220 protein-coding genes, 1 tRNA gene and 1 pseudogene (2 of these 222 only partly in view) are annotated in these 221,783 nt (G+C 69.8%); 85 read left to right on the top strand and 137 right to left on the bottom strand.

From position 1 onward, the window contains the following. From ACTJJ4_RS09370 to ACTJJ4_RS09325, 10 genes are all read right to left on the bottom strand, one after another. Positions 1-510 carry the 5' portion of an SCO7613 C-terminal domain-containing membrane protein gene (locus ACTJJ4_RS09370; RefSeq protein ID WP_440943078.1) on the bottom strand. 3,546 nt of this gene lie to the left of the window's left edge, so the window shows 510 of its 4,056 coding nt (coding positions 1-510); its start codon is at positions 508-510; its stop codon lies off the left edge, out of view. Continuing rightward, positions 507-722 (bottom strand): helix-turn-helix domain-containing protein, encoded by a 216-nt coding sequence (locus ACTJJ4_RS09365; RefSeq protein WP_285637125.1) that lies wholly within the window; start codon positions 720-722, stop codon positions 507-509. Before ACTJJ4_RS09365 ends, ACTJJ4_RS09370 begins: the two co-directional genes overlap by 4 nt. Beyond that, positions 722-1,198: a DUF2975 domain-containing protein gene (locus tag ACTJJ4_RS09360; RefSeq protein WP_440943077.1), complete on the bottom strand. Its 477-nt coding sequence runs from the start codon at positions 1,196-1,198 to the stop codon at positions 722-724. The genes ACTJJ4_RS09365 and ACTJJ4_RS09360 overlap by 1 nt, the downstream gene beginning before the upstream one ends. Positions 1,199-1,330: 132 nt before the next feature. Beyond that, on the bottom strand, positions 1,331-1,978 hold the full coding sequence (locus ACTJJ4_RS09355; RefSeq protein WP_285637131.1) for a spermidine/putrescine ABC transporter substrate-binding protein: 648 nt from the start codon (positions 1,976-1,978) through the stop codon (positions 1,331-1,333). Positions 1,979-2,060: 82 nt separating this feature from the next. After that, the gene (locus tag ACTJJ4_RS09350) at positions 2,061-2,555 is read right to left on the bottom strand and encodes a hypothetical protein (RefSeq protein WP_440943076.1); all 495 of its coding nucleotides are present in this window, start codon (positions 2,553-2,555) and stop codon (positions 2,061-2,063) included. Between the two features lie 39 nt (positions 2,556-2,594). Beyond that, positions 2,595-3,635 carry an ABC transporter gene (locus ACTJJ4_RS09345; protein WP_440943075.1) on the bottom strand — a complete coding sequence of 347 codons (1,041 nt, stop codon included), beginning with the start codon at positions 3,633-3,635 and terminating at the stop codon, positions 2,595-2,597. 103 nt (positions 3,636-3,738) lie between these two features. Next, entirely contained in the window at positions 3,739-3,888 is a 150-nt protein-coding gene (locus ACTJJ4_RS09340) for a hypothetical protein (protein ID WP_285637140.1), read from the bottom strand. A 48-nt stretch (positions 3,889-3,936) separates the two neighbouring features. Next, positions 3,937-4,938, bottom strand: coding sequence for a TolB family protein (locus tag ACTJJ4_RS09335; protein WP_440943074.1), 1,002 nt, complete (start codon positions 4,936-4,938; stop codon positions 3,937-3,939). Next, entirely contained in the window at positions 4,938-6,233 is a 1,296-nt protein-coding gene (locus ACTJJ4_RS09330) for an MFS transporter (protein ID WP_440943073.1), read from the bottom strand. Before ACTJJ4_RS09330 ends, ACTJJ4_RS09335 begins: the two co-directional genes overlap by 1 nt. Before the next feature lie 4 nt (positions 6,234-6,237). After that, positions 6,238-8,400, bottom strand: coding sequence for a chitosanase (locus ACTJJ4_RS09325; RefSeq protein WP_440943072.1), 2,163 nt, complete (start codon positions 8,398-8,400; stop codon positions 6,238-6,240). Positions 8,401-8,574: 174 nt separating this feature from the next. Between ACTJJ4_RS09325 and ACTJJ4_RS09320 the strand changes: the two genes are divergently transcribed. Further along, complete coding sequence (locus tag ACTJJ4_RS09320) at positions 8,575-9,795, top strand: ROK family transcriptional regulator (protein ID WP_440943071.1); 1,221 nt, start codon at positions 8,575-8,577, stop codon at positions 9,793-9,795. A 51-nt stretch (positions 9,796-9,846) separates the two neighbouring features. On the opposite strand, the gene ACTJJ4_RS09315 is transcribed toward ACTJJ4_RS09320, so the two are convergent. The 7 genes from ACTJJ4_RS09315 to ACTJJ4_RS09285 all read right to left on the bottom strand — a co-directional run bounded on the left by ACTJJ4_RS09315 (position 9,847) and on the right by ACTJJ4_RS09285 (position 17,395). Then, positions 9,847-10,497 (bottom strand): HAAS signaling domain-containing protein, encoded by a 651-nt coding sequence (locus tag ACTJJ4_RS09315; RefSeq protein ID WP_440943070.1) that lies wholly within the window; start codon positions 10,495-10,497, stop codon positions 9,847-9,849. A gap of 8 nt (positions 10,498-10,505) precedes the next feature. Next, positions 10,506-11,186, bottom strand: a complete 681-nt coding sequence (locus ACTJJ4_RS09310) for an HAAS signaling domain-containing protein (protein WP_440943069.1) — start codon at positions 11,184-11,186, stop codon at positions 10,506-10,508. Further along, a complete protein-coding gene (locus tag ACTJJ4_RS09305) occupies positions 11,183-11,515 on the bottom strand; it encodes a PadR family transcriptional regulator (protein WP_440943068.1) in 333 nt (110 codons plus the stop codon). Before ACTJJ4_RS09305 ends, ACTJJ4_RS09310 begins: the two co-directional genes overlap by 4 nt. A gap of 123 nt (positions 11,516-11,638) precedes the next feature. Then, a complete protein-coding gene (locus tag ACTJJ4_RS09300; RefSeq protein WP_440943067.1) occupies positions 11,639-13,531 on the bottom strand; it encodes a glycoside hydrolase family 13 protein in 1,893 nt (630 codons plus the stop codon). A 6-nt stretch (positions 13,532-13,537) separates the two neighbouring features. After that, positions 13,538-14,434: a sugar ABC transporter permease gene (locus ACTJJ4_RS09295; protein ID WP_440943066.1), complete on the bottom strand. Its 897-nt coding sequence runs from the start codon at positions 14,432-14,434 to the stop codon at positions 13,538-13,540. Position 14,435: 1 nt separating this feature from the next. Next, complete coding sequence (locus tag ACTJJ4_RS09290) at positions 14,436-16,052, bottom strand: ABC transporter permease subunit (RefSeq protein ID WP_440943065.1); 1,617 nt, start codon at positions 16,050-16,052, stop codon at positions 14,436-14,438. A 104-nt stretch (positions 16,053-16,156) separates the two neighbouring features. Further along, entirely contained in the window at positions 16,157-17,395 is a 1,239-nt protein-coding gene (locus ACTJJ4_RS09285; protein ID WP_440943064.1) for a sugar ABC transporter substrate-binding protein, read from the bottom strand. Positions 17,396-17,585: 190 nt separating this feature from the next. Here ACTJJ4_RS09285 and ACTJJ4_RS09280 point away from each other — a divergent pair, with 190 nt between their 5' ends. Further along, on the top strand, positions 17,586-18,074 hold the full coding sequence (locus ACTJJ4_RS09280; protein WP_440943063.1) for a YajQ family cyclic di-GMP-binding protein: 489 nt from the start codon (positions 17,586-17,588) through the stop codon (positions 18,072-18,074). A 146-nt stretch (positions 18,075-18,220) separates the two neighbouring features. Further along, entirely contained in the window at positions 18,221-18,868 is a 648-nt protein-coding gene (locus tag ACTJJ4_RS09275; protein WP_440943062.1) for a GntR family transcriptional regulator, read from the top strand. A gap of 18 nt (positions 18,869-18,886) precedes the next feature. On the opposite strand, the gene ACTJJ4_RS09270 is transcribed toward ACTJJ4_RS09275, so the two are convergent. From ACTJJ4_RS09270 to ACTJJ4_RS09250, 5 genes are all read right to left on the bottom strand, one after another. Continuing rightward, positions 18,887-19,873 (bottom strand): alpha/beta hydrolase, encoded by a 987-nt coding sequence (locus tag ACTJJ4_RS09270; protein ID WP_440943061.1) that lies wholly within the window; start codon positions 19,871-19,873, stop codon positions 18,887-18,889. Between the two features lie 57 nt (positions 19,874-19,930). After that, positions 19,931-21,310, bottom strand: coding sequence for an FAD-dependent oxidoreductase (locus tag ACTJJ4_RS09265; protein WP_440943060.1), 1,380 nt, complete (start codon positions 21,308-21,310; stop codon positions 19,931-19,933). 14 nt (positions 21,311-21,324) lie between these two features. Next, complete coding sequence (locus ACTJJ4_RS09260; RefSeq protein ID WP_440943059.1) at positions 21,325-22,386, bottom strand: polyprenyl synthetase family protein; 1,062 nt, start codon at positions 22,384-22,386, stop codon at positions 21,325-21,327. A gap of 67 nt (positions 22,387-22,453) precedes the next feature. After that, positions 22,454-23,722, bottom strand: a complete 1,269-nt coding sequence (locus ACTJJ4_RS09255) for an isochorismate synthase (protein ID WP_440943058.1) — start codon at positions 23,720-23,722, stop codon at positions 22,454-22,456. A 9-nt stretch (positions 23,723-23,731) separates the two neighbouring features. Beyond that, the gene (locus tag ACTJJ4_RS09250) at positions 23,732-24,337 is read right to left on the bottom strand and encodes a hypothetical protein (RefSeq protein WP_440943057.1); all 606 of its coding nucleotides are present in this window, start codon (positions 24,335-24,337) and stop codon (positions 23,732-23,734) included. 92 nt (positions 24,338-24,429) lie between these two features. Between ACTJJ4_RS09250 and ACTJJ4_RS09245 the strand changes: the two genes are divergently transcribed. Continuing rightward, complete coding sequence (locus tag ACTJJ4_RS09245; protein WP_292704266.1) at positions 24,430-25,143, top strand: class I SAM-dependent methyltransferase; 714 nt, start codon at positions 24,430-24,432, stop codon at positions 25,141-25,143. Positions 25,144-25,251: 108 nt separating this feature from the next. Here ACTJJ4_RS09245 and ACTJJ4_RS09240 read toward each other — a convergent pair whose 3' ends face one another. Further along, a complete protein-coding gene (locus ACTJJ4_RS09240) occupies positions 25,252-26,094 on the bottom strand; it encodes a PPK2 family polyphosphate kinase (RefSeq protein WP_440943056.1) in 843 nt (280 codons plus the stop codon). 74 nt (positions 26,095-26,168) lie between these two features. Here ACTJJ4_RS09240 and rmuC point away from each other — a divergent pair, with 74 nt between their 5' ends. Beyond that, positions 26,169-27,734, top strand: a complete 1,566-nt coding sequence (gene rmuC, locus ACTJJ4_RS09235; protein ID WP_440943055.1) for a DNA recombination protein RmuC — start codon at positions 26,169-26,171, stop codon at positions 27,732-27,734. A 26-nt stretch (positions 27,735-27,760) separates the two neighbouring features. Here rmuC and menD read toward each other — a convergent pair whose 3' ends face one another. Together menD and ACTJJ4_RS09225 are read right to left on the bottom strand one after the other, a co-directional pair. Next, positions 27,761-29,443 (bottom strand): 2-succinyl-5-enolpyruvyl-6-hydroxy-3-cyclohexene-1-carboxylic-acid synthase, encoded by a 1,683-nt coding sequence (menD, locus tag ACTJJ4_RS09230; protein WP_440943054.1) that lies wholly within the window; start codon positions 29,441-29,443, stop codon positions 27,761-27,763. Then, positions 29,440-29,781, bottom strand: coding sequence for a PLD nuclease N-terminal domain-containing protein (locus tag ACTJJ4_RS09225; protein WP_285637225.1), 342 nt, complete (start codon positions 29,779-29,781; stop codon positions 29,440-29,442). The genes menD and ACTJJ4_RS09225 overlap by 4 nt, the downstream gene beginning before the upstream one ends. 93 nt (positions 29,782-29,874) lie before the next feature. Between ACTJJ4_RS09225 and ACTJJ4_RS09220 the strand changes: the two genes are divergently transcribed. Next, entirely contained in the window at positions 29,875-30,135 is a 261-nt protein-coding gene (locus ACTJJ4_RS09220; protein ID WP_292704275.1) for a DUF4229 domain-containing protein, read from the top strand. A gap of 66 nt (positions 30,136-30,201) precedes the next feature. Here ACTJJ4_RS09220 and ACTJJ4_RS09215 read toward each other — a convergent pair whose 3' ends face one another. From ACTJJ4_RS09215 to ACTJJ4_RS09205, 3 genes are read right to left on the bottom strand one after another with little or no spacing between them, the layout of a single operon-like run. Next, positions 30,202-30,843 carry a dihydrofolate reductase family protein gene (locus ACTJJ4_RS09215; RefSeq protein WP_440943053.1) on the bottom strand — a complete coding sequence of 214 codons (642 nt, stop codon included), beginning with the start codon at positions 30,841-30,843 and terminating at the stop codon, positions 30,202-30,204. Positions 30,844-30,851: 8 nt separating this feature from the next. After that, positions 30,852-31,145, bottom strand: coding sequence for a DUF4287 domain-containing protein (locus tag ACTJJ4_RS09210; protein ID WP_292704279.1), 294 nt, complete (start codon positions 31,143-31,145; stop codon positions 30,852-30,854). 27 nt (positions 31,146-31,172) lie between these two features. Further along, positions 31,173-31,529 (bottom strand): cupin domain-containing protein, encoded by a 357-nt coding sequence (locus ACTJJ4_RS09205; protein ID WP_440943052.1) that lies wholly within the window; start codon positions 31,527-31,529, stop codon positions 31,173-31,175. A gap of 79 nt (positions 31,530-31,608) precedes the next feature. Between ACTJJ4_RS09205 and ACTJJ4_RS09200 the strand changes: the two genes are divergently transcribed. Then, complete coding sequence (locus ACTJJ4_RS09200; RefSeq protein WP_440943051.1) at positions 31,609-32,628, top strand: DUF5937 family protein; 1,020 nt, start codon at positions 31,609-31,611, stop codon at positions 32,626-32,628. 1 nt (position 32,629) lies between these two features. Here the strand turns inward: ACTJJ4_RS09200 and ACTJJ4_RS09195 are convergent, their stop codons facing one another. Further along, the gene (locus ACTJJ4_RS09195) at positions 32,630-33,613 is read right to left on the bottom strand and encodes a 1,4-dihydroxy-2-naphthoate polyprenyltransferase (protein WP_440943050.1); all 984 of its coding nucleotides are present in this window, start codon (positions 33,611-33,613) and stop codon (positions 32,630-32,632) included. 34 nt (positions 33,614-33,647) lie between these two features. Then, positions 33,648-34,103 carry an Lrp/AsnC family transcriptional regulator gene (locus tag ACTJJ4_RS09190; protein WP_285637245.1) on the bottom strand — a complete coding sequence of 152 codons (456 nt, stop codon included), beginning with the start codon at positions 34,101-34,103 and terminating at the stop codon, positions 33,648-33,650. Positions 34,104-34,175: 72 nt separating this feature from the next. Here ACTJJ4_RS09190 and ACTJJ4_RS09185 point away from each other — a divergent pair, with 72 nt between their 5' ends. Together ACTJJ4_RS09185 and ACTJJ4_RS09180 are read left to right on the top strand one after the other, a co-directional pair. Further along, positions 34,176-35,606 carry a DUF6421 family protein gene (locus tag ACTJJ4_RS09185; protein WP_440943049.1) on the top strand — a complete coding sequence of 477 codons (1,431 nt, stop codon included), beginning with the start codon at positions 34,176-34,178 and terminating at the stop codon, positions 35,604-35,606. Positions 35,607-35,714: 108 nt separating this feature from the next. Next, a complete protein-coding gene (locus tag ACTJJ4_RS09180) occupies positions 35,715-36,359 on the top strand; it encodes an SDR family NAD(P)-dependent oxidoreductase (RefSeq protein WP_440943048.1) in 645 nt (214 codons plus the stop codon). Here the strand turns inward: ACTJJ4_RS09180 and ACTJJ4_RS09175 are convergent. Together ACTJJ4_RS09175 and ACTJJ4_RS09170 are read right to left on the bottom strand one after the other, a co-directional pair. Then, the gene (locus ACTJJ4_RS09175; protein ID WP_440943047.1) at positions 36,322-36,969 is read right to left on the bottom strand and encodes a TMEM175 family protein; all 648 of its coding nucleotides are present in this window, start codon (positions 36,967-36,969) and stop codon (positions 36,322-36,324) included. The two genes, ACTJJ4_RS09180 and ACTJJ4_RS09175, sit on opposite strands and share 38 nt — an antisense overlap. A gap of 31 nt (positions 36,970-37,000) precedes the next feature. Continuing rightward, positions 37,001-38,323 (bottom strand): MFS transporter, encoded by a 1,323-nt coding sequence (locus tag ACTJJ4_RS09170; protein ID WP_440943046.1) that lies wholly within the window; start codon positions 38,321-38,323, stop codon positions 37,001-37,003. 81 nt (positions 38,324-38,404) lie between these two features. Between ACTJJ4_RS09170 and ACTJJ4_RS09165 the strand changes: the two genes are divergently transcribed. Next, positions 38,405-39,472: a threonine aldolase family protein gene (locus ACTJJ4_RS09165; protein WP_440943045.1), complete on the top strand. Its 1,068-nt coding sequence runs from the start codon at positions 38,405-38,407 to the stop codon at positions 39,470-39,472. A 111-nt stretch (positions 39,473-39,583) separates the two neighbouring features. Here the strand turns inward: ACTJJ4_RS09165 and ACTJJ4_RS09160 are convergent, their stop codons facing one another. From ACTJJ4_RS09160 to ACTJJ4_RS09145, 4 genes are all read right to left on the bottom strand, one after another. Continuing rightward, positions 39,584-41,497 carry a M3 family metallopeptidase gene (locus ACTJJ4_RS09160; protein ID WP_440943044.1) on the bottom strand — a complete coding sequence of 638 codons (1,914 nt, stop codon included), beginning with the start codon at positions 41,495-41,497 and terminating at the stop codon, positions 39,584-39,586. A gap of 62 nt (positions 41,498-41,559) precedes the next feature. After that, on the bottom strand, positions 41,560-42,147 hold the full coding sequence (locus ACTJJ4_RS09155; protein WP_285637264.1) for an NUDIX hydrolase family protein: 588 nt from the start codon (positions 42,145-42,147) through the stop codon (positions 41,560-41,562). 74 nt (positions 42,148-42,221) lie between these two features. Beyond that, on the bottom strand, positions 42,222-45,461 hold the full coding sequence (locus ACTJJ4_RS09150; protein ID WP_440943043.1) for a hypothetical protein: 3,240 nt from the start codon (positions 45,459-45,461) through the stop codon (positions 42,222-42,224). After that, positions 45,451-46,785, bottom strand: a complete 1,335-nt coding sequence (locus ACTJJ4_RS09145) for an SWIM zinc finger family protein (protein ID WP_440943042.1) — start codon at positions 46,783-46,785, stop codon at positions 45,451-45,453. Before ACTJJ4_RS09145 ends, ACTJJ4_RS09150 begins: the two co-directional genes overlap by 11 nt. 55 nt (positions 46,786-46,840) lie before the next feature. Between ACTJJ4_RS09145 and ACTJJ4_RS09140 the strand changes: the two genes are divergently transcribed. Further along, complete coding sequence (locus tag ACTJJ4_RS09140; RefSeq protein WP_440943041.1) at positions 46,841-47,482, top strand: alpha/beta hydrolase; 642 nt, start codon at positions 46,841-46,843, stop codon at positions 47,480-47,482. Between the two features lie 3 nt (positions 47,483-47,485). Here the strand turns inward: ACTJJ4_RS09140 and ACTJJ4_RS09135 are convergent, their stop codons facing one another. Beyond that, positions 47,486-47,770, bottom strand: a complete 285-nt coding sequence (locus tag ACTJJ4_RS09135) for a hypothetical protein (protein ID WP_440943040.1) — start codon at positions 47,768-47,770, stop codon at positions 47,486-47,488. 265 nt (positions 47,771-48,035) lie between these two features. Between ACTJJ4_RS09135 and ACTJJ4_RS09130 the strand changes: the two genes are divergently transcribed. Then, a complete protein-coding gene (locus tag ACTJJ4_RS09130; RefSeq protein WP_440943039.1) occupies positions 48,036-49,658 on the top strand; it encodes an ABC-F family ATP-binding cassette domain-containing protein in 1,623 nt (540 codons plus the stop codon). Positions 49,659-49,697: 39 nt separating this feature from the next. Continuing rightward, positions 49,698-49,880 carry a PspC domain-containing protein gene (locus ACTJJ4_RS09125; RefSeq protein ID WP_440943038.1) on the top strand — a complete coding sequence of 61 codons (183 nt, stop codon included), beginning with the start codon at positions 49,698-49,700 and terminating at the stop codon, positions 49,878-49,880. A 19-nt stretch (positions 49,881-49,899) separates the two neighbouring features. Here ACTJJ4_RS09125 and ACTJJ4_RS09120 read toward each other — a convergent pair whose 3' ends face one another. Continuing rightward, positions 49,900-50,310, bottom strand: a complete 411-nt coding sequence (locus ACTJJ4_RS09120) for a DUF6157 family protein (protein WP_292704326.1) — start codon at positions 50,308-50,310, stop codon at positions 49,900-49,902. A 38-nt stretch (positions 50,311-50,348) separates the two neighbouring features. Next, positions 50,349-50,963 carry a hypothetical protein gene (locus ACTJJ4_RS09115; RefSeq protein ID WP_440943037.1) on the bottom strand — a complete coding sequence of 205 codons (615 nt, stop codon included), beginning with the start codon at positions 50,961-50,963 and terminating at the stop codon, positions 50,349-50,351. Between the two features lie 56 nt (positions 50,964-51,019). Between ACTJJ4_RS09115 and ACTJJ4_RS09110 the strand changes: the two genes are divergently transcribed. Genes ACTJJ4_RS09110 through ACTJJ4_RS09100 form a run of 3 tightly spaced genes read left to right on the top strand, consistent with a single transcriptional unit; the run spans position 51,020 to position 56,248 of the window. Further along, the gene (locus ACTJJ4_RS09110) at positions 51,020-55,684 is read left to right on the top strand and encodes an ATP-dependent helicase (protein WP_440943036.1); all 4,665 of its coding nucleotides are present in this window, start codon (positions 51,020-51,022) and stop codon (positions 55,682-55,684) included. Between the two features lie 52 nt (positions 55,685-55,736). Then, positions 55,737-55,985, top strand: coding sequence for a type II toxin-antitoxin system Phd/YefM family antitoxin (locus ACTJJ4_RS09105; protein WP_440943035.1), 249 nt, complete (start codon positions 55,737-55,739; stop codon positions 55,983-55,985). Beyond that, positions 55,982-56,248 carry a Txe/YoeB family addiction module toxin gene (locus ACTJJ4_RS09100; RefSeq protein WP_440943034.1) on the top strand — a complete coding sequence of 89 codons (267 nt, stop codon included), beginning with the start codon at positions 55,982-55,984 and terminating at the stop codon, positions 56,246-56,248. The genes ACTJJ4_RS09105 and ACTJJ4_RS09100 overlap by 4 nt, the downstream gene beginning before the upstream one ends. Here ACTJJ4_RS09100 and ACTJJ4_RS09095 read toward each other — a convergent pair. Then, on the bottom strand, positions 56,242-56,709 hold the full coding sequence (locus ACTJJ4_RS09095) for an HIT family protein (RefSeq protein ID WP_440943033.1): 468 nt from the start codon (positions 56,707-56,709) through the stop codon (positions 56,242-56,244). The genes ACTJJ4_RS09100 and ACTJJ4_RS09095 overlap by 7 nt on opposite strands. Positions 56,710-56,917: 208 nt before the next feature. Between ACTJJ4_RS09095 and tyrS the strand changes: the two genes are divergently transcribed. The 4 genes from tyrS to ACTJJ4_RS09075 all read left to right on the top strand — a co-directional run bounded on the left by tyrS (position 56,918) and on the right by ACTJJ4_RS09075 (position 60,272). Continuing rightward, entirely contained in the window at positions 56,918-58,114 is a 1,197-nt protein-coding gene (tyrS, locus tag ACTJJ4_RS09090) for a tyrosine--tRNA ligase (protein ID WP_440943032.1), read from the top strand. Positions 58,115-58,262: 148 nt separating this feature from the next. Next, the gene (locus ACTJJ4_RS09085; RefSeq protein WP_440943031.1) at positions 58,263-59,018 is read left to right on the top strand and encodes an EI24 domain-containing protein; all 756 of its coding nucleotides are present in this window, start codon (positions 58,263-58,265) and stop codon (positions 59,016-59,018) included. Beyond that, entirely contained in the window at positions 59,011-59,784 is a 774-nt protein-coding gene (locus ACTJJ4_RS09080; protein ID WP_440943030.1) for a DNA-formamidopyrimidine glycosylase family protein, read from the top strand. The genes ACTJJ4_RS09085 and ACTJJ4_RS09080 overlap by 8 nt, the downstream gene beginning before the upstream one ends. Before the next feature lie 80 nt (positions 59,785-59,864). Beyond that, complete coding sequence (locus tag ACTJJ4_RS09075; RefSeq protein ID WP_440943029.1) at positions 59,865-60,272, top strand: transferase; 408 nt, start codon at positions 59,865-59,867, stop codon at positions 60,270-60,272. 146 nt (positions 60,273-60,418) lie between these two features. Here the strand turns inward: ACTJJ4_RS09075 and ACTJJ4_RS09070 are convergent, their stop codons facing one another. Both ACTJJ4_RS09070 and ACTJJ4_RS09065 read right to left on the bottom strand, forming a co-directional pair. Further along, positions 60,419-61,099, bottom strand: a complete 681-nt coding sequence (locus ACTJJ4_RS09070) for a LuxR C-terminal-related transcriptional regulator (RefSeq protein ID WP_440943028.1) — start codon at positions 61,097-61,099, stop codon at positions 60,419-60,421. After that, positions 61,096-62,331 carry an ATP-binding protein gene (locus ACTJJ4_RS09065; protein ID WP_440943027.1) on the bottom strand — a complete coding sequence of 412 codons (1,236 nt, stop codon included), beginning with the start codon at positions 62,329-62,331 and terminating at the stop codon, positions 61,096-61,098. The genes ACTJJ4_RS09070 and ACTJJ4_RS09065 overlap by 4 nt, the downstream gene beginning before the upstream one ends. A gap of 114 nt (positions 62,332-62,445) precedes the next feature. On the opposite strand from ACTJJ4_RS09065, the gene ACTJJ4_RS09060 reads away from it, so the two are divergent. Together ACTJJ4_RS09060 and ACTJJ4_RS09055 are read left to right on the top strand one after the other, a co-directional pair. After that, complete coding sequence (locus ACTJJ4_RS09060) at positions 62,446-64,032, top strand: PspC domain-containing protein (protein ID WP_440943026.1); 1,587 nt, start codon at positions 62,446-62,448, stop codon at positions 64,030-64,032. Next, the gene (locus tag ACTJJ4_RS09055; RefSeq protein ID WP_440943025.1) at positions 64,029-64,415 is read left to right on the top strand and encodes a hypothetical protein; all 387 of its coding nucleotides are present in this window, start codon (positions 64,029-64,031) and stop codon (positions 64,413-64,415) included. The genes ACTJJ4_RS09060 and ACTJJ4_RS09055 overlap by 4 nt, the downstream gene beginning before the upstream one ends. Positions 64,416-64,510: 95 nt before the next feature. Here ACTJJ4_RS09055 and ACTJJ4_RS09050 read toward each other — a convergent pair whose 3' ends face one another. Then, positions 64,511-64,939, bottom strand: coding sequence for a hypothetical protein (locus ACTJJ4_RS09050; RefSeq protein WP_440943024.1), 429 nt, complete (start codon positions 64,937-64,939; stop codon positions 64,511-64,513). Positions 64,940-65,027: 88 nt separating this feature from the next. Here ACTJJ4_RS09050 and ACTJJ4_RS09045 point away from each other — a divergent pair, with 88 nt between their 5' ends. Together ACTJJ4_RS09045 and ACTJJ4_RS09040 are read left to right on the top strand one after the other, a co-directional pair. Further along, a complete protein-coding gene (locus ACTJJ4_RS09045) occupies positions 65,028-65,708 on the top strand; it encodes a helix-turn-helix transcriptional regulator (RefSeq protein WP_440943023.1) in 681 nt (226 codons plus the stop codon). 73 nt (positions 65,709-65,781) lie between these two features. Further along, a complete protein-coding gene (locus tag ACTJJ4_RS09040; protein WP_440943022.1) occupies positions 65,782-66,504 on the top strand; it encodes a LysR family substrate-binding domain-containing protein in 723 nt (240 codons plus the stop codon). 80 nt (positions 66,505-66,584) lie between these two features. Here the strand turns inward: ACTJJ4_RS09040 and ACTJJ4_RS09035 are convergent, their stop codons facing one another. After that, on the bottom strand, positions 66,585-69,134 hold the full coding sequence (locus tag ACTJJ4_RS09035) for an ATP-dependent Clp protease ATP-binding subunit (RefSeq protein WP_440943021.1): 2,550 nt from the start codon (positions 69,132-69,134) through the stop codon (positions 66,585-66,587). Positions 69,135-69,234: 100 nt separating this feature from the next. Here ACTJJ4_RS09035 and ACTJJ4_RS09030 point away from each other — a divergent pair, with 100 nt between their 5' ends. Then, on the top strand, positions 69,235-69,951 hold the full coding sequence (locus ACTJJ4_RS09030) for a glutamine amidotransferase-related protein (RefSeq protein ID WP_440943020.1): 717 nt from the start codon (positions 69,235-69,237) through the stop codon (positions 69,949-69,951). A gap of 32 nt (positions 69,952-69,983) precedes the next feature. On the opposite strand, the gene ACTJJ4_RS09025 is transcribed toward ACTJJ4_RS09030, so the two are convergent. Then, the gene (locus tag ACTJJ4_RS09025; protein ID WP_440943019.1) at positions 69,984-70,442 is read right to left on the bottom strand and encodes a glutaminase; all 459 of its coding nucleotides are present in this window, start codon (positions 70,440-70,442) and stop codon (positions 69,984-69,986) included. 16 nt (positions 70,443-70,458) lie between these two features. Beyond that, on the bottom strand, positions 70,459-71,094 hold the full coding sequence (locus tag ACTJJ4_RS09020) for a flavodoxin family protein (RefSeq protein ID WP_440943018.1): 636 nt from the start codon (positions 71,092-71,094) through the stop codon (positions 70,459-70,461). Positions 71,095-71,335: 241 nt separating this feature from the next. Here ACTJJ4_RS09020 and ACTJJ4_RS09015 point away from each other — a divergent pair, with 241 nt between their 5' ends. From ACTJJ4_RS09015 to ACTJJ4_RS09000, 4 genes are all read left to right on the top strand, one after another. Beyond that, positions 71,336-71,605, top strand: a complete 270-nt coding sequence (locus ACTJJ4_RS09015; RefSeq protein WP_440943017.1) for a DUF7218 family protein — start codon at positions 71,336-71,338, stop codon at positions 71,603-71,605. Between the two features lie 35 nt (positions 71,606-71,640). Beyond that, entirely contained in the window at positions 71,641-72,183 is a 543-nt protein-coding gene (locus ACTJJ4_RS09010; protein WP_440943016.1) for a Dps family protein, read from the top strand. Between the two features lie 172 nt (positions 72,184-72,355). Then, positions 72,356-73,219 (top strand): formyltetrahydrofolate deformylase, encoded by an 864-nt coding sequence (purU, locus tag ACTJJ4_RS09005; RefSeq protein ID WP_440943015.1) that lies wholly within the window; start codon positions 72,356-72,358, stop codon positions 73,217-73,219. Positions 73,220-73,275: 56 nt separating this feature from the next. Then, on the top strand, positions 73,276-73,848 hold the full coding sequence (locus ACTJJ4_RS09000; RefSeq protein ID WP_292704381.1) for an NADPH-dependent FMN reductase: 573 nt from the start codon (positions 73,276-73,278) through the stop codon (positions 73,846-73,848). Between the two features lie 178 nt (positions 73,849-74,026). Here the strand turns inward: ACTJJ4_RS09000 and ACTJJ4_RS08995 are convergent, their stop codons facing one another. Continuing rightward, entirely contained in the window at positions 74,027-75,085 is a 1,059-nt protein-coding gene (locus ACTJJ4_RS08995) for an NAD(P)H-dependent flavin oxidoreductase (RefSeq protein WP_440943014.1), read from the bottom strand. Between the two features lie 177 nt (positions 75,086-75,262). On the opposite strand from ACTJJ4_RS08995, the gene ACTJJ4_RS08990 reads away from it, so the two are divergent. Together ACTJJ4_RS08990 and ACTJJ4_RS08985 are read left to right on the top strand one after the other, a co-directional pair. Next, on the top strand, positions 75,263-76,192 hold the full coding sequence (locus ACTJJ4_RS08990) for a helix-turn-helix transcriptional regulator (RefSeq protein WP_440943013.1): 930 nt from the start codon (positions 75,263-75,265) through the stop codon (positions 76,190-76,192). A 229-nt stretch (positions 76,193-76,421) separates the two neighbouring features. Further along, entirely contained in the window at positions 76,422-76,742 is a 321-nt protein-coding gene (locus ACTJJ4_RS08985; RefSeq protein ID WP_440943012.1) for a DUF7882 family protein, read from the top strand. A gap of 21 nt (positions 76,743-76,763) precedes the next feature. Here ACTJJ4_RS08985 and ACTJJ4_RS08980 read toward each other — a convergent pair whose 3' ends face one another. Both ACTJJ4_RS08980 and ACTJJ4_RS08975 read right to left on the bottom strand, forming a co-directional pair. Next, complete coding sequence (locus ACTJJ4_RS08980) at positions 76,764-77,075, bottom strand: hypothetical protein (RefSeq protein ID WP_440943011.1); 312 nt, start codon at positions 77,073-77,075, stop codon at positions 76,764-76,766. After that, on the bottom strand, positions 77,072-77,956 hold the full coding sequence (locus tag ACTJJ4_RS08975; protein ID WP_440943010.1) for an SDR family oxidoreductase: 885 nt from the start codon (positions 77,954-77,956) through the stop codon (positions 77,072-77,074). Before ACTJJ4_RS08975 ends, ACTJJ4_RS08980 begins: the two co-directional genes overlap by 4 nt. Before the next feature lie 177 nt (positions 77,957-78,133). Between ACTJJ4_RS08975 and ACTJJ4_RS08970 the strand changes: the two genes are divergently transcribed. Further along, positions 78,134-78,370, top strand: coding sequence for a hypothetical protein (locus tag ACTJJ4_RS08970; RefSeq protein ID WP_440943009.1), 237 nt, complete (start codon positions 78,134-78,136; stop codon positions 78,368-78,370). Positions 78,371-78,403: 33 nt separating this feature from the next. Here ACTJJ4_RS08970 and ACTJJ4_RS08965 read toward each other — a convergent pair whose 3' ends face one another. After that, complete coding sequence (locus ACTJJ4_RS08965; RefSeq protein WP_292704402.1) at positions 78,404-78,757, bottom strand: DUF7882 family protein; 354 nt, start codon at positions 78,755-78,757, stop codon at positions 78,404-78,406. A 64-nt stretch (positions 78,758-78,821) separates the two neighbouring features. Here ACTJJ4_RS08965 and ACTJJ4_RS08960 point away from each other — a divergent pair, with 64 nt between their 5' ends. From ACTJJ4_RS08960 to ACTJJ4_RS08950, 3 genes are all read left to right on the top strand, one after another. Continuing rightward, positions 78,822-79,133 (top strand): DUF7882 family protein, encoded by a 312-nt coding sequence (locus ACTJJ4_RS08960; RefSeq protein ID WP_440943008.1) that lies wholly within the window; start codon positions 78,822-78,824, stop codon positions 79,131-79,133. Positions 79,134-79,247: 114 nt separating this feature from the next. Further along, entirely contained in the window at positions 79,248-79,412 is a 165-nt protein-coding gene (locus ACTJJ4_RS08955) for a hypothetical protein (protein WP_285637370.1), read from the top strand. A gap of 5 nt (positions 79,413-79,417) precedes the next feature. After that, on the top strand, positions 79,418-80,353 hold the full coding sequence (locus ACTJJ4_RS08950; RefSeq protein WP_440943007.1) for a magnesium transporter CorA family protein: 936 nt from the start codon (positions 79,418-79,420) through the stop codon (positions 80,351-80,353). Between the two features lie 15 nt (positions 80,354-80,368). On the opposite strand, the gene ACTJJ4_RS08945 is transcribed toward ACTJJ4_RS08950, so the two are convergent. Next, the gene (locus tag ACTJJ4_RS08945) at positions 80,369-81,052 is read right to left on the bottom strand and encodes a DUF6766 family protein (protein ID WP_440943006.1); all 684 of its coding nucleotides are present in this window, start codon (positions 81,050-81,052) and stop codon (positions 80,369-80,371) included. Continuing rightward, positions 81,049-81,171: a hypothetical protein gene (locus tag ACTJJ4_RS08940; RefSeq protein ID WP_440943005.1), complete on the bottom strand. Its 123-nt coding sequence runs from the start codon at positions 81,169-81,171 to the stop codon at positions 81,049-81,051. The genes ACTJJ4_RS08945 and ACTJJ4_RS08940 overlap by 4 nt, the downstream gene beginning before the upstream one ends. Before the next feature lie 163 nt (positions 81,172-81,334). Here ACTJJ4_RS08940 and ACTJJ4_RS08935 point away from each other — a divergent pair, with 163 nt between their 5' ends. Beyond that, complete coding sequence (locus ACTJJ4_RS08935; RefSeq protein WP_440943004.1) at positions 81,335-81,763, top strand: CBS domain-containing protein; 429 nt, start codon at positions 81,335-81,337, stop codon at positions 81,761-81,763. A gap of 27 nt (positions 81,764-81,790) precedes the next feature. Further along, positions 81,791-82,345: an FHA domain-containing protein gene (locus ACTJJ4_RS08930; protein ID WP_440943003.1), complete on the top strand. Its 555-nt coding sequence runs from the start codon at positions 81,791-81,793 to the stop codon at positions 82,343-82,345. Between the two features lie 12 nt (positions 82,346-82,357). Here the strand turns inward: ACTJJ4_RS08930 and ACTJJ4_RS08925 are convergent, their stop codons facing one another. Beyond that, positions 82,358-82,561, bottom strand: coding sequence for a hypothetical protein (locus ACTJJ4_RS08925; protein ID WP_440943002.1), 204 nt, complete (start codon positions 82,559-82,561; stop codon positions 82,358-82,360). Between the two features lie 213 nt (positions 82,562-82,774). Here ACTJJ4_RS08925 and ACTJJ4_RS08920 point away from each other — a divergent pair, with 213 nt between their 5' ends. The 3 genes from ACTJJ4_RS08920 (at position 82,775) to ACTJJ4_RS08910 (ending at position 84,395) form a co-directional block, all read left to right on the top strand. Beyond that, entirely contained in the window at positions 82,775-83,248 is a 474-nt protein-coding gene (locus ACTJJ4_RS08920; RefSeq protein WP_440943001.1) for an FHA domain-containing protein, read from the top strand. A gap of 50 nt (positions 83,249-83,298) precedes the next feature. Continuing rightward, entirely contained in the window at positions 83,299-83,580 is a 282-nt protein-coding gene (locus ACTJJ4_RS08915; RefSeq protein WP_440943000.1) for a DUF6412 domain-containing protein, read from the top strand. 77 nt (positions 83,581-83,657) lie between these two features. Further along, the gene (locus tag ACTJJ4_RS08910; RefSeq protein ID WP_440942999.1) at positions 83,658-84,395 is read left to right on the top strand and encodes a YidC/Oxa1 family membrane protein insertase; all 738 of its coding nucleotides are present in this window, start codon (positions 83,658-83,660) and stop codon (positions 84,393-84,395) included. A 16-nt stretch (positions 84,396-84,411) separates the two neighbouring features. Here ACTJJ4_RS08910 and ACTJJ4_RS08905 read toward each other — a convergent pair whose 3' ends face one another. The 6 genes from ACTJJ4_RS08905 to ACTJJ4_RS08880 form a co-directional block, all read right to left on the bottom strand. Continuing rightward, a complete protein-coding gene (locus ACTJJ4_RS08905) occupies positions 84,412-85,545 on the bottom strand; it encodes an alcohol dehydrogenase catalytic domain-containing protein (RefSeq protein WP_440942998.1) in 1,134 nt (377 codons plus the stop codon). Beyond that, the gene (locus ACTJJ4_RS08900) at positions 85,542-86,246 is read right to left on the bottom strand and encodes a phosphonatase-like hydrolase (protein WP_440942997.1); all 705 of its coding nucleotides are present in this window, start codon (positions 86,244-86,246) and stop codon (positions 85,542-85,544) included. The genes ACTJJ4_RS08905 and ACTJJ4_RS08900 overlap by 4 nt, the downstream gene beginning before the upstream one ends. Beyond that, the gene (locus ACTJJ4_RS08895) at positions 86,243-87,382 is read right to left on the bottom strand and encodes a TIGR03364 family FAD-dependent oxidoreductase (protein ID WP_440942996.1); all 1,140 of its coding nucleotides are present in this window, start codon (positions 87,380-87,382) and stop codon (positions 86,243-86,245) included. Before ACTJJ4_RS08895 ends, ACTJJ4_RS08900 begins: the two co-directional genes overlap by 4 nt. Next, a complete protein-coding gene (gene phnE / locus ACTJJ4_RS08890) occupies positions 87,379-89,112 on the bottom strand; it encodes a phosphonate ABC transporter, permease protein PhnE (RefSeq protein WP_440942995.1) in 1,734 nt (577 codons plus the stop codon). Before phnE ends, ACTJJ4_RS08895 begins: the two co-directional genes overlap by 4 nt. Then, positions 89,109-89,921, bottom strand: a complete 813-nt coding sequence (gene phnC, locus ACTJJ4_RS08885; protein WP_440942994.1) for a phosphonate ABC transporter ATP-binding protein — start codon at positions 89,919-89,921, stop codon at positions 89,109-89,111. Before phnC ends, phnE begins: the two co-directional genes overlap by 4 nt. 94 nt (positions 89,922-90,015) lie before the next feature. Further along, positions 90,016-90,942, bottom strand: a complete 927-nt coding sequence (locus tag ACTJJ4_RS08880) for a phosphate/phosphite/phosphonate ABC transporter substrate-binding protein (RefSeq protein ID WP_285637416.1) — start codon at positions 90,940-90,942, stop codon at positions 90,016-90,018. 172 nt (positions 90,943-91,114) lie between these two features. Between ACTJJ4_RS08880 and ACTJJ4_RS08875 the strand changes: the two genes are divergently transcribed. Then, complete coding sequence (locus ACTJJ4_RS08875; protein ID WP_440942993.1) at positions 91,115-91,861, top strand: GntR family transcriptional regulator; 747 nt, start codon at positions 91,115-91,117, stop codon at positions 91,859-91,861. Positions 91,862-92,113: 252 nt separating this feature from the next. On the opposite strand, the gene ACTJJ4_RS08870 is transcribed toward ACTJJ4_RS08875, so the two are convergent. Then, positions 92,114-93,256 (bottom strand): sensor histidine kinase, encoded by a 1,143-nt coding sequence (locus ACTJJ4_RS08870; RefSeq protein ID WP_440942992.1) that lies wholly within the window; start codon positions 93,254-93,256, stop codon positions 92,114-92,116. A 229-nt stretch (positions 93,257-93,485) separates the two neighbouring features. Between ACTJJ4_RS08870 and ACTJJ4_RS08865 the strand changes: the two genes are divergently transcribed. Further along, entirely contained in the window at positions 93,486-94,142 is a 657-nt protein-coding gene (locus ACTJJ4_RS08865) for a response regulator (RefSeq protein WP_285637427.1), read from the top strand. Positions 94,143-94,173: 31 nt separating this feature from the next. Here ACTJJ4_RS08865 and ACTJJ4_RS08860 read toward each other — a convergent pair whose 3' ends face one another. Beyond that, positions 94,174-95,040: an EamA family transporter gene (locus tag ACTJJ4_RS08860; RefSeq protein WP_440942991.1), complete on the bottom strand. Its 867-nt coding sequence runs from the start codon at positions 95,038-95,040 to the stop codon at positions 94,174-94,176. A gap of 267 nt (positions 95,041-95,307) precedes the next feature. Here ACTJJ4_RS08860 and ACTJJ4_RS08855 point away from each other — a divergent pair, with 267 nt between their 5' ends. From ACTJJ4_RS08855 to ACTJJ4_RS08845, 3 genes are read left to right on the top strand one after another with little or no spacing between them, the layout of a single operon-like run. Continuing rightward, the gene (locus tag ACTJJ4_RS08855) at positions 95,308-96,594 is read left to right on the top strand and encodes a M18 family aminopeptidase (protein WP_440942990.1); all 1,287 of its coding nucleotides are present in this window, start codon (positions 95,308-95,310) and stop codon (positions 96,592-96,594) included. A 39-nt stretch (positions 96,595-96,633) separates the two neighbouring features. After that, the gene (locus tag ACTJJ4_RS08850) at positions 96,634-96,861 is read left to right on the top strand and encodes a FitA-like ribbon-helix-helix domain-containing protein (RefSeq protein WP_440942989.1); all 228 of its coding nucleotides are present in this window, start codon (positions 96,634-96,636) and stop codon (positions 96,859-96,861) included. Next, positions 96,861-97,265 carry a type II toxin-antitoxin system VapC family toxin gene (locus ACTJJ4_RS08845; protein ID WP_440942988.1) on the top strand — a complete coding sequence of 135 codons (405 nt, stop codon included), beginning with the start codon at positions 96,861-96,863 and terminating at the stop codon, positions 97,263-97,265. The genes ACTJJ4_RS08850 and ACTJJ4_RS08845 overlap by 1 nt, the downstream gene beginning before the upstream one ends. 12 nt (positions 97,266-97,277) lie before the next feature. Here ACTJJ4_RS08845 and ACTJJ4_RS08840 read toward each other — a convergent pair whose 3' ends face one another. From ACTJJ4_RS08840 to ACTJJ4_RS08825, 4 genes are all read right to left on the bottom strand, one after another. Then, positions 97,278-97,682, bottom strand: a complete 405-nt coding sequence (locus tag ACTJJ4_RS08840) for an arsenate reductase ArsC (RefSeq protein WP_292700299.1) — start codon at positions 97,680-97,682, stop codon at positions 97,278-97,280. A 25-nt stretch (positions 97,683-97,707) separates the two neighbouring features. Beyond that, a complete protein-coding gene (locus tag ACTJJ4_RS08835) occupies positions 97,708-98,700 on the bottom strand; it encodes a metalloregulator ArsR/SmtB family transcription factor (protein ID WP_440942987.1) in 993 nt (330 codons plus the stop codon). After that, entirely contained in the window at positions 98,697-99,806 is a 1,110-nt protein-coding gene (arsB, locus tag ACTJJ4_RS08830; protein ID WP_440942986.1) for an ACR3 family arsenite efflux transporter, read from the bottom strand. The genes ACTJJ4_RS08835 and arsB overlap by 4 nt, the downstream gene beginning before the upstream one ends. Positions 99,807-99,922: 116 nt before the next feature. After that, a complete protein-coding gene (locus tag ACTJJ4_RS08825; RefSeq protein WP_440942985.1) occupies positions 99,923-101,224 on the bottom strand; it encodes an NAD(P)-binding domain-containing protein in 1,302 nt (433 codons plus the stop codon). A gap of 298 nt (positions 101,225-101,522) precedes the next feature. Between ACTJJ4_RS08825 and ACTJJ4_RS08820 the strand changes: the two genes are divergently transcribed. From ACTJJ4_RS08820 to ACTJJ4_RS08810, 3 genes are all read left to right on the top strand, one after another. Continuing rightward, the gene (locus tag ACTJJ4_RS08820; protein WP_440942984.1) at positions 101,523-101,870 is read left to right on the top strand and encodes an ArsR/SmtB family transcription factor; all 348 of its coding nucleotides are present in this window, start codon (positions 101,523-101,525) and stop codon (positions 101,868-101,870) included. A 73-nt stretch (positions 101,871-101,943) separates the two neighbouring features. Next, positions 101,944-103,401: a purine-cytosine permease family protein gene (locus ACTJJ4_RS08815; protein ID WP_440942983.1), complete on the top strand. Its 1,458-nt coding sequence runs from the start codon at positions 101,944-101,946 to the stop codon at positions 103,399-103,401. Then, positions 103,398-103,943 (top strand): cysteine hydrolase family protein, encoded by a 546-nt coding sequence (locus ACTJJ4_RS08810; RefSeq protein WP_440942982.1) that lies wholly within the window; start codon positions 103,398-103,400, stop codon positions 103,941-103,943. Before ACTJJ4_RS08815 ends, ACTJJ4_RS08810 begins: the two co-directional genes overlap by 4 nt. A gap of 103 nt (positions 103,944-104,046) precedes the next feature. Here ACTJJ4_RS08810 and ACTJJ4_RS08805 read toward each other — a convergent pair whose 3' ends face one another. After that, the gene (locus ACTJJ4_RS08805) at positions 104,047-105,543 is read right to left on the bottom strand and encodes a glutamate-cysteine ligase family protein (protein ID WP_440942981.1); all 1,497 of its coding nucleotides are present in this window, start codon (positions 105,541-105,543) and stop codon (positions 104,047-104,049) included. 93 nt (positions 105,544-105,636) lie between these two features. On the opposite strand from ACTJJ4_RS08805, the gene kynA reads away from it, so the two are divergent. The 4 genes from kynA to ACTJJ4_RS08785 are packed head-to-tail and all read left to right on the top strand — an operon-like array spanning position 105,637 to position 109,548. Next, the gene (gene kynA, locus ACTJJ4_RS08800; RefSeq protein WP_440942980.1) at positions 105,637-106,488 is read left to right on the top strand and encodes a tryptophan 2,3-dioxygenase; all 852 of its coding nucleotides are present in this window, start codon (positions 105,637-105,639) and stop codon (positions 106,486-106,488) included. Positions 106,489-106,504: 16 nt separating this feature from the next. After that, on the top strand, positions 106,505-107,461 hold the full coding sequence (locus ACTJJ4_RS08795; protein WP_440942979.1) for a hydrolase: 957 nt from the start codon (positions 106,505-106,507) through the stop codon (positions 107,459-107,461). A gap of 1 nt (position 107,462) precedes the next feature. After that, entirely contained in the window at positions 107,463-108,743 is a 1,281-nt protein-coding gene (locus ACTJJ4_RS08790) for a kynureninase (RefSeq protein WP_440942978.1), read from the top strand. Between the two features lie 4 nt (positions 108,744-108,747). Further along, positions 108,748-109,548, top strand: coding sequence for a PaaX family transcriptional regulator (locus ACTJJ4_RS08785; RefSeq protein WP_440942977.1), 801 nt, complete (start codon positions 108,748-108,750; stop codon positions 109,546-109,548). 122 nt (positions 109,549-109,670) lie between these two features. Here the strand turns inward: ACTJJ4_RS08785 and ACTJJ4_RS08780 are convergent, their stop codons facing one another. Continuing rightward, the gene (locus ACTJJ4_RS08780) at positions 109,671-110,153 is read right to left on the bottom strand and encodes an FBP domain-containing protein (RefSeq protein ID WP_292700263.1); all 483 of its coding nucleotides are present in this window, start codon (positions 110,151-110,153) and stop codon (positions 109,671-109,673) included. A 280-nt stretch (positions 110,154-110,433) separates the two neighbouring features. On the opposite strand from ACTJJ4_RS08780, the gene ACTJJ4_RS08775 reads away from it, so the two are divergent. From ACTJJ4_RS08775 to ACTJJ4_RS08750, 6 genes are all read left to right on the top strand, one after another. After that, on the top strand, positions 110,434-112,071 hold the full coding sequence (locus ACTJJ4_RS08775) for a radical SAM protein (protein WP_440942976.1): 1,638 nt from the start codon (positions 110,434-110,436) through the stop codon (positions 112,069-112,071). A 19-nt stretch (positions 112,072-112,090) separates the two neighbouring features. Continuing rightward, complete coding sequence (locus tag ACTJJ4_RS08770) at positions 112,091-112,402, top strand: hypothetical protein (protein WP_440942975.1); 312 nt, start codon at positions 112,091-112,093, stop codon at positions 112,400-112,402. 1 nt (position 112,403) lies between these two features. Continuing rightward, positions 112,404-113,216 (top strand): prolipoprotein diacylglyceryl transferase, encoded by an 813-nt coding sequence (locus ACTJJ4_RS08765; RefSeq protein WP_440942974.1) that lies wholly within the window; start codon positions 112,404-112,406, stop codon positions 113,214-113,216. Continuing rightward, on the top strand, positions 113,200-113,676 hold the full coding sequence (locus ACTJJ4_RS08760; protein ID WP_440943263.1) for a hypothetical protein: 477 nt from the start codon (positions 113,200-113,202) through the stop codon (positions 113,674-113,676). Before ACTJJ4_RS08765 ends, ACTJJ4_RS08760 begins: the two co-directional genes overlap by 17 nt. Before the next feature lie 12 nt (positions 113,677-113,688). Then, entirely contained in the window at positions 113,689-114,003 is a 315-nt protein-coding gene (locus tag ACTJJ4_RS08755; protein ID WP_440942973.1) for a hypothetical protein, read from the top strand. Positions 114,004-114,101: 98 nt separating this feature from the next. Further along, on the top strand, positions 114,102-114,446 hold the full coding sequence (locus tag ACTJJ4_RS08750) for a hypothetical protein (RefSeq protein ID WP_292700238.1): 345 nt from the start codon (positions 114,102-114,104) through the stop codon (positions 114,444-114,446). Positions 114,447-114,483: 37 nt separating this feature from the next. Here the strand turns inward: ACTJJ4_RS08750 and ACTJJ4_RS08745 are convergent, their stop codons facing one another. Continuing rightward, positions 114,484-114,885 (bottom strand): hypothetical protein, encoded by a 402-nt coding sequence (locus tag ACTJJ4_RS08745; RefSeq protein WP_440942972.1) that lies wholly within the window; start codon positions 114,883-114,885, stop codon positions 114,484-114,486. A 151-nt stretch (positions 114,886-115,036) separates the two neighbouring features. Between ACTJJ4_RS08745 and ACTJJ4_RS08740 the strand changes: the two genes are divergently transcribed. Beyond that, positions 115,037-116,407 carry an MFS transporter gene (locus ACTJJ4_RS08740; protein WP_440942971.1) on the top strand — a complete coding sequence of 457 codons (1,371 nt, stop codon included), beginning with the start codon at positions 115,037-115,039 and terminating at the stop codon, positions 116,405-116,407. Between the two features lie 5 nt (positions 116,408-116,412). Here ACTJJ4_RS08740 and ACTJJ4_RS08735 read toward each other — a convergent pair whose 3' ends face one another. The 6 genes from ACTJJ4_RS08735 to ACTJJ4_RS08710 form a co-directional block, all read right to left on the bottom strand. Beyond that, positions 116,413-116,919: an O-acetyl-ADP-ribose deacetylase gene (locus tag ACTJJ4_RS08735; RefSeq protein WP_440942970.1), complete on the bottom strand. Its 507-nt coding sequence runs from the start codon at positions 116,917-116,919 to the stop codon at positions 116,413-116,415. Between the two features lie 58 nt (positions 116,920-116,977). Then, positions 116,978-117,517 (bottom strand): YaeQ family protein, encoded by a 540-nt coding sequence (locus ACTJJ4_RS08730; protein ID WP_440942969.1) that lies wholly within the window; start codon positions 117,515-117,517, stop codon positions 116,978-116,980. 43 nt (positions 117,518-117,560) lie between these two features. Further along, the gene (locus ACTJJ4_RS08725) at positions 117,561-118,544 is read right to left on the bottom strand and encodes a hypothetical protein (protein ID WP_440942968.1); all 984 of its coding nucleotides are present in this window, start codon (positions 118,542-118,544) and stop codon (positions 117,561-117,563) included. Then, complete coding sequence (locus ACTJJ4_RS08720; RefSeq protein ID WP_440942967.1) at positions 118,541-119,581, bottom strand: FUSC family protein; 1,041 nt, start codon at positions 119,579-119,581, stop codon at positions 118,541-118,543. The genes ACTJJ4_RS08725 and ACTJJ4_RS08720 overlap by 4 nt, the downstream gene beginning before the upstream one ends. A gap of 123 nt (positions 119,582-119,704) precedes the next feature. Continuing rightward, the gene (locus ACTJJ4_RS08715; RefSeq protein WP_440942966.1) at positions 119,705-121,450 is read right to left on the bottom strand and encodes a glycoside hydrolase family 3 protein; all 1,746 of its coding nucleotides are present in this window, start codon (positions 121,448-121,450) and stop codon (positions 119,705-119,707) included. Between the two features lie 39 nt (positions 121,451-121,489). Further along, a complete protein-coding gene (locus ACTJJ4_RS08710) occupies positions 121,490-122,755 on the bottom strand; it encodes an MFS transporter (protein WP_440942965.1) in 1,266 nt (421 codons plus the stop codon). A gap of 118 nt (positions 122,756-122,873) precedes the next feature. Here ACTJJ4_RS08710 and ACTJJ4_RS08705 point away from each other — a divergent pair, with 118 nt between their 5' ends. Further along, positions 122,874-123,905: a LacI family DNA-binding transcriptional regulator gene (locus ACTJJ4_RS08705; protein WP_440942964.1), complete on the top strand. Its 1,032-nt coding sequence runs from the start codon at positions 122,874-122,876 to the stop codon at positions 123,903-123,905. Between the two features lie 3 nt (positions 123,906-123,908). Here the strand turns inward: ACTJJ4_RS08705 and ACTJJ4_RS08700 are convergent, their stop codons facing one another. The 3 genes from ACTJJ4_RS08700 to ACTJJ4_RS08690 all read right to left on the bottom strand — a co-directional run bounded on the left by ACTJJ4_RS08700 (position 123,909) and on the right by ACTJJ4_RS08690 (position 129,048). After that, entirely contained in the window at positions 123,909-124,721 is an 813-nt protein-coding gene (locus ACTJJ4_RS08700; RefSeq protein WP_440942963.1) for an isocitrate lyase/PEP mutase family protein, read from the bottom strand. Between the two features lie 70 nt (positions 124,722-124,791). Further along, complete coding sequence (locus tag ACTJJ4_RS08695; RefSeq protein ID WP_440942962.1) at positions 124,792-125,682, bottom strand: hypothetical protein; 891 nt, start codon at positions 125,680-125,682, stop codon at positions 124,792-124,794. Positions 125,683-125,868: 186 nt separating this feature from the next. Continuing rightward, on the bottom strand, positions 125,869-129,048 hold the full coding sequence (locus ACTJJ4_RS08690) for an MDR family MFS transporter/patatin-like phospholipase family protein (protein WP_440942961.1): 3,180 nt from the start codon (positions 129,046-129,048) through the stop codon (positions 125,869-125,871). Positions 129,049-129,160: 112 nt separating this feature from the next. Between ACTJJ4_RS08690 and ACTJJ4_RS08685 the strand changes: the two genes are divergently transcribed. Beyond that, positions 129,161-130,144 carry a hypothetical protein gene (locus ACTJJ4_RS08685; protein WP_440942960.1) on the top strand — a complete coding sequence of 328 codons (984 nt, stop codon included), beginning with the start codon at positions 129,161-129,163 and terminating at the stop codon, positions 130,142-130,144. A gap of 83 nt (positions 130,145-130,227) precedes the next feature. Here the strand turns inward: ACTJJ4_RS08685 and ACTJJ4_RS08680 are convergent, their stop codons facing one another. Then, complete coding sequence (locus ACTJJ4_RS08680) at positions 130,228-133,998, bottom strand: adenylate/guanylate cyclase domain-containing protein (protein ID WP_440942959.1); 3,771 nt, start codon at positions 133,996-133,998, stop codon at positions 130,228-130,230. A 67-nt stretch (positions 133,999-134,065) separates the two neighbouring features. Here ACTJJ4_RS08680 and ACTJJ4_RS08675 point away from each other — a divergent pair, with 67 nt between their 5' ends. Further along, positions 134,066-136,915, top strand: coding sequence for an ATP-binding protein (locus ACTJJ4_RS08675; RefSeq protein WP_440942958.1), 2,850 nt, complete (start codon positions 134,066-134,068; stop codon positions 136,913-136,915). A gap of 343 nt (positions 136,916-137,258) precedes the next feature. Further along, complete coding sequence (locus ACTJJ4_RS08670) at positions 137,259-138,011, top strand: hypothetical protein (protein ID WP_440942957.1); 753 nt, start codon at positions 137,259-137,261, stop codon at positions 138,009-138,011. A gap of 53 nt (positions 138,012-138,064) precedes the next feature. Here the strand turns inward: ACTJJ4_RS08670 and ACTJJ4_RS08665 are convergent, their stop codons facing one another. The 12 genes from ACTJJ4_RS08665 to ACTJJ4_RS08610 form a co-directional block, all read right to left on the bottom strand. Further along, a complete protein-coding gene (locus tag ACTJJ4_RS08665) occupies positions 138,065-139,006 on the bottom strand; it encodes a nucleoside hydrolase (protein WP_440942956.1) in 942 nt (313 codons plus the stop codon). A gap of 10 nt (positions 139,007-139,016) precedes the next feature. After that, positions 139,017-140,282 (bottom strand): MFS transporter, encoded by a 1,266-nt coding sequence (locus ACTJJ4_RS08660; protein WP_440942955.1) that lies wholly within the window; start codon positions 140,280-140,282, stop codon positions 139,017-139,019. Between the two features lie 32 nt (positions 140,283-140,314). Then, positions 140,315-141,079, bottom strand: a complete 765-nt coding sequence (locus ACTJJ4_RS08655; protein WP_440942954.1) for a nucleoside phosphorylase — start codon at positions 141,077-141,079, stop codon at positions 140,315-140,317. Next, positions 141,076-141,855 carry a nucleoside phosphorylase gene (locus tag ACTJJ4_RS08650; protein ID WP_440942953.1) on the bottom strand — a complete coding sequence of 260 codons (780 nt, stop codon included), beginning with the start codon at positions 141,853-141,855 and terminating at the stop codon, positions 141,076-141,078. Before ACTJJ4_RS08650 ends, ACTJJ4_RS08655 begins: the two co-directional genes overlap by 4 nt. 28 nt (positions 141,856-141,883) lie before the next feature. Further along, positions 141,884-142,777 (bottom strand): energy-coupling factor transporter transmembrane component T family protein, encoded by an 894-nt coding sequence (locus tag ACTJJ4_RS08645; protein ID WP_440942952.1) that lies wholly within the window; start codon positions 142,775-142,777, stop codon positions 141,884-141,886. Positions 142,778-142,787: 10 nt separating this feature from the next. After that, a complete protein-coding gene (locus tag ACTJJ4_RS08640; protein ID WP_440942951.1) occupies positions 142,788-143,684 on the bottom strand; it encodes an energy-coupling factor ABC transporter ATP-binding protein in 897 nt (298 codons plus the stop codon). Continuing rightward, positions 143,677-144,540 carry an energy-coupling factor ABC transporter ATP-binding protein gene (locus ACTJJ4_RS08635; RefSeq protein WP_440942950.1) on the bottom strand — a complete coding sequence of 288 codons (864 nt, stop codon included), beginning with the start codon at positions 144,538-144,540 and terminating at the stop codon, positions 143,677-143,679. Before ACTJJ4_RS08635 ends, ACTJJ4_RS08640 begins: the two co-directional genes overlap by 8 nt. Positions 144,541-144,599: 59 nt before the next feature. After that, a complete protein-coding gene (locus ACTJJ4_RS08630) occupies positions 144,600-145,316 on the bottom strand; it encodes an ECF transporter S component (protein ID WP_440942949.1) in 717 nt (238 codons plus the stop codon). 166 nt (positions 145,317-145,482) lie between these two features. Continuing rightward, positions 145,483-146,433, bottom strand: coding sequence for a nucleoside hydrolase (locus tag ACTJJ4_RS08625; RefSeq protein ID WP_440942948.1), 951 nt, complete (start codon positions 146,431-146,433; stop codon positions 145,483-145,485). After that, entirely contained in the window at positions 146,430-147,203 is a 774-nt protein-coding gene (locus ACTJJ4_RS08620) for a GntR family transcriptional regulator (protein WP_440942947.1), read from the bottom strand. Before ACTJJ4_RS08620 ends, ACTJJ4_RS08625 begins: the two co-directional genes overlap by 4 nt. Then, the gene (gene deoC / locus ACTJJ4_RS08615; protein ID WP_440942946.1) at positions 147,203-147,880 is read right to left on the bottom strand and encodes a deoxyribose-phosphate aldolase; all 678 of its coding nucleotides are present in this window, start codon (positions 147,878-147,880) and stop codon (positions 147,203-147,205) included. The genes ACTJJ4_RS08620 and deoC overlap by 1 nt, the downstream gene beginning before the upstream one ends. Continuing rightward, positions 147,877-148,767: a PfkB family carbohydrate kinase gene (locus ACTJJ4_RS08610; RefSeq protein WP_440942945.1), complete on the bottom strand. Its 891-nt coding sequence runs from the start codon at positions 148,765-148,767 to the stop codon at positions 147,877-147,879. Before ACTJJ4_RS08610 ends, deoC begins: the two co-directional genes overlap by 4 nt. A 305-nt stretch (positions 148,768-149,072) precedes the next feature. On the opposite strand from ACTJJ4_RS08610, the gene ACTJJ4_RS08605 reads away from it, so the two are divergent. Beyond that, entirely contained in the window at positions 149,073-149,783 is a 711-nt protein-coding gene (locus ACTJJ4_RS08605; protein WP_440942944.1) for a lysophospholipid acyltransferase family protein, read from the top strand. A gap of 38 nt (positions 149,784-149,821) precedes the next feature. On the opposite strand, the gene ACTJJ4_RS08600 is transcribed toward ACTJJ4_RS08605, so the two are convergent. Both ACTJJ4_RS08600 and ACTJJ4_RS08595 read right to left on the bottom strand, forming a co-directional pair. Beyond that, positions 149,822-150,403: a carboxymuconolactone decarboxylase family protein gene (locus ACTJJ4_RS08600; protein WP_440942943.1), complete on the bottom strand. Its 582-nt coding sequence runs from the start codon at positions 150,401-150,403 to the stop codon at positions 149,822-149,824. After that, positions 150,390-150,722 carry a hypothetical protein gene (locus tag ACTJJ4_RS08595; RefSeq protein ID WP_440942942.1) on the bottom strand — a complete coding sequence of 111 codons (333 nt, stop codon included), beginning with the start codon at positions 150,720-150,722 and terminating at the stop codon, positions 150,390-150,392. The genes ACTJJ4_RS08600 and ACTJJ4_RS08595 overlap by 14 nt, the downstream gene beginning before the upstream one ends. 145 nt (positions 150,723-150,867) lie before the next feature. Here ACTJJ4_RS08595 and ACTJJ4_RS08590 point away from each other — a divergent pair, with 145 nt between their 5' ends. The 6 genes and pseudogenes from ACTJJ4_RS08590 (at position 150,868) to ACTJJ4_RS08565 (ending at position 156,688) form a co-directional block, all read left to right on the top strand. Beyond that, the gene (locus tag ACTJJ4_RS08590) at positions 150,868-151,170 is read left to right on the top strand and encodes a hypothetical protein (protein ID WP_440942941.1); all 303 of its coding nucleotides are present in this window, start codon (positions 150,868-150,870) and stop codon (positions 151,168-151,170) included. Positions 151,171-151,311: 141 nt separating this feature from the next. Next, complete coding sequence (locus tag ACTJJ4_RS08585) at positions 151,312-151,815, top strand: SRPBCC family protein (protein WP_440942940.1); 504 nt, start codon at positions 151,312-151,314, stop codon at positions 151,813-151,815. Then, a complete protein-coding gene (locus tag ACTJJ4_RS08580) occupies positions 151,812-153,287 on the top strand; it encodes a phytoene desaturase family protein (protein WP_440942939.1) in 1,476 nt (491 codons plus the stop codon). Before ACTJJ4_RS08585 ends, ACTJJ4_RS08580 begins: the two co-directional genes overlap by 4 nt. 285 nt (positions 153,288-153,572) lie before the next feature. After that, positions 153,573-155,990, top strand: a complete 2,418-nt coding sequence (locus ACTJJ4_RS08575; protein WP_440942938.1) for an SIR2 family protein — start codon at positions 153,573-153,575, stop codon at positions 155,988-155,990. Positions 155,991-156,048: 58 nt separating this feature from the next. Then, positions 156,049-156,461, top strand: a pseudogene (locus ACTJJ4_RS08570) (transposase); the annotation flags it as partial. Next, the gene (locus tag ACTJJ4_RS08565) at positions 156,458-156,688 is read left to right on the top strand and encodes a hypothetical protein (protein ID WP_440942937.1); all 231 of its coding nucleotides are present in this window, start codon (positions 156,458-156,460) and stop codon (positions 156,686-156,688) included. The pseudogene ACTJJ4_RS08570 and the gene ACTJJ4_RS08565, both read left to right, overlap by 4 nt. A gap of 116 nt (positions 156,689-156,804) precedes the next feature. Here ACTJJ4_RS08565 and ACTJJ4_RS08560 read toward each other — a convergent pair. After that, positions 156,805-156,895, bottom strand: a tRNA-Ser gene (locus ACTJJ4_RS08560). 96 nt (positions 156,896-156,991) lie between these two features. Between ACTJJ4_RS08560 and ACTJJ4_RS08555 the strand changes: the two genes are divergently transcribed. The 4 genes from ACTJJ4_RS08555 (at position 156,992) to ACTJJ4_RS08540 (ending at position 160,727) form a co-directional block, all read left to right on the top strand. Next, on the top strand, positions 156,992-157,921 hold the full coding sequence (locus ACTJJ4_RS08555; RefSeq protein ID WP_440942936.1) for an ornithine cyclodeaminase family protein: 930 nt from the start codon (positions 156,992-156,994) through the stop codon (positions 157,919-157,921). 31 nt (positions 157,922-157,952) lie between these two features. Continuing rightward, positions 157,953-158,936 carry a proline racemase family protein gene (locus ACTJJ4_RS08550; RefSeq protein WP_440942935.1) on the top strand — a complete coding sequence of 328 codons (984 nt, stop codon included), beginning with the start codon at positions 157,953-157,955 and terminating at the stop codon, positions 158,934-158,936. Positions 158,937-158,955: 19 nt separating this feature from the next. Next, positions 158,956-160,143: an amidohydrolase family protein gene (locus tag ACTJJ4_RS08545; RefSeq protein ID WP_440942934.1), complete on the top strand. Its 1,188-nt coding sequence runs from the start codon at positions 158,956-158,958 to the stop codon at positions 160,141-160,143. A 137-nt stretch (positions 160,144-160,280) separates the two neighbouring features. Next, positions 160,281-160,727, top strand: a complete 447-nt coding sequence (locus ACTJJ4_RS08540; protein ID WP_440942933.1) for an acetyltransferase — start codon at positions 160,281-160,283, stop codon at positions 160,725-160,727. Between the two features lie 130 nt (positions 160,728-160,857). Here the strand turns inward: ACTJJ4_RS08540 and ACTJJ4_RS08535 are convergent, their stop codons facing one another. The 14 genes from ACTJJ4_RS08535 to ACTJJ4_RS08470 form a co-directional block, all read right to left on the bottom strand. After that, positions 160,858-162,333 carry an aldehyde dehydrogenase (NADP(+)) gene (locus tag ACTJJ4_RS08535; protein ID WP_440942932.1) on the bottom strand — a complete coding sequence of 492 codons (1,476 nt, stop codon included), beginning with the start codon at positions 162,331-162,333 and terminating at the stop codon, positions 160,858-160,860. Between the two features lie 179 nt (positions 162,334-162,512). After that, positions 162,513-163,514, bottom strand: a complete 1,002-nt coding sequence (locus ACTJJ4_RS08530; RefSeq protein ID WP_440942931.1) for a proline racemase family protein — start codon at positions 163,512-163,514, stop codon at positions 162,513-162,515. A 76-nt stretch (positions 163,515-163,590) separates the two neighbouring features. Then, positions 163,591-164,523 (bottom strand): dihydrodipicolinate synthase family protein, encoded by a 933-nt coding sequence (locus ACTJJ4_RS08525; protein WP_440942930.1) that lies wholly within the window; start codon positions 164,521-164,523, stop codon positions 163,591-163,593. 71 nt (positions 164,524-164,594) lie between these two features. Further along, the gene (locus tag ACTJJ4_RS08520; protein ID WP_440942929.1) at positions 164,595-165,914 is read right to left on the bottom strand and encodes an MFS transporter; all 1,320 of its coding nucleotides are present in this window, start codon (positions 165,912-165,914) and stop codon (positions 164,595-164,597) included. 80 nt (positions 165,915-165,994) lie between these two features. Continuing rightward, a complete protein-coding gene (locus tag ACTJJ4_RS08515; RefSeq protein ID WP_440942928.1) occupies positions 165,995-167,365 on the bottom strand; it encodes an FAD-dependent oxidoreductase in 1,371 nt (456 codons plus the stop codon). Then, positions 167,362-167,607, bottom strand: a complete 246-nt coding sequence (locus ACTJJ4_RS08510; protein WP_440942927.1) for a (2Fe-2S)-binding protein — start codon at positions 167,605-167,607, stop codon at positions 167,362-167,364. The genes ACTJJ4_RS08515 and ACTJJ4_RS08510 overlap by 4 nt, the downstream gene beginning before the upstream one ends. A gap of 220 nt (positions 167,608-167,827) precedes the next feature. After that, positions 167,828-168,988, bottom strand: a complete 1,161-nt coding sequence (locus ACTJJ4_RS08505) for an NAD(P)/FAD-dependent oxidoreductase (RefSeq protein WP_440942926.1) — start codon at positions 168,986-168,988, stop codon at positions 167,828-167,830. A gap of 134 nt (positions 168,989-169,122) precedes the next feature. Further along, positions 169,123-169,833 carry an ABC transporter ATP-binding protein gene (locus ACTJJ4_RS08500; RefSeq protein WP_440942925.1) on the bottom strand — a complete coding sequence of 237 codons (711 nt, stop codon included), beginning with the start codon at positions 169,831-169,833 and terminating at the stop codon, positions 169,123-169,125. Beyond that, entirely contained in the window at positions 169,830-170,771 is a 942-nt protein-coding gene (locus tag ACTJJ4_RS08495) for an ABC transporter ATP-binding protein (protein WP_440942924.1), read from the bottom strand. The genes ACTJJ4_RS08500 and ACTJJ4_RS08495 overlap by 4 nt, the downstream gene beginning before the upstream one ends. Beyond that, positions 170,768-171,925, bottom strand: coding sequence for a branched-chain amino acid ABC transporter permease (locus ACTJJ4_RS08490; protein WP_440942923.1), 1,158 nt, complete (start codon positions 171,923-171,925; stop codon positions 170,768-170,770). The genes ACTJJ4_RS08495 and ACTJJ4_RS08490 overlap by 4 nt, the downstream gene beginning before the upstream one ends. Before the next feature lies 1 nt (position 171,926). Then, on the bottom strand, positions 171,927-172,814 hold the full coding sequence (locus ACTJJ4_RS08485; protein WP_440943259.1) for a branched-chain amino acid ABC transporter permease: 888 nt from the start codon (positions 172,812-172,814) through the stop codon (positions 171,927-171,929). 70 nt (positions 172,815-172,884) lie between these two features. Further along, positions 172,885-174,069 carry a branched-chain amino acid ABC transporter substrate-binding protein gene (locus ACTJJ4_RS08480; RefSeq protein WP_440942922.1) on the bottom strand — a complete coding sequence of 395 codons (1,185 nt, stop codon included), beginning with the start codon at positions 174,067-174,069 and terminating at the stop codon, positions 172,885-172,887. Between the two features lie 113 nt (positions 174,070-174,182). Further along, complete coding sequence (locus tag ACTJJ4_RS08475; RefSeq protein WP_440942921.1) at positions 174,183-174,848, bottom strand: GntR family transcriptional regulator; 666 nt, start codon at positions 174,846-174,848, stop codon at positions 174,183-174,185. 52 nt (positions 174,849-174,900) lie between these two features. Further along, positions 174,901-175,956 carry a hypothetical protein gene (locus ACTJJ4_RS08470; RefSeq protein ID WP_440942920.1) on the bottom strand — a complete coding sequence of 352 codons (1,056 nt, stop codon included), beginning with the start codon at positions 175,954-175,956 and terminating at the stop codon, positions 174,901-174,903. A gap of 27 nt (positions 175,957-175,983) precedes the next feature. Here ACTJJ4_RS08470 and ACTJJ4_RS08465 point away from each other — a divergent pair, with 27 nt between their 5' ends. Beyond that, positions 175,984-176,460, top strand: a complete 477-nt coding sequence (locus ACTJJ4_RS08465) for an HIT family protein (protein WP_440942919.1) — start codon at positions 175,984-175,986, stop codon at positions 176,458-176,460. A gap of 159 nt (positions 176,461-176,619) precedes the next feature. Here ACTJJ4_RS08465 and ACTJJ4_RS08460 read toward each other — a convergent pair whose 3' ends face one another. Continuing rightward, entirely contained in the window at positions 176,620-177,255 is a 636-nt protein-coding gene (locus ACTJJ4_RS08460; protein WP_440942918.1) for a helix-turn-helix transcriptional regulator, read from the bottom strand. 129 nt (positions 177,256-177,384) lie between these two features. On the opposite strand from ACTJJ4_RS08460, the gene radA reads away from it, so the two are divergent. After that, positions 177,385-178,755, top strand: a complete 1,371-nt coding sequence (gene radA / locus ACTJJ4_RS08455) for a DNA repair protein RadA (RefSeq protein WP_440942917.1) — start codon at positions 177,385-177,387, stop codon at positions 178,753-178,755. Here radA and ACTJJ4_RS08450 read toward each other — a convergent pair whose 3' ends face one another. The 11 genes from ACTJJ4_RS08450 to ACTJJ4_RS08400 form a co-directional block, all read right to left on the bottom strand. Continuing rightward, complete coding sequence (locus ACTJJ4_RS08450) at positions 178,756-179,166, bottom strand: dehydrogenase (RefSeq protein ID WP_440942916.1); 411 nt, start codon at positions 179,164-179,166, stop codon at positions 178,756-178,758. A 263-nt stretch (positions 179,167-179,429) separates the two neighbouring features. Next, a complete protein-coding gene (locus ACTJJ4_RS08445) occupies positions 179,430-180,092 on the bottom strand; it encodes a hypothetical protein (RefSeq protein WP_440942915.1) in 663 nt (220 codons plus the stop codon). Positions 180,093-180,101: 9 nt separating this feature from the next. Further along, positions 180,102-180,605, bottom strand: coding sequence for an amino-acid N-acetyltransferase (locus ACTJJ4_RS08440; protein ID WP_292700183.1), 504 nt, complete (start codon positions 180,603-180,605; stop codon positions 180,102-180,104). Between the two features lie 88 nt (positions 180,606-180,693). Beyond that, positions 180,694-181,083, bottom strand: a complete 390-nt coding sequence (locus ACTJJ4_RS08435; protein ID WP_440942914.1) for a Rieske (2Fe-2S) protein — start codon at positions 181,081-181,083, stop codon at positions 180,694-180,696. Beyond that, positions 181,080-181,391, bottom strand: a complete 312-nt coding sequence (locus ACTJJ4_RS08430) for a hypothetical protein (protein ID WP_440942913.1) — start codon at positions 181,389-181,391, stop codon at positions 181,080-181,082. The genes ACTJJ4_RS08435 and ACTJJ4_RS08430 overlap by 4 nt, the downstream gene beginning before the upstream one ends. Next, positions 181,391-182,656: an amidohydrolase family protein gene (locus tag ACTJJ4_RS08425; RefSeq protein ID WP_440942912.1), complete on the bottom strand. Its 1,266-nt coding sequence runs from the start codon at positions 182,654-182,656 to the stop codon at positions 181,391-181,393. Before ACTJJ4_RS08425 ends, ACTJJ4_RS08430 begins: the two co-directional genes overlap by 1 nt. Positions 182,657-182,680: 24 nt before the next feature. After that, positions 182,681-183,844, bottom strand: coding sequence for an ABC transporter ATP-binding protein (locus ACTJJ4_RS08420; RefSeq protein WP_440942911.1), 1,164 nt, complete (start codon positions 183,842-183,844; stop codon positions 182,681-182,683). A gap of 40 nt (positions 183,845-183,884) precedes the next feature. Then, entirely contained in the window at positions 183,885-185,012 is a 1,128-nt protein-coding gene (locus ACTJJ4_RS08415) for an ABC transporter substrate-binding protein (RefSeq protein ID WP_440942910.1), read from the bottom strand. Next, positions 185,012-186,769 carry an ABC transporter permease gene (locus ACTJJ4_RS08410; RefSeq protein ID WP_440942909.1) on the bottom strand — a complete coding sequence of 586 codons (1,758 nt, stop codon included), beginning with the start codon at positions 186,767-186,769 and terminating at the stop codon, positions 185,012-185,014. The genes ACTJJ4_RS08415 and ACTJJ4_RS08410 overlap by 1 nt, the downstream gene beginning before the upstream one ends. A 216-nt stretch (positions 186,770-186,985) precedes the next feature. Next, on the bottom strand, positions 186,986-188,032 hold the full coding sequence (locus ACTJJ4_RS08405; protein WP_440942908.1) for a pyridoxal phosphate-dependent aminotransferase: 1,047 nt from the start codon (positions 188,030-188,032) through the stop codon (positions 186,986-186,988). Positions 188,033-188,140: 108 nt separating this feature from the next. Beyond that, entirely contained in the window at positions 188,141-188,821 is a 681-nt protein-coding gene (locus ACTJJ4_RS08400) for a FadR/GntR family transcriptional regulator (protein ID WP_440942907.1), read from the bottom strand. Positions 188,822-188,926: 105 nt separating this feature from the next. On the opposite strand from ACTJJ4_RS08400, the gene ACTJJ4_RS08395 reads away from it, so the two are divergent. Beyond that, a complete protein-coding gene (locus ACTJJ4_RS08395) occupies positions 188,927-190,132 on the top strand; it encodes a M20 metallopeptidase family protein (protein WP_440942906.1) in 1,206 nt (401 codons plus the stop codon). Between the two features lie 39 nt (positions 190,133-190,171). Here the strand turns inward: ACTJJ4_RS08395 and ACTJJ4_RS08390 are convergent, their stop codons facing one another. Then, on the bottom strand, positions 190,172-191,791 hold the full coding sequence (locus ACTJJ4_RS08390) for a thiamine pyrophosphate-binding protein (protein WP_440942905.1): 1,620 nt from the start codon (positions 191,789-191,791) through the stop codon (positions 190,172-190,174). 161 nt (positions 191,792-191,952) lie between these two features. Here ACTJJ4_RS08390 and ACTJJ4_RS08385 point away from each other — a divergent pair, with 161 nt between their 5' ends. Both ACTJJ4_RS08385 and ACTJJ4_RS08380 read left to right on the top strand, forming a co-directional pair. Next, on the top strand, positions 191,953-193,119 hold the full coding sequence (locus ACTJJ4_RS08385; protein ID WP_440942904.1) for a PucR family transcriptional regulator: 1,167 nt from the start codon (positions 191,953-191,955) through the stop codon (positions 193,117-193,119). Positions 193,120-193,237: 118 nt separating this feature from the next. Continuing rightward, a complete protein-coding gene (locus ACTJJ4_RS08380; protein WP_440942903.1) occupies positions 193,238-194,614 on the top strand; it encodes an aldehyde dehydrogenase family protein in 1,377 nt (458 codons plus the stop codon). 76 nt (positions 194,615-194,690) lie between these two features. Here ACTJJ4_RS08380 and ACTJJ4_RS08375 read toward each other — a convergent pair whose 3' ends face one another. The 13 genes from ACTJJ4_RS08375 to ACTJJ4_RS08315 all read right to left on the bottom strand — a co-directional run bounded on the left by ACTJJ4_RS08375 (position 194,691) and on the right by ACTJJ4_RS08315 (position 212,055). Further along, the gene (locus ACTJJ4_RS08375; protein WP_440942902.1) at positions 194,691-196,358 is read right to left on the bottom strand and encodes an FAD-dependent monooxygenase; all 1,668 of its coding nucleotides are present in this window, start codon (positions 196,356-196,358) and stop codon (positions 194,691-194,693) included. A 58-nt stretch (positions 196,359-196,416) separates the two neighbouring features. Further along, on the bottom strand, positions 196,417-197,070 hold the full coding sequence (locus ACTJJ4_RS08370) for a 4-carboxy-4-hydroxy-2-oxoadipate aldolase/oxaloacetate decarboxylase (protein WP_440942901.1): 654 nt from the start codon (positions 197,068-197,070) through the stop codon (positions 196,417-196,419). Further along, positions 197,067-197,723, bottom strand: a complete 657-nt coding sequence (locus ACTJJ4_RS08365) for an RraA family protein (RefSeq protein WP_440942900.1) — start codon at positions 197,721-197,723, stop codon at positions 197,067-197,069. Before ACTJJ4_RS08365 ends, ACTJJ4_RS08370 begins: the two co-directional genes overlap by 4 nt. A 4-nt stretch (positions 197,724-197,727) precedes the next feature. Next, a complete protein-coding gene (locus ACTJJ4_RS08360; RefSeq protein WP_440943258.1) occupies positions 197,728-198,390 on the bottom strand; it encodes an RraA family protein in 663 nt (220 codons plus the stop codon). A 1-nt stretch (position 198,391) separates the two neighbouring features. Further along, the gene (locus tag ACTJJ4_RS08355) at positions 198,392-199,408 is read right to left on the bottom strand and encodes a hypothetical protein (protein ID WP_440942899.1); all 1,017 of its coding nucleotides are present in this window, start codon (positions 199,406-199,408) and stop codon (positions 198,392-198,394) included. Positions 199,409-199,439: 31 nt separating this feature from the next. Next, a complete protein-coding gene (locus tag ACTJJ4_RS08350; protein ID WP_440942898.1) occupies positions 199,440-200,441 on the bottom strand; it encodes an amidohydrolase family protein in 1,002 nt (333 codons plus the stop codon). Positions 200,442-200,589: 148 nt separating this feature from the next. Next, a complete protein-coding gene (locus ACTJJ4_RS08345) occupies positions 200,590-202,461 on the bottom strand; it encodes an FAD-dependent oxidoreductase (RefSeq protein WP_440942897.1) in 1,872 nt (623 codons plus the stop codon). A 200-nt stretch (positions 202,462-202,661) separates the two neighbouring features. Beyond that, entirely contained in the window at positions 202,662-204,110 is a 1,449-nt protein-coding gene (locus ACTJJ4_RS08340) for an aldehyde dehydrogenase family protein (RefSeq protein WP_440942896.1), read from the bottom strand. Positions 204,111-204,248: 138 nt separating this feature from the next. Then, positions 204,249-205,037, bottom strand: coding sequence for an aldehyde dehydrogenase family protein (locus ACTJJ4_RS08335; protein WP_440942895.1), 789 nt, complete (start codon positions 205,035-205,037; stop codon positions 204,249-204,251). Then, entirely contained in the window at positions 204,970-205,728 is a 759-nt protein-coding gene (locus tag ACTJJ4_RS08330) for an aldehyde dehydrogenase family protein (RefSeq protein WP_440942894.1), read from the bottom strand. The genes ACTJJ4_RS08335 and ACTJJ4_RS08330 overlap by 68 nt, the downstream gene beginning before the upstream one ends. Continuing rightward, positions 205,725-207,593 carry an FAD-dependent oxidoreductase gene (locus ACTJJ4_RS08325; protein WP_440942893.1) on the bottom strand — a complete coding sequence of 623 codons (1,869 nt, stop codon included), beginning with the start codon at positions 207,591-207,593 and terminating at the stop codon, positions 205,725-205,727. Before ACTJJ4_RS08325 ends, ACTJJ4_RS08330 begins: the two co-directional genes overlap by 4 nt. 40 nt (positions 207,594-207,633) lie before the next feature. Continuing rightward, the gene (locus ACTJJ4_RS08320) at positions 207,634-209,319 is read right to left on the bottom strand and encodes a thiamine pyrophosphate-binding protein (RefSeq protein WP_440942892.1); all 1,686 of its coding nucleotides are present in this window, start codon (positions 209,317-209,319) and stop codon (positions 207,634-207,636) included. A gap of 213 nt (positions 209,320-209,532) precedes the next feature. Further along, on the bottom strand, positions 209,533-212,055 hold the full coding sequence (locus ACTJJ4_RS08315; protein WP_440942891.1) for an ATP-dependent Clp protease ATP-binding subunit: 2,523 nt from the start codon (positions 212,053-212,055) through the stop codon (positions 209,533-209,535). A 329-nt stretch (positions 212,056-212,384) separates the two neighbouring features. Here ACTJJ4_RS08315 and ACTJJ4_RS08310 point away from each other — a divergent pair, with 329 nt between their 5' ends. The 6 genes from ACTJJ4_RS08310 (at position 212,385) to ACTJJ4_RS08285 (ending at position 216,122) form a co-directional block, all read left to right on the top strand. Further along, the gene (locus ACTJJ4_RS08310) at positions 212,385-212,999 is read left to right on the top strand and encodes a hypothetical protein (protein ID WP_440942890.1); all 615 of its coding nucleotides are present in this window, start codon (positions 212,385-212,387) and stop codon (positions 212,997-212,999) included. After that, positions 212,999-213,607 carry a hypothetical protein gene (locus ACTJJ4_RS08305; protein WP_440942889.1) on the top strand — a complete coding sequence of 203 codons (609 nt, stop codon included), beginning with the start codon at positions 212,999-213,001 and terminating at the stop codon, positions 213,605-213,607. Before ACTJJ4_RS08310 ends, ACTJJ4_RS08305 begins: the two co-directional genes overlap by 1 nt. Continuing rightward, complete coding sequence (locus tag ACTJJ4_RS08300; protein ID WP_440942888.1) at positions 213,607-214,374, top strand: hypothetical protein; 768 nt, start codon at positions 213,607-213,609, stop codon at positions 214,372-214,374. Before ACTJJ4_RS08305 ends, ACTJJ4_RS08300 begins: the two co-directional genes overlap by 1 nt. Beyond that, positions 214,371-214,610 carry a helix-turn-helix domain-containing protein gene (locus ACTJJ4_RS08295; protein ID WP_440942887.1) on the top strand — a complete coding sequence of 80 codons (240 nt, stop codon included), beginning with the start codon at positions 214,371-214,373 and terminating at the stop codon, positions 214,608-214,610. Before ACTJJ4_RS08300 ends, ACTJJ4_RS08295 begins: the two co-directional genes overlap by 4 nt. 95 nt (positions 214,611-214,705) lie before the next feature. Next, positions 214,706-214,948 carry a helix-turn-helix domain-containing protein gene (locus tag ACTJJ4_RS08290; RefSeq protein WP_440942886.1) on the top strand — a complete coding sequence of 81 codons (243 nt, stop codon included), beginning with the start codon at positions 214,706-214,708 and terminating at the stop codon, positions 214,946-214,948. Continuing rightward, the gene (locus tag ACTJJ4_RS08285) at positions 214,932-216,122 is read left to right on the top strand and encodes a type II toxin-antitoxin system HipA family toxin (protein ID WP_440942885.1); all 1,191 of its coding nucleotides are present in this window, start codon (positions 214,932-214,934) and stop codon (positions 216,120-216,122) included. Before ACTJJ4_RS08290 ends, ACTJJ4_RS08285 begins: the two co-directional genes overlap by 17 nt. A 12-nt stretch (positions 216,123-216,134) precedes the next feature. Here ACTJJ4_RS08285 and ACTJJ4_RS08280 read toward each other — a convergent pair whose 3' ends face one another. The 4 genes from ACTJJ4_RS08280 to ACTJJ4_RS08265 form a co-directional block, all read right to left on the bottom strand. After that, on the bottom strand, positions 216,135-216,467 hold the full coding sequence (locus tag ACTJJ4_RS08280; protein WP_440942884.1) for a YbjQ family protein: 333 nt from the start codon (positions 216,465-216,467) through the stop codon (positions 216,135-216,137). 23 nt (positions 216,468-216,490) lie between these two features. Next, positions 216,491-217,696, bottom strand: a complete 1,206-nt coding sequence (locus ACTJJ4_RS08275; RefSeq protein WP_440942883.1) for an exonuclease domain-containing protein — start codon at positions 217,694-217,696, stop codon at positions 216,491-216,493. Positions 217,697-217,921: 225 nt separating this feature from the next. Continuing rightward, positions 217,922-218,959: an Eco57I restriction-modification methylase domain-containing protein gene (locus ACTJJ4_RS08270; RefSeq protein ID WP_440942882.1), complete on the bottom strand. Its 1,038-nt coding sequence runs from the start codon at positions 218,957-218,959 to the stop codon at positions 217,922-217,924. Position 218,960: 1 nt separating this feature from the next. Continuing rightward, positions 218,961-221,783, bottom strand: the 3' portion of a protein-coding gene (locus tag ACTJJ4_RS08265; protein ID WP_440942881.1) for a DEAD/DEAH box helicase. Its footprint extends 459 nt past the window's final position; only the last 2,823 of its 3,282 coding nucleotides appear in the window; the start codon falls outside the window, past its right edge; it ends in the stop codon at positions 218,961-218,963.

The following is a 221,783-nucleotide window of genomic DNA, read 5'->3' as shown; positions in this document are numbered from 1 at the left end:
CAGGAACGCCAGCGTCACTCCCGCGATGATCCAGCTGCGCACCGCGCGGTCGGCCAGCTCGGGGTTGAAGAAGGTGAACACGATCGCGGCGACCGCGAACAGCCCCGCCCCGGCGGTGGCGAGCACCGACTGCAGGCTCGCGCCGTCGGTCGCGGGCGGCGACGGACGCAGGGGCTGCACGCCGACGGCGCCCGGAACGGGCCCCGCCTGTGCGACCACGGGCGGTGCCGCCTGCACGACCGCGGGCGGCCCCGCCTGGCCCATCGGGGGCGCGACGGCGCCCACCGCAGTCGGCACGTGCACCAGCCTCGGGACGGTCGCGAGCAGCGCCTCCCGGGCGCGCAGCGACTCCGCCGCCAGCGTCGACGCGTTCCAGAGCGCGACGCCCTGCGGCCCGCTCAGATCGGCCCCGCAGTGCGCGCAGCGCCCCTCCACGAGATGCGACATCTCGCACAGCGGGCAGAGCCGCGCGTCGTTCAACCGCTCTATCGCAGCGTCCGACCACTTCATGAGCGCCCCCTCGGCTCGTATCTCAGGATGTCGCCGGGCTGGCACTCCAGCACCCGGCAGATCGCGTCCAGCGTGGTGAAGCGCACGGCCTTGGCCCGCCCGTTCTTCAGCACCGCCACGTTCGCCGGAGTGATGCCGATGGCATCGGCGAACTCCTGCACGCTCATCTTGCGACGGGCGAGCATCACGTCGATGTCGATCACGATGGGCATCAGACCACCTCGGACAGATCCTGCTCGAGCTGCAGCGCCTTGCGCAGCAGGCCGCGCATCACCCCGACCAGCAGCGCCAGCGAGAGACTCACCACCACGCCGAACACGGCGAGCACCAGGATGCTGGGGTTCACCGCACCGTCCTTCGCCAGCACGATGAACGAGGCGACGAGAAGCGCGGCGGCGGCCAGCATCGTGCCGATGATGATGTCGACCCAGCGGAAGGAGTGCGGGCTGAAGATGCGGTCGGCCCGCACCAGCGACAGCAGTGCGAACACGCAGACCAGCACGATCTGGACCAGGGCGAGGAACAGCACCGCGCCGATGATCCCGGGGACCTCGAGATACGCGAGGTCGGGGTTGCGGCGCGCGGTCTCGTCGGCGACGCCGGGGATCATGACCACCTGGACGAAGATCAGCAGTGCGATCAGCACGGCGATCATCGCCCTGAGCAGGAGTGTGGCGACGGGCTGCATGGCGCTCCTATCGAAAGACAGCAACTATCTATCGAAAAACGATAGCCAGCGGATGCAGAGGAACTCAAGCGGGTGCGGGTGATTCCCAGCATCCGCGCGGCCGCACGTCACCGGGCGGATCGAAGCGCGATGCTACGGGGTGTCGGGATCGAAGGGCGAGTCCAGCGCCTCGCTGAGCTCGGCCAGCATCGCCTCGATCTGCGGCTCGACGTACTGCGAGATCGCCGCCTGCACGCTCAGCCGGTGCCGCAGCAGGATGCCGCAGATCTCCCGGCCGATCATGTTCGCGTACTCGTCGGCGAGCGCGACCTCCTGGCGCAGAGCAGCCTTCGCCTCGTCGCTCAGCGGAGGCAGCGGCGGCAGCTCCGCGGACGCCTCATCCGCGAGACCCGCCACGGTGAACAGGAACGGCGCACCCGGCACCGGGTCGGGGTCCAGCGGCATCCCCTCGTACTCGGGGTCCAGGCCCTCGGCGGGACGGTACGTGCGCGAGCGGTTGCGGTCGGCCTGATGGTCGAGCTCGGCCTGCAGCATCGGCAGGTTGCGCGCCGTGTACTCCGCGACGGCGTGGTCGACGATCGCCTTGATGCGGGTGGACAGACCGTGCTGCACCCCGTGCGGGACGTTCCCTCCGATCCCGGCGGCGGAGAGGATCGGCGACCCCAGGCAGCGGCGGCACGGAGCGACCCGCCCCCGATGCGTGGCGGGCTCCCAGCGCGGCACCCAGCGCAGCCAGGCGTCGACTGCCTGGCCCACCTGGGTTTCCAGTGACCGCTCCACGGTTACAGGGTACGGCCCGGAGCGCTTCGCGGCGCGGCATCCGGGCGTGTCATCCGTCGCCGTCGCCGTCGCCGTCGCGGCATCATTCCTCGTCGGCGCGCTCCCACGGCCAGTGCGGGGCGGCCGCCTTCGTGCGGCGCAGGGCGATCGCGATCCAGGCGGCGATGAGGGCCGCTCCCAGCAGCACGGCGCTCGAGCCGCGCGAGATCAGCTGCACGACGGCCTCGAGTGCGGAGTCGGTGCCCGCCCCGCCCAGCAGTGCGCTGAGACAGACGAGCACGAGATGCGCGACCGCGGTGACCAGCGCCACGGAAGGCACTGCGAGGAACGACGCCCGTCCGCGGGACAGCGTCGGCCACAGCATCCAGGAGAAGGCGCCGATCGCGCCGAACATGCCGACGATCCCGGGCCACCAGTCCAGCCCCGGCACCGCGAGGATGTCGATGTCGGCGAAGAAGCTCAGCATCCCCAGACCCAGGATGCACAGCGCAGCGAACGAGACGAAGCCGATCACCAGCGACAGAGACGCGGAGACCCCCTGCGGCGGTGTGCCGTGGGGGTCTCCGGTGGTGGTCATGGCGCCACCTTACGCGCGTGCGCGAAGGTGGAGGGCGGTTCAGCGCAGCGCGCTGGGGCCCGCCTCGAGGGTGCGCTCGTACTCGGCCTGCGCCTCCGCGTTCAGGGCCTTCTTCTTGGCGCCGCTGCGGGCGACCCACGCGCCGAACCAGATGGTGAGCTCGCGGGCGAACAGGAAGGCGGCGATCGCGAGCGGCGCGAGCAGCTGCTCGTTGACCAGCTCAGCCGACTTGCTGGGCGCGATGCTCCAGAACGGCGCCTGGAACAGCTGGCCGAGGATGTGGCCGCCGTAGGTGGCCGCGGCCACGAGCAGGCCGAGGATGACCCACTTGCCCCAGCGGGCACGATTGACGAAGGCGCCGAGCAGCCAGAACGCCAGCCAGAAGACGACCACCGGAACCCAGAAGGCCCACGTCGTCAGCGGCTTGAGGGCGGCCTCGCCGATGTTCTCGCCCGTCACGTCGCCGGCGAGGGCGCCGAGACCCAGGATCGCGCCGAGGTACAGGATGGCGAAGACCACGGCCGCGATCAGGCCGATGCCGCCTGCGGCGCCGCGGTTGCCCAGCTCCCGAGGCGGCTCGGGCGCCTGGACGAAGATCGGCTGCGGGGCTGCAGGCGGGGCGACCGGCTCGGCGGGCATGACCTGGGTCTCGGCCGCGGATGCCGCTGCTGCGGCCCCTGCTCCGTAGGCGGTGTCCGCGACGGTCGGGGTGTCGCTCACGTGCGAGGTGGCGACCTCGCCGGTGTCCGAACCGGAGGAGTACGAGTAGTCCCGTCCGACGGCGGCGGGCTTCACGTCCTCCTCGGCGGGTGCCGCCTCTTCCGCGGGCGCCTCATCGGCATCCGCGGTCTGCTCCGAAGCGGGCCGCGACTCGGCGGAGTCGGCTGCGCCGAACGTTCCGGGGTAGTCGCGCTCGGCGGCGGCGAATGCCTCCATGTCGGCGTCGGAATGCGGCTCGGCGGAGTCGGCGGGGGCGTCGGCGCGGGCCGCGGCGGCAGCGTCGAGACCCTCGTTGGCGCTTCCGACGACGTCGTCGATGTCGTTCGGCTTGTCGTTCTGGGGAACCTCGGGGTCGCTCATGGCCTCGCCTCTCCTGGATAAGGTGCACAGCGAGGGTAACGCGCGCGCAAACGCGCGCCTCGGAGGCGTGCCGACGTGTCGGTGCTTCGCCGTCCGGCGGACGTCAGCCGCCGCCGACCATCTGCTCGAGGATGAACAGCAGCCCCGGTCCCGCTCCCAGGGCGAGCCACAGCAGGCCCGCCACCGTCGCCGCGCAGAGGAGCCCGACGATCCAGCTGATCGCCAGGCTCCTTCCCCCCACGCGTGCGGTCATGGCGCCACGGTACGCCCGGCGATCGTCAACGGGCGAGCGCAACGCCGATCAGGGTCGCACCATCGCCGGCGACGACGCCCCAGGGGCGAGGAGCCTCGGCGCGCCCGTGCCGTCGGAGGGCACGGACCAGACCCCGTCGTCGACGGCGTACGCGAGTGTGTCGTCGTCGAGCCAGGCCGCCTGATCGTCGACGCTGCGGTCCTCCGCGACGGGCGTCTCCTTCATGGTCGCCAGATCCAGCACGTACAGCCGCCAGGGCGACTCGACACCCGGATCGACCCGCTTCTTGAAGGCGATCCGGCTCCCGTCGGGCGAGAGCGACGGGCACTCGACGTTCTTGCGCAGCGTGCGCGCCGTCCACGACGCCAGGTCGCCCTGGGCGAGGTAGGTCTCCCCGCCGGTGGACACCGTCACGTAGAAGGTGTTCTGGTCGTCGGCGAAGGTCAGGCCCCAGTAGTTGACGTCCTCCGGCGACCGGAACCGGCCGTCGATGTACAGGCCGAGATCCTCGACCGACTTGACCAGGAAGTCCTGCTCGAGGTCGTAGAAGCCGGTCCTGGTCGAGAAGTCGGTCGTGGCGTACTCGTCCCCGGTGACGAACACCGTCCACGACACGAAGCGCCCCTCCCCCGACACGCGCGCTCTGCTGGGCACGCCGCCGAACTCGAAGCGCTGCTGCCGCTCGAGGCGGTCGTCCAGGATGATCGCGCTGGTCATGGGCTTGACGCCGAGACGCGTGGTCAGGCACACCGCGGTGCCGCCCTCCGCGTAGAAGCGGGCGCAGTTCAGCCCCGTCCCGGTGCGGTCCGGCGCCGCACCGCCCTCACCGGCCTTCGCATCGGGTGACTGCACCACGATCGAGCCGCCGGCATCCCGCACGTACAGTCCCGGATGGTCCGCGGGCGTGGCTTCTCCGGCGACGGGCGCGCCGCCGGCGGAGGGCCTGTTCATCGCATAGGCGGTGTAGCCGACGCCGATGGCGGCGAGCACGAGCGCCGCCCCCGCCACCATCAGCATCCTGCTCCGCGCTGCGGGGCGTCCCACGGCCATCACGCCCGGCTCCCGGGATCCGATGACGGGACGATGCCCTCGTCCGCACGGCGGTCGGGACGGATGAGCACCGCGGCGACGATGACGACGGCCAGCAGGGCGGCGGCTGCGGCCGTGAACGCGGCGCCGAGGCCCCACAGCGTCCACGCCGCGCCGAACAGCACGGCCGCGAGCAGACGTCCGACGGCCTGCCCGGTCTGCAGCAGGGCGAGACCTCCGGCTCGGCGGTCCCGCGGGATGCCCGGGCCCGCCAGTGCCATCAGCACGCCGTCCGTCGCGGCGTAGAACAGTCCGAGCATCCCGAGTGTCAGCACCAGGAGCAGAGGACCGTCGATCGGCAGCAGCATGGTCGAGTAGGCGCCCAGCAGCGCCAGGTTCCCGAGCAGGAACGGCAGACGCCGTCCGATGCGGTCGGCCAGCCGGCCGAACGGCACCGCGAGCACCAGGTAGACGGCGGCGCTGCCGAGCGGAAGCAGCGGGAAGAACACCGTGTCCAGCTGCATGCGGTCCTGCAGGCCGAGGTACAGGAATCCGTCGCCGATCGTCACCATGCCGAGCAGGGTGGCCGCGATCAGCAGACGACGGTATCGCGGTTCGGCGAGGATGCCGACGGTCTGCCGCAGCGTGGGTCGCACCCCGCTGGTCGGCATCGAGGAGCGGCCCGGGACGAACGCGATGAGCACCAGCACGCCCAGCGTCGCGACGCAGAAGCTCACCATGAACACCGCGTCGAACGCGTCGGCGACCAGCCAGAGCAGCAGGAAGGCCGCGAGGGGGCCTGCCAGCGCGCCGGCGGTGTCCATGGCCCGATGCACGCCGAACGCCCGGCCCTGGTGCGCGTCGTCGACCGACAGCGAGATCAGCGCATCGCGCGGGGCGGTGCGGATGCCCTTGCCGATCCGGTCCACGGCGAGCGTGGCGGACAGTGCAGTCGTGTTGGCGCCCGCCAGGAGCAGGAAGGGCTTGCACACGGCGGACAGGCCGTAGCCGATGCCCGCGACGAGCTTGTGCCGCGACCACCTGTCGGCGACGTGACCGCCCAGGAGCCGCACGAACGCGGTGACCCCGTTGTAGAGGCCGTCGAGGAAGCCGAACTGGAGCGGGCTCATGCCCAGTCCGACGACGAGATACAGCGGCAGGACCGCCGTCACCATCTCGGAGGAGAGGTCGGTGAGCAGGCTCACCGTTCCGAGGGCGACCGCGGTGCTTCCGACTCCGGCGGCTCGGCGGCCCACCGTGCGGTGGACCGCCGAGTCGCCTTCGTCCTGCCGCGCTTTGCTGCCGGCGAGATACATGTCGTCAGTGGCAGCTGTACGTCGGGCTGGTGTCCTGCACCTGGCCGTCGATCGTGACGAACTGGGTCGTGAACGAGTCGTCGGTCAGGTTCAGCTTCAGCACGCCGTAGTCGGAGTTGTACCGGAAGAGGCTGTTCTTCTGGGGCGTGTCCTCGATGTCTCGGAGGTTGACGCCACCGAGCCCCGCGATGATCTCGACGATGCCCGTGTCGGATGCCGCGCCCGCCGACGTCTGCGGTGCGAAGCGCTCGTAGTGGTGGTCGTGCCCGTTCAGCACGAGCTCGGTGCCGGCCGCCTCGAGCTTGGTCCACACCGGCTTGCTGCTCATCTGGTTGCCGTGCTCCCCCGATGTGAACAGCGGGTCGTGGAAGTAGGCCACCGTGCACGGCTTGGTGTTGGCGGCGAGGTCGGCGTCGAGCCAGTCCATCTGCTCGTCGTCGTAGAAGAGGTTCGAGTTCAGCGCGATGAAGTGCCAGTTGCCCTGGTCGTAGCTGTACCAGCTCTTGCCCTGGGGCGTGGCCTGGGCGCCGAAGTACTGGCGATAGGCCTGCTCGTCTCCGCGGTCGGTGTCCTCGTCGTAGTCGTTGTCGTACTTCTCGTGGTTTCCCGGAACCGGGTGCGTCTTGTCCTTGAAGACGCCCCAGGACTTGGAGTAGTAGTTCTGGAAGTCGGACAAGTGGCCGTCGTCGTACTGGTTGTCGCCGAGCGTGATGTAGAACTCGGGGTCCATGGACTGCGCCAGGTCGGCGGTGAGGAAGTGCGCGCACGTGTCCTCATCGGGCGTGGAGCACTGGCCGGCGATGTCGCCGGCAGCCGCGACCGTGAACGCGCCGGAGCCGGGATTGCCGCCCGGGTCGCCGCCGTCGGTTCCCGCGGTGCCGTACACCTTCAGATCGTAGAGGGAGTAGCCGTAGCTGGTACCGCGGGCGGTGCCGTAGACGCGCAGGTAGCGGCCGGTGCCGGTCAGGGCGGTGAACTCGTCGGTGCCGCCGTTGCCAGCCGATTCCGTGGCGAGGGTCGACCAGGATGTCCCGTCCGGAGAGATCTCGACGCGGTACTTGGTCGCGTAGGCGGCCTCCCACTTCAGCACCACCTTCGACACCGTCGCACCCGCACCCAGATCGACGCGGATCCACTGCGGATCCACACCCTCCTCACTCGCCCAGCGCGACGTCGTCGCATCCGCGTCGACCGCCTTCGCCCCCTCGAAGCCCGCACCCTCCGTCGACGACGTCGCCGTCGGCCGACCCTGCGAGATGAGCGTCACCGTCCCCGGCACTCCGGACGTCGGAGTCGGAGTCGGAGTCGGAGTCGGAGTCGGAGTCGTTCCGGTGCCGTCGCCGATCTCGCTCAACGGCCAGCGCGGCGTCGGATCACTGGGGATGGAGAACGGGTCGCCGTACACCGACCACTTCAAGGGGGTGTCGAGATCCAGGTTCCCCGCCTTGAGCCATACTCGCTGGGCGTTCTCGATCCGCGAGACGTCCTCGTGCGCCTCCTCCTTCTTCATCTCCTTGACGCGCTCGTCCAGGAACGCGTTGAGGTAGGTCGTCTCATTCCCGCCCTTGGCAGGAGTCGTCGCCCTCGCCTTGGCCGCTGCACGGATGTCCTCCATGCCGTCGAACCCGTGCACGACGGCCGCGTCGTAGTACGCGAACTGTCCCAGCGCGTTGAGGTGATCCTCCAGCGCCAGGTCGACCGACGGCTCGAAGTACCACTCCCGCGTCAGATCCCGCTGCGCCCGCTGGAACGCAGGCACGTCGCCCTCCGCCTCCCATGCGGCCACGAACGCACTCCCCAGACCGGCATGCGAATCACTGCCGTCCACGGAACGCAGCGCCGGCAGGTACTTGGCGAGCGGATTGCTCGGATACTTGGCGGTGTACCGCTCGACCAGCTCCAGCATGTCGCTCGTGCCCGAGGTGAAACCGATGATCCCGCCGGTGTACCCACGGCCGTCACCGATGTCCTCGATGTACCCGTACCGGTTGTACCAATCCAGCACCGAGTTCTCCGCGGACGTGATGATCTCCTGCGCGATCTCCCTCTTCACGGGGTCGCGCAGCGAACTCAACTCGTCCGCCTGAGCGGCCCCCACCGCCAGTCCGCTGAGGGGGATGATGACCGCGGCCGCAAGCAGCGCGATCAGTGGTCTCCGTTGACGCATGATTCCTCCGGTATCGCTCGTAGTTCGGAAAACACCTTTACGATGAGTTATACCCGACACGGATCCCGATGGCAACCGTTTTCCAGACGAAGGGTTCCGTTCGCCGACGGATAGCATCCGTGTAACCGCTCCCACGCATCGGCGTGCGAGCACTCCCCCGCCCAGAAGGAAACCGTGTCCACTCGCCCGATCGGAACCAGCGTCGTCCGCGCGATCAACGCTCGTGCGGCGTTCCGGCTCCTGCTGGACCGGGGCCCGCTGAGCAGGCCGGAGATCGCCACCGCACTGGCGGTGTCCAAGCCCACTGCATCGCACCTGCTGGCGCAGCTGCGCGAGAGCGGCCTCATCAAGAGCATCGGAAACCGCGACGGCGGGATCGGACGGGCTGCGGAGCTGTTCAGCGTCGACGGCGGGGTCGCCCACGCGGCAGCCGTGGACGTGACGCCGGAGCGCATCGCGGCCGTCGTCGTGGATCTCACCGGCGCGAGGATCGGCGAGTACGTGCTCCCGACACCCGATCAGAAGGCATCCGATCCCGGCGCCCAGGTGCTCGCCGTGCTGCAGGGTGCGTGCGAAGGCACGCACGTGGAACCGGCCGGGCTGCAGCGCGTCGTCGTCGGGATCCAGGGCGCGATCGACCCCACCTGCGACCGGCTGCGGTTCGCCGCCCATCTGCCCGGCTGGCAGGATGCGGCGCTCACGTCCACGCTCCAGGAGGCCGTCGGCACGACGGTGGACATCGAGAACGACGTCAATCTCGTGACCATCGCCGAGCACGCCCGAGGCGCGGCGGTGGACCGCGACAGCTTCGCCGAGCTGTGGGTCTCGGACGGCATCGGCCTGGGATTGATGTTCGGCGGCAGGATGCTCCGCGGACGCACCGGCGGCGCGGGCGAGATCTCCGACCTGCCCCTGCCCGGCGCTCCGGTGCCACCTGACGAGAACGAGCACGGCGCCAGCGGCATGCAGGCCCTCGCCGGCGCCCCGGCACTGGGGCGCGTGCTCGCGGAGCGCGGATTCGACAGCGCGACGCCCGCCGACGCCATGCGCGCCGCAGCATCCTCGGACTCCCCCGACGCCGAGGCCGCGCTCGACGAGGTCGCGCGACGCCTCGCCCTCGGGCTGTCAGCCGTGGTCGCGATCATCGATCCGGACGTGTTCGTGCTGGCCGGAGACATCTCGGTCGCAGGAGGCGAGCGGCTCCGCAGCCTGGTCGAGCGTCACCTGCACTCCACCGTCGTCGCCCGGCCTCCTGTGCTGCTGTCCGAGCTCGTCGACGAACCGGTGCTCGCCGGTGCCGCGCACATGGCCCTCACCGCCGTGCAGGACGACCTGCTGCGGACCATCACCGGCGGGCAGCGGATCGCCCCCGCAGCCGAGCCCGCCTCCGACTGACGCACGGACGCCCGGCGGAGAGTCCGCCGGGCGTCCGTCTCCGTGGAGGGGTCAGGATGCGGATCGGCCGCGCATCCGCCAGAGCAGCCAGAGGCCGGACAGCGGGATGACCAGCAGTCCGAGCACCCACGCGCTGGACCAGATCACGTCGTACCAGGTGGGCAGCAGAGGGTTGGGAACCTCTGGCGGAAGGCCGTCGCCGCTCATGCTCCCTCCCGTCGCCTCGCCGCTCGTGGTCCACATCGTCAGGCTCGACAGCACGGAGAAGCCTCCCAGCACCAGGGGGACGACGATCGCCACGACCTTCTCCCAGGTGCGCCACAGGGAGCTGAGGGCCACCAGGACCGCGCCGACGACCCACCCCGCGAACGGGATCACGAAGCCTCCGAAGCTCAGCGTGAGCGCCGCGGCGATGGCGAAGCCGCGTGTTCGCGTCGCCGGGACGGACACCTGGTCGGCCGCAGGCGCCTGCGCGGCCGCGACTGCGGGCGCTGGAGGCACGAAGCCGCCGGCATCCATGGCCTCACGAGCGATCACGGCGGGATCGCCCAGCTGGGCGATGCGCGCCTCGGCGGCATCCGGATCCAGAGTCGAGAGCTCCTCAGTGATCCCGGCGCGGATCTCTGCGGCGATGCCGTGCGGCACGTCCCGCAGCGCCGCATCGAGCCGAGCGAGGTAGTCGGAGGTGTCGGTCATCATCATGTTTCCCTTCACAGGGGGCGAGAGACGGTCGGGCCGAAGGGTTCCTGCGGCGTGCGGCCGCGCATCCGCCAGAGCAGCCAGAGGCCGGATGCCGGGACGACCACGGCGACGGCGATGATGATGAGGAAGTGCGGACCCACGAGCAGATTGGGGACGAGCGGGTTCTCCGCTTCCGGCGGAGTGCCCGTTCCGGATGCCTCATGCACCTCGACGGCGCCCGTCGTCGTGAAGGCGGCGAACGAGAACAGCATCAGCCCGCCGAAGAGCACCACGGGGACGAGGATGGCGACCAGCTTCTCCCAGGTGCGCCACATCGAGCTCATCAGCACGAGCGCCACGCCCACGAACCAGCCCGCGACGGGCACGAGATAGCCTCCGAAGCTCAAGGTGAGCGCCGCAGCGATGGCGAAGCCGCGACTGCGGGAGACCGGGACGGATCCCGGCGATGCGACCGCATCCGGACGTGTGGCGACCGGCACTGCCGGCGGCGCGTACCCGCCGGCATCCAGAGCCTCCCGGGCGATCACCGTCGGATCGCCCAGCTGCGCGATGCGCGCCTCGGCAGCATCCGGTTCCAAGCTCGTCAGCTCCTCGGTGATGCCATCGCGGATCTCCGCGGCGAGGCCGTGAGGCACGTCGCGCAGCGCGACTTCGAGTCGGGCGAGGTAGTCGGAGGTGGCGGTCATCATCGTGTTTCCTCTCCCACGAGGCGTGAGACGGTCAGGGCGAACGGCTGCCACTGCGTGCGGAACAGCGCGAGCTGCGCGACCCCCGCGTCTGTGAGCCGGTAGTACCGCCGCACCGGACCGGAGTCCGACGGCTGGTCGAAGGTCGTGACCCAGCCGTTGTCGCGGAGTCGTCCGAGCAGCGGGTACAGGGTGCCGATGCTGGCAATGAGCCCGGACTCCGTGAGCGCATCGGCGAGCTGCCAGCCGTACATCGGCTCGCGGGCGAGCAGGCCGAGCACGCAGTACTCGACCACGCCCTTGCGCATCTGCGCTCCCACGTCCGCTGTCATGCGTCACAAGCTAGCATGCGTCACAAGACAGCACAACACAGACGGACTGGGAGCGGCTCGCTCAGGCGGGAGCGAGCCGCTCAGGAAGAGGCAGCTCTCCGACGACCCGGAGCGGAACGCGCGTCAGGCGCGCGGCATCCGCACGCCGGGCAGGCTCCACGCGGCGAACGCCGGACCCTCGGCCGCGAGCGCGACGGCGCCGTCGGATGCCGTCGCCAGCGTCGCGTCGCCGTACAGCTCTGCGGCATCCGCGGCACCGGGCAGGGCGCCGGGCGCGAGCTCGACGTCCGCTCCCCCGCGGGTCGCGAGCACGAGCACGCACTCCTCGGCGCTCTCGCGCACGAACACGACCGTCTCATCGTCGACGTGCAGCCAGCGCATCCCGCCCGTCCCCAGCACGGGGTGCGCACGGCGCAGCCCGACCAGCGAGCGGTAGGTCTCGAACACCTCGGCGAGCTCCGGCTCGTGCTGCCGCGACCACGGCATCGGCGTGCGGCTGCTCTCGCCGTCGGCGCCGGTGAGCCCGAACTCGTCGCCCGCGAAGATCACCGGCACGCCCGGCATGGTCATCGACAGCCCGACCGCCACCGGCATCGTTCCGGGCGCCGCGTTGGTCGCGAAGCGCGCGGTGTCGTGCGTGTCCAGCGGCTGCATGTTCCCCAGCCGCACCCGCCACGGGATGCCCGCCGTGAAACGGGTCACGGCATCCGCGAAGTCCCGTGCCGTGTAGCGCGGGATGCCACCGATCGGCTGCGTGAAGAACCACGGCTCGGTCACCTGCTGGCCGTCGTAGGTGAGGTACGGCGCACCGGTCGGCTCGCTCAGCCAGCCCCAGAGCGGGCGAGTGAACGCCGGGTAGGTCATGGCGCCGTGCCAGCCGTCGCCCTGCAGGTCGGTGGCCGCGTCGTTGGTCGACTCCCCCAGCACGATCGCATCGGGGTTGATGGCCCGCACGGTCTCCGCGAGCAGCTGCCGCACCTCGGCGTTCAGGTCCACAGCGCCCAGGCGACCGGTCATGTTGGCCACGTCGATGCGCCAGCCGTCGATCGAGTACGGCGGCTTCAGCCACTTGGCGACCACCGAGTCCTCGGCGGTGATGAACCGCTCGCGCAGCGCGTCGCTGGCCCAGTTGAACTTCGGCAGCGTCGGCGTGCCCAGCCACGACTCGTAGGCCGTATTGCCGGCATCCGTGAAGTAGTAGAAGCTCTCGGTCTCGGCGCCGGGGTGCCCGAGCGCCTGCTGGAACCATTCGTGCCGGTCGCCGGAATGGTTGCTGGTCAGGTCGCCGATCACGCGGATGCCGCGGGCGTGCGCCTCTTCGATCAGCCTGACGTACGCGTCCTCACCGCCGAGCAGAGGGTCGATCGTGTCGAAGCTGGACGCGTCGTAGCGGTGGTTCGACGCCGCGGGGAACACCGGAGTCAGGTAGAGCAGGTCCACGCCGAGCGCGACCAGGTGGTCCAGGTGCTCGACGACGCCCGGCAGGTCTCCTCCGTAGAACTGCTTCGACCGGCCCGGCACGACGGGGTCGACCGGGTCACCCCAGGAGGCCGGGATCGCCCAGTCCGGGGTGGGATGCTCATCGGCCTGCACGGACCGCGCGAACCGGTCCGGGAACACCTGGTACATCACCGCGCCGTGCAGCCATGCCGGCGGGGCGGGGGTGGCCGCGAGCGCGAAGTCCTCGGCGTCCAGGGTCTCGCCGGTGTGGATGCCGGTCTGGTTCAGCCATTCGACCCGCCCGTCCTCGTGCAGCAGCACGAAGCGGTAGCCGTGCCGAGGGTTTCGCACGTGGATCGGCGCCTCCCACCAGTCCCAGCCGTCGGCGGCGCCGAGCAGCACGGCATCCGTCCACTCCGGCTCGTGATCCGGGTTGGACCGGGTGCGCACCGCCCTCAGCGGACCGTACCCCGCCGGCACCCGCAGTCGCACGGAGACCGTGTCGCCGAGCGCGGGGGCGTCGTCCGAGACGAAGAGCGGTGAGCCGTCGTGATGCGGGAGGGTCATGACAGGCATCCTGCCCTACTTGACCGCACCCGCGGTGAGTCCGCCGACGATGTACTTCTGCAGCAGCAGGAACAGCACCATCACCGGGATGGCCGCCATAACGGCGCCCGCGGAGAACGCCGACCAGTCCGCATAGCGCGGGTTGGCGACGAGCTTGGTCAGTCCGACCACGAGCGTCTGCTTGTCGGGGTCGATCAGCATGATGCTGGCGATGACGTACTCGTTGACCGTGCCGATGAACGACAGGAGGGCGACCACGGCGAGGATCGGCGCGACCAGCGGCAGGATCATCGTGAAGAAGATGCGGGCGTGCCCGGCTCCGTCGATGCGAGCGGCCTCGTCGAGCTCCATCGGCAGCGTGTTGAAGAAGCCGTACATGAGGTAGGTGTTCACGCCCAGCGCGCCGCCGAGGTAGATCAGGATCAAGCCTGTGTGCGTGTTCAGCCCGATCGCGGGGAACCAGTCCCCCAGCGTCGACATGAGCAGGAAGATCGCGACCACGGCCAGCAGCTGCGGGAACATCTGCACCACCACGATGGTGACGAGGCCCACGCGGCGTCCGGTGAACCGCATCCGCGAGAACGCGTACGCGGCCAGTGCGCCCAGGAAGACCGTCACGAATCCGGTCACCGTCGCGATGACGAGGGTGTTCCAGAACCACATCGGGTACGGGTTCTTCGGGTCGGTGAGGATGCGCACGTAGCTGTCGATGCCGATGGCGGAGAACAACTGGTTCGACCCGGTGAGCGTGCCCTTGGGGTTCAGCGAGGCGGAGACCACGTACAGCAGGGGGAACACCGCGAACGCGCTGACGACGATCGCGACGACGTGGCGCCAGCCGGTGTCGCCGAACCACTTGCCGAACGAGCGGCGGGCGGGGCGCAGGTCGCGGACGGAGGAAGCGGTGCTCATGTCAGTTCAGCTCCTCGAGGGCCTTGGTCTTGCGGAAGCTGATGATCGAGATCGCCGCGACGACGATGAAGATCAGGATCGTGAACGCCGATGCCAGACCGTAGTCGCGGGTCTGACCGGTGAACGCCACCTTGTAGACCATGGAGATCAGGATGTCGGTGTGCCCGACGGGGATCGACACGTCATCGAAGCGGGGGCCGCCGTTGGTGAGCATGTAGATCAGGTTGAAGTTGTTGAAGTTGAAGGCGAACGACGAGATCAGCAGCGGCGCCACGGTGACCAGCAGCAGGGGCAGCTTGATGCTGCGGAAGATCTGCCAGGGGTTCGCGCCGTCCATCTCGGCCGCCTCGTTGACGTCGGACGGGATGCCCTGCAGCGCGCCCATGCACACCAGGAACATGTACGGGAAGCCCAGCCACAGGTTCACGATCAGCACCGACACCTTCGCCAGCGTCGGGTCGGTCAGCCAGGGGATGGATGCTCCGCCGAAGAAGACCTGGTTGAGGAAGCCGAAGCTCTCGTTCATCATGCCCGCCCACACCAGCGCCGACAGGAACGCCGGGAACGCGTAGGGCAGGATCAGCAGGATGCGGTAGCCGTTGCGGAACCGCATCCGGGTGTTGTTGAACACCAGGGCGAGCAGCAGCCCCAGGAAGAACGTGGACGCCACAGAGATCAGCGCGAACACGAACGTCCAGATCGTCACCGAGATCAGCGGCCCGCGGATCGAGGCATCCGTCACCGCCCGCAGGAAGTTGTCGAAGCCCACCGTGATCTGCCAGCCGGGAAGCAGCTGCTCGCCGTTCTCGGCGGTGAACGCGCCGACGCCGGTGTCGCGGTAGACGGTGCCGGTCTTGGTGTCGGTCATGGTCCCGGCCGCGGTGTCGTACTCGAGCGTCGACACGTACCGGTAACCGCTGCGTCCGTCGGGCGTGCGGATCGTGCCGTCGTTGGGGTCGTCGCTGAACGGGATCGACAGCTTCTCCACCTCGTCGGAACGGGAGATCACGTCGGCGAAGGACAGGCTCGTCCATCCGTCGACGGAGACCGCCCTGTCGCCGTCCATGCCTGCGCCCTGCACCTTCTGCAGCGGCTGCTCATCGGTGCCGACCCAGACGTCGCCGTCCTCGGGATCGGTGACCAGCAGGCCCAGTGCGCCGAGCTTCTCCACGACGGTCACGCCGTAGGTGGGCGAGTCCGCCACCCGCTCCTGGGCGGAGCGCATCAGCGATGCGACGGCCTGGTCCTTGCTGCCGTTGTGCCCGGTGCCGTAGTTGGTGAACCCGATGTACCCGGTGTACAGGAGCGTGAACACCTGGAACAGGATCAGGAAGATGACGCCGGGCGTCAGATACTTCGCCGGGACGTGTCGCCGGGAGAAGTAGATCCAGTTGACCAGGATCGCCACGACCACGACGACACCCAGCACGACCCATTCGGATGCCGTGTAGAGCACGAACGCCGCATACAGGGCGATCGCGTCGACGATCGCCAGAAGGCCGATCTTGAGCAGCATCCAGCCGACGTGCCCCGACGCCGCCTCGGCGATCGCGGCAGCCTGGCGCTGCTTCCTCGTGCGGGGCGCCTGCGGCGCCTCCAGCTCAGTGGCCTGGCTCATCCTCACCCCTTTGTGCACGGCTGCCAGGACGGGGCACGTGCCCCGTCCTGGCAGCGGTGGACTGCTTCACTCGACCGCGGCCGGTCGGCCGCGATCGGTCGCGATCACTTCTTGATCGCGCCTGCGACGTCGTCGGCCAGCTTGGCCCACGTGGCCTGCGGGTCCGCGCCCTTGATGATCGCGGCCTCGGCGACGCCCCAGAACTGCCAGACCGAGCCCATGGCGGGGATCGCGGGCATCGGCACCGCATCGGCACCGACGGCCTGGAAGCCGGCGATGATGGGGTCGGATGCCGCCTTGTCGGCTGCTGCGGTGAGTGCGGGCAGCACGTTGCCGGCCTTGAACAGCTCGAGCTGGACATCGGACGTACCGATGTAGTTCACGAGGAAGTCGTTCGCGGCGACCTTGTTCTTGGACTCGGAGCTGACGAAGAAGCCCTTCACGCCCGCGAACGGGGAGGCTGCCTTGTCGGTGGGGCTGGGGATCTTGTCGATGGCGACCTTGATGCCCGCGTCCGTGGCCGCTCCGACGTTCCAGGGGCCGGTCAGCCAGAAGGCGGCCTTGCCGTCGAGGAACTGCTGCTTGGCGATGTCACCGTCGATGTCGGTGTTCAGAGTGCCGGCCTTGCCCTGCGCTGCCAGCCAGTTCGCGAAGGCGATGCCGCCGTCGTTGCCCAGCTGCAGGTTGGTCGGGTCGTAGGAGCCCTGGGCGTCGGTGCCGAAGACCGGGGCGCCGAACGCGGTCTGGAACGGGTACAGGTGGTAGGGGTTGCCCTCGGCGCCCTGCTCGACCACGAACGGCTGGTCGAGGCCGGCCGCCTTGCCCTTCGCGATCATGTCGTCGAAGCTCGTGGCGGCCTCGGGAACGATGGCGGTGTTGCGCAGCACGGCGATGTTCTCGACCGCGTAGGGGAGCATGTAGACCTTGCCCTCGTAGGTCGAGGCCTGCAGTGCCACGGGCAGGTAGTCCTTGGACGCGTCGCCGAGCTCGAGCGGAGCCACGACGCCGTTGGTGGACAGCTCGCCGAGCCAGTCGTGCGCACCCATGGTGATGTCGGGGCCCTTGCCGGTCGGCACCTGCTGGATGAAGTCGTCCTTGATGTTGTCGACGTTCTTGCCGACGATCTGGACCTTCACACCGGTCTTCTTCTCGTACGCCTCCGCGGCGCCCTTGACGGCGTCGACGCGCTCCGAGTCGACCCAGACGACCAGCTTGCCGGCCTTCGCGGAATCGCCGTCCGCTCCCTTGTCGCCCGTGTTCGCGGACGAGCAGCCCGCGAGCGCCAGCGAGGTCAGGACAGTGATCGCGCCGAACGCCGCGATGCTCCTCTTGGTCACCTTCATTGGTGGGTGCCTCTCTCGATGTAGTGGGGCCTGCGTGATTGCAAGCGCTTACAGTATGCATCGCTCGGACACGGTAACGCAATGGAAGGAATCGTCGATATGAACCTGTTACTCGGGAAGTCGGGCACTCCAACAGCTTGAAAGCGCTTCCAACCAGACGATGAAACGGCATCCTCGATAGACTTCGGGCATGGCTGACAGCTCATTCGACATCGTGTCCAAGGTGGATCACCAGGAGGCGGACAACGCCCTCAACCAGGCCCGCAAGGAGATCGAGCAGCGCTACGACTTCAAGGGCACCGGCGCCTCGATCACGTGGAGCGGCGAGCAGATCGTCATCGTCGCGAACTCCGAGGAGCGCGCGAAGGCGGTGCTGGACGTGTTCCAGTCGAAGCTCATCAAGCGCGGCATCTCCCTGAAGAGCCTGGAGTCCGGCGACCCCGTCGCCAGCGGCAGGGAGTACCGCCTGACCTCGACTCTGAAGGACGGCATCTCCAGCGAGAACGCCAAGAAGATCGGCAAGATCATCCGCGACGAGGGTCCGAAGGGCGTGAAGTCGCAGATCCAGGGCGACGAACTGCGCGTGCAGTCCAAGAGCCGCGACGACCTGCAGTCCGTGATCGCGCTCCTGAAGGGCAGCGACCTCGACATCGACCTGCAGTTCATCAACTACCGGTGACCCGCGGCCGCCGTCATACCGGCATCCCGCCTCTCCTCAGACGTCCGCGCACCCGCTAGGCTGGGGCCCAGCGGGGCGTTAGGGGACGCTCCGCCCGGGATTCGTGGGGAATCCCTGGGTCATTGGGGAATCTGGGGGTCATCGGGGTGTCCGTCGACGAAGAACAGCGGCTGGGGTCCGCGAGCACGGCGAAGAAGCAACTGCTGGCCGAGGGGGTGTTCCACCTGATCGGCGAGCGCATCGTCACCGGCGAGCTCGCGCCCGGGGATCGCATCCGCGACGCCGACGTGGCGCGCGAGCTGTCGGTGTCGCGCACGCCCGTCCGGGAGGCGCTGCAGCGGCTGGAGCGCATCGGCCTGGTCACGATGTACCCCAGCAGGTACACCGAGATCAGCCGCCTCACGCCCGAGACGATCCGGATGTCGCACGACTTCGCCGGTCTGCAGGCGGGCGTCATCGTGCGGCTGTCCTGCTCGCGGCTGACGGCGGCCGACCATGAGACGCTTTCGCCGATGATCGCGAGGATCGCGGCGAGCGTCGACGACCCCGCCGCCTGTTCGCAGGCGCGGCGCGAGGTGATCGGCTACCTCGCCGCCCGGAGCGGCAACACCCTACAGCAGTCGCTGGTCGACGAGGCCTCCATGGCCCTCGCCCGAGCGCTGCGCGGCTTCGCGATCACCCCCGAGCACAGGCCTCGTCTGCTCGACGCCTGCGGCGAGCTAGACCGGGCGCTGCGCGATGGGGATGCGGATGCAGCGGAGCAGGCCTGCCGCGTGATCTACGACGTGGCGTGAGCCAGGGCATCCGCTCGGTCAGCGCGACGCCACCCAGCCGGTGACCCAGCGCTCCAGCCGGGCGTAGGCGTCCTCCCGAGCCTCGTGGCGCGACAGGAACACGTCGTGCAGCGCGCCGTCGATGCGCTCGACCGTCACCGACGAGCCCAGCCGCAGGGCGGCGCGGGCGATGTCGTCGACGACCAGCACGCTGTCCGCCCGCGTGAGCTCGTCCGACCAGCGCCGCGGCACGGCCGTGCGCGCCGACAGCAGCACGCAGATCGGGGCGTCGATGTGAAGGCCGGCCGAGACCATCCGATGCCCCTGCAGGATCGCGTGCAGCCACGCGGCGTGCACGGTCATGGTCTGCTCCGGGCGCCAGGCCAGATCGACCTCCATGGGATCCTCGGGATCGGCCACCTCGTTCTGCGCCCGCGTGTAGAACCCCAGGTCCACCTGCGGCGCGGCATCCTTCGGCCACCACCGCGCCTGCAGCTCGACCATCGGCGCGATCGCCGGGCGCGCTGCACCGAGCTGGAACTCCAGCCAGGGCGAGTTGAGGATGACGGCGTCGACCTCGTCCGGATGCCGGGACGCCCACAGGCTGAGCGTCAGCCCGCCTGTGGAGTGCCCGAGCAGCACGAGGCGGCGCCCCGCTGCATCCCCTCGCGCCGCGAGCGCGGCCTCGATGTCGGCGTCATACTCGGCGAGGTCCGTGATGAACCCCGGAGTCTGACCGGGACGCAGGCTGCGGCCGTACTTCCGCAGGTCGAGGGCGAAGAAGCGCGCGCCCCGCGAGGTCCAGAACCGGGCCAGGCGCTTCTGGAAGAAGTAGTCCGACCATCCGTGCACGTAGAGCACGTCGACGTCCGCGAGCGGACGCCGGTCGCGGAGGCTCCACCACGGTCGCGGCTCGGGCAGTGCGCGCACGACCGTCGCGACCACGTCGCCCTCGGCATCCGGCTCCAGCGGCAGCGTCAGCTGCTGGAACTCGTCGCCGAGCACATCAGGAACCCACTCGCCCATGAGGTCAACCTATCGGTCGGCCGGACGGCGCTTCGAACCCACGGATCAGCGGAGCGCTCACTCCCCGCGCGAGACGCGGACCATCTCGTCGCGCGGCACGAGCTTGACGCGCTCGCGAGCACTCTCGTGGGCCTCGCCCAGGGCGATCTCGTGCGCGTCCAGGCGGTGCCACCCGTCCAGGTCGGTCCACTGGACGCCGCGCTCGGCGAGCAGCGCGGGGATCGCCTCGTCGGACGGGTCCTCGGGGTGCCACCACGAGCCCTGGTCGTTGATCAGGTGCTGCACGGTCTCCATGGCATCCGACTTGGTGTGGCCGATCAGGCCGACCGGACCGCGCTTGATCCAGCCGGTCGTGTAGATGCCGGGCACCCGCTGGTTGGACTTGGTCTCCAGCACCTGGCCCTCGCGGTTCGGGATGACGCCGTGCTTCTTGTCGAACGGCACACCGGCCAGCGGAGAGCCGAAGTAGCCGATCGCGCGGTACAGCCCCTGCATGGGGACCTCGCGGAGCTCGCCCGTGCCGACCGCGCCGCCGGCGCCGTCCGACTCGGTGCGCTCGTAGACGAGGGCCGCGACACGGCCGTCCTCGTCCTTCTTGACCTCGACCGGGCGCGCCCAGAAGTGCAGGTGCAGACGACGGGATGCCGTGCCTCCCGCGTTGTTCACGGAGTCGAGCTTGCGCCAGGACTGCATGATCCGGTCCATGACCATGACCTGCTTGTTGCTGGCGACCGCCTGCTGGGAGGCCTCGTCGTACTGGAAGTCCTCGTCGTAGACGACCATGTCGACATCGCGCAGCTCGCCGAGCTCGCGCAGCTCGAGCGGGGTGAACTTCACCTGCGCCGGGCCGCGACGGCCGAAGACGTGCACGTCGGTGATCCGGCTCGCCTTCAGCCCCTGGTAGACGTTGTCGGGGATCTCGGTGACGAGCAGGTCGTCGGCGTGCTTGGCGAGCATGCGCGCCACGTCCAGCGCGACGTTGCCGTTGCCGATGACGCCGACCGACTCGGCATCCAGGGTCCACTCCGGCGAGACGTCCGGATGCCCGTCGAACCAGCTCACGTACTCGGCTGCGCCGAAGGAGTGGGCCGCGTCGATGCCGGGGATGTCCAGGGCGGAGTCGCGCACCGCGCCTGTCGCGAAGATGACCGCGTTGTAGTGGCGCTTGAGGTCCTCGAGCGTGATGTCGGTGCCGAAGTGCACGTTGCCGAACAGGCGCATGTCGCCGTGGTCGATCACGTTGCGCAGCGCGTTGATGATGCCCTTGATGCGCGGGTGATCCGGCGCGACGCCGTAGCGGACCAGGCCGTACGGCGCCGGGAGCTGCTCGAAGAGGTCGATGGAGACATCGAACTTGCGCTCGGCCTTGAGCAGGATGTCAGCGGCGTAGATGCCCGCCGGTCCCGCCCCGACGATGGCCAGCTTGAGCTTCGTCAATGGGGTTCCTTCCGTCAGCTGCTGCGATCGGCCAGAGTCTCCGCGAACCGGGTCAGCGACTCGCGCACGGTGCCCTTGGGCAGCGGTGCGAGCGCGGCGACGGCATCGGCCGTCCAGGTGCGGGCGAGCTCCATGGTGCGCCGGGTGGCGTCATGATCGCGCAGTTCTGCGAGCGGCCCGTCGAGGACGGCGGGATCCGCCCCCTCGGCGATGCGCGCGACGCCCTCGTCGATGCGCGCGGCCAGGTCGATGTCGGCGGGCGCCGTGCCGGTCTTCAGCAGCAGCGAAGGCATGGTGGGCACGCCGGCCCGCAGGTCGGTGCCGGGAACCTTGCCGGTCTCCTCGGCATCCGCGGAGAGGTCGATCACGTCGTCGAGCAGCTGGAAGGCGACGCCGACCTTCTCGCCGTAGACGCGCAGCGGCTCCTCGTACTCGGCGGGGGCGCCGGAGAAGATCACGCCGCCCTGCGTTGCCGCGGCGATCAGCGAGCCGGTCTTGTCGGCGAGCACCTGGATGTAGAACTCGATGGGGTCGTCGCCCGGCTGCGCGCCCACGGTCTCGTGCATCTGACCGAGCACGAGGCGCTCGAAGGTGTCCGCCTGCAGGCGCATCGCCCGCTCGCCGTGCCGCGACATGATCTGGCTGGCGCGCGAGAAGAGGATGTCACCGGTGAGGATCGCGACGTTGTTGCCCCACACGCCGTGCGCGGCCGGGACACCGCGTCGGGTGTCGGCGCCGTCCATGACGTCGTCGTGGTACAGCGAGCCCAGGTGGGTGAGCTCCAGCGCCTTGGCGATGTCGATCACGGCCGCGCTGTTGCCGTCGCCGAGTTGGGCGGTCAGCAGCGTGAGCACGGGGCGGATGCGCTTGCCACCGGCCTCGTAGAGGTAGCGGGCCACGGCGTCCGCGACCGGGTCCGCCATCCTCAGCTCGTCGGCCAGACCCGCCTCGACCAGGTCGAGGCCCTCCTCGATGCGCGTGGCGATGCGTCGCGCGGCGGGACCGAGGAAGACGCGGTCGCTGAAGCCGAGTCGGCTCGCCAGTCGCGTGCCCGGGGAAGCGGGGCTCGAAGTCACGTGTTCCAGCCTACCTGCGCGCACGGGCGCACATGTCCGTCCTGTCGTGGCCGGGTCGCGTGGATGCTCAGGCCAGGGCATCCACGAGGGGCCGGAACTTCACGCGGGTCTCCAGCAGCTCCGCCTCGGGGTCGCTCCCCGCCACGATGCCGGCGCCCGCGTACGCCGTCACGGCGCGAGCGCCGGACTCGTGCTCGGGAGCGTCGGCGAACTGGGCGCAGCGCAGGGCGATCGCCCACTCGCCGTCGCCCGAGGCGTCGATCCAGCCGACCGGTCCCGCGTAGCGCCCGCGATCGAAGGGCTCCAGACGGCGGATCGCCTCGACCGCAGCATCCGTCGGGGTCCCCGCGACGGCCGCGGTGGGATGCATGACGCCGACGAGATCGAGCGCCGAGGCGCCGTCGTCGAGCTCGCCGCTCACGTCTGTCGCGAGGTGGAAGAGATTCGGCAGCTCCAGCACGAACGGGGCATCGCTCGCCGTCAGGGCGCGGGTGTGCGGACGCAGCGTGGCCAGCACGCTCTGCACGGCGAAGCTGTGCTCGGCGAGGTTCTTCGCACTGGCGGCGAGATCTGCGGATGCGACGGAATCGGCGTCCGGGTCGGCGCCGCGACCGATGGTGCCGGCCAGCACGCGCGCGGTGACCGTGCGGGCGTGCGTGGTGACGAGTGTCTCCGGGCTCGCGCCGATCAGGCCGTCCACCGCGAAGGTCCAGGTGTCTGGATACTCCGTCGACAGGGCGCGCACGAGGCGGCGCAGGTCGGCACTGCCGGGGACGGTGCCGGTCAGGTCGCGAGCGAGCACGACCTTGCTGTACGCGCCGTCCGCGATCTCGTCGAGCGCCCTGCGCACCGCATCCTGGTAGCTCTGCGGCGTCTGCGCACCGGGGCCGACGCGACCTGCCCAGTGCGGCGCGAAGCCCTGAGGCTCCGGCACGTCGGCGAAGCCCGGCTCGTCGGCGGTGCGGATGCGGGTGATCCAGCTGCGGCCGTCTCGGCGGCCGATCACGGCCCTCGGCACGACGAGCACGCTCGCGGCGGACGAGTCCTCGTCGAAGGTCAGCGCGCCGAACGCGACCAGTCCGGTGCCCGGAAGGCCTACGGGGTCGTCGACCTCGGCATCCTGCACCAGTTGCCGCCAGGCATCCGCGACGATCGCTGCGCGGGGCCTGTCCTGCCCGGCCGGGACGCGGACGGTCGCGGCGATCCCGTCGCCTGCGGCCACGATCCCCTCGCCGCGGCGCAGCCAGGCGACGGGTCCGGCGGCGGGGGTGTGTGCCAACAGATCGTCGACGGGTGGGATCTCGCGGGTCTGCGCGACCAGGCGGGTGCTGCTCACCCGTCCAGCCTACTTCTCGGGCTGGCGCTCCATGCCCAGCGCCTCCAGGCGGTCGAGCCACGGGTCGGCGGTGGCGTCGTCGAACGGGGCGATCTGCGTGCGCACCTTCTGCTCCAGGTCCAGCGCCAGCGCCTCGAGGTGCGCGATCACGTCGGCCGGGTAGCCGTACTGCACCAGGTGCTCGGCCCACTCGTCGCGGTCGTCGACCCACGTGCCGCGCTCCCCCTCGACGCGCACGACGTCGAGGTCCATGTCGATCCCGTGCGCGAGCGCGGGCATGCCGGGTTCGCCGTCCTCGGCATCCGCCGTCCAGCGCAGATCCCAGGCGAGGTCGATGTAGATGCGCATGCCCTTCGGATGCCCGCGGTTGATCGTGAGCGCGAGGTCGGCGGCGCCGCGATCCGGGTCCGGGTGCGGGATGAGCGTGATGTTCGGAGCGGGTGCCGTGAACTCGCGACCTGGACGGCTGCTGCGCCATCCCCGCGGCTGTCCGACCCAGTCGCCCCACTGATCCGAGCCCAGGTAGACCTGCTCATTGGTCCAGTGCGGCGAGCCGTCCCATTTGCGCCACTGGACGATCATCGGGGTGCCGGGCTCAGGACGGTTCGCGCTCACCCGCCGAGTCTATGCCCGGGTCGAACCGGCGCAGATCGGGGGCCAGCCCCTCGCGCGAAGCGCGCAGCATCCGCCCGCTTTAGGATCGAAGCATGGAGCCGAACCGCGCCGACCTCGGCAAAGACCCCTCGCACGTCAGCGGCATGTTCGACCAGGTCGCCGCAGGCTACGACCGCACGAACACCGTGATGACGTTCGGCAACGACGCCTTCTGGCGCGCGGCGACCACGCGCGCCGTCGCCCCGAAGCGCGGGGAGCGCATCCTCGACCTCGCCGCGGGGACCGCATCCTCCTCGGCATCCCTGGCCGGCAGCGGCGCGCAGGTCGTCGCCGCCGACTTCTCCCCCGGCATGCTGGCCGAGGGCCGCCGCCGGCACGGTCACCTGCCCAACATCACGTTCGTCGAGGCGGATGCCACGAATCTGCCCTTCAAGGACGGCGAGTTCGATGCCGTCACGATGTCGTACGGCCTGCGCAACGTGCAGGAGCCGAAGAAGGCGCTGGCCGAGCTGTTCCGGGTGACGAAGCCGGGCGGGCGCATCGTGATCAACGAGTTCTCCACGCCTCCGGGCAAGCTGTTCCGCGGGCTCTACCGCTTCTACAACGCGCAGGTGCTGCCGAAGGTCGCCCGCCTCGCCGGCACCAACGGCGACGCCTACGACTACCTCAACGAGTCGATCCGCGACTGGCCGGACCAGCGCACGCTGGCCGGCTGGATCCGCGAGGCCGGCTGGACGGACGTCGAGTACCGCAACCTGTCGTTCGGGATCGTGGCCCTGCACCGCGGACGCAAGCCCCTGGCCTGAGCTCTCGGCCACAACTCCGGAGATCCGGAGGCGTTCGCCGCGTTCTGGCGTGTTTCGCGCCGTGCTCCGGTCAGATCTCCGGAGTTATGGCGCGCAGATCGCTACGAGTCAGCTCGCCGCGAGGCGCTTCTTCTCGACCTCGACGTCGAAGTCGGCTGCGGGCCACTGCGGGTCGATGTCCTCGAGCGCGGCGATCAGCAGCTCCTGCACGGCGAGGCGCGCGTACCACTTGTGATTCGCCGGAATCACGTGCCAGGGCGCCTCGGCCGACGCGGTGCGCTCGAACGCGGTCTGGTAGGCGGACATGTAGTCGTTCCAGCGCAGCCGCTCGTCGACGTCGCCGGGGTTGTACTTCCAGTGCTTGTCCGGGCGGTCCAGGCGCTCCATCAGGCGCGCCTTCTGCTCGTCCGGCGAGATGTGCAGCATGACCTTGACGATGCGGATGCCGGATGCCGCGACGCGGCGCTCGAAGTCGGCGATGGCGCCGTACCGTCGCTCGATCTCCTCCTCGGATGCCAGCTTCCGCACCCGGCCGATCAGCACGTCCTCGTAGTGCGAGCGGTCGAAGACGCCGATGAAGCCGGGCTGGGGCAGGCGGCTCTCGACCCGCCACAGGAAGTCGTGCGCGCGCTCCTCGTCGGTCGGCGCCTTGAACGCGACCAGTTCGATGCCCTGCGGGTCGACTCCGCCGACCACGTGCCGCACGATGCCGCCCTTGCCCGCGGTGTCCATCGCCTGCAGCACGAGCAGCACGGCATCCTTCGCGATGCCGGCGCGCGATTCGGCGAACAGCCGCTCCTGCAGCTCGCCGAGCACCTCGCGGCGCGCGGCGAGCTGCTTCGCGCCCTGCTTCTTGCCGCCGTCGAAGCCAGGAGTGCCGTCGGCGTCGACGTCCTCCAGCCGGAAGCCCTCGCCGACCTGCAGTGCCTCGGCCCATGTCGTCTTCGTCATGCCTGCCATTGTGCCGGGTGCGGCGCCACGTATGCGAGAAGCGCGGTGTCGGTGGCCCCGTGCACAATCGGACCATGGACACCTCGCTTCTCGTGATCGTCGTCGCCGTGATCGCCGCAGCGCTCGCCGGCGGGCTCGGCTTCGTGCTCGGCACGCAGCGCGGGCGCGCGACGGATGCCGCGAGTCAGGCCGCGGCGGGCGCCGCGCAGCTGCGCGTCGAGGCGCTGGAGCGGGATGCGGCCGCGCTGCGCGCGGAGACCGCCGGTCGCGTGCAGGAGGAGCGCGCTCTCGCGGAGCAGCGGGTGGCCGAGGCGCGCCGGCAGGGCGAGGCGGCCGTCGCGGATGCCAGGGCGCAGGCGCAGGCGCGCCTGGAGCACGAGCGCTCGGAGCACGTGAGGCGGCTGGCCGAGGTGCGGGACGAGGCGGAGGCCGACCTTGCTGACGAGCGCCGCCGTGCGGCCGAGCGTCTGGAAGAGCTGAAGGCCGATCAGAAGCGGCTCTCCGACGAGTTCGACGCCCTGAGCCGGCGGGCCCTGGAGGCCAATTCCAAGGCGTTCCTGGAGCAGGCCGAGGAGCGGCTGAAGCGGAGTCAGAGCGAGGGCGCGGCCGAGCTGCAGAAGCGGCAGGACGCCGTGCAGCAGCTCATCGAGCCGATCCAGAAGACGCTCGACACGGTGAAGACCGAGATGACCACCGCCGAGAAGGCACGACTGGAGGCGCACGCAGCGCTCAGCGAGCAGGTGCAGTTCATGCGGCAGTCCTCCGAGACGCTGGGCGCAGAGACCCGCAACCTCGTGAATGCGCTGCGGGCGCCGCAGGTGCGCGGCCGCTGGGGCGAGCTGCAGCTGCGCCGGGTGGTCGAGGCCTCGGGCATGGTCAACCACGTCGACTTCGACGAGCAGCTGCACCACAGCACCGACGAGGGCGCGCTGCGTCCCGACATGGTGGTGCACCTGGCCGGTGACAAGCGGGTCGTGGTCGACTCGAAGGTCGCGTTCAACGGCTACCTCGAGGCCATGGAGGCCACGGACGATGCCGTGCGCGCCCAGCGCCTGGCGGCGCACGCCCGGCATCTGAAGAAGCACATCGACGACCTGGGCACCAAGGAGTACTGGGACGTCGTGGCCGGCTCCCCCGAGTTCGTGGTGATGTTCGTGCCCGCCGAGCCGTTCCTGGCCGCGGCGCTCGACCAGGACGCCACCCTGTACGAGTACGCGTTCGAGCGGAACGTCGTGATCGCGACCCCCTCCACCCTCATCGCGCTGCTGCGCACCGTCGGGCATGCCTGGCGACAGGATCAGCTCGCCCAGGAGGCGCAGCAGATCTTCGCCGTCGGCAAGGAGCTGCACAAGAGGCTCGGGACGCTCGGCCAGCACCTCGCGAAGCTGGGCAAGAGCCTGAACAGCACGGTCGACGCCTACAACCGGTTCGCGGGCTCGCTGGATCGCAACGTGGTCACCCAGGCGCGCCGATTCAGCGCGCTGCAGGGGCTGGAGGAGGTGCTCACCGACACCTCGCCGGTCGAGGCCCTCGCGATCGCGCCGTCCAAGGCCGACCTGTACGAGCTCGAGGCCCCGGCCGCGGACGAGGAGAGGTACGCCAGCGCTGATGTCGGCGAGATCGCCCAGCGGCTCGAGTAGATCACCGGCCGGCCGGTCGGCGACCCTCAGCGCTCCAGCGGCACCTCGATGATCTGCGGCCCCGCCACGGGCGAGGTCAGCGCCTGGTCCAGCGCGGAGCGGGTGGTCACCTGCGCGAACTCCCACCCGTAGGCGGCGGCCAGCTCGCGCAGATTCGCGCCGTGCGGTGTGTAGAAGGCACGGTCCAGATCCTCGGCGGGAGCGGATGCCGCCACCTCGAGCCCGTCGAAGATCGTGCCGCCGCCGTCGTTGCCGACGATCACCTGGATGCGCGGTCGCGGCTCGTCGGCCGGGAGAAGCAGCGCCCCGACGTCGTGCAGGAAGGCCAGATCGCCGAGCAGCACGCGCGTCACGCCGACCGCGCCCGACGCCTGGCTCGCCAGCGCGATGCCGAGAGCCGTGGCGATCGTGCCGTCGATCCCCGCCAGCCCCCGATTGGCGTGCACCGGCACCTTCTTGCCTCCGAGCACCTGGTCCGCCACGCGTACCAGCCGCGAGGATCCGAACACCAGGCGGTCGTGCGGCCAGGTGGCGCGCCAGACGGCATCCGCGAGGATCTCGCGATCCACACGGCGCCGCACCGCGTCCAGTTCGGCCCGCACCGCGCTCAGTCGGGTGGCCTTGTCCTCGGACGACAACCCGTCCTGGTCCGGTGCCGGGGCGCTCAGGTCGATCACCTGACCCGCCGAGGCGTTCATCCACGCACCCAGCCACTGCCGGTCGGCGGGTCCGTCGGCCACCGCCACCGCGGCCGCCGAGGTCGTGCGCCCGTTGAGATCCAGCTCCTCGCCGCCGCCGCGCACCGCGACGACGTCCACGTCGGCCCTGGCGAGCACGGCCGCGACCTCGCGGCTGAGGGTGGGGTGGCCGAAGACGACGGCGCGCTCGACCCGGCCGCCGAGTGCCTCGTCCCGCAGCAGCTCGCGGTAGCCGTGCACGATGAGCCGGCCGAAGCGCGCACCGCTGACGATCTCGGCGATCAGCGGCCAGCCGCCCCGATGCGACAGCTCCTCGGCATCCGCTCCGGCATCAGCTCCGGCGACCACGACCGTGCGCGGGCCGCGGTCCAGGAGCAGCGTGTCCGCGGACGCGCGGGCGGGCGCGGGACCCGGCACGGCGTCGGCGGCACCCGCCGCGGACAGGGGTTCGCGTGCGGGAAGGTTGAGGTGCACCGGGCCGGCGACCCCGGAGACACCGTCGCCGCGCAGGCCCAGGGAGGCCTCCACGGCGGCACGGGCGAGGCCCGTCCAGCCGCTCTCCGGCGCCGTCGGCGGCACCGGGGCATCGATCGCCATCCGGGTGAAGGGGCCGAAGATCCCCTGCTGCACGGTGGCCTGGTTCGCGCCGATGCCGCGCAGCTCCGGCGGGCGGTCGGCGGTCAGCAGCAGCAGGGGGACGCCGGAGTGGAAGGCCTCCATCGTGGCGGGCAGCAGATTGCCCGCCGCCGTGCCCGATGTGCAGACGATCGCCACCGGGACTCCGGTCTCGCGCGCGATGCCGAGGGCCGTGAATCCGGCCACGCGCTCGTCGATGCGGACGTGCACCTGCAGATGGCCCGTGCGGGACAGCTCCATGGCTGCCAGCGCGAGCGCCTGCGACCGCGATCCAGGCGCGAGCACGAGGTCGCGCACACCGCTCCCGATCAGTCCGGCGAGCAGCTCGGCGGAGGCTTCCGAAGCGGGCGAGGCGGAGGGGACGGGCCCCGTCACGAGCGCGGGTCCGCGCCGTCGGGGTCGTCGTCCAGGCGCGCCAGCTCGGCCTCGAGCTCGCGGATGCGGGCATCCTGCTCGGCGTCGTGCATGCGGCGCAGCACCCGCGGGTCGTCGTCCGGCGGCACCACGTAGGCCGTGTTCACCTCGTCGGCGCGGAGCCGGCCGAGCGCGAACCAGAGGATGCCCCCGATCACCGGCAGCAGCAGCACGATGAGAACCCAGGCGGTCTTCGAGACGCCACGGTGCCGCGTCGCCGGCTGCACACTGCAGTCGACGATGCTGAACACCCAGAACACCACGGCGAGGAAACCGCCGATGATCAGGAAACGCGCCATGCTTCCAGTGTAGGTCGCCGGGCCCGGACGGGCCCCGGTGCCTCATCGCCGCCGCACAGCGCACGCCTAGCGCGCGCTCCTAGACTCTTTTCTGTGAAGAAGTTGCCACCCCTCCTCGTCTACTCCGTGCTGCGGCTGCTGGCGTTCCTCGTGCCGCTCGCGATCATGTGGTTCTTCTTCCCGATCTTCCAGGAGTTCTGGTGGCTGGCGGCCCTGTTCGCCGCGCTGATCGGCATGAGCATCTCCCTGCTGTTCCTGCGCGCGCCGCTCTCGGACGCATCGCGCGACATCTACGCCCGCCGCAACCGCACCGACTCCGACGCGGATGCCGAGGATCGCGCGACCGACGAATGAGCCGCAGGACGTGACATGCACAAGGAGCGGATGCCGATCGGCATCCGCTCCTTCCGCATCAGGGCGTCAGCGCCGGAAGGTCACGTGCGTCGTGCCGCTCTCCGCCACCTCGCTGACGACCTCGTAGCCCTGCTCGAGCCCGCGCAGGTCGTCCCACAGCCGCTCACCGCGGCCGAGCAGGATCGGCGCGATCGCGACGTGCAGCCGATCGACGAGGTCCGCGCGCAGGAACTGCCGCACGACGTCGACGCCTCCGCCGACGCGCACGTCGCCGCCCGCTGCCGCCTCGGTCGCCCGCGCGAGGGCATCCTCGGCGGTCGTGTCGATGAAGTGGAACTCGGTTCCGTTCGCGAACTCGATCGACGGCTTCGCGGTGTGCGTGAGCACGAACACCGGCACCTGGAACGGCGGCTCCTCGCCCCACCAGCCTCGCCAGTCGGGGTCGTCGCCGAACAGATGCAGCCCGAACATGCCCGCGCCCATGATCTCGGCCCCGGTCCCCTCGAAGTAAGCGCTCGCGTACTTCTCGTCCACCCCGGTGGTGCCCTCGCCGGAGGTGTCTCCCAGCACCCGCTCGCGGAAGGTGCGCGTCGACACGTACGCCGCGGTGAGCCGCCCCCAGTCCTCCCCCATCGGGTTCTCCGGGGTCTGGTCGACGGTGGTCGCGAACCCGTCGAGCGAGATGTTCAGGTCCACTCGTACTGCCATGGTCTCTCCTAGCCGTTCGCGGGGTTGGTGGCCTTGCCGTCCAGCCACAGCACGTCCGAGGCGTCGCCGTGCGTGCCGGCGCTCCCGACGTGCTTGTCGCTGATCTGCGGCCCCTTGGTGATCACGTGCACGAGCGCCATTCCGTAGCCGCGCGACAGATCGTAGTCGGATTTCAGCCACTCCAAAATGGGGGTGGCCTTGGTGCTCGAGTCGAAGCCTCGCTGTGACGCCAGCTCGATGAACTGACGCGGGGTGAGACCGGTCTTCGTCTCGATGTTGTCGAGGTATGCCTGGAAGGACATGCGGTGTTCTCCTGCGTTTCGTGGTGGTCAGTCGAGGTCGGTCTGGATGATGACGGCCGAGGCGTGGATGCCGATCAGGCGCATCGTGCCGGTGCCGGTGTTGGTGAACCGGTGCGGCACGAACGCCGGACCGGTGACGGTGTCGCCCGCGGTGGCGAGGATCTGCTCGTCCCCGACCTGGAAGGTCGCGTCTCCCTCGAGCACGACCCAGGTCTCGGGATACGGATGCCAGTGCAGCCCCGACCCCTTCCCCGGCTGGTTGTCGACGTAGAAGTACGACACCGCGGCCCCGTGGTCACGTCCCTCGAAGCGGCGCCCAGGGCCGGTTCCGAGCGGGATCTGGCCGGGTGCGACGAGCGTCGGCTCGGCGAGTGTTTCGATCATGGTCTGCTCCCTGTCGTGTGCACGCCTCACTCTTCCGCCGCGTGCCATGCAACCCTAGAGTTTCGATGTGGATCGAAACATGCGAGGGCGACCGGTGGAGGGTCGCGAGCACCCCGATCACCGCGTCGACTTCCACCTGAGCCCCGGCGACATCCAGGCGGTCCGCTTCGGCATCTCCCCCGGTCACGAGTTCGCGCACGCCGTGCGAGTCCTGCTGCGACCCGAGCAGCATCCGCTGCAGTGGGGCTGGCTGCGGCAGGTGCGCGACAGGCTGCCGCGAGAGCCTTTCGGCCTCCTCGCGCAGGTGATCGGCGCCGACGGCTACATGCCCGACTTCCTCACGGCGGACGCGAGGTGGGACATGACCCCGGTCGACGAGCTCGCCGCGCTCCGCGAGGCGCCGATCCCCGGCATCCTGGTCGATCTCGGCAAGATGATCCTGCGCTCCTCCGGCGAGCGCCGGGCCGCGCTCGTCCGGATGCACGCAGACCCCGTGCGCGCCCGAGCGCTGATCGCCGACGCCTGGGATCAGGTGTGGGATGCCGTGCTCGCACCCGTCTGGCCGCAGCTGGAACGACTGCTGCGCGCTGACATCGCGGTGCGGGCGCGCACGATCACCGCGGACGGCCTCTCCACGATGGCGGGAGGACTGCACCCGAACGTGCGATGGAGCGACGGCGCCGTGCGGGTGCGCCTGCGCCGGCACAGCGAGGACGTCGACTGCCGCGGCTCAGGGCTGGTGCTGGTCCCTTCGGTGATGTCCTCGTGGGGATGCATGGTGATCACCGAGGCGCCCGCGCAGCCGACGCTGTTCTACCCGGCGCGCGGAGTCACAGCGGGCTGGGCGCGCGACAGCGCGGAGCTCGAGGACGCCCTGGGCGCCCTGCTCGGCCCGGCGCGTGCGGGCATCCTGCTGCGCGCTCACGTCGCGCGCACCACCACCGGGATCGCGAAGGATGCCGGGATCGCCGCCTCCACGGCATCCCATCACCTGGCGGTGCTCCGTGACGCAGGACTGATCGCCAGTTCGCGCGAGGGCAATCGGATGCTGCACCTGCGCACGCCGCTCGCCGAGGCGCTGGTCGGCGCGGCGCTGTGACTCAGGCCGCGACGAGCGCCCAGTACATCAGCGCGGCATAGCCGACCGACGACAGCGAGGTCAGGCTCAGGGCGATGATCAGCTCGCGGGGCGTCCGGTACGTCCAGACGATCAGGATCGCCGGGATGATCGCCAGCAGCACCAGCATCGAGAGCCACGCGACGGGGTACAGCAGCAGCGCGAAGACGACGGTGATCAGGAACGGCACGATCACGAACAGCGTGTACACGGCCTGCGTGGCGCGCTTGCCGATCAGCACGGTGAGCGTGCGCTTGCCGACGGCGCGATCCTGATCGATGTCGCGCAGGTTGTTGGCCAGGAGCACGGCACAGGCGAAGAGCCCGGCGGCGACTGCGGCGAGCCAGGCCTCCAGCGGCAGTGCGAAGGACTGCACCCACGTGGTGCCGAGCACGGCCACCAGCCCGAAGAACACGAAGACGAACAGCTCGCCCATCGCGTTGTAGCCATACGGGCGCTTGCCGCCGGTGTAGAACCAGGCCGCGACGATGCACGCCGCGCCGACGATGAGCATCCACCACTGCTGCGTGCGGATCACGATCGCCAGCCCCGCGGCCGCGGCCAGCGCGAAGAACACCAGGGCGGTGTTCAGCACCTGCTTCGGCGAGACGCGACCGGAGGCCGTGAGCCGGGCGGGGCCGACGCGATGCGCGTCAGTGCCTCGGATGCCGTCGCTGTAGTCGTTCGCGAAGTTCACGCCGATCTGCAGCAGAACGGCGACCGCAAGGCACGCCAGCGCGATCACCCAGTGCAGGTGCGGATCGGTGACCTGCGCGGCCCCCGTGCCGAGGATGACCGGTGCGACGGCCAGGGGCAGGGTGCGCAGTCGGGCTGCTCCCACCCAGTCGCCGAAGGTGACCGGACCGGCCTCGATCACGGGCCGCTTCGCCGGGTTGCCGGAGGTCTGCCGCTTCTGCGGCGCGTGCTTGCGCGAGGACGTGCGCGACTTCTTGGAGGTTCCTGCCACGACCGAATCCTATCGAGCAGGCTCGCTCCGCCGGTCAGGATGCCGGCGGCGAGACGATCGGGCGGTGCTCGTAGTAGGTCTGCAGCACGATCGTCGCGCGCGTGCGCACGTTGGCGATCGAGCGGATGTCGTTGACCAGCTTCTCGAGGGCCCGCGGCCCCTTCACGCGGACGAACAGCATGTAGCTCGCCTCGCCCGCGATGGAGTGGCACGCCTCGATCTCGGTCAGGTGCTCCAGCAGTTCGGGGGCGTTGTCCGGCTGGCCGGGATCGATGGGCGTGATCTCGATGAACGCCGACAGCGGCTTGCCGACCTGCTCGGGGTCGAGCAGCGCCTGATAGCCCGTGATCACACCGCGGGTCTCCAGGCGCTTGAGCCTGGACTGCACGGCGGAGGTGGACAGCCCGACGGTCTCGGAGAGCTGCGCGAGAGTCACCCGCCCGTCGCGGGAGATCTCGGCAAGGAGCGCGTGGTCGACAGCATCATCCATGAGTGGAATAATAGTTGCTGAATCCGGTGTTCACCGGAAAATTTCCGTTTCTGACCACGATCGGAGGGTTCGATGTCCACCATCACCAGCACCATCAACACCATCATCGGCGAGCCCGAGGTCGTGGAGGACGCATCGACCGCCGAGACCAGCGCAGCCTGGAAGCTGCTGAAGGACGCCGCGATCGCGCTGCGCCCGCTGCAGATCAAGGACGGCTCGGTGCCCGAAGCCGCCGACCGGGAGGCCGCGGCCCAGCACGTCGCCGAGATCATCGCGGGCATCCGCGCGCTCGCCCCCGCCTTCCCGCACGACGCCGACTACCTCGACGCGCTCGTGGTCGACTTCCAGCGCTGGTCGGACGGCGGCTTCGCCGAGCCCGACTTCCTCGACTCGCTGATGGCGTTCCAGCCGCAGCAGCACCGCATCGACGGCATCCGCCACCTCGTCGTCTTCCCGATGTACACCCAGAACGGCTCGAGCGACCGCCTCGTGGAGGCGCTGATCGTCGAGACGATCTGGCCGGAGTTCATCGCCGAGCTCGAGGCCGGCGACTACGGCAACAAGCTGTTCGTCTCGCTGCGGCTGGTCGACTTCACCCCCGGCTACGACACGAACTCGGCCGTGCTGTTCCCCGAGACCGTCGCGATGCGCGAGATCCCCTCCTTCACCTGGGGCGCGATCTTCCAGGACCGCGAGGCCGCCCGCTACCGTCGCGTCGTCCGCGCAGCATCCGAGATCACCAATCTCGAACTGCCCGAGCGCGCCGCGGCCATGCTCGGCGACCAGCAGATGACCGAGAAGACGTTCGTGATGTGGGACATCATCCACGACCGCACGCACATGCGCGGCGACCTGCCGTTCGATCCGTTCATGATCAAGCAGCGGATGCCGTTCTTCCTGTACTCCCTCGAGGAGATGCGCTGCGACATGACGGCGTTCCGCGAGTCCGTGAAGATCGAGCGCGCGTTCGACGCTCGCGTCGCCGCGGGCGAGAAGCTCACCGACGCCGAGCAGGAGATGCACGACTACGCGCATCTCGTGCAGTACGCGGTGATCTTCGACCGCATCTTCCGCTTCGCGATCACGGGCAACCGCACCCGCAACTACGACGCGGTCGGCGGTCAGCTGCTCTTCGCCTGGCTGCACCAGCACGGCGTGCTGCACTGGACCGACACCGCCCTCGCCTTCGACTGGGACAACGTGCCCGACGCCGTCGTGGCGCTGGGCGACGCGATCGATGACCTGTACTGGCACTCGATCGACCGTCCGAAGATCGCGCACTGGCTGGCGGCGTACGAGCTGGTCCGGGGCACGCTCACGCCGCACCCCGCCTCGCAGTGGGCACGCGGCCTGTCCGACGAGATCCTCGCCGGCGCGCCCAAGGGCTACACCGACGCCGTGATGGACGACGAGTTCCCGCTGTCGATGTTCTTCGAGACCCTCGACAAGAAGATGAAGCCGGTCATCGAGTCGACTGTCGGCATCCGCGGCACCGACGACTGAGCCTCAACCGCGCACGTCTGAAGGACGTTCCCGCTTCTGAAGGATGACTTCAGGCGGGGCGTCCTTCAGACTTGCATCCATCCTTCATCCGCGGCGCAGGGAGCGACCATGAACCGCACGATCCTTCTCGCCGGCGCGACGAGCGCCGCCGGTCTCGCAGTCGCGCGAGCCCTGATCGAGGCGGGCGCGACGGTGATCGCGACCGGTCGCTCCGCCGAGCGCCTCGCGCCCCTCGCGGACGCCGGCGCACGCGTCGAGGTGGCGGATGCCACGAGCCTGACGGACATGAGCGCACTCGCCGAGCGTGTCGGAGCCGTCGACGGCGTGATCTCGCTGGTCGGCGGATGGCGCGGTGGCGGCGGGCTCGCCGGGCAGAGCGACGAGGACTTCGACGCGCTGCTGCCCGCGCTTCAGGCGGTGCGCGCGACCAGCCGCGCCTTCGACGCCTCGATCAGGGCGTCGGATGCCGGTCGCTTCGCGATCGTGTCGTCCACCGTCGTGAACAAGCCGATGGCGGGCGGGGCGAACTACGCCACCGTCAAGGCCGCGGCCGAGACCTGGACCCGCGCCGTCGCTCAGGGCTACGCGAAGGCGGCACGCGACGCGGGGACGGACCTGCATACGGCATCCGTCATCTTCCGCGTCGAGGGTGCACTGGACGCCGGCTCCCTCGCCCGTGCCGTCATCGCACTGTGGGAGGCGGACGCCTCCGCCCTCAACGGGACGGTCGTCGACCTCGTCCGAGGCGCTTGACCACCCGGATCACCGGTCCCGTCAGCAGCATCAGGAACATCGCCGAGTAGCCGATCACGGGCACGGTCAGCGCGACGGTCAGGGCTATCGCGAACAGCCCGACGGTCACCCACTCGGCGCGGATGCCGGCACGCAGCAGGTCCTCCGGGATGTCGTGCAGCTCACGATGATGCAGCAGGTACCCGCGGATCGCGAGCAGGACGAGGCTCGCGAGGATCAGAGTGCCGACGTACAGGCACTTCTGAGCGGCGTCGTCGGGCATCGCACCCAGCATCGCCGTCGGCACCGGCAGCCACACGATCGTGAGCATCCAGGCGATCGTCAGCCAGACCAGGGCGCCCGAGGTGCGGTCCACCCGGTCGAAGACGCGGTGGTGCGACATCCAGAACGACGCGATCAGCACGAAGCTCATCACGAAGCTGAACAGCTGCCCGGTGTCCTCGGCGAGGAACTCGAGCACGGTGCGTCCCTCACGTCCGAGATCGATGACCCCTTCCATCAGCGGCAGGATCAGCAGGGTCATCGCGATCGCGACCACCCCGTCGGTGAAGGCCTTCAGCCGGTCGGCGGAGAGCAGTGGACGTTCAGACATCTCGTGCGTGTCGGTCACCGGGGAATGCTCTCGCGCCGTCGTGGCGGCGTCAAGCACCTCCGGCGGCGATCTGCGGAACCGCCGCGTTCGCGTAGGAGTCGCTGAGCCGGCGGTAGGCGCGGGTGCCGAAGGCGATCAGCACGAGCAGGACGATCGCGATCCCCGCGAAGACGAAGATCAGTGCGATGCCGCGTGCCTGTCCCTCGCCGAGCAGCCAGCCCCAGGCTCCCCGGCCGTCGGCGGACTCGATGAAGGGGATGATCACGTACTGCGCGATCGGGGCGATCAGGAACGCCGTGACGGGAGCCGCGGCGGCCTCCATGGCCGAGGCGAAGCCGAACACCCTGCCCTGCCGCTGGTACGGCACGACCTTCTGGATGACGGTCTGCTCGGCCGCCTCCACGGCCGGCGAGAGCGCCATGTACAGCCAGCAGCCCGCCACGAACAGCGGCCACCAGTCGCGGATCGCGAACAGCATCCCGATCACGCCCATCACCCCGACGAGCAGCAGCATGGTGCGGATCGGATTGCTCCCCAGGCCGACCGTCGAGACGACGATGCCACCGATCAGGAAGCCCGTCGAGGCGACCCCGAGCGCGATGCCCCACATCTGCACCGACATCAGCTCGAGCCCATAGGGATCCATCAGCGCCATGTAGACGCCGCCGACCAGGTTGTTGAGCATCGAGAAGAACAGCAGTGCGAACAGTGCAGGCACGGCTCTGATCGCCCTGATGCTGCCGCGCAGGTCCATCGCGGACGGCGCATCGGGATCGGGCTGCGGCTGCTCCTCCGGGATGCGGATGAACAGGATGTGCACGAGCGAGACCACGGTCAGTCCGACGGCGATCACGAGCGTCCCGCCCATCCCGAGGAACCCGACCGAGAGACCGCTGAACACGCTCGTCACGAGGAACGCCAGCCCCTGCACCGTGCCGACCATGCCGTTCGCGTTCGCGTGCCGCTCGACGGGGACGAGCAGGGTGACGGTGGTGGAGAGCGCGATGCCGCGCATCTGCTCGACCACGGCGCCGAGCAGGATGATGCCCGCGAACAGCCAGAACCAGGGTCCCCCGAAGTCCAGCAGCGCACGTTCGGGCTGCCACAGGAAGATCAGCCAGGCGAGCACGAACGCGACCGCCGTGATCACGCTGGAGAAGACGAGCACGGCGCGCTTCCGGTGCCGGTCGACGATCGTGCCGAACACGATCGAGAAGATCGCGATGAGCAGCATGTAGGCACCGCCGACGATCCCGGTGGCCATCACATTCCTGGTCTCCAGGTAGACCCAGAACGTGAGCGCGAACCACAGGAAGCTGGTGGTGACGTTGGCGACCATGGTGTTCACCAGCACCTGCAGGAATGTGCGCATGGGAAGAGGGTAGGCGGGAGCGCCGACATTCGACAGGGATGCCTGGAGATCGGGACGGATGCCACGCTCTAGGCTTGTACGGTGAGCACTCTGCATGACACCGCCGTCCGCGGCTTCGCATCCGACAACTACTCCGGCATCCATCCCGAGGTGCTCGCGGCGATCGCCGCGGCCAACGACGGCCACCAGATCGCGTACGGCGAGGATCTCTACACGACCCGCCTGCAGGAGGTCTTCGCGCAGCACTTCGGCGAGGGCGTGCACGCGTTCCCCGTCTTCAACGGCACCGGTGCGAACGTGACCGGTCTGCAGTCGATGCTGCCGCGCTGGGGCGCCGTGATCTCGGCCTCCACCGCGCACATCAACGTGGACGAGGGCGGCGCACCGGAGAAGATCGGCGGCTTCAAGCTGCTGACCGTCCCGACCGACGACGGCAAGCTCACCCCCGAACTGGTCGACCGCGAGGCATGGGGCTGGGGCGACGAGCACCGCGCCCAGCCGCTGGTGGTCTCGATCACGCAGTCCACCGAGCTCGGCACCCTCTACTCGGTCGACGAGATCAAGGCCCTCGCCGACCACGCGCACGAGCGCGGCATGAAGCTGCACCTCGACGGCGCGCGCATCTCGAACGCGGCGGCGGCGCTCGACGTGCCGCTGCGCGCGTTCACGACCGACGCCGGCGTCGACGTGCTGAGCTTCGGCGGCACGAAGAACGGCGCCATGCTCGGCGAGGCCGTCGTGGTGCTGAACCCGGCCGCGTCGGACGGCCTGATCTACAGCCGCAAGTACAACATGCAACTCTCCTCGAAGATGCGCTTCGTCTCCGCCCAGCTGATCGCCCTGCTCGGGGGCGACCTGTGGCTGCGCAATGCGCGCCACTCGAACGCCATGGCCCAGCGCCTGCGCGGCGAGGTCGAGGCCGGGCTCGCCGACGGCTCGATCCAGGGCGTGTCCTTCTCGCAGCCCACGCAGTCCAACGGCGTCTTCGCCGTGCTGCCCGACGGCGTCGCCGACAAGCTGCGCGAGAGCTTCCGCTTTTACGACTGGGACGCCTCCCGCAACGAGGTGCGCTGGATGTGCAGCTTCGACACCCAGGAGTCCGACGTCGACGCGTTCGTCGCCGAGCTCGGGCGGCTCACCACCGCCTGAGCCTCTCTGCTCTGTTCGAGACCACCGGTTGGCGACGAGACCACCGGTTGCCGGCGTCGGCAACTGGTGGTCTCATCGCTTGGTAGTGCTCTCGACCCCTGAACGTGCGGGTCAGGCGGCGGGCGCGCCCAGCCACTCCCGGTAGGCGTCGACCGTGAAGGGACGGCCGAGGAACGCCTCGATCAGATCGGCGGCATCCCTGCGCCCGCCGGGCTCGAGGATCTCGCGACGGTAGCGGGTGGCGGACGCCTCGTCCATCAGGCCCGTGAAGCCGGTGAGCAGGTCGCGTGCGATCACCAGGCTCCACTGGTAGGTGTAGTAGCACGAGCCGTAGCCGGTGAGGTGGCCGAAGGCGGCATAGGAGTGCGTCCCCCGCAGGTGCTGGAGCGGGCTGGACACCTCGTACCAGTGGTCGGTGGCGGCTGCGAGGTCCGCGGGACGGTCCATGTGCAGGTGGTACGAGACACGGGCGTGACCCAGCTGCGTGCGCACCAGGAGCGCCCGGCCGAAGGCATCCGCCTCCCGCATCCGCGCGACCAGCTCCGCCGGGATGGGCGCGCCGGTCTCGTCGAGTGCGAAGGAGGCCAGCACATCGGCATCCCACACCCACTCCTCCAGCATCTGGCTAGGCGCCTCCACGAAGTCCCACTCCGTGGCGACGCCGGAGAACGGCGCCCACTGCTGGTCGCCGCCGAGGATGTCGTGCACGAGATGCCCGAACTCGTGGAAGAAGGTCTGCACCTCGCGGTGCTCCATCAGCCCGGTCGGGAAATTGCAGACCAGGGCCGCCTCGGGCAGCACACGGCCGCGCACGCCGGGAGCGAGCCCGAACACGGCGGCGTGGTTGAACTTGCCCTCGCGCGGGTGCAGATCGAGGTGGATGCGGCCGATCCGCTCCCCCGCGCGCAGCACGTCGTAGGACCGCACCTCGTCGTGCCAGGCGGGAACGTCCACCGGCGCGTACTCGATGCCGAACAGGCGACCGGTCGTGCTGAGCAGGCCACCGAGGACGCGGGTGAAGTCGAGGTGGCGGCGCACCTGCTGCGCATCCACGGCGAAGCGCTCCTCGTGCAGCCGGGTGAGCAGATACATCTGGTCGGCGTTGGTCACGCCCTCGGCATCCGGGACGTCCTCCCGCAACCGCTCCAGCAGGATCGCGTACTCGGCCTCGGCCGCCGCGCTCGACGCCTCATCGACCTCGTCCAGGAACGATGCGACCCGGGCCCCGGAGCGGGCCATGCGGTCCTCGGTCTCGTAGTCGGCCCAGCTGGCGTACCCGAGCAGCTCCGCATGCTGCTGGCGGACGTCGAGCAGCTCGGCGAGAACGGCGTCGTTCTCGGGCCAGGCGAGGTCGGAGCGCGCGGCGCGCAGCGCCCTGCGCGTCTCACGGTCGTGCGCGTAGTTCATCACGGCCATCACGTCGAGATTGTCCGTCGACACCGCGACCAGACCGTCGTCGCCGACCGGATGCCCGGCCAGGAAGTCCTCGGGGAGCCCGGCGAGCCTGTCCGGGGCGATGCGGATCTCGCGGCGTCCCTCGCGGATGTTCCGCGCGAAGGTCACGCTGAGCTCGGTCTCGCGGGCGGCGAACGCGCGCAGGCGCTCACGGGTCTCGGCATCACGGTCGGCACCGCCGCGGCGGAAGTCGCGCTGGATCTTCGCGAGCAGCCGGGCGGCGTCGGCGTCGAGGCCCTCGGCATCCGCCGCGCCGAACACTGCGGCCAGGTCGGCGTCGGTCATCAGCTCGGCGTCCTTCGCCTGCGCGGCGGAGGTGCGCGACTCCGCGGCCTCGCGCACGGTCCGGTCGGGGTGCACCTCGGCGAGCACCTCGGCCTCGTTGTAGGCGCTGCGCAGCTCGATCTGCAGGTCGTTCCACAGCTGCAGCGCCTCGAGGGCGGTGCGTGAGGATCCGTCCTTCAGGCGGGCGGCGAGCTCGTCGACGCGTGCGAGGCGCTCGTCGGTGCGGGTGCTCGCGAACGCGAGCCAGTCGGCGGATGCGGTGGGGAAGGCGATGGGTTCACTCACCCGACCGAGCCTACGCGGGCGCCCTTCGTCTCGCTTCGCTCGCTCAGGAACCGGTTCTGCTGTCAGCGCAGCAGCCCGAGGTGGGCCAGTGCCTGGCGGAGCAGCGTTCCGCGGCCGCCCTCCATCTCGGCGGAGAGACCGTCGGATGCCGCTTCCTCCGGCGAGAACCAGGTGACCTCGAGAGCATCCTGACGTGGCTCGCACGTGCCCGTCACGGGGACGACGAACGCCAGGGACACGGCGTGCTGCCGGTCGTCGTGGAAGGCGCTCACACCGGGGATCGGGAAGTACTCCGCCACCGCGAACGGCGTCGGGGAGACGGGGAGGAGCGGGAAGGCCATCGGGCCCAGGTCGTTCTCGATGTGCCGGAACAGCGCGTCGCGGACGGTCTCGCCGTAGCGGACGCGGCCGGACACCAGGGTGCGGGTGATCTCGCCGAGCGGCGTGGACCGCAGCAGCACGCCGATCGAGGTGACCTGGCCCGCGCCGTCGGTGACGACAGGGACCGCCTCGACGTAGAGCATCGGCAGGCGGCGCCGCGCCTCTTCGAGTTCGATGTCCGACAGCCACGCCGGGTTGGAGTCCGCGGCGGGCACGTCGTCGAACCCGAAGCCGCCGTCGGGGTCAGGATCTGGTGTGCGCACCGCCATGAGACATTTCTACCAGCCGCTCCGCGAGGGCGCGGGCCACCCAGCCGCTCCGCGAGGGCGCGCCCTGTCCTGCTCTACGCGCCCAGCCGCTCCACGAGGGCGCGGGCCTTGACGAGCGCGGCCTGACGCCCCGGGCGCTTCGCGATGTCCTCGATGCCGGTCAGGCGGGCGGCATCCGCGGGGATCCACCCTCGACCCGCCGCCTCGGCGAGCAGCGGAAGCACGAGCCCCGCCATGTCGAGGACGCGATTGAGCCAATGCGGCAGCGTCTCCGCCCCGGCCGCGAAGGCGATCGATTCGGTGATCACGGGCCAGAGCACGGCGATCGTGCGCGGCTCCTTCTCGATGGCCCGCATCATCCTCGCTGGGCTCACGTCATCGCAGGCGAGCAGCACCGGCATGACGTGCCTGACGGCCTCCCAGCCGATCAGACCGTTCGCGGTGAGATTGGCGACGAGGTGGATGCCGCCGTCTCCCCATTCGCCGTCGTGGCAGAGCGCGGCGAGCGCCACGGCGTGCATGGACGTGGTCAGAGGGCCACGGTGCACCCCCGGTTCGCGTCCGATCCGGCGTTCGAGGCGCGCGCCGTCCCAGGCCAGGTAGATCTGATCAGCGGACCGGTCGTCCGGATCGGGGCGGCCGTCGCGCCACGGGATCGCCGAGCACTGCCCCTCGTTCTCGAGGTCGTACGTCCAGCCCGGCTTGGCGATGCGGAACGCCTGATCCGGTGCATCCGCCGGCCGCAGATCGATCGCGAGCATCTTCGTCTTCGCATCCGGATCGGCCCACTCAGCCGTGATCGTCGCGCCGTCCACCACGGCGGGGATCGCGCCGGCGCCCTCGGGCCAGACGTCGTCGAACGCGGGACCTTCCGGCGCGCTCCTGACCGGAGCCGACTCCATCGCGGGAAGCGCCGCCACGGCCGCCTTCGCGACGGTCACGGCGCGTGACGCACCCGACCGGGAGGCGAGGGCGCGCAGCCCGGGAACCGCGAGGACGTCCGTCGGCGCGATGCCTTCGTCGACTGCGGCGAGCGCTGTGGGCACGAGCTGAGCCAGCGCGTCCGCGAGCTCGGCCGTGCCCGACAGCATCCGCGGTGCCGCCAGCGATTCGACGATCAGCCCGTCCAGGAGCGGCCAGACCACCGAGGCGAGCCCCTCGTCGGCGAGTTCCAGGCACACCCTCGCCATGGCTGCGAGGTCGCTGGCGTCGAGGTGCTCGACGTCCATCAGTTCAGGGCGCAGGAGTCCGCGTTCGAACGCCTCGATCACGCCGGTGAACGCATCCTCGGCAGCGCGCGGATGCAACTGCCTGAGAGCCCCGATGAACCGGGCGGCGACGGGCCGGCCGTAAGGGGCTGCATGACGGGCGCCCTGACGCAGCATCACGCCCCGGGCAGCGAGCGGGTAGCTCTCGAAGCCTTCGCCCACGGTCTCGGTCCAGGCCGGGAAGACGGCGCCGTCGTGCCACGACCTCCAGCTCCGCTCGGACAGCTCATCGCAGAGGCCGCGCAGCGAACGCGGCACCACCACGTCGGCGGCACGCCGGCCGTCGCCGGAGGGAGACGGTTCGAGGGGCGGTTCGACGACGGGATCCGCGGCATAGGCGACCACGACCGCACCGGCCGATGCCGCGACGGTGCGGTCTTCGTGGTCGACGACGGGGATCGACACCCCGGCGAAGCCGGCCCGCAGCTCCTCGGTGAGCAGGGAGAGGTCCAGCCGGACCAGCGCGAGGACGAGATCGGATGCCCGTGCGGCGGCGCCCTCGTCCTGGTGGACGCGCAACCGTGCGAGCAGGTCCTGCGGGTCGACCCGCAGGTCGACCCAGGACGGCGTCGAGAGCATCGCGGGCACCCGACCCGCGCTGCTCAGCAGTTCGAACTCCCGGGTGATCATCAGCCCGCGGGCGGCCAGGTGGATGTCCTTCAGATCCCCGGCGACCCAGTCGGCGATGTAGTGCAGGCCTCCCGCCCAGCGCTGTCTCACGCCGCGCAGGGCCGTGCGCGCGGCATCCGGGTCCCGGTGCGCGAGCCGCACGAGCTGGTCGAGGAAGGCCTCGGCTTCGACGTCGTGCACCTCCTCCGGCTTGGCCAGCAGACGCCCGGCCGTCGCGGCCAGCGTCTCGGGTTCCGCGGGCTCGGGCTCGAGGCGGGGCGCCGCCCACACCTCCGGCGTCGGCTGCCAGCTCCCGCGGCCCGCCTCCGCCGCCGGTTCGTCGTCGACCCCGGTCGTCCCCCACGCGTCGAGGACGTTCTGCGCGGCCTTCACGAGCGCGGCGTCGCGCTCTCCCGTTAGCGCGCGCAACTGCTCGACCAGTTCGCCGGATCCCTCCGCCTGCGGGCGCGGACGGGCGGCGAGCGAGGCGAGCACGCTCAGCCGCGTCTTCTTGCCCTTGACTGCGAGAGCACCGGCGGCGAGCTCGACGAACAGATGGTCGTCGGATGCGGCGATGAGCCGGGGCGCGAGAATCTCCACCACCGCGGCGTCTCCGGCCGAGAGCACCGGGACGAGGGCGTTGGCCCGCGCCAGGAGCTCGTCATCGGTCGCAGCCAGCGTGTCCGCGATCACGCGTGCCCAGACCGCACGATCGCCGGGACGCTGCGCGGTCTCCAGGCCGATGAACGCCAGTTCGAGCGTCTCGTCCCGCGACATCCAGCCCGCCTCGTACGCCGCGGGGAACGCCTCTCCCCACGAGGCGGTCGCCGGTTGCGCCTGCTCGACCGCGACGCGTGCGTGCTCGATGAACCGCCCGCGGATCACCTCGGCGTCGATGAGGTCGCGATCCGGGAAGATCTCCGCCGGCCGCCCCAGTGCGGCGGCCGCGAACGCCGACCAGTCCTTGAGGTACTCGACGCTGCGGGGGATCTCCAGGTCCAGCATGTGCACGAGCCGCACGGCCGCACCGCCGTACACCGACGTGGAGTTGACCCATGCCCGCCGCCGCGAGACGCACGCGAGAGCGATGAACTCGGCGGCGAACGCGGGGCCGCGCTGGGCGATGATCTCGGCCTGGATGCCGTCGGCGAGCGCGTGCGGCGTCGGGAGCACGTCGATCGTGCGGCGGGCGTCCGCGCCGAGGCGGATCGTGAACACGCCCAGGCGCGCGGTGTCGACGTCGATCGAGGAGCGCCACCCGAAGGTGTTCTCGCCGAGCTCGGCGAAGCTCCCCCATTCCCCCTTGCGCAGGCCGGCGAGCGCCTCCTTCTGCTGCGCGGCGGTGCCCAGGGGAAGGTTCGGGAGCTCCTCCAGCGCCGCGTCCCCCCAGCCCAGCTCGCGGAAGATGTCGATCGCGCGGGCGAGGTCAGTCGTCATTCGTGTCGTTCTCCTCATCGATGCGCCCCTCTGCGAGGAGCACGGCCAGCAGATGCTTGCACGGACCGCGGCCCGTCCCGTGCGTCAGATGCCACGTGCAGGTGCACGAGACCGGGTCGATCGCCACGAGGTAGTCGCCGTCCCCGGAGCGCACGCGCCATCCCGCGCCGTCGCGCCGCACCGCGTCAGAGGCGAGCAGTCGGCGGGCGGAGACGAGCCGGGGATTGTCCCGGGTGACGCGGTCGGGATCGTCGGGCAGTTCGCGGTGGAAGTGCGCCCGGTCGCGCACGTCCCAGCCCACCCGGCCGGATGCCGCGAGCACCGCCAGTGCGGACCGCACCCTCCCCTCGGGGAGGGCCGTGTCGGACTGGAGTCTCGTCACGTCGATGCGCGGCTCGAAGGCGAGCATCGCGGCGACCAGGTCCGCGTCGTCGAGAGCGTCGGGCGTCGCCAGTCCGATGAGCAGGGACCCCTCGCCGGAATGACCGCGCCACGGTTCCTCGGTCAGCCCCAGCGTGATCCTCGCCCCGGGCAGATCGACCTCGACGACCGCGACGCCCGTCTCGGCGCTGCCGTGGAACACCGCACCGCGCACATGCGGCAGCATCCGTCGCAGTGCGGACAGCCGGTGAAGACCCGCGATCCGGACGGCGCCTGTCGACGGTCGCGCCGCGAGGCGCGCTCCCGTCGAGGTCGGCGTGAGCCAACCGCTGCGACCGCTCGCGGTCGCAGCGGGGAGGGACCCGATGAACGCCCGCGCCCGGGCGGCGTCCAGCGTGAAGCCCGGCGACGTGCCGCGGTGCAGCTCCGCGACGTTGCCCAGCGCCGGCACCCACCGCGTCGGCATCCTGACCGGCCGCTCATGCGACTGCGCCTCCGGCGTCGCCGCCGTCAGACCCGCATCGCCGACCTGCAGGTGCAGCAGCTCGGTGCGCCCGACGCCCGACAGCATCCGCCTCGTGTCGGCGGTGATGTCTACGTTCGTGGTTCCGAACCCGATCTCGCCCCCGTCGAGGCCGTCGCCGAACACGTCGAGCCGCGCGTAGACGCTGTTGCAGGCGGAGAAGCACTCGGCCCGCAGCCGATCGCCGTGCGCGCTCAGCACCGGATCGCGCTGCGTGGTCGGCGTGTAATGGAAGTAGCGCATGGCCGTGATGTCCGCCAGCGTCACCAGCGCCCGGGCGAGCACCTGCGGGCGGGTCGCGAAGCCGCGGAAGAACTCCGGAGCGCGCTGGGGGCCGCTCGGCGTCAGGGCGGGCGCGAGCGCGAGCGCGATGCCTGCATCGTCGACGCGAGAGGTCGCTGCGAAGCCCCGATCAGTCACGCTCATCACCCTAGGGGGCCTGACCGACGTCCGCCGTCCCTGGCAGGATGAGGGCATGACCGAGATCGACGACGGCCTGACGCGCTGGTCGCCCGGCGAGCGCGCCGGGAGGCCGCTGCTCGTGCTGCTGCACGGCTACGGCGCTGACGAGAACGACCTGTTCGGACTGGTCCCCTACCTGCCCGACGGGCTCGCGGTGGCGTCCGTCGCCGCACCGCTGACGCCGCCCTGGCCCATGCCCGGTCGCTCGTGGTACCCGATCGACTCGCTGAACACGAGGGATGCGGCGGGCATCACGCTTGCCGCGGAAGGACTGCTGCGCTGGCTGGACGCCGCCGCCGATGCGGCGCATGTCGCCCTGCTGGGCTTCTCGCAGGGCGGCGCCGTCGCGCTTCAGGCGCTGCGCCTCGCGCCGGAGCGGATCGATGCGGTCGTCGTGCTGAGCGGGTACGCCGCCCCCGGCGATCTGCCGCACGATGCCGCACTGCAGGAGCGGAGGCCGCCGGTGTTCTGGGGCCGCGGAAGCCGCGACGACGTGATCCCGCCGAACCTCATCGACCACACCGCGCAGTGGCTGCCCTCGCATGCCGAGCTCTCCGGGCGCGTGTACCCGGGTCTCACCCACTCCATCTCCGAGCAGGAGCTGTCCGACGTCGATGTGTTCCTGTCGCAGTGGAAGGACGCGCTCGACGCCTGACGCTCAGGCCGGTGTCCGGGTATCGCCGTCGTCGCCGGGTCCGCGCTCGCGTTCGGTGCCGTGTCCGGCATCCGTCCCGTCGCCTGCACCCGGATGCCGCTTCCGCGCGCCCGCGCGCGTGAACACCACCATGAGCGCGACGGTCACGGCGAGGCCGACGCCGAGTCCGACCGGCATGCTGTTCGTCGCGGTGCCGAGTGCTGCCGCCACGCCGAGACCGATGATGATGCTCCCCGCGAAGCCCATGCGGGCCCTCATCTCGTGGGAACTCGGCTGCCTGTCGTCCATGACATCCAACCTACGCGGGACGGACGCCCCCATCCGCCTGCCGTCGACACGCCCGGGTTGCGTGAACCCGATCGAGCCGGTATCGTCTCAGAGTCCTGTCCGCCGTGTCTGGAAGTCCTTTGATCTGAATCGTCGCCTCTCCGCGTAAATCATCCACGCGCTGATCCGACGATCCTTCCTGCCACCGGCATCCGTCTTCCACGTCGTTCTCGACGTGACGTGACTCGTCGGCATCCGCGCACCCGCACACTTCCGGGAGTCGCTCATGTCAACACCGACCACTTTCACCTCCGCCGCCGTCACGCTCGACCGGCTCACGTTCGCCTGGGCGGACGGGTCCGTGGCGCTCGACGCCGTGTCGGGCTCGTTCGGGTCCGGTCGCACCGGGCTCGTCGGGCGCAACGGCGCCGGCAAGTCCACGCTGCTGCGACTGATCGCCGGTGATCTCGTCCCCACCTCGGGGCAGATCATCCGCACGGCCGAGGTCGCCTACCTGCCGCAGCGTCTCACGCTCGACACGGAACGGCGCGTCGCCGAGCTGCTCGGTATCGCCGCACAGCTCGACGCCGTGCGTGCGATCACCGCCGGCGACGTCGACCCGGCGCATTTCGATGCGGTGGGCGACGACTGGGACATCGAGGCGAGAGCCGAGGTGTCCCTCGCCGAGGCCGGGCTCGACCCGTCGTTCCTCGATCGCACCGTCGGCGAGCTGTCCGGCGGTGAGTCCGTGCTGGTCGCGATCGCCGGCATCCGGCTGCGTCACGCGCCGATCACCCTGCTCGACGAGCCGACCAACAACCTCGACCGCGTGGCGCGAGGCCGCCTGGCGGACATGGTCCGCAGCTGGAAGGGCACGCTGATCGTGGTGAGTCACGACATCGCGCTGCTGGAGCTGATGGATGACACCGCCGAGCTCTACGGCAGCAGCCTGAGCGTGTTCGGCGGCCCGTACTCCGAGTGGCGGGCCTGGCTGGACGCCGAGCAGGAGGCCGCCCGGCAGGATGAGCGCGATGCGACGCAGGCGTTCAAGAAGGAGAAGCGTCAGCGCATCGAGGCCGAGACCAAGCTCGCGCACCGGGCGCAGATGGGCCGCAAGGCCTTCGAGGAGAAGCGGGTTCCGAAGATCATCGCGAACGGCCGCAAGATGGCCGCCCAGGTCTCGGCCGGCCGGCTGCGCACCGAGGTGGCAGGCAAGGAGGAGACGGCACGCGCCGCGATGGACGCCGCCGGGCGCCGAGTGCGCGACGACGCGTCGATGAAGATCGAGCTGCCCGATCCGGGCGTCTCGAACTCGCGGCGCATCGCCACGCTCGGCGACGGGACGCGGTCGTGGGTGGTGAAGGGCCCGGAGCGGGTGGCGCTGATCGGGCGCAACGGCGTCGGGAAGACCACGCTGCTGCGGCGGCTGGTGACGGATGCCGCGGCATCCGGGTTCCCGATGAACCCGGAGCTGGTCGCGGAGGCGCACACCGACCAGATCGGATACCTGTCCCAGCGCGTGGACGGGCTCGACGAGTCGGCGTCCGTGGTGGAGAACATCGCGGCGGCGGCGCCGCATGTGCCGGACAAGGAGCTGCGCAACCGGCTCGCCCGGTTCCTGATCCGCGGCGCGACGATGGACCGCCCGGTCGGCGCCCTGTCGGGCGGCGAGAGATTCCGGGTGGCGCTGGCGAAGCTGCTGCTCGCCGATCCCCCGCCGCACCTCGTGGTGCTCGACGAGCCGACCAACAACCTCGACCTGGACACGGTCGATCAGCTGGTCCAGGCGCTGCGCGCCTACCGCGGAGCGGTGCTCGTCGTCAGCCACGACGACGTGTTCCTGCAGCGGCTCGAGCTCGATCTGACACTTGAGCTGGATGCCGAGGGCGAGCTCGCCCAGATCGGGTGAGGGTTCCCCGGCGCGGTCCTGGCGGACAGGATGGGAGGCATGACTCCTCTCGTCCGCCCTCGCCAGGACCGCGTGATCGCCGGCGTCTGCTCGGCCGTGGCGCGACGATTCGACCTCAGTCCGACGACGGTGCGCGTGGTCACGGTGCTGGCCGTGCTCTTCGCGGGCCTGTCGATCTGGGCCTACGTGCTGCTCTGGATCATCGTCCCGAACGAGTTCTGAGGCTCGCGCCTTCTGAGGCTCACGCCGCCCGGCTGGAGCGCATGGCCCTGGTGTGCGCCAGCCCCGGATCCGACGCCAGTCGCGCGTACTCCTCGGAATCGCGCGGGATCAGGGCCACACGCCCCTCGGCATCGTGGTGCGTCCCCCAGCCGTAGCGCTTGCCCAGCGGCGACGAGCGCAGGCAGGCCTGGCCCTTCGAGAAGAACTCCTCCCTGGCCGCCTCGTCGTGCGGGTCGATGCCCTTGCGCAGCGCGTGCGTCTCGAACAGCACGTCGTCCGACGTGCGCGTGTACGGCTCCTCGATGAGCAGTCGGTAGTGCAGCGCGGCGATGGAGAGGTTCTCGGCGATCGGAGGCTCCTCGCCGTGCTCGGCACGGCAGTCCTCCGAGACCTCGATGAACGTGTTCGTGTAGTTCGTCGTGTGCGCCATGCGGCCAGCATCCCCCACCCCGGCGACATTGTCGAGGATCAGCCCAGCGACACGAGCCACGGGTGCCCCGGGATCGTCCGCCGCAGGGCATCCGCGAGCCAGGCCCGGCGCCGATCGTCCAGGAACGGCAGGGTCGCGTCGAAGTCGGCGCGATCCTTGTCACGCAGTCCCCTGGCCTTGTAGAGCAGCTGGATCTCTGGCTGCAGGTAGCGGATGCCGTCGCGCTCCCACAGGGCGTCGGCCATCGGCATCCGGACGCTCGGATCGCGCCTGTACCGCCACTCGTCCGGTGTTCCCGGGCCGAGCAGGATGTCGTACTCCCACGAATCGGCGGCGCTGCGGCGCGCCCAGAGCTGTCCGCATCCGTCGGGGAGGTCGTCCGGATCGTCGGATGCCACCGGCTTCAGCGCCCCCGAGAACGCCGCCCACAGGTGCAGACGATCGCCGACGTGCGCACGCAGGAGCGGCAGCTCGGCGCGCAGGATGCCGGGATCGATGTCCTCGTGGTGGCGCTCGACACCCGTGAAGGCCTGCAGCGCCCAGCCGCCGGCGATCCACCACGTGCCGCCGTAGCCGTCGAAGAAGTCCCGGACGTCCTCGGGGGTGCGCGGCGCCCAATCTCCGTACAGACGCGTGAACTCGGCCTCTTCCATCCGCTCACGGTATCGGAGGCCGCCAGAGTGTCGGCGGCCTGGCCCATGATGGAGGGATGAGCGATGTGCTCGACCGCTTCACGCCCGCGACCCAGGACTGGTTCCGCGGGGCGTTCGACGCGCCGACGAACGCTCAGGCGGGCGCCTGGGAGGCGATCTCCGCAGGACGCAACGCCCTCGTCGTCGCCCCGACCGGGTCGGGCAAGACGCTGTCCGCGTTCCTGTGGGCGATCGACAGTGTGTTCCGGGAGCGGGCCCTTCGGCAGGCTCAGGGACCCATTGATGATTCGCCCGACGGCACGCCGCGCACGCGCATCCTCTACATCTCTCCGCTGAAGGCGCTGGGCGTCGACGTCGAGCGCAATCTCCGCTCGCCGCTGATCGGCATCGGTCAGTCCGCCAGGCGGCTGGGCCTTCCTGTGCCAGAGGTCACCGTCGGGGTGCGTTCCGGCGACACCACGTCCAGCGACCGGCGCAAGCTGGTCAGCGCGCCGCCCGACATCCTGATCACGACGCCCGAATCGCTGTACCTGATGCTCACCAGCCGCGCCGGCGAGACGCTGCGCGGCGTGCACACGGTGATCATCGACGAGGTGCACGCGGTGGCCGCCACCAAGCGCGGCGCGCATCTCGCGGTGAGTCTGGAGCGGCTGGATGCCCTGCGCGCAGCGCGTGGCGCGGAGTCGCCGGCGCAGCGCATCGGGCTGTCGGCCACCGTCCGTCCGATCGACGAGGTCGCCCGCTTCCTCGGCGGCTCCGCGCCGGTCGACATCGTGGCGCCGCGCGCCGTGAAGACCTTCGAGCTCGGCGTGGTGGTGCCGATCGAGGACATGCGCAACCCTCCCCCGCCTCCCGGCGCCGCGACCGCGAACGACGAGCCCGCCGACGGTTTCATGGCAAGCTCCGCGCAGGCCGAGGTGACCGGCTCCGTCTGGCCGCACGTCGAGGAGGCGATCGTCGACAAGGTGCTCGAGAACCGGTCGACCATCGTGTTCGCGAACTCGCGCCGGCTGGCGGAGCGGCTCACCGGGCGGCTCAACGAGATCTACTCGGAGCGGATCGGCGTCGCGCTTCCCGAGAACAATGCCCCGCCGGCAGCCATGATGGCGCAGGCCGGATCGACCGCGGGCGCCGACCCCGTGCTCGCGAAGGCCCATCACGGCTCGGTGTCCAAGGAGCAGCGCGCGATCGTCGAGGAGGAGCTGAAGTCCGGCGTCCTCCGTTGCGTGGTCGCGACGAGCAGCCTCGAGCTCGGCATCGACATGGGCGCGGTCGATCTGGTGATCCAGGTGGAGGCGCCGCCGTCCGCGGCATCCGGCCTGCAGCGCGTCGGCCGCGCCGGCCACCAGGTCGGCGAGATCAGCCGGGCATCCCTCTTCCCCAAGCACCGCGGCGACGTGCTGCACACCGCGATCGTCACCGAGCGGATGCTGAAGGGGCAGATCGAGGCGATCGCCGTGCCGCGCAACCCGCTCGACATCCTCGCCCAGCAGACGGTCGCGGCCTGCGCGCTCGACCCGATCTCCGTCGAGGAGTGGTTCGAGACGGTACGGCGCAGCGCGCCGTTCCAGACGCTCCCCCGCTCCGCCTACGAGGCCACCCTCGACCTGCTCGCCGGCAAGTACCCGTCCGACGAGTTCGCCGAGCTGCGCCCGCGGGTGGTGTGGGATCGGGATGCCGGAACGCTGACCGGCCGCCCCGGTGCGCAGCGCATCGCCGTGACCAGCGGCGGGACGATCCCCGACCGCGGTCTCTTCGGGGTCTTCGTCGCCGGCGAGAGCACGGGAGCCCGGGTCGGCGAACTCGATGAGGAGATGGTCTACGAGTCGCGCGTCGGCGATGTGTTCACACTCGGCACGACCAGCTGGCGGATCGCCGAGATCACCCACGACCGGGTCAACGTCATCCCCGCGTACGGCCAGCCGGGCAAGGTGCCGTTCTGGCACGGCGACGGCATCGGCCGGCCCTTCGAGCTGGGCGAGGCCCTCGGCCGCTTCTCCCGCGAGGTCTCCACGGCCGAACCCTCGAAGGCGCAGCAGCGCCTGATCGACGCGGGCCTGGACGAGATGGCGCGCGCCAACCTGATCGGTTACCTGACCGAGCAGCGCGAGGCCACCGGGACCCTGCCGACCGACCGCACCCTCACTGTCGAGCGCGGTCACGACGAGGTCGGCGACTGGCGGGTGATCCTGCATTCCCCGTACGGCATGAAGGTGCACGCGCCGTGGGCGCTGGCGATCAACGCCCGCGTGCGGGAGCGGCTCGGGGTGGAGGGATCGGCGGTCGCGAGCGACGACGGCATCATCGTGCGCATTCCGGATGCCGATGCCGAACCGCCCGGGGCGGACCTCTTCGTGTTCGACGCCGACGAGCTGGAGCAGATCGTCACCGCCGAGGTCGGCGGGTCGGCGCTGTTCGCCTCGCGCTTCCGCGAGTGCGCCGCCCGCGCGCTCCTGATGCCGCGGATGAACCCGAACAAGCGCACGCCGCTGTGGCAGCAGCGTCAGCGATCGGCGCAGCTGCTGGAGGTCGCCAGACGCCACCCCACCTTCCCGGTGATCCTGGAGACCCTGCGCGAGGTGCTGCAGGATGTCTACGACCTGCCGTCGCTGCGCCGGCTCATCACCGACATCTCCGAGCGGCGCATCCGCCTGGTCGAGACCGAGCCCGCACAACCCTCGCCGTACGCGCGCGATCTGCTCTTCGGCTACGTCGGCGCGTTCATGTACGAGGGCGATTCGCCGCTGGCCGAGCGCCGCGCCGCCGCACTGTCGGTCGACCCCGCGCTGCTGGGCGAACTGCTCGGCACGGTCGAGATGCGCGAGCTTCTCGACCCCGACGTGATCGCGCAGTTCGAGCTGGAGGCGCAGCGCCTCGATCCGCAGCGCCGCGCGCGAGGACTGGAGGGCGTCGCCGATCTGCTGCGGATGCTGGGCCCCATGGACGCCGAGGAGGTCGCGGCGCGGCTGGAGCCCTCCGCCGGGGGGAAGCCCTCCGCCGAGGGGGGTGAAGGATCCGCGTCGCCCGAGCAGGCATCCGCTCTCCTCGCCGAGCTCGTCACGGCCCGTCGCGCCGTCCCGGTCACGATCGCCGGCCATTCCCGCTTCGCCGTGATCGAGGATGCCGGGCGCCTGCGCGACGCGCTCGGCGCGGCCCTGCCCACGGGCATACCGGTCGCGTTCCTGGAACCCGTCGCCGACCCGCTCGGCGATCTCGTGTCACGGCACGCCCGCACTCACGGCCCGTTCACGACGGATGCCGTCGCCGCGCGCTTCGGGATCGGAGCCGCGGTCGCGCGGCACACCCTGCAGCGGCTGGAATCGGCGGGACGGCTGACCAGCGGCTTCTTCCTGCCCGCCGTCGACGCCGATCCGAGCGGGGCCAAGGAGTGGTGCGACGCCGAGGTGCTGCGCCGGCTGCGGATGCGCTCGCTCGCGGCGATCCGCGGCAGCGTCGAGCCGGTCAGCCCGCAGGCCTATGCGCGGTTCCTGCCGGACTGGCAGCACCTGACCCGCCCGCTGGAGGGCATCGACGGCGTGCTCAGCGTGATCGAGCAGTTCGCGGGTGTGCCGATCCCCGCCAGTGCGTGGGAGTCGCTGGTGCTGCCGAGCCGGGTGCGCGACTACGCACCGGCGCTCCTCGACGAGCTCACCGCCGCAGGTGAGGTCGTGTGGGCCGGCCACGGATCGCTTCCCGGCCGAGACGGCTGGGTCTCACTGCATCCCGCCGACCTGGCGCCGTTGACGCTGCCGGTGCCCGAGGAGTCACCCGGTGCGGGGTCGCTGGAGGAGAAGGTGCTCGACGTGCTGCGCCTCAGCGGAGCGTCGTTCGCGGGCGCGCTGCGCGCGATGACGGATGCCGAGAACGAGCAGTCCGTGCTCGACGCCCTCTGGACGCTGACGTGGCAGGGTCACGTCACGAACGACACGTTCTCGCCTGTGCGGGCGCTGATCGCCGGCGGCTCGCAGGCGCACAAGACCGCACGGCGCGCGCCGCGCACCCGCACATACCGGGGCATCTCGCTGGCGCGGCCCGGGGCTCGTCCTTCTTCGGCCGGCTTCGGCGGACGCTGGGCGGTGCTGCCGGAGACCGACCCAGATGCCGCACGCCGCGCGACCGTGACGGCCGGGCTGCTGCTCGACCGGTACGGCGTTGTCACTCGGGGGGCCGTGCAGGCCGAGGGCGTGCCGGGCGGCTTCGCGCAGGCGTACCGGGTGCTGGCCGGCTTCGAGGAGGCGGGTCACTGCCGCCGCGGCTACGTGATCGAGAAGCTGGGGGCCGCGCAGTTCGCGGCATCCACCACGGTCGACCGCCTCCGCACGTTCTCCGGCCTGGCCGATCCGCCGCCGCGGCAGGCCGTCACGCTCGCCGCGACCGACCCGGCGAACCCGTACGGCGCAGCCCTCGCGTGGCCGCGGCTCGACGAGGTCTCCCACCGCCCGGGCCGCAAGGCCGGCGGGCTCGTGGTCCTCGTCGACGGCGCGCTCGTGCTGTACCTGGAGCGCGGCGGCCGTACCGTGCTCGCGTTCGACGACGATCCCGAGGTGCTGCGCGCTGCGGCATCCGATCTCGTCGCGACCTCCCGTGCCCGGCGCCTCGAGACGCTCACGGTCGAGAAGATCAACGGTGCCAGCGTCTACGGCACGCCCTTCGCGCTCGCTCTGCAGGAAGCCGGCTTCGTCGCGACCCCGCGCGGCTACGCCCTCCGCAAGGCGGTGTGAATCCACCACCCGAGCGTGAGTGGTACCATATCTGGTACGAGAGGAGGTCGACATGGCCATCACCACCAGCGAAGCGCGTCGAGATCTCTTCGGCCTGATCGAGCGTGTCAATCTCGATCATTCGGAGATCGAGATCATGTCGAAGCGCGGGTCGGCCGTACTCATGTCGAAGGACGAGTACGACTCGCTCGTCGAGACGAGCTACCTGCTGCGCTCGCCTGAGAACGCTCGCCGCCTGCTGTCCGCGCTCGAGAGCGCACGCACCGGTGACGTCTCCGAGCATGACCTGATCGACGAATGACAGATCGTCTTCTCACCTGGACCGTCGAGGCGTGGGAGGACTATGTCTACTGGCAGACACAGGATCGACGCACTCTCAAGCGCATCAATCTGCTCATCGCGGATCTGCTGCGCGACGACCCGTTCGACGGCATAGGCAAACCAGAGCCGTTGAAGCACGCCCTCGCCGGGGCGTGGTCGCGCAGGATCGACGAGGCGAACCGGCTCGTGTACATCGCGGATGACCGATCCGTGACCATCCTGCAGGCGCGCTATCACTACTGACTCGCCGCCAGCCAGGCTTTCCTGAGCAGGAGCGCGCGCTCGCGCAATTCGGTGGGCGACGGATACTCGGGGCCATCCGAAATGTCCACGTTCCGGTGGGGGTCGTCCTCCGCGTGCTGGGGGAACACGCGGCAGTGCAGGTGCGGCATCCGATGGCCCATCACGAGATAGTCGATCTTGCGCGGCTCGATGACTGTCGCAACGGCGCGCCCAGCGCGCTGCACGTCCCCCCAGAAGGCGGCGAGATCGCCAGGAGCCAGATCCGCCAGGTCCGTCTCGTGGTCGCGCAGGATCACGACGCAGTAACCAGGGTGCGCCTGATTGCGTACCAGCCTCACATGCGTTGTCGCGGTCGAGGCGACGAGCAGGCTGTCCTGATTCTCGTTGAGGTGCGCGTCCGCGCACATGCCGCACGTCCGCCCATCCGCGAGCGCTGCCCACTCCGCATCCGACCACCACACCCGGCCATCGTAGATGCACCGACCACGTGCTAACCTGCTCCGCATGACGGCGCGTCAGCACACCTATCTCCCGGCTCTGGTCAGAGCCGGCGATCTGTAGCGCCCGACAAGGCCAGAGCCCCAGGCAAGGACGACCGTCCTTGCCTTTCGTGTATCCACGGGAGGCTCTGCCCCGTCACCCTCTCGTGCACCCATCGAGAGGAACATCATGACCAGCGCAGACGACATCCTGCGTCCCATGCTCCGCACCATCGACGCGATCGTCGACGAGCAGGCGCTGCGCGCCAAGCTCGAGAGCGGCCGCCAGCTGCGCATCAAGTACGGCGTGGACCTCACCGCACCCGACCTGCATCTGGGTCACGCGGTGAACCTCTGGCTCATGCGGCACCTGCAGGACCACGGGCATCGCGTGGTCTTCCTGCTGGGCGACCTCACCACCCGCGTCGGCGATCCGACCGGCAAGAGCGAGACCCGCCCCGTGCTCACCGCTGAGCAGATCGAGCAGAACGCGCAGGCCTTCCTCGATCAGGTCTCGATCGTGCTCGACACCGCACCGGACGTGTTCGAGGTGCGCCGCAACTCGGAGTGGTTCGATCGGATGCCGGTCGCCGAGCTGCTGAGTCTGTTCAGCATGACCACCCACGCGCAGCTGATGGCACGCGACATGTTCCGCGAGCGCGTCGCGCAGGGGCGTGAGATCGCACTGCACGAGCTGACCTACCCTGTGCTGCAGGGCTACGACAGCTTCGCCATGCAGAGCGATCTGACGATCGTCGGGTCCGATCAGCTGTTCAACGAGATGATGGGCCGCCAGTTCCAGCAGCGGCTCGGCGCGAGCCCGCAGTCGCTGATCACCACTGTCATCACGCCGGGCCTGGACGGCGGACCCAAGCAGTCGAAGTCGCTCGGCAACTACATCGCGCTCACCGACAGCGCCACCGACAAGTTCGGCAAGGCGATGAGCCTGCCCGACGAGCTGGTCGGCGTCTGGGCGAGCGCGTACACGACCCTGCCCGACGAGGTCGTGTCCGCGCTGGCCGACGACGCGGCCCGCGACGGACGCATCGCGCGCGACGCCAAGCTGACCCTCGCCGCGGCGATCGTCGAGCGGTACCACGGCGCGGATACCGCCGACCGGGAGCGCGCGGCGTTCCTCCACGTCTTCGCCCACAGGGCGGTGCCCGATGAGCTCGTGACGGTCGGCATCCAGCATCCGGCCTCCACCGCGCTCGCCCTGCTCGAGCAGGTCCGGCCGGATCTGAGCAGGTCGGCCCTGCGGCGCCTGATCTCCCAGGACGCCGTACGGATCGACGGCGTCCCCGTCACCGACCCGGAGCAGGAGGTGCTCGTCTCGAGCGGTCCGTCGTCCGCACCGGCAGGCGCTCCTGGGCCCGGGTGGCGCTGAGATAGCCCGTCGCCGCCGAGCCACCATCGAACTGCCGAGCCACCACCCAGATGCACGCCATCCGCCTGGTGGCTCGGCGCTTGCGTGGTGGCTCGGCGCCAGATCGGCGACCGGCGGCGGGTCGGCGGAGTGACATAGTGTGGCGAGCATGATCAGCGAGTTCCTCACCGGCATCCGGTTCCTGGGGCGCGGCTTCGGCTACTGGAAGCGGATGCCGGGTCTGATGGCCCTCGGCCTGGTTCCCGGACTGATCGCCCTGGTGGTGCTCGCAGCTGCGCTCATCCCGCTGTGGCTCTCGCTCGGGACGATCACCGGCTGGATCACCCCGTTCGCGGATTCCTGGGACGCCGGCTGGGCGATCGCGCTGCGCTTCGCGATCGGAGCGGTGATCACCATCGGCTCTCTCGTGCTGGCCAGCGTGGTCTTCACCGCACTCGCACTGCTGATCGGCGATCCGTTCTATCAGCGCATCTGGCGCGCGGTCGAGAACGATGTCGGAGGCGATGTCCCCGAGGGCGACGGCGGGCTGCGCGTGGCCCTCGGCGAGAGCATCCGCCTGGTTCTGCTGGGCATCCTGGTCGCCCTGCTCGCGCTGATCCTCGGACTCATCCCGGTGGTGGGTGCCGCCGTCGCCGCGGTCGTCAGCGTGCTGCTGACCGGCCGGCTGCTCGCCCGCGAGCTGACCGGACGCGCGCTGAACGCCCGCGACCTGCCGAGCTTCGAGCGCTCGCAGCTGTTCGCCACCCGCCGCTCCCGGCTGCTCGGCTTCGGGGTGGCGACGCAGCTCTGCTTCATGGTTCCGCTGGGCGCCGTGTTCATCATGCCGACGGCCGTCGCCGGTGCCACGCTGCTGGCCCGCGAACTGCTCGCGCAGGCTCCGGAAGCGGGGGCTCCCCGTGCCTGAGGGCGACACGGTCTTCCAGGCGGCGCGCCGACTCGACGACGCCCTGCACGGCCAGCAGGTGACGCGCTTCGATCTGCGCGTCCCCCGCGCCGCCCTCGTCGACCTGACCGGCAGCACCGTGCACGAGGTCGTGCCGCGCGGCAAGCACATCCTGATGCGGATCGGCGAGCACACGCTTCATTCCCATCTGCGCATGGACGGCACGTGGCGCATCTACCGCACCGGCGAGAAGTGGCGGCATCCGGCCTTCAAGGTCCGCGCGATCGTCGGCACGGCGGCCCGGGAGGCGGTCGGCGTCGACATCGCCGAGGTGAAGGTCGTCGCCACCCGCGACGAGGGCGAGCTGGTCGGGCATCTGGGGCCCGATCCGCTGTCGGACGCCTGGGATGCCGTGGAGGCGATCCGCCGGCTGAGCGCGGACGACCGCAGCATCCACGTCGCCCTGCTCGACCAGCGCAACGTCGCCGGGTTCGGCAACGAGTACGCCGCCGAACTGCTGTTCCTGCGCGGCATCCTGCCCACCACGCCCACCCCCGATGTCGACGTCCCGGCACTGATCGACCTGGGTGTGCGCACCATTCGCGCCAACCGCGACCGCATCGACCGCACCTTCACCGGCGACGCGCGTCGCGGCTTCACGGACTGGGTCTACGGCCGCGCCAACCGGCCGTGCCGGCGCTGCGGAACCCTCATCCGCACCGGCGCACTCGGCGCGGATCCGACCCGCGAGCGCGTCACGTTCTGGTGTCCGAACTGCCAGCGATGACGCCCATCCCCGATGGGGAATGAAATCGCACGACCCGTGGTTGTAGGTATATCCGGAAGTCTCCGGACACGGGAGGAATCGTGGGCAAGAACTACATCGACATCGAGGACGACCAGGGCGAGACGCTGCGCTACCGCAAGCACGTCAACGGTCGTGGTCTCGTCGCGCACGGCGCGAAGGTGAACCCCAAGGCGGTCGTCGAAGCCGGGGCCTATGTCGAACCCGGGGCGAAGATCGGAGCCGGGGCGCGCGTCGCCCGCGGCGCCTGGGTCGACTCGGATGCCGTGATCGGCGAGGACGCCTACATCGACGCGCACGCGCACATCGGCCAGGGGGCCGTGATCGGCGACGGCGCGCACGTCGGCGTCCGCACCGAGATCGGCGCGGGGGCGCGCATCGCCCGCGGGGCGCGGATCGGCGATGACGAGACCGTCGCCGCAGGGCTGCGCATCGCGACCGATCGGAAGGGGCTCTGGCTGGCCGCCTGAGCCCCCGAGGCGCAGCATCCGTCGTCTCCCGGTGCGACGGATGCTGCCCCGACGCGCGCATCGGGACCCACCGGCGCGCGTGTCTCAGAAGCGGCTGGTCCGGATGCCCGTCACCCGCCGCAACTGGGACAGGACCCTCGTCGGGGTCACAGCAGCCGGCGCTCGGATGCCCAGACCGTGAGCTCGTGTCGCGAGGAGAGCTGCAGCTTGCGCAGCACCGCGGACACGTGGGTCTCCACGGTCTTGATCGAGATGAACAGCTCCGCGGCGACCTCCTTGTAGGCGTAGCCGCGCGCGATCAGTCGCATGACCTCCTGCTCGCGTGCCGAGAGCCGGTCGAGCTCGTCGTCCACCGCGGCCGTCTCGCCGGCCACCGCACCGAAGGCGTCGAGCACGAAGCCCGCCAGACGCGGCGAGAACACCGCATCCCCGCCCGCGACGGCGTGCACGGCCTTCGAGACCTCCACGCCCGATGAGCCCTTCGTGATGTACCCGCGGGCGCCCGCGCGGATCACCCGCACCACGTCCTCCGCAGCATCCGAGACGCTCAGCGCGAGGAAGCGCGCGGTCGTCGGAGCAGAGCCGCGGATCACGGACTCGCCGCCCGTGGGCTCCGGAAGCTGGGTCCCTGAGCCCGTCGAAGGGCCGCCCGGAAGATGCACATCCAGCAGCACGACGTCCGGCATCGTCTCGCGGATCACGGCGATCGCCGAGGGCACGTCCGCGGCCTCGCCCACGACCTCGACGGTCTCGTCGAGGTCGGCGCGCAGGCCGGAGCGGAAGATCGAGTGGTCGTCGACGATCACCACGCGGATGCTGCCACTCATACGTCCTCCGATCGCAGTGGCGTCCCCGCGATCCGCAGGTGCACCTCGGTGCCGTTCTCGTCGCTGCGCACGGTGCCCGATCCTCCCGCCCGCCGCATCCGCCCGATGATCGACTGCCGCACTCCGAGGCGGTCACCCGGCACCTCGTCGAGGTCGAACCCGGCGCCGCGGTCGCGGATGAACACGTCGACACCGCTCGTCGACCCCTCGATGTACACCGAGACCTCGCCGCCGGCGTGTCTGGCCGCGTTCAGCATGGCCTCGCGCGCCGCCGCGGCCAGCTCGCCGCTCGCCCGCTCGGTCGAGAGCCCGGCGGAGACGACGTCGATGTGCACGGGATAGTCGAGCTCCAGCGCGCCCGCGTAATCGCGCAGGTCGGTGGGCAGATCGCTGTCGGCAGGAGCATCCCCGTCATAGAGCCAGGCCCGCAGCTCGCGCTCCTGCGCCCGGGCGAGACGGGCGGCCTCGCTGGAGGCGCCCGCGCGATTCTGGATGAGCGCGAGGGTCTGCAGCACCGAGTCGTGCAGGTGCGCGGCCATCTCGCTGCGCTGCTCCTCGCGGATGCGCCGCACCCGCTCACCGGAGAGCTCGCGCCAGCGGTGCATCAGCGACGAGGCGAACATCGCCAGCAGGCCGGCGAAAGGCACGAGCAGGTACGCCGGAGCGACCGGGTTTGTCAGCATCCCGACCAGCAGGACCAACATCAGGATGATGGTGCTCCCCCGTACTATCGCCGCCTGCCGGGGCCCGCGAGCCGGATCGTGCCTGTCGATCAGGTCGGTCCACAGTGACCCGGCGACCAGCAGCAGCACCAACCCGAACAACGCGCCCAGGTCTGCATACCTCGTGGAATAGACCCCCATATTCGCCGGCGAAACACTGAACATGCCTCCGCCTCGCAGCGTCAACAGCACGATCAGCTCGAGGATCACCGCGACGACCAGCATCACCCACGCAACCGGCGCCCGCCGGGAGGGCGCGGACTCCCCCGGCTCCCACGGTGTGAAGACCCAGCACCAGAGATAGAGCAGGATGCCGGCGCCGCAGAGCGCAGTGAGCGCGATGAACATCGCCCGCACCAGCCACGTCGACACACCCAGGTGGCGGGCCAGCCCTTCGGCGGTGCCCGAGATCAGGCATTCGCGCACGCGCGTCAGCTCCGGACGCGGCGGCGCGGCAGCGCGCGGCGGTCGCGCCAGAGGCGTCGACGGATGCTGCGCGGAAGAGGACATGACGCCATCCAACCATCCGGACGACGCGATCCCGGGGCTCCGGGGCCAGGATCAGGGACGAGTCAGGGGAACACCCCATGGCGGCACCCGGTCCAGCATCGACAGGATCGGAGCATGACCTTCCCGACTGCCCCGCCTCGAGCGCCAGAACGGCCCCCGCTGCCCCGCCGATCCGATCGGTTCTTCGCCTGGGTGTCCGGCCTCGGAGTCGCCCGATCGGACGGGTGGATCGGCGGCGTCGCGGCGGGCATCGCCTCCCGGCTGCGCATCGATCCGCTCATCGTCCGCGGCATCCTCGTGGTGGCGGCCCTGTTCGGACTGCCGATGATCCTGCTCTACGCCGTGGCCTGGGCGCTGCTCCCCGACCCGGAGGGCCGCATCCATCTGCGTGAGCTGCTGCACGGACGCTTCGAGCCCGCGCAGCTCGGCATCCTCGCCGGGTTCCTGCTCGGACTGCTGTCGGTCACGCCCACCGCGGGGCTGTTCCTCCTCGAGAGGATCCTCAGCCCGTACACGTACCAGACGTATGGGGCGAGCGCCTTCGGCGTCTTCCTCTTCATCGTCGGGCTGGTGCTGGTCGGCATCCTGCTCGTCCTGATCGTGCGCGGCGCGCGCCGCACTCCGGGGGGTGACGCGTCTCGAACGGCTTCAGAGGCGCAGACTCCCCCGTTCCCCTCCGCTCCGGTCGGCTATTCGGGTGCCGCCGTCGATGCGGAGATCCGAGAGGAGGATGCCGGCTTGGACCCCGCTTCGGGTGCAGAGGTCGCGTCGCCGGCATCCTCCCTCATCCCTGAGCCCTCCGCCCCTCCTGCGGATGCCGGGGCGCTGGACGCCTGGCGCGCCCAGCACGCGGCATGGCAACAGCAGGACCAGGAGTGGCGACGGCAGCAGCAGGATGCCGAACGCGCCGCGCGCGATCAGGCCCGCGCCGAGCGGCAGACCGCCGCCGCGGCGTTCGCCGCCGAGGCCGCCGAGCGACGCCGCATCCGCCGCGCCTCGAACCCACGCGCGGGCTTCGCCTACATCGCCACGACCATCGGCGTGGCCCTGGTCGTCGCCGCGGCGGTGTGGCTGCTGTCATCGGACCCCGGCGTCACGACGGGCGCCCTCGCGGTGCTCTCCGCAGCACTTGTCTTCGCGTTCGGCATGGTGATCGCCGGAGTCGCCCGGCGCCGGAGCGGGTTCCTGGCGTTCCTCACCGCGGTGACCCTGGTCGCGGGGCTGATCGCCGGTGGCGCGGCGACCATGGGAGACGTGCGCTTCGGAGAGGCGACGGCGAGCAACGTCCAGGAGGGCACCATGCGTCAGCCCTTCGGGAACATGCTCGTGTACCTCCAGAACACCGCGGACCGTGATTCCTATCCGGTGACCGTCCACAAGGGCGTCGGGCACACGGAGATCTTCGTCGGCGAGGGCGTGGAGCTCCGGCTGACCGCGACGGTCGGCGACGTCACCGTGTACGGCAACCGGATGGAGATGGATGCCGAGGGCAACTCCATCGGCGGGGGGAACGACGCCTTCACCGGCACGACGCGGCCTGATGGCCGCACGGTCTACCAGGAGACGATCTCCTCCCCCGTGAACCCCGCATCGCGCGACGTGCCGTCGACGGTCACGGTCGTCCCCGTGACCATCGACCAGGAGGCGGGAGACATCGTCATCACCTATTCCGCGCTCGCTGAGAAGGAGACCGAGAAGTGAACACCGAGCCGACCGTCCCGCTCCCCGAGACCATGTCCGCGCCGGATGCCGAGCACGCGACGCTCCCGCTCGAAGACGCCATCCTCCCCTCGCAGGGGGCTTCCGACCCGCTGGCGGAGGCGCCGGCCACGGCATCCGCTCCTGCGCCCCGCACCCGCTGGGCCGCGATCGTCTGGGGCCTGTGCTTCGCCGCGATCGCCTGGTTCGGGATCTGGATGCTCAGCGACGGCGAACGCCACGACAGCGTGACCGACTGGTTCGCCTCGCTGAACCCGGGGACGATCACCGCGTTCGCCCTGCTGACGCTGGGCGCGCTCGTCCTCATCAGCGGGCTCGTCGGGCTGATCCGGCGCGCGCAGCGCCGCGTCGCCCGCTCGGCCTGAGAGGCCGCCGCGCAGGAGGGCGCCGGTCAGAGCACCGTCCGCCGCCCTCCGGCGCCCGCGTCCCCACGCGGAGCCCGCGTCCCTACGCGGACCGGTCAGCTGCGTCGCCGCAGCATCCCGTGGCCTTGTCCCGCAGCGAGGAACGAGAGGGCCAGGGCGGCGACGAGAAGCCCGAAATCGCGCAGGGCGATGTCGAGGTATCCGCCGACGCTGACCAGGCTGACGATGATCCCGAGCAGCCAGGCTGCGACCACCAGTCCGCCGAGTCGGGGCAGGAACGCGACCAGGATGCCCGCGACGATCTCCACGACGCCCACGATGTACATCGCGGTGCGGGCGTCGCCGGGAATGATGTCGTTCATCCAGGGGGCCAGGTAGCGCTCCCAATCCGAGGTGAGGATCCTGACGAACTTGTCCAGTCCGAACAGGATCGGCGCCACAGTGAACACCGTGCGCAGCAGGACGAACGCGACGTGATCGCCGTTCTGCATGATCGCGGCTCGTGCTTCACTACGACCGCTCATCTTCGAGCCATCCTTTCTAAAAGAAGTTAGGATCAAAAATAGAAGCATCCGATTCTAAATGCAAGATCATCTTCTTTTAGAGGTCACCATGGACATCACCGCACAGGCGTCGAGCATCGGCAGCCTCGCCGACGAGACCCGGCGCGCGCTGTACGAGTACGTCGCGGGGCAGACCGAGCCGGTCAGCAGGGATGCCGCCGCCGAGGCGGTCGGCATCGCCGCGCACATGGCACGGTTCCACCTCGACAAGCTCGTCGAGGCGGGACTTCTGGAGACCGAGTTCCGCCGTCTGTCCGGCCGCACGGGCCCTGGCGCCGGCCGTCCGTCCAAGCTGTACCTGCGCGCGAGCGGGACCATCTCCGTCTCTCTCCCGGAACGGCGGTACGACCTGGTCGGTCATCTGCTGGCGGGCGCGATCGAGCGCGCCGCCGAGGGCGCCGACCTCGATCGCGCCGTCGCTGACGTCGCCCATGACGAGGGCCTGCAGATCGCCGCATCCGCTCCCCGACCCGCCGAGCCCGCGGGCGACCTCGATCGGGTCTCCGCGGTGCTCGCGGCCCAGGGCTTCGAGCCGCACGAGGAGGACGGCGCGCTCATGCTCGCCAACTGCCCATTCGACTCGCTGGCCCGCGATCACACCGCGCTGGTGTGCTCGGCGAACCTCTCGCTGATCGGCGGCATCCTCGAGGGCATGGACTGCACGCACCTGCAGGCGCACGGCGAGCCGCACGTCGGCCAGTGCTGCGTGGCGATCCGTCCCGAGGCCTGAGCGCAGCATCCCCTGTTCTCGACTGCTCTCCTGTTCTCAGCAGCCGACGCCGCCGCCCGGATACCCTGAACCCATGAAGAACGACCGGCGCCGCCCCGCACGTCCGCGCCCGGGCAAGCCGGCGTCGAAGAAGGCGCAGCAGAATCCCGCGCCGCGGAAGGCTGCACCGAAGAAGCCCTCGCCGCAGCCGCGACCGGCGCCCGAGGAGCCGCGCACCCTGCGGCTCGGCCTGGTCCCCGGCACGACGCCCGGCAGGTGGATCGACACCTGGAAGGAGCGGATGCCGCACGTCGAGCTCGAGCTGGTGCCGATGTCGTTCGCCGAGCAGCGCGAGCAGCTCGCCGAGGTCGACCTCGCGCTCGTGCGGCTGCCGGTGGCGCGTGCGGACGACCTGCACGTGATCCCGCTCTACGACGAGCTGCCCGTGGTCATCGCGGCGAAGGAGTCGCACCTGATGGCCGCAGACGAGCTCACCGCCGATGACCTCGCCGGCGAGGTGCTGATCACGCCGGGCGACGACGTGCTCGGGCCCTTGGACGTCCCCACCGTCCCCCCGCGGTTCCCCACGATCGAGACCACCGAGGATGCGGTGGCGACCGTCGCCTCCGGGGTCGGCATCCTGATCGTGCCGATGTCGCTGGCGCGACTGCACAAGCGCAAGGACGCCGACTACCGCATGCTCCGCGACGGCCCGACCTCGACCGTCGCCCTGGCCTGGCCGCGTGACATCACCACGCCCGATGTCGAGACCTTCATCGGCATCGTGCGCGGGCGCACCGCGAACTCCTCGCGCTGAGCCCGCCGCAGGAGCCGAGGCCGCTCATGCGAATGGCCGCCTCACCCGAGGGTGAGACGGCCATTCGAGCCACATGAAGGTCAGGCCGCTGTCGCCAGATGAGCGGCGGAGCTGACGGTGAGGGCTCCCTCCGCGGCATCCACGACCACCCGGCCGCCGTCGACCAGCGAACCCGCGACGAACAGATCCGCGATGCGGTCGTCCACCTCGTTCTGGATCAGGCGGCGCAGCGGGCGCGCGCCGTACTCCGGCTCGTAGCCGTGCTCGCCCAGCCACGCCACCGCGGCATCCGTGACCTCGAACGAGACCTCGCGACCCGCGAGCCGCGCGGCCGTCGCCTGCAGCATGAGCCGCACGATCTCGCCGATCTCCGTCTGCGTCAGCTTCTGGAAGATCACGATCTCGTCGATCCGGTTCAGGAACTCCGGCCGCATCGCCTCGCGCAGCTTGCCCATCACACGGGCCTTCAGATCCTCCTGGGAGGCGAAGCCCGAGGCATCCTGCGACGCCACGAACCCGAGTGCGCCCGACCGCGAGGCCAGGAACTCCGAGCCGATGTTCGAGGTCATCACGATCACCGTGTTGCGGAAGTCGACCGTGCGACCCTGCCCGTCGGTCAGGCGACCGTCGTCGAGCACCTGCAGCAGCAGGTTGAACACGTCGGGGTGCGCCTTCTCGATCTCGTCGAACAGCACGATCGAGTACGGGTTGCGCCGCACGCGCTCGGTGAGCTGACCGGCCTCGTCGTAGCCGACGTATCCCGGAGGGGCACCGACCAGACGCGACACCGTGTGCCGCTCGCCGAACTCGCTCATGTCGAAGCGGATCACGGCGTTCTCGTCGTCGAACAGGCGATCGGCCAGGGCCTTGGCCAGCTCGGTCTTGCCGACGCCGGTGGGGCCGAGGAACAGGAACGAGCCGACGGGACGACGGGCGTCGCCCATCCCGGTGCGACTGCGACGCACGGCGCGCGCGACCGCGGTCACCGCGTCGTCCTGCCCGATCACACGGGCATGCAGATCGGCCTCCAGCTCGTGCAGCCGCGAGCGCTCGCTCTCGGTCAGCCGGCTGACGGGGATTCCGGTGGCACGCGAGATCACGGCGGCGATCTGCGCCTCGTCGACCACGGCCTCACCCGAGGCGGAACCGGACGCGGACGTGCGCGACTCGTCGATCCGGCGCTGCACGTCGGCGATCTCGTCGCGGATGCGGGAGGCCTCCTCGTAGTGCTCGGCGCCGACCGCGGCGTTCTTGCGCGACTCGAGATCGGCCAGCTCCGCCATCAGCGCGCTGACATCCGGCACCACTCCGAGCCGCAGACGCAGCCGGGCACCGGCCTGATCGATCAGGTCGATGGCCTTGTCGGGCAGCACCCGGTCGGGCAGGTACCGCGCACTCAGCTCGACGGCCGCACGGATCGACTCGTCGGTGAACGTCACGTCGTGGTGCTCCTGATAGGCGGGCTTCAGCCCCTGCAGGATGCGCACGGCGTCCTCGATGGAGGGCTCGCCCACCTTCACAGGCTGGAAGCGGCGCTCCAGCGCCGGGTCCTTCTCGATCCTGCGGTACTCGCTCAGCGTGGTCGCACCGACGAGGTGCAGGTCGCCGCGGGCCAGGCGGGGCTTGAGGATGTTTCCGGCATCCGTGCCGCCCTCGCCGGAGCCGCCCGCACCGACCACGGTGTGCAGCTCGTCGAGGAACACGATGATCTCGCCCTTGTGGGCGGAGATCTCGTCCATGGTCTTGGTGAGACGCTCCTCGAAGTCGCCGCGGTAGCGGGTGCCGGCGAGCATGCCGGGCAGGTCGAGCGACACCACGCGACGGTCCTTCAGCGCGGCGGGCACCGCGCCCTCGACGATCGCGCGGGCCAGACCCTCGACGATCGCCGTCTTGCCGACGCCGGCCTCACCGATCAGCACCGGGTTGTTCTTGGTGCGGCGGCTGAGGATCTCGATGGTCTGCTCGATCTCGACGCTGCGGCCGATCACGGGGTCGAGTTCGCCTGCGCGGGCGCGAGCGGTGAGGTCGAGGCCGTACTTGTCCAGCATCGGGGTCTCGGATGCCGTGTTCTCGGCGTGCTCGTCCTGCGGTGCGACGCCGGCGTGCACCGGCTCTCCGCGCAGGCTCTGCGTGAGCGCCTCGGCGGTGACCCCGGCGCGCGCGAGGATCTGGCCGGAGGGCGCATCCTGACCGATCACGAGCGCGAAGAACACGTGCTCCGGCTCGATATAGGTGGAGCCCGAGGAACGGGCCACCTGGTAGGCGTGGAACAGCACCCGGCTGGCGCTCGGGGTGATCGTGGCGGCGCCGTCGTCGGAGGACTCGCCGGGCATCGGCAGGCGCGCATCCACGGCATCCACGATCGCGGCGGGGTCGACGCCGATCCGGGAGATCGCCTCGGCGACGGCCTCGTCAGCGACGATCACGCGCAGGACGTGCAGCGCATCGAGCTCGGTCTGACCGCGCTCGAGCGCGAAACGACCGGCACGCTGCAGGATCTGCTGGGTGCGCGCGGTGAGGAAGCGGCTGAGGTCGATCGATCGCGCCTGCCGGGCCTGCTCACCTGCGAGGTAACGGGCCAGGAACTCGTCGAACGAGCCCGAGCCCGCCTCGTTGAAGTCGTTGGGCATGGGGTTTCCTCTCAAACTTGAGCGTACTTCTGTCAAGTTCAACAACAGATGATGACGCCTATTCCCGGCCGAGCGCAAATCCGCGAATAGACTCGATCGCATGTCCTCGGTGCTCTACGTCTGCGTGCGCCCGGAGCGCAGCGCGGCCGATGCCGAGCACCGCTCCTTCGCCCGCGACCTCGGCATCCCGCAGCTGGATCGCCTCGACCTGCTGCACGCCTCGCTGGAGACCGTCGAGTGGCAGCAGTACGACGGCTTCGTGATCGGCGGCTCGCCGTTCAACGTCACGGACGCCGTGAAGGACGAGACGCAGAAGACGGTCGAACGCGACCTGGAGCGCATCGCGGACCGTGCCCTCACCGGCGCCGCCACGGCGCTGTTCACCTGCTACGGGATCGGCGTCGTGACCCGGATGCTGGGCGGCCGCGTCACGATGGAGCACCCCGAGCGGGTGCAGGCGTCGCGCATCCGTCTCACCGCCGACGGCGCGGAGGATCCGCTCTTCGGCCCGAACGCGCCGTCGATGAGCGTGTTCACCGCGCACAAGGAGTCCGCAGCCGAGACGCCGCCGGGTGCCGTGCTGCTGGCCACCAAGGACGACTGCCCGGTGCAGGCGTACCGGGTCGGCGAGCACCTGTACGCCACGCAGTTCCACCCCGAGGCGTCACCGCAGGACTTCGCCGATCGGATGGCGGTGTACCGCGCGTCCGGCTACTTCGACCCGAGCGAGTACGCGGCCACCGAGCGGATGGTGCTGTCGGCATCCGTCGACGGAGCCGACCTGCTGGGACGGTTCCCGGCCATGCTCGGGGGCTGAGCGCCCGCAATGGGCACCCCGCAACACGGACGTCAGCTCTGCAACAGGGCGATCTTCTCGTCCAGGTAGCCTGCCAGGGGCATCAGCCCGCCGGTCGCCGACCAGCGCACCGCCGGTTCACCGTCGAGCAGCGCGAGCGGGCCCGAGGCCTCGCCGGCGTCCACGGCATCCGCATCCAGCCGTTCCCAGCCGAGGTGCACGACCTCGCCCTCGGCGAATCCGCCGCGCCGGGCCATCGCGCGCCGCTCGGCACGCGCCCGGGACGACTCCGCGGTGTACCCGCGGCGCACCTCCTCGGCTGCGCGGAGGATCTCGCCGGTGGAGAGCACTCCGTCGTCGGTGAGCAGCAGCACGCCCAGATGCCAGGCATCCCCGACCCGCACGATGCGATCCCGTCGCCAGCGCGAGGTGCGCAGCAGACCGAGGCCCTCGCGCGGGACGCCGGCCAGCCGCTCGCGCGCGGAGACGAGGAGTGCGGCGGTCGTGGTCACCCGTTCAGGCTAGCCGTCACCCGGTAGCGGGATATCCCTCCCGCTTCAGCAGCCGGGCCAGATGCACCGCGTTGGCGACCGCCGTGCGCATGGACGACTCCACGGAGGCGGGGGTCTCGGGCAGATCCTTGTAGTCGGTCTTCTGCATCGCCTCGCCGTTCCAGTACACGCATCCCTGCGCCGGCACGCTGAAGCCCACATCGTCGAGCGATTGGTACAGCACCGCCACGATGTGATGCGCACCGTCCTCGTTGCCCACCACGCCGGCCAGCGCGACCTTGTCGAACAGGGTGGGGCGGCCCTCGGCGTCGGTCTCCCCGAGCTCGGCGTCCAGGCGCTCGAGCACGCGCTGCGCGACGCTGGACTGCTGGCCGAGCCACGTGGGCGTCACGAGCACGACGATGTCGGCGGCCAGCACCTTCTCGCGAAGCGACGGCCACTCGTCACCCTCGCCCATGTCCTTGTCCACCCCGGGCAGGATGTCGTGGTCGACCGCCCGCACATGCGTGGTCGCGACATCATGCTCCTCGAGGAGACTGCTGATCTGCCCGCTGAGCTTCTCGGAGCTCGACTGCGCCGGCGAGGGCTTGAGCGTGCAGGAGATGGTCAGTGCGGTCAGTCCGCCCTCGCGCTGCGGTGCCTGGTCATCCATGGTGATTCCTCTCGGTCGATCGGGGCGGAGCCCCTGCGTACGAGCTGCAGGACGACACTGACACCCGGCGGCCACGCTGTCCCCCGCGTTGACTCGCCCATCCGGCGGTGCTAACGGCGACAGCCCGCGGCGGCAGGCGGGACCGGGTGCAGGTCGGCGCACGACGGTGTCAACCCCCTGTCGGTGACGGCGGGAGCCTCGGCATCCTGGCGAGACAGACACGACGGAGAAGGAGAGCATCATGCCCCGTGGACGCGGCTCGAACAGCCTGAAGGATCCGGATCTCTACGAAGAGCTCCGCGATGACGGAGCCTCGAAGGAGAAGGCGGCGCGCATCTCGAACGCCGCTGCCCGTGACGGGCGGAAGTCCGTCGGCAAGCGCGGCGGCACGGCCGAGGACTACGAGGACCGCACGGTCGACGAGCTCAAGTCCCGCGCGAAGGAGCTCGGCCTCAAGGGCTACTCCGACAAGCGCAAGTCCGAGCTGATCTCGATGCTGCGCGATCACTGACGAAGACCACTGAGAAGGACCGGAGGAGAACGAAGATGACGCCCACGAAGAAACCGAGCTCGACGCAGGCCGCGAAGAAGCAGAGCACCACCCCGCTCACGAAGGACCAGAACGCCGAGAGCGGATTCCACGCCTCCGAGCAGCTGGGCCAGAGCCTGCAACGGGTGCTGGTCGACCTGGTGGACCTGCAGATCCAGGGCAAGCAGGCGCACTGGAACGTCGTGGGGAAGAACTTCCGCGACACGCACCTGCAGCTGGACGAGGTGGTCGAGGCGGCGCGGCGTCTGGGCGACACGGTCGCCGAGCGGATGCGGGCGCTGCACGCCATCCCCGACGGACGCAGCCGCACGGTGGCCGACACCACCTCGCTGCCGCCCTACCCGGAAGGCGAGGTCAGCACGACCGACACCGTCGATCTGGTCACCGAGCGGCTGGAGGCCGCGATCGCGACCGTGCGCGACGTGCACGACGCGGTCGACGAGGAGGACCCCACCAGTGCCGACATCCTGCACGTCGTCCTCGAGGAGCTCGAGCAGTTCGCCTGGATGGTGAGCGCCGAGAACCGCACTCCGGCGTGATGCACTCTCGCGGCGGTGGTCCTCCCGCCGCCGCGAGGCCGCGGCTCCGGCCGTCATGGACCCGCACAGCCGGTCCATGACGGCCGGGATTCGCCGGGTCGGCGCGAGAAGGGCAGAATCGAGGCACACCTCCGCGTCTCTCCGCCCGAGGGATCTCAGCTCAGGAGCATCCATGCCTCAGTCCGACACCGCCCGCCTCCTCATCGCCTGCGACGACCAGCCCGGCATCGTCGCGTCCGTCGCCGGAGTGCTGGCGTCGCACGGGGCGAACATCATCTCGCTCGACCAGCACTCCACGGACGCGCACGGCGGCCGCTTCTTCCAGCGCACCGTGCTGCACCTGGAGGGCCTCGCGGCGAACCGTCCCGCGCTCGAGGCGTCGATCGCCGAGGTCGCCGAGCGCTTCGGCATGGAGTGGTCGCTGCACGACACCAGCCACCGCAAGCGCGTGGCGATCTTCGTGTCGAAGTACGACCACTGCCTGATGGAGCTGCTGTGGCGCACGCAGCGCGGCGAGCTCGACATCGACGTGACCATGGTCATCTCGAACCACCCCGACCTGGCGGAGTCGGTGCGCTCGTTCGGTGTCCCGTTCGTGCACATCCCGCGCGGCGACGGACCCGATGCCAAGGCCGAGATGGAGGAGCGCCAGCTGGAGCTGCTGCAGGGCAACGTCGATCTGGTCGTGCTGGCGCGCTACATGCAGATCCTCACCGACGACTTCATCGGACGGATCGGCGCGCCCGTCATCAACATCCACCACTCCTTCCTGCCGGCGTTCATCGGCGCGAACCCGTACGCGCGCGCCAAGGAGCGCGGTGTCAAGCTCATCGGCGCGACCGCCCACTACGCCACTGCCGACCTCGATGAGGGACCCATCATCGAGCAGGACGTCACACGCGTCACGCACGCCGAGTCGGCCGCCGAGCTGCAGCGCCGCGGCGCCGACGTGGAGCGCTACGTGCTCGCGCGCGCCGTGAAGTGGCACGCCGAGGATCGTGTGATCGTGCACGGCCGATCCACGGTCATACTCTGAGACACGGTCGCCCTGAGACGCGGCCGCACACTGAGACGAAGCGCCGGGAGGCTCACATGCCGAAGCTGATGATCGTCGTCGGGAGCGTACGAGAGGGCCGCATCGGCCTGCCGATCGCGCAGTGGGTGCGCGGCGCTGTCGAGCGGCACGGCGGGTTCGAGATCGACTGGGCGGATCTGAAGGAGATCGCGCTGCCCCTCATGACCGAGCCGAATCATCCGCGGCTGCGGCAGTACACGCAGCCGTCGACGATCGCATGGAGCGAGCGCGTGGATGCCGCGGACGCCCTGCTGTTCGTGCAGCCGGAGTACAACTTCAGCTACTCCCCCGCCCTGAAGAACGCGATGGACCACCTCTCGCAGGAGTGGTGGCGCAAGCCGCTGGGCACGGTGAGCTACGGCGGGATCTCCGGCGGCACGCGCGGCACCGCGGCGCTGAGGGTGCCCGAGATGGCCCTCGGCCTCGTGCCGACCACGGTGAACGTCGAGATCCCGTGGGCGTTCAAGCAGATCGAGGACGGCGTCTTCACGCCGCTCGACTCACAGGCGGCGATGCTGGAGCGGATGCTGAACGAGCTGACGTCCCTGGACGCGGCGCTCGCGCCGCTGCGCGCCGCCCCGCGTCCCTGACCCGCGGGACCCCGCTCGGGATCGCGGCTCCAGGTCGCGATTCGCCCCGGAATGCCGCTCGATCGCGCGTCCAGGTCGCAGTTGATGCCGGCATCCGGCCGTCATAGCGGCACCGAATGCGACCTGGGCGACGAACCATCGCGCAGAGCGGCACCGAATGCGACCTGGGCGGCCCGCGTCAGGCGGGAACGCCCGCCAGCAGCTCGTCGAAGACCTCGGATGCCGTGTCCCAGCGCGCCAGCGGGGCGGACTGTCCGAGCCACAGCGACTGCAACTCGCCCAGACCACGCTGCCCCGCGACCGCGCGGAAGCGCCCGGTCAGCCAGTTCTGCGCCGGGAACGGCGCGATGGCGCCGGATGCCTCGATCTCGCGGACGGCGCGGTTGGGAGCGCCGCGCGACAGCCGGCCGCTCATTGCGCGGGTCAGCACCGAGGCATCCGCCGCCGTCGACCGGATCGCTCCGCGGTGCGCCTCGTTCGCGGCGGACTCCGCCGTCGCCAGGAACGACGTACCGACCTGCACGCCCGAGGCCCCCAGCGCGAAGGCCGCGGCGACGCCGCGCCGGTCGCCGATGCCGCCGGCCGCGATGACCGGCACGTCCACGGCATCCGCCACCTGCGGCAGCAGCGAGACGAGCCCGACCAGCGACTCTTCCGCGGGCTTCAGGAACGACACCCGGTGCCCGGCCGCCTCGGCACCGGTCGCGACGATCGCGTCCACTCCGCCGTCGGCCAGCGCGACCGCCTCGGCCACGGTCGTGGCGGTTCCGACAACGCGGATGCCACGGCGATGCGCCTCCTCGACCAGCGCGCCGGACGGCACCCCGAACACCACGCTGAGCACCGCAGGGGACGCCTCCCAGATCGCGTCGAGCTGCTCGTCCAGCGAGGGGAGGTAGCGTTCAGGGCGCGCGGGCGGTTCCAGCCCGACCTCGGAGAAGAAGGCCTCGAGCGCAGCCGCATAGCCGTCGTGCTCCGGACCGGGCAGCACCTCGTCGCCGGTGGGCAGCCAGATGTTCAGCGAGAACGGCGCGGCTGTCGCCTCGCGCAGCGCCGCCGCGGTCGCGCGGATCCGCTCTCCGTCGTAGCCGTACAGACCGTACGAGCCGAGGCCGCCGGCCTCGCTCACCGCCGCGGTGAGCGCCACAGATGAGAGGCCACCGAAGGGCGCCAGGACGATCGGATGCCGAATGCCGAGCAGTTCGGTGAGTGCGGACGGTACACGCAGGTCGGTCATGCTCCGAGGCTACGCCCGCGTGCACGGGACGTTACGAGCGCCGGCAGCATCGCGCACGCCGCCGCCCTGGCCCTGGCCCTGACCCTGACCCTGGCCCTGGCCCTGGCCCTGGCAGCCGGAATACTGGGATAGGTTTCTGAAGGGGCGTTGCGTCCCCGCTGATCCGGGGTGGAATTCATGAGCGTACTGCGCTTCTCGACGCGCGATGCGTCACGGGTCGAGGAGACCTGGAAGCAGTTCGTGCCGTCCGCCGCGCTGCAGCGCGTCGACCCCGAACGGTTCCGCTTCGACTGGTTCTCGGCCGAGGCGTCGGGCTTCAGCCTGGTGCGCTACGACCTGCGCGCCGAGATCCACTCGGTGGTCGAGCCCGAGGATCAGCTGCTGGCCTGCCAGGTGACGGGCACCAGCGCCGAGGTGCGCACGAAGCGCAGCCCTCTCGACGCGGGCAGCCCCTGGCTCACCGACGGCGCACGCGTGGAGGCGCGGTGGGAATCCGCGCGGGTCTCGGCTCTGGTCTTCGAACGACGTTCAGCCGAGGAGCTCGCCCGGCGCATGTGCGGCGACGACACGCTCCGCCTGCGCGTGCAGACCGGCGCACCCGACCGCCGGTCGGCCGATGCCCACTGGTCGAGGACCATGGACTTCATGACCTCCGCTCTGGAGGACTACGGAGGCGATGAGCTGGTGATCGCCGGGCTGCACCGCCAGGCGCTGTGGCTGGTCCTCACCGCCTTCCCCACCACCTTCCGCACCGCACTGGAGCAGGATCCGCAGACCCGTGCCGCCCCGGCGACCGTGCGCAGGGCCCTCGACTTCATCGATGAGAACGCGCACCTGCCGATCACCGTCGACGATGTCGCCTCCGCCGTGCACATCTCCACCCGCGGCCTGCAGTACGCGTTCCGGCGCGCGCTCGACAGCACGCCGGCGGAGCGGCTGCGACGCGCGCGTCTCGAGGGCGCGCACCGCGAACTGCTCGCGGGCACCTCCGACACGATCGCCGTGATCGCCCGCCGATGGGGGTTCACGCACCCGTCCCGGTTCTCCGCGGCCTACCGCGACGCCTACGGCGTGCTTCCCGCCACGACGGCGGGACGTCGCCGCTGACGGCTGCCACGCACGGATATTGATGACAGATGGCGAACAGCCTCTTCGCCCGTGACGTCATGCGTCGCGTCCTGCGGCGTACCGGCGCCGCCGCAGGATAGATTCCTGTAGCCCGCCGATCCATGACGGGCATCCGCTCTATCCCCCAGGAGTGCACGTGAACCGTCGTCATCCGATCCCGACCCACCCCGGCCAGGGCCGTTCGCGCAGCGGACGGCGCTGATCAGAGATGGGAAGCCTGTACTACGGCGATGCGCATGAGCCGATCTTCATCGAGGACCGCGCGCTCGCCCATCTCAAAGTGGTGATCGCCACCAAGCTGCGCCGCAACGAGAGCTTCACGCTGTCGTGGCGCCACGCCGACGGCGCCCCCGTCGGGCGGAGCACCATCTGGCTGCATCCCTCCATCCCGCTCCGCTTCGTTTTCGACGAACCCGAAGCACCGCCGCTGAGCCGCACCTGGATCGAGGAGCTCGCCCATTCGGCGAACTCGAGCGGCGGCATCGCCCTCGTCGACGAGCACATCGAGAACCCGCCGCCGGAGGATTGACTCCGGCGGCGGGTGGGCCGATCAGCGCGGGGGGAGGTGCGGGATCGGCGAAGGGGCCCGGGATCGATCGGATGCGGCGCTGACCGCCGCATCGAGGTCACCGAGCAGCTGGGCGAAGTCGCGGAATCGGGTCCGGCGTGGGCACGGTCTGCGCAGCCACAGCACGTCGAGGCTGCCCGTGCTGTTGCGCTCGACGTAGGCGATCAGGCAGTCGGCGTCGCCCTGACGTCGTGCACGGTCGCAGATGCGCCAGCTGTCGCGTCCGAGCCACGTGACCTCCCAGTCCCCCCGTGGGGTCGGAGCGTTCGGGGGGTCCGACAGCACGGTGCTCATAGCGGCTTCCCGCCGGTCACGGCGAGCACGGCACCAGAGGTGTAGGACGACTCATCCGATGCCAGATGCACGTACGCCCCGGCGAGCTCAGCCGGCTGCGCGGGACGCCCGAGGGGCGTGTCCTTGCCGAAGCTCGCGAGCTTGTCGGCATCCCAACCCGTCGCCGGGATCAGGGGCGTCCAGATCGGTCCGGGAGCCACGGCGTTGACGCGGATGCCGCGCTCGCCCGCCTCCTCGGCGAGCGCCTTGACGAACGCGACCTGCGCGGCCTTGGTCATGGCGTAGTCGATCAGTCCCGGGGAGGGCTGGTACGCCTGGATCGAGGCCGTCACGATGATGGCGGCGCCCGGCTCGAGGTCCGGGTACGCGGCGCGGGCGGTGAAGAGCGTGCCGAGCAGGTTCGTGTCGAACACCCGGCGCATGTCCTCGGTGCGCAGCGCGTCGAAGCTGTCGATGTCGTGCTGGTACGCGGCGTTCAGGACCACGATGTCGAGGCCTTCCAGCTCGTCGCGGGCCCGTCGCACGGCATCCGTCGCGAACTCCTCGTCACGGAGGTCTCCCGGGATGCTGAGCCCGGTGCGGTCCTCCTGGCGGATCAGGTCCACGGTGCTGTCGGCGTCGTCCTGCTCCTCCGGCAGGTGCACGATCGCGACGTCCGCGCCCTCTCGGGCGAAGGCGATGGCGACCGCCCGGCCGATGCCGGAGTCACCACCCGTGATCAATGCCTTCCGCCCGTTCAGACGGCCGTGGCCGACATAGCTGGACTCGCCATGGTCCGGCTCCGGTTCGGTCTGGTCGATCTTCCCGGGCTGGTCCTGTCGCTGCGGAGGCATCGGCTCGTCCCTGTGCGCATCGCGCGGATCCTTGGTGCTGTCGCTCATCGTCGATCCTCTCCGGTCTGTATGGCGTCGACGCTGTCATGGGCCCGCATCCGGAGCCAGGGGGTTGACACCCGAGCCGGTTCCCCTACGCGCGCGCGACAGGCGTGTCAACGGGCATCCGGCACCGCGGATGCCGATGCACAGTGGCACGACAGCCACACGAGGAAAGGAGACGCGATGAGCGGCATCGATCAGGGCATGATGCCCGAGCACGTGCAGCCGCAGCATGCGGAGGACGACTCCGAGCACGAGGAGGGCGCAGGCGCTCCGGAGGAGGACGAGACCCGGGTGGACACCGGTGCCGAGGACGAGGCCGAGCCGAACCGCGAGCACCGCGCCGAGGAGCCGAAGCCGATCGGCGAGGACGCTCACCCCGAGGGCGGGCTCCCCCACAGGAGCCAGCGGAAGCCGTAGGCCGGGCGAAGCCGGCAGGATCGCTTCAGCCGATCACTGCTCCGGCTGTGCCGCCTGCAGCTCTTCGCCAGCCCCTCCGCCGTCCCCGGCGTCCGGCGGCTCAGGCACGAGGTAGAGGCCTCCGGGCGAGTTGGCGGTGAAGGCGAGCGCTTCCGTCCAGCCCCGGTTGATCGACGGCTGCCTGCTGCCGTAGTACTTGAACACGAGCGAGCTGCCGGGGTGCATCCACACCGTGGTGCGGCCGCCGCCGACGCTCACGTCCTCCCGCCAGCTGAACGGGAACGGCTCGCCGCGCCGGAGCTTGGCGGTGATGACGAGCTGCAGGTGCATCAGAGCTCGGTCCTCGATCTCCGTCTTGACGCCGTTCTCGTATACGAACTTTCCCATGTGCTGCCTCCGTGCGCTGGAAGCGGACTGACGCATTCCAGGTACGGGGTCTACGTTAGGCGATATGGGACTGCTCTACTACGGCGGGACGTCCGACCCCATCGAGATCGAGGACCGGGCGCTCGCGCATCTCAAGGTCGTCATCGCGACGAAGCTTCGGCGCAACGAGAGCTTCACGCTCTCGTGGAAGCATCCCGACGGCGCAGCCCCCGGCCGCTCCACCATCTGGCTGCATCCGTCCATCCCGCTGCGGTTCGTCTTCGAGGCTCCGGAGCCCCCGGAACTGCACGCCGAATGGATCACCGCGATGGCGCACTCCGCCAACACGAGCGGCGGGATCACCATGGTCCCCGAGGACATGGCGTCGCCGGAGTAGACACCGCGCTGGCAGGTCCGCGGGCCCGTCGTCAACCCCCTGTTCGAGAATCCGGCCCCTTCGTACCGTGGCATCAGCCGGGGCACCTCCGCCCCGCCGGACGAAGGGATCGTCATGAACCTGCTGTTCATCATCATCGCGGTGGTCGCGATCATCCTCGCCATCACCGGCGGCCTCGTGCAGTCGCTGAACTTCCTGCTCTGGGTCGGACTCGTGCTGCTCGCGCTTGCGGTGATCGCCTGGCTGATCAGGGCGATCTCCGGTCGCAACGCGGCCTGAGTCACATGGCGGAAGCACCCTCGACGAGGGCTGCCGACGGCGCCTTCACCTGGGTCGAGCTCGTCGATCGCGATCAGCGCGACGTGCTCGCCGAGGTGAGGCACCTGTCGGCGCATCCGTCGCTGTTCGAGGACTCCCTCGGGGGCGGACGCCCGCCCCGGCTCGAGGTGCTCGACGGGCAGCTGCTCGTGATCGCCTGGGACCTGGATCCCGACAAGGCGACCAGCAAGCCGGGCGACGTGGTCCTCCTCGCCGGCGACTCCTGGCTGCTGACCGCGCAGTGGGACGGTGACGGGCCTGCACGGCCGCTGCGCCCGCTGATCGAGCGCGAGCATCCGAGCGGGGCGACCCCTCTCGGAGCCGCGTACCGCACCCTTGCGGCGGTCGTGCAGTCCTACGAGGCCACCGTCGCCTCGATCGAGAACGAGCTCGACGAGGTCGAGACCGAGGTGTTCGATCCCGCGGTCGATGAGGACTACGAGCGCATCTACCGGTTGCGCAGGCGCATCGGGCACGTTGACCGCGCGACATCCGCGCTTCGCCAGGGTTTCGAGACGAACGCCGAATCGCTGGACGAGCTGCTCCGGGACGATCCGGTGCTGCACCAGTACTTCCGGCACATGCGCAGCGATCTGGCGGCGCTCGCCGACCTGCTCTCCACGCAGCGCATGGCTCTGGACGCCGTGGTCTCCAGTCACGAGAGCAACGTGTCGTCGCGTCAGAACCGCGACATGCGCACGATCGCGGCGGTGGCGGCGCTGCTCGCACTGCCGACCGTGATCGCCGGCGTGTACGGCATGAACTTCAAGGACATGCCCCTGCTGCATGTCCCGGTCGGCTGGGTGTTCGTGCTGATCGGCACGGTCGTGCTCGACATCGCGGCGGTCCTCGTGTTCCGGCGTCGCGGCTGGCTGGGCGCGGACCACGGCCGCGACCGCTGAGCGGATCGCCGAGGATCACTCCGACTCCACCGCCGACACCGCATGCGGTGTGCCGACCGGCTTGGACTCCGCGGAGCCGCGCTGGCGGAGGTAGATCGAGAACGCGACCATCGTGCCGACCGCGAGGAACTCGGACTGCCAGTTCTGCAGAGTCCGATCCCAGAAGTCGGCCGAGACCACGTACTCGGCCCACGTCGGAGCGGGCATCCCGTGCATGGCGGCCTCCTCCCCCGCGACGATCGCGCCGCCCAGCGACTGCGCCAGCCAGGAGAGGGCGAACACCGTGCCCATCACGATCAGCAGGGAGTTGCCGTACACGACCCGGCGCCAGCCGGATGCCCGGGCCCATCGCGGTGCGCCCTCGGGCGCATACCGCCCGACCAGCTGATCCTCGTCGCTCTCGGGTCCTTCGTCGCCCGGCTTCTTCGACTCCGGCGATCCGCGCTGCACGAGCCAGATGGTCGCCCCGATGAACAGGAAGAACTGCAGGAACTCCGACTGCCAGTTCTCCGCCACGTCCACCACGAAGTCGGGCGAGAGCACGAAGCCGAAGAAGTCGGCGGGCGCTCGGCCATGCTCCGTCATCTCCTCCACCTGGCGGAAGTACCCGGCGACCGCCTGGCCGCCGAGCGCCAGCAGGAACAGCAGGAGGAAGAACAGTCCGAGCGCGTTGTCGCGCAGCATCCGCCGCATGGTCATCGACCCCCGATGATGATCGCGAACATGATCGCGAGACCACCGAAGGTCACCGTCATCCACGTCCAGAACACCACCGCCGGGCCGCGCCCGGCCGGCTCGCCCCTGTCCACCTGTTCCATCCGGTCCTCCTCCGATCGAGACGATACGACTGCCCCGATGCTGTCGTCACGGCGGTCGGATGCCCAGCCCCTTGACGGCGGCGACGCGGACTGTCAACCCCCTGAGCAGCCCGGCGCCCTCTCCGTATCGTCGGCTTTCCGAGCACCAGGAGAGGGAGAGATCATGACGCTGACGACGGAGGTCCTGGTGAAGGACATCATGACGCCGGGGGCCCGCTGCATCGGCGAGAACGACTCGCTGGAGACCGCGGCCCGCCTGATGGCCGATCTGGACATCGGCTCGCTGCCCATCTGCGGGGAGAATGGCAAGCTGAAGGGCATGCTGACCGACCGCGACATCGTGGTCAAGGCGATCGCGAACGGCCGTTCCCCCGCCGACACGCGCGCGGGTGCGCTCGCAGAGGGGACCCCGCTGCTCGTGGACGCCGAGGACGACGTGAGCGCGGTGCTCGAACTCATGCAGAAGCACCAGGTTCGCCGCATCCCGGTGCTCGATGATCACGTGCTGGTGGGCATGGTGGCCGAGGCCGACATCGCACGCAGCCTCGCCCCGCAGCACACCGGCGAGACCGTCGAGCAGATCACGCGCTGAGCAGATCGCACGGAGAAGGAGACTGACATGGATGCAGACATGGACGCGACGGAGAACGAGCGGGGCACGCACGCCGACACCGAGGCGATGGCGAAGGACATGAGCCGGCGCCCGGCCGATGCCACCACCACCCATGCCGCGTGGGGGTCGGGCGATCCGCACCTGCTGGTCTCCCGGGAGGATGTCCGGAACGTCTTCCCGCTGTCGGCGGACGAGACGCGGATCGGCTCGGCGCCCGACTGTGAGCTCGTGCTGGACGGGGCCGATCCGGTGCACGCGACCATCGTCCACGACGACCGCGATGAGTACGTGCTGACGATGCACGGCGAGGGCGAGATGAACGCCTGGTCCGAGGACGACACCCGCACGGAGATCCTCCGCACGGGGGCGCGCTTCACGGTGGCCGGCTGGTCGCTGGTGTTCATGCGCGAGGAGTACGCGGATCACGGCCGCCCGTGGGGCGGCCGTGAGGGCGGCGAGCTCTCCGATCAGCCGCCGCAGCCGCAGCGTCCGGACTACGCGGCCCAGCGGGCCGGGGAGCAGGACGAGGACGACCGCGGCTGGGAGGTGCGCAACGGCTGAGGCTCCGGACCGTCAGTCGACGGCCTCCCGCTGGGTGCGGATGAAGTCCCAGTCGCGCACCGTGAGCCGCTCCTCGCGCGGCATCCGGACGCCGGTCAGGGTCTCCACCTCGTCTCGCACGAGGTCGGGGATGATCTCGCCGTCCAGGGCCTCCAGCGCGTGCTTCGCATCCGCGGACAGCAGCGGCCACCAGGTGTGGATCTCGGGGTCGGTCATGTCGGACTCCTCTCGCGATGTGCCGATGCTCGCATCCGACGCTCCGCCCATGCAGGGGGTTGACAGCGGTGCATCCGCAGATCACCGCCCGACCGGGCGCGGACGGGCGTATCGTCGAGATCAGAGGCTTACGCGACCTTCTGGCGTCAGGAGGGTCGACGAGAGCACCTTCCCGCCGGCCCGAGGAGATCTCCACGGATAGGAGGAAGGGTCATGGCTGAGAAGCTGCACGGATACGCGCCGACGACGACGCACGCCGCCTGGGGTGCGGGTGATCCGCATCTGCTGATCTCCCGCAACGACGAGGACCGCTCGGTGCTCCATCTCGGGGCCGAGACCGTGACGATCGGCTCTGACGAGGCGCGCACGCTGCGGCTGGATGGTGCTGCGCCTCTGCACGCGACGATCGTGCACGACGACCGCGACGAGTTCGTGCTGACGATGCACGGTCCGGGGCGGATGAACGCCGGCAGCCCGGAAGGCGAGCGCGGCGAGCGGATCGAGACGCTGCGCACCGGCGCGCAGTTCACCATCGGGGAGTGGATGCTGGTGTTCAGCCGCGACGAGTACGCGGACCACGGTCGGCCGTACGGCGGGCGCGAGGGCGGTGAGGGCACGCACCAGAGCAGGCAGCCGGAGCGACCGGACTATCCCTCGACAGGGGAGATCCCCGTCCGCGATCGCTGAGCTCCTCCACCTTCAGGAGCGGCTGGTAGCCTCGGCCTGAGGGAAGGGGGATGACCATGATCCAGACGCTGCTGCAGCTCATGCTGACCGCGCTGCGCGTGGTGCCCCTTCCGGCCGGGACCTCGGCGGGCGGGATGCTGGGCATCGCCGCCGTGCTCATCGCGGTCGCCGTGCTCGCGATCGCCCTGGCGCTGGTCAGGCCCATCTTCGGCATCCATTCCGCGCCTCATCCGAGACGCGCGATCGACGTGTCCGCCCTGCTCGCGCAGAGCGATCCGGATGCCGCGGGGCATCCGCGTCCGCGAGCCCCGGGAGCCGCGCTCGCCGCGTGACCCCGCCGACGCCCTGAGCGCCCGCAGCGGGAGACCGCGGCATCCGCCGACCCTCCCGCGACCACGAACGGACACCCATGGACATCTTCGCCTTCCCGCCCCTCGCCCTCCTCCTGGACGGCGCCTACACCGCGCTGCTCTCCCTCTCGCATCTGCTCGAGCCGTTCGCCAGCGCCGCGGCGGCCGCGCTCGCCGTCGTGCTCGTGACCCTGCTCGTGCGCACCTGCCTGATCCCCGTCGGCGTCTCCCAGGCGAAGGCCGAGCAGATGCGCGCCCGTCTCGCCCCGAGGATGCGGGAGCTGCAGCAGAAGCACGGCAAGGACCGCGAGAGCCTGCAGCGCGAGACCATGGCGCTGTACCGCGATGAGAAGGCCTCGCCGTTCGCCGGATGCCTGCCGCTGCTCGTGCAGGCCGCCGTCGTCGGCATCCTGTACACGCTGTTCCTGCGGCCCGAGATCGCCGGGCACGCGAACGCGCTGCTGAGTCACGACCTGTTCGGCGCTCCGCTGGGCACCTCGCTGCTGGGCGCGATCGGCACCGGCATCGATGCGGCCACGGCGATCGTCTGGGCGGTGGCGCTGCTGATCATCGTGGTCATCGCCGACATCACCCGGCGGGTGTTCCCCGCGCAGGTGCCCGACGAGGGTCCGCTGGCGGTGCCGGGGATGGAGACCACGATGAACGCCCTGCACTACCTGACCGCGGTGTTCGCCGTGTTCGTACCGCTCGCCGCCGCGCTCTACCTGGTGGTGACGGTCACCTGGACACTGGTGCAGCGTGCGCTGCTGCGTCGCAGGTACCCGCTGCCGGAGTGAGGCGGACCGGCGCGGTTCAGCGGGCGGCGACGGCGATGCGCAGCGGCGCGTCGGGGGCGGATGCCGCAGTGAGCGCGCGGTCGAGCTCGGAGAGCGGATGCACGGCGCTGACCACCTCCGCGAACGGGTGCGCGCGGCCGGGGCCGGCGAGGAACGCGACCGCGTCGGACAGGTCCCGCCCGGTGTAGTTGTGCACCCCCGTCACCGTGACCAGACGCCGCACGACGGACTCGGCATCGAGCGGAACGGGATCGGCGGGGAAGACCGAGCCCACGAGCACCGCGGTCCCGCCCACCGCGACGCCCTCGATGGCGTCGGTGACGGCATGGCCGGATGCCTCGATCACGATGTCCGGCTCACGATCACCGGCATCCGCCACTGCGCCGAAGCGGGCGGCCAGCGCCCTCCGCGCGGGGTTGGGGTCGCGCACATCCACGACCGCGCCGGCTGAGGCCGCGATCGCCGCCGCTGTCAGGCCGACCAGGCCCGCCCCGTGCACGCGCACGCGGGTCCCCTCCAGGTCACGGCCGGCGGCGCCGCTGCGCACCGCTGCGATCGCGGTGGCGGTCGCGCAGGACGCAGGGGCCAGCACGGCGGCCGGCAGCGTCTCGGGCACCCGCACGATCACGGTCCCCTCCCGCAGCTGCGCGTGACTGGCGAAGCCCCCGGTGAGCTCGCGATGCGGAGCGATCCGTTCGTGACCGTACTTGCCCAGGTCGCGGCACTTCTGGGTGAGGCCGGCGCGGCACCGGTCGCAGCGTCCGCACGACACGATCACCGACCAGACGACGCGGTCGCCGATCTGCAGGGGCGTGCCGTCGGCGGCATCCGCTCCCCCGGCGCCGATCGCCATCACCCGTCCGACGCTCTCATGGCCGAGCACGACCGGCACCGGAGCAGGACGGCGGCCCTGCACCGTGTGCACGTCCGACCCGCACACGGTCGAGAGCTCGATCGCGACCAGCACCTCGCGCGCGGCGAGGGCGACCCCGGGAACGGCGATCTCCTCATGCGGATGCCCGGGCCCGAGGAACGCCATCGCGACCGCGCACGGGCGCAGCACGATGTCCGTCCGCGGCGCCGCGTCCCGCTCGGAGAGCGGTCTGCGGGGCAGCGCCGGTGCTGCCTCCAGGGTGACGTCCACGGTCACGCAGAGGGGATCAGGGCGAGGAGTCCGCGCTCGGCGAGCGCGGCGCGCAGGTCGACCACGCTCGCCAGCACGGCATCCGCTCCGGCCCCGCTGAGGGTCGCGCGGTCGTGCGCGCCGCTCAGCACGCCGGCGACGAATCCGGCTCCCGCGCGGCGACCCGACTGCACGTCGCTCGCGGTGTCGCCCGCGACGGCGACGGCCTGCACGGACGACGCGCCCGTGCGCAGCAGCGCGGTGAGCACGAGGTCGGGGTGCGGACGGCCGCGGCCCGCGTCCACCGGCGACAGCGCGACGTCGACCAGGTCGCGCCAGCCGAGCGCGTCGATCAGCGCGTCGCGGGTGACCGGGGCGAAGCCCGTCGTCAGCGCCACCTTCAGACCCGCGTCGCGCAGCTGCTCGATCGTCTCGCGAGCACCGGGGATCTCCTCGGCGCCCTGCTCGGCGATCAGCTCGTCGTAGGCTGCTTCGAACGCCGCGGTGGCGCGCTCGGCCGCAGCACGGTCGCCGTCGGCGAGGTGCAGGAACACCTCGATCTTGGACTGGCCCATGGTGTCGCGGACGTGCTGCAGCGCGTCCTCCCAGGGCATCCGGTCCGCCACGCCCGTGCGCTCCGCCGCGCGCTGGAACGCCTGCTCCACCACGCCGTCGTCGCGGACGGTGGTCCCTGCCATGTCGAAGACGACGAGTTCGATTGCGGTCATGCGAGTGCCTCCTGGAAGTGGGCGGAAAGGGCGGACTCGGCAAGGCCCAGTCCGCAGGTCATGCCGATGCCGGTGGTGGCGGCGAGCGCGAGGACGCCGTCGGCGGGGAGCTCGTCGAGGAACTCATCCGGCCCGGATGCGTAGACGCCCTGCCAGCGCTCCAGCACCCGGAAGCGGTCGGCCTGGAACAGCTCGCACGCCTCGTCGAGGAATGCCTCGAAGGCGCCCTCCGGCTGGAACGGCCCCGGTTGCACGGCCTTCGCGTGCGAGTCGCCGAGGATCAGCGATCCGTCCGGCAGTTGGGTGTACATCTGGTTCAGGTCGAGCGCGGCGAGCTCGGGGCGCTCCGCGTGCAGCCGGGCGCGCAGGGCCGCGGTCTCGGGCACCTCCGCGAAGCGCCCGTAGCGCACCAGCGACCAGCCGGTGAGCAGCGGTGCGGTCAGCGGGGCGGGCAGGTCGGCGACCACGCGCATCATGTCCAGGGCGCAGCGCTGGATGCCGATGCGCTCGGCGATCTCCGGCAGCAGCTGATCGATGTCGTGATTCACCGCGACGACGACCGTGCCGGCCGCGATCGGCCCGCGGGTGGTCTCGACCCGGCCGGTCGTCACTGCGCTCACGGCCGTGCGGAAGCGGAAGTCGACGCCCAGCGATGCCAGGTGCCGGACGATCGCGGCGGCGGCCTCGCGCGGGTTCACTTGCAGATCCGGCTCGATCAGCGCGCCGCCGAGCACGTCCTCGGGTCGCAGCGGGGCCAGGGCGAGCAGGTGCGCGGTCTCCAGCATCCGGATGCCGCCGTCGGACGCCGCCGACTCCAGCACGGCGAGCTCGTCGGCGTGCCGCGCGGCGATCAGCGTGCCGGATTCGCGCAGCCAGAAGCCGGCGTCCTGCGACAGCTGCAGCCAGAGTTCTCGTGCCGTGTCGGCGTGGCGTCGGGCGACGCCGGTCTGGGCCCCGATGCACAGGTGCCCGAAGTTGCGGATGCTGGCCCCGACCGGGGCATCCGTCCGGTCCACGACGATCACGCTCAGGCCGCGGCGGACGGCCGCGTACGCGGCGCCCAGTCCGACGATGCCCGAGCCGATGACGACGACGTCGGCGCTGTCCTGGCTCGCCGAGCGCGTCGAAGGGCTCATGCGAACACCTTCCGCATCCACATCGCCAGGCCCTCGACCGCGAGCACGGTCACCAGGATCATGATCACGATGCTGGCCACGAGCGGGTAGTTCGAGCCCTGGCCGGCGTTGAGCAGGTAGTAGCCGACCCCGCCGCCTCCGACGATTCCGAGCAGGGTCGCCGCACGCACGTTGGTGTCGAGCATGTAGAAGGTGTGGCCGATGAGCGCACGCGAGCCCTGCGGGAAGGTCGCCGCCGCGTACATCTGCAGGCGCGTGGCCCCGGTGGCGAGCAGCGCGCGCTCGGGTCCTCGCGGCACCTCCTCGAAGGAGTCGGCGATGAGCTTGCCGAGCAGGCCGATGCCGCCGATCGCGAGGGCGATGGTTCCCGCCTGCGGGCCGAGGCCGGTGATGATGATCAGCACGATCGCGAGGATCAGCTCGGGGATGCCGCGGATGATCACCAGCAGCAGCCGGAAGCCGCCCTGCACGCCGCGGTTGGGGGCGACGTTGCGCGCCGCGAGCGAGCCGATCACCAGCGAGAGCACGAACGTGATGAGGGTGGCGGCGAGGGCGATCTTCACCGTGTCGAGCATCGCCGCACCGATCACCGCGAAGCCGTAGTTGCCGAAGTCCGGCGGCCAGAACTGCGCGGCGATCGCGGGCACCTTGCTCCAGAAGGTGAGCAGATCGCCCCAGACGATGTCGCTGACCACGACGGATGCCACGACAACGGCGACCGCGATCCAGCCGGCCATGGTGTTGCGCACGCGCTGCGGCGTCCACGGGCGGCGCAGCGCCTGCTCGACGGTGTCGTACCGACGTGCCGTCGTCGCGGCGGTCGTCCGCTCAGCCTGCGACCGGCGCGAGAACAGCCGCACGAACACGCCCCTGCCGGCATCCTTCTCGCCCAGCATCGCCACGCGCACGGCGCTGGAGATGATCTCCATCACGACGCACAGCACGAAGATGACCAGCGCGATGCCGAGGCCGAGGCCGTAGTCCAGCGACTTGAAGGCGTGGGACATCTCCAGGCCCAGACCGGCGACGCCCACATAGCCGAGAACGACCGAGCCGCGCAGGTTGATGTCGTTGCGATGCAGCACCGTCGCGACCCAGCTGGGAAGCACCTGCGGCAGGACGCCGGTGGTGAACTCCTGCATCCGGCTGCCGCCCGCGGCCCGGACGGCGAGCCGCGGCCCCTCGTCGATCTGCTCGATCGCGTCGGCGAACATCTTCGAGATCATGCCGATGGAGTGGATGCCGATGGCCAGGATGCCCGGGAGCGTGCCGAGCGAGAACATCAGCACGAACACCATGGCCAGCACCACATCGGGCAGCGCGCGGGTGAAGACGCCGATGAAGCGGGCGAGGGCGCGCAGCGCCGGATGCGGAGTGGTGTTGGATGCCGCGAGGTAAGCGATCGGCACCGAGAGCGCGGCTGCCAGCAGGGTGCCGGTGAGGACCAGCCCGACCGTGAGCACCGTCTGCTGCAGCAGCTCGGCCGGCTCGGGGAAGCTCAGGCCGCCGACGCGCGTGAAGAAGCGCTCGGCGTTGCCGAGGCTGTCGGCCACGCCCGCGAAGCTGATGTCGATGTCGCGGAGCGAGACGACGGCGAGGCCGGCGATCACCAGCAGGGTGAGGCTCGCGCTGATGCGCTCCGGGCTCAGACGCCGGCGCGGCGCACGCGCCTGCAGCGCGGCATCCGCACTCGCCGTCGAGGCGGGCGGACGTGTGGCGGTGATCGTCATGCCACCGGCTCCGCGATCATCAGCTCGGACTCCATCGCCTGGATCTCGCCGGTGCTGGTGGCGACGCGGCCGTAGATCTCCATGACCTGCGCCTTGTCGAGCCCGGAGGTGTCGGTGTCGAGCACGACCTGACCGTGGCGCAGCCCCACGATGCGGTCGGCCCAGTCGATCGCGAGGTCCACCTGGTGCAGGCTGCACAGCACCGTGAGCCCGTCGTCGGCGGCGATCTCCCGGATGAGCGCCATCACCTGCGAGCTCGACTCCGGGTCGAGCGAGGCGACGGGCTCGTCGGCGAGCAGCACCTGCGGGTTCTGCATGAGGGCGCGCGCGATGGCGACGCGCTGCTGCTGGCCGCCGGAGAGCGTGTCCGCGCGCTGGTAGGCGCGGTCGAGAAGCCCCACGCGGTCGAGGTGACCGAGGGCGCGCAGCTTGTGCGCCCGGGAGTACGAGAACAGGCCGAGCCGGGGACCGCGCAGCCCGGCGAGCGAGCCGGACAGCACGTTCTCGAGCACGGTGAGCGACCCCACCAGCTCGAACTGCTGGAAGATGAAGCCGACCCGGCTCCGCAGCCTGCGCAGCGCCTTGCCGCGCAGGGCGGGCACCTGCTCACCGAGCACGCTGACGCTCCCGGACGTGGGGATCTCGAGCGCGTCGATGTGCCGCAGCAGCGTGGACTTGCCCGAGCCGGACAGGCCCAGCAGCACGACGATCTCGCCGCGTCCGACGGTGAGGTCCACGGCGGACAGCGCGGTGGTGGAGTCGAAGCGCTTGGTGAGGGATTCGATGCGGATGACCGGCTCGGTGCTCATGACTGTCTCTTTCGGTTCGGATCTGCGGCTGCGCCGCCTCGATCTGCGACGACCCGCCGGGCGCGGGGTGCTGCGCCCGGCGGGTCGGATCAGATCAGGCCTTGCACTGCTTGGCGTTGGTCTGCTTGCAGATGTCGCGGATGACGTCGTAGTACTTGTCGTCTACCGGCTTGGTGGCGTAGAAGGTCGCGCGGAACGCGTCGGAGTCGGCGCTGGTGATGCCGGCCTTGATGATGTCGTCGATGGTGATCTCGGCGAGCGAGTCGACCAGCTTCTTCTTCACGTCGTCGGGCAGGCCGTTCGCGTACACGAGCGGTGCGCCGGGGACCATGGTCTTGGCGATGACCTTGACCTTGTCGGACTTGGCGACCTCGCTGTCCTCCGCGAAGCCCGCCTCGCACTCCGTGCCCTCACCGGTCTTGGTGACGCTGACGTCGTGCTTGCCCGCGAAGACCGGGGTGATGTCCTTCTCGGGGTCGATGCCGGCCTTGATGAGGTTGTAGGTCGGGAACAGGTACCCCGAGGTCGAGGACGGGTCCACGAAGCAGACCTTCTTGCCCTTGAAGTCCTCGATGGTGCTGATCGCCGAGTCCTTGGGGGCGATGGCCATCGAGTAGTAGCCGGGCTCCTGGCCCTCCTTGGTGACGATCGAGGAGATCGGGGTGAGCTTCGCGCCGTTGTTCGTGGCGGTGATGTACGTGAAACCCGAGAAGGAGGCGACGTCGACCTTGCCTGCGATAGAGGCCTCGATGAGTGCGGCGTAGTCGGTCGACTCGTGGTACTCGACCTTCTTGCCGGTCTCCTTGGCGATGTAGTCCATCAGCGGCTGGTAGTTGGTCTCGGTGTCGACGGAGTCGGGGACGACGCCGAAGACGAGGGTGTTCTCATCGATCGCGTAGCCGGACTTCGCGTCGCTGGGAGCGTCGCTTCCGGGGGCCGCGCCGGCGGAGCCGGAGCAGGCGGCGAGGCCGAGAGCCAGCAGGACGGCGCCGGCGACGGCGGGGAGAGCACGAAGCTTCATGAGGACCTTTCAGGGGTGTCGGGAAGGTGTCCGACAGAAACTCTGACAGTCCGGATGCCGAGAAATGTACCTATCTCGGCACTGTTCAGCGCTCGTTCACCAAGGGTTCTTCCGGGTTAACTCCGCGGGAATTCGACCGCCCTGACCGGCGGATGCCAAGTAGTATGCCTATGTGGCTGAAGCTGTCTACTCCCAGATCGCCGACGACCTCCGTGCGCAGATATCGTCGGGCGCGCTGCGTCCCGGCGACGACGTGCCGACCGAGGCCGAGCTGGCCGAGCGGTGGCGCACCTCGCGCGGACCGATCCGCAACGCACTCGCGGCGCTCCGGGCCGAGGGACTGATCCAGACCCATCGCGGACGACCTGCACGCGTGGTGTCGAAGAAGGCCGATCAGGCGGTCGACGTCTCGGTGCCGTTCACGCGCTGGGCGCGCGAGCTGGGCGTGACGCCGGGGGCGATCACGCAGGAGATCAGCCTGCGCCGGGCGGGGGCCGAGCGGGCGTCCGCGCTGGAGGTCTCCCCCGACGACACCATCGTGAGCGTCACCCGGCTGCGCCTGCTGGACGGCAGGCCGACCATGCTCGAACGGCTCTCCTATCGCGAGGACGTCGGCCGGCTGCTGCTGCAGGCCGACCTCGACGCGATCTCCATCACCGAGCACCTGGCCGCCCACGGGCATCCGATCGTCGGCCTGCAGCATGAGATCGACGCGGTCGCCGCGGACGAGCAGGACGCCGCGCTGCTGCGGGTGCCGACCGGCTCCCCCATCCTGCGGCTGAGCCGGATCTCCCGGGACGCCGACGGCCGCGTCTTCGAGGCCTCGGAGGACCGCTACCTCAGCGAGGTGGTGAGGTTCACGGTGGCCGCATCCGGCATCTCGGCCGACGGCCAGTACCTTCGCGCCGTCGGCGGTTGATGCGCCGGGCAGGCGAGAGCGAGCGACTGCTCACGAAAGCCCCGTTAACCAGATGCGATCGCGAGCGCGTGGTACTGAAGCCTATGAAGATCGCGCTCGCGATCGCGGCGCTGGGGAAGCGCCTTGTTTAAGCGCTGGGGACGCTTATCTGGGGAGATCCCAGGATATGACCGCCTCTCGACCGATATATAGGCCCGAACGGCGAGACCTATATGGACTTTCGTCTAGTCCTTCGAGACGGATGCCGCGGCTTCAGGAAAGCGGCATCCGGGTGTGGACCCGCCACAGGCCGTCGGCCACACCCGCGCTGAACTCGCCGCTCGCGCCGATCACGCGCTCCGCCATGCGGTTCAGGCCGGTGCCGCTGGACGGCAGGTCGCGCCGGGGCGTCGAGGGCAGCGGGCTGAGGATGCTGAGAGTCGCGTGCTCGTCATCGACCTCGATCTCGATCCGCACCTGTCCGGCTCCGGCGTGCTTCAGGATGTTGGTCGCCGACTCCCGGACGATGCGGGCGAACACGATGTCCGCGATTCGGGGGATGCGCTCATCGAGCGGATCACCGGTGACGACGACATCATGGCCGGCGGCCTCGATCTCGCCGCGGGCCTCGCTGATCGCCTCGCCCAGGTCACCTGTCTGCACGGCGGTCTCACGGGGTCCGTCATCGGCGAGCTCGATCACGAAGCGGAGATCGGCCATCGCCTTGCGCGCCGCGACGCGGATGGCGTCCTGGGATGCGGCACTGACGGTCGGGTCGTCGAGCATCTGCACGTGCAGGGCGACGACTGTGAGGTGATGGGCGATGCTGTCGTGCAGTTCGCCTGCGATCCAGCGCCGCTCGGCGAGGACCGCCTGGCGCTCCTGCTCCTCGCTCTCGGCGAGACGCAGTTCGAGGCTGCGCCCTCGGGTGGACGCGAGACGCAGGGCATAGCCGACGGCTCCCGCGACGGTCGCCACGACCAGATAGATGCCGACGTTGACGGGGACGCGATGATCGCCGTACGCGACCGAGGCGGTGGCCACGAGGAAACCGCCGAGATAGGACAGCACGAGCGCCGTCGACCCGAGCCGCATCACCAGACCGGCCGCGATCGCGGCGGCGAACAGTACGGACGAGTCCTTGCCGGCGAAGAAGGAGAGGACGAAGACGCAACCCAGCAGGATGGTCGCGACGGGCGGCCACCAGAGGTAGAGGACGAAGACCGCGGTGGCTGCGACGCTGAACGCGACGCCGACCGGATCCATGCCCGGCGTGAAGATCAGGCCGAGGATGTCGACGGCTGACACCACGATGAGGAACGCGAGCATGACCACGCGCTCGAGGGTGTTCAGGCGTTCACCTCGGCTGAGGTGGAGGATGCGGGGATCATCCCGGGTCGTTCGGACGAACGGCATGGGTCAAGTATCTCCTATCCTCCGAGATACAATCAGCGGATAGCACCGAAGAGGCGGGCAAGCTGCTCCCAGAAGGACATCTGATTCACCTCCAGTTTTAGGTCTTTTGGCCAGGTACCTATTGATCTTCTCGGTGAACGAGCGCAAACACATCGAACCTGCGACCAGACTTGTCTGGACGAAAGTCCATATCACGCTCGGGTCTATCGGCTCCGGTTAGGCTTCCTCCATGTCGGAAATACGCGTCCTGATCGTCGACGACGACCCGCTGGTGCGGTCCGCGCTCTCGCATTTCGTCTCGCGTGGCTCCGATGTCACGGTGATCGGCCAGGCCGAGAGCGGCCGGGAGGCCCTCGAGTTCCTCGAGCACGACCGTCCCGACGTCGTGATGATGGACGTGCAGATGCCCGAGATGAACGGCATCGAGGCGACCGCCGCGATCGCCGAGCGCTGGCCCGAGGTGCGCGTGCTGGCCGTCACCACGCTCGACGGCAGCGACACGGTCCTGCCCATGCTGAGCGCAGGGGCATCCGGCTACCTGCTCAAGGACTCCAGCGCCGAGAGCATCCTGGAGGGCGTGCGGGAGGTGCACAGCGGCGCGAGCTCGCTGTCCCCGCGCATCGCCTCACTGCTGGTCAAGCACGTGCGCAGCACGGAGCCGGCCGCCGGCGCCGGCGAGGCGCTCGAGCCCCTGACCGATCGCGAGTCGGAGGTGCTGGAGCGCCTGGCCCAGGGCATGTCCAACGCCGAGATCGCCCAGTCGCTGATCGTCTCGGAGGGCACGGTAAAGGCCCATCTCGGTCGCATCATGTCGAAGTGGCAGGTGCGCGACCGCGTGCAGATCCTCGTCACCGCCGCCCACGCCGGGCTGGTCGACTTCCGCTGAGGCACCACCGCCGGCATCCGGCCGCACGCACTCAGAACGCGAGCAGCACGATCCCCGCGACCACCACGACGGATGCCGCCACCCGCCACGCAGGTCGTGACTCGCGCAGCACGAACGCGCCGAACAGACTCACCAGCACCACGCTCACCTCGCGCAGCGGGGCGATCAGTGCGACGGGGGCGATCGTGATGGCCTGCAGCACCAGGATGTAGGACAGCGGCGAGAGAATGCCGAAGGCCAGGATCCGCCGCCATTCCCGCCTGCCGAGATCGAGCACCGCGCCCCAGCGACCGCGCACGCCGACGCTGTAGAACGGCAGCTGCGCGAGCGTGGTGCCCACCATGAACGCCACCGGCGACAGGCTCCACTCGCGCACCGCGTGGGCATCCCAGATCGTGTAGGTCGCGATCATCACGCCGGTGAGCAGACCGAACAGCACCGCGGGGTCGAGGCCGCGACGCGTTCCGGCGGATGCCGTGCGGCCGACGATGCCGACGGCCACGACGCCCGCGATGACCAGCGCGACGCCCACGAGCGCTACCGCCGACGGCCGTTCGCCGAGCAGCAGCATCGCGATGATCACCGACAGGAACGGTCCGCTCCCCCGTGCCGTCGCGTAGACGGTCGACAGGTCTCCGGCCTGATAGCCGCGCTGCAGCACCGACATGTAGAGCACGTGCAGCACGGACGAGACCGCGACACCGAGCGCGAAGCCGGCGACGTCGTCGGTGCCGAGGCCGCCCGTGAAGGGGATGACCCCGATCCAGACGACCGTGCTGGCGAGGGCTCCCCACCACAGGAACGGCACGCCCGCACGGCTCACGTTGTGCGCGACGACGTTCCAGGCGGCGTGCGCGACGGCGGCGCTGAGCGCCAGGACGATGGCGATGACCGGCATCCGAGACCCTTCTGTCCGTCGCGGGCGCGACGAACGGGTCCTCCAGGCTTTTGTCCGTTCAGATGACGCCCGGCCGACGGCCGCACGTGGCGCCGCTCGGACCAGTCGGACTCCGCTCGAGTGGAGCGGTGCGTCCCGGAACCCTAGGCGCTGTCCCGTCCACCCTAACGCGACCGGCGGGGCCTGCCCGGCCGATCGGGCGCGCCCCGACTGGCACCGGCGGGGCCTGCCCGGCCGACCAGGCGCACCCCGACTAGCATCGAAGGCATGCCCGTCAGTCCTGCCGCCCTCGCCCACGCCTCTGATCTCGCGGACTTCGTCGCCGCCTCGCCGTCGAGCTACCACGCCGCCGAGGAGGTCGCGCGGCGACTGCAGGAGGCCGGATTCGCGCGGCTCGATGAGACCGAGGCCTGGCCGACGCAGGCCGGCGGCCGGTTCGTGGTCGTGCGCGACGGCGCCGCCATCGGCTGGGTCGTGCCGTCGGATGCCACGGCCACCACGCCCGTGCACGTGCTGGGCGCGCACACCGACTCCCCCGGCCTCAAGCTCAAGCCCAAGCCCACCACCGGCTCGCACGGCTGGCTGCAGGCCGCCGTGGAGGTGTACGGCGGCCCGCTGCTCAACTCCTGGCTCGACAGGGAGCTGCGACTCGCCGGCCGCCTGGCCCTGGCGGACGGCCGTGTGGTGCTCGCTGCGACGGGTCCGCTGCTTCGTCTGCCTCAGCTGGCGATCCACCTGGACCGCAGCGCGAACGAGGGCCTCTCCCTCGACAAGCAGACCGGCACGCAGCCCGTGTGGGGCCTCGGCGATGCCGCATCCGCCGACATCCTCGGCGAGCTCGCCGCCGCCGCCGGCGTCGACGCCTCGGAGATCCGCGGGTACGACGCGGTGGTCGCGGATGCCGCGCGCGGCGCCGTCTTCGGCAAGGACGACGCGTTCTTCGCATCCGGTCGCCTGGACGACCTCGCGTCGGTGCACGCCGGTGTCGTCGCCCTGATCGAGGCGTCGGAGTCGCCGTCCGGCGGGGTGATCCCGGTGCTCGCCGCGTTCGACCACGAGGAGCTGGGCTCGGCATCGCGCTCCGGCGCCGCCGGCCCCTTCCTGGAGGACGTGCTCGTCCGGCTGTACGCCTCGTTCGGAGCGGATGCCACCCACCAGCGCCGTGCGATGGCGGCCTCGTGGCACCTGTCCAGCGACGTCGGGCACTCGGTGCACCCGAACTTCGCCCACAAGCACGACCCGGTGGTGCAGCCGCTGCTGGGCTCCGGCCCGATCCTGAAGATCAACGCCAACCAGCGCTACGCGACCGACGCCGTGGGCGCCGCAGCCTGGGCGGGCTGGTGCGAGAGCGCCGGGGTCGGCTACCAGGAGTTCGTGTCGAACAACGCCGTGCCGTGCGGCTCGACCATCGGCCCGATCACCGCGACGCGCCTGGGCATCCGCACGGTCGACATCGGCATCCCGATCCTGTCGATGCACTCCGCGCGCGAGCTCGCCGGCGTCAGCGACCTGTACGACCTGTCCCGCGTGGCGCGGGCGTTCTTCGCGGGCTGAGGCCTAGACATGCATTCTGCATGTGATTAGCATTGATGCATGTCAACCCTGCAGGTCCGTGATGTTCCCGAGGATGTGCACCGGATTCTGAAGTCCCGTGCCGCAGCATCCGGGCGCAGCCTTTCGGAGTACACCCTCGACATCCTCACGCGCGAATCCCGCCAGCCGACATTCGATGAGCTGATGGAACGCGTGCGGCTGAGGGGCTCCGTCGACATCGGCGATTCGGCCGTCGACATCATCCGAAAGGACCGCGACGCCGCCTGATGTCCACGGTTCTCGACGCGTCGATCCTCGCTGACATCCTGCTGTTCACGCCTCGTGGACAGCGAGCAGCCGCATCGATTCATCCGACGGCATCCGACTTCCACCTTCCGCACCTCGCCGACATCGAGACCGCATCGGTTCTGCGCAATCTCGCCCGAGGAGGACTCGTCGCGCCAGACCGAGCCGCGACAGCGCTCATCGATCTGCGAGACTTCCCGGCGAAGCGCTGGCCCGCCACCTCGTTCTTCGAACGCATCTGGGAGCTACGCGAGAACGCGACCACGTATGACGCCTGTTACCTGGCACTCGCCGAGGAACTGGACGCGAAGTTCGTCACCGCAGATGCGAAGCTCGCCCGGGGAGTGGCACACATCGCGCGATGCCCGATCGTTCTGATCGACTGAGCCTCGTGCCGATCAGATCAGCTCGCCGACCAGCTTCTCGATGCGTGCGCGGATCTCGTCTCGGATCGGACGCACGGCATCGAGTCCCTGACCGGCGGGATCGTCCAGCTTCCAGTCCTCGTAGCGCTTGCCGGGGAAGAACGGACAGGCGTCGCCGCACCCCATGGTGATGACCACATCGGAGTCCTGCACGGCCTCGGTGGTCAGCACCTTGGGATGCTCGGTGGTGATGTCGATGCCCAGCTCACCCATCGCCTCGACCGCAACGGGGTTGATCTGCTCTGCAGGCATCGAGCCGGCGGAGCGGACCTCGATGCGGTCGCCGGCGATGTCGCGGAGGAATCCGGCCGCCATCTGCGAACGGCCCGCGTTGTGCACGCAGACGAAGAGGACGGATGGCTTTGATGCCGCGGTCATGGCTGCTCCAGGAGGGCTGATGTGATCAGTGGGTGAGTTCGTTGACGAGGGCGCGGACGCGGCCTTCGATGTCGTCGCGAATGGCTTCGACGCCTTCGCGGGAGGCGAGGGCGGGGTCGCCGACAGCCCAGTCGTCGTAGCGGATGCCGGGGATGATCGGACACACGTCGCCGCAGCCCATGGAGATGACGACATCCGCCGCACGGACAGCGTCATCGGTGAGGGGCTTCGGGAACCGCTCGGCGGCGGCGCCGCCCTCGATCTCGGCGAGGATCGAGCGCACATGCGGATGGATCGCTTCGGCGGGGCTGGACCCGGCGGAGCGGGCGATGACCCTGCTGTCGGCGATGCGGTTCACGAGCGCAGCTGCAAGCTGAGAGCGGCCCGCGTTGGCGACGCAGACGAACAGCACCTGCGGCACAGAGCGGGTGCGATCCCGAGTGACATCAGCCAGTCGCTGGCGGGCGAATCGTTCGGTGAGCGGGACGAGCGCTCCGGTGACCTTCGCCGTGCGTGCGAGCGACGTGTACGACTCACGGACGATGCCCAGGACGATCTCCGGGGCGAGCTCGGGGATCTCGGCTGCGAGTTCGTCGGCGAGGTGGGTGATGCGGAGGTCGAAGTCCGGGCGGCTGTCACGGTCCTCGCTGGCTCCGGCAACGCCGGGCTCCGTCATCGTCGCCGGCGCGAAAGAGTCCAGCAGTGCGGTGACAGCACCGCGGCGGCTCGCGTTGATGCGGTACCAGACCCAGGTGCCGCGGCGCTGGGCGGTGAGGATGTCGACGTCCTTGAGCACCTTGAGGTGGTGGGAGATGGTGGGCTGGGACACGTCGGCGAGCTCGGCGAGGTCGCACACGCAGGACTCACCGCGCGGGTCGGACGCGATCGCGGACAGCATGCGCAGTCGCAGCGGGTCGGAGAGCGCCTTCAGCGTCGCGGCGACAGCATCGGCGGCCTCCTGGCCGATGGCGTGAGTGGCGACCGGGCCGCAGGCCTCGCCCGTCAGGGTGACGTTCATGAGGTGGTCCTTTCGCCGATGTACGGATCGGTGTGGAACCAGGCGCGTGCGGCCCAGAGGGAGACGTAGACGAGCCCGACGAGGACGGGCACCTCGATGAGCGGACCGACCACACCCGCGAGGGCCTGCCCGGAGGCCGCGCCGAAGGTGCCGATGGCGACGGCGATCGCGAGCTCGAAGTTGTTGCCCGCCGCGGTGAAGGCCAGCGTCGTCGAGCGAGCGTAGTTCAGCCCGAGCACCTTGCCGGTGAAGATGCCTGCGAACCACATGATCGCGAAGTAGGCGAGCAGCGGCAGCGCGATGCGAGCGACATCCAGGGGATGCGACGTCACCTGCTCTCCCTGCAGCGCGAACAGCAGCACGATGGTGAACAGCAGCCCGTACAGCGCCCACGGCCCGATCACCGGCAGGAACCTCTCCTCGTACCAGTCGCGGCCGCGGCGCCTCTCGCCGATCCACCGGGAGGCGAAACCCGCGACCAGCGGCACGCCCAGGAACACCAGCACGTTCAGCGCGATCTGCCCGACCGAGATCTCCAGCCCCTGCGTGTCCAACCCGAGCCACCCGGGCAGCACGGTCAGGTAGAACCAGCCCAGCAGGGAGAAGGCCACGACCTGGAACACCGAATTGATCGCGACCAGCACCGCAGTCGCCTCACGATCACCGCAGGCGAGATCGTTCCAGATCACGACCATCGCGATGCAACGGGCAAGACCCACGATGATCAGCCCGGTGCGGTATTCCGGCAGGTCGGGCAGGAAGATCCACGCCAACGCGAACATGATTGCCGGGCCGACCATCCAGTTCAGCACGAGCGAGGAGACGAGCAGCTTCTTATCTCCGGTGACCGCGGCGATCCGGTCATAGCGGACCTTGGCCAGCACCGGGTACATCATCACGAGGAGTCCGAGCCCGATGGGCACCGAGATCCCGCCGACTTCCATCCGGAGGAGCAGGTCGGACAGCGCCGGGGCGAATCGCCCGAGCAGCAGACCGGCGATCATGGCGAGGCCGACCCACAGCGGCAGCCACCTGTCCACGGTGGACAGACGCCCTGTGGCGACGGGAGCGGAAGTGTTGATCAGCTCCGCATCTTGATTCGGCATGCTTCTATATTGACATCTGTCGAAGCAAGCCTCGATCGGTCGCGGGATCATTCACCGAGTCTTCACCTGGGCAGGCAACGAGCGGCCCGGGAATGAAGCCGCTCTCTCCAGCTCCGTCAGCCGATGATCGCGGGCCGTGATCCGATCTGAAGCACAGCCGGCGCAGCGCAGCATCCGCCGTCCTCGGCGTCGAACCCGCCGGCGCCGCCGCAGACACCCGTGTCAGGGAGGACGAGGTCATTACGGGCAGCCGCGTCGTGGTCGCCGGCCAGGTGGGCCGCGACACTGCGCACCTGCTCGTACCCCGTCAGCGCCAGGAACGTCGGGGCTCGGCCATAAGACTTCGCGCCGACAATGAACAGACCGGGCTCGGGCTGCGCGAGCTGACGAGCACCGGTCGCGCCAACAGACCCGCAGGAGTGGATGTTCGGGTCGATCTCCGACGCGATCCCGGCGACAGCCTCCAGCGCACGGTCGAGATCGACACGCACTTCGCGCAGGATGCCGGTGTCCGGACGGAAGCCGGTGAGCGCGAACACGTGCGCGACTCCGGAGACCTCGCGACCGTCTTCCGCGACGATCGTGAGCCCCTCGTCGCGCCGCACGAATTCGGCGACCCGGAACCCGGTGACGATCTCGATCAGACCGGCGTCGATCGCCTCGCGCGCCCGCGCGCCGAGTGCCGCCCGCTCCGGCAGCTCGTCCCCCGCGCCTCCTCCGAACACATTCGCAGCACTCCCGCGTCGCAGCAGCCAGCTCACCCGGGTACCGGGTTCACGGTGAGCCACCTCGCTCATGCGCAGCACGGCATGAGTGGCGGAATGACCCGCACCGACGATCACGACGTGCGAGCCGGCGAGCGCGGACACGTCATCCGGGATCCGATAGGAGATCCGGTCTGCGGCAGCGGATTCGCCGATCGCAGGAAGGCCGTCTGCGCCGGCGGGATTCGGGAGATTCCAGGTACCTGAGGCGTCGATCACCGCGCTTGCGGGGACGCGTCCTTCCCGGCCGCTCTCGTCGATGGTGTGCACGATGAACGGCTGACTCCGCCGCCCGCCGTCGACGACCTTGTCGCGTCCCTGACGGGCGATGCCGGTGACCGTCTCGCCGTAGCGGATCCGGTCGCCCAGGGCCGCAGCGAGTGGCACGAGATAGTAGCCTACCCACTCGGCACCTGTCGGAAAACCGCTCACCGGTGCCGACCAGCCCGACGGCTCGAGCAGCCTGCGCGCGGCGGCATCCGTCAGCTCCGGCCAGCCGGAGAACAGGCGCACGTGTCCCCACTCGGAGACAGCGGCGCCAGCAGCGGAGCCGCGTTCGAGGACGACGGCGCTCAGCCCGCGCTCGGTCAGATGAGCCGCGGCCGCCAGCCCCTGCGGGCCCGCTCCGACAATGACGACAGGAAGATCGGACATCACATCTCCTCAGAGGGAAGAATCACATTGTGGCTTCAGAAGAATCGCGTGGTCTCCGGGCACAGGCGCACGGAAGCCCCGAGCAGACTCCCTGAACCCGCCGCACCGCTCGCGGCGGGTTCAGGGGCTTCACCTCAGCAGCAGCCGGTGGGGCAGGAGCCGTCGGGCAGCGGCTCGCAACCGGCGTCGCAGCACTCGTCCATATCGCACCTCCCTTCATCGATGAGCATCGATATTTGGACGCTGCGATCGTCGCGCATATATTGACGACTGTCAATATATGGAGCAGAATCTGATCATGCCGGTCCACGAGCTGATCCCCCTGCGCGATCTGCAGTCCTGCTGCGCCCCGCTCACCCGCGTACCGCTGTCCGCCGAGAACGCCGCATCGCTGGCATCCTCCCTCAAGGCCATCGCCGACCCCGCCCGTCTCCGCATCCTGTCGATGATCGCCGCGCACGCCGACGGCGAGGCGTGCGTCTGCGATCTCACCGAGCCGCTCGGACTCAGTCAGCCCACCGTCTCCCACCACCTGCGCGTCCTCGTCGACGCCGGGTTCCTCGAGCGCGAGAAGCGCGGCACCTGGGCGTACTTCCGCGTCGCCGACGGCGCGATGGAGTCCCTCACCGGCATCCTCGGGAGCTGAGCAGCGCGTCCCCTCGCGCGGCGGCATGCGCGGATGCCAGGATGAGCACAACCCGAACATCCCGGAGGCACCCATGTCCGCGAGCATCGAAGCCGCAGGCCCCGCTCTGATCGAGCGCACCGGCATCGAGATCATCCCCGAGTCCGACCGCACGGCCAAGCCGCGCGACCTGTTCTGGCCGTGGTTCGCGGCGAACGTGTCGGTGTTCGGCATGTCGTACGGCTCGTTCGTGCTCGGATTCGGCATCTCGCTGTGGCAGGCGACGGTGGTCTCGGTCGTCGGGATCATCGTGTCGTTCTTCCTGTGCGGGCTGATCGCGATCGCCGGGAAGCGGGGCTCGGCGCCGACCATGATCCTGTCCCGTGCCGCCTTCGGCGTGCAGGGCCAGAAGCTGCCCGGCATCGTGTCGTGGCTCACATCGATCGGCTGGGAGACCTCGCTGGCGATCACAGCCGTCCTCGCCACCACGACGGTGTTCCGCAGCCTGGGCTGGCTGAGCGCCGACGACCAGGGCATCGGGCTGAAGATCGTGGCGACCGTCGCGGTCGCTGCGCTCATCGTCGCGGCATCCGTGCTCGGCTACCACACGATCATGAAGCTGCAGTCGGTGCTGACCTGGCTGACCGGCGCGATGACCGTGCTGTTCCTGATCCTCACGTTCGAGAGCATCAACTGGTCGACCGCGTTCTCGCGCCCGGACGGCACTCTCGCGCAGACCATCGGCGCGCTCGTGATGGTGATGACCGGATTCGGCCTGGGCTGGATCAACATCGCCGCCGACTGGTCGCGATACCAGAAGCGCACCGCATCCGACGGGCAGATCATCGCCTGGAACACCATCGGCGGCTCGGTCGCGCCGATCGTCCTGGTGTTCTTCGGCCTGCTGCTGGCGGGCTCGAACCAGGAGCTGATGGATGCCGTGGGGTCCGACCCGATCGGGGCCCTGGCCACGCTGCTGCCCACCTGGGTGCTCGTGCCGTTCCTGATCGTGGCGATCCTGACCCTGGTCTCCGGTGCGGTGCTCGGGATCTACTCCTCAGGCCTCACGCTGCTGAGCCTCGGCATCCGGATCCCGCGGCCCGCCGCAGCCGGCATCGACGGCGTGATCCTCACCGCCGGCACGATCTTCGTGGTGTTCTTCGCGACCAGCTTCATCGGCCCGTTCCAGTCGTTCCTCATCACGCTCGGCGTGCCGATGGCATCGTGGGCGGGCATCCTCATCGCCGACATCCTGCGCCGCCGCCGCGACTACGACGAAGCCGCGCTGTTCGACTCAAACGGCCGGTATGGTGCGGTCGACTGGACCTCGGTGATCACCATGCTCGTCGCGACCGGCATCGGCTGGGGCTTCGTGATGAACACGATCCCCGACACCCCGTGGAACGACTGGCAAGGCTATTTCCTCGACCTGTTCGGCTGGCGCGACGACTGGGGCTACGCCAACCTCGGTGTGCTCTTCGCGCTGGTGCTGTCGTTCGTCGTCACCTGGTTCGCCCGTGCGGGGAGGATCCACCGGCAGGAGCAGGGATGACCGACCGCTGGCTGGTCGTCATCGACCCGCAGAACATCTTCGCCTCCCCGGACTCGGAATGGGGGTCGCCGTTCTTCGCGGACGCCATGGTGAACATCCGCTCCCTCGCCGACGCCCATGGCGAGCGGGTGCTCGTCACGCGCTGGGTGCCGACAGCCGACCGGACGACGTCCTGGGGCGACTACTTCGCCGCATGGCCGTTCGCAGACAAGCCGGCATCCGATCCGCTCTACGACCTGGTGCCGGATGCAGAGGGGCTGTCGCCGCATCCCACGCTCGACCTGCCCACCTTCGGGAAGTGGGGTGCCGAGCTCGAGGCGATCGTCGGGCGCGGCGCGCCCGTTGTGGTGGCCGGGGTCTCGACGGACTGCTGCGTGCTCTTCACAGCCCTGGCAGGAGCGGATGCCGGCGCCCGCCTCACGGTCGCCACGGACGCCTGTGCGGGATCGACCGCCGAGAACCACGCGGCCGCCCTGCACGTGATGGGTCTGTACCCGCCGCAGATCGCGCTGCGGACGACCGCGGAGATCCTCTCGCCGTAGCCATGCTGCGCCGAGTGCACCGGATGCTGCCGAGCGCACGGCTTGTTCGCGCCGAGTACCCGTGCACTCGGCGAGATCCCGTGCTCTCGACGCGGAAGAACGGTCAGGACGTCCAGGTGTGCACGGGCTCGCCCGTGTGCATCCGCTCCAGGTACTCCGCGAGCATCCCGTGCAGCGCCTCGGATCGCGTCTCGCCGGCGGCCTCGCGGGCGGCCACCGCGCCCCGCTGCCAGGTGGCGCCGTTGCGGCCGGTCAGGCAGCGCTGCTCGATGATGCCCAGATACCGGTCGCGCACGGCGGCGTCGACGCCATAGGCATCCAGCCCCTCCGCCGCCAGTGGCAGCAGCCGGCGCAGCACGAGCTCGCGCGGACCCACCCAGCCAACCTCAGGCCAGTACATCCGCGCCTCGATGCCATCCCGCGCCGCGGAATGCAGATTCTCCTCGGCGGCGTCGAAGGTCATCTGCGTCCACAGCGGCCGGTCGGCGTCCGTCAGACTGCGCACGAGTCCGTAGTACAGCGCGGCATCGGCCAGCACGTCGGGGATGCTCGGTCCCGCGGGCAGCACGCGGTTCTCCAGCCGCAGGTGCCGCCCCTCGTCCTGGGCGTCGTAGATCGGGCGGTTCCAGCGGTAGATGGTGCCGTTGTGCATGCGCAGTTCGGCCAGCTTCGGCGAGCCACCGGCCTCGAGCACCTCGAACGGGTCCTCATCGGTGCACACGGGCAGGAGCGCCGGGAAGTAGCGCGAGTTCTCCTCGAACAGGTCGAAGATCGAGGTGATCCAGCGCTCCCCGAACCACACCCGCGGACGCACGCCCTGGTTCTTCAGCTCCTGAGAGCGGGTGTCGGTGGCCTGCTCGAACAGGGGGATGCGCGTCTCGTGCCACAGCGCGCGACCGGCGAAGAACGGCGAATTGGCGGCGAGCGCGACCTGCACGCCGGCGATCGCCTGCGCCGAGTTCCAGTACGCGGCGAACTCCTCGGGCGGCACCTGCAGGTGCAGCTGCACAGAGGTGCACGCGGCCTCGGGCAGGATCGTGTCGCAGACGATGTCGAGGTTCTCCCGCGGGCCGCCGTCCGACAGCGCGGGCCCGTCCAGCTGAAGGGCGATGTCCTCGCCGCGGGCGGCGATCACCTGCTGGCTGAGCAGCCCGTATCGCGGGTCCTCCGAGAACCACTGCTCGGTGAAATGATGCTCGTCGACCGTGGGCAGCATCCCGATCATCGCCAGCCCGCACCCGACGCCCCTGGCCCGCTCGTCCGCGGCGTTCAGCGCGGCGCGCAGGGCACCCTCGAGTTCGCGAAGGTTGTCCGCGTCCAGGGGCCGCGGGGCGACGTTGATCTCGATGTTGAACCGGCCGAGCTCGGTCTGGAACGCCGGGTCGGCGATCTCCTCCAGCACGCGCGCGTTCGACATCGCCGGGTCGTGCGTGCCGTCGACGAGGTTGAGCTCGATCTCGAGTCCCAGCCGCGGCTCGGCGACGTCGAAAGTGCCATCGGCGAGCATGACGGCGAGAGCATCCAGGCACCGTCCGACCTTGGCGCGGAATCGCGTGCGATCCTGCCGCGAGAAGCTCTGCACCCCGACGTGGTCTCCCATGGGCCGACATTACCGATGCGCCGACGCGGAAAGCGATACTCATCGTCGATTTCACTATTGTGACGCCCGACACGTCGGTGATATCGTCGCGGAATGAGCAACGAGAACGAGCGCGCGCTCGAAGAGGGCATCGTCACCGATCTCAAGGACCGGATGACATACGGCTCGTATCTCGAGCTCGACAAGCTGCTGGACGCGCAGCATCCGGTCTCCCAGCCCGAGCACCACGACGAGATGCTGTTCATCATCCAGCACCAGACCACGGAGCTCTGGCTCAAGCTCGTCCTGCACGAGCTCGGCACGGCCCGCGACCGCCTCGCCGAGGACGATCTACGCTCCGCCCTCAAGCACATCGCGCGCATCAAGCACATCCAGGACGTGCTGATCCGCCAGTGGTCGGTGCTCGCCACCCTCACCCCCACCGAGTACGCGGAGTTCCGTGGCGACCTGGGCAGCTCCTCCGGCTTCCAGTCGGTGCAGTACCGCGCCGTCGAGTTCGCGCTCGGCAACAAGAACGAGCGGATGCTCAGCGTGTTCCGCGACCACCCCGAGAACCTCGCGCTGCTCACGCGCGAGTGGGAGCGACCGACGCTGTACGACGAGTTCCTGCGCCTGGCGGCGCGCCGCGGCCTGCCCATCCCCGCCGAAGTTCTCGAGCGGGACGTGCGCCAGCCGTACCGCGAGAACGAGGAGCTGGTGCAGGCGATCCGCGAGATCTACGAGAACCCGCACGAGCACTGGGACCTGTACGAGGCGTGCGAGGAGCTCGTCGACGTGGAGGACAACTTCCAGTTCTGGCGCTTCCGCCACCTGCGCACGGTCACCCGCACGATCGGCATGAAGAAGGGAACCGGCGGATCGACCGGAGTCGACTTCCTGCGCCGCGCACTGGACCTGACGTTCTTCCCCGAGCTGTACAGCGTGCGCACGGAGATCGGCAAGTGAGCGGGATCGGCAAGGAATGAGCGGCATCCGTCGCGTCGACGGCGGCATCATCACCGGCCGCTTCACCGACCACCACGTGCACCTGCAGCTGGTCGACCATGCCCTGCTGGCGGGCTCACGCCTGGGCCGGGTGGTGGATCTGGGCGGGAACCCGGCGATGCTGCGCGCCCTCGCGGAGGCGTTCGACGCGCACTCCGAGCCGGGCGAGGAGGAAAACGACGGCGAAGCCCGCTCAGAACCGACGAAAAACTCCTTCTCCGGCCCGCAGGCGGGTGCGACCGAGCACGGCGGCGCTGCGACGGCGCACGTCGCGATCGAATACGCCGGCGCGTTCCTCACCGCACCGGGCGGGTATCCCTCGGACCGCTCCTGGGCGCCGGCCGGCTCCGTGCGGGAGATCGCGGATGCCGGGGCCGCAGCGTCGGCGGTGGCCGAGTTCGCCGCCCTCGGGGCATCCTGCATCAAGGTCGTGGCGCACAGCGAGGCTGGTCCCGTGCTGGACGATGACAGCGTCCGCGCCGTCGGGGCAGCCGCGAAGTCCCGCGGACTGCCCGTCGTGGCGCACGCCGAGGGCTCGGGGCAGGCGCAGCGCGCAGCGCGCCTGGGCGCCGACCGGCTCGCACATGCGCCCTTCACCGAGCGCCTCACCGACGGCGAGATCGCCGAGCAGGCGGCATCCGTGGAGTGGATCTCGACACTCGCGATCCACGACGACGCGCACCGAACGATCGCGATCGACAACGTGCGCCGCTTCGCCGGCGCCGGCGGCACCGTGCTCTACGGCACCGACATGGGCAACGGACCCACCCCGGTCGACCTGAACCTGCGCGAGCTCGATGCCCTGCGCGAGGCAGGCATCGACGGCATCCGCCTGCTGCGCGCGCTCGCGCCGCGGGTCGACGACCCGTACCCGCTCTTCCTGCCCGACGGCGACCCTGCCGCGGCGCAGCCGCTCACCCATCTGGAGGCATGACATGACCGAAGCGTCGACCCCCATCGAATCCGCGGAGGACGAGCACCGCCGCGTCGCCGGCATCAGCGCGCCCGACCTGCTCAGCGAGGCCCGTCGGCTCGACACCGCCGACCCGCTCGCACACCATCTGGACGCGTTCGTCGATGCGCCGGGCGTGACCGCGTACCTGGACGGCAACTCCCTCGGGCGGCCGCTGAAGGAACTGCCCGAGAAGGTCGGCGCGTTCATCCGCGAGGACTGGGGCACGCGCCTGATCCGCTCCTGGGACGAGCAGTGGATGGCGCTGCCGATGCAGCTCGGCGACCGCATCGCCGAGATCGCCCTGGGCGCCGCCGCCGGCCAGACGGTGGTCGCGGACTCCACCAGCGTGCTGCTGTACAAGCTCATGCGCGCGGCCGTCGCCGCCCGCCCGGGTCGCGACGAGATCGTCATCGAGGCCGGCAACTTCCCCACCGACCGGTTCATCGCGGCGGGCATCGCGAAGGAGACCGGCGCGGCACTGCGCTGGATCGAGCCGGATGGCGTCGCCGGCGTCACCGCATCCGATGTCGCCGCTGTCGTCTCGGAGCGCACCGCGCTGGTCGTGCTCAGCCACGTCGACTACCGCTCCGGCGCCCTCGCCGATATGCCCGCGATCACGTCCGTCGTGCACGACGCGGGCGCCCTGATGCTGTGGGACCTGTGCCACTCGGTGGGTGTCGTGCCGATGCAGCTGGACGAGTGGGGCGTGGACCTCGCGGTCGGATGCACGTACAAGTACCTCAACGGCGGCCCCGGTTCCCCCGCGTTCGCGTACCTGCGCGCCGAGCATCACGGCACCGTCACGCAGCCGATCCACGGCTGGTGGAGCGCGGCCGACATCTTCGCGATGGGCCCCGAGTACGCGCCGGTCGGCGGCATCCGCCAGTTGCTCAGCGGCACTCCGCCGGTGATGTCGATGCTCGCCATGCAGGGCATGCTCGACCTGATCGAGGCCGAGGGCATCGCGGCGGTGCGCGCCAAGTCGATCTCGCTCACCGACTTCGCGGTGCGCGCCTACGACGAGCTGCTCGCACCGCTGGGCGTCCGGCTGCTCACGTCGAGGGACGCCGCGCACCGCGGCGGGCACATCACGATCGGGCACGACTCGTTCCAGCAGGTGACGCAGCAGCTGTGGGGCGAGGGGATCATCCCCGACTTCCGCTTCCCCGACGGCATCCGCCTGGGCCTGTCGCCGCTGAGCACGTCGCACGAGGAGACCCTGCGCGGCATCCTGGCCGTGCGCGACGCCCTGACCGCCTGAGCCCATGACCTCTTCAGTGCTCGACGACATCGACGCGCGGCCGGGCAGCACCACCTCGCTGCTGCGGACCCTGATCGGGCTGTACCTGCGGCCGCTCGGCGGGACGATCTCGTCGGGCGCTCTGGTGGGGCTGGCCGAGGATCTCGGCATCCCCGCGGCGCGGGCGCGCACGGCGATCACGCGGCTGAAGAAGCATGGGCTGCTGCTCGCGGCATCCGGCGGGTACGCGCTGAACCCTGCGGCGCTGCCGATGCTGGAGCGCGGGGACCGACGCATCTTCGCCGTGCGCACGATGCGCGCCGGCGACGAGTGGATGCTGGTCTCGGCGACCATCCCCGAGACCAGGCGCGACCTGCGACACCAGCTGCGGCGCAGACTGCAGTTCCTGGGCGCGGGCGCCGTCTCGGCGGGACTGTGGATCCTGCCCGGCCATCTGGAGACCGAGGCCGAGGAGCTGCTCGACGAGCTGGGCGCCCGCGGCTTCGCCACGCTGTTCCGCACCGCAGATCCGCGGCCCGCGCAGCCGCTCGCCCAGGCCGTCACGGCCTGGTGGGATCTGGAGGCGCTGCGCGCCGAGCACGAGCAGTTCCTGGCATCCGCCGCCGGTCTGGACCTGTCCGCGCCGTTCGCCGCCTACGTGCGCCTGATCGACAGCTGGCGCGTGCTGCCGTACATCGACCCGGGTCTGCCGTCCGAGCTGCTCCCCGCCGACTGGCCAGGCACCCGCAGCGTGGCGACGTTCACGCGTCTGTCGGAGCGACTGGCCGCCGACGCACTGACGCACGTCCGCGCCACTGCACGCTGACAGCAGTTCCACGCATCCAGCGCGGATCAGAAATGCATCTCCGACGTCAGTGCGGATCAGAAACGCACGGCAGACCGGGGTCCGGCGTGCGTTTCTGATCCACGCCGCGAGAGGGCGACTCGTCAGCCGAGTTCGCGCACGAACGACGTGACGTGCTCGCGCAGGCGCAGCATCCGCAGATCGCGCGCGAGCTCGCGGTCGTAGCCCTCGTAGGCCAGCGGCGGGAGCTTGCGCACGTTCGCGGAGCATCCGAAGTTCGCGCAGATCAGCGTCCCGATCGTGTCGCCGTTCCGCCCGGCGGCCCCTGCCTTGCGGGCCGAGAAGAACTGCACGTCGTTGCGGAGCGTGACGTCATCGCACCACGAGCACTGGGCGCGCATGGCCGTGCGCTGCTCGGTGCGCTGCAGCAGGATGCCGACGTTGTCGTCGTCGATCTCGGCGACGACGTATGCCCGCCGGGGCATCTTGGGGTCGAACCAGCCGAGGAAGTCGATCTTGTCGAAGTCGATCTCGTCGAAGTCGGGTGGCAGGTTCAGGGAGGAGACCTCCTTGCGGGAGGCGTTGCGGAAGGAGGCGCGGATGGCGCGCTCGTCGATGGGACGCATGAGGAAGTGCTTTCTGTTTCAGGACCGCCGATGACGGCGGGAGAGGGCCGGACCCGGAAAACCGGGTACGACGGGAGAGGAAAGAGACCCGGATGCCGGGTACGACGCTTCTCCGGTGACGGGAGTTCCGCCGCCGGATCGCTCTCAGCCTCTGCCGTCGGCGCGTGACGCGCCGACGATCACCTCTCGCGCCACGAAGGCGCCCTCTGCGAACAGCACGTCGCCCAGTGTACGCCGCTTGCGCTCCCGCTAATCTGGACGCAAAAGAGGGGGGCTCTTCATGGCGACGAAGCCGGGCGCAGGGATGCCGCTGCGCGACTATCGCATCCACCGGTACGTGAATGCGTTCTGTCCGCGCTGCCACGAGGAGGAGCCGGACCAGCCGCTCAGCGAGGTGCGCCGGCTGTCGGGCTGGCTCGCCGACCGCGACGGCACGGTGTGGCTGGAGCGCGGATGCCCCGAGCACGGGCTCGTCTCCACGCTGTACGACGAGAACGCCGACATCCTGCGATACCTCGAGCAGTGGACGGCGCCGACCAAGGTGCACACGCCCGACACGATGGGCAACTTCAAGCCCGTGCCGCAGGCCTACGAAGACGGCCTGCCGCAGATGCAGACGCAGCACACCTGCATCCTGCTGGAGGACATCACCGACCACTGCAACCTGAAGTGCCCCACCTGCTTCGCGGAGTCGAGCCCCGCGGCATCCGCCGTCGCCCCGCTCGCCGAGGTGCTGGCATCCGTCGACGCCAAGCTCAGCCGCGAGAACGACCGCATCGACGTGCTCATGCTCTCCGGCGGCGAGCCGACGCTCTACCCCTGGCTGGAGCAGCTGATCGAGCACCTGGTCGCCCGGCCCATCGTGCGCATCCTGCTGAACTCGAACGGGCTGCGCATCGCGAACGACGACGAGTTCGTCCAGTTCCTGAAGAAGCACCGCGAGCGCGTCGAGGTGTATCTGCAGTACGACGGCGAGGAGGCGGCATCCGTCGCCTTCCACCGCGGCGCGGACATCCGCCGGTTCAAGGAGCGGGCACTGGACCGGCTGTCGGATGCCGGGGTCTTCACGACTCTGACCATGACGGCGGCGCTGGGCGTCAACGACCACGAGATCGGCAACGTCATCCGGCGGGCGCAGGCGACCCCGTACGTGGGCGGCGTGACGATCCAGCCGGTGTTCGGATCGGGACGGAACTCGGGGATCGACCCGGATGAGCGGCTCACCCACACCGGGGTGCTCGCCCGGATCGGCCCGCAGACCGACGACGAGATCACCTGGCGCGATCTGACCGCGCTGCCCTGCAGCCACCCGCACTGCTGCTCGGTCGGCTACTTCCTGAAGGACGACTCCGGCGACTGGAAGTCGCTGGTCGGGCTGATCGGGCACGACAGGCTCAAGGAGTTCCTCGACCTCAACCCCGACCTGATCGCCAACCGCATCGCCGACTCGAACGTGAACAAGGCGATCCGCGACGTCGTGAAGAACTCGCTGCTGGATCTGCTCAGCGAGCAGTCGTCGCTGTCGCATCCGTCGATGGGCGACATCTGGCGCGACATCTGCGTGAACTGCGACCTGGGCGTCGGCACGCTGGCGACGCTCGCCGCATCGAAGCTGCCGGGGCAGCACAAGCGGATGCGGGCGATGCTGGCCGACCGCGTGTTGCGCATCACGGTCAAGCCGTTCATGGACATCAACACCATGATCGAGGAGCGCCTGACCCAGTGCTGCGTGCACGTGGCGACCGTGAACGAGCAGACGAACGCGCACCAGTGCGCGCCGTTCTGCGCCCTGCAGGCGTGGGCGCCGCTGAGTCGCACCCGCATCTCCACGGCGCTGGGGCGGCCGGCGTCATCGACGACCGAGGTGCGCGAGACGGGCGGGCGCACCCGGCTGCCCGTCCTCTCCCCCGGTCATTGAGCAAGTGGAACGAGACGAGATGGCTACCCACGGGCTGAACCAGTTCGACGCCTCGGTCGGTCACCCGGCCCCCGCGTTCGATCCGCTGCGGCTGTGCGTGTTCACCACGATCGCGCTGATCTCGTGCATCCTGGGGCCGGTGGCGGTGCTCGCCTTCGCGCTGGTCGCGATCGCCGGGTACGCGAAGGCCCGCCGCGGCGGGCTGTTGCGGTCGCGCTGCAAGCTGGGCGACACCCGCCTGGTGCTGGCGTACCTGTCGGTGATCGCGGTCGCGGCGGCGGTCGGCATCCCCTTCTGGGTGATGCTCTGGATGCGGATCCTGGGCGGCTGAGATGTTCCCCACCCTGCACGACATCGCTCCGTGGCTGCCGCCGCTGGACACGCATTCCGTGTTCGTCGCGCTGGGGATGCTGGCCGCCATCGTGGTGTTCCTCGTGGAGAAACGCCGGCGCGGGGTGCGCGATCCACGGATCGTCTACCTGGTGCTGGGAGCCATGGCGGGAGCCGCGATCATGGCGCGGCTCGGCACCTGGGCGCAGCATCTGGACCCGTCGAAGAACCTGAATCTGGGCGAGCAGCTGCTGCGCGGCAACGCCTCGGTGCTGTCGGCGCTCGTCGGCGCGTGGCTGGGCGTGCACATCGCCAAGAAGCTCTGCCGGTACCCGGGCCGGACCGGAGATCTGTTCGCGCCGGCCGTCGCCCTGGCGATGGCGATCGGACGGATCGGATGCCTGCTCACCGAGCAGCCCGGGACACCGACCGGCGCGGCCTGGGGCATCGTGCTGGACGCGGATGCCGCGGCGCGCACGGGTTCGCCCGCGGGCGTTCCGCTGCATCCGAGCTTCGTCTACGAGATCGCCTTCCACGCGGTCGCCTTCGCCGTGCTGTGGTTCTGGCTTCGGCACAAGCCGATCGCCGCCGGGGAGACGCTCACGATCTACATCGCCGGGTACGCGGTCTTCCGCTTCCTGATCGAGTTCGTGCGCGGCAATGATGTCGCATGGATGGGACTGACCAGGCCGCAGCTGTTCCTGGCAGTCACGATCCCGCTGCTGGTGGCGCGGATCATCTGGATGCTGCGGCTCGGGCGCTTCCGCGCCGAGCCCGCTGTGGAGAGGACGGTGCCCGATGGACAGCCAGCCTGAAGACCCCGCGCAGAACCCGCCGCTACCGCCGGACGGCGGATCGGCGGTGCCCCCGCCCCCGGCTCCCGATCCTGGTCAGCCACCATACGATCCGAATCAGGTCGTGCCGCCTCCCCCGCCGGACGCGCCGGAGCTGCCTGGGCCCGGGATGCCTGCGCCGGGCTATCCCCCGCAGCAGTTTCCGCCGTTCCCGCCCGACCCGGCCCAGACGCCCCCTGGCTTCTCCGCTCCGAATCAGCAGCCCGGCTACTATCCCGGGCCTAATCAGCAGCCCGGCTACTATGACCCGGCATGGGGCGCGAACCCGCTCGGCTACGCGCCGCCGGAGCCGCAGAGGATGTCGGGCGGCGCGAAGGGCGTTCTGATCGGCTGCGGCGTCGCCGCGGCGTTCGGACTCATCGTCGTGTTCGGATTCGTGATCGTGTTCCTCGGCCCCTGCATCGGGCTGAACACCTACTGATCGGAGACACACGTGACCCTGCCCAGCGATCATCCTCGCCGCGAGCCCGGCCAGCGCGGCATCGGCACCGGCCTGCTGATCGGGCTCGGCTTCCACGCGCTGGGGCTCGTGCTCGCCTTGGCATCCCTCGGCATGATGATGCAGTTCGGCGTCTTCGCGATTCTCTGGCCGTTCATCGCGATCGCCGTCATCTCCGTGATCGTGATGGCGACCGCGGGGTCGCACGCGCAGCGCCGACGTATCGCGGGCGGCGTGCTCATCATCTCCGCGGCCGTGTGGCTGATCATCATCGGACCGTGCATCGGGCTCGTGTACTCGATCCCCTGAGCGCGCCCTGGGAGAAGTGTTTCGTCACGTTTCGCGAGTGATCGACGAGACGGGACAGCGGCCGTAGCCTCGGATCAACCGATCGTGAGGAGATCACCGTGACCAGCCCGCAGACCCGCCTTTCGCCCCTCGAGGTGCGTGAGCGTGCTGCGTGCATGTGCGACCACGGGTACGCCTGCTCCTCGTTCGCCCCTGGGCACGCCCTGCACCTGATCCAGGCGCGTCTGGCCTCGGCGACGCCGCTCGGCTGGGTGGATGCTCTGGTCGACTCCGCGGATGCTGTGACGGGCGAGCTCGTGCTGCGCACGCTCGACGGCGACGTCGTCACCGTCTGGAACGCCGGCGGCGCCGCCCTCGAGGCATCCGCTGGCACTCCCGTGGCGCTCCACCGCGACTACGCCGTGCTCGCGGTCGGCGCGACGAAGTACAACGTCGCGCGCTGAGGACGCCGCGCGCTGAGTCCCTCGAAGTGAGGCGGCGTCAGGACGCCATCTTCATCATCGACTCGCGCATGGCCTCGCACGCGTCCATGCAGGCCTTGCACGCCTGAGCGCACATCTTGCAGACCTCGCTCATGTCGGCGTGCTCCATGCACTTGTCCATGGCGTACTGGCACATCGCCATGCAGGCGTCGAGCATCGACATCATCACGGCCGGGGTCATGCCCTGCATCCGCATCATGCCGCGCATCATCGTGTTGCACATGTCGGCGCAGTTCATGCAGGCGGGACCGCAGTCCATCATCTGCATCGAACAGACCGTACAGGCCTGCTCGCAGGCCGAACACGCATCCATGCAGGCCTGCATGGCGGCCATGTCCATCATCTCCATGCCGGGCATCTGCATGTCCTTGGACATCATGTCCATCATCATCGAGTCCATCGCGCACCGCTCCTCGTCGTCGGCTCTCGCCGGTTTCGGGCGGGCAGGTGGACCCGCCTGATGGTCAGATTACGCCTGCCGGATCGCTCCGTCGATGGCCGATTCCGCTCTCCCGCCCCCGACGTCCCTCACCGGATGTAGGGTCGGGTCCGTGCCGACGTTCACCCCGCTGCAGCGACTGGTCGTCTCGGTCGCGATCCTCGCCTCGTTCGTGACCTTCCTCGACGGCACCGTGGTGAACGTCGCTCTGCCGGCGATCAGCCGGGAGCTCGGCGGCGGCATCGCCACGCAGCAGTGGGTGGTGGACGCGTACCTGATCACGCTCAGCTCGCTGATCCTGCTGGCCGGATCGGTCTCGGATGCCTACGGCCGGGTGCTCGTGATGCGGATCGGGCTGATCGCCTTCGGCGTGGCATCCATCGCCGTCGCCGCCGCACCCGATCCTCTGATCCTGATCATCGCGCGCGCCGCGCAGGGCGCGGCCGGGGCTCTGCTGGTGCCGAGCTCGCTCGCCCTCATCACGGCAACGATGCGCGGTGAGGTGCAGTCCCGTGCGATCGGTGTGTGGACGGCGTTCACGACCGGCGCGCAGCTGGTCGGACCCGTGATGGGCGGCATGTTCGTGGATCTGCTGTCGTGGCGGTTCGTGTTCCTGATCAACGTGCTGCCGATCGCGGTGAACCTGATCCTGCTCGGCCGGCTTCACCTGCCCGCGCATCAGCGCACCACGAAGGTGGACTGGTGGAGCGGCGTGCTCTGCGCGATCGGCCTGGGCGGGCTCGTGTTCGCGCTGATCGAGCAGGAGCGGATGGGCTGGTCAGCCGCCGCGATCTGGATCCCCGGTGCGCTCGGCATCCTGCTGCTGGTCGTCTTCCTGCTGCGTCAGCGGGGATCGGATGCTGCGCTCATGCCCCTCTCGCTGTTCAACGTGCGCAACTTCGCCTGGGGCAACCTGGCCACCCTGTTCATCTACGCCGCCCTCTCGCTGAACGGCTTCGTGATCGGCGTCTACCTGCAGCAGGGGCCGGGCCTGAGTGCGACGGCCGCGGGACTCGCGAGCCTGCCGATCACGATCCTGATGATCCTGCTGAGCTCTCGCGCGGGCGCCTGGGCCGGCAGGCTCGGACCGCGTCTGTTCATGACCGTCGGTCCTCTGCTGATGGCGGTCGGTGCCGCGCTGCTCCTCACCGTCGGCGCCGAGTTCGACTACTGGTGGCAGGTGCTTCCGTCGATGCTCGTGCTGGGCGTCGGGCTCTCGCTGACCGTGGCACCCCTCACCTCGGCCATCCTCGGGGCGATCGACGAGAACCGCAGCGGCATCGCCTCGGCCGTGAACAACGCCGTCTCCCGCGTCGCCGGGCTGCTGGTGGTGGCACTGCTGTCCACGATCGTCGGCGGCGCGCTCGATCTGAACGGCTTCCACAGCGCCGCGCTGGTCACGGCCGGCCTGTTCGCGCTGGGCGGCGTGGTGTCGTGGATCGGCATCCGCCGCACCCCGGTCGAGGAGCCCGCCGCCTCCTGACCGGCTCAGGCCCCGGAGCGGATCGAGGCCTGCACCGCGCGGAAGGCCGACTCGTCGAACGCGACGATCCGGGCATCCTCCAGCTGCACCTCGGCCGCGAGGATCGTGTCCACCGCGACCTGGATCGCGTCCTCCCGCGGCCAGCCGTACACGCCGGCGCTGATCAGCGGGAACGCGATGCTGCGCGCCCCCAGCTCGTCGGCGACCTGCAGCGCGCGGCGGTAGCAGGAGACCAGCAGCTCGCGGTCGCGCTGCCCCGCGTTCCAGTTCGGGCCGACCGTGTGCACCACCCATCGCGCGGGCAGATCGCCGCCGGTCGTCCAGCCGGCGTCGCCGGTCGCGAGGCCCCGCGGGAACCGGGCGATGCAGTCCTGCAGGATCGCCGGTCCCCCGGCGCGGTGGATGGCGCCGTCGACACCACCGCCGCCGCGCATCGCATTGTTCGCCGCATTGACGATCGCGTCGACCCGCTGGGTGGTGATGTCGCCGTGGACGGCGGTGAGGGTGGACATGCGACCAGTCTGCTCCGGCCGCCTGCCCGGCGGAACCCGCGCTCGCACCGACCTGGGGTCAGCGGATGCCGTGGTCGTGCACGGTCGTGCTGAGGTGCGTGCCGTTGAGCTCCACGTACAGCTGCCGCTCGGTGACCGAAACGGTCATCGTGTTGCGGCGCGCCAGCGCCGCCGCCGCATCGTCGAGGAAGCCCGGATCGAAGCTGTGCAGCACGATGGCATCCGCCTCGTGGATCGTGTTGCCCGCCCAGTTCGCGATGACCTTGGCGGGGTCGCGGTAGGTGTACACCGTGGTGCGATCTGCCAGCTTGCTGCCGAAATGCAGTCGGGTGGCGTCGGGCGCACCCACCTCGATCCACGCGGTCACGCGTCCGGTGAGATCGCGCACCAGCACGGCGGGCTCGTCGGTCGCGGCGACCCCCTCGGTGAACGCGATGCCCTCCTCGTACTCCAGGCAGTAGGCCAGCAGCCGGGTGAGCATATAGGCGTCGGTCTCGGACGGATGCCGCGCCACGCGCAGCGTGAAATCGTCGTAGACACCGCGGTCCACGTCCGCCAGCTGAACATCGAACGTGTGGATCGTGGAGCCTGTCGCCATGAGGCTCGAGCTTACGCGGGCCCGGCGTGCTTCCTGTCCGGTGCTAGGGCTCGCGCGGCGTCCAGGTCGTCATCCCCTTCGCGCGCCCCGTCTCAGCCGACAGACCGGCCAGTTCCAGCGAGCGCCGCACATGCCGCGGCAAGCCGGGCAGCGCCGCCGCGGCGCCCTTCGGCACGCGGGCGAGACCCGCGATGAGCGAGACGTCCACGGCATCCGTGCGCACCTCCACGCGCGCCTCCTCGCTGTCGGTGCGCCAGCGCAGCATCCGGATGTCGGCGAAGTCCACCTCGAACCGCTCGGCGTCCGCGACGATCCGCATCCTGCCCGGCGCGAACCACACAGACGCCTCGATCGTGCGCCGATGGTAGTAGGCCATCAGTCCGTAGTAGGCGGGGAGCCCGATCACCGTGCCGAGCAGGATGACCGTCATCTTCGGCCCCAGCACGAACGCGTCGAACGCGATCAGCAGGGCGACGGCGCTCCCTCCGAGCACGACGACCAGGACGACCACGGCGATCCGCAGGTCTCGGATGGGCATGCGCACGGCGGGGAAGCGCACGATCGAGCCGTCCTTCTCGCGCCCGAAACCCGGCACGGTCTTCTCCACCCGCGGTCGCTGCACGGCGCTCGTGACACGACCGATCAGGGCGAGCCAGATCCAGCCGACCGCCGGGATCGCCGCCATCTGCAGCAGCACGAGCAGCGCCCGGGACCAGTCCGGGAGGCCCGCCGGCGGGATGACGTGACCGAAGATCACCGTGGCCACGACGACGGCGGCCAGCACGGCGACCACCACGTGCAGCACGAGCCCGCGGCGCTGCGGCATCCGCAGGGTGAGGTTCACGAAGGAGAACCCGAAGGTCCAGCCGCCGACGAGCGTGAGCAGGTACGGCAGCAGGTCGAGGCCGACCCCGGAGAGGTACCAGGGCAGCGCGATGAGCAGCAGCAGGGCACCCCAGGCCCACGGACTGCGCCACGGACGCCAGGGCCGGGGACGGACCTCGGCCTCCACCTCCACGAGCGTCACTCGGCGGGCTCCGTCGCGCGATCGCGCGGCCAGAGCACGAGCCACGCGACCAGCGCGAGAGCCGACCCGATCAGCGTGTCCAGCATCCGGTGCACGGCCCACGTCGCGACGGCGCCGCTGGGCAGTCCGATGAGCATGATGGCGCCGAAGGCGCCCAGCGCCGCGCCCACCACGGGGTACCGCTCCTGACCGGCGAGCCCGACCAGGAGTGCGCAGACCGCGATCACGGCCAGCACGAGCGTGGGCAGGAACAGCGACAGGATGCTGACCACGATCACGCCGACGACCGTGCCCGTGACGCGGGTGAGCATCACGCGCATCGGTGGCTTGCCGGTCGGCATCAGGATCGTGAGCGCCGCGAGGAACGCCCAGTAGGCGTCGCGCCCGCCGAGCGCGGCGAACATCAGCATGGCCAGAGCGATGGGCAGCGCACGGCGGATGCCGTCGTGCAGGTGCTCGTCGCGCTCACGGATCGAGCGCATCACACCCTGTCCGAGGGACACCTCCGGCTTCGGCGGTCGCACGAACCGACCGCGCGCACGGACCAAGCCGACGACCACACCCGCAACCGCGCCGATCGCGCATCCGACGACCACGACCAGCAGCTGCTGCGCGACCTCGCCGGTCGGATCGCCGCCCAGCACCCGCACCGAGGTGGAGAAGGCGAAGGCGAACGTGGCGATGAGACCGAGCCCCGCGCCGAGCGGCGATGCGCCCGCGGCCAGCGACGAGGCGATCACGATCAGCGCGATGACCAGGGCGGCCAGCAGCGGCAGCGGCGCGACCAGGATGCCCAGGCTCGCGCAGACGAGCGCCACCAGCATCCCGGGCAGGACGACCGCCCCGACGAGCGGGCCCGGCACGCGCCCGCACAGGCCCATCACCAGGGCGCCGCACAGTCCGCCGACCAGTGCGACCAGCGGATGGGTGAACGGAACGAGCACGGCTGTGGCGAGCACGAAGCCGGCCGCGAGATGCGCCACGAAGGCGACGTTCCATGCCGCCTCGGTGCGCGCGAACAGGCGGGCGAGGTTCATCCGATCAGGATGGCACAGCGCGAGCGGCTCGCTCTGCGCAGACGGATGCCGCTCGACGGCGCCGCATCCTCGCCTTCCGTGCGGGAGGCGAGGATGCGGCTTCCGATCGGAGCGGCCCCGGCGTCAGGCGCGCGGCGCCGCCCTCAGGCCGGTCCCGTGCAGGAACAGCGGATCTGCCGTGTCGAACGGCACGTCCTCTCGGGACGCCTCCACCGCGGCCATCGACGAGGGGATGTCGAAGGGCAGGATGCCGGTGAGCGGCGCGACGCCGCGGAAGGCGTCCAGCACGACGGCGTCGGCGGCGCCGAAGTCGCCGATGAGCATCGTCGAGCTGTCGGTCATCGGCGTGAGCACGGCCGGTCGCTCGAGGTACACCGAGAGGTAGACCGGCGCCGAGGCCGAGTACCGGGCGATCTTGGCGACCGTGGCCGCATCGAACTCCAGGCTGCCGCCGCGGAAGAAGTCGCCGAGCGATCCCTTCCCGGGCTCGAAGGGGGCATCCAGGCGCACGACCACGGCATCCGCTTCGGCGAGGTCGTCGACAGGGACGAGTCCCGCATCGGACGCGGCCCGGGCGTCGACGCCGTCGAGCAGCACCCGCGCGCCGTCGGCGATGCGGTCGCCGCGATCGGCGAGCAGCACGAGCGACTTGCGCTGCGCCTCCACCCCGGCCGCCGTGAACGCCGGAGAACCGCAGATCTCCGCGGTGGCCGCGGTGTCGACCCGTCGGTTCTCGAAGACGCCCAGGCGGAACTTCTCGCGCAGCAGCCGGCGGATCGACTCGTCGATGCGGGACTCGGTGATGCGCCCGGAGTCGACGAGCTCCTCGATCAGAGCCGCGTTGCGGTCGCCGCCGAACTGGTCGACCCCCACGTCGAGCGCGATCGCGGCGCGCTCCAGCGGGGTGAGATGCTCGAGCCCCCAGCCGTTCGGGCCGAACTCCATGCCCGCCATGTCCTCGGACTCCAGCAGGTTCCAGTCGGTCACGACGATGCCGTCGAAGCCGAGGCGCCGGCGCAGGATGTCGCGGACGACGGGCTCGTTGAACGCGAAGCCCACCTCGGGCCATTCGGTCCCCACGGGCTTGCCGTAGTAGGTCATCACCTGGCTCGCGCCCGCGGCGAACGCTCGCTCGAACGGCTTCAGATGCAGCTCCTGCTGTCCGCCGGGGTACACCTGCTCGGGGTAGCGCGGGTCGTGCGCGTCGTCTCCGCGCAGCTGGGGTCCGCCTCCGGGAAAGTGCTTCACGACCGCCGCCACCGAGTGCGGTCCCAGCGCGCCGCCGCCCCGCAGCGCCTCGATGAAGGCGACCGTGAGCTCGGCGACGCGTTCGGGGTCCTCGCCGAAGGTGCCCGAACCGCGCGACCACCGCGGCTCGCTGAAGATGTCGGCCATCGGACCGAGCAGCACCCGCACGCCCATCGCCAGCAGCTCCTGGCGCATGGTGTCGCCGAAGACGCGCGCGGCGTCCGTCTCGCCGATCGCCGCGACACCCGGGTAGTCGGGCCAGCGCGACAGGCTGTCCATGGCCTGCCCGGTGAACAGGTTGCTGCGGAAGCCGTGCCGGGGATCGGTCGACAGCGTGACCGGGATGCCGAGGCGGGTGCCCTCGGCGATCTCCTGCAGGGTGTTGTGCCACTCGGCCACGGCCACGCTGTCCTCGCCACCGAGGACGTTGAAGTGGCTGATGCCGACCTCTCCCGCATACCGCTCCGCCGCGGCGACGGCATCCGCCTGGCTCAGGCCGTCGCCGGCCGGCGCCGTCGAGGGGTGGAACATCATCGCCGCCTTCTCGGCCACGGTCATCCGTCCGAGCAGGTCGTCGACGCGGCGCTCGATGGGCAGAGCGGGATCGCGGTAGTCGTTCATGTCAGTCCTTCGGGTCGTCGATCGGATGCCGTGCGCCGGTCAGCGCGTGGAGCGCACCATGAGCATCGGCACGAACGCGAGCAGCGTGAGCACGGCGCTGACGATCAGCAGCGCGGGGTAGTTCGATCCGCCTCCGCCGATGCCCAGCAGCAGCGGTGCGATGAACGGCATGACGGAGTACGGCAGCGAGAGGGCGATGTTCACGACACCCAGATCGCGGGCCGCCGTGGCGGGGTCGTTCATGGTGGCCACGGCGAACCCGATGTAGCTGCCGTAGGCGATGCCCGTCCCGAGCCCGGCGACGAGGACGAGTCCGATCATGAACATCGGAACCGTGGTGGCGAACGCGAGCACCAGGATGCCGGCGGCGATGAACACGGCGGCGGCGCCGAGCACGGCCTTGCGGCGGCCCGTGCGGTCGTTCAGCCAGCCGGCGACCGGGGCGCTGAGCACCGCGACGACGCCGGGGATGACGTAGGCGAGGGTGATCAGCCCGGGCAGCTCGGCGTCAGGCGGGGAGACGCGGTCCTGCAGCAGGTACACGGTGTAGGTGGAGATCACGCCCATACCGCAGGCCACCAGGAACAGCGCGACGAGGAACTTCGCGAAGTCGGGCGAGGTGCGGGGGTTGATGTAGAAGCTGCCGAAGAACTCCTTGAAGTCGAAGGGCTCGATGTCCGCCGGAGCGGGCTGGTCATCGCGGAACATGGCGACCAGGAGCCCCGCGAACAGCACGGCGACGAGCACGGGCAGCCCGAACTGGGCGAGCACGTTGGTGGGGAACCACTGCACGAAGAAGACGCCGACCAGGACCGCGGCCGAGGAGGCGGTGCCGGAGAGCGCGCCGACCAGGCCCTGCTGCTTCACCGGCACGCGGTCGGGGACGATCGCGAGCGTCGCGGCGATCGCCGCGTTCACGAACGCCTGCATGATGATCCACCCCAGCAGCAGCATCGGGAACGAGCCGCTCAGGCCGATGATGATCGCGCCGACGATCGTGCCGGCGAGACCGACCACGATCCACGGGCGGCGACGCCCGAAGCGGCTGCGCGTGCGATCGCTCAGCCGTCCGAACAACGGGTTGGCGATGAGCGCCACGAGCGTGCCGACGCCGGCGGCGATCGAGTAGCTGACGTTCTTGCCCTCGGGGTCGATCTGCGAGATGCGCAGGGCGAGAGTCACCGAGGCGGGCAGCATGATCGACATCCAGATGCCGAACATGGCCAGGGCGTACAGCCCGATGAAGGGAGCGCCGACCGGCTTGGGAGCGGGTGCCGTGCCGGCGGCGGTCTGGGGAGATGACATGAGGTCCTCGTCGTTGAGCGATGATCGGGTATTGATGACGTTACCGGTAACGTTTCCGGAATCGTCACCATAAGATATGTCGGAGGACGATTCCGTGTCAAGAGCCGAAGGAGCCGACATGTCGCGACGGGTCACCCTGGCCGATGTCTCCCAGGCCGCGGGAGTCGGCATCGCCACCGTCTCACGGGCGCTCGGAGAGCACCCGGACGTGAGCCAGTCCACCCGTGAGCGCGTGCGCGAGATCGCGGCCCGACTCGGGTACCGTCCGTCCGTGGCGGCGCGCGCCCTGCGGACCGGCGGCTTCCACGCCATCAGCGCGATCGTGCCCGACGCGGGATGGGGGTGGTGGGAGCCGGTGATGCGCGCCGCGCACGCCACCGCGACAGCACGCGGGTACCAGCTGCTCGTGCACCCCGTCGACGCCGAGGGCGGACTCACCGCCACCGTCGACGGGCTCGCCAACATCCCCACCGAGGGCGTGATCGTTGTCAGCGTCCCGGATCAGGATGCCGTGCGTGCGGCGTGCGACCGCATCGGCCTGCCCGCTGTCGCGATCGACGACACCAGCCGTGCCACGCGGTTCCCGACCGTCTCCACCGCGAATCGCGAGGGTGCTCGCCTGGTCGTGGAGCACCTCATCGCGAAGGGGCGACGTTCGATCGCACTGGCCCACGGGTTCCTGGGCGGCCCGAGCCCGGAGTGGGGCGACGGGCTCTTCCTCGAGGAGCGCGCACTGGGCTACCGCGACGCGCTCGAGTCCGCGGGCATCCCGATCGACGAGCGCCTGATCATCGACGTCGCCGATCCCTTCGACGAGACGGTCGCGACCTTTCCGCAGATCGATGCGCTCCTCAGCGAAGGGCCGCCGGTCGACGCGATCTTCTGCGCAGCCGACCTCATGGCCGCCCCCGTGCTGCGATCCCTGCGAGCCTCCGGCCGGGCGGTGCCCGCCGACGTCGCCGTCGCAGGCTTCGACGACGAGCGCGCCGCACTGCTCGTGGACCCTCAGCTCACGACCGTGCGGCAGCCGTACGAGCAGATGGGTGCGACCGCGGTCGAGATGCTGCTGCAGACCATCGCCGGGGAGCCGGTTCCCGAGCAGCGCACCGAGATCGCGCCGAGCCTGGTCGTGCGCGCGTCCACCGGCTGAGACTCAGCGCCGGAACCGCTCCTGCACCTCGGCATAGCGCAGGGATCCGTCGAGGAAGCCCAGCGTGCCCGTCTCGCGCAGCTCGCGCCCGGCGCGCTCGACGAACGCGAGCGCCGCGCGGGCGAGCCCGCCGCCGATGCTCACCCTCTTCACGCCGAGCGAGAACAGCTCGGGCGCGTCGATGAGCGTCGGCGCGAGCCCGGCGACGATGTTCAGCGGTGCGGGGATCTCGGATGCCAGTCGGCGGATGCTGTCGGCATCGTCGACGCCGGGGACGAAGACGCAGTCGGCGCCGGCATCGATGTAGCGCTGCGCGCGGGCGACGGTCTCGGCGAACCGGTCCTCGACGTGCGAGCCCGGCGCGAAGTAGGCGTCGGTGCGGGCGTTGATCACGAAGGTGCCGCGCGGGGCCGCCTCACGCGCGGCGGCGATCTTCTCGGCCGCCAGGCCCGCATCGAACAGGCGTCCCTCTGCGGCATCCTCGATGTTCGCGCCGACCGCGCCGACCTCGATGGTTCGGCCGATCGTGACCGCCACCTCCTCCGGGGTCGAGCCGTAGCCGTCCTCGAGGTCGGCGGTGACGGGCACGTCGACCGCGTCGACGATCTCGGCGATGCGCTGCAGCATCCGCTCGGCTCCGGTGGCACCGCCGTCGGGCAGCCCGTACGACCACGCGATGCCGGCGCTGGTGGTCGCGATGGCCGGGAACCCGGCCTGCGCGAGGATGCGTGCGGATCCCGCGTCCCAGGCGTTCGGGATCACGAAGCCGGGCCCCTGATGCAGGGCGAGCAGGGCGGAGGCGAGATCTGCGGACATGGTGACCCCTTCGAATCGTGCACGACCATCACACGCCCCGCACGAGGCGCCGTCAAGCGGCGCGCATGTCTCAGTCGAGGTACCCCCATCGCAGCCCCAGCACCCCGGGCCCGAAGCCGTGCCTGACCGTGTGCGCCACTCGTCCGCTCATCGTCGCCGGCGCGGTCCACTCCTCGCCGTCCTCGGACTCGACGTACTCCTCGCACCAGTCGGGTTCGCGCTCCGCGGGGAACCGCACCGAGATCAGGGTCTCCTTGGAGGGCCTCGCCGTGGCGTGCCAGGCGCTCCGCCGGCGCGGGTATCCGGGCGGGTAGACCTCGGTGAACTCGAACAGGGTCGTCTCGCCCGCGGCCACCGGCTCGTCGAAGGCGATCACGATCCCCGAGAGCCGGCCCGCGGGATGGCGGTACTCCCGGTCGAGCGTTCCTCCCACCACGTCGGTGATGAGTAGGAACGCATCCGTCTGCTCCTCGTCCACGTCGATCAGCGGCAGCTCCGACACGGTGCCGCTGGTCACCTGCACCAGGCACCGATAGGTCGTGCGATCGATGGCGCCGTCGTCGCCGACCATCACGCTCATATGGGTCGAGATGTCACGGATCGCGGTCTGGGGTGCGGCGCCCAGAGCCGCGAACGTCTCCTCGGTCTCGCGTCGCTCGGTCTCGTCGTCGAAGGGCACGCGCGGCGCGGGCAGGCCCCCGAGCCGGACGGTCCGCGACACGAGGGCGGCGAGCGCGCCGGGCCGCTGCCCGAGGATCTGCTCCAGGTCGTCCACGGCGCTCAGCGAGGATGCTCCCTCGGGATGCCGTTCGCCCGAACGCCAGTAGCTGAGGGTGGCGATGGAGACCGGATTGCCGCGATCCCGCAGCCGCAGATGCAGCTGGGTCAGCGACTGTCCGCTGGCTGCGATCGCGTCGCGCAGTGCCGTCGCGAACTCGGTCCGCTGACCTTCAGCCGTCATCACAGTCCCCCGACAGTGTGTGAAAAGCCACCTCGTAGGCTCAGCATACGTCGGGCGCACCCCCTCAGCGGACCGGCGCAGACACGGCGTTCGGGGGAACGCCGTCGTCCCCCGCGGGGCAGCTGCTCGGGCACTGGGGTGAGCGGCTCCTCGCGGGGAAGAACCCGTGAGACGCCGCGCGCCGGTTCAGCCGAACAGCTCGTCCCCCGCCTGATCCAGCAGGTCGCGAGCGGCGGCGCGGCCGGCATCGACCATGCGGTCGAACTGGTGGAACTCGAGCAGTCCGACGCCCATCGAGTGCGGGGTGATCACCCAGGCCCCGAGGCTCTGCGCCTCCGGGGCTCCCCCGCCGCCGATCATGAGCGTGCGCAGCATGGTCTCGCCCAGCGCCGGGATGCGGACCGGCCGCGGCGCCTCCCCGGGCGGGCGCTTGGGGGCTCCCCCGCCCATCGAGATGTTCACCGCGATCACCGGACCCTCGTCGCGCTCGACGAGCGTGTCGACGGGCAGGTTGTCCAGCACCCCGCCGTCCACGAGCAGCCGGCCCTCGCTGGGGATCGGAGTGAACAGCACGGGCAGACGCCCTGAGGCCTTGACCGCCTCCCCGAGGCTGCCCCGGCGGTGCACGACCGGGGCGCGCGTGAGCAGGTCGGTGCTGACGCAGCGGAAGCCGCGCGGCAGCTCCTCGATGCGCAGGTCGCCGTAACAGCGGTTCACCGCGCGCTGCACCCGCCGCCCGCGCGCGAGTGACGTGCGGGGTACCCCGTAGTCGCCGAGCATGTCCTCCCGGACGAACTCCCGGTAGGCGACATCGCCGACCTCGGCGGCCGACCAGCCCTCCGCGTAGCATCCGGCGATGACCGATCCCATGCTCGCGCCGGCGATGCGGTCGATGCGGACGCCCGCCCGCTCCAGTTCCAGCAGCACGCCGACGTGCGTGAGGGCACGTGCGCCGCCGCCGCCCAGCACGAGACCGACCGAGCGCCCGGCGAGGCGGTCGAGCAGACCGCGGATGCCCTCGGCAGGCCTCCCCGGTGAGCCGGCGTCGTTCATGGTGATCTCGCTGAACCGCCACGGGTCCAGGGCATCCAGCCAGGCCTGCCTTCCCGCCCGCGTCGCCGCTCCCACCAGCACGAGTTCGGGCCGCACCGTGACCGGCGCCAGATCGGCCGGCGGCGTCTCATCGGCGCGGGCGACGAGCACCACGGCATCCGCCTCGCGCGCGCATCGCGCGGCCCAGACGGGCTCGGAGGCATCCGCGACGAGCATGACCATCTCGTTGTCAGCCTCGGCGCGATCGATCTGCTCCGCGGTGTGCGGACCGGTCAACTGCGCGATGCGCAGGTGGGCGGAGAGCCCGCGCAGCAGCATCGCGGCGAGCGGGCCCGTCGGGGCGCCGGCGCCGACTCCGACGACGGCGAGCAGGCGCGGCCGCGACGCGGCCTGCGTGGTCGGCGGGCTCGCCTCGGCGAGCTGCCCGGCGAGGGCCGTGACCAGCGCGGACAGGGCCTCCGGGTCGCTGCCGATGGTGCGCTGCAGGAGCGCCCTGGACACCTCCAGCACCTGCAGGTCGCGTCGCGCTCGGATGGATGCCGAGCGACGACCGTCCCTGAACAGCGCGAGCTCGCCGACCACCGCGCCCGGGCCGAGTTCACGGACGACCTGTTCGCCGATCACCACCTCGGCGCGTCCGGCGACCACCACGAACATGGAGTCGGCGTCCTCCCCCGCGCGCAGCAGCCACTCCCCGGCGGGAACGGTGCGGTGCGGTGCCTCCAGGCGCAGCCGCTCCCGCGCTGCGGCGGGCAGGCGCCCGAACAGCGACTCCTCGGGCGAGGGCACGGCATGCCTCAGGACCACCGAGCGGTCGGCCTTCGGCGTCCGCAGCGGAGCGGGCGTCTCCTCGGCATCCTCCCCCGCAGTGACCACGTGCCCGTGATCGATCCGCCCCAGGAAGAGCGCGATCACGGCGCCTGCCGCGAACGCGACGATGCTCATCGTCCAGCCGTTGCGCAGATCCTGCACGACAGTGGCCGCCGTGGGCGTGCCGAGGATGACGACCAGCAGCGCCACGCCGATCGTGCCGCCGATCTGGCGGGCGCTGGAGATGACCGCCGACGCGGTGGCGTACTTGCCGTCCGGCTGCGTCGCCAGGGTGGAGGCGGCCAGCAGCGGCAACGTCGCCCCGACGCCGATGCCGCTGATGACCTGTCCCGGCAGCCACTGCCCCATGAAGTCGGGCGTGGTCCCGACCGCGTTCACGTACCAGACGTACCCCAGCGCCCAGACGACGAACCCGCCCGCGATGATCCAGCGGTACCCCACTCGCGCGGCGACCGGTTCCAACAGCCCCGCCACGACGGCCGCGACCAGCGCCCCCGGCACCAGCGCGAGCCCCGCCTCGAGGATCGTGTACTGCCACACGTACTGCAGCCACAGCACGTTCCCCAGCATGTACGCGAAGAACCCCACGCCGGCGACGAGGGTGGCGACGTTGGCGACCAGGAACGGCCGGTTCCTCATCATCGCCAGATCCAGCACCGGCGACCGGTGCCGCATCGAACTGGCGATGAACCCGCCGAACAGCACCACGGCTCCCCCGACCACCAGCCACAGCATCAGGCTCGCGACTCCCCAGTCGGATGCCTTGATGATGGCCGCGTTGATCAGCCCGAGCGCCCCGGCCAGCAGGATCGCACCCCGCAGGTCGGGCATCCGCCGCTTCCCCGGCGCCCGGCTGTTGACCAGTTGCCTGCGCCCCAGCCACCAGGCCACCGCTCCCAGCGGAAGGTTCACCCAGAACGCCCACTGCCAGCCGCCCGCCTCGACCAGGGCACCGCCGATCGGCGGGCCGAGACCGGATGCGACGGCCGCAGCCGCCGACCACAGGCCGACGGCGCGTGCCCGCCGCGCCGCGGGGAACCCTTCGATGACGACGGCCAGCGAGGCGGGCACGAGCATCGCGGCTCCCAGCGCCTGCGACACTCTCGCCCCCACCAGCACTCCCACCGACGGCGCGAGTGCGCACGCCAGCGAGGAGAGCGTGAAGAGGGCCACCCCCAGCAGGTAGACGCGACGACGCCCCAGGAGGTCGCACAGCCTGCCGAAGACGATCATGAATGCGGCGAACACGATGTTGTACGCGTTCAGCACCCACGAGATGTCGCCGATGGAGTCATCGGGGAAGGACTCGCGGATGCTGGGGAACGCGATGTTCACGATGGTCGCGTCCAGGAACGCCAACAGCGCCCCGAAGGACGCCACCAGCAGCACCGTCCGCTCCGGCACCCGTCCTCGCCTGACCACCACGTGCCCGTGGACGGCCGGGCCGGAGGCAGGGTGCTTCGGCGCGGACTGCAGCATCATGCTTCCAGCGTCTCGGGACGCCACGGCGGAAACCTCAGTGACGTCACGGATCTTTTCCGCAGCGCATCCGATCAGGCTGAGGGGAACCAGTCGAACGGCAGGAGCCCTGATCATGTCGCACCGTCATCTGCGAGCCCTTCGCTCGCTGACCGCAGCGGCCGCCCTGGTGCTGGCAGCGCTGGTCGTGCCGCAGGCGGCATCCGGCGGGACGACCGTCACCCCCACCACGGCGACCGTCGTCGTGCGCACCGATCCGGCGCTCGCATCCTCTCTCGGCGATGTCCCCGACGGGGCACTGCCGCAGGTGCTCGCGGCGGTCGGGACCCCGGTGCAGGTGGAGGTGAGCCTGACCGGCGCGAACGGAGCAGCCGCGTCGTACTCGTATGACACCGCCGTGACGCTGGCCGCCGACGGTCCCGGGGCTCTGTCGACGACCACCGGGATCATCCCGGCGTACGCCTCCAGCGCGCGGATCTCCACGTCGTACTCGAAGGCGAGCGCCGCCGTCACCATCACGGCCACGGTGCGCCCGGCGCGCGGCCACGCGTCCACGCCCCCGCTGGCCGGTTCCGCAGCACCGTTCGCCGTCGACCTGAAGCTGACCCTGCTCGGCGGGCAGGACCCGTCGCTGCTGAACGGCACGGCCGGGGCGGATGCCGCAGGGTGCGCGGTGGTGAACGCCGCCCACCCGATGTGCGGCATCCTGTCGCTTCCGCGCGGGGCGAGCGGCGGCACGGCGCTCTCGCTGGGCCTGTGCCCGACCGGGGCGGCCTGCACACCCGGAGCCCTGGTGACCCAGTTCCTGGGCGATCTGACCGATGCGACCGGCGCCGACCTGTACACCCGCACCGCTCCCGCGAGCATGGCCATCATCTGCGACAAGACCCTGTGCGGCGGGTCGGGTGTCAGCTCGTACCGCGCCCTCTGGTCGACGACGGCCACGGGCGCGCTGGTGGCCGCACCACCCTGCCCCGCCAGGGGCGTGATCGGCGCCGACCAGGACTTCTGCACCGACCTCGTCGCCAGCAGCCGCCTGAACGCCGGCGACCTGCGTCTGGTGGTGCTGTTCCTGACGGACGTGCGCGGGACGATCTGAGTGTTCGGCCCTTCCGGCTCCTGAGCGAGGAGCGCAGCGACGAGACGAAGGACGCTGCGCTCCTCAGGATCCGGGGAGGGACGTCACCCCACGACGCCGAGCTCCCGCAGCGCCCTCCGCGACTCGAGCTGCAGCGTCTGATCGCCCGTCGCCTCGGCCAGCGCCAGCCGCAGCAGGGCCGGCTCATAACCGCCGTAGCCGCCGGTGGTGCGGGCCAGGCCGTCGCGGGCGGCCTCGGCGGCGCGGGCATCCTGTCCTTGCGCGACGAGCACCTGGGCGCGGATGCGGTGCAACCGGGCGAGCGTGTCGGCGGCCTTGACCTCGGCCGCGCGGATCGTCTCCTCGATGAGCCTCAGCGCATCGGCGGCGTCTCCGGCGTCCGTCAGGGCCTCGGCGCGCGCGGCATCCAGCAGGGCGACCTCGGTCGCGAGGTCCAGGCTCGCGAGCACCGAGCGCGCCTCGTCGAACAGCGGCCAGGCCCCGTCCCGGTCGCCGGTGCCGGCCTCGGCACGGGCCTGCTCGCGCAGCACGAGCCCGACCAGCTCCTCGTCGTCGACGCGTCGGGCCAGCCGCAACGCCGTCTGCAGCACGGGCAGAGCCTCGGCGTGCCGCCCCTGCGCGACGAGCACGTCGGCGCGGTTGTACAGGGCGGTCGCCTCGTTCGCCTCGTCTCCGAGGCGGTGGAAGCTGCCGGATGCCCGGTCGAAGGCGTCGATCGCGTCGTTCCACGCCCCGCTGTTGTAGTTGTCGATCGCGAGGTTGTTGAGGGTGAGCGCCTGCCCGCTGAGGTCGTCGAGCCGCTCGTAGAGCCCGAGCGCGATCTGCCCGTACGGCCGGTCCTCGACGAGGGCGGATGCTCCGTACATCAGGTGCAGGGCGTTGCAGGCGTGCGCGATCGCTGTGCGGTCGCCGGATGCCTCGGCCCACTGCACGCCGAGGCGCCCCCAGCGCACGGCATCCGTCGCCCGGCTCTGCAGGTGCAGGCAGAAGCCGTACCGGGTGGCGAGCTGCGCGCGCACGGCATCGGCCTCGGGCCCGGCCGCGCCGTCCAGCATCCGCAGACCGCGGGTCAGCTGCGCCAGCGCGGGGCGGTAGCGGCCCAGCCGCAGGGTGATGCGCGCCTCGCGGTACAGCAGCTCGGCGGTGGCCACGGCATCGCCGGTGAGATCGCGCCGCGCCCGGCGCAGGGCGGCGAGCGCTCCTGTCGCGTCGCCGGCCATGTCGAGGCAGTCGCCGAGCGACGAGGAGGCGGCGGCCCGTTCGGAGCGCGGGACCTGCGGGAGATGGCCCGCGGTGTCGAGAGCACGCGCGAAGAAGTCGGCGGCCTGCGCGTACGCGTACTTGCCGCGCGCCTCCTCCCCCGCGCGGAGCGAATGCGTCCAGGCCTTCTCGTGGGCACCCGCCGCATGGAAGTGCAGGCTGAGCAGCTCGGATGACGCCGACTCCTCCTCCAGCGCCAGCGCGACGCGCTCGTGCATCCGACGGCGCAGCCGGAACGGCAGGCCCGCGTAGGCCACGTCGCGCACCATGGCGTGCCGGAACTCCAGATCGCCGTCGCCGACCGGGCGCACGAACTCCGCCAGCCGCTCGGCGACGTCACCGCCCCTCGCGTCCCGCTCGTCCTCCCGCAGCCGGGCGAGGAAGGCGGGATCGAAGCGGGTGCCGAGCACGGAGGCCAGGCGCAGCAGCGCGCGGTCGGACGTGCCGAGCCGGTCGATGTCGACGACCAGCACGGCCTCCACCGAGTCAGGCAGCTCCTCGCCGGCGACCGTCCCCGACTGGCTGGCGGCGAGCGACGTGAGGAACAGCGGGTTGCCGTTGCCGCGTTCGACGATGGCCTCCAGCGCATGCCTGCTGGGCCGGGCGGCACCGGCGGCCTGCTCGACGAGGGCGAGAGCGAGGTCGTGCGGCATGGCGGCGAGCGCGATGCGCCGATCGGCGGGCTGCTCCAGAGACGGGACATGGCCGACGGGCACCTCGCGGCGGGTCACCACGACGCACCACGGATGCCGGTGGGCGTCCGCCTCGAGCCGGTGCAGCAGCGAGTCCGAGGCCTCGTCCATCAGATGCGTGTCCTCGAAGACCAGCAGCGTCGGCGTCGGAAGCGCCGCGGCCAGCAGCGAGCTCGTCGACTCCTCGATCCGGCCACGACGGAACCGCGGATCCAGCTCGTCGACCTCGCGGGTGGCCGGCAGCTCCAGTCCGAGCGGCACTCCGAGCAGCGGCAGCCACGGCAGCAGGGCCGGGGCGTGCTCGCGCACGAAAGCGCCGAGCCGCGCCGCGACCTCGTCATCGTCGTCGTGCGCGCCCAGACCGAGCGCGGTGCGCAGCAGTCCGCCGATCGCGGCGTAGATCTCGCCGGCCTCGAAGCCGCTCACGCCGGTCGACACGGTGCGGAAGCCGTCCGGCACGGCGAGCTCGGCGACCAGGCGCGTCTTGCCGATGCCCGGCTCGCCGACGACGTCGACGACGCAGCCCGCGACGGATGCCGATCCGAGCGCCGTCTGCAGCACCGCGAGCTCAGCCGTGCGTCCGACGAAGCGCCCCTCGGCGGGCGCGCCGGTGCTGCGTCCGCCGACCTGCTCCACCACCAGGGCGTGCACGGGGATGCGCTTGCCCTTCACGAGGAACGGGGCGATCGGGATGCCCTGCACCGGCGTGCGCGCCGCGCGCACGGCATCCGCCGTCGCCACCACCTGTCCCGGCTCCGCACGGCCCAGCAGCCGGGCGGCGAGGTTCACCGCATCGCCCTTCACCGAGTACGCGCGCCGCTCGGCCGGTCCCAGCTCGCCGGCGAACACGTGCCCGACGGAGACGCCGACGCGCACCTGCAGCCGGCCGGCATGGTCGGCGATCTCACGGGCGGCGGTCAGCATCCGATGCGCCTCGCGGCCGCCGCTGCGCGGAGCCCCGGCGATGAGCATGATCTTGCCGCCGTCGGCCGCGATGTCCGACTCGAAGAACGTCACCCCGTTGCGCAGGCAGGCGCGCTGCACCTCGGCGACCAGCGCCGACACGGCGTCGGCCGCGTCCTCCGGTTCGCCGAGCAGGGCGTCCGCGCCGGAGAACTGCACGAACCCGATCGCCACCGGCCGGTGCTCGGGCTCGCCGGGGCCGGACTCGATGTGCGCGCGGATGCCGGGCGGGATCGTGTGCTCGACCGTGGGCGCCGCACCGGATGCCGCCGGGACGGGCGCCGGAGCCGCCGGAGGCAGAGAGCGCAGCAGGCGCCCGTTCCGCTCCGCGTCGATCGGGTGCTCCGCCCCGAGCGCGTGCGCGGGCAGCGCGGCGGCGGTCTCGGCGCTGAGCAGGATGCTGCCGGCCGTGCACGCCTGCTCGACGGCGACGAGCCGGGTGATGCCGGCGCCGCCGACGATCAGCTCGCGATGGCTGACCGGGTCGCCGACGAACAGCAGGTCGAACTCGCCGGAGTGGATGCCGATGGACATCCGCAGCGGCGCGTGCACGGGCAGCATCCGCTCCCGCACCAGCGTGCGCAGGGTCGCGCGCATGCCGTGCGCGATGCCGGCCGCGCGCGCCTCGTGGCCGTCACCGCGCACGAACAGCAGCACGGCGTCGCCGCCCCACTTGAGCAGGTCGGCGCCGCCGGCGAAGGCCGGGGCGAGCACCGTCGCGAAGGTCAGGTCGAGAGTGTCGCTGAGCAGTTCGGCGCCGACCCGTCCGCGCCTGGCCAGGCGCTCGGTCAAGCGCGTGAACCCCGAGATGTCGGCGAACACCATCGTCCCCGGCATCCGCCGATGCCGCTGCTCGGGCCGGTCGGCCAGCCATTCGCCGACCAGCCGCGGAGCGAACGGCGCAGCCGGATCGGCGGCGTCGGAAGATTCATGCCACACGGGTAACCTCCCTCGCTAGAATCCAGATATCCGGGGGGCTGTCTGGGGCAGAGAGGCGGTACCACCGATGCGCGCAACCGTGCGCCCCCTCGCGCCCGAGCCGCTCTTCCTCGGTCGCGACACGGAGCTCGCCGACCTGGTCACGACCGGACGCGCCGGTCTGACGAGCGGCCGGTTCCTGCTGGTGCGGGGCGAGGGCGGCATCGGCAAGAGCACCCTCATCGACGCCGCGATCGCCCAGGCCCCGCCGGAGCGGCACGTGCTGCGCGGTGCGGCGGACGCCATGGACCGGCGGCTCACCTACGGCCTGCTCCTGGACGCGCTCGGGCCCGTGCTCACCGACGAGGACCGGCGGATCGCGACGGAGCAGAACGAGCACATCGCCGGCGAGCGACTGCTGTCGGTGATCGACGCGGCCACCAGGGAGTCCACGGTGCTGATCCTGGAGGATCTGCACTGGGCGGACACCGCCTCGCTGCGCCTGCTCGCGAGGCTCGCACGCACGCTGCAGCAGCTGCCTCTGGTGGTCGTCGGCTCGATGCGGCCGCAGGCCCGACATGATGTCGCACCAGCGCTGGACCATCTGCTCGACGAGCTCCTCGAGCGCGGTCTGCTGCACACCTTCGACCTCGGTCCCCTGCCGGAGAGCGCCTGCGTCGCGATCGCCGAGCATCTCGCGGGGGCGCCGGTGGGCGAATCCCTCGCGCACTATGCGGCCGCCGCGGGCGGAAACCCGCTGTTCCTCACCGAGATGGTGCGCTCGCTGCTGCGCGACGGCGCTGTCACCGTCGGTCCCGATGGGGCAGAGCTGCGCAGCACGCCGGTGGGCCCGTCCCCCTCGCTCGCCACGGTCATGATGCGCCATCTGAGCCGGCTCAGCATCGAGACGCGCGAACTGCTGTCCACCGCAGCCCTGTTGGGTGCGCGGTTCCCGGCCGCTCAGCTGCGGCTGGTGGCCGACCGGCCGATGAGCGACCTGCTCCCGCTGCTGCGCGAGGCCCTCGCAGCGGGGTTCCTCACCGAGATCGACGAGGATGCCATCGGCTTCCGGCATCAGCTCATCCAGGAGGTGCTGCTGCACGATCTGCCGCACTCGGTGCGCGCCGAGCTGCACCGCGATGTGGCGCTGAAGCTGGATGCCGCCGGCGTGCCCGCGGCCACCGTGGCCGAGCATCTGCTGCGTGCGCCCACTGCGCGCGACGATCTGGCGTGGATGCTGAGGCTCGCCGAGCGCACCACGGCGTCGGCTCCCGGCATCGCCGCGGAGCTGTGGGAACGGGTGCTGGCCCACAGCGACGACGCCGACCCGATGCACGTGATCGCGACTGCGGGGGTCGCGCGCGTCGCACTCAGCGCCGGGCAGGCCCGCGAGGCGGGAGAGCTCGCGGAAGACGCCCTGGACAAAGCAGGTGGGGTCGACCCGGGCGAGGTCGGCACGATGCTGCGGGCCATCGAGACCCGGTCGCTGCTGATGCAGCACCGTCATGCCGAGGCGCACGAACGCGCCATCCGCTATGCGGCCTCGGAGGTGCTGGAGCCCGCCGAGCGCGCAGCTCAGCTCGCCTTCGCCGGCTGGCCGCTGTTCATGCTGGGCGACAGCGACGGCGCGCTGCAGCTCGCGCGCGACGGCGCCGCCCTCGCCGCCGCGGAGGGGAATCACGGTGCGGAGGTCTACGCGCTCGCGCTGCACGGGCAGATCGCCACCTGCCGCGGCGACCTCGACGAGGCGGTGCGGGTGCTGGCGGATGCCGTGGCCATCGCCGACCGGCACTCCTCGCTGTCGGCGATCGAGGCGTTCCCGCACGCCCAGCTTGCGGTCGCTCTCGCCGACGTGGATCGCACCTCCGAGGCGGCCGCGCTGGTGCAGCAGGGGCTGCGCGTCTCGGAGCGGTTCGGTTACCGCACGGGCATCCTGGCCACGCACACGCTGGCGGCCCAGGCCCGCAGCCACAGCGGCGACCTCGCCGACATCGCCGCCGAGCTGGAGGCGCACCGGGCCATGCTCGGCTCGATGGAGATCAGGCTCGATCCCCCGGTGCGCGGGCTGCGTGCGCAGGTGATCGCGGAGCAGTCCGGACCCGAAGCCGCTCTGGAGGCCGCGGCGCAGCTGGACCCGATCCCCGGGCGGCAGCTGTGGGGCGGACGCGGGCGGTCGTGGATCTGGCTCGGTCACGCCCAGATCCCGCGGGCGCGCGGTGACGCCGAGGCGGCACTGCGGGTGCTGCAGCGCGGCTGGGAGGAGCTCCACTCGGCCGGGCTGCTGATGGACTGCGCGGAGATCGCGCTGGAGCTCGTGGTGCTCGCACGGCAGGTGCGGAGGGACGGGGTCCCGGATGCCGCTGAGCGAGGCGCCGTCACGGGAGAGGAGGTGTCCGCCGCGATCACGGCGCTCGCGGTGAGGAATCCGGGCGTCGTGCATCTGCAGGCCACCGCCCTCGCCGTCGCCGGTGTGGTGAGCGACGATGCGGAGTCCCTCGTCGAGGCGGAGCGTCTGATGGCGGCGACCCCACGACGCCTCGATCGGGCGCGCATCGCGGAGCTCGCGGCCCGCGCCGTGCGTCCCGCCGACCCGCGCGCCAGGGCGCTCGCGGAGACGGCGCTGCGCGCCTACACCGAGGTCGGCGCCGATCACGAGGCGGCCCGCGCCCGGGCATCCTTCCGCCATGCGGGGGTGCCGGTGGCGCTGCCGGCGCGGTCGCGACCGGCATCCGGCTGGGAGTCGCTGACGCGCACCGAGGAGCGGATCGCGGGTCACGTGGCCACGGGCCAGACGAATCTCGAGATCGCGCAGAGCCTGTTCATCTCGCGGCGCACGGTCGAGACGCATGTGTCAAACATCCTCGCGAAGCTCGGCCTGCGCTCGCGCACCGAGCTGGCCATCCGCTTCGCGCATCGGCTCGACCAGCCGGGTCAATGACGCCATCAGGTCGATCCACCCGCTGAATCGCAGCTCGCGCGCGGAGTCGCCGACCCGCCCCTCGGGAGGATCGGTGCCATCCAGCCAGATGTCGATGTGCACACTGCCAGGGTCGCCCCGCGTGCGTGCAGGGACCATCCGTGAGATCACGGAAGTTCGACTGCGGCCCTGTTCGGCGGATGCGGGCAGGTGTAGTTTCAGCGCATCGCGCATCCGCTGGGGAGAGGATGCGCGCCGCGGATGCCGGATGCTGGGGACGGCATCCGGCGCTGTTCCCGCTGTCGATCGACGATGCGCATCCGCACACCGCCCCATCCCAGCCGTCATCACGAAAGGGATGACCATGAAGAAGAACAATCGGATGCGGCTGGTCGGAGCGCTTATCGTCGCAGGGGCGCTGGCGCTCGCCGGTGCGCCCGCTGCCGGCGCGGCGGCGCCCGGGAGCGTCACCTGTTCGGAGGGGATGCTGGCGGCCGGCAGCTACCGCGACGTGACCGTGTCGGAGATGTGCGTCATCGACGGCTCCGCACAGATCAGCGGCAGCGTGACCGTCATGAGCAGGGCGAAGGCGGTGCTCACGGGCGCCGAGGTGGGCGGGAGCATCCGCCTGGCCGCGGACTCGATCGTGAGCGCCAGCGGAACCACGGTGCACGGGAACATCGATGCGGCGAACGCGAAGGCGCTGTACGTGTTCTTCAGCCACATCGACGGGAACGTGTCGTTCATCGGGGGCGGCTTCGGCCCGACCTGCATGAACCCGAAGGCGCTCGAGGGCCAGGGCCACAACACCATGATCAAGGACAGCACGATCGAGGGGAACGTCACCTTCAACGGCTGGTCAGGATGCTGGTTCGGATTCCTGCGGAACACGGTCGGCCACAATGTGCTGATCGCCAACATGTACGCCAACCCGGAGAACGTCATCGAGTTCATGGGGATGACGATCCATCAGGGCCTGGACTCCACCGAGGTGGTCGCCAACCACGTCGCCGGGGTGCTGAACTGCACCGGCAACACGCCTGCCGCGCAGATCGGCGACGCGGGTCAGCCCACGAACACGGCCGGCCATCGACTGGGTGAGTGCGCGAGGTTCTAGAGGCTTCGTTCGAGGGGAGGCGGTGCGGAGCGCCGGCTCCCCCTTCGCTGAGATCAGCCGCGCTCGCGAGCACCTGCTGCCAGCAGCCGGCAGTAGGACGTGAAGAAGCCGTCGGCGTCCACCTCGTCGATGATGCGCGCGTTGGGGATGCTGCGGTCAGCGCGATGATCCATCAGGGAGTAGCCGCGGGTGAGCTCACTGGTGGTCTCCACGGCGACGAAGGCGTCGGAGGAGCGCCGGATCAGCTCTGGCTCGACGATGAGCATCGCGGTGAGTGAGTCCGGGTGCGAACTGCCGGCGACGCCGACGCTCGCGTTGTGCGCGGTGGTCGGAGCGTCCAGCACCAGGAAGAACTCCGCGAGTGAGGTCGGGATCTCGGCGATGCGCGCGATCTGCTGCTCGTCCCACCATGCTTGCGCGAGGGTGAGCGTCCAGGTGACGATCGTGGTCGCGAATCCCGCCTGCAGGACGATGTCGGCCGCGTCGGGATCGACGTAGAAGTTGTACTCGGCCGCCGCAGTGACGTTGCCGACCGAGTTGTCGCAGCCACCCATGATCCACAGATGCTTGACCTTCTTCGACAGCTCCCGGTCGAGGAAGAGCGCCGTGGCGATGTTCGTGAGCGGGCCGATGGCCAGGATCTCGATCTCTCCCGGGTTCGCGTTCACGATCCGAACGATCGCCTCCGCCGCTCCCTCCGCGCTCGGCCGCTGCGCGGGCACTGGGAAATCGTGATTCCCTTTGCCGTCTCCGTGAGCGCTGGCAGGCACCCAGTCGCGCACGAGCGGCACGCGCGCCCCCGGGTGCACCGGCACCTCTCCGCCACGCCCTGCAGCCTCGATCGTGATCAGGGCGTTCTGGATCTCCTGATCGAAGCCGACGTTGCCGTTGACGATCGTCACCGCCTCGAGCTGCGCCTTCGGATGCAGGAGGCCGATGAGCAGCGCGAAGCTGTCGTCGGCGGCGGTGTCGGTGTCGATGATCATGCGGTGCATTGCTGTCTCCCTAGGGTGTGGTGCCCGGCTGGCCCACCAGCAGGGCTTCGTCGCGCCGCAGCTTGCGCGGCTCAGGCAGGAACAGGGCAAGGATGAAGCCGACCGCTCCGAGCAGTCCCGCGACCACGAACACGACCGGATATCCGGCGTGCTCCGCAACGGCTCCACCGAGCAGCGGGCCGAACACGAAGAACGGTGCGAGGAGCGTGGAGGTGGTGCCGAGGTAGAGACTCGTGCGAGAAGGCGGTGAGAGTTCGATCGAGACGTTCGGATCGCCGATGATCGTGGTCGCGTTCGCTGCACCCAAGGCGCTGTACACGAGCGCGATGCCGACGAGGTCGTCGGCGATCATGGCCCCCGCCATGCTGAGTGTGAGCAGCAGACCACCCACCACCACGACCGTCTTCCAGCCGAAGTAGTTGCCCATCAGGCTCAGAAGGAATCCGCCTGCGGCCTGCGAGAGGATGAAGACCGCGGCGATGATCGCGGCCTCGGAGTTGCTGATGTAGCCCTCCGCGAGACCGTGCACGACGACGAAGCCCATGCCCGCCGTCGCCGTGGCGAGGATAGCTCGTACGCCGAGGAACCGACGATAGGCGGAGTCTCCGGCGACGAGGCCCGGGATGCGACGCAGGGTCGCCAGAAGGGATTTCCGGGGTTCGGTGTCCGGGTACTCCTCATCGCGCAAGGAGGCGACCAGCGGGATGGAGAGGAACGACAGCCCGAAGCAGACCCAGAACGCGATCTGGTTGCCGACGGGGAACGCCCACTCGCTCAGCAGCCTCTCCGCGGTCAGTGCCGATGCGAAGCCCAGAACGCCTCCGAGGAGCTGCGACATCCCGTAGTACCAGCCGCGGCTGCGCGGCAGGGCCTTGGCGACGAAGTCGCCGTACACAGGCCCGATCAGACCCGTCGTTATCGCATAGGCGCAGAACGCCAGGAAGAACAGCAGCACGACGACACCGGTGTCCCACACCCCGACAGCCTGGGCGGTGAGCGCGATCGCGAGGATACCGATCCGCTCCGCCACGACGATCCAGAACAGCGCCGGCTTGCGGCGCGCCCGGCCGAGCGCGAGGTGCGCTCCGACGAGCTGCGGCAGGTAGCGCCCCAGGGCATAGGTCGCGCCGACGAGCCCGACCAGAGCGGCGCTGCCGGTGAGGGTCTGCACGAACGCGGGGATGATCGTCGCTTCGGAGAGGAACGAGATCGCGAAGGCGAACAGCGATCCGTCGAGCACGATCAGGATGAAGTTGCGGCGCTCGAAGCGTCTCATCCGCTCGTGGAATCCCTCGATGGGGGGAACTGTCAGGGCCACACCCCGCCCTCCCGGTCGACGCGAATGAGCTCGCGCAGCGCCTCGACCGCGGTCGAGAGCAGCAGCGTGCGCTGCGGATCGTGATCAGTCGTCCCTTCCATGTGCATCTGCATGACGCCGCCGGCACGGACACGAAGGATCGACGCGACGATGAACAGCGCAGACGCCTCCATCTCGGAGCAGATCGCGCCGCCCGCCCGCCAGGCGTGCCAGCGGTCAGCCAGGTCGTGTGCGAGCGGCATCCGCTCGGGTTCGACCTCGCCGTAGAACGAGTCCTTCGACTGGCTGACGCCGAGCCGCGACCGCGCACCTGTAGTCCGGGCGGCTCGGGTGAGCGCGTCGATGACGAGCGGATGCGCGACAGCCGGGAACTCCATCGGCAGGTAGTGCGAGCTCGTGCCCTCATCGCGGATCGCCGCGGTCACGATGGCGAGCTCTCCGGTCTCGGTGTCCGGCTGGATAGCACCGGAGGTGCCGACGCGGATGAAGGTGTCCGCGCCGACCTTCACCAGCTCCTCCATCGCGATCGCCGCGGAAGGGCAACCGATGCCGGTCGAGGTCACCGAGACCAGCTCACCGTCCAGATATCCCGACCAGGTCTCATACTCCCGATTGCGTGCCACCAGACGCGGCTCATCGAACAACCGAGCGATCGGCTCACTGCGACCGGGATCACCCGGCAGCAGCACATAACGCCCCACCTCCCCCGGCGCCACCTGGATGTGATGCTGACGATCCTGCGGGAGCGAACTCATGATGCGACCGCTCTGTCCTGCGCGATGAGTTCGCGCAGTCCCGCGATCGCGGCGGGCAGAAGGTTCTCGACAGCCACCGCCGCGTGCTCCTCCTCGGTCATCGCGATCATGTCGGGATTGCCCGCGATCATCATGATTCCGCCGGCACGCACCCGAAGAGTAGCCGCGACGATGTACAGCGCAGACGCCTCCATCTCGGAGCAGATCGCGCCGCCCGCCATCCAGGCCGCCCAGCGGTCCTGAAGGCGACGCGCCATCGGCATCCGGCCGGGCTCGTGCTGGCCGTAGAACGAGTCCTTCGACTGGCTCACCCCGACGTGCACGGTCTTTCCTGCCGAACGGGCGCCGACCGCCAGGGCGCGTGTGACGTCGATGTCGGCGACAGCGGGAAACTCGATCGGGAGGTAGTGCGAGCTCGTGCCCTCATCGCGGATCGCCGCGTTGATCACACCGAGATCTCCCGGGCGGATGTCGCGCTGCAGCGAGCCCGAGGTGCCGACGCGGATGAAGGTGTCCGCGCCGACCTTCACCAGCTCCTCCATCGCGATCGCCGCGGAAGGGCAACCGATGCCGGTCGAGGTCACCGAGACCAGCTCACCGTCCAGATATCCCGACCAGGTCTCATACTCCCGATTGCGTGCCACCAGACGCGGCTCATCGAACAACCGAGCGATCGGCTCACTGCGACCGGGATCACCCGGCAGCAGCACATAACGCCCCACCTCCCCCGGCGCCACCTGGATGTGATGCTGACGATCCTGCGGGAGCGAACTCATGATGTCTACCTTCCGTTGTTCGAGTGGTTCATCGCTTGAGGGAGAAGACGAGGGCGGTGCCGATCATCGCGAGGAACAGCGATGCGGCGACCACGAACGTCCAGAACACGAAGCCGGGAGCGAAGTGCACGTCATGCGACAGGCTCCAGAAGCCCTTCATGAACGACAGCACGACGAGTAGCGCCATCACCGAGATCCCGACGATGCCGATCGCCCAGTCCAGCGGGCGGCCGTGCACCTGGCGGTAGCTGGTCTTCACTCCGTCGGATCCGAAGCCACGGGACTCGAGAGATATGGACAGCTGCTGCACACGCTCGATCGCGCCGACGAACACCGGAACGAAGCTCGGCAGCACAGCCTGGAACCCGCTGCCCTTCATCCCGCGCGATTTCTGCGCGCTCATGATGATGCCCACCTCACGCTGGAAGACGGGGATCAGCTGCAGGGTCATCGCGAGCATGAAGTTGAACGTGTACGGCACCTTGAGCCGGGCGAACGTCGTGAAGAGATCACTCGGGTGTGTGGTCATGACCATCACGAGCGCGAGGATGAGGCAGCACAGGATGCGGCCGAGCAGCACGAAGCCGTAGTACAGACCATCCCCGTACAGATTGACCGGCCCGATCTGCCCGATCAGCGTCCAGGGCTTCGGCACCGCGGGTGCCAGGATCTGCAGCGCGAGAAGCGACGCACCGGTCGGCACGATGATGATCAGCGCCTTGGACAGTGGACGCATCACGCCGCCGAGAAGGGCGAAAAGAAGCGCGAGCGCAGCCATCGTGTAGAGGATCACGATGTTCTGAGTCGAGAACGCGAGAACGATGTAGCCGACGACCCACACGATCTTCACCAGCGGGTGGATGCGGTGGATGACGGAATCCCCCGCGATCATCGCGATGGGGAGGCCTCCTTGCATGGACATGTGGTTCTCCTCAGTTCCCGGTCCGCTGCACGGCACCGAGCCGGGCAGTGATGTCGTCGGCGAGTTCCTCCGGCGTCAGTGCGATCGCGCCGCCGAGGGGGACTACCGTCTGAAGGGCGATCTCCGTCACCTGAGGCGCCTGGAGGTTGGTGCGAGCCATGAGCGCCTTGTCGGCGAACACCTCGCGCGGCGAGGCATCGGCGATGATCTCGGCGCTCTTCATCACGATCACCCGCTCGACGACATCTGCCAGCAGCGGCATGTCGTGCGAGACGCAGATCACTGTGGTGCCCTCATCACGGAGACGCCGCATGAGAGTGTTGATGACGTGCGTCGTGTCGTGGTCCTGACCGGTCGACGGCTCGTCGAGGATGAGGATCGACGGATTCATCGCGACGACCGATGCGATGCCGACCAGCTTCCGGATCGGGAAACTGACGCGGTAGGGGTGCTCGTCGACGACGTCGCGCAGTCCGAAGAACTCGATCGCGTGCGCGACGCGCTCGGTGATCTCCTCCTCGGACATGCCGATGTTGCGTGGGCCGAACTCGAGTTCGGCCGCGACCGTCCTGGCGAACAGCTGGTGGTTCGGATTCTGGAACACATAGCCGACATGCGCCGCCATCTGCTGCACGGTGCGCTCGGAGGTGATGACGCCGTCGACGAGCACCCTGCCCGAAGTCGGCTTGAGCAGGCCGTTGAAGAGCTTCGTGAGGGTGGTCTTGCCCGATCCGTTCTGGCCGATGATGCCCAGGATCTCGCCGTGCTCCACCCGCAGGTCGACCTTTCCGAGCGCCATCACGTTCCCGGTCGGATAGACGTATCCCGCACCGGTGACATCGATCGCGAGCGGGCTGCGCCCGGTGCTCGGGTCGATGAGCTGGGGAGTGAGGATCTTCTTAGCCACGGCTGGCCTCCAGGAGTCGGTCGACCGCGTCGACGGCCGGTTCTGTGCGGGTCGGGATGGGGCCGTCCCACAGTCCGCGGGCGCGCAGGGCCGCGGCCACGGCGGCGGACTCCGGAACACGGAGCTTCAGTGCGGCCAGTTCGTCCACGCGCGCGAAGATCTCATCCGGCGTGCCGTTCATGACGATGCGTCCGGCGTCGAGCACGATCACGCGATCCGCGTAACGTGCCATCACCTCGACCTCGTGCTCGATGACGATGACCGTCATCCCCTCCTCGCGGTTGAGCTTTGCGGCCATGTCGAAAACCTCCTGCTTGCCCAGAGGGTCGAGATTGGAAGTCGGCTCGTCCATGATCAGGATCTGCGGCCGCATCGCAAGCACGGCGGCGATGGCGAGGCGCTGCTGCTGTCCGCCGGACAGACCGAGCGGCGAGCGCTCCTCGAAGCCGGAGAGTCCGACCACGGCGAGGGTCTCGGGGATGATCCGCAGCATCTCCTCATGCGGCACTCCCGCGTTCTCCAGCCCGAGTGCGATCTCCTCGGCCACTGACATCTGGCTCATCTGGAACTCGGGATTGTCGAAGACCATCCCGACGACCTTCGCCATCTCGCGGACCGGGTAGTCGGCGACGTCGAGTCCCGCCACGGTGACGGTGCCCTGCAACTCGCCACCGAGCATGGTGGGCACGACGCCGTTGACGCAGAGGCCGAGCGTCGTCTTACCCGCGCCGTTCAGACCGAGGATGGCCACGTACTCGCCGGGCTGGACATCCAGGTCGATGGAATCGAGCGCGGGGACCTCGCCGCTCGGGTAGGTGTAACTGACGTCGCGGAAGCTGACGATGGGTTCAGTCATGAGTGTCTCCAGCCCCGGGGGCGGCGACGATGCCGCCCCCGGCTTCTCGATGGATCGGATCAGGCGCCGCCGCCCGCGTTGATCGCGAGGAACACGACCACGACGAGCACGCCCACGACGATGCCGGCGACGGCGATCAGGATGCCCTTCAGCGGCGTCGCCTTGATGATGTCGACGCCCTGCGTCAGTGACTTCGGCAGGGCTTCGATGATCGCCAGCGCCACGAAACCGCCGATGATCTTGTCTGCGAGCGAGGTGAGGATGTTGGAGGAGAGCACCGAGCCGACGAGGTTCTGACCGACCGCGAGGAAAGTTCCCGTCAGCGCATCGGCTCCGGCACCGGTCGCGCCGCCGAAGACGAGGACGATGATCGGGGCGGCGACCACCGTGCACGCGACGGCGACGATGATGTTCAGCAGGAAGAAGCGCGGGATCGTCCGGCCCAGCTTCCACGAACGCACGCCGTATCCCCAGAGAAGCGCCCCGACGATGTTGACGAGCATGAACGGCAGGCTCGTGGGACCGTTGATGAGCGACGACCCGGAGTTGGTGAGCACGCCCACCAGCGCACCCCACCACGGACCGAGGACGATTGCGGAGATCGCCGTCCCGATCATGTCTAGGTAGACCGGGAGCTTCAGGGTGTGGGCGATGAGACCGCCGACGATGTTGAGCGCCACGCATACCGGAATGAGCGTCACGATCATCGTCGTCGGCAGGGTTGAGCTTCCCGAGCGACGCTTCTTCGGGGAAGACGCGACAGGAGCAGTGGTCATGATGTTGCCTTTCTCATGCGATGAATGGATGCCCGGCAACGCCGCCGTGCATCGGTTCTGCGGACGCGGGTTCCGTCCGCGTGGTCGGCTCCCGGGGGGAGGCCTCCGTCCTATGGCGACGGTGAATGAGCCGGTGGATACGGATTCGGGTTCGGAATGACGCGGGTCATCTGCGGAACGCCTCCGCGAGGAAACGCGCGAACAGCGCCCTGTCGGCGCGCAGCGCGAATCGTGCGTTGGGCTTCTCGGTGCGCCACGGACGGTCATCGACGATCGTCGCGCCGATGGTCAGCTCACCGCGGGTCTCGACGTGCACGGTCGCGTCGACCGCCTCGGTGATGACCTCGGGGTGGACGATCGCGGCGAGGCAGAGCGCGTCGTGCACGGGGGCCGCGTCCCCACCGTCCTCGCGCTCGTCGTATCCGGTGATCCGATGGCGGATGAGGTCGGCCGCGGCACGTCCTGCCGGTGTCCCGAGTTCCTCATATGCGTTGCAGTCATCAAGGGAGATCGGTGCTGAATGGGTGGCGTCCAGGGGCAGGATGAGCACGTCGCGGATGCCGGAAGAGAGCACGGCCTCGGCCGCTTCGGGATCGACCCAGATGTTGAATTCGGCCGCCCCCGAGACATTCCCCCACCCCCTGGAACCGCCCATGAGCACGAGCCGGCGGATCCGGGAGGCGAGCCCGGGCTCGATGGCGAGGGCGAGAGCGATGTTCGTGAGCGGCCCGGTCGGAACCAGCACGATGTCGTCACCGCCGTCCGCCATGAACGCGCTGACGATCGCTTGTGCCGCGCCCATTTCGGACTCCACGAACCTCGGGTCGGCGAGGGGGAGCGTGTCCGCGTGGAACGTCGAACCCTCGGGGTTGAGGATGCGCCGCGGGACGGGGAAGTCGGGGCGCACGAGCGGTCGGTCGGCGCCTCGGTGCACCGGAACCTCGACATTGACGTGGGTCAGCACCCTGAGCGTGTTGTCCACCACGTGGTCCAGCGTCACGTTGCCGTTGACGCAGCTGACTCCCACCAACTCGAGGTCTGGGTGCAGTGCCGCAGACATGATCGCGACGGCGTCGTCGCTTCCGGTGTCGCAATCGAGCCATACGCGAGTGGTCATGCGTCTCTCCTCTGGTGGCGGCGGAAGACGTTCACGACGACGCTCAGCCGCCGCGAGTCGATCCAGACGTGGGAGTACTCGATGGGGCGCCCGTCCTCGAGGAAGGTCAGCTGTTCGAAGTACTGAAGTGCGGTGCCAGCTTCGATGCCCAGCGCCTCTGCAGTGCCGCTGTCCGCCGAGACGGCGCTGAAGCGACGCCGGGCGTTGTCGATCGTCAGGCCATAGCGGTCCTCGAGAACGCCGAACAAAGTCGCCTCCGCGAAGTCGATATCCTCGATCCCAGGGGCGACCGCGGGTGTGACGTAGTTGTGCAGAAGCGCGATCGATCCCTCGGCGGTGCGGCGCACGCGCACGAGCCGGAAGACCTGCTCGCCGTCGTCCAGCCGGAGACTCGCGGCTACGTCATCATGTGCCTCCGCGTAGCCGATCTCGAGCACTTCGGTGGAGACCTCCGCACCCTGGTCGGCGAAGTCCTCAGCAAGCGTGGACAGGAGCTGCGGCATGGGAGGCCCGGCCGCGCCGGCGACGAACGTGCCTCGTCCCGGGACCTGGGTCAGCAGGCCGTCGGCGATGAGCTCGGACAGCCCGCGACGAAGCGTCCCTCTGCTGACGCCGATCTCCTTGGCGAGCTCTGGTTCGGGACGGAGTCGGTGACCGGGCGGCCACTCACCGCTCCGGATGCGCAGCCGCACAGCGTCGGCGATCTGCGCATGCAGTGCCTCACCCGTGTCACGGCTGACGCTCCCGCGTCCCAGTTCGAAAGTGGCCATCAGTAGCTCCGCTCACCGGCCCCGGAGGTCACGATCTCAATGCCCGCGCTGGTACCGAGCAGCTGCGCTCCCGCGTCGAGCAGGGCGCGTGCCTGCTCGGCCGAGGTGATTCCGCCGGAGGCCTTCACGCCCACGCCTTCCGGCACGCGTTCGGCGAGGAATCGGATGCTCTCGGGGTTGGCGATCTCGACGGCACCGCTGCTCGCGTTCTTGAGATACGCGGCTCCTGCCTGGATGCTCAGCTCCACTGCGAACTCGCGCTCGTCCACTGTCAGCAGCGGCAGTTCGAGCATCACCTTGACGGGCACACCTGCGCCGACCACGGCTCGGATGTCTTCAGCGAACCGCTTCCGGTCGCCCGACTTCAGCCAGCCGATCTGCACGCCCATGTCGATCTGCTGGGCACCGAGGCGCACGAGCTCCTCCGCCTCGCGCGCTTTGCCCGCCGTGGTCATCACACCCACCGTCGGGAAGTCCAATGCCGACGCGACCTGCACGTCGGTTCCGGCCAGTTCGTGCGCCACGACGTCGACCCAGGAGCCGGGGACCATCGCGGCGGCGAAGCCGTGACTCACGGCCTCGTGCGCGTGCGCGATCATCTGGTCGCGTGTGACGCCGGTCGCGATGAGCGTGTGCTGGATATGCCGGGCCAGGTCGGTGGCGGAGGGTGCGGTCATCTGCTGCTCACTCTCGATTCGTTGAGCCGATCGACGTCGGCGCGGTACGGGAGCGAAGGGACGACCTGCTCCCGCGTGACGGCGAGGGCACCGGCGCCTGCGGCGAAGCGGGCCGCCTCACGCACCGAAGCGCCCTCGTGAAGTGCCGCAGCAAGCGCCGCGGAGTATGCGTCCCCTGCTCCGGTGGTGTCTACGATGCGAGTCACCGGGGCGGGCTCGATCAGCAATGATTCCGCGTCGTCCACGTATGCGCCCGCGGAGCCGAGAGTCACGACGACCTCGCCGGCATATCCCGTTCTCAGTCGGAGGGCGGCACAGCACGCCGCCACCTCTTCGGGACTCGTCGGCTCCGGCAGGCTGCAGATCACCGCGAGCTCGTTGCGGTTCGGCGTGATGACGTCGGAGTACTGCAGCAGATCCGCCGCATCGGCGGCAGCCGGCGCCGGATTGAGGATCGTGCGCGCACCTCGTTCGCGGGCGATGTTCAGCGCGCGCGAGGCGACAGCCGTAGGGATCTCGAGAGACACCAGCATGATGTCGCCAGCCGTCAGATCCGTGAGCTGCCCATCGACGTCCTCAGGTCGCAGTTCGGCGAGTGCACCGTCCGCCAGGCAGATGCGGTTCTCTCCGGACGGTTCGACCAGGATGAATCCCGTCATGGTGCGGCCGCCGGCGATCTCGACGGACCGATCGGCGACGCCCTCTTCCGCCCACAGTCTGCGGGCGGCAGCAGCGGCATCGTCCTCACCGAGCGCGGTGACGATCAAGGACTCGACACCGAGCCGGCGGACGGCGACGGCCTGGTTCGACCCCTTACCGCCATGGTCCGTCGACAGGACCCCACCAGCGACCGTCTCACCCGCTTCCGGGCTTCGCGGGAGCCGCATGGTCAGACCTTGGCCATAGCCGCCGACGACTGCAATCATTCATCCACCACCTTGTGAACAAATCTGTACAAGCCGCACGATACGGCCAGCGCTTGTGGGTGTCAATCATTGGAACCCCGCTTGCTCATATGCGCAGAACTGCCGCAGACAATCGCACTTCTGCGCACCAACCAACCTGCAAATGCGCATGCTTTGAGCAGATTGCACGCTCGAGCCCGGAGTCAGTCCGGGAGCGCAGAGATGTGCTTCGCCACAGAGAATGCAGGACACCTTCGGATCGACCCGCGGACGGATAGGGTGGCGAGGTGACAGCATCCGCTTCGCCGAGCCCGAATCCCGCGCCGCGCGCGGGTGCCGTCTATTTCGTCGGGCGGGCGATCCTTCGACCGCTGTTCTGGCTGATCTACCGTCCACGCATCGTGGGCCGAGCGAACGTGCCCGAGCACGGAGCGGTGCTGCTGGTGAGCAACCATCTGTCGTCCCTCGACACCGTCATCATCCCGACGTCCGCCGTCCGCCCCGTGCAGTTCCTGATCAAGGCGTCGTACTTCGCGGGTTCCGGGATGCTCGGACGCTTCAAGCGCTGGTTCTTCGGCTCGATCGGGGGCGTTCCGGTGCACCGCGCGACCGGCCGTGATGCGCGTGCCGCGCTGGACGCGGGGAGCAGCATCCTGCGAGCCGGGAGCGTGTTCGCCGTGTTCCCGGAGGGGACGCGGTCGCGCGACGGGAAGCTGCACGAGGGGCACGGCGGGGCGGCGTGGATGGCCCGCGACACAGGGGCCGCTGTGGTGCCCGTCGGGCTGATCGGCACCGGGACGGTCAGGCCGCTGAGCCATCTGCTGCCTGGCAGGCCGCGGCTCGAGGTCCGCTTCGGCGAGCCGCTCGATCTCAGCGATCTCGCCGGGATGCCCGACGGCAGGGCTCGTCGTGAGATCACCGAGCGCATGATGGCCGCCATCGCGCGCCTGAGCGGTCAGGAGCGCTCCGGCAGCGTGAACGCGAGTTCGCGCGACTGAGCCGAGTGCTCCCGCGTCTCGCCGCCGCCGGCTCGCGGTCAGCCGTAACCGCGGCGGAGCAGCATGGTCGCCGCGCGCGCGAAGTCACCCGGTGACGGGATCTCGAAGTCGAGCGCGTTGGCGTTGCGGGTGATGATGTTGAACACGGCGCCGACGGCAGCCGCGTCGCGCAGATCGTCCATGCTCAGCCCCGCGTCCGTGGCGGTCCGCACGTCGTCGCCACCGAGATCGTCGGGGTTGTTCGTCATCCTGTCCAGGAAGGCCAGCGCGGCGCGGAGCCGTTCGCTGATCGGCGCCGTCCGGTAGTCCTCGAGCACCGCCGCCGCGACGGCATCGTCCATGCCGAGCACGGCGACAGCACGGTGAGCGCCGACGCAGAACGGGCATTCGTTCCACGTCGCGACGGTCGCAGCCATCAGTTCGCGTTCCGAGACCGACCAGGCGCTCGGGCCGCGCATGGCCCGGTGCGTCCACTCCCCCAGCGCACGCCCCGCGAAGCCCCGGTCGTAGAAGGCGACGCGGGCGGCATCCGGGAGCCGGTAGCCCGCGAAGCGCGAGATCATCCGGATGAGCAGCCGATGCCGCAGCGAGTCGCCGCGCTCGACCTCAGCGAGCCGCATCGTCCGCCTCCTGGATCGCCCGCATCGCGGCATCCCACCGTCTCAGGCCCGCACCGACGCTCGCCGCCATCACGATCTCGAAGGCGGCCTGCTCCGAGCCCGCCGCGTCGCGCACGGCATCCACCTGGGCATCCGTGACACGGAACGACGCATGTCCGACCTGCTCGGCGAGCGTCCGGAAGGGCTCGGTCAGGCTGCTGGGCCGGCCGGCGCCGGCATCGACAGCGCCGGCGTTCGCCCCCGGTGAGCCCGCGCCGTCCGCGCGCGCCTGCGTCCGCAGTCGCTCTGCGAGTTCGCGATGCGAGGCATCCGTCGACATGCCCCGATGCTACTCGCGGTGTCAATCCACCCCGCGTATAGGCTCCGACGAAACACAGATCCGGCGAGGGGAACTGCAGATGCCCGTAACGCGACCGCCCCGTGCCGAGGAGTCACAGCCCCGAAGGGACCTGATGGACCTCGTCATGGGCGTCGCGCTGCTGCTCCTCCAGTTCGCCGCCTCGTGGGTGTCGCTCTACGTGTTCATGCTGCAGGCGCTCAGCATCGCAGGCTGCGGCGGCCGCTGCGACTACGCGCTCGCGGAGGCCTCGCATCGGACGCAGCTCTGGGGAAGCCTCCTGCTTCTCATCGCGGCAACCGTCGCTGTCGTCTGGCTCTGGCTGTGCAGGAAGCCGACCTGGCGGGCGCCCGTGATCGGCATCGGCGCGGTCGTGCTGCTGACGATCGCGACTTGCATCGGCATGGACATCGCAACGCCGACGCTCTGAATCTTGGTCCGAGGCGGGGGCATCCGGCAGCGGCAGGCCCCGTGCCATACGGCGCCGGAGTGCGCAACCCGCTGTCGACCGGCGATGGCGGTGGTTACGTTCGGGGCGACCGGCATCGGCGACGAGAAGAGGAGATGCGCGATGGCCCGCAATGCGAGGGTGATGCACTGCACACCGGAGGACGTGTTCGACGTGCTGGCCGACGGCTGGCTGTATCCGTCGTGGGTGGTCGGGGCATCCCGCATGCGCGACGTGGATGCGGACTGGCCACGGCCCGGTGCGCGCCTGCACCACTCGATCGGGGTCTGGCCGATGCTCATCAACGACGAGACCGTGGCGGAGAAGTTCGAGCCCCCGCGAGCCATGGTGATGCGCGCGACGGGCTGGCCCGTCGGCGAGGCGCGGGTCACGCTGCACGTCAAACCCCGCGGGTCCCATACGATCGTGCGCATGCAGGAGGAAGCGATCGCGGGTCCCGCGAGATACGTTCCGCGCGCCATCATGGACATCATGCTGCAGTGGCGCAATGCCGAGACCCTGCGTCGTCTCGCGTTCCTCGCCGAGGGGCGCGCCTCAGGGCGTGCCGGTGAGCCGGTGACGCCCTCCGCGATTCCCGCCGACGAATCGGAGATGCCTGCATCGTGAACGCGCTCCCTGGTGTCGCCGGGCTGGACGCGATCGTCGTTGGTGCCGGCCCGAACGGCCTCGCCGCCGCCGTGACGCTCGCCCGCGCAGGTCTGCGCGTGCGCGTCTACGAGCGGGCGAACCAGGCCGGCGGCGGCGCCAGCACGCGCGAGTTGACGCTGCCGGGGTTCCATCACGACGTCTGCTCGGCAGTGCACCCGATGGCCTTCGAGTCGCGGTTCTTCCGCGAGTTCGGGCTGGCCGACAGGGTCGAGTTCATCACGCCGGAGGTGTCGTTCGCGCAGCCGCTCGACGGCGGGCGCGCCGCGGTCGCCCACCGCGATCTCGAGCGCACCAGCGTCGGGCTCGGTGCGGACGGACCCGCGTACAACCGGCTGATGCGCCCGCTGGCCGAGCGCTCCACCGAGGTCGCCGATTTCACCGGGTCGTCACTGCTGCGCATCCCGCGCAACCCGCTCCTGGCCGTCGCCTTCGGGCTGCGGGCACTCGAGCAGGGCACGCCGGCGTGGGGCATCCGCTTCCGGGAGGACCTGGCGCCCGCCCTGCTCACGGGGGTGGCCGCGCACACGATCCTGGCGCAGCCGAGCATCGCCGGGGCGGGCGCGGGTCTCGCTCTCACCGCCTTCGCACACGCGCGCGGCTGGCCGATCCCGATCGGCGGCAGCCAGGCGATCTCGGATGCCATGGTCGACGACCTGCGCGCACACGGCGGCGAGCTGGTGCTCGAGCATGAGGTCACGTCGCTCGCCGAGCTGCCGCCCTCGACGGTCACTCTGCTGGACGTGACGCCCAAGGCGATGATCCGCCTGGCCGGTGATGCGATGCCCGGCAGGTACCGCCGGACGCTGGAGGCGTTCCGCTACGGCGACGGCGTCGCGAAGGTCGACTTCGCCCTGAACGCTCCAGTGCCCTGGACGAATCCCGACCTCCACCTGGCGGGCACGGTGCACGTCGGCGGCACGCGCGCCGAGATGGCGGATGCCGAGAACCAGGTGCAGCAGGGCCGCCATCCCGAGCATCCCTATGTGCTCGTCTCCCAGCCGTCGCTGTTCGACGAGGGCCGCGCACCGGCGGGGATGCACACCCTCTGGACTTACACGCACGTCCCCGCGGGCAGCGACCTCGATCGGCGGGAGGCCGTGATCGCGCAAATCGAGCGGTTCGCTCCGGGGTTCCGCGACACGATCGTCGCGACCAGCTCGCGCAGCGCGCGGGAGGTCGAGGAGCACAACCCGAACTACCCCGGCGGGGACATCGCCGCCGGTGCCCCCGACCTGTGGCAGCTGTTCCGCCGTCCCGTGCTCAGCCCCGACCCGTGGCGCACGCCCATCCCGGGTGTCTACCTCGCCTCGGCGTCGGCGTCGCCGGGACCGGGCGTGACCGGGATGCCCGGATGGCTCGCCGCGCTGAGCGCGCTGCGGCACGAGTTCGGCACGCGGATGCTGCCGGATCTGGCGCCTATCGAGAGCTGATGCGGGCTTACATCAGATGGCTCGCCCTTGGACGGTTTCCTTCGACCCGCCAGTGGTCAATGACGTAAGTCCAGCCGGAAGAAGGTCAGCACGCCTCCGCCTAAGTCAGTCCGCGGCGACAGTCTGGGCCGGACGTCCCACCTGTCCGAGATCGTCCAAGGTTCGTCGTTGCCGTCGGCAGAAGATGGGAGCTGCTTCAGCGCACGATGGCCGGCGGGTTCTTCGGTAGGCCACGCTTCAGCTTCCGACTTGCTTGTAACCCGACGCCGAGGCCAGACTCCAAGGATGGAGCTCTCCGAACTCGCTCGAACCATCGACCCCACCCGAACTGTTCTGCTACTCGGGGCCGGGGCGAGCATTCCTGCTGGCGGCATGACGGGCGCGGGTTTCGCCCAGTATTTGTGCAACGAGGTATCTGGCGGTCAGATAGATTCCGACGATCTTGCAGAGGCTTCGAGTCTCCTCGAGCACCAGTATGGCCGTCGTGCCTTGGTAGAAGCGGTACGAGACAAGTTGGGTACTCTCAAACCTGACGGAAGCCTCCTCGGACTCGCTTCACTCCCCTGGGCGCGCGTTTACACCACAAACTATGACACGTTGTTTGAGGAAGCTTCACGGGCACGAGGATTCCCGACCACCGTCATTCGGTCAAACCACGACTTCGCAAACCTCGACAAAGGCGAACGGGAAGTCATCAAGATCCATGGATGCATCTCCCAAGATCGCTCACTCGGACACAACGTTTCGATGTTGCTCACAGAGGACGATTACTCAGAGTACGGCGACTACAGAGAGGCACTGTTCAGCAAACTTGACTTCGACGCGCAGACCAAGGATCTTCTGATCATTGGTCACTCCATGAGCGATCCCCATCTGAAGGACCTCGTCAACACCGTAGCCCGCCGAGCACGGAAGCAGGCCACGTCCAATCGGACGTTGATGCTTCTCTACTCATCTGACACTACCCGCATTGGCGTATTGGCAGATCGGAACATCCGTGCCGCGCAGGGGTCACTGTCGGAGCTCTTGCAGGTCGTCGTAACGGGAGGCGAAGACTTGTCACCCCAGCCGCCGAATGCGACCCTTCCTCAGGCGTTGCTGCATAGAACGCTGGAGTGCTCGGTCGCAAGCACACTGCCCGGCAACGCTCGGCGTCTGTTTGACGGCGGCTCCGCCACCCACGGAGACGTCGCGTCAGGATTCACATTTGAGCGCTCGATCGAGTCGGTTATGTTCGAGGAACTCATCTCCGAGGAGAGACGGTACATCCTCATCCTCGGGGCTTCGGGCACCGGTAAGTCGACGCTCGCGCGAAGGGTGCTGGCTCGTGCCGCGAGCGTGGGCCACTTGACATACGAACATAAGAGTGAGTTCGAACTCGACCATGCCGAGTGGTTACGAGTCGCCAAGAAGGCCGAGCAGTCAGGAGTCTTCGTCACCCTTCTAGTCGACGATGCCGCACGACACCTCAACGCCATCAACCGCCTCTGTCAAGAAGTTGAGTCTCAATCCCTGAAGTCTCTCAACCTTGTGATCACGGCTCAAAGTGGCCAATGGCACGCACGCACCAAACACCCTGGCCTGCAGAAGCACGGGTGGACCGCCAACTTGAGCACACTGACACACGAAGATGTAAAAAACCTCGTTGCACTATGCCGCACCGTTCCCGAAATCCGTGCCCTCCTGCAGCCAGCCTTTGCGAACTCTTCCGCACGGAGCCAAATAGATGCCGTTACACAGGTATGCAAGGCGGATATGTTTGTCGCCCTAAAGTATTGTTTTCCCGGAGACACAGTCGATCGCATCATTCTGGAAGAATTCGCTAGCCTTCCGGAACCAGTCGCAGAAGCCTACAAATGCGTTGCGCTACTGGAGGCATCTCATGGTATACCCGCTCGCCAACTGGTCATGGAAGTGATGGGAATTGACTGGAGCGAGATCGACGGAATTGTCAAGAATGCGCAGGGCATACTGCAACAGAACCTCGTCCACGCAAAGGACGGAGTCTACAGCTGGAACACTCGCCATCGCGTAATCGCGGAAATCATCGCCTTCTACAAGTTTTCGGATCAATCCGAACTGATCTATCTCCTGCAAAGAATCATTCGATCACTGAACTCAGCGATGCTACTTGACAGGCAACTCGTTCCGGCTCTATGCGACAACGAATACGCAATCGGCCGAGTTCAGAGTACAGATGAAAAAGTTCGCCTTCTCGAACTCCTCGCCTCGCGCAGCAATAATCGAGTCCCGTGGCACCGTCTGATCGCAACACACATACGTCTCGGTAACATCAGTGAAAGCGCATCCGCAATATCTCGCGCAGAAGCTGCGGTCAACTTGGATCCGCCGATTCACCGATACAAGATCAAGCTGGATCTCCTCCGGGCGGCAGATCTCAAGTCGTTGGGGACTGACGACTATCTCGCGTTGCTGCAAACTGCGCGCATCTCAGCGGAGTGGGGAATCGCGCGGTGGACCAACAACAAGTACGCATACTTGGCACATCAAGAGGTTGCTAGAGAAATATTCGAGGCGACCGGCGATAGACAATACCTCGACGATTCGGCGGCGTGGATGAGGGAGGCCTACGACGAGATACTCGATGAAGACCTGTTGAAGTGGGCAGGGGACATTGATCACCGCGACATAACCCAAGGGAGAGATCCCGCGCTAGAAGCCATGGCCGACTCTGGCGCGTAAGGGAATGCTCCACGGTAGAGCTTCGTAAACCGATCCATTCGCACTTGGACAACTTGACAACACCGGGCAGGAGCCGCTCACCGAGAAGCAACATGCCGTTTCACCGCCCTGTTCGCGAACGATGATCACGTACAGGTCGAAGCGACCTTGGCATCTATCAGCGCCTCGTCGCCGCGTACCGGGAACCCGACAGACGCAATGGAAAGGTCGTGATGCGGGCGCTCGTCGACGCGATCGCCGCCGGCCTTGCGGAGGTTCGCCTGCTCGGCAGAACTGTGAAACGCCGCGCCGCGGACATCCTCGCCTACTTCGACCGGCCCGGGACCAGCAACGAGCCGACAGAGGCGATCAATGGCTGGCTCGAGCACCTCCGCGGATCCGCGCTCGGCTTCCGGAAACCTCACCAACTACATCGCCCGTAGCCTCCTCGAATCAGGCGGCTTCAGACCGGCGCTACACCCTCGTTCGTGAAGAGCCTGATTGCCAGGCAGTGGTGCGGCGGGGAGATGACCGCTGCTCGGCAGTCCCTGTTCGAGCAGGTCCCCGACCCGCGTGTCGTCGTCACCGACGGCGGTTCCGGTATCCGCTCCGCGCTCGCGAACGCCTGGCCCCACCCGAGCGTGCAACGTCTCTACGGCACCGGACTCGACGCCGCCGAAGGCCTCTGGGTCCGATCAGGGTGGGCCGGACGAGGATGACACGCCAGACCCCATCCACCCGTTCTTGCCGATAAGACCCACAACGCCCAACGAAAAACGGCTGAACCCCCGGAAACCGGAGGTTCAGCCGTTCGCGATGTCCTGAGACATCACACTGGCGGTGACGGTGGGATTTGAACCCACGGTAGGGGGTTACCCTACACAACTTTTCGAGAGTTGCACCTTCGGCCGCTCGGACACGTCACCGTCGTCCAGCTTACGATACGGACGGGCCTGCGCGCGAATCGAGGCGCGAAGCCACGCAGGCTAGCGCGTGACATATTACCGAGCTAGGCTCGAGTCATGCCCGACGTGATCGCCGACCTCACCCTCGTCAACGCTCAGTCCATCGCCGAACGGGTCAGCATGTCCGCCGCGATCGCCGAGCTGCAGCGCGTCCTGCGTGCCGGATTTGATCCCGAGGGCGACCTCCCCCGCGGCATCCTCGACGTGCCCAACGGGCAGCTGCTGCTCATGCCCGCTGCCGTCGACGGCGCCGTCGGCCAGAAGTTCGCCACGGTCGCGCCCGGTAACCCCGCGCTCGGGCTCGAGCGCATCCAGGCGGTGTACATCCTGCTCGACGGCACCACCCTCGCGCCGACCGCGATCCTCGACGGCACCGCGCTCACCAGCCTGCGCACGCCCGCGGTCTCCATCGCCAGCGTCGACCTGCTCGCCCGGCCGGATGCCGGCGACGTGGTCATCTTCGGCACCGGGCCGCAGGCCGTCCGACACGTCGAGGCGCTCCAGGCCATCCGTCCGCTGCGCACCGTCCGCCTGATCGGCCGCGACCCCGATCGCGCCGCGGCGGCGGTCGAGGAGTCCCGCGCGTTCGCCCCGGATGCCGAGATCACCGTCGGAACCCCGGATGCCGTGCGCACCGCCGACCTGATCGTGTGCGCGACCACGGCATCCGATCCCCTCTTCCCCTCCGACCAGGTGCGCGAGGACGCGACCATCGTCGCGATCGGCTCGCACGAGCCGCAGAAGGCCGAGCTCGACCCGGCGCTGGTCGGCCGCTCGCAGGTCGTCGTCGAGAGCCTGCGCGTCGCGACCTCGGAGGCCGGCGACGTGATCCGCGCCATCGCGGCTGGCGCGCTGGCGGAGGCCGACCTGGTCACCATGCACGACCTGTTCACCGGCGCCGTCCCCCCGGCGACCGACCGGCCGCGCATCGTGAAGACCTGCGGCATGGGCTGGCAGGACCTCGCCGTCGCCCGCCTGGCCGTCTGAGCCGGCCGATCACACCCCGAGAGGACCCCGAATGCACTGGAGCACCGAGGACTGGCACACGGCAGGCGAGCCGTTCCGCATCGTGCAGGACGTGCCGACGCACGGCACGACCGTCGCCGAGCGCCGCGTGGAGGCGATCACGGGCGAGGCCGACAGCATCCGTCGTTTCCTCTGCCTGGAGCCGCGCGGACACGACGACATGTACGGCGGTTTCATCACGCCGGGCGACGACGAGGGCGCCGACTTCGGCGTGCTGTTCTGGCACAAGGACGGCTTCTCCACCGCCTGCGGGCACGGCACGATCGCTCTCGGCGCGTGGGCCGTGCGCACCGGTCGCGTGCCCTCCGACCCCGACGGCGAGACCATCGTGACCATCGACGTGCCCAGCGGCCGCGTGCAGGCGCGCGTGCGCCAGAGCGGCGGACGCATCGAGGACATCGTGTTCCGCAACGTCGAGTCGCGCGTGCTCGAGCGCGGCATCCCGCTTCGCACCTCCCGCGGCGAGGTCGTCGTCGATCTGGTCTTCGGCGGCGCCGTGTACGCCACGCTCCCGGCATCCGCCGTCGGACTCCAGGTGACTCCCGAGCACACCGCCGACCTCATCGCGATCGGCCGCGAGATCAAGTGGGCGCTCAACGAGCATCCGTCTGCGCAGCTGGAGGATGCCCGGCTCAGCGGCGTCTACGGCACCATCCTGTTCGACGACCTCGGCCGCACCGCGGAGGGCCCGCACCAGCGCAACGTCACCGTCTTCGCCGACGGCGAGGTGGACCGCAGCCCGTGCGGCTCCGGCACCGCCGCCCGCGTCGCCCTGCTCGCCGCGACCGGCGAGCTCGCCGACGGCGAGGTGCTCACCCACGACTCGATCATCGACACGCGCTTCCTGGCTCGGATCGCCGAGCGCACGGACCGCGGCGTGATCCCCGAGGTCAGCGGGATGGCGCACCGCGTCGGCACATCGACGTTCGAACTCGACGAGGGCGACCCGCTCCCGTCCGGCTTCAGCCTTCGCTGACTTGTCTGAGGAGTAAAGCATGCGCACCGCATCTCTCACCATCACCGGCGCCCAGGTCTGGGCCGGCGCGGGCTTCGCCGCCCGCGACGTGCACATCCTCGGGGGACGGGTCGTGTCCGCAGCCGAGGCCGGAGCGGATGCCGAGAAGCTGGATGCTTCCGGCCGCTGGCTGATCCCCGGCCTCATCGACGCCCACTTCCACGCCTACGCGACCAGCATGGACGGCTTCGAGAACGAACGAGGTCCCCTCAGCTTCACCGCGATCAACGGCACCCGGCGTCTCACCCGCGCGCTGGAGCGCGGCTTCACGACCGTGCGCGATGTCGCCGGCGGCGACATCGGCCTGGCGCAGGCCGTGGATGCCGACCTCTTCCCCTCTCCGCGCTACCACTTCACGGGCCCGGCGCTCAGCCAGACCGGCGGGCACGGCGACCCGCGGTCGGCGCACGTGGACGTGTGCTTCTCTCACGGGCACATGTGCGAGGTCGTCGACGGCGTGGATGCCCTGCGACTGGCGGTGCGGAACCGGCTGCGCACCGGTGCGCACGCGATCAAGGTGATGGCGTCCGGCGGGGTCTTCTCGCTGGTCGACCCGATCCGCAACCCGCAGTACTCGGCCGAGGAGCTGCGCGCGGTGGTGGACGAGGCGACCCGCCGCGGCAGCTACGTGTGCGCGCACGCCTACTCGTCCGAGGCCGTGCAGCACGCCCTCGCCGCCGGCATCCGCTCCATCGAGCACGGCAACCTGATCGACCGGGCGACGGCCGAGCTCATGGCCGAGGCTGGTGCGTTCCTCGTGCCGACCCTCGCCGCCTACGACGCCATGGACCGTCGCGGCGCCGAGATCGGCCTGAACGAGACCTCGCTCGCGAAGAACGCGGTCGTGCTGGAGAAGGGGCAGGATGCCGTGCGCCTCGCGCACGCCGCGGGCGTCCGGGTCGGCTTCGGCACCGACCTGATGGGCGACCTCGAAGACGACCAGCTCGCCGGCATCCGCCTGCAGGTCGAGGCGTCGAGCGCGGCCGAGACGCTGCGCTCGATGACCTCCGTGAACGCCGAACTCATCGGCGATGACGCACTCGGGCACCTGGGCGAGGGCGCCTACGGAGACGCCGTGCTGCTGGCATCCGATCCCCTTGCCGACCCCAGCGCCCTGTGGCGGCAGGATGCTCGCGTGACGGTGGTGCGCGGCGGCGTCGTGGTCTGATTCTGCGCTCGAGCGCACCGTCTGCCGACGAGTGCACCGCCTGGCGACGTCGGTAAGCGGTGCGCTCGACGCCACGTGGTGCACTCGCGCGCGCGGCAGTGGCGCGCGCGCAGCGCGCGTCCGAGTAGCGTCGAGGGGTGAGTGAGATCCTGATCCGGCCGTCCTTCGGCGCGACCGAGCACCCCGCGCTCGTCAGCATCTGGCGGAGTGCGGTCGACGCCACGCACCACTTCCTCTCGGATGCCGATCGCGACGAGATCCAGGCGCACCTGGCATCCGACTACTTCCCCGCCGTCGAGCTGGCCGTGGCGGAGATCGACGGCCGTGCGGTGGGCTTCGCCGGCACGCTCGACGGCGCACTCGAGATGCTGTTCGTGGATGCCGCACACCGAGGCGCCGGAATCGGATCGGCGCTGCTCGCGCACGCCATCGCCGAGTCCTCGGTCACCCGAGTCGACGTCAACGAGCAGAACCCGGATGCCGCCGCGTTCTACGCTCGCCGCGGGTTCGAGGTCATCGGACGCAGCGAGCTCGACGACGCCGGACGCCCGTACCCGCTGCTGCATCTGCGCCTGCACGACTGACAGGCCCGCGCATACCGCCTGACGTTGCCGAGCGCGACCGCACCAGTTGCCGTCGAGTGCACCACCTAGCGGCGTCGGCAACCGGTGCTGTCGACGGCGAGTGGTGCTCTCGCCGTCGACATGAGCCGGCTCAGCGCACCGAAGCGCCCCACGAGGTCGAGTTGCCTGCGCGGCTGATGCTCTGCGGCACGCCCCAGGGGTTCGCGTCCTGCAGCGGGACGGGCAGCAGCTCCTGCGGGGCGCCCTGGTAGGCCACGCCGCGCAGGAAGCGCGTGATGGCCGCGGTGCCGACGCTGGTGCCGTCGCTCGTGGTGGCCGGGTACGGGCCGCCGTGCTGCATGGCCGGGGTGACCGAGACGCCGGTCGGCCAGCCGCCGAACAGCACACGGCCGCTGGTCTCGGCGAGCGCGTCGACGAGCTCGGCCAGCGATCCGTCCTCCAGCTCCGACTCGCGCGCGTGCACGGTGGAGGTGAGGTTGCCGGGGAACAGCTCGGCGTGCAGCGCCGGCAGGGCGTCACGATCCTGGTAGCGCACGACCACCGACAGGGGTCCGAACGACTCCTCCAGCAGCGCCTCGCGGTCGGCCAGCAGCGTGTCGACGTCGACCGCGACGACCGTGGGCGTCGCGAAGGTCTGCCCGTCGTCGTCCACGCGCACCTCGCCCTGAGAGAGCACGTCGACGCCCTCGGCACCCAGCACGTCGCCGCGGCGCTGGGTGAACGCGCGCCCGATGCCGGGGTTCAGCAGACGGTGCTCGGCGACCGCGGATGCCGCGCCGCCGACAGACGACAGGTCGGCATCGGCCGGCACGAACAGGAAGCCGGGCTTGGTGCAGAGCTGTCCGGCGGAACCGGCGACGGATGCGACGAAGCCGTCGAGCAGCGCGGCATCCGCGTACGTCGCGTACACGGGGTTCACACTGCCCAGCTCGCCGTAGAACGGGATCGGCACCGGCCGCGACGCGGCGATGTCGGCCAGCATCCGGCCGACGTGCGTCGACCCGGTGAAGGCGCCCGCGCGGATGCGCTCGTCCTTCAGCAGCGCGACGCCGTTCTCCTGACCGCTGATCAGCTGGAACGTGCCCTTCGGCATCCCGGCACCCTCGAGCGCGTCGATCACGACGGCCGCGGTCGCGCGGGAGAGCTCCGGATGCCCGGAGTGCGCCTTCACGATGACGGGGCAGCCCGCGGCGAGCGCGGCGGCGGAGTCGCCGCCCGCCACCGAGAACGCGAACGGGAAGTTCGAGGCGGCGAAGTTCAGGACGGGGCCGACCGGCTCCAGCATCCGCCGCACGTCCGGCCGCGGGCCGATCACGTACTCCGGGTCGGCGAGGTCGATGCGGGCGTCGAGGTATCCGCCGTCCACGATCGTGTCGGCGAACAGCCGCAGCTGCCACGACGTGCGGCGCAGCTCACCGGTCAGCCGCGCCTCGGCCAGGCCGGTCTCGCGCATGCCGATCGGGATGAGCTCGCCGCCGGCGGCGTCCAGCGCGTCGGCGACGGCCACGAGCGCCGCGGCGCGCTCGCGCGGGCTGGTGCGGGCGAAAGGACGCGCGGCGGCGGCTGCCGCAGCGGCGACCTCTTCGAAGTTCTGGTTCTCGGTCACGTCGGTCTCCTCTTGGTCTCGATCACAGGTCTCGGGCTCTCGCCCGCCTCATGCACGTGGCTCGCGTGTACGCCAGCCACGGAAAAGTACGTCTCCCGCGGACGGATGCCGCGAATTCATCCGCGCGAAGCGTACATCTCCGCGCGAAGCGCACAGCATCCGCGCCGCAGCACCGAGCATCAGAACACGAACCCCTCGGGGAACGGGTCGTTCTCGTCGAGCATGTACTGGCCGAGCCCGGTCACCCAGGCCCGTCCGGTGATGGTGGGGATCACAGCCGGGCGATCCCCGACGGCGGTCTCCCCCACGAGCCGCCCGGTGAACTCGGTGCCGATGAACGACTCGTTCACGAAGTCGGTGTCCAGCGCGAGCTCGCCACGGGCGTGCAGCTCCGCCATCCGTGCGCTGGTGCCGGTGCCGCAGGGCGAGCGGTCGAACCAGCCAGGGTGGATCGCCATCGCGTGGCGGGAGCGCACGGCATCCGAGCCCGGTGCGATGAACTCGACGTGGTGCACGTGGTTCGCGCCCTCCAGCACCGGATGCACCGGCGGGGCCTGCTCGTTGATCGCATCCATGATCTTCAGCCCCGCCGCGAGGATGTCGTCCTGCCTGGCCCGGTCGAACGGCAGCCCCACCTGGTCGAGGTCGACGAGGGCGTAGTAGTTGCCGCCGAAGGCGACCGAGTAGGTGATCTCGCCGATGCCGGGCACGTCGATGCGCTCGTCGAGCCGGTCGACGAAGCTCGGCACGTTCTCGATCGTGACGTCGACGGCGCGGCCGTCCTCCACGCGCACGCGCGCGATCACGAGCCCGGCCGGGACGTCGAGGCGGATCTCGGTGACCGGCTCGGTCACCTCCACCATCCCGGTCTCGACCAGCACGGTGGCGGCGCCGATCGTGCCGTGTCCGCACATCGGCAGGAAGCCGGATGCCTCGATGAAGACGATGCCCCAGTCCGCGTCGTCGCGGGCGGGCGGCTGCAGCAGTACGCCCGACATGGCGGCATGACCGCGAGGCTCGTTCATGAGGAATCCGCGGAGCCCGTCGAGGTGCTCCATGGCGTACAGGCGACGGTCGTTCATGGTCGCGCCGGGGATGCGGCCGACGCCGCCCGTGACGACGCGGGTCGGCATGCCCTCGGTGTGGGAGTCGACGGCCTGGATGGTGCGGCGAGCGCGCATCAGCATCCTCCAAGTAGAGAGTGGGGAGAGAGGGGACGCCGACGCGCGGCATCCCCTCCCTGAATCATCACACGCGTCAGGCGACCACGGCCGCGCGGGCCGCGATGGCGGCCAGGGCGCGCTCGGTGTCGGCCGTGACCTGGGCGCGCTGCTCGTCGCTCAGCGGGCCGCGCGGCGGGCGAGTCGGGCCGCCGTAGGAGTTGCCGCAGATGTCCATCGACAGCTTGATGGCCTGGACGAACTCGGTCTTCGAGTCCCAGCGGAACACGGCGACGAGCTGCTCGTACAGCGCCTTCGCCTCGTGCCAGTTGCCGTCGGCGCAGAGGTTGTACAGCTCGACGGCCTCACGCGGGAAGGCGTTCGGGTAACCGGCGAACCAGCCCACGGCACCGTTGACCATCAGCTCGAAGAGCACGTCGTCGGCACCGGCGATGATGTCGATGTCGCAGAGCTCCTTGATCTCGTAGACGCGGCGCACATCGCCCGAGAACTCCTTGATCGCGACGACCTCGGGGATCTCGGCGAGCTTCGCGACCAGCGAGGGCACGAGGTCGACCTTGGTGTCGAAGGGGTTGTTGTAGGCCATGATCGGCAGGCCGACCTTCGCGACCTCCTGGTAGTGCGCGATGACCTCGGACTCGTTGGCGCGGTAGATGGTCGGCGGCAGCAGCAGCACACCGTCGGCGCCGTCCTCACGGGCGTACTCGGCCCACTGGCGGGCCTGGTGGCTGCCCACGCCGTGCACGCCGGCGATGACGATGCCACGGCCGTCGACAGCCTCGACGGCGACCTGGATCACCTTGCGGCGCTCGTCGTCGGTCAGCGAGGAGTACTCGCCGAGCGAGCCGTTCGGGCCGACGCCGCGGCATCCGTTCGACATCAGGAAGTCGACGTGCTCGCCGAACTTGTCGTAGTCGACGGCCAGGCCCGCCGGCGCCGATGCGTCTTCCTTGAACGCGAGGGTCGTGGCGACGACGACGCCGCCGAGGTCCATGCTCTTGTCAGTCATAGCTGTTCTCTTTCTCATCTGTCGCGCCGCGGATGCGGCGGTTCTGTCGGGGGTGTCAGGGGTCGGTGCGCTCAGTCGCGCATCGACCGGCGGTTGGTCTCAGGCATCGTCAGGACGACGAGCAGTGCCAGCACGGTCACGATCACGACGTACCAGGCGGGTGCGACGGTCGAGCCGGTCAGGCTGATCAGGCCGGTGGCGAGCAGCGGCGCAGTGCCTCCGAAGATCGTGAAGGCGAGGTTGTAGCTGATGGATGCGCCGGTGTAGCGCACCCGGGCAGGGAACAGCTCCACGAAGGCGGGGCCGGCCGGGCCGAAGAACAGTCCGAGCGCGAGGCCGAGGAGTCCCTGGCTGAGGATGGCCGCGCCCAGCGTGCCGAGACCGACCAGCAGATAGGCCGGCACCGCGACGACCGCGCCGAAGAGGCCGGCGATCAGCAGCATCCGTCGGCGGCCGATCCGGTCGGAGACGAGCGCCGCCACGGGCACCGTGAAGAACGTGATGAGCAGCGCGATGCTGTTCGAGATCAGAGCGGCGGAGGACTCCAGGCCGATCGTCACCGTCATGTAGGAGTAGAAGTAGCCGGTCAGCGAGTAGTAGCCGAGGCTGGCCACGGCGGCGATGCTGAAGCAGACCAGCATGCTGCGCCACTGCTCGCGGAACACCGTGCGGATCGGAGCCTTCTCGACCTGGCGGCTCTCGCGCATCTCCAGGAAGGCCGGCGACTCGTCGACGCGGGTGCGGATGTACAGGCCCACGACGGCGAGCGGGGCGCCGAGCAGGAACGGCACGCGCCAGCCCCACGACTCGTACGCGTCCGGCGAGAGCATCGTGGTCAGGCCGAGCACCAGCAGAGCCGCGATCACGGGCGGCAGGTTCGACCAGGTGTAGACCATGCCGACGTTGAATCCGCGGCGGGCCGTGGGCGAGTGCTCGGCCACGAAGGAGTTGGAGCCGATCGTCTCGCCGGCAGCGGACAGGCCCTGGATCATGCGCAGCACGACCAGGAGCACGGGTGCCGCGACGCCGATGACCGCGTAGGTCGGGAGCAGGCCGATCAGCGTCGTCGAGATGCCCATGACCAGGATCACGCCGGCGAGCACGCGCTTGCGGCCGAAGCGGTCGCCGAGGTTGCCGAGCAGGAAGGCGCCGACGGGGCGCGCGACGAAGCCCACCGCGTAGATGGCGAAGACCGCCATGAGGGCTGCGGCCGCATCGGTCTTGGGGAAGAACAGCGCGGCGATGACGGGAGCAGCGTAGGCGTACACCGCGAAGTCGAACCATTCGACGAAGTGTCCGATGGCCGAGGACGTCATGACCTTGCGGACACGGCGGGCCTCGGCTGCGCCGGGCGAGGCGATCTGGTCTTCAATCTCGATGGTGGTGCTCATGCGGCTCCTTCGTCGCGTGGGGGAGTGATATGTAACATATCACACGCTACTGCGATGCGCCAGGGTGACGAGTCCGGGGATCAGCTCCCGTCGACGGGGTGGGGTGCGGCAGGTGATCGGTGTGCGGCGAGTTCGCCGATGCGCACCGACGAGAGCACGGGGCGCCGGTCGATGCCCGTCGGAGCGCCGATGATGTCCTCCACGCTGCGACCGCAGGTGCGCCCCTGGCACGGGCCGAGCCCGGCGCGGGTGGCGAGCCGCATCCCGCGCATGGAGGCCTCGGCGTACTCGAGGATCGTGGCGCGGGTGGTCGACTCGCAGCGGCAGACGATCGTGTCGTCGTCGAGCCAGGCGGTCCAGCCGGAGCGGATGCCGTGGGTCTTCAGCCGCTCGGCGAAGGCGCGCATCCGGCGCCGGGCCTTGAGGGGCTCGCGGTATCGCAGGTCGGCTTCGGGCACGCCCGCAGCGGCGAAGCCGGCGATCGTTCCCTCGGCGAGCGCGGCATCCGCTCCCCCGATGCCGGTGATCTCTCCCGCGGCGTGCACGCCGGGGATGCTGGTGAGCTGCTGGCCGTCGACGCGGACGAACCGATCGCTCGTGATCTCGCAGCCGAACTGGATCGCGGCCTCCAGGCGCGGGGTGAAGCCGTGCCCCAGTGCGACCGCGTCGCACTCGACGGTGCGCTCCGTGCCCGCGACGGGCCGCCAGTCGCGGTCGATGCGCTGCACGGTGACGGCCTCGACGCCGCTCGTGCCGTGGATGCGGGTCACGGCGCTGCCCAGCCGGTACGGCGTGCGGTGCGTGATGAGCGTGCCCAGGTACGAGCCGAGTTCTCCCGCTTTGCCTGCGGCGGCGGTGAGCTCCCAGGGCCGGCGGCCCCAGCCCCCGAGCAGCGTGGAGACGGATGCCGCTTCGACGACCTCCGCGACCTCGCCGCCCAGGATCGCTACGCTCTGCGCCACGGGGAGCAGGAAGGGACCCGCACCTGCGACGACGGTGCGGGTGCCGAGCGCGATGCCGTCGCGCTTGGCGAGCGCCTGCACGGCGCCGGCGGAGGTGACCCCGGGGAGGGTCCAGCCCGGCACGGGAAGCACGCGGTCGTGAGCCCCGGTGGCCAGCACCACGGCATCCGCCTCCAGGGTCTCGCCCTGGCGCTGCGCGGCGTCCACCGGACCGACCAGCGCGTGCACGCGCAGCGGCGTGCCGGCCTCGACCCGCCAGACGCTGGCCGACGACAGCACGCGCACCTGCTGCAGCGCGCTCTCGAGGTCGGCGAACCTGCCCAGCTGATGCTGCAGCCGCGGATCGGTGAACGTCGGGTGATGCCGCCAGAACTGGCCGCCGACGCGTTCGCCCTCGTCGACGATCACCACGTCGGCGCCGGCCTGGGAAGCGGATGCTGCCGCCGCGAGACCCGCGGGCCCCGCGCCGATCACGACGATGCGCGTCATGCCCGCGCCTCCCTCTCGATGACGTCGCCCTCGCAGGCGGTGCGCTGGCAGGCGCGGACGCCTTCGGTGCCGTTGACGGTCACGACGCAGTCCTGGCAGATGCCGATGCCGCAGAAGATGCCGCGCTCGGCGCCGGCCGCGGTGCGCCAGGTGCGCTGCCCGTTCGCCAGCAGGATGCCGCCGACGCTCTGCCCGTCCTGGCCTTCGAGCGTCTGCCCGTCGAAGCTGATCGTCACGCTCATGCGGCGCCCTCCTCGAAATTGCGGGCTCCAGGTCGCGATTCGTCCCGATAACGCCAGCCCCTCCGACCTTCAGGTCGCGATTCGTCCCGGAAAACCGGCGCGAAAGCGGGACCAACTGCGACCTGGACCGTGGGCGGAAGCGTCGAAGCGGGACCAATCGCGACCCGGGGACAGCGGATGCTGCGGATGCCGCGGGGATGGCGGATGCCGACGTGCGCGCTCATGCGAGGGCCCCCTGCAGGGTCGGGCGGGAGGGGAGGAACGGCGTCGGGTCGAGCGGCGCCGGCGTGCCGAGGACGGCGTGGGCGATCAGCGCGCCGGTGGTCGGGGCCAGCCCGATGCCCGCGCCCTCGTGGCCCGCGGCGTGGAACAGGCCCGCGATCCGGGCATCCGCCCCGATCGCGGGGAGGTGGTCCGGTGCGTACGGCCGGAAGCCGAAGTAGGTGCGCAGCAGCATCGTGTCGCGCAGGAAGGGGAACAGCCGGGTGGCCTTGTCGGCGATCTCGGCGAGCGGCGCCAGCAGCCCGTCGGACGAGAACCCGACGCGCTCGCGACTCGAGCCGATCAGCACCGTGCCGCCCGGAGTCGACTCGACCACCGTGGAGGTCTGCAGTGCGGCGTCGCCCGATCCGACCGCGCCGACGTAGTCGGCGTCGTACACCTTGTGGAACACGCGCTGCGGCATGGGCGCGGTCACGAGGATCGTGCCGCGACGCGGACGGATGTCGAGCACCGAGCCGAACAGTGCCGCGGCATCCCCCGACCAGGGACCGGCGCAGTTCACCACGGCATCCGCGTCGATGCGGCCCTCCGTGGTCTGCACGCCGCGCACCCGGTCGCCCTCGACGACGCCGCCGGTGACCTCCACGATCCGCAGCTGCGCGCCGAGGTGCCTGGCACGGGCCAGCATGGCCTGCGCGGCGAGACTCGGCTGCACCTGCGCGTCGTCCGGATAGTGCACCCCGAGCGCGACCTCAGGCGACAGATGCGGCTCTGCAGCACGCAATGCAGCTGCGTCGAGCACGTCGGCGCGGATGCCGATCTCGCGCTGCGTCTCGGCGAAGCGCTCCAGGGCGGACGCTCCCCCGTCGAACGCCACGACCACGCCGCCCTTGGCCTCGAACTCGGTGGCGGGCTGTCCGGGGACGCGATCCTCGTCGAGCCGAGCGGCCAGCTCGCGCCAGGCACGGTTCGCCTCGATGGCCATCAGCGCCTCGGCGCCGGGCTCCTTGTCGGAGACCAGGATGTTGCCCTCGCAGCGGCTCGAGGTCTCGCCCGCGACACCCGTGCGATCCAGCACGATCACCTCGGCTCCCGCCTCGGTGAGCGCCAGCGCGCATGCGGCTCCGACGGCGCCCGCGCCGATCACAATGATCCGCATCCGTTCTCCTTCTCCGTCCGGAACCGCTGGGATCCCGGCATCCGCGACAGTTGTGCCGCGTGACATATTACTCTGCGTGAAGAAGGGATGCACCGCCCTTCGCCACCGGCTCCAGGCAGTGCATCCCTCGTGCATCAGCCGCCGAGGTAGGCGTCGATGACCCGGGCATCGGCCGCCAGCTCGGCTGCCGGCCCGTCCATGGTCGTCTGCCCGGTCTCCACGACGTAGGCGCGGTCGGCGATCTTCAGCGCGGCACGCGCGTTCTGCTCCACGAGCAGCACCGTCGCACCCTGGGCGTTGACCGCCTGGATCGTCTCCATGACCTGCTTGACCACCAGGGGCGCCAGCCCCATCGAGGGCTCGTCCAGCAGCAGCAGCTTCGGGCCGCCGATGATGGCGCGGCCGATGGCGACCATCTGCTGCTCACCGCCGGAGAGCGTGCCGCCCTGCTGCTTGCGCCGCTCGGCGAGACGCGGCATCAGCTGATACACCTGATCCACCCGCTGCGCGATCAGCTTCTGATCCCGCACCGTGTAGCCGCCGAGCAGCAGGTTCTCGTGCACCGTCATGGTCGAGAAGATGCGTCGCCCCTCGGGCACGTGGATCAGCCCTGCCGACACGATGTCCCACGGCTTGGCCGTGGTCAGATCCATGTCGCCCCAGCGCACCGTGCCCGACTTCGGGCGCACCAGCCCCGAGAGCATGTTCATGGTGGTGGACTTGCCCGCGCCGTTGTTGCCGAGCAGGCAGACGATCTCGCCCTCGCGGACCTCGAAGCTCAGCTCGCGCAGCGCGTGCACACGCCCGTAGTAGACGTCGGCGGCGTCGACGGTCAGAGTGCTCATGAGCGCTTCCCCTTCCTGCCCTTGCCCTGCGACGAGCCGTCCAGCAGGGAGTCGTCCAGCAGCGACAGATCGACGGTGCCGGTCTGCAGCTTGGTCTCGTCCAGCGGCTCGTCCTCGACGCCCAGGTACGCCTCGATCACGATCGGGTCGTTCTTGATCTGCTCGGGGCTGCCCACGGCGATCTCCTTGCCGTAGTTGAGCACCACGATCCGCTCGGCCAGATTCATGATCAGGCCCATGTCGTGCTCGATGAGCACCACCGCGACGCCCAGATCCCGGATGCTGCGGATCAGCTGCATCAGCGCCTGCTTCTCGTTGAAGTTCAGGCCCGCGGCCGGCTCGTCCAGCAGCAGCAGCTTGGGCCCGGTGGCGAGTGCACGGGCGATCTCGACTCGTCGCTGCTCCCCGTAGGGCAGCTGCGTGACGTAGAGGTTCTCGTCCCCCGTGAAGCCGACGAAGTCGAGCCAGCCGCGCGCCTGCTCGGCGCACTCCCGCTCGGCCTTCCGGTAGCCCGGTGTGTGCAGCAGCGTGGCCCAGAAGCCCTCACGGATGTTCGCGTGCATGGCGGTCTTGACGTTGTCGAGCACGCTCAGCTCGCGGAACAGCCGGAGGTTCTGGAAGGTGCGCGCCATGCCCCACTTGGTCACCCGGGAGGGCAGCACGCGGTAGAAGCCGAAGCTCTGCAGCAGGTCGACCAGGCGCAGGCTGCGCCAGAACGACGGCGCCTGGCGCACGATGTCCCTGCCGTCGAAGACGACCGAGCCGGACGTGGGCAGGTAGAACCCGGAGATGCAGTTGAACGCGCTGGTCTTGCCGGCGCCGTTCGGGCCGATCACCGCCAGGATCTCCCCCGCCTCGACGGTGAAGCTCAGTCCGTCGACGGCCTTGACGCCGCCGAACTGCAGACGCAGGTCCTTGACCTCGAGCAACGCGCTCATCGGGTCTCCTCCCCTTCGACGGTCTCGAGATCCTCATTGGCGGATGCCGCGGGAACCGCCATGAACCCGGCCGTGGGCGGCGGCACCGGCTTGAGCTTCTTCAGCCACGGCAGGATCGCGGTGGACGGCCACAGTCCCGCGGGGCGGAACAGCATGACGATCACCAGCAGCACGCCGAAGATCAGGAAGCGCCACTCCGAGAACTCGCGCAGCAGCTCGGGCGCCAGCGACACGAAGAGCGCGCCGATGATCACACCGGGGGTCGATCCCATGCCGCCCAGCACCACCGACATCAGGATCAGCGCCGAGTACAGGAACTGGAAGCTGTTCGGGCTGATCGCCGAGAGGTGCGTGGCCATCAGCTGACCCGCGATGCCCGCCCAGACCGCGCCGATGATGTAGGCGGTGATCTTGGCGATGTAGGTGTTGATGCCCATCGCCTCGGCGGCGTCCTCGTCGTCGCGCACGGCCTTCCAGGCCCGGCCCATCTTGCCCTTGGCCAGACGCCCGGCGCCGATGACGCCGACCAGCACGACCACCGCGGCGACGAAGTAGTAGAACACCACGCGCTGCGGGAACTCGAGGCCGAACAGGGTGAAGCCGTCGGAGAAGCTCCAGTCGCCGAACGACCAGGTCGGGATGCCGTGGATGCCCGAGGGTCCGCCGGTGATCTGCAGGTTGTTCGCCGTGATCCGGATGATCTCGCCGAAGCCGAGCGTGACGATGGCGAGGTAGTCGCTGCGCAGTCGCAGTGTCGGGGCGCCGATGATGATGCCGGCCACGATGCAGGCCACGATCGTCATCGGCAGCGCCGCCCACATCGGCCAGCCCAGCACCGTGGTGAAGATGCCGGAGATGTAGGCGCCGACCGCGAAGAAGGCGATGTAGCCGAGGTCGAGCAGGCCGGCATAGCCGACCACGACGTTCAGCCCCATCGCGAGCATCACGTAGATCAGCGCGCTGGTGGCGATCGACATCAGGTACGGGGTCGCGTTGATGAACGGCAGCACCGCCAGCAGCACGACGGCGAGCGTGCCCAGCGCCCGCAGGAACCCCTTGTTGGAGTTGAGGATGCCGGCGGGAGCCGCCGGACGGTCGAACAGCGGAGACGGCGCGCGCAGCGCGGCATCCGCTCGTGTCTGGGAACGGGACATGTCACATCCTCTCGACGACGCGGGCGCCGAGGAGCCCGGTCGGTTTGAACGTGAGGAACAGGATGAGGAAGGCGAAAGAGAACACGTCTCGCCACTCACCGCCGAACCAGGCGGAGCCGAACGACTCCAGCAGTCCGAGCAGCAGGCCGCCCAGCATGGCCCCGTAGAGGTTGCCGATGCCGCCGATCACCGCCGCGGTGAACGCCTTCAGGCCGATGATGAAGCCCATCAGGAAGTCGATCGAGCCGTAGTAGGCGCCGGCCATGACGCCGGCGGCTCCGGCGAGCGCCGACCCGATGAAGAACACGGTGGCGATCACGCGGTTGACGTTGATGCCCATCAGCTGGGCACCCTGCGGATCGAGGGCGATCGCGCGCATGGCCCGTCCCGAGCGGGTGCGCTCCACGATGTGCGCGAGGACGAGCATCAGGCCGGCGGCGATCACGACGAGCACGATCTGCGCCGCGGTGATGCGCATGCCGGCGAAGTCGAAGCCGTTCGACTCGAGCCGCACGGGGAACGCCTCGGGGTTGGGGCCGAAGATCTGCCGGACGGCGTACTCGAGGGTGAACGAGACGCCGATCGCGGTGATCAGCACGGCCAGTCGCGGGCTCTTGCGCAGCGGCCGGTAGGCGATGCGCTCGATGCCGACGCCGATCAGGCCGGTGGTCACCATCGAGAGCAGCATGATCACCAGCAGCAGCGGGATCGAGGTCTCATTGGAGATGCCGAAGGCGGAGAGGGTCGCGAAGCCGGTGAAGGCGCCGAGCATGTAGATGTCGCCGTGGGCGAAGTTCAGCAGCTTGATGATCCCGTAGACCATGCTGTAACCGAGGGCGACGAGGGCGTAGAACGAGCCGACGATCAGGCCGTTCCAGATGAGTTGCATCACGGGGGTGTCCTTCCGAGAGGGAGGCCGGATCGGGCGGGACGGCCTGCGCCGTCCCGCCCGGATCGGATCAGCCCTGCAGGTCGTCCTTGAGGACGAACTGGCCGGAGCTCGGGTCGATGGAGACGATCACGAAGCCGCCGCCGGAACGGGTGTGGTCGGGCATGAACGTGAGCGGGCCGCCCAGGGTCTTGAAGTCCTTCAGCCCCTCGAGCGCCTTGACCACCTTGTCGAAGTCGGTGCCCTTGGCCGTCGTCATCGCCTCGGCCACGACGTTGACCGCGTCGTAGGCCTGGGTGGAGTACGGGCCGGGGTCGGCGCCCGCGAGCTTCTTGTAGTCGGCGATCCACTTGTCGGCGCCCTTGAGCATGTCGGGCGTCTGGGTGAAGGTGCCGAGCACGTGCTCGGTGTAGCCCTTGCCCGCGATCTGCGCGAACTTCGCGTCGACCGAGCCGTCGCCGACGAGGAAGGTGCCCTCGAAGCCGGCGTCCGTCGACTGGCGGACGATGAGGCCGCCCTCCTGGTAGTAGCCGGTCCAGTAGACGAGGTCGGGCTTCGCGTTCGCGAGCTGGGTCGCGACGGCGGAGTAGTCGTTCTCACCGGGGGTGATCACGGCGTTGAAGTCGACGGTGAGGCCGGCGTCCTTCGCCTGCTGGGCGAACGAGTCGGCGAGGTCCTTGGAGTAGGCGGTCGCGTCGTTGATCGCGGCGACGGTCTTCGCGCCGGACTTCTGCGCGTACTTCACCGCCGCGGCAGCCTGCTGCGTGCCGGTGCCGTTGATCAGGAAGACGCCGGGGAGCTTCTGCTTGACCAGCTCGTTCGAGTTGGCGGCGGGGATCACCATCGGGATCTTGGCCTCGTTGAAGATCGGCAGGGTCGGCAGGGTCGCGCCCGAGCAGTAGCCGCCGACCGAGGCGACGACGCCGTCGGTGACGAGCTTGTTGGCGGCGGCCACGGAGGTGGTCGCGTCGCAGGCGTCGTCCTGGACCTCGAGCTCGAGCTTGCGTCCGTCGACGCCGCCCTTCGCGTTGATCTCGTCGATGGCGAGCTGCGCGCCGTTCTTCATGTAGTTGCCGAAGGCCGACTCACTGCCCGAGAACGGGGCGAGCATGCCGATCTTGATGGGGCCGTCACTGCTGCCGCCGGAGGTGCCGCCTCCGCCGAGGCCGCCCGAGCAGCCCGCGGTGATGATGATGGCGCCGATCGCTGCGGCGATGGACAGTGCGCGTCGGATGCGCGGGGTACGGGTATGCATGTGCTGGTCCTCCTGGATGCCTCATTGCATTGCCATCTAATAGCACGTGACACATTACTCACATCGGGGCATCAGCGGAACCCTCCGAGACCTATCCGTGATGCACGGATCGATCACTCCTCCTCGTGGCCGCTCCAGACGCCGCCGACGTGGTGGATGTGCCTGCGCATGAGCGCTTCGGCCTCCTCGCCGCGACCCGCGACGAGGAGATCCACGAGCTCGGCGTGCTCGAGGGAGGTGGAGATCAGGGCATCCGTCTCGGCCAGGCGCACGAGGCCCACCAGACGGGTCTGCTGGCGCAGCTCGCGCACGGTCTCGACCAGCTTGCGGTTGCCGGTGCACTGCAGGATGCGCAGGTGGAACTCGGTGTCGGCGGCGAGGTACTCGTCGAACTTCCCGGTCTTCGCCGCGTTCACGATGCGATCTGCCGTCTCGCGCAGACTCGCCACGGTGGCGTCGTCGAGCATGCCGGCGACCTGCCGCATGGGCGGCGCCTCCAGCAGCATCCGCACCTCGGTCAGCTCCCGCAGCTCGTCGGGCGAGACCTCGGTCACCTCGAAGCCGCGGTTGCGGATGGGGCGCAGGAAGCCGCGGCGGGCGAGGTTCAGCATCGCCTCGCGCACGGGCGTGGCACTGACGCCGAAGTCGCCGGCCAGCGTGGGCACGGTCAGCACCTGCCCCGGCGGGATCTCACCGGAGACGATCCGCGACGCGAGCTGCCCCTCGACCTGCTCGCGCAGGCTCTCAGCGGGTGAGAGGAGGGCGCCGAAGCCGCTCATCGGTCACCGGTCACAAGGTGAGTCATGCGTCATATGCTACTCACCCGCGGTGTCACCAGGCGGAGGCGACCTCGGCGTGGGTCTGCAGAATCCCCTCGGTGGTGCCCGCCGGGGCGCGGCCGATGCCGCATTCCGTCGCGACGCCGAAGCGGTCGACGACGGCGGATGCTGCGGCGATGCGCCGTCGCGCACCCTCGGCACCGTCCTCGCGGTGCACGAGTCCGAGGTAGAGCTCCGAGGTCGGGGCGAGGTCGGCCAGCGGAGCGAAGTAGGCCTCGTCGTCGCGGTCGATCGGCACGGGCAGGTGCAGCCAGGTGAGGTCGCGAGCGGATGCCGCGATGACGGCGTTGGCGAACCGGACGAGCGTCGCCGCGTCGGAGGGCTCGACGAAGTGCTTCTCCCCCGCGTCGCCGTAGCAGAGGTGCACGCCGGCCTCGACGCCGGCCGGGACGGCGTCGATCAGGGCGACCAGACGCTCGACGAGCCCGGTGAACGGGTCGCCGGGCCACCAGGCCTCCATCGTCCTCCCGTAGCCGGAGGCGCGCTCGATGATGCCGAGCTCGCTGGCGACGTCCCACTGGATCGAGAGGTCGTCGTGCGGGATCGCGGAGAGGATGCGGTCCAGCTCGCGCCGCATCGCGGCCGTGTAGACCGGGTCGATCGCTGCGCGGTCGTCGCCGCTGAAGTAGGAGGAGACCACGGCCACGGGAGTCGGCAGGGAGACCTGGAAGCGGACGCCGGCGGCGATGTCACCGGCATCGCGCAGACGCCTGAAGATCGCGTAGGACTCGATCGCGGCATCCGCGTAGCCGAGCGGCGGCAGCTGGATGCCCGCGGCGTCGACGCCCTCGGCGAGACGCAGCGGCCGGATGTCGATTCCCCGCAGCAGGCGCGGCTCGTCACCGACCCGCTCGATGCCGTCCGCCTGGCCCAGCACGTCGGGCTGGAACATGATCCAGTGGAACCGCCGACCGACCTCGCCGTCGGGGATGCGGCGCAGGAGGTCGCCGAGCATCGCGGACGCGGTGCTCATGGTCTTCTCGGCGTCGTCGTAGTTCACGCTGCCGACGAGCAGCGCGCCCTGAGGCTGGGAGGAGGTCGGGGTCATGCGTCCAGGTTATCTAGGCTCGTGGGCATGGACTGGCGTGAAGACAGGATCGGGTCGGCGGCCCGCGGCGAGAATCCGACACTGCTGGCGACGACACCGGCGGGGTACGCCGTGATCGGCGACGTGCAGTTCTTGCCGGGGTACAGCGTGCTCCTGAGCCGGGTGCCGGATGCCACGGCGCTGGCCGACCTGCCGCGCGCGGAGCGGGTGCAGTACCTGGCCGACGTCGATCTGCTGGCGACCGCCGTGGAGCGCGCCTGCCGCGCGCACGATCCGGCGTTCCGGCGGATGAACATCGAGATCCTCGGCAACACCGACGCGTTCGTGCACGCGCACATCTGGCCGCGTTACGAGTGGGAGCCGGAGGACATCGTGCGCAAGCCGGTCTGGATGTACGATGCCTCGCACTGGCGCGACCCGGCGCATGAGCTGGATGCCAGGCACGACGCCCTGCGGGCGAGCATCACCGCGGAGCTGAACGCGCTGCTGGCGTCCGAGGCCTGATCAGGCGGCGTCCGGCGTGCAGTTGACGCGGATTTGTGCGCTTCCCGCGGATGAATTCCCGGCATCCGTCCGCGCGAAGCGCACAAATCCGCGCGAAGTGCACGTCTCGATTCCAGCACTGGAATCGGATGCTCCGCGCGAAGCGCACGACATCCGCGATCAGGCCGCGTCGAGCCGCAGCTGCACCGTGCACTCCTCCGGGCGCGCGGCGGCCCGCACGCAGTCCGCGGCGATCGGGCCGCCGGCCTGGTTCAGCACACCCTGCATCAGTCCGAGGTGCACCTGGCACAGCGTCGGCCGGTGCTCGGGCGCGCTCGCCGCGTGCGGGCAGGGGCTGAGCTCGACGGTCAGTTCGCGCTCGTCGATGACGGGCTCGAAGCCGCTCTCCTCGAGGTGCTCGATCAGGGCGTCCAGCTGATAGGTGGCCTCCCGGCCGAGCCCCGAGTCCTCCTCGGCGAGGATGCGGCGCATCATGTCGCCGCGGCGGGCGGCCTCCGCGACCTTGTCGCGCGCGACGGGGCTGGAGGCCTCCGGCAGGCCGGTCGCGGCGCTGTACAGCGTGCGCGGGCGGCCGCGGGTGGTGCGGTGCTCGATGCTCTGGATGACGTAGCCGCCGTCGATCAGCCGCTGCAGATGCTCGCGGACCGTGTTGGGGTGCAGCCCTGTGGCCTCGCACAGCTCCCCGATGGTGAGCTCCGGGCGGCTCTGCACGGTGCCGGCTTCGAACAGCAGGTGCAGGATCCGCACCCGCGAGTAGCTCGAGATCGGCCCGTACACGGCCCCGCCACCTGTCATGCCTCCATCCTCCCAGAGTGCCGACACGCCCGGTCGGGAACGGGCCGTGAATAATGCTCCGGCGAGCGCGGATCCGGATGCCCGGCGCGCGGCCCGGGCGGTGTCGGATGCCGCGGATAGCCTTGCAGCATGGCCACCACCCGTCGTCCTGCACCGCCCGCCTTCGTCTGCACGGAGTGCGGCTGGACGACGGCGAAGTGGGTGGGCCGGTGCGGCGAGTGCCAGCAGTGGGGCACGGTGCAGGAGCAGGGCGCGAAGACCGGCCTCGTCCGGCAGACGGATGCGGTGGCTCCGCCCGCCGAACGCGCCGCGCGCCCCATCACGCAGATCACCACGAGCGACGCCCCGCGCCGCTCGAGCGGCGTCGACGAGTTCGACCGGGTGCTCGGCGGCGGGATCGTGCCGGGTGCGGCGATCCTGCTCAGCGGCGAACCCGGGGTCGGCAAGTCGACGCTGCTGCTCGAAGTGGCGGCGTCCACCGCCCGGTCCGGACGGCGGGTGCTGTACGCGAGCGCAGAGGAGTCGCCCGCCCAGGTGCGGCTGCGCGCCGAGCGCACCGGCGCCCTGCACGACGAGCTCTACCTCGCCAGCGAGACCGACCTCGCCACGATCCTCGGGCACATCGACGAGGTCAGGCCGGACCTGGTCATCGTCGACTCGGTGCAGACCGTCGCATCCGGCCTGATCGACGGCGCCGCCGGCCAGCCCAGCCAGGTGCGCGAGGTGGCGGCGACGCTGATCCGGATCGCGAAGGACCGCGGGCTGCCGGTGATCATCGTCGGCCACGTCACGAAGGACGGCCAGGTCGCCGGCCCGCGCGTGCTGGAGCATCTCGTCGACGTGGTGTGCCACTTCGAGGGCGACCGGCAGACCGCACTGCGGTTCATCCGTGCGCTGAAGAACCGGTTCGGCCCGACCGACGAGGTCGGATGCTTCGAGATGACCGGCGCCGGCATCGCCGAGGTGCCCGACCCCAGCGGGCTGTTCCTCTCGCAGGGCGCCGCTGAGCCCGGCACCTGCGTGGCCATCGCGATGGAGGGCAGGCGTGCTCTGCCGGTGGAGGTGCAGGCGCTGACCATCGCCACCGCCGCGCCGAACCCGCGTCGAGTGGTGCACGGCCTCGACTCGTCGCGCGTGGCGATGGTGCTCGCGATCCTGGAGCGGCGCGCGGGCATCGAGACGTCCAAGCTCGACGTGTACGTGTCGACCGTGGGCGGGGTGCGCTTCACCGAGCCAGCCGCCGACCTGGCGATAGCCGTGGCGGTGGCCGGTGCGATCACGCAGCGGTCGGTGCCGCGCACGATCGCCGCCGTCGGCGAGCTGTCGCTGGCCGGAGAGATCCGTCCCGTGACGCAGGCACCGCAGCGCCGCAGCGAAGCAGCCCGGCTCGGCTACCGCCAGGTGGTCGACGATCGCTCGAAGACGTTGCGCTCCGCGCTCAGCGACATCCGCTCGCACACGACCGAGCGACGCCCCGAAGGGGACATCCCGCCGTTCTGATCAGGCTTCGAGGGCCTTGAGCAGCTCCTCCGGCGGCGCCTGCATGGGGTGGGGCCCGGCGATGTCGAGGAACACCGTGGTGATGGTCTCGCGGTGCGTGGTCAGGAACGCCCGCAGCCATGCCGGCGAGTAGATGCCCACGCCGGGCGGCAGGTTCGCGGGCTTGTGCTTCGCGTCGCTGAACAGCAGCAGCGCCACCTCCCCCGTGCCCGCGTCACGGTAGGTCCAGACCTCGCCGCCGTCGAGCGGGTTGTCTCGCGGACCGGGCTTGATCAGGGGGACGACCGTGTTGCCGTTGCGCAGCGCCAGGGCGACCGCTGCCATGTCCTGCTTCTCGAGCGCCTGCGCGAGGGCCTCGGAGCGGAAATCCTGGGGTGCGGGGCGCTTCGCGCCGGCCCTCTTCTTCGCCATGGTTCTCAGCCTAGGAGACGCGGCCTGAGAGGGACCGTCGGCTGGACGGAGTGGGGCCCTCTCGAATCCTCCATTGGGGACTGGGGTACTCGAGAGGGCCCTCTGGCTCTCACCACGATGATTGTCGAAGCGCTGGGGACGCTGATACCGACACCACTGGGGATGGCTTCACCGTACTGTTCGGAGAACCACACTCCATGGTATCCCAAAATACTGGTCCGCGGGGCGGAAATTCGGACCCGATCCACCGGGAGCACCCGGTATCAGCGCAGGATGATCTGCCGCGTGCTCGCGCTGGCGAAACCGCCGATCGAGACCTCGACGTGGTACGAGGCCCCGCCGCCCGGGGCGCGGGCACGGTTCTGCTGGTCGCAGGTGCCCACCGCCGAGCGGGTGCGGTCCCACACGACCGGCGTCTTGGTGCTCACGGTCGCGCCCGCCGTGAGCGTCGCGATCTGATCGCTCGGATCGGTCTGGCAGTCCGTCGAACGCCACCAGACGTCGTTGCCGCTCGTGATCGTGAACTTCTGCGTCGCCGACCCGACGTTCATCGTGCAGTCGCGGTCGCTCTTGTTGGTGAGCGTGATCGACAGCTTCGGCAGCGCGTCCGCGGCATAGGTCTCGGCATCCGTCACCGCGGTCACCTCGACGTCGCCGGCCTCGCAGGCGACCACACCCGGAGTCGCCGACGGGTCTCCCGACGGATCCGGGCTCGCCGAGTCCGACGGCGTCGTGGGCGGAGCATCCGTCGCCGTGCCGCCCGTCGGCGGAGCGGACGACGTCTTCGGCGCCGGCTCTGCGCCCGTCTTCCACGGCTGCGCGATGGCCACCCACAGTCCGCCCGTGATCACAGCGAGCACCACGATGAGGATCAGCAGAACGGCGAGTCTCCGGCGGCGATAGACGGCGGCGGACTGACGGGGCATGCCTCCAGGCTAGACGAGGTGCTTGAGCATCCTGGTGTTGCCGAGCGTGTTGGGCTTGACGTGCGCCAGGTCGAGGAACTCCTCCACGCCGGCGTCACCGCTGCGGAGCAGCTGCGAGTACACGTCGGGGTCGACGATGTGCTCGCCGATCGGCTCGAACCCTCGGCGGGTGAAGAAGCCCGTTTCGAAGGTGAGGCAGAACAGCCGGGACAGGCCGAGCTCGCGGGCACGCTGCTCCAGTGCCTCGACGATCGCGCGACCGACGCCGTGGTGCAGGAAGTCGTCGCGCACGAGCAGGGTGCGCACCTCGCCGAGGTCCTCCCACATGACGTGCAGGGCACCGCATCCGATCAGCTCGCCGTCCGCCTCGGCGACCACGAACTCCTGCACGGCGCCGTAGAGGATCGCGAGGTCCTTGCCGAGCAGGATGCGTCGCTCGACCAGCGGCTCCAGGAGCGCATGGATGCCGTTGATGTCGGAGGCGCGGGCCGCGCGGAGGGTGTACTCGCTCACGCTTCCAGATTAGGACGCCACCCACCCGGAACCTGCGAAGGGCTCGGATGCCGAGGCATCCGAGCCCTTCACCGCCGCAGCGTATGCGTCAGAGCGTGACGATGACGTCGTCGCCCTCGACGCGCACCGGCAGGCGGCGCAGACCCACGCTCTGATCGGCGGGGTGCTTGCCCGTGAGGATGTCGAACTCGAAGCCGTGCCAGGGGCAGACGATGTTCCGGTCGTTCGGGTGGTGCCCGGGCCCGCCGCTCTTGAGCCCGCCCTCCCCGCGGACGAGCTGCACCGTGCGCGGCATGATCTTGCCCTGGCACACCGGCCCGCCCTGGTGCGGGCAGACGTTGTACCAGGCGCGCACCTCACCGTCGTGGAAGTACACGCCGAACTCCGTGCCGTCCACGTCGAAGACGATGCGCTCGCGCTCCTTCAGGTCGGCGAGGCTCGCGACCACCACGTCGCGACGCACGATCTGAGCGCTCATTCCGCTCTCCGGTACCAGATCGCCATGTCGAACAGGTTGACGTCAGCGGCATCCAGCAGCGCCGTCACCAGCACCACGGTCTCGGTGGCGTTCAGCGCGTCCTCGCGGATCGGCCAGGCGATCTTGCCGACCCGATCCCGCTTCGCGGAGAACAGCCGCGCGGCCGCGTACAGGATGTCGGCGATCTGCTCGTCGGACACCTCGGCGCCGAGCTCCTGCTCGGTGACGTGGTGGGTCAGCTCACCGAGCCGGGCGACGAGGCCCTGAAGCTCGGCGAGCTCAGCGGTGGTGGTGTTCGTTTCAGTCATCACGAGATCCCAGGTCGGTCCTGCAGCACCTGCTCTGCAGAGGGCTTCTGTCGGTCGGTCGGGAGGTTGAACACTCGTGCGGCGTTCAGCCCCAGGATGTTGCGCTTGGCCTGCTCGGAGAGGAACGGCAGACGCGTGATCGTCGAGGGCGCGTCCCAGTCCCAGTGCGGCCAGTCGGACGAGTAAAGCAGCTGGGTCTCGGCGTTGAAGGACTTCATGGTCGCCTCGAGCAGCTCCATGTTGGTGCGCTCCATCGGCTGCGTCGTGTACCACATCTCCTTCATGTACTCGCTCGGGAGGCGCTTGAGGCCGGGGGCCTCGCTCGGGCGCATGAGCACCTCGTGGTCGAGCCGCTGCATGAGGAACGGGATCCACGCCAGGCCGCTCTCCACCCAGACCATCTTGAGCTTGGGGAAGCGCTCGGGCATCGCGTTGATGATCCAGTTGGTGACGTGGATCTGGTTGTAGTGCGTGAACGAGAGCGCGTGCATCGAGAGGAAGCGGTTCAGCTGGGAGAACGAGGGGTCGCCCCAGTGGTAGCCGGAGTGGAAGGCGAGCGGCTTGCCGCTGTCCTCGATGAGCTTGTAGAGGCGGGTGTACACGTCGGAGTGCACCGGGTTGTTCCGGGTGGAGCACACCGTGTACCCGATGATGCCGGGGTCGTCGGCGTACTTCTCGACCAGTTCCTCGCACACCTCAGGGGTGTTGTAGGGCAGGTACAGCATGCCCTTCAGGCGCGGGTTCGGCGGAAGGATGACCTCCGTGAGCCAGCGGTTGAACGCCCTGCCCAGGACGACCTCGACCTCATCCTGCGGATGCATGCCGAGCAGCAGCATCGCGCTCGGGAAGACGACCTGGTAGTCCAGGCCCATGGCATCCATCCCGCGCCGGGCCGCGGTGACGAACGGATGCCCGTCGTCGGGGCCGACCGGCTCCTTGCGGCCCTGGTGGCCGATCCGGCCGCCGACGCTCTGGTGCGACATGCCGGGCTGGATGTTCAGCAGGGCGTTGCCGCCGCCGAAGCCGGCGTACTGCTGCAGACCGATCTGCTTCCAGACGTCGTTGTCGATGAGATCGAGCACCTCTTTCCAGAAGTGATCCTCGGAGACGTGGGCGTCGATGTCGACGATGAAGTAGTCGTCGTAGCTCTCCTGCGCCTGCTTGGTCGCGTGCGCGAGCACATCGCGCGTGTCGGAGCGTCCGCCGATCTCGGCGAGCTCGCGGATGCGCGGCCCGTCGGAGCGGGGGGTGGGCAGATCACTCATGGTGTTCCTCTCAGGATCGGTCGGTCAACGGGGCGAGACGATCGCGTTGGTCGCGACGGTGAGGTATTCGCTCTCGCTCTGCTGCTTCTGCTGCGAGATCACGACCGCCCGGGCCGGCGCGACGGCGAACGACAGCTGCTCGCCCTCGCGCGGGATCTCGTCGGCGCTCAGCTCGGAGATCTCCACCCGGACGCGCAGCGGGATGCCGTCGGCGCGCACGAGCAGGTTGACGGCGCTGCCGAGGTACGTGGTGCGCTCCACCACGCCGACGAACCGTCCGGCTCCGGATGCCGATGGATGCCGGTCCACGCGCACGTGCGCCGCGCGGAAGGCGACGTCGGCCCGCTCGCCGACGACAACGTCGGTGGTCGCCACGCCGGTCACCACCAGCGAGGTGTCGTCGACGCGGATGTCGGCGCGGCCGTCGGAGACGGCGACGACGGTCCCCGGGAGGATGTTCTGGAACCCCATGAAGTCGGCGACGTACGTCGACCGCGGGTGGTCGTAGAGCTCGGACGGGGCGCCGTCCTGCACGATCTCGCCCTCGCTCATCACGATGATGCGGTCGGAGAGCGTGATCGCCTCCTCCTGGTCGTGCGTGACGTAGACCGAGGTGGTCTGGAACTGGTTGTGCAGCGCCCTGACCTGCTGCCCCATCTGGCAGCGCAGCTTGCTGTCGAGGTTCGACAGCGGCTCGTCGTAGAAGATGATGCCCGGTCGGGCGGCCAGGGCGCGCGCCAGTGCGACGCGCTGCTGCTGGCCGCCCGACAGGGCGGTGACGGGACGCTTCTCATATCCTGCGAGGCCGACCGCGTCGAGCATCTCGCCGACGCGCGCGACGCGCTCCCTGGTGGGGACGCGCGCCACCTTGAGCGGGTACGCGACGTTCTCCGACACGCTCATGTGCGGCCACAGGGCGTAGCTCTGGAAGACCATGCCGACCTGACGCTTGTCGGCCGGCACGAAGGTGCGCCGCTCGATGTCGACGACCGTCCGATCCCCCATCACGACTCGGCCCGTGGTGGGACGCTCCAAGCCGGCCAGGCAGCGCAGCGTCGTCGTCTTCCCGCAGCCCGAGGGGCCGAGGAGGGTGACGAACTCGCCGGATCCGATCGTCAGATCGAGTCCGTGCAGTGCCGACTTGCTGCCGTACCGCTTGGTCAGTCCGGATACCAGGACCTCAGTCATGCTGATCCACGCTCTCTACAGGATTGAAGAAGGGAAGCGACTACTTCTTGAACTGGGAGTCCAGGAACTCGAAGTAGGGCTTGTTGAACTCGGGGTCGGGGTTGGAGAAGGGCAGGCGACCGAGCTTCTCGAGCGCGGGAGCGCCCTTCGGGCCGGGAGCCGCAGGAGTCCAGCCGTAGGAGTTGTTCTTCTCGGCGAGCGCCTGCTGCCCCTCGGGCGAGTACAGCCAGTTGATGTACAGCTGGGCGGCGTCGGCGTGCGGGCTCTCCTTCACCATGCACATGCCGGTGCGCGACATGAAGTTGCCTCCGTCGTCGAGCGGGAAGACGGCCGCGATGGGAGCACCCTTCGCCTTGGTGTCCTCGTAGAAGCCCTGGTAGACGGCGATGCCGATTGGGAAGCGGCCGCTGGCCACGTCAGCCGGGACGTTGGGCTCGGACTGCGCGAACTGGAGGTCCTGCTTGGCGAGCTTCTCCATGAACGGCTTGCCCCACTTCTCGGCGCTGCCGCCCTCGTCCACCATCAGCGAGGTGAGGATGTAGCGCACGCCACCGGGGACCGTCGGGTCGCCGATGGTGATCTTGCCCTTCCACTTCGGGTCGAGCAGGTCGTGCCAGTTCTTGGGCGCCTCGCTCTCCTTCACCATGTCGGTGTTGTAGACGAAGACGAAGTAGCGCATCGCGTAGTAGGTGAGCCGGCCGTCCATGTTGGTCGGGATCTCGAACCCGTCGGGACCGGTGCGCACGTCGGCCTTGGTGCAGATGTCGGGCTTGGCGGCCACCTGCGGCGACTCGCCGCCGTCGTAGATGTCGGCGATCTTGTTGCCGCTCTGCGCCTCGGTCTCGATCTTGGTGATGCTCTGGGCATCCGGCTGGTTCTGCGGAACGATCTTGATCCCGGGGAAGCGGTCGGTGAACACCTTGAACAGGGCCTTCTGCGCGGTGACGCTGGGGCCGTAGAGCACGACGTCGGTCTTGCCGTCCTTGACGGCCTTGTCGTAGAGCTCGTTCATGTAGGCGTTGCCGTCGGCGCTGGCGCCGGGAACCTCGACCGGCTTGTCGGACTTCGGGGCGGGGTCACCGCCCGATGAGCAGGCGGCGAGGGTCAGCAGCATGCCGGTGGCGAGCACTGCCGTGGTCATCTTCATGGTGTTGCGGGAGAACTTCATCATTCTTCCTCTCGGTGGGTGGTGTTCGGGTACAGAACTGAGGGTTGAGCCGCTCCGGAGATCACGGGCGACGGGGCGTGCCCGGGCTTGTCTCGCAGCAGGGTGCCGATCCTCATGGACAGGGCGGCGAGGCCGAGCACGGCCATGGCGGCGACCAGGATGATCAGGAACAGCGCCGCGCCCTGCGACATGTTGCCGAGCAGGAACTGCTCGAAGGCCGTGAGCGACACCGGCTGCAGCCCGGGAGGGGCCAGCAGCATCGGCACCGCGAGGTTGCCGGAGATGAACAGCGCCGACAGGAACCATCCGGACAGGAAGCTGGGGATGACCAGGCGGAAGACGATGGTCAGCAGCACCCGCGGGGTCGCGGCCCCTGCGGTGCGCGCCGCCTCCTCGAGCTCCGGGGAGAGCTGGGCGAGCGCACCTTCGGCGATCCGGCTGGAGACCGGGATCGTGGCGACGATGAGCACGAGCGTCATCAGGAAGGCGGTGCCGTAGAGGCTGCGGAACGCAGGCAGGTAGAGGACGGCGAACATGTACGCCAGCGCGAGGACGATGCCGGGCAGCGCCCACGGGATCCACACCGCGAACGAGGTGTAGGAGCGGATGAAGCCGGTGCGCCGAGCGGTGACGTAGGTGGTCAGGAGCGCGACCGCGATCGAGCCGAAACCGCCGACGATGGCCAGCCACGCCGTCAGCACCAGGCTGTCGCGGAACTGCGGGTCAGTGAGCATCTGCACGTAGTTGTCGAACGTGAGGCCCGTGCTCATGACGCCGAAGATCGGCTGCAGGCTCCCGAGGATCATCGCGAACAGCGGCAGCACGAGGTTCAGCAGCATGAAGACGACGATCAGGGCGGAGAGCACCCAGCGGAACGGGCCGAGCTCCAACGGCTCGCGCCGCGAGGTCTTCCCGGTGAGCGTGGTGAAGCTGCGCCCGCGCAGCAGCCACCGCTGGGCGAGGAAGAGCACGAGCACCAGGATGATCAGCACCAGCGAGAGGGCGAACGCCTTGGTGTACTCCGCCGGCGCCTGATCCCGCACGTAGTGGTAGATCTGCGTCGAGAACACGAAGATGTTGGCCTGCCGCCCGATCAGCTGCGGGCTGTCGAAGGACTGGAAGACCAGCACGGCGACGAGGATCGCCGCGCCTGTGATGGCGGGCCCCACCGAGGGGATCGTGATCGTGAAGAAGGTGCGCGCCGTGCCCGCGCCGCTGATGGCGGCCGCCTCGTCGAGGGACTGGTCCCGGTTCTTGAAGGCGCCCAGCATCAGCAGGTACGCGAACGGCATGTAGCCGAGCGACAGGAGCAGGATCAGTCCGCCCCAGGACTGGATGTTCAGCAACGGACCCGTCATGCCCAGCGCGCGTCCGAGCTGGTTCAGCAGGCCGTTCTGCGGGTTGCCGAGCATGATCCAGCCGAGGGTGTGGAACAGGGGCGGCACGAACAGGTTCAGCGCCATCAGACCGGTCAGCATCCGCCGTCCGGGAACGTTCGTGTTCGCCGCCATCCAGGCGAACAGTCCGCCGCCGGCGACCGAGATCGTGCCGCACACCAGCACGAGGACGACCGAGTTCCACATGGTCTGCCACGTGCCGGGGTCCTGGAACGCGACGATCAGACCCTGGATCGTGAACGGGGCGTTGTCGGACGGGAGACCGTCGCGGAACGCGCCGATGACGATCATCGAGACCGGGTAGATGAACACCAGGGCGAGCACGAAGACGAACAGGCCCCACAGGGCGGTGCTCGTCACGGAGCGCCGGATCGACGCCCGCCGATCGCGTTGGAAATCGATCGTGGCAGTCACTCCCACATCCCTTCGGGCTCCTCGGATCCACCGCGGTCCCCTCGGGCGGGACCACTGCGTCCATCTGTCATGACAGCGTATGAACGGACCCTCGGAGCGGGCATCCGTTCCCGCTCCGAAGTCCTCTGCGGCAGTTCCGACACTGTGTCGGAGCCGCCCTGTTTACAGCAGTGCAGCCAGCGCCGCGTCGTTCTCGCTCGGGAGCCCCACGGTCACGCGGACTCCCCCGGACTGCGGGAACGGACGCGCCAGCACGCCCTGATCGGCGAAGCGGCCCATCAGCTCGCCCGCGTCGCCGTGGATGAAGATGAAGTTCGACTGGCTCGGCAGGAAGGACACCCCCGCGTCGGTCAGCGCCGCCTGCATCCGCTCGCGCTCGGCGACGATGATCGCGATCCGCTCGTCGGCGATCGCCTGCGCCTCGGCGCCGAAGGCGGCGATGACCGCGGCCTCTGCCAGGCTGTTCAGGGCGAATCCGACCGAGGTTCGGCGCAGCGCCTCTGCGATGCGCGGGGACGAGACGGCGTATCCGGCGCGCACTCCCGCGAGCCCGTGCGACTTCGACAGCGTGCGCAGGATGATCAGGTTCTCGAACTCGTCGAGCAGCGCCGTGGTGGCCTCCACCGGCTCGGCGGTGACGAACTCGCGGTACGCCTCGTCGAGCACGACGAGCACGTTCGCGGGGACCTGCGCGAGGAAGTCGCGGATCTCCACCGCCGCGACGAAGCCGCCGGTGGGGTTGTTGGGATTGCACAGGTAGACGATGCGGGTGTCATCGCCGATCGCCGCGAGCATGGCGGGCAGGTCCATGGCGCCGTCGGCGGCCAGGCCGACGGGGGTGCGGTGCGCGCCGGCGAGCCCCAGCGCGGCCACGTACGCCTCGAACGACGGCCAGCAGTAGACGCCGTCGGCACCGGGTTCGCACACCAGTCGCGCGGCGCCGTGCAGCAGCGATCCCGATCCGTTGTCGATGGCGATGCGGTCGGCGTCCACGCCGATCGAGTCGGCGATCGCGCGCCGGGCCGCGGCACGGTGGTAGTCGGGATAGCGGTGCGCGTTGTCCACGGCGGCCACCATGGCGTCGACGATGACGTCCGCCGGGCGCCAGGGCATCTCGTTCTGGGAGAGCCGGATCGGGGGAGGCGTCGCACCTGCGGGCCGGTTGGGTGTGGCGAGCATCTCATCGATCACGCTGCGGAACTCGATCATCTGCGACTCCTCCGAAGCAGCCAGGAACAATTGTTAATAATGAATATGTAGATTATTCATCGATGCGGATGCTGTCAAACCGGCGGAGCCATCATTTCGCCGGACGCCTCAGGGCAGCACGGCGGCCATCGAGGACCCGCGATGACGCTCGAGCGCCGAGGTCGCGAGTTCGTGGTCGTGCGAGACGATCGCCGCCGCGAAGTCGAGGTGCGTGCGCAGGCGCTCCTCCGTCGTCGGCGCCGTCGCCCCCTCGAGCTCCTCCTCGATGATGTAGTCGACGAGGTTGGTGTAGAGGCTGCGCAGCAGTTCGTTCGGCGTGATCTGCGCGATCCGCGCGTGCAGCGCCCAGTTGGCGGCCGCCGAGCGGGGCGTGCCCCAGCTCGCCTCCAGCCGCTCGGCGAGCAGCCGGACGTCCTCGACGTCCGCCTCGGTGGCGGAGTCCACGGCGTCGTGCAGCACGGGCCCGTCGAGGGCGTCGAGAACCCTCAGGCAGTCGGCGACCGTGGCCTGCCCCTCGCGCAGGCTGAGCAGCTGATCGCTGAGCCGCATGAAGGGCGACCTGTCGGCGACGAAGATCCCGCCGCCCGGACCCGGCTTGGCATCGACCACGCCGCGCGAGCGCAGCAGCTGGATCGCCTCGCCGAGCGTGGCCGGCGCGACGGAGAACCGCGCGGCGAGCTCCTGACGGCGGCCGACGAAGTCCCCCGGCTTGCCACCGCTCGAGGTGATCTCCTCCTCCAGCAGCCGTGCGACTCGCACGGCCACAGCGGCGTTCGTGACCCGCGCCATTGCATTCCCCTCCGGACCCGGCCGCGCATCACGAATGTGATTCGCTATATTGAACCGATCTTATTCGACGCCGCTGTCGCGCGTCGACCGCCGGCGAGGAGGCCCATGATCGATCCCGCACGTCTTCGCAGCGATGCCGCAGCCTCGCTCCCCCAGTTGATCGACCTGCGCCGGTCGCTGCACCGCACACCCGAGCCCGGCTTCTCCCTCGTCCGGACCCGCGATGCCGTGCTCCACGCCCTGCAGGACCTGGGCCTGGAGATCGTCGCCGGACCCGACGACTTCTCCTCGATCACCGCCGTGCTCCGCGGGGCCCGCCCCGGTCCGTCCGTGCTGCTGCGCGCGGACATGGATGCGCTCCGCGTCGGGGAGGAGACCGGCCTGCCGTACTCCTCCGAGGTCGAGGGCGTCTCGCACGCCTGCGGCCACGATCTGCACACGGCAGCCCTGGTCGGCGCCGCGCGGCTGCTCAGCGCCCGGCGCGCCGAGATCAGCGGCTCGGTCGTGCTCATGTTCGAGCCGGGCGAAGAGGCCGGCGGCGGCGCGCAGCGGATGATCGAGGAGGGCGTGCTCACCGCGGGCGGTGAGCGGGTCGTCGCCGCGTACGGCATCCACGTCCTGCCCGGCACCGCAGGGGTCTTCTCGACACGGGCCGGCGCGCTCATGGCCGGTGCGAACGGCCTGGCCGTGCGGGTGATCGGTCGCGGCGGGCACGGCTCGCGTCCGCATCAGGCCGTCGACCCCGTGCCCGCCCTCGCCGAGATCGTGCTGGCCCTCCAGGCGTTCGCCACCCGTCGCTTCTCCCCCTTCGACCCGGTGGTCATCACCGTGACGAAGCTGCACGCGAGCGACATCGTCAACGCGATCCCGGACGAGGCGACGCTGGAGGCGACGGTGCGCACGCTCTCCGCGCACAGCACGACCGTGCTCGCGCAGGAGCTCCCGACGCTGGTCGAGGGCATCGCCGCCGCGCACGGCTGCCGCGGCGAAGCGGTCTTCCGCGCGGTGTACCCCGTCACGGCGAACGACGCGGATGCCGCGCGCCACGCGCTGTCCGTGCTCGAGGAGACCTTCGGGCCCGACCGCGTCGAGGAGCTCGCGCATCCCGCGATGGCATCCGAGGACTTCTCGTACGTGCTCGACGAGGTCCCCGGGGCGTTCGTCTTCCTCGGAGCCACCCCGGCGGGTGTCGACCCCGAGGAGGCGGAGATGAACCACTCGCCGCGGGCGGTGTTCGACGACGGCATCCTCGGCGACCAGGCCGCGGCGCTCGCCGCGCTCGCGCTGAGCCACGTCGGCAGCACCCGCTGACCGTCGCGAGGGCCGGCACGGGGCCGGCCCTCGCGCGGGTCAGTGCTTCTCGTGGATGAGGGGCCAGGGCGAAGGGAACACGTCGACCGGAACCTTGATGACGGCCGGTCGGCGTGCGGCCACGGCCTCGCCGATCGCGCGCTGCACCGCATCCGCATCCTCGGCGAGCGCGAAGTCGATCCCGAAGGCCTTCACGAGCAGCTCGAAATCGGGATTGACGAGGTCGGAGCCGATGAACCGGCCGCCGTAGGTGTCCCGCTGGATGCGCCAGACGTTGCCGAAGCGGTTGTCCTCGAAGAGGACGGTGATCAGGGGGATCCCGTACCGCTTCGCGGTCGCGAACTCCTGCAGCGACCAGCCGATGCCGCCGTCGCCCGTGACGACCACGACCGGCCGATCGCCCGCGCCCACGGCCGCGCCGAGGGCGGTGGGCATGGCGTAGCCGAGCGTGCCCTGGTACCCGGGCCAGACGTAGGAACGCGGTGCCTGCACCGGGAATCCGTAGGTCGACACGTAGCCGATCTGGGTGAGCTCGTTGACGAAGATGCCGTCGGCCGGCAGCGAGGCGCGGATGGCGTCGACGAACGCCATCTGCGGTGCGACCTGAGCGCGGATGCGGGTCTCGCACTCGCGGCGGAGACGCGCCAGCTCGTCGCCCCAGCCCGTGCGGCCATCCTGCCCCTCCAGCCGCGCCACGAGCGCCTCGAGCACCGCGGTCGCGTCGGCGAGCACGGTCACGTCGGGACGGCGAGGGGCTCGCACGTCATCGGGATCGACGTTCACCAGTGCGAGACGCGCCTCGCCGATGTTCAGCTGCTGTCCGAACGGAGTGAGGAAGCGGCTGCCGAAGGAGACGACCGCATCCGCCGTATCGCGCAGCTCCCAGAGCGAGAAGGCGGGCAGGGCGTGCGGGTCGCGGGCGTCGATCGCACCGCGGCCGTTCTCGCTCATCACGACCGGAGCGTCGAGCAGCTCCGCGAGACGCGGCAGCAGGTCGAAGGCGCGACCGCCGCGCACGCCGCCTCCCACGTGGATGACGGGGCGCCGGCTCGCCGCCAACAGCGCGATGATCTCGGACACGCCGTCCTCGGGCGCGCTCGGCGTCTCGACGGCGAACGGCTCCCCCACCTCGAAGTCGGCCTCGGCGTGGAGGATGTCGGGTCCGAGCTCGAGCGCGACGGGCCGCGGACGACCGGTGCGCATCTGGCGGAAGCCCTCGTGCACCAGCTCGGGGATCTCCTCGACGCGCGTGGGCCTCGCGGTCCACTTGGTGAGGCCCTCGATCGTCTCGCTCTGCTTCGGGATCTCGTGCAGTGCGCCCAGCCCTCCTCCGACGAGCTTGCTGGGGATCGTGCCGGCCAGCAGCATGACCTGCGAGGAGCAGGCGTAGGCCGTCGCCATCCCGGCGCCGGCGTTGAGGACGCCCGGACCGGGGACGACCATCGCGACGCCCGGCCTGCCGGTGACACGGTGGAATCCGTCCGCCATGTAGGTGGTGCTCTGCTCGTGGCGAGGGACCAGCAGGTTCAGCTCGTCCTGCCTGCGGTACATGCCGTCGGTGAGGCCGTCCAGCTGCACGCCGGGGATGCCGAAGACCGTCTCCGTCCCCTCGCTGATCAGAGCCTGAGTGAGCGCATCGCCGCCCGTCATCTTCGCCATTGGTGAACGCCTTCCTGAATTGACTATAATGAATATAGATCAGCGCGCTCGGCGCCACAACTCGGCCGGATCCGAGACGGCGCCCGGCATAGAATCGGTGCGATCGGACGCGGTGTCGCAGATCCGGCGCACGGACCGTCACGCGCAGAGGGAGTCGACCGGTGAATCTCGAAGAGCACGTCCAGGCGTACGCCGACCGCTTCGGAAGGCCGGTCATCGTCTTCGACGCCGACCTCAACGTCACCGCGTTCAGCATCCACGACGAGGACGTCGATCACGCGCGGCTCGCGATCATCCTCTCCCACCGCGGATCCTCCCGGGCGAAGGACTCGATCCGCGAGTACCGGGTCGCCCAGGCGGACGGGCCGGTGCGCATCCCCCCGATCGACGGCGGGCGGTCGCGCGTCGTCGCACCCGTGCGCCACGAGGGGCACGTCGTCGGCTACGTCTCGTCGGCGATCCCCGACGATCTGCCCGACGACGCCATCGTCGAAGACGACGCCATCCGCGAGAGCCGCGCCCAGATCGGCGTGATCCTGGCCGCGATGGCACTGGGGACCCGCGAGGACGAGGACCGCACGCGTCGCCTGGTGACCGCCCTGCTCGACGCGGACGGCGACCACAGCATCCGGGCCGCGGACGAGCTGCTGACGGACCGCCTCATCTCGCCCGCCCCGCACTACACCGTGATCGTGCTGTCGCCTCCGCCGCACTCGGACGTCAACACGGCCACCCTCCGGCTGGCGCTCGACCGTGCCCTGGCCGCCATTCCGGCCTTCCCCACCCTGAAGGCCGTCGGGACCGTCTTCGAGGGGGAGGCGGTTCTCGTGGTCCCGTACGAGATCGACGGCAAACGCCTCAGCGCCCTGCTCGCCCTGCCCGCGTTCGCCGAGCTGCGCGCCGGCGTGGGCGGCGCGCACTCCCCTCTCGCCGATGCGCAGAGCTCGCGCCGCGAGGCGCGCATCGCTCTCCGTGGCGCGGATCTCAGCCCCTCCCGCGGTCGCGTGGTGCAGTGGGATGAACTCGGCCTGGACCGCATCCTGCTCCAGCTGCCCGTCGAGGCGCTCACGCTCACCGACCTGCCCGTCCCCGTGCAGCGACTGCTGGAGGCGCAGTCGGGCCCGGACCTCGCCGAGACGCTCGAGGCCTACCTCGACTGCGGCTGCGATGCCCAGCGCACCGCGCAGGAGCTGCACATCCACCGCAGCACCCTCTACTACCGGCTCGACAGGGTGAAGGCGATCGCCGACGTCGATCTCGCCGATGGCCTGATGCGGCGCGAGCTGCACACCGCGCTGCGCGTCGCGACGCTCGCCGGCCTGCGCTGACCCGGATCCCCGCCGGCGCATGTCGCTTCAGAACATAATTGACTATATTGAATAGATATCTTTCACGCACGACGCCGAGGTCGCCCGATCCGGCGGCACACACGAGAGGAACCCGCCGATGAATGCCCTCCTGGAAGCCGTCTCGGTGGATGCCGAGCACGGTCGCCCGCTGCTCGATGCCGCCACCCGCGAGGTCTTCGGTCACGCGCCGGAACAGACCGTCGACGACCTGAACGCCGCGATCGCGGCCGCGGCCGCCGCCCAGCCCGCCTGGGCCGCGCTCGGCCACGAGGAGCGCTCCCGGCTGATGCGCGCGATCGCCGACGACATCGACGAGCACGCCGAGGAGCTCGGCGAGATCATCACGCACGAGCAGGGCAAGGTGGCCGGGGCCGGAGAGGCGCACGGCGCAGCCCACTTCCTGCGCGGCGCCGCCGACACCGTGCTGGAGCCGCAGCGGCTCGACGACCGTTCCGAGCTGCACTACATGCCGCTCGGCGTGGTCGCCTCGATCGGCCCGTGGAACTTCCCCGTCATGATCGGCGTGTGGCACATCGCGCCCGCACTGCGGATGGGGAACACGGTCGTCATCAAGCCCTCGGAGTACACGCCGCTGAGCGTGCTGGCGCTGGTGGAGATCTTCCGCCGACACCTGCCCGAGGGTGTCGTGACCGCGGTCTCCGGCGGGCGCGAGGTCGGAGCGGCGCTCGCCTCCCACCCCGATGTCGCGAAGATCGTGTTCACCGGCTCGACCCCGACGGGCAGGCGCATCGTGGAGAGCTCCTCCAACAACCTCGCCCGCCTGACCCTGGAGCTCGGCGGCAACGACGCCGGCATCGTGCTGCCGGGCACCGACGTCTCCCAGGTCGCCGAGAAGCTGTTCTGGGGCGCGTTCATGAACACCGGCCAGGTGTGCGCGGCGCTCAAGCGCCTGTACGTGCACGACTCCGTGTACGACGAACTGGTCGAGGCGCTCGCGGGCATCGCGGAGACCGCGCCGATCGGCTCCGGACACGTGAAGACCAACCGGCTGGGACCGGTCCAGAACCCGTCGCAGTTCGACATCGTCTCGCGGCTCGTCGACGACGCCCGGGCGCGCGGCGCGCGCATCGTGACCGGCGGCGAGCCCGCCACCGAGCTCGGCCCGCTGTTCTACCGTCCGACGATCATCGCCGACGTCGAGGACGGCGCTGCCATCGTCGACGAGGAGCAGTTCGGCCCCGTGCTGCCGGTCGTCCGCTACAGCGATGTCGAGGATGCCGTCCGCCGCGCGAACGGCACGGACCAGGGGCTCGGCGCATCGGTGTGGGGGCCCGACGAGGAGGCGGCGAAGGAGATCGCGCTGCGTCTCGAGGCCGGCACCGTGTGGATCAACCAGCACGGCGGCGTCGACCCGTCGACCCCGTTCGGCGGTGTGAAGGCTTCCGGCTACGGGCTCGAGTTCGGCGTCGAGGGGCTGAAGGCGATGGCGGCGACGAAGGTCATCCGGCGCTGAGCCAGACCATCTCCCGAGAGCGAGGAAGGCGCCGGATCGATCGATCCGGCGCCTTCCTGTTCCGCAGCGGGGCGGCTCAGACGGCGACGCGCACGCGGGCGCCGCGGAGCAGCTCGCAGAGCTCGGCGGCATCCGCCGCGTCGAGCGCGGCGCCCCGCCAGACCACCTGCTGATCCTGGCGGACCAGCGTGAGCGGCGCCGAGTACTCGGCGGGCAGCAGCCGGTCTCCCGGCTCCACGACGACCAGCGGGATGCCGCGCCGCTCAGCCTCCGCGACGAGGGCGGGGCTGCCGTGTCCGTCGCGCGCCACCAGGGTGTAGCCGTCGGAGAGCAGGTCGTAGAACGAGGTGCCGTCGGCGAGCACGAAGTGCGGGGCGCGGCAGCCCGGGACGGTCGACGGCGTGTACGCGCCCATCGTGTACCCGGGCGCCTCCGCCCCGTCATAGGAGATGATCGGCGAGGCGTCGTACACGTAGCCGTAGTTGAGACCCGCCGCGGCGAACTGCGGCACGTTGAGGGCGCGCACGGCCGCGCCGAACTCGGCACGCGCCTGCGCCCCTGCTTCCGTGGCGTCCTCGATCTCGTCGGGCATGCCCGGCCGTGCGAGCTTCTGCTGGTGGTTCATCGCGAAGTGCGAGACCTGCTCAGTGATCGGGCGCCGCTCGGCCTCGTAGGCGTCGAGGATGCCCTCCTCGGCCCATCCGCTCAGGTGCGCTCCCAGCTGCCAGGTGAGGTTGAGCACGTCGGCGATGCCGGCGTTCATCCCGAACCCCGCGAAGGGCACCCAGAGGTGGCTGGCGTCGCCGGCGATGAACACCCGGCCGCTGCGGAAGCGATCGGCGAGCAGCCGGCGCGCGACCCAGTCCTCCTTCGAGACGGCCTCGTACTCGAAGTCGTCCCCGACGCCGAGGATCGCGCGGATCGCGGCGTCCCGGTCCACCGACCCCTCGTCCTGCGCCTCCTCGGGTGAGAGGTAGGTGTGCACCAGGAAGGTCTCGCGGCCGTCGATCGCGTAGACGTGGCCGAGGCGGCGGCGGTTGAACGTGTAATAGCCCCAGGCGCGCGGCTCGTCCGCCGACATCCGCTCGTACAGCTCGGCAGAGCGGATGCAGGTGGACTGCACGTGCTGCAGCACGGGGTCACCGCTCAGCTTGGCGCCGATCTGCTTGCGCACCATCGAACGCCCGCCGTCGGCGCCGATCAGGTAGCGGGCGCGCACCGTGCGCTCGTCGGAGCCGTCGAGGTCGGAGATCACCGCCGAGACCGAGGACGCGTCCTGCGCGAGGGAGTGGAAGAGGGTGCGGTTCAGCAGCGTGACCCCGGGGGCCTGCGCGGCGTGACGCGCGAGGATCGGCTCGAGGAAGGTCTGGTTGATGCGGTGCGGCGGCTCGGGCGTCTGCCATGCGGTGTCAGGTCCGGTGCGCGACGTGTACCGCTCGCCGCTGGCGGGGATCGGGATGCGGGCGAACTCGATGCCGGTCAGTGAGGTGCGGAACGCCACGTCCTGCGGGTAGTCCGCAGGCAGCCCGGCCGCCCGCACGTCGGCGGCGATGCCCAGCCGGCGGAAGCTCTCCATGGTGCGGGATGCGACGTGGTTGCACTTCACGTTCGGCGGCTGGAGGAACTCGCGCTGCTCCACGACGATGGTCGACACCCCTCGCGCGCTGAGGTCGAGCGCCGCGACCAGTCCGACGGGGCCTGCCCCGATGATGAGGACGTCCGCGTCCAGCGCCGCCTGCGTCATGTGATTCTCCCGATTCCGATCAGTGTGAGGTGTCTGCGTCCGGTCGCGCGGCCGTCGATCAGCGCTCGGCCGGCCCGCGCTCCGGCGCTCCGAGGCCGCGGAAGTCGTAGAGGTCGAGTGTGCTCTCGCCGTCCCGCAGCCTGGCCATGAAGGCGTCCTCCTTGGCGGCGCGCTCCCGCGAGGACGCGAGCACCTCGTCGTAGCGCGCCGAGGGGATGACGGCGATGCCGTCGCGGTCGGCGACGATCACGTCGCCCCGGTGGACGACCCGTCCGCGCAGGGTGACGGGACGACCGAGCACTCCCGGCCACTGCTTGATCGTGCCGCGGATGGAGATGGAGGTGCTGAAGGCGGGAAAACCCAGGCCCGCCAGCTGCGCGGTGTCGCGCACGCCGCCGTCGATGACGAGACCCCGGATGCCGCGCGCCTGCGCGGCGACCGTCATGACCTCGCCCCAGTATCCGTGGGCGCCGCCGCCCGCGTCCACGACGAGCACATCTCCTTCGCCGGCAGCCTCGATGCCGTGGTGCAGGGCGAGATTGTCACCGAGCTGGGCGGACACCGGGTACGCGTGCCCGACGATCTGCGCGCCCTCCCAGGCGGGGCGGAACGCCGCGTCCAGGAAGCAGTCGCTGCGCGACGCCTCGTAGAGCGTGGCGCTGCCGAGCCGCAGCAGCTCCTCGGCATCCTGCAGAGCGTCGGCGGACGTCATCCCTCGGCCCTCTGCAGGTTGTGGTAGCCGAATCGGGCGCGGGCCTCGGCGATGGTGGCGCCGTTCAGTGCCGCCTCGAGGATCGAGTCCTCGCGGCGGTGGATGGTCTCGGCGGTCTCGAGGATGTCCTCCTCGATGTCCTGGGGGATGACGACGACCCCGTCGGAGTCGCCGAGCAGGATGTCGCCGGGGCGCACGGTCACGCCGCCGATCGTGACGGGGCCCTGCTCCTCGGCGACCTCGACGCGGTCCTTGCCTGTGCGCATGAAGCGGCCGTGGCTGTAGATCGGGTAGCCGAGCGAGAGCGCACGGTGGGTGTCGCGGCACACCCCCTCGATGACCGTCCCCGCGATGCCGCGCTGATGCGCGACGGCGGTCAGGATGTCGCCCCAGACCGTGCAGTCGACGCGCGCGTCGTTGTCGAGCACGACCACCTGACCGGGCTGCACCTGGTCGATGTAGTCGCCGACCGTGCCCGCGGGCGTCTGCGCGCTGACGTAGCGGACGGTGTAGGCCCGGCCCACCATGTGCTGCCCGTCGGCGAGCGGGGCGAGGCCCAGCAGGCTGCCGGGACGGACGTGCTTGTCGAGCGCATCCGACACGGTCGCCGTGCCGAGCGCGGCGAATCTCTGGACGATGGCGTCGTCTGACATGCGATCACTCCGAAGCTGTGATGGTGGGGAACTGGGAATCGTGCATGACCTCGCTCACGTCGCGGCCGCTGCGCACGGCCTCGGCCATCCGCGACTCCCGATCGGCGATGCGGCCGGCGAGCTCGACGACGCGCTCGACGTCGGCTGCGGCGACGAAGACGACGCCGTTGACGTCCGCGATCACGTAGTCATGCGACGCCACCGAGACGCCGGCGACCTGGATGCGCTCGTCCATCGCCTGCTGCACGATCCGGCCGCGCGCACTGACCGGCACGGCCTGACGGGCGAACACGGGCAGCCCCAGTGCTTCGCTCTCCTGCACGTCGCGGCAGGCGCCGTCGACGATGACGCCGGCGATGCCGCGCTGGACGGCGGCCTCGGCGAGCAGGCCGCCCCAGCAGGAGACGTCCGTGCGGCCGTGGTTGTCGATGACGACGACGTCGTCGGGGTCGGCGACGGCGACCAGCGGCGTGGCGATGTGGGTGGCGGGGCCGGCGGATGCCTTGGGCGCCGCGGTGACCGTGCGCACCCGGCCCGCCACCGTGCGCCCGGCGGGCCACATCGGCGTGAGCGCCGTCACGGCGCCGGGGAGCCCGAGGGTGTCGAGGGCATCCGAGACGGCGCAGCTGTCCAGCGCGCGCAGCGCCGCGACGATGGCATCCGTCATCTCAGGCACGCCCCCAGGTGACGAATCCCATCGCGTTGCCGGTGCCGGCCTCGGTGCGGTAGCACGGCTCGTAGTCGACGCCCGTGACCTGCAGGCCGACCTCGTCGGCGATGCCGGCCACGGCGATCCAGTTGCGCAGCTCGGAGGCGCCCGACATCATCTCACCGGCGGGGACCTGGGAGAGGTACTCCGCGTCGTGGTTCCTCATGGCCTCGATGAACTCGCGGTCGAGCTTCTCGTCGATGACGAAGTGGCTGAGCCCGCCGGACGCGACGACGCCCACCCGCAGGTCGCCGGGGAAGGACTGGATCGCCCGCCCGACGGCGCGGCCGAAGTCGTAGCAGCGCTTGGCGCTCGGCGGGTTCGGCTCCCAGAAGGTGTTGATGAAGATCGGCACCATGGGCACCGTGGAGTCCTCGCCCATGAAGCGCTGGTAGATGAAGCCGAAGCCGTGCGGGATCGAGTGGTTCTCGTAGCGGCCCGCCGGGACGATCTCGGTCGCGCCGGTGTCGAAGTCCTCGGCCTGCGTCGACTGGATGATGTGCTTGCCCAGCCCGCGATGCGTGGGGCGGATGATCGTGTGATCGGGCACGTCGCCCATCGCCGCCTCTGCGAGGCCGGGCGCCATCTCGTCGAGCTGCGCCTGCGTGAACGGCACGTGCGCGACCTCGTCGCCCCAGAACACCGAGAACGGCGCGAGCCACTCGTCGCCGTAGGTCTCCTTGTGGTCGCTGGAGACGATGACCAGCACGTCCACGTCCTGCGCCTTGATGTACTCGGCGACCTTGTCCATCGAGCCCTGGCAGCTGTCCCAGCGGCGCTGCATCACGTCGTGCGTGATCTCGTGCGAGAAGTCCTCGCGCAGTTCGCGGAGCTCGTCGAACGTGTACGTGCCGCCGCGGAACTTCAGGCCCTTGCTGCGGCGGTCGGCGACGCCGCGGGTCTCCCAGGCCTCCGGCGGGGCGGCCTTCAACTGCGGTCCGTGCGAGGTGCCGAATCCGGCGACGATCTCGGTCATGGTCGGTCCTTTCCCGAATTGCGTTCGGTGCCTACAGGCGGAAGAGGCTGCGGGCGTTGTTCTCGAGCACGTCGGCGCGGCGGTCCGCGTCGAGCCACTCGATGTCGTCGATGAGCAGGTGGATGTCGTCGAACCAGCGGCCGGTCTCCGGGTCGATCTGGGATCCGGTGCCGGGCTTCTCCGAGCCGAACAGCACGCGGTCGGTTCCGACGGCCTTCATCAGCAGCTCGAGGCTGTCCTGCGTGTAGAGGCAGGAGTCGAAGTAGAAGTTGCGCAGCTTGTCGAGGTACGAGACGCCGGTGCGCACGACGGAGGGCAGGAATCGACCCATCTGGTACGGGATCGCACCACCGCCGTGTGCGACGATCACCTTCAGGTCGGGGAAGTCCGCGAACACGTTCGCCTGGATCATGCTCCAGACCGAGACGGTCTCCTCCTGGATGAAGTGCAGGCTGTACGGCTCGCGCGCCGGGAACTTGCAGCCGGCCGAGTGCAGCAGCATCGGCACGTCGAGCTCGCAGAGCGCCTCGTACAGCGGATACCAGTACCGCTCGCCCATCGCCGGCGGCACCTCGGTGCCCTCGTACGGGTCGGAATTGACCATGGCGCCCACGAAGCCGAGCTCGGTGACCGCACGACGCAGTTCAGGCAGCCACTGCTCCACGGTGAGGTAGGGGCTCTGCGGAATGCCCGCGACGCCCTTGAACCGGCCGGGGAACAGCTCGGTCGTGCGCTTGATGATGTTGTTGGTCTCGGCCGTGAACCACTCGACGATGCGCGTGGGGCGCTCGGAGTGCATGGCGTGGAACGGACGCGGTGAGATGAGCTGCAGATCGATTCCGGCGCCGTCGATGTGCTCCATGTGGGAGACGTTTCCGAAGCTCGGGTGCGGCGCGTGGTACGAGGCGATCAGCGCATCGTCGCTGATCACGGGGGGCTTGCCGCCGTGTGACCCCCGTGCGGCCAGCAGCGACGCCTTCCACGCGTAGTACGAGTCGGGGGCGGTCATGTGGCCGTGGACATCGATGATCACGGTTACTCCTTCGGAATGTGTCGTACGACTCTGTTCGACGCTACGAGAGCGGCATCCGGCGAGGATCGGCCCGCTGCGGGAATCTCCCGCAGGCCGATCCGACACGGTGTACGAAGGGCGCGGCGAGTGGTCGCCGCGCCCTTCGTCGTCACTGCACCAGCACGCTGGCGGCGGCGCGGATCCGCTTCAGGAACGGCTCCGCGGGGTCGTGATCGGGGGCGTCGCCGCCGCGCAGCACGACCTCGAGCGCGTCGCGCAGAGCCGTCGCGCGGTCGGCGGGAGCGGATGCCGCACGCCAGGCGACCTTGCGGTCGGGACGCAGCAGCAGCGCGCCGTCGTCGTCGATCTGGCGCACGGCGCGCCAGCCCTCGTCGTCCGGGACGGCGACGACGGTGACGGGCATGGGCGCGGTCAGCGCGTCGACCGCCTGCTGCCACTCCCGCGCGGCATCCGCCGAGGTGAGCAGGGTGAGCCCGTGCTGACGGACCAGGTCGTGCGTCGACCGGGGCGCTCCCCCGGCGGCATCCGCGAGCCACACGTGCGGAAGGTGATGCCCGGGACGGGACGTCGGGTGGAAGGCCACGGGATCGGACTCGTCGCCCGGCACGGGCGTGCCGTCCGGCACGAACGCCCCGGCCCAGTAGTGGTACCCGGCCTCGACGCCGAGCTGACTGTAGTCGTGCGCGTTGTGCTCCACCTCGGCCGCCACGCGCCGGCGCATCTCGTCGCTCTCGGGGCCCTCGCCGACGAAGACCTCGAGATTGCGGAAGCCCTCCGCCTCGTCCTCGCTGAACCCGAGCGCTTCGGCGATCGGAGGGTGCCGGTTCGCGTTCTCGAGCGAGTGCGCCGTGTACCAGGCGACGATCGGACGCCGCTCGGCCTGGTAGCTGTCCAGCAGCGCCTCGGGGGCCTCCTCGCGCAGCACCGCCGACAGCTTCCAGCACAGGTTCTGCACGTCCTGGATGCCGCTGTTGAGGCCCAGGCCTCCGGTGGGCGGATGCTTGTGCGCGGCGTCACCGGCGAGGAAGACCCGCCCCGCGCGGAAGCGCTTGGCGACCAGCCCGTTGTAGTTCCACCTGGTCATCGAGTGCATCGTGATCTCGTGGTCGTCGGCCAGGCCCAGCATCCGCCGGATCGACTCGAAGAGCGCGCTCTCGTCGTCGGGGTCGCCCTCGATCATCCACGCGGCCACCGAGACCAGCCACTCCTCCGAGTCGCGGTTGTAGTGCGTGGGTCCGAGCGCCTGGATCGTGCCGCGCCGGCGTGCACCGCCGGCGGGGTGCAGGAAGTGGCCGAGCAGGGCATCCGGCTCCGACCAGGACGAGAGGTCGAGGCTGACATGGTAGTTGACCACCTCGCGCATGTCGCGAGGGCCCTCCAGCTCGATGCCCAGCATGTCGGCGCTGTTGCGCCCGCCGTCCGCGGCGACGACGTAGCGCGCACGCACCTGCCGGATCTCACCGGTGTCCCGGTCGCGGATCCGGACGATCGCGGCCTCGACGTCCTGGTCGATGCCGACGACCTCCTGCCCCTGACGGATCCTGCCAGGAGCGGCGGCGACGGCGTGCTTGTGGATGAGCGGGTCGAGGCGCAGCTGCGGCATGTTCGCGAACGCGCGCGGGCTCGACGAGCGGTAGCGCTCGGCGTCCTCACCGCCTCCCCAGGCCGGGACCTCGCCGATCTTCAGACCGTCGAAGCGGCCGGGGCCCGTGGCGGTCGTGTACCAGACCGCCTTGCGCCAGCGATCGTGCTGCGGTGTCGCCGCGTAGATGTCATCGGCGACCCCCATGTCGTGGAAGGCCTCCATGGTCCTGGTGTTGAGCAGGTGCGCTCGCGGGAAGCGGAACACGAAGTCGCGACGCTCGACGAGGAGCACGTCGATCCCGCGCTGCGCCAGCAGGATCGCGCAGGACAGCCCGACGGGGCCGCCGCCCATGATCAGCACCTCGGTCGACTCCGGCCAGACGTCGTCATCGATGGGGGGCAGGGACAGGCTGCGACTGTTCTGGGATGCGGACACGGACTCCTCCTCGACTGCGGGAACCCCAGATTATGAAGCGCCTCCCCCGCCGGGATACGTGAGTCCGGCGTGAAACTCGGGCTCCGATTCCGACACGATGTCGCATCGAGGACTCCGCACGCCGCCGGGGGACGACGAAGGGGCGAGCCGTGCCTCTCCGCACGCCTCGCCCCTGGTCTCGGCCGGATCGCGGCCGGCTCTCAAGCCGAGATCGTCGGCACCGTCACCCACTGCCAGTATGTGAACTCGTCGAGGTTCCAGTGGCCGCCGTGCCGTCCGCCGTTGCCGGATGCGCCGATGCCGCCCATCGGGATGTGCGCGGCGTCGTAGATCGTCTGCCCGTTCACGGCGACCATGCCGGCCCGCAGCCGCGAGGCGAAGCCCAGCGCGCGCGCCACGTCACGGCTGTGGATCGCGGCGGACAGGCCGTAGTCGCTGGCGTTCGCCAGAGCGAGGGCCTCCTCCTCCGTCGAGAACCGGGTGATCGGCGCCACGGGTCCGAAGATCTCCTGCCGGAAGGCGGCGTTGTCGGAGGTCACACCGTCCAGGATCGTCGGCTGGTAGAAGACGCCGTCGTGGGTGCCGCCCCGCACGATCCGCGCGCCGTCCGCCACGGCGGCATCGACGATGCCCTGCACGCGCTCCGCCTGGCCGACGGTGATCAGCGGTCCGAGCGTCGTCTCGGGCGAGAGCGGGTCGCCGAGGCGCATCCGCTCGGTCGCGGCGCGCATCCGCTCGATGTACTCGTCGGCGATGCTCTCGTGCACGAGGTGCCGTCCGGTGGCCATGCAGATCTGCCCCTGATGCCGGAAGGAGCCGCCGAGGCCGCTCGCGACGGCGTGGTCCAGGTCGGCGTCGGCCATCACGATGAAGGCGTTGTTGCCGCCGAGTTCGAGCACCACCCGCTTGAGCAGTCCGCCGGCGACCTCGCCGACGCGCTTGCCCGCCGCCGATGATCCGGTGAACGAGATGACATTCGTGTGCGGGGAGCGCACGACGGCCTCGCCGGTCTCGGGCCCGCCGGGGAGGACGTGCAGCACTCCGTCGGGGAGACCCGCCCTGGCGAAGGCCTCGGCGATGGCCGCGCCTCCGGAGAAGGCGGTCTTGACGTCGGGCTTGACGATGACGGCGTTGCCGAGCGCGATGGCCGGGGCCACGGACCGGATCGCGAGCATGAGCGGTGCGTTCCACGGCGCGATCACGCCGACCACCCCGACCGGGATGCGGCGGGCGATGCCGAGCGTGCTCGGGTCCTCGACGGGCAGGATGTCGCCCTGGGATCGGGTCACGAGGCCGGCCGCCTCGACGAGCTCGTCGATGGCCTTGTCCACCTCGTGCCTGGCCTTGCCGGGCAGCGACCCGCTCTCCCGGATCAGCACGTCCTCGACGTCGGCTCGGATCTCGCGCATCGCCTCGGCCGCACGATGGAGCACATCGGCCCTGGTGCGGTAGGAGGCGCGGCCCCACTCGGCCTGCGCTGCGACCGCTCGCCGGCCTGCCCGCTCCACGTCGCCCTCGTCGGCGATGCCGACCTTCCCGACGATGCTCCCGTCACCGGGAGAGACGATGGGAAGTGCACCGCCGCCCGGCTCGCGCCAGCCGTCCGAGAAGATGCGCCCGTCGGCCTCGGAGCGATCCCATCGCGTCATCGTCGACCTCCAGCTGTGCGTGCGTGAGCGGAACCGTTGCGATGCTAGCCGCTCACCGGAGGCACCGGCTCCGCATCGCGTAGCGAAGCGCCCTCCGCAGCATCGACACCATGTCGCACTGGATGCGGGGCGTGATCGTCACGTCGTCGGGACCGTCACCCACTGCCAGTGCGTGAACTCGTCGAGGTTCCAGCGATCCCCGTGCCTGCTGCCGTTGCCGGAGGCGCCCATTCCGCCCATCGGGATGTGCGGCGCGTCGTACACGGTCTGCCCGTTGATGGCGATCATCCCGACGCGCAGGCGCTGGGCCAGCCCCAGCGCCCTCCCCACGTCGCGGGTGTGGATCGCGGCCGTCAGCCCGTAGTCCGTGCCGTCGGCCAGGCGCAGCGCCTCCTCATCGGAGGAGAAGCGCGTCACCGGCGCCACCGGCCCGAAGATCTCCGAGCGGAAGGCGGCGTTCCGCTCGTCCACGCCGTCCAGCACCGTCGGCTCGTAGAAGGGTCCCTCGTGCGCGCCTCCGGTCACGAGGCGCGCACCGCCGGCGACCGCCTGATCCACGATCTCCTGCACCCGCTCGGCCTGCGCGGTGCTGATCAGCGGTCCCAGAGCGGCTCCGGGCGCTGACGGATCGACGGGGGCCATCGCGGCGACGGCGTCCGTGAGCCTCCGCACGTACTCGTCGGCGACGCTCTCGTGCACGAGATGCCGGCCGGTGGCCATGCAGACCTGCCCCTGGTGCCGGAACGCGCCGCCGACGCCGCAGCGCACGGCGAGATCGAGATCGGCGTCCGCCAGCACGATGATCGCGTTGTTGCCGCCGAGCTCCAGGCTGACTCTCTTCAGCATCCGCCCGGCGATCTCACCCACCCGGCGGCCGGCGGCGGATGAGCCCGTGAACGCGATCACACCCGTGCGGGGCGAGCTCACCACGGCCTCGCCGGTCTCGGCATCCCCCGGGAGCACGTGCAGAACCCCCCTCCGGGAGGCCGGCGCGCTCGAAGATCTCGGCGATCAGCGCACCGCCCGAGAACGGCGTCTTGATGTCGGGTTTCACGAGCACGGCGTTGCCCAGGGCGATCGCCGGCGCCACCGAACGGATCGCGAGCGTCAGCGGTGCGTTCCACGGCGCGATCACGCCGACCACCCCGACCGGGATGCGCCGGGCGATGCCCAGCGTGCCCGGATCCTCGACGGGCAGGAGATCGCCCTGCGACATCGTGGTCAGGCGAGCGGCCGCCTCCAGCTCGGCGATCGCCTTGGCGACCTCATAGCGGGCCTTGAGCGGCAGCGATCCCGACTCCTGCACCAGCATCCGCTCCGCCTCCGGCTGCAGCTCGCGGAGCGCCGCGGCCGCGCGGGCGAGCACCCCGGTTCGCACCTGGTACGACGCCGTGGCCCAGTCGCGCTGGGCTGCGACGGCGATGCCTGCCGCCCGCTCGACGTCGTCCTCCCCCGCCACGCCGGTCTCGCCGACGCGGCTGCCGTCACCTGGGGAGATGACGGCGGCGACCCCGCGCGAACCGGGCCGCCACCCGCCGCTGTAGATGCGCCCCTGCGCGCGGCTCAGGTCCCACTGCGCGTCGCGCCGCCCGCCGGCCTCCGCAGCGGCGCTCGTCATCGGACGAGCACCCCCGCCGCGGCGCGGATGCGCTCGAGGTACGGCGCTGCGAGGTCCTCGGCGGGGATGTCTCCCCCGCGCACGACCGTCTGCCGCGCGTCGCGGAACGCCGACTCCGGATCGTCAGGCAGCTGCGTCGCCCGCCACGCGACCTTCCTGTCCGGTCGCACGAGCAGGGCGCCGCTCTCCGTGATCTGCCGGACGGATGCCCAGGAGCCGTCCCCGTCGAACACGGGGACCACGCTGACGGGCATCGCACCGCCGACGGCGGTCACGGCGTCCTTCCACCGGGGCGCGGCGGTCGGCGAGGTGAGCAGCGTCAGTCCCTCCGCCTTCACGAGGTCGTGCACGGCCCGCCTGCCGCTCTCGCCGGCGGACGGCGCGAGCCAGGCGTGCGGCAGATGATGCCCTGGGCGCGAGGTGGAGTGGAAGGTGATCGGGTCGGACTGGTCGCCGGGCAGCGGCGTCCCGTCGGGCACGAAGGCACCGGCCCAGTAGTGGTAGCCGCACTCGACGGCGAGCTGGCCGTAGTCGTAGGCGTTGTGCTGCACGGCCGCCTCCACCTCCCGGCGCATGCGCTCGCCCTCCGGGGTGTCCGACACATACCTCTCCAGGCTGCGGAAGCCCTCGGCTTCGTCCTCGCCGAAGCCGAGGGCGATCGCGATCGGAGGGTGCCGGTTCGCGTTCTCGAGCGAGTGCGCCGTGTACCAGGCGACCGTCGGACGGCGCTCGGCGTCATAGCTGTCGAGCAGCGCGTCGGGGGCCTGGCCGTGCAGCACGGCGGCGATCTTCCAGCACAGGTTGTGCGCGTCCTGGATGCCGCCGTTGACGCCGAGCCCTCCTGTCGGCGGATGCTGATGTCCGGCGTCCCCCGCCAGGAAGGCCCGCCCGGAGCGGAAGCGCTCCGCGATCAGGCCGTTGTAGGTCCAGTGGGTCGTGGAGATCATCTCGATGTCGTGGTCGTCCGGCAGGCCCAGCATCCGCCGGATCGAGTCGAACAGCACGGTCTCGTCGTCGCGGTCGCCCTCCACCATCCAGGCGGCGACGGAGACCAGCCATTCCTCCGAGTGCCGGTCGTAGTGCTCTGGCCCGATGGCCTGGATCGTGCCGCGGCGGCGCGCACCCCCGGCGGGATGCATGAAGTGCGCCAGCAGCGCGTCCTCCTCCGCCCATCCCGACAGGTCCATCTTCACGTGGTAGTTGACGACCTCGCGCAGATCGGCACGGCCGTCCTGCTCGATGCCGAGCAGGCGCCCGCTGTCGCGGCCGCCGTCGGCGGCGATCAGGTACTTCGCGCGGACACGATGCCGCTCGCCGGTCTCGACGCCCTGGACGGTCGCGGTGATCGACTCCGCGTCCTGCTCGATGGCCACGACCTCCTGCAGCTTGCGGATGCGCCCCGGCGCGTCGGCGAGCGCATGCCGGTGCAGGAGGGGATCCAGCCGGATCTGGGGCATGTTCGCATGCCGGCGGGGGCCGGCCGACGCGTAGCGCTCAGCGTCCTCGCCGCCGCCCCAGGCCACCACCTCGCCGATCTTCATGCCGTCGAACGGGCCGTCCCCGAGCGCCGTGGTGTACCAGACGGCCTTGCGCCAGCGATCGTGCTTCGGTGTCGCCGCGTAGATGTCGTCGGCGACGCCCATGTCGCTGAACGCCTCCATGGTCCGCATGTTCAGCAAGTGCGCCCGCGGGAACCGGAACACGAAGTCCCGCCGGTCCACGAGCAGCACGTCGATGCCGCGCTGCGCCAGGAGGAGGGCGCAGGAGAGCCCGACCGGTCCGCCGCCCATGATCAGGACGTCGGTCTGCTCCGGCCAGTCGTCCTCGCCGAGGGGCGGGAGGGTTCGGGTGTCGTCGGCGTGCATGCGCTGCTCCTTCTCTGTCGTCTCGGCATCGGTTCCGGGCTCACGCCCAGAGGTCGTCGTTCACGCGGATCTCGATCAGACGCGGTCCGTCGGTCTCGTCGAGTGCCAGGTGCGCCCGCAGCTCGTCCCGCAGCGAGGAGGACCCGTCCACGACCACGGACGGGATGCCGAAGGATGCCGCGAGCGCGGCGATGTCGACGCCGCTGATGTCGGTGAGCGGGTAGTCGTCGTGCTGCCGGGCCGCGCCGCCGCTCTGGCGGAGACCGGAGACCACTGCCTGATAGCGGCCGTTGTTCACCACGACGAACGTCACCGGCAGGTGCGAGCGCGCCGCGGTCCAGAGCGCGGGGACCCCGAACTGCACCACCCCGTCTCCGACGACGGCGAGCGTGCGCTCCTCGCGGGCGAGCGCGACGCCGAGGGCCGCCCCCATCCCCCAGCCGAGCGAGCCGCTGGCGGTCGCGAACAGCGTGTCGCGCCGGGTGCGGGTGAGGAACCGGAGAAGCGGCAGCGTGGAGGTCACGGCATCCAGCACGAGGAGCCTCTCGCCGCCGACCGTGTCGGCCAGCACCCGCATCGCGGACGCGGCGCTGAACGAAGCGCCCTCCGAGACCAGCGGCACCTCGTCCTCCCATCGCCGGCGCTGTCCGGCGGCGTGGTCGAGAACGGCAGTCAGCCAGGCGGCCCGTTCGGCGGATGCCGCCGGATCGACGTCCCCGCCGGATGCCGGCTCTTCGACGCTCTCGGCGAGCAGCTCGAGCGCGAGCCGGGTGTCGCCGACGACGGCACAGGCGGTGCGGTGCCTTCTGCCGGGCTCGGCGGCGTCCTCGGCGATGTGGAGGATCGGCACTCCCTGCGGCACGCTCGGCCGCTCGGACGAGAACTCCAGCGGCGTGGGCATGCCCGCCAGCACCAGCAGGTCGCAGTCCGCCAGGAGCGGGGCGGACGGCTCGAACAGCCCAGCGAAGGCCGGGTGATCCGTGCGGAACGACCACCTCTCCAGATCGCGGCGGGACTCCACCAGCACGGGGGCTCCGGTGCGCTCGGCCAGTCGCTCCAGGGCTGCCTCGGCGCCGCGCCTGGCGACGTCGGATCCCGCGACGATCACCGGATGCCGCGCGTGGCGCAGCAGCTCGGCGGCCTCGCGCAGGGCATCCGGATCCGGGCTCTGGCGTGCGGACGATCGCACGTGCGCGTGCCCCGCCGCACCGGCTTCGGAGCTCAGATGGTTCTGCGGCACGGTCAGCACCGCGGGCTGCTCGGGCACGACCCCGGTGCTCCACAGCATCCGCGACACGTCGTCGAGCAGGTCCTCCGGGCGCAGGTTCTGCCAGACGTGCCCCGCATACGGCGCCGCCGTCTCGAGCAGCCGGGGCGAGGTGGTCAGCGCCCGATGCGGCAGCGTGGCGGTGCCCTTGATCCCCGCGAGCACCGCGACCCGGCTGCGCGCGACCTGCGCCGCGTACAGGTGCGCCAGGCCGTTGGCGACGCCGACGTTCGTGTGCAGGTAGGCGACGCCGATGCCTCCGGAGGCGCGGGCGTAGCCGTCCGCCATGCTCACGGCGATCGCCTCGTGCGTGGTCAGGATGAACTCCGGCACGTGGGTCTCACCGCGCAGTTCGACGATCGCGTCCATCACGGGGATCTCGCTGGTGCCCGGGCAGCAGAACACGTGCCGCACCTGCCACTCGGCCAGTGCTCCGATGAGTGCGGATGCCGCGGACATGTCACCCTCCCTCCCGGGCGACGGTGCCCCGGGACGATCACTCGAACGCTACGGGAGCCGTCCCGCGGCCGCATCGACATGGCGGAGGAAGAGCGGGTGCCGGTTTGCGACGCCGCGTCGGCACGGGCCGCCCGGGCTGCGGTCCGCTGCGCCGGGAGACGACGAAGGGCCCGGATGCCGAAGCATCCGGGCCCTCGTGTCCGTGCGGACCGGTCAGCCTGCGGCCAGATCCGGGGTGGACGGGATCGTCGGGGTGGTGTTGACACCGACCGAGACCTTCTCGCCGCGCGGAGCCGCGTCGAAGGTGAACCTGCCGTCGGCGACGTCGACCTTCACGTGGTCGCCGCTGTTCAGCTCGCCGTGCAGGATCTTCTCGGAGAGCTGGTCCTCGACCTCGCGCTGCATGGCGCGGCGCAGCGGCCGGGCGCCGAGCGCCGGGTCGAAGCCGATCTCGATGAGCTTGTCCTTCGCGGCATCCGACAGCTCCACGGTCATGTCGCGGTCGAGCAGGCGGTCGGCCAGCTGCTTGACGAACAGGCCCACGATCTGACGGAGCTCGTCCTTGTTCAGCTGCGGGAACACGATGATGTCGTCGAGACGGTTCAGGAACTCGGGCTTGAAGTGACGCTTGAGCTCCTCGTCGACCTTGCCCTTCATCCGCTCGTAGGTGGTCTGGGAGTTGCCCTCCACCTGGAAGCCGACCGGTCCACCGGCGATCGCCGACGAGCCGAGGTTGGTCGTCATGATGATCACGGTGTTCTTGAAGTCGACCACGCGACCCTGACCGTCGGTCAGGCGACCCTCTTCGAGGATCTGCAGCAGCGAGTTGAAGATGTCCGGGTGCGCCTTCTCGATCTCGTCGAACAGCACGACGGAGAACGGCTTGCGGCGCACCTTCTCGGTGAGCTGGCCGCCCTCTTCGAATCCGACGAATCCGGGAGGGGCGCCGAACAGACGCGAGACGGTGTGCTTCTCACCGAACTCCGACATGTCGAGGGAGATCAGGGCCGCCTCGTCGTCGAACAGGAACTCGGCGAGCGCCTTGGCGAGCTCGGTCTTTCCGACGCCGGTGGGGCCGGCGAAGATGAACGAGCCGGAGGGACGCTTCGGGTCCTTCAGACCGGCGCGCTGGCGGCGGATCGTGCGGGAGAGGGCGGCGATCGCCTCCTCCTGTCCGATGACGCGCTGGTGCAGCGCCTTCTCCATGAACACGAGGCGGCTGGACTCCTCCTCGGTGAGCTTGAAGACGGGGATGCCGGTGGCCTGGGCGAGCACCTCGGCGATCAGGCCCTCGTCCACGACCGCGGGGGTCGAGACGTCGCCGCTCTTCCACTGCTTCTCCAGGCGCAGCCGCTCGCCGAGCAGCTCCTTCTCCTGGTCGCGCAGAGCCGCGGCCTTCTCGAAGTCCTGCTCTTCGGAGGCGGCCTCCTTGTCCTCGCGGACCTTGGCGATCCTCTCGTCGAACTCGCGCAGCTCGGGCGGGGAGGACAGGATGCTCAGGCGCAGACGTGCACCGGCCTCGTCGATCAGGTCGATCGCCTTGTCCGGGAGGAACCGGTCGCTGACGTACCGGTCGGCGAGGTTCGCCGCGGCGACGAGCGCGCCGTCGGTGATCTGCACCTTGTGGTGCGCCTCGTAGCGGTCGCGCAGCCCCTTCAGGATGTTGATCGCGTGCGGCAGCGTGGGCTCGTTGACCTGCACCGGCTGGAAGCGGCGCTCAAGCGCAGCATCCTTCTCGAAGTACTTGCGGTACTCGTCGAGCGTGGTCGCGCCGATCGTCTGCAGCTCGCCGCGGGCGAGCAGCGGCTTGAGGATGCTGGCCGCGTCGATCGCGCCCTCGGCGGCACCCGCACCCACCAGGGTGTGGATCTCGTCGATGAAGACGATGATGTCGCCGCGGGTGCGGATCTCCTTGGTGACCTTCTTCAGGCGCTCCTCGAAGTCACCGCGGTAGCGGGAACCGGCGATGAGCGAGCCCAGGTCGAGCGAGTAGAGCTGCTTGTCCTTGAGCGTCTCGGGCACGTCGCCCTTGACGATCGCCTGCGCCAGGCCCTCGACGACGGCGGTCTTGCCGACGCCGGGCTCGCCGATCAGGACGGGGTTGTTCTTGGAGCGGCGGGAGAGGATCTGCATGACCCGCTCCGCCTCCTTCTCGCGCCCGATCACCGGGTCGAGCTTGCCCTCGCGGGCGGCCTGCGTGAGGTTGCGACCGAACTGGTCGAGCACCTGCGAACCGCCCTGCGCGGATGCCGGGCCCTCGTTCGTCTGCGCACCGACCGTGGCGGCCTCGCGCCCGCCGGGGGCGCCGGAGAGCAGCTGGATGACCTGCTGGCGCACCTTGTTCAGGTCGGCGCCGAGCTTGACGAGCACCTGAGCCGCGACGCCCTCGCCCTCGCGGATGAGGCCGAGCAGGATGTGCTCGGTGCCGATGTAGTTGTGGCCGAGCTGCAGCGCCTCGCGCAGGGACAGCTCGAGCACCTTCTTGGCACGCGGGGTGAACGGGATGTGGCCGGTCGGCTGCTGCTGGCCCTGGCCGATGATGTCCTGAACCTGCTCGCGCACCGCGTCGAGGGAGATGCCCAGGCTCTCGAGCGCCTTCGCAGCGACACCCTCACCCTCGTGGATGAGGCCGAGCAGGATGTGCTCGGTGCCGATGTAGTTGTGGTTGAGCATCTTCGCCTCTTCCTGGGCGAGGACGACCACACGACGGGCTCGGTCCGTGAATCTCTCGAACATGCTGTGACTCCTTGGCTCTACGCCTGGCACACAGCTTCAGCTGCGGCCTTGTATCGAGGGTAACGACCGGCGCGGGGTCGGACGGCCGTGTTCGCCGTCGGCATACCTTCTGTTGCGAGTGACTTCGGGATGCCGGCGTGGGGCGGGCTCCGCGAATCTTCCTGCGTTCGCAGAACGGGGACCCCTCCCGCTGCGCGGGCCCCTCCCCGATGCTCACTCCCGGAAGCTTCGCTGCGCCCTCACGTTCAAGAGACCTTGACGCCCTTATCGACTGTCGTTATGTTAACGAAAAGCGATAACAACGATTGTCGATACGGAGGGTTGACGGGATGAACAGCAGGAGCAGGGGGATGCCGCTGGCCGAGGCCGTCACGCTCGGACTGGTGGCGACGGGAGCGGTGAGCATCGCGATCGCGGCGCTGACGGGGGCGGTGGGCAGGGCGATCGAGATCTTCTCCTCGCCGGTCGCGGTGAGCATGCCGGTGCACGATGCCGAGGTGCCGGCGCTCGCGGGCGCCGCAGGGGTGGCATCCGCCGAGTTCACGGAGTCGACGGTGTCGTTCGAGACGCTGGACGCCGGCGTCCGCTGGCTGCTGCTGGGCGAGACGGTGCTGCCGGCGCTGGCCACCATCATGGTCTGCATGACGCTGTGGTGGCTCGGGTTCTCGCTGATCCGCCAGCGGGCGTTCCGCCGGTCGATGGTGCCCGTGCTGGCGACGGCGTCTCTGAGCCTGATCGTCGCGGGTATGATCGCGCCGCTGCTCGGCGGGATCGCACGGGCCGAGGCCGTGAAGGCGCTGCCGGAGTCGGCATCCGACATGTTCTGGACGTTCCTGGTGCGGCTCGACGCGAGCCCGATCGGCTGGGGCATCGCGCTCGCGCTGATCGCCGCCGCGTTCGAGGTGGGCCGGCGGATGCAGCGCGACACGGAGGGACTGGTCTGATGGGCGAGACGAAAAGCGAGAAGCAGGATGCCGTGACGGTCGTGGGCGTCGGAGTCCTGGCCGCACTGTTCACCCTCTACTGGGGCGTGATGCGCGCATGGCGGACCTTCGGTTCGCCGGACGGCATCGCCTGGAACATCACCGTCGACGAGACACCCGTCAACGTGACGGTCGGCTCGGACACCGGATCGGTCGATGTGATCATGCGCGAGGGGATCGTCTACTCCGATCAAGTGAACGCGGTCTCCGTCACCATGATCGCCGTGTCCATTGCCGCATCTGTGCTGACCGCGCTCGTCGTGATCGCCTGCATCGTCTACCTGGCTCACTGCGCACTACGCGGGCACCTGTTCCGCACGGGCACGATCCAGGTGTGGAACGTCATCGCGGGCGCGCTGATCGGCGGCGGAGCACTCATGTTGTTCGGGGACACTCTCGGCGGCAACGGCGTGCTCGCGGCAGTCGGACTGGGCGACGCCGAGGTATCACCCTCCGTCGGCTTCCAGGGCTACGCGCCGATGTTCGCGGTCGCCATCGCGTGCGGTCTTGTGAGCATCGCATTCCGGCGCGGGGTGCGTCTGCAGAAGGAGACGGAAGGACTGGTCTGATGCAACTCACATCGACGGATCTGCTCGGCGGGCTGGGATGGATCGCGCTGTGGCTCGCGATCGTCGGGGTGATCGTGGCCTTCTCTATCTGGCGCGCCCGCCGGCACGGCAGCACCACGCTCGCACTGGACGTGACGCGCAATGCATCCCTTGCATACCTGCTCATCTGTGCCGTTGGAGTCGTGATGACCGGAGTCAGCTCCCTGAGCTCGGCCTCGCTGGTCCTTGACGACTCGACGCAGCGTCGGGTGACCGACCAGCAGGACTTCTTGCGCACCTCGCACTGCAGCATCGACGGCGTGTTCCCAGACGAGCCCACTTCTCAACCGCGCTCCGGGCTGATGAAGTACTGCCAGGGCTGGATCGACAATGCGCCCTTCGGCCCGCGCTTTGTCATCTTCCTCGGCGCGCTGCTCGGCATCCTCGCCTCCGCCGCGATCGCTTGGGCGATCTACACGGCAACGCGGCGAGCGAGCCTGCGGGACCCGTTCCATCCGTCCGTGTCACGCACGTTCGGAATAGCGTCTATCTCGGTCATGATCGCTGGTGCCGTGAGCGCGATCGTGACATCGATCGGCATGACGCTGGCGGCTCGGTCGCTTGATTGGGACCCGGATGCGTGTCCCGTCCCGTTCGAGCTCAGCGTCCCGCTCTGGCCGTTCGCCGCCGCCGTCGGGCTCTTCGCCCTGTCGGCGATCTTCCGTTACGGCGCACAGCTGCAGCGCGAGAAGGAGCAGCTGCAGCGAGAGACGGAAGGCCTCGTATGAGCCCCGCCGACGCGGACGACGAGTTCACGGGCATCCATTGCCGGCTCGACGAGCTGCTCGCCGAGCGCGGCATGACGCTGACCGAGCTGAGCGCACGGGTCGGCGTGAGCATCGTGAACCTGTCCGTGCTGAAGAACGACCGCGCACGGGCGATCCGCTACTCCACGCTGCGTGCGATCTGCGACGCGCTGGAATGCGAGGTGGGCGAGCTGCTCGTGCTCGCGGATCGCCGCTGACGTCAGCATCCGGTATCGCGATATCACGATACCGGATCGATATCGCGATTTTCCGATATCGCGGTGCTATCGTGATATTCCGATAGGAGGATGCCATGGAACGTCGTGCACGGCTGCGCACACCTGCGGATGTAGGCCTCGCGCTGCAGCAGTCCCGGATCGCGAGCGGCATGACGCAGACCGAACTCGCCGCCGAACTCGACATCCCGCAGAGCACGGTGAGCGAGATCGAGAGCGGCAAGGCGACGATCCACCTGCGCCGCATTCTGGACATGGCTCGCGCCTCCGGACTGGAGCTATCGGCGACCTGGACCGAGGACCATGCGACTCGCAGTTGAACTGTACGGCACGTCGATCGGCACCCTTGAAGGCGATGCGCGAACCTTCGACTTCACGCCGAGCGATGCCGCGATCGAGCGATTCGGAGCGAACAGCCCGGTGCTGTCTGTCGCGATTCCCATGACGCCGACGCAGCGCCGCGACCGAGCCGGCCGGCGACGGAACTGGTTCGGCGAGTTGCTTCCCGAGGGCGACCAGTACGGCTTCATGCTGGCGCAGGCTTCGATCCGCCGAGGCGACACACCGGCATTCCTGGCCCACTACGGCCGGGACGTCGCGGGCGCCCTGCAGATCTGGAATCTGGACGATCCAACCGAGCCGAAGCGACCGTCGCTGCACCCTGTTGATGCCGCGCAGATCCGCGCCCTGCTGGAGGATCCAATCCGCTCCCCGCTGGGCAATGATCCCCGTCTGGGCAAGACCTCGCTCGGTGGCGTCCAGCCGAAGATCGCCCTGACTCGCACCCGCAAAGGCTGGGCTCAAGCGCTGGGCGGATCCCCCACGACGCACATCCTCAAGCCCCAGTTGGCCGAGCGCCCGACGATGATCTTCGACGAGGAGTACGGAGCTCGGCTCGTGCGAGGCCTGTGGCTCGCATCGTTCGAGACCCGCATCGAAGCGTTCGACGGGCTCCCCACGCTCGTGATCGAGCGTTTTGACCGCCGCGACGGCGAGCGAGTGCATCAAGAGGATTTCAATCAGGCGCTCGGCGGTGTAGTCAGCCTGCAACGGGTCGCAGCGGAGATCAGTCGGTCCGCCCCGGGTCGCAGCCTCCGCTCACTCGCCGAGATGGTGACGCTGAGCGTGGCCATCGGGAACCTCGACCTGCACACGAAGAACCTCGGGCTGCTGCATCCGGTGAACGGCGATGTCGAGCTGGCTCCGGCGTACGACGTCGTGCCGCACGCGCATTTCCCGGGCGATGGCCGGTTGGCGCTCGCCGTGAACGGTGTCTATCGGCTCGCCGAGGTCGAGCGCGCCGACCTCGTCGCGGAGTTCACCACGTGGGGGCTGCAGCGGGCGGATGCTGTCGTGACGGAGACGCTGGAGCGACTGGATGCTCTGGTCACGGTCGAGCAGCCGCTCAATGGCGCGGCTGCTTCCATGCATGCCCAGATTCAGATCTTCATCGCGAATCTGCTGTCCGGCCGGGCGATGGGCGCAGGCGGCTGAGGGCAGGGTGTCTCAGGATGCTGGGGGCTCCAGCGGCTCGATGACCACCGCCGTGCCGTAGGCGCAGATCTCGAAGAAGTTCTGGACGGAGCTGTTGTCGTACCGCATGGCGACGACGGCGTTCGCACCGCGCTGCACGGCCTCCGCCCACATGCGGTTCACCGCCTCCATCCGGCTCTCGTAGAGCACCTGGCTGAACTCGGGGATCTCGCCGCCGCCGAGCGACCGGAAGCCGGCCGTGAAACCCTGCCCGAAGCTCGAGGAGCGCACGGTCAGGCCCATCACCTCGCCGAGCACCTGCGTGATCCGGTAGCCCGGAACGTCGTTCGTCGTCATCGTGAACATGCGTCAGCTCCCCTGCGTGCAGATCAGCTCTTCGTCTGAAGATACGCCTCGAACACGCGCTCGAACTCGGCCTCGGTGACGATCGGGATGCCGTGCGCGCGGGCGGTCCTGGCCTTGCCCGTCTGGCTCGCAGCATCCGCCGCGACCAGCACTGCGCAGCTCTTCGTGACGCTGCCGGTCACGAGGCCGGCATCCGTGACGAGCCGTGCCCAGTCCTCGGCGGGCCGGCTCAGAGCGCCGTCGAACACGACGCGCGCTCCGGGCGCGAGGGTGAACGCTCGCTCGTCACCGGCAGGCTCGTCGACCTCGGGGATCTCGGGCACCGGAAGGTCGAGGATCGTCGCGATCTGGACCAGCTCGCGGCGCTCGTCGGCGGTGACGACGCCGTCGGCGAGCACCTCGACGTAGGCGGCCGCGAGGTACGAGGCGTGCAAGGTGACGAGGCGCTGCGGACTGAGCTGGGTCAGTTCGGCGATCGCGTCGAGACGCGAGTACTCGCCGGTCGAGATCAGTCCGTCCTCCAGGACGCGGACCAGCATGTCGAGGTAGACCGCGGATGCCGCGTCAAGCGTGCCCTGAGGGATGCTGACGCGCTCCCACAGGGGGCGCTCGGCGGTGTCGACGAACCCGTCGGCCGTCGTGGAGGCGCGGGCCGTCCCTGTCGCAGTCGTGGATCCGTCGGCGGAGAGCGGGAACGCCGCATTCGCGGCATCCGTCCGCCAGTCGTCGGAGCTGCCCTCGCGCGCGATCAGCGCCGCGAGGATCGCGGCCTTCGCACGGGCGTCGCCCAGTGCGGGCCGCGCAGGGTCGTAGTCGATGTCGAGCACGGCGCACACGTCGCCGAGCCGCGAGACGCCGAACGCCCTGTGCGACCACAGCATGGTGTCGAGCGCGTCGAACGTGGCAGGGAGCACGAATCCGTCGGACGCCAGCTCCGACTTGAGGAACCTCAGGTCGAACTCCTGGTTGTGCGCGACGAGCGTGCGCCCGCTGAGCAGGCCGACCAGGTGCGCCGCGACGTCGCCGATCAGCGGTGCGCCGGCGAGATCCTCGGATCGGATGCCGCGGAGCTGAGCCCGCCCCGCGTCACGCTGCGGGTTCACGAGCGTGGTCCACTCGTGCTCCGGGCGCCCGTCGTCGTCGACGAGCACGATCGCGAGCTCGATGATGCGGTCCCCGCGAGCCGGCGAGAAGCCTGTGGTCTCAAGATCGATGACGGCGTAGGCCATTGGATTTTCCCCCTGTTGCAACGTCTGGACGTGCCCTTCGATCTTGGCAGAGGTGCGAGCAGCTGGATACGCGCTCAGGCGTGCTTCCTGCTCCTGAGCGGCGAGCGAGGCCATCCGTGCGGAGACCGACACGATCATGTCATCGGACGATGGCCCTTCCGCACGGCGAAGCGGCCCACGGACGGCGGGGATGCGACGGCTGAACATCCGATTCGCTCTGGCTCGTCACGTCATGGGTTTGACATGGGACTCGATGAAGTCGATGTCCTCGGCGGTGAGGTCATACTTCGCGTAGAGCTGCCGGTCAATATCGGAGACGCTCTTCGTCCAATCGATGTCGGAGTCAGCGGTGAAATCTTGGAGCGGGACGTGCTTCCAGACCTTCGCCGGATTGTGCTGCGTGATCTTCAGGACTCCGAGCAGCACACGAGCGAACTTCGTCTTTATGTACTTGAGAGCCGCCTGCGCCTCTGCTTCGTCGACAAAACTTCCGATGGTCAAGAACGTCTGGGTAACGGCGACGTGCGGCTCAAGCACCAGGGGTGACGAGAGCACCTCGCCGAGCACGCCCGAGCCGTTAGCGGCCGCCACCGCAACTTTGTAAGACGTCAGTGCAGGGGTCCCGGAAACATACTCGCGCCGGATCCAGCGCTCCACGCGCTTCTTGCCTGCGAGACCGAGGACTCTCGTGTAGTCACCGTCGTCCGCGGGTCGGGTAGCACTGAACAGTTGGCTCAGTCGCTGAAACGCGTGCGGGCCGATCACATACTGATGGCCCTCGGAAAGGATGCCGGCCGCGGAGGGATGGTCTTCATGCATCGTTTCCGTGTAGCGGTACGAACGACCACTGGTAAAACCGGCATCAGTCAGCGGCTTGAATCCAAAGCCAGAAACGCGATGCACGATGTCGTTCAACTCTTGAAACTTGGTGAAGGCTCCAATCGGTTCTCCGGAGCGCTCCGCATCGCGATAGGTGACCGCAATGCCACCTTTGATATCCGTCCCCGGGAACAAATCGTCACTGTTCGGGGCGTAGTACGGGACGCTCAGATGAGGGTCACTGAGCATCTTCGCGTTCCACGCCTTCGGCGTGTAACCCGCGTTGAAGAGAAAACGAGCAGGTGTGATGAGCACGACCTTGGTCCCGACCTCGTACGCAGCCTCCATGAACTGGTGGTAGATCGGCATTGCGTGCGTCGCCTCGCCCGTTGCTTCTTCCTGGTACGGCGGGTTCCCGATGACGACATCGAACTTCTTGACCATCTCAGCTGCCTTCCTGGAGCATGTCATCGAGCAGCGCCTCGCGCTCGGCTGCTGTCATCGCAGCGATGTCGCCGACTCTGAAGTGATCGGACTCGATCATCCACCGCTTGCGCTCCGCGTTGCCGCCCGACACCGCTTCGATCGTGATGTCGTGCAGGATCCGGTTGTGACTCATCTCGAAGATCTGCCTGGTGAGGATGTGATGCAGTCGCTCGGACTGGTCAGGGAGGGTCGCCGCAAGCCCGGCGTCGAGGCGGCGCACAAGCTCCATCAGGAAAAGGCCGGCGGTCGAGAAGAAGTCCGCGAACGTCCGAGTCGGATCCGAGAAGATGCCGGGGTTCGCCTCCTCGAGCAGATCCACCATCTGCTTGACCACCGGTTGCGGCGTGAACACGAGCGACGACTTCTGACGCGGGATGTAAGCGAAGATGTCCTCCGTGAGCGTGGCATCGAAGTAGTCCGCGAGCTCGGTTTTCTTGGCGAGGAACTCCTGCACTGCCTGATCGAAAACGGCCGCATCGAAGAGGCCCGGGATTCGAGTGACCGTGCCGTCCTCCTCGGTGATCTCCTGGCCGTCGCGCAAGATGCGGAAGTCCGCCTCACTGATGCCTGTGATCTCCTCGAAGACATCGTCGGGAGTGTGATCGTCGAAGTTGGACAGGCGGAGATCCGCCGACCCGTACGCCATCAGGAACATCGGGATCGTTCGCGCGAACCCACGCAGATGGGCACGCGCCTCGTCCATCGCGGTGTTGGCGCGTTTCTGCTCCTTCCTCGTCTCCTCCCTTGTAACCACTTCGGTCGTGATCGATGCCGTCGTTTCCTTCAGGATCGCGATGATGTCAGCTTCGAAGACTCTGTCCTGCTCCGCGCGCTTGGCCGCGACCGCGTCCACCTCGGCATCCGTCGTGGCGTTCTCCAGTTCGTCGTCGAGATGCTTCTTCGCGATCCCGTGGTCGATGTAGGCGCGCTCGACGGCAGCGGTGACCACAGCCTCTGTGCGCTTCTCGTCCCTCGCGATCTGTGCTGCCGTGAGGTCGTACTCGTCCTTGAGCTTGTCCCGGGTCTCGCGAGCTTTGATGGTCACGAGCGCTGCAAGATCCTTCGCCGCCGTCGCTGCGGGCGTCGTCGGCGTGATCGCGGGAATCTCCTCGACGTGCCAGACCGGAGCTCCGAGTTCGGCGACCTTGGGCTTGATGACTGCTTCAGCATCGACCGCGACGTTGCCGTCCTCATCCGTGACGGGAATAGGTTCGTCGATCGTGATCGTGGTGCCGGGCTTGAGCTTGCCCTCCTTGGCCTCGGGCAGCTTCTCCAGGATGTTCATCACGTGCTCGGCGTAGCGGAAGATTCCCGACACGTTGGCGAACAGCAGATTGGACAGGAACCCACGACGGACGACCTCCCGCGCCTTAAACAGCTGCGGGAAGGTGAGCACCTGCGTGGCATCGAGTTCGACCATGCGGCCTTCGGAGTCCTCGCCGATCACGGGGAAGAAGTTGAGCAGCGTGCGGATGTTCTCACGCCGCGCGTCGGGGTCGCCTCCGGGATCAGGACGCAGGTTGTTAGCGAACTCGTCGAAGATGGTGAGGGTGCGCTCCGGCGCGAAGTCAAAGACATAGGCGTTCTTCTTCTGCAGCATCCGCTCTCCGCGCAGGAATGCATGCGGGTTCTGGGCGCGGAACGCGGCCTGCATGTAGAGCGAGGGCGACGAGAGATTCGACAGCATGAGCACTGCGGTCCACTCCGGCACGGTGACCCCCGTGGTCAGCTGTCCGACGGAGAGCGTGATAGTCCGGCCCCCGGTTTTCTCCGCCTCCGCGATAGCCGAGCGAACCCTGTCCAGAGACTTCGCCGAGCCGACATCATCCACGTCGTCTTCGCTCCGCCCATCCCCCGCGGCGAGGATGATCGTGTAGTCCTTGAACACCTCGTGCTGCTTGAGGAGCTTCTCCAGCGCCTTCGCTGAGGCGACCCGATTGAGCAACCAGAACGAGTGACGGATCTCGTCACGGAGCTCAGGCGTCGAGAAGGGGTACTTCTCATTCTCAGCGAGGCAGTCCAGAAACCTGACCACGTCGTCACGATGCTCGAAGACGCCGTTGTCCTTCACCGCGAAGAACTCGGCAAGGTCGAATGCGTAATCGATGCTCGCCTCATCTTCAGCCAGCGCGACACCCTCGGCGAGACGGTCGCTGATCATCCTGGACAGCTGGTATGTGAACATGTTGAGCGTCGGCAGATTCGCATAGGGGTTCTCGCGCTCCGCATCCGACCATCCGATGCGAGCGGACTGCTCGTCCTCGTAGGTCCAGTTGAAGATCTGCTCGGGCTCGAACTTCCCGGCGGCGAGCGCCCTGAACGGCGTACCGGACAGGTGCAGTGTGTGCTGGCGCTTGATCTTGTCGAAGGCGACATCGGTCTTCATCGTGTCGATGCCCTCATGAGCCTCGTCGATGACTAGCAGGTCCCAGTTGACATCGGCGATGTGCTTGAGCTTCTTGTGGTGACCACCGAAGTACTGAGACCCCTTGAGGTCCTGCAGCGAGAGGAACTCGACCAGGCCGGCGTTTGGATGCGCACCGAGGTACAGCGCCCACTGGCCGCGCGACATCACCTCGCGGCCAGCAAGGGAAGGCGAGTCCGAAACGAACACGTACGAGCTCTGATGCCCGATGAACCTGGTGAAATCGTCGAACCACGAGTTCGCGATTGCGGGACGGTTGGTGACGATCAGCACCTTCCGGGCATCCAGGCACCGCATCAGGTCGTACGTGGTGAGCGTCTTGCCGAAGCGGGGCTTGGCGTTCCAGAGGACCTCGGT

The sequence above is a fragment of the Microbacterium sp. 22195 genome, from assembly GCF_052056515.1.
Lineage (GTDB): Bacteria > Actinomycetota > Actinomycetes > Actinomycetales > Microbacteriaceae > Microbacterium.
This window is presented reverse-complemented; position numbering and strand designations above follow the sequence as displayed.

Coding starts and splice junctions, on each gene's coding strand:
- ACTJJ4_RS09365 (WP_285637125.1), bottom strand. CDS start 722: ATGCCCATCGTGATCGACATCGACGTGATGCTCGCCCGTCGCAAGATG.
- ACTJJ4_RS09360 (WP_440943077.1), bottom strand. CDS start 1,198: ATGCAGCCCGTCGCCACACTCCTGCTCAGGGCGATGATCGCCGTGCTG.
- ACTJJ4_RS09350 (WP_440943076.1), bottom strand. CDS start 2,555: ATGACCACCACCGGAGACCCCCACGGCACACCGCCGCAGGGGGTCTCC.
- ACTJJ4_RS09345 (WP_440943075.1), bottom strand. CDS start 3,635: ATGAGCGACCCCGAGGTTCCCCAGAACGACAAGCCGAACGACATCGAC.
- ACTJJ4_RS09340 (WP_285637140.1), bottom strand. CDS start 3,888: ATGACCGCACGCGTGGGGGGAAGGAGCCTGGCGATCAGCTGGATCGTC.
- ACTJJ4_RS09335 (WP_440943074.1), bottom strand. CDS start 4,938: ATGGCCGTGGGACGCCCCGCAGCGCGGAGCAGGATGCTGATGGTGGCG.
- ACTJJ4_RS09330 (WP_440943073.1), bottom strand. CDS start 6,233: ATGTATCTCGCCGGCAGCAAAGCGCGGCAGGACGAAGGCGACTCGGCG.
- ACTJJ4_RS09325 (WP_440943072.1), bottom strand. CDS start 8,400: ATGCGTCAACGGAGACCACTGATCGCGCTGCTTGCGGCCGCGGTCATC.
- ACTJJ4_RS09315 (WP_440943070.1), bottom strand. CDS start 10,497: ATGATGATGACCGACACCTCCGACTACCTCGCTCGGCTCGATGCGGCG.
- ACTJJ4_RS09310 (WP_440943069.1), bottom strand. CDS start 11,186: ATGATGACCGCCACCTCCGACTACCTCGCCCGACTCGAAGTCGCGCTG.
- ACTJJ4_RS09305 (WP_440943068.1), bottom strand. CDS start 11,515: ATGACAGCGGACGTGGGAGCGCAGATGCGCAAGGGCGTGGTCGAGTAC.
- ACTJJ4_RS09300 (WP_440943067.1), bottom strand. CDS start 13,531: ATGCCTGTCATGACCCTCCCGCATCACGACGGCTCACCGCTCTTCGTC.
- ACTJJ4_RS09295 (WP_440943066.1), bottom strand. CDS start 14,434: ATGAGCACCGCTTCCTCCGTCCGCGACCTGCGCCCCGCCCGCCGCTCG.
- ACTJJ4_RS09290 (WP_440943065.1), bottom strand. CDS start 16,052: ATGAGCCAGGCCACTGAGCTGGAGGCGCCGCAGGCGCCCCGCACGAGG.
- ACTJJ4_RS09285 (WP_440943064.1), bottom strand. CDS start 17,395: ATGAAGGTGACCAAGAGGAGCATCGCGGCGTTCGGCGCGATCACTGTC.
- ACTJJ4_RS09280 (WP_440943063.1), top strand. CDS start 17,586: ATGGCTGACAGCTCATTCGACATCGTGTCCAAGGTGGATCACCAGGAG.
- ACTJJ4_RS09270 (WP_440943061.1), bottom strand. CDS start 19,873: ATGGGCGAGTGGGTTCCTGATGTGCTCGGCGACGAGTTCCAGCAGCTG.
- ACTJJ4_RS09245 (WP_292704266.1), top strand. CDS start 24,430: ATGGAGCCGAACCGCGCCGACCTCGGCAAAGACCCCTCGCACGTCAGC.
- ACTJJ4_RS09240 (WP_440943056.1), bottom strand. CDS start 26,094: ATGACGAAGACGACATGGGCCGAGGCACTGCAGGTCGGCGAGGGCTTC.
- rmuC (WP_440943055.1), top strand. CDS start 26,169: ATGGACACCTCGCTTCTCGTGATCGTCGTCGCCGTGATCGCCGCAGCG.
- ACTJJ4_RS09225 (WP_285637225.1), bottom strand. CDS start 29,781: ATGGCGCGTTTCCTGATCATCGGCGGTTTCCTCGCCGTGGTGTTCTGG.
- ACTJJ4_RS09215 (WP_440943053.1), bottom strand. CDS start 30,843: ATGGCAGTACGAGTGGACCTGAACATCTCGCTCGACGGGTTCGCGACC.
- ACTJJ4_RS09210 (WP_292704279.1), bottom strand. CDS start 31,145: ATGTCCTTCCAGGCATACCTCGACAACATCGAGACGAAGACCGGTCTC.
- ACTJJ4_RS09205 (WP_440943052.1), bottom strand. CDS start 31,529: ATGATCGAAACACTCGCCGAGCCGACGCTCGTCGCACCCGGCCAGATC.
- ACTJJ4_RS09200 (WP_440943051.1), top strand. CDS start 31,609: ATGCGAGGGCGACCGGTGGAGGGTCGCGAGCACCCCGATCACCGCGTC.
- ACTJJ4_RS09190 (WP_285637245.1), bottom strand. CDS start 34,103: ATGGATGATGCTGTCGACCACGCGCTCCTTGCCGAGATCTCCCGCGAC.
- ACTJJ4_RS09185 (WP_440943049.1), top strand. CDS start 34,176: ATGTCCACCATCACCAGCACCATCAACACCATCATCGGCGAGCCCGAG.
- ACTJJ4_RS09180 (WP_440943048.1), top strand. CDS start 35,715: ATGAACCGCACGATCCTTCTCGCCGGCGCGACGAGCGCCGCCGGTCTC.
- ACTJJ4_RS09170 (WP_440943046.1), bottom strand. CDS start 38,323: ATGCGCACATTCCTGCAGGTGCTGGTGAACACCATGGTCGCCAACGTC.
- ACTJJ4_RS09155 (WP_285637264.1), bottom strand. CDS start 42,147: ATGGCGGTGCGCACACCAGATCCTGACCCCGACGGCGGCTTCGGGTTC.
- ACTJJ4_RS09150 (WP_440943043.1), bottom strand. CDS start 45,461: ATGACGACTGACCTCGCCCGCGCGATCGACATCTTCCGCGAGCTGGGC.
- ACTJJ4_RS09140 (WP_440943041.1), top strand. CDS start 46,841: ATGACCGAGATCGACGACGGCCTGACGCGCTGGTCGCCCGGCGAGCGC.
- ACTJJ4_RS09135 (WP_440943040.1), bottom strand. CDS start 47,770: ATGGACGACAGGCAGCCGAGTTCCCACGAGATGAGGGCCCGCATGGGC.
- ACTJJ4_RS09130 (WP_440943039.1), top strand. CDS start 48,036: ATGTCAACACCGACCACTTTCACCTCCGCCGCCGTCACGCTCGACCGG.
- ACTJJ4_RS09125 (WP_440943038.1), top strand. CDS start 49,698: ATGACTCCTCTCGTCCGCCCTCGCCAGGACCGCGTGATCGCCGGCGTC.
- ACTJJ4_RS09120 (WP_292704326.1), bottom strand. CDS start 50,310: ATGGCGCACACGACGAACTACACGAACACGTTCATCGAGGTCTCGGAG.
- ACTJJ4_RS09115 (WP_440943037.1), bottom strand. CDS start 50,963: ATGGAAGAGGCCGAGTTCACGCGTCTGTACGGAGATTGGGCGCCGCGC.
- ACTJJ4_RS09110 (WP_440943036.1), top strand. CDS start 51,020: ATGAGCGATGTGCTCGACCGCTTCACGCCCGCGACCCAGGACTGGTTC.
- ACTJJ4_RS09105 (WP_440943035.1), top strand. CDS start 55,737: ATGGCCATCACCACCAGCGAAGCGCGTCGAGATCTCTTCGGCCTGATC.
- ACTJJ4_RS09100 (WP_440943034.1), top strand. CDS start 55,982: ATGACAGATCGTCTTCTCACCTGGACCGTCGAGGCGTGGGAGGACTAT.
- tyrS (WP_440943032.1), top strand. CDS start 56,918: ATGACCAGCGCAGACGACATCCTGCGTCCCATGCTCCGCACCATCGAC.
- ACTJJ4_RS09085 (WP_440943031.1), top strand. CDS start 58,263: ATGATCAGCGAGTTCCTCACCGGCATCCGGTTCCTGGGGCGCGGCTTC.
- ACTJJ4_RS09070 (WP_440943028.1), bottom strand. CDS start 61,099: ATGAGTGGCAGCATCCGCGTGGTGATCGTCGACGACCACTCGATCTTC.
- ACTJJ4_RS09065 (WP_440943027.1), bottom strand. CDS start 62,331: ATGTCCTCTTCCGCGCAGCATCCGTCGACGCCTCTGGCGCGACCGCCG.
- ACTJJ4_RS09060 (WP_440943026.1), top strand. CDS start 62,446: ATGACCTTCCCGACTGCCCCGCCTCGAGCGCCAGAACGGCCCCCGCTG.
- ACTJJ4_RS09050 (WP_440943024.1), bottom strand. CDS start 64,939: ATGAGCGGTCGTAGTGAAGCACGAGCCGCGATCATGCAGAACGGCGAT.
- ACTJJ4_RS09045 (WP_440943023.1), top strand. CDS start 65,028: ATGGACATCACCGCACAGGCGTCGAGCATCGGCAGCCTCGCCGACGAG.
- ACTJJ4_RS09040 (WP_440943022.1), top strand. CDS start 65,782: ATGAAGAACGACCGGCGCCGCCCCGCACGTCCGCGCCCGGGCAAGCCG.
- ACTJJ4_RS09035 (WP_440943021.1), bottom strand. CDS start 69,134: ATGCCCAACGACTTCAACGAGGCGGGCTCGGGCTCGTTCGACGAGTTC.
- ACTJJ4_RS09030 (WP_440943020.1), top strand. CDS start 69,235: ATGTCCTCGGTGCTCTACGTCTGCGTGCGCCCGGAGCGCAGCGCGGCC.
- ACTJJ4_RS09020 (WP_440943018.1), bottom strand. CDS start 71,094: ATGGATGACCAGGCACCGCAGCGCGAGGGCGGACTGACCGCACTGACC.
- ACTJJ4_RS09015 (WP_440943017.1), top strand. CDS start 71,336: ATGCCCCGTGGACGCGGCTCGAACAGCCTGAAGGATCCGGATCTCTAC.
- ACTJJ4_RS09010 (WP_440943016.1), top strand. CDS start 71,641: ATGACGCCCACGAAGAAACCGAGCTCGACGCAGGCCGCGAAGAAGCAG.
- purU (WP_440943015.1), top strand. CDS start 72,356: ATGCCTCAGTCCGACACCGCCCGCCTCCTCATCGCCTGCGACGACCAG.
- ACTJJ4_RS09000 (WP_292704381.1), top strand. CDS start 73,276: ATGCCGAAGCTGATGATCGTCGTCGGGAGCGTACGAGAGGGCCGCATC.
- ACTJJ4_RS08995 (WP_440943014.1), bottom strand. CDS start 75,085: ATGACCGACCTGCGTGTACCGTCCGCACTCACCGAACTGCTCGGCATT.
- ACTJJ4_RS08990 (WP_440943013.1), top strand. CDS start 75,263: ATGAGCGTACTGCGCTTCTCGACGCGCGATGCGTCACGGGTCGAGGAG.
- ACTJJ4_RS08985 (WP_440943012.1), top strand. CDS start 76,422: ATGGGAAGCCTGTACTACGGCGATGCGCATGAGCCGATCTTCATCGAG.
- ACTJJ4_RS08980 (WP_440943011.1), bottom strand. CDS start 77,075: ATGAGCACCGTGCTGTCGGACCCCCCGAACGCTCCGACCCCACGGGGG.
- ACTJJ4_RS08975 (WP_440943010.1), bottom strand. CDS start 77,956: ATGAGCGACAGCACCAAGGATCCGCGCGATGCGCACAGGGACGAGCCG.
- ACTJJ4_RS08970 (WP_440943009.1), top strand. CDS start 78,134: ATGAGCGGCATCGATCAGGGCATGATGCCCGAGCACGTGCAGCCGCAG.
- ACTJJ4_RS08965 (WP_292704402.1), bottom strand. CDS start 78,757: ATGGGAAAGTTCGTATACGAGAACGGCGTCAAGACGGAGATCGAGGAC.
- ACTJJ4_RS08960 (WP_440943008.1), top strand. CDS start 78,822: ATGGGACTGCTCTACTACGGCGGGACGTCCGACCCCATCGAGATCGAG.
- ACTJJ4_RS08955 (WP_285637370.1), top strand. CDS start 79,248: ATGAACCTGCTGTTCATCATCATCGCGGTGGTCGCGATCATCCTCGCC.
- ACTJJ4_RS08950 (WP_440943007.1), top strand. CDS start 79,418: ATGGCGGAAGCACCCTCGACGAGGGCTGCCGACGGCGCCTTCACCTGG.
- ACTJJ4_RS08945 (WP_440943006.1), bottom strand. CDS start 81,052: ATGACCATGCGGCGGATGCTGCGCGACAACGCGCTCGGACTGTTCTTC.
- ACTJJ4_RS08940 (WP_440943005.1), bottom strand. CDS start 81,171: ATGGAACAGGTGGACAGGGGCGAGCCGGCCGGGCGCGGCCCGGCGGTG.
- ACTJJ4_RS08935 (WP_440943004.1), top strand. CDS start 81,335: ATGACGCTGACGACGGAGGTCCTGGTGAAGGACATCATGACGCCGGGG.
- ACTJJ4_RS08930 (WP_440943003.1), top strand. CDS start 81,791: ATGGATGCAGACATGGACGCGACGGAGAACGAGCGGGGCACGCACGCC.
- ACTJJ4_RS08925 (WP_440943002.1), bottom strand. CDS start 82,561: ATGACCGACCCCGAGATCCACACCTGGTGGCCGCTGCTGTCCGCGGAT.
- ACTJJ4_RS08920 (WP_440943001.1), top strand. CDS start 82,775: ATGGCTGAGAAGCTGCACGGATACGCGCCGACGACGACGCACGCCGCC.
- ACTJJ4_RS08915 (WP_440943000.1), top strand. CDS start 83,299: ATGACCATGATCCAGACGCTGCTGCAGCTCATGCTGACCGCGCTGCGC.
- ACTJJ4_RS08910 (WP_440942999.1), top strand. CDS start 83,658: ATGGACATCTTCGCCTTCCCGCCCCTCGCCCTCCTCCTGGACGGCGCC.
- ACTJJ4_RS08900 (WP_440942997.1), bottom strand. CDS start 86,246: ATGACCGCAATCGAACTCGTCGTCTTCGACATGGCAGGGACCACCGTC.
- ACTJJ4_RS08895 (WP_440942996.1), bottom strand. CDS start 87,382: ATGAGCCCTTCGACGCGCTCGGCGAGCCAGGACAGCGCCGACGTCGTC.
- phnE (WP_440942995.1), bottom strand. CDS start 89,112: ATGACGATCACCGCCACACGTCCGCCCGCCTCGACGGCGAGTGCGGAT.
- phnC (WP_440942994.1), bottom strand. CDS start 89,921: ATGAGCACCGAGCCGGTCATCCGCATCGAATCCCTCACCAAGCGCTTC.
- ACTJJ4_RS08880 (WP_285637416.1), bottom strand. CDS start 90,942: ATGAAGCTTCGTGCTCTCCCCGCCGTCGCCGGCGCCGTCCTGCTGGCT.
- ACTJJ4_RS08870 (WP_440942992.1), bottom strand. CDS start 93,256: ATGCCGTTCGTCCGAACGACCCGGGATGATCCCCGCATCCTCCACCTC.
- ACTJJ4_RS08865 (WP_285637427.1), top strand. CDS start 93,486: ATGTCGGAAATACGCGTCCTGATCGTCGACGACGACCCGCTGGTGCGG.
- ACTJJ4_RS08860 (WP_440942991.1), bottom strand. CDS start 95,040: ATGCCGGTCATCGCCATCGTCCTGGCGCTCAGCGCCGCCGTCGCGCAC.
- ACTJJ4_RS08855 (WP_440942990.1), top strand. CDS start 95,308: ATGCCCGTCAGTCCTGCCGCCCTCGCCCACGCCTCTGATCTCGCGGAC.
- ACTJJ4_RS08850 (WP_440942989.1), top strand. CDS start 96,634: ATGTCAACCCTGCAGGTCCGTGATGTTCCCGAGGATGTGCACCGGATT.
- ACTJJ4_RS08845 (WP_440942988.1), top strand. CDS start 96,861: ATGTCCACGGTTCTCGACGCGTCGATCCTCGCTGACATCCTGCTGTTC.
- ACTJJ4_RS08840 (WP_292700299.1), bottom strand. CDS start 97,682: ATGACCGCGGCATCAAAGCCATCCGTCCTCTTCGTCTGCGTGCACAAC.
- ACTJJ4_RS08835 (WP_440942987.1), bottom strand. CDS start 98,700: ATGAACGTCACCCTGACGGGCGAGGCCTGCGGCCCGGTCGCCACTCAC.
- arsB (WP_440942986.1), bottom strand. CDS start 99,806: ATGCCGAATCAAGATGCGGAGCTGATCAACACTTCCGCTCCCGTCGCC.
- ACTJJ4_RS08825 (WP_440942985.1), bottom strand. CDS start 101,224: ATGTCCGATCTTCCTGTCGTCATTGTCGGAGCGGGCCCGCAGGGGCTG.
- ACTJJ4_RS08820 (WP_440942984.1), top strand. CDS start 101,523: ATGCCGGTCCACGAGCTGATCCCCCTGCGCGATCTGCAGTCCTGCTGC.
- ACTJJ4_RS08815 (WP_440942983.1), top strand. CDS start 101,944: ATGTCCGCGAGCATCGAAGCCGCAGGCCCCGCTCTGATCGAGCGCACC.
- ACTJJ4_RS08810 (WP_440942982.1), top strand. CDS start 103,398: ATGACCGACCGCTGGCTGGTCGTCATCGACCCGCAGAACATCTTCGCC.
- ACTJJ4_RS08805 (WP_440942981.1), bottom strand. CDS start 105,543: ATGGGAGACCACGTCGGGGTGCAGAGCTTCTCGCGGCAGGATCGCACG.
- kynA (WP_440942980.1), top strand. CDS start 105,637: ATGAGCAACGAGAACGAGCGCGCGCTCGAAGAGGGCATCGTCACCGAT.
- ACTJJ4_RS08795 (WP_440942979.1), top strand. CDS start 106,505: ATGAGCGGCATCCGTCGCGTCGACGGCGGCATCATCACCGGCCGCTTC.
- ACTJJ4_RS08790 (WP_440942978.1), top strand. CDS start 107,463: ATGACCGAAGCGTCGACCCCCATCGAATCCGCGGAGGACGAGCACCGC.
- ACTJJ4_RS08785 (WP_440942977.1), top strand. CDS start 108,748: ATGACCTCTTCAGTGCTCGACGACATCGACGCGCGGCCGGGCAGCACC.
- ACTJJ4_RS08780 (WP_292700263.1), bottom strand. CDS start 110,153: ATGCGTCCCATCGACGAGCGCGCCATCCGCGCCTCCTTCCGCAACGCC.
- ACTJJ4_RS08775 (WP_440942976.1), top strand. CDS start 110,434: ATGGCGACGAAGCCGGGCGCAGGGATGCCGCTGCGCGACTATCGCATC.
- ACTJJ4_RS08770 (WP_440942975.1), top strand. CDS start 112,091: ATGGCTACCCACGGGCTGAACCAGTTCGACGCCTCGGTCGGTCACCCG.
- ACTJJ4_RS08765 (WP_440942974.1), top strand. CDS start 112,404: ATGTTCCCCACCCTGCACGACATCGCTCCGTGGCTGCCGCCGCTGGAC.
- ACTJJ4_RS08760 (WP_440943263.1), top strand. CDS start 113,200: ATGGACAGCCAGCCTGAAGACCCCGCGCAGAACCCGCCGCTACCGCCG.
- ACTJJ4_RS08745 (WP_440942972.1), bottom strand. CDS start 114,885: ATGGACTCGATGATGATGGACATGATGTCCAAGGACATGCAGATGCCC.
- ACTJJ4_RS08735 (WP_440942970.1), bottom strand. CDS start 116,919: ATGTCCACCCTCACCGCCGTCCACGGCGACATCACCACCCAGCGGGTC.
- ACTJJ4_RS08730 (WP_440942969.1), bottom strand. CDS start 117,517: ATGGCGACAGGCTCCACGATCCACACGTTCGATGTTCAGCTGGCGGAC.
- ACTJJ4_RS08720 (WP_440942967.1), bottom strand. CDS start 119,581: ATGAACCTCGCCCGCCTGTTCGCGCGCACCGAGGCGGCATGGAACGTC.
- ACTJJ4_RS08715 (WP_440942966.1), bottom strand. CDS start 121,450: ATGAACGACTACCGCGATCCCGCTCTGCCCATCGAGCGCCGCGTCGAC.
- ACTJJ4_RS08710 (WP_440942965.1), bottom strand. CDS start 122,755: ATGTCATCTCCCCAGACCGCCGCCGGCACGGCACCCGCTCCCAAGCCG.
- ACTJJ4_RS08705 (WP_440942964.1), top strand. CDS start 122,874: ATGTCGCGACGGGTCACCCTGGCCGATGTCTCCCAGGCCGCGGGAGTC.
- ACTJJ4_RS08700 (WP_440942963.1), bottom strand. CDS start 124,721: ATGTCCGCAGATCTCGCCTCCGCCCTGCTCGCCCTGCATCAGGGGCCC.
- ACTJJ4_RS08695 (WP_440942962.1), bottom strand. CDS start 125,682: ATGACGGCTGAAGGTCAGCGGACCGAGTTCGCGACGGCACTGCGCGAC.
- ACTJJ4_RS08690 (WP_440942961.1), bottom strand. CDS start 129,048: ATGATGCTGCAGTCCGCGCCGAAGCACCCTGCCTCCGGCCCGGCCGTC.
- ACTJJ4_RS08685 (WP_440942960.1), top strand. CDS start 129,161: ATGTCGCACCGTCATCTGCGAGCCCTTCGCTCGCTGACCGCAGCGGCC.
- ACTJJ4_RS08675 (WP_440942958.1), top strand. CDS start 134,066: ATGCGCGCAACCGTGCGCCCCCTCGCGCCCGAGCCGCTCTTCCTCGGT.
- ACTJJ4_RS08670 (WP_440942957.1), top strand. CDS start 137,259: ATGAAGAAGAACAATCGGATGCGGCTGGTCGGAGCGCTTATCGTCGCA.
- ACTJJ4_RS08665 (WP_440942956.1), bottom strand. CDS start 139,006: ATGCACCGCATGATCATCGACACCGACACCGCCGCCGACGACAGCTTC.
- ACTJJ4_RS08660 (WP_440942955.1), bottom strand. CDS start 140,282: ATGAGACGCTTCGAGCGCCGCAACTTCATCCTGATCGTGCTCGACGGA.
- ACTJJ4_RS08655 (WP_440942954.1), bottom strand. CDS start 141,079: ATGAGTTCGCTCCCGCAGGATCGTCAGCATCACATCCAGGTGGCGCCG.
- ACTJJ4_RS08650 (WP_440942953.1), bottom strand. CDS start 141,855: ATGAGTTCGCTCCCGCAGGATCGTCAGCATCACATCCAGGTGGCGCCG.
- ACTJJ4_RS08645 (WP_440942952.1), bottom strand. CDS start 142,777: ATGTCCATGCAAGGAGGCCTCCCCATCGCGATGATCGCGGGGGATTCC.
- ACTJJ4_RS08635 (WP_440942950.1), bottom strand. CDS start 144,540: ATGACTGAACCCATCGTCAGCTTCCGCGACGTCAGTTACACCTACCCG.
- ACTJJ4_RS08630 (WP_440942949.1), bottom strand. CDS start 145,316: ATGACCACTGCTCCTGTCGCGTCTTCCCCGAAGAAGCGTCGCTCGGGA.
- ACTJJ4_RS08625 (WP_440942948.1), bottom strand. CDS start 146,433: ATGACCACTCGCGTATGGCTCGATTGCGACACCGGAAGCGACGACGCC.
- ACTJJ4_RS08620 (WP_440942947.1), bottom strand. CDS start 147,203: ATGGCCACTTTCGAACTGGGACGCGGGAGCGTCAGCCGTGACACGGGT.
- deoC (WP_440942946.1), bottom strand. CDS start 147,880: ATGACCGCACCCTCCGCCACCGACCTGGCCCGGCATATCCAGCACACG.
- ACTJJ4_RS08610 (WP_440942945.1), bottom strand. CDS start 148,767: ATGCGGCTCCCGCGAAGCCCGGAAGCGGGTGAGACGGTCGCTGGTGGG.
- ACTJJ4_RS08600 (WP_440942943.1), bottom strand. CDS start 150,403: ATGCGGCTCGCTGAGGTCGAGCGCGGCGACTCGCTGCGGCATCGGCTG.
- ACTJJ4_RS08595 (WP_440942942.1), bottom strand. CDS start 150,722: ATGTCGACGGATGCCTCGCATCGCGAACTCGCAGAGCGACTGCGGACG.
- ACTJJ4_RS08590 (WP_440942941.1), top strand. CDS start 150,868: ATGGGCGTCGCGCTGCTGCTCCTCCAGTTCGCCGCCTCGTGGGTGTCG.
- ACTJJ4_RS08585 (WP_440942940.1), top strand. CDS start 151,312: ATGGCCCGCAATGCGAGGGTGATGCACTGCACACCGGAGGACGTGTTC.
- ACTJJ4_RS08575 (WP_440942938.1), top strand. CDS start 153,573: ATGGAGCTCTCCGAACTCGCTCGAACCATCGACCCCACCCGAACTGTT.
- ACTJJ4_RS08555 (WP_440942936.1), top strand. CDS start 156,992: ATGCCCGACGTGATCGCCGACCTCACCCTCGTCAACGCTCAGTCCATC.
- ACTJJ4_RS08550 (WP_440942935.1), top strand. CDS start 157,953: ATGCACTGGAGCACCGAGGACTGGCACACGGCAGGCGAGCCGTTCCGC.
- ACTJJ4_RS08545 (WP_440942934.1), top strand. CDS start 158,956: ATGCGCACCGCATCTCTCACCATCACCGGCGCCCAGGTCTGGGCCGGC.
- ACTJJ4_RS08530 (WP_440942931.1), bottom strand. CDS start 163,514: ATGCGCGCTCGCCGCACCATCCAGGCCGTCGACTCCCACACCGAGGGC.
- ACTJJ4_RS08525 (WP_440942930.1), bottom strand. CDS start 164,523: ATGACTGACAAGAGCATGGACCTCGGCGGCGTCGTCGTCGCCACGACC.
- ACTJJ4_RS08520 (WP_440942929.1), bottom strand. CDS start 165,914: ATGAGCACCACCATCGAGATTGAAGACCAGATCGCCTCGCCCGGCGCA.
- ACTJJ4_RS08515 (WP_440942928.1), bottom strand. CDS start 167,365: ATGACGCGCATCGTCGTGATCGGCGCGGGGCCCGCGGGTCTCGCGGCG.
- ACTJJ4_RS08510 (WP_440942927.1), bottom strand. CDS start 167,607: ATGAGCGTGACGATCAGCTTCGACGGGCAGACGCTCGAAGGCCAGGAC.
- ACTJJ4_RS08505 (WP_440942926.1), bottom strand. CDS start 168,988: ATGCGGATCATTGTGATCGGCGCGGGCGCCGTCGGAGCCGCATGCGCG.
- ACTJJ4_RS08500 (WP_440942925.1), bottom strand. CDS start 169,833: ATGAGCACTCTGACCGTCGACGCCGCCGACGTCTACTACGGGCGTGTG.
- ACTJJ4_RS08495 (WP_440942924.1), bottom strand. CDS start 170,771: ATGAGCGCGTTGCTCGAGGTCAAGGACCTGCGTCTGCAGTTCGGCGGC.
- ACTJJ4_RS08490 (WP_440942923.1), bottom strand. CDS start 171,925: ATGTCCCGTTCCCAGACACGAGCGGATGCCGCGCTGCGCGCGCCGTCT.
- ACTJJ4_RS08485 (WP_440943259.1), bottom strand. CDS start 172,814: ATGCAACTCATCTGGAACGGCCTGATCGTCGGCTCGTTCTACGCCCTC.
- ACTJJ4_RS08480 (WP_440942922.1), bottom strand. CDS start 174,069: ATGCATACCCGTACCCCGCGCATCCGACGCGCACTGTCCATCGCCGCA.
- ACTJJ4_RS08475 (WP_440942921.1), bottom strand. CDS start 174,848: ATGAGCGGCTTCGGCGCCCTCCTCTCACCCGCTGAGAGCCTGCGCGAG.
- ACTJJ4_RS08470 (WP_440942920.1), bottom strand. CDS start 175,956: ATGACCCCGACCTCCTCCCAGCCTCAGGGCGCGCTGCTCGTCGGCAGC.
- ACTJJ4_RS08465 (WP_440942919.1), top strand. CDS start 175,984: ATGGACTGGCGTGAAGACAGGATCGGGTCGGCGGCCCGCGGCGAGAAT.
- ACTJJ4_RS08460 (WP_440942918.1), bottom strand. CDS start 177,255: ATGACAGGTGGCGGGGCCGTGTACGGGCCGATCTCGAGCTACTCGCGG.
- radA (WP_440942917.1), top strand. CDS start 177,385: ATGGCCACCACCCGTCGTCCTGCACCGCCCGCCTTCGTCTGCACGGAG.
- ACTJJ4_RS08450 (WP_440942916.1), bottom strand. CDS start 179,166: ATGGCGAAGAAGAGGGCCGGCGCGAAGCGCCCCGCACCCCAGGATTTC.
- ACTJJ4_RS08445 (WP_440942915.1), bottom strand. CDS start 180,092: ATGCCCCGTCAGTCCGCCGCCGTCTATCGCCGCCGGAGACTCGCCGTT.
- ACTJJ4_RS08435 (WP_440942914.1), bottom strand. CDS start 181,083: ATGAGCGCTCAGATCGTGCGTCGCGACGTGGTGGTCGCGAGCCTCGCC.
- ACTJJ4_RS08430 (WP_440942913.1), bottom strand. CDS start 181,391: ATGACTGAAACGAACACCACCACCGCTGAGCTCGCCGAGCTTCAGGGC.
- ACTJJ4_RS08425 (WP_440942912.1), bottom strand. CDS start 182,656: ATGAGTGATCTGCCCACCCCCCGCTCCGACGGGCCGCGCATCCGCGAG.
- ACTJJ4_RS08420 (WP_440942911.1), bottom strand. CDS start 183,844: ATGACTGAGGTCCTGGTATCCGGACTGACCAAGCGGTACGGCAGCAAG.
- ACTJJ4_RS08415 (WP_440942910.1), bottom strand. CDS start 185,012: ATGAAGTTCTCCCGCAACACCATGAAGATGACCACGGCAGTGCTCGCC.
- ACTJJ4_RS08405 (WP_440942908.1), bottom strand. CDS start 188,032: ATGATCGAGTTCCGCAGCGTGATCGATGAGATGCTCGCCACACCCAAC.
- ACTJJ4_RS08400 (WP_440942907.1), bottom strand. CDS start 188,821: ATGGCGCGGGTCACGAACGCCGCTGTGGCCGTGCGAGTCGCACGGCTG.
- ACTJJ4_RS08395 (WP_440942906.1), top strand. CDS start 188,927: ATGATCGATCCCGCACGTCTTCGCAGCGATGCCGCAGCCTCGCTCCCC.
- ACTJJ4_RS08390 (WP_440942905.1), bottom strand. CDS start 191,791: ATGGCGAAGATGACGGGCGGCGATGCGCTCACTCAGGCTCTGATCAGC.
- ACTJJ4_RS08380 (WP_440942903.1), top strand. CDS start 193,238: ATGAATGCCCTCCTGGAAGCCGTCTCGGTGGATGCCGAGCACGGTCGC.
- ACTJJ4_RS08375 (WP_440942902.1), bottom strand. CDS start 196,358: ATGACGCAGGCGGCGCTGGACGCGGACGTCCTCATCATCGGGGCAGGC.
- ACTJJ4_RS08370 (WP_440942901.1), bottom strand. CDS start 197,070: ATGACGTCCGCCGACGCTCTGCAGGATGCCGAGGAGCTGCTGCGGCTC.
- ACTJJ4_RS08365 (WP_440942900.1), bottom strand. CDS start 197,723: ATGTCAGACGACGCCATCGTCCAGAGATTCGCCGCGCTCGGCACGGCG.
- ACTJJ4_RS08360 (WP_440943258.1), bottom strand. CDS start 198,390: ATGACGGATGCCATCGTCGCGGCGCTGCGCGCGCTGGACAGCTGCGCC.
- ACTJJ4_RS08355 (WP_440942899.1), bottom strand. CDS start 199,408: ATGACCGAGATCGTCGCCGGATTCGGCACCTCGCACGGACCGCAGTTG.
- ACTJJ4_RS08340 (WP_440942896.1), bottom strand. CDS start 204,110: ATGACGCGATGGGATCGCTCCGAGGCCGACGGGCGCATCTTCTCGGAC.
- ACTJJ4_RS08330 (WP_440942894.1), bottom strand. CDS start 205,728: ATGACGAGCGCCGCTGCGGAGGCCGGCGGGCGGCGCGACGCGCAGTGG.
- ACTJJ4_RS08325 (WP_440942893.1), bottom strand. CDS start 207,593: ATGCACGCCGACGACACCCGAACCCTCCCGCCCCTCGGCGAGGACGAC.
- ACTJJ4_RS08320 (WP_440942892.1), bottom strand. CDS start 209,319: ATGTCCGCGGCATCCGCACTCATCGGAGCACTGGCCGAGTGGCAGGTG.
- ACTJJ4_RS08315 (WP_440942891.1), bottom strand. CDS start 212,055: ATGTTCGAGAGATTCACGGACCGAGCCCGTCGTGTGGTCGTCCTCGCC.
- ACTJJ4_RS08310 (WP_440942890.1), top strand. CDS start 212,385: ATGAACAGCAGGAGCAGGGGGATGCCGCTGGCCGAGGCCGTCACGCTC.
- ACTJJ4_RS08305 (WP_440942889.1), top strand. CDS start 212,999: ATGGGCGAGACGAAAAGCGAGAAGCAGGATGCCGTGACGGTCGTGGGC.
- ACTJJ4_RS08300 (WP_440942888.1), top strand. CDS start 213,607: ATGCAACTCACATCGACGGATCTGCTCGGCGGGCTGGGATGGATCGCG.
- ACTJJ4_RS08295 (WP_440942887.1), top strand. CDS start 214,371: ATGAGCCCCGCCGACGCGGACGACGAGTTCACGGGCATCCATTGCCGG.
- ACTJJ4_RS08290 (WP_440942886.1), top strand. CDS start 214,706: ATGGAACGTCGTGCACGGCTGCGCACACCTGCGGATGTAGGCCTCGCG.
- ACTJJ4_RS08285 (WP_440942885.1), top strand. CDS start 214,932: ATGCGACTCGCAGTTGAACTGTACGGCACGTCGATCGGCACCCTTGAA.
- ACTJJ4_RS08280 (WP_440942884.1), bottom strand. CDS start 216,467: ATGTTCACGATGACGACGAACGACGTTCCGGGCTACCGGATCACGCAG.
- ACTJJ4_RS08275 (WP_440942883.1), bottom strand. CDS start 217,696: ATGGCCTACGCCGTCATCGATCTTGAGACCACAGGCTTCTCGCCGGCT.
- ACTJJ4_RS08270 (WP_440942882.1), bottom strand. CDS start 218,959: ATGGTCAAGAAGTTCGATGTCGTCATCGGGAACCCGCCGTACCAGGAA.